At 63.2% G+C, this 230,686-nt stretch carries 205 protein-coding genes, 2 tRNA genes and 2 pseudogenes (2 of these 209 only partly in view); 95 read left to right on the top strand and 114 right to left on the bottom strand.

Annotated features, from left to right (window positions below; genetic code table 11):
• The 8 genes in view from C725_RS02385 to C725_RS02350 are tightly spaced (at most 15 nt apart) and all read left to right on the top strand, a layout consistent with a single transcriptional unit that may run on beyond the window.
• Window positions 1-702: the 3' portion of a septal ring lytic transglycosylase RlpA family protein gene (locus C725_RS02385; protein ID WP_008599929.1), read on the top strand. Its footprint begins 54 nt before the window's first position; the window shows 702 of its 756 coding nt (coding positions 55-756); its start codon lies off the left edge, out of view; it ends in the stop codon at window positions 700-702.
• Window positions 703-717: 15 nt separating this feature from the next.
• Window positions 718-1,881 (top strand): D-alanyl-D-alanine carboxypeptidase family protein, encoded by a 1,164-nt coding sequence (locus C725_RS02380; protein ID WP_008599927.1) that lies wholly within the window; start codon window positions 718-720, stop codon window positions 1,879-1,881.
• A complete protein-coding gene (tmk, locus tag C725_RS02375; RefSeq protein WP_008599926.1) occupies window positions 1,881-2,507 on the top strand; it encodes a dTMP kinase in 627 nt (208 codons plus the stop codon). The genes C725_RS02380 and tmk overlap by 1 nt, the downstream gene beginning before the upstream one ends.
• Window positions 2,504-3,463, top strand: coding sequence for a DNA polymerase III delta prime subunit (locus tag C725_RS02370; RefSeq protein ID WP_008599925.1), 960 nt, complete (start codon window positions 2,504-2,506; stop codon window positions 3,461-3,463). Before tmk ends, C725_RS02370 begins: the two co-directional genes overlap by 4 nt.
• A complete protein-coding gene (metG, locus tag C725_RS02365; protein WP_008599924.1) occupies window positions 3,460-4,998 on the top strand; it encodes a methionine--tRNA ligase in 1,539 nt (512 codons plus the stop codon). Before C725_RS02370 ends, metG begins: the two co-directional genes overlap by 4 nt.
• Window positions 4,998-5,780: a TatD family hydrolase gene (locus C725_RS02360; protein ID WP_008599923.1), complete on the top strand. Its 783-nt coding sequence runs from the start codon at window positions 4,998-5,000 to the stop codon at window positions 5,778-5,780. Before metG ends, C725_RS02360 begins: the two co-directional genes overlap by 1 nt.
• Window positions 5,777-6,547 (top strand): MBL fold metallo-hydrolase, encoded by a 771-nt coding sequence (locus C725_RS02355; protein ID WP_008599922.1) that lies wholly within the window; start codon window positions 5,777-5,779, stop codon window positions 6,545-6,547. The genes C725_RS02360 and C725_RS02355 overlap by 4 nt, the downstream gene beginning before the upstream one ends.
• Window positions 6,544-7,134, top strand: coding sequence for a retropepsin-like aspartic protease family protein (locus tag C725_RS02350; protein WP_008599921.1), 591 nt, complete (start codon window positions 6,544-6,546; stop codon window positions 7,132-7,134). Before C725_RS02355 ends, C725_RS02350 begins: the two co-directional genes overlap by 4 nt.
• A 68-nt stretch (window positions 7,135-7,202) precedes the next feature.
• Here C725_RS02350 and trmFO read toward each other — a convergent pair whose 3' ends face one another.
• The 6 genes from trmFO to C725_RS02320 form a co-directional block, all read right to left on the bottom strand.
• Window positions 7,203-8,537 carry a methylenetetrahydrofolate--tRNA-(uracil(54)-C(5))-methyltransferase (FADH(2)-oxidizing) TrmFO gene (trmFO, locus tag C725_RS02345; protein ID WP_008599920.1) on the bottom strand — a complete coding sequence of 445 codons (1,335 nt, stop codon included), beginning with the start codon at window positions 8,535-8,537 and terminating at the stop codon, window positions 7,203-7,205.
• Between the two features lie 332 nt (window positions 8,538-8,869).
• Window positions 8,870-11,743: an excinuclease ABC subunit UvrA gene (gene uvrA, locus C725_RS02340; protein ID WP_008599919.1), complete on the bottom strand. Its 2,874-nt coding sequence runs from the start codon at window positions 11,741-11,743 to the stop codon at window positions 8,870-8,872.
• Window positions 11,744-11,905: 162 nt separating this feature from the next.
• Window positions 11,906-12,607 carry a PEP-CTERM sorting domain-containing protein gene (locus tag C725_RS02335; RefSeq protein WP_008599918.1) on the bottom strand — a complete coding sequence of 234 codons (702 nt, stop codon included), beginning with the start codon at window positions 12,605-12,607 and terminating at the stop codon, window positions 11,906-11,908.
• Window positions 12,608-12,783: 176 nt separating this feature from the next.
• A complete protein-coding gene (locus C725_RS02330) occupies window positions 12,784-13,515 on the bottom strand; it encodes a metallophosphoesterase family protein (protein WP_008599916.1) in 732 nt (243 codons plus the stop codon).
• A complete protein-coding gene (locus C725_RS02325) occupies window positions 13,512-14,366 on the bottom strand; it encodes a diacylglycerol/lipid kinase family protein (RefSeq protein WP_149864499.1) in 855 nt (284 codons plus the stop codon). Before C725_RS02325 ends, C725_RS02330 begins: the two co-directional genes overlap by 4 nt.
• A gap of 62 nt (window positions 14,367-14,428) precedes the next feature.
• Window positions 14,429-14,983 (bottom strand): hypothetical protein, encoded by a 555-nt coding sequence (locus tag C725_RS02320; RefSeq protein WP_008599914.1) that lies wholly within the window; start codon window positions 14,981-14,983, stop codon window positions 14,429-14,431.
• Window positions 14,984-15,090: 107 nt separating this feature from the next.
• Between C725_RS02320 and C725_RS02315 the strand changes: the two genes are divergently transcribed.
• Window positions 15,091-15,312, top strand: coding sequence for a hypothetical protein (locus C725_RS02315; protein WP_008599913.1), 222 nt, complete (start codon window positions 15,091-15,093; stop codon window positions 15,310-15,312).
• A 14-nt stretch (window positions 15,313-15,326) separates the two neighbouring features.
• On the opposite strand, the gene C725_RS02310 is transcribed toward C725_RS02315, so the two are convergent.
• Complete coding sequence (locus C725_RS02310; RefSeq protein ID WP_038281055.1) at window positions 15,327-16,025, bottom strand: extensin-like domain-containing protein; 699 nt, start codon at window positions 16,023-16,025, stop codon at window positions 15,327-15,329.
• A 55-nt stretch (window positions 16,026-16,080) separates the two neighbouring features.
• Here C725_RS02310 and C725_RS02305 point away from each other — a divergent pair, with 55 nt between their 5' ends.
• Window positions 16,081-17,628, top strand: coding sequence for an acyl-CoA carboxylase subunit beta (locus tag C725_RS02305; RefSeq protein ID WP_008599910.1), 1,548 nt, complete (start codon window positions 16,081-16,083; stop codon window positions 17,626-17,628).
• 43 nt (window positions 17,629-17,671) lie between these two features.
• A complete protein-coding gene (locus C725_RS02300) occupies window positions 17,672-18,514 on the top strand; it encodes a class I mannose-6-phosphate isomerase (RefSeq protein WP_008599909.1) in 843 nt (280 codons plus the stop codon).
• A 30-nt stretch (window positions 18,515-18,544) separates the two neighbouring features.
• Here C725_RS02300 and C725_RS16620 read toward each other — a convergent pair whose 3' ends face one another.
• The 9 genes from C725_RS16620 to mutY form a co-directional block, all read right to left on the bottom strand.
• Entirely contained in the window at window positions 18,545-19,237 is a 693-nt protein-coding gene (locus C725_RS16620) for an NUDIX hydrolase (RefSeq protein ID WP_243442672.1), read from the bottom strand.
• 164 nt (window positions 19,238-19,401) lie between these two features.
• Window positions 19,402-20,331 (bottom strand): hypothetical protein, encoded by a 930-nt coding sequence (locus C725_RS16615; RefSeq protein ID WP_008599907.1) that lies wholly within the window; start codon window positions 20,329-20,331, stop codon window positions 19,402-19,404.
• 98 nt (window positions 20,332-20,429) lie between these two features.
• A complete protein-coding gene (locus C725_RS02285) occupies window positions 20,430-20,969 on the bottom strand; it encodes a hypothetical protein (protein ID WP_008599906.1) in 540 nt (179 codons plus the stop codon).
• A 183-nt stretch (window positions 20,970-21,152) separates the two neighbouring features.
• Window positions 21,153-21,228: transfer RNA gene (locus C725_RS02280), tRNA-Ala, on the bottom strand.
• Window positions 21,229-21,326: 98 nt separating this feature from the next.
• Window positions 21,327-21,485, bottom strand: coding sequence for a hypothetical protein (locus C725_RS16340; protein ID WP_160165706.1), 159 nt, complete (start codon window positions 21,483-21,485; stop codon window positions 21,327-21,329).
• Window positions 21,486-21,699: 214 nt separating this feature from the next.
• A complete protein-coding gene (locus C725_RS02270; protein ID WP_051051200.1) occupies window positions 21,700-22,161 on the bottom strand; it encodes a type III secretion system chaperone family protein in 462 nt (153 codons plus the stop codon).
• A 174-nt stretch (window positions 22,162-22,335) separates the two neighbouring features.
• On the bottom strand, window positions 22,336-22,671 hold the full coding sequence (locus C725_RS02265) for an accessory factor UbiK family protein (protein WP_008599903.1): 336 nt from the start codon (window positions 22,669-22,671) through the stop codon (window positions 22,336-22,338).
• Window positions 22,672-22,690: 19 nt separating this feature from the next.
• Complete coding sequence (locus tag C725_RS02260) at window positions 22,691-23,191, bottom strand: TspO/MBR family protein (protein ID WP_008599902.1); 501 nt, start codon at window positions 23,189-23,191, stop codon at window positions 22,691-22,693.
• Window positions 23,188-24,246, bottom strand: coding sequence for an A/G-specific adenine glycosylase (mutY, locus tag C725_RS02255; protein ID WP_008599901.1), 1,059 nt, complete (start codon window positions 24,244-24,246; stop codon window positions 23,188-23,190). Before mutY ends, C725_RS02260 begins: the two co-directional genes overlap by 4 nt.
• A 26-nt stretch (window positions 24,247-24,272) precedes the next feature.
• Between mutY and C725_RS02250 the strand changes: the two genes are divergently transcribed.
• The 3 genes from C725_RS02250 to smc all read left to right on the top strand — a co-directional run bounded on the left by C725_RS02250 (window position 24,273) and on the right by smc (window position 29,140).
• The gene (locus C725_RS02250) at window positions 24,273-24,800 is read left to right on the top strand and encodes a DUF721 domain-containing protein (RefSeq protein ID WP_008599900.1); all 528 of its coding nucleotides are present in this window, start codon (window positions 24,273-24,275) and stop codon (window positions 24,798-24,800) included.
• A gap of 90 nt (window positions 24,801-24,890) precedes the next feature.
• Window positions 24,891-25,634: a thioredoxin domain-containing protein gene (locus C725_RS02245; RefSeq protein WP_008599898.1), complete on the top strand. Its 744-nt coding sequence runs from the start codon at window positions 24,891-24,893 to the stop codon at window positions 25,632-25,634.
• Between the two features lie 41 nt (window positions 25,635-25,675).
• Window positions 25,676-29,140, top strand: a complete 3,465-nt coding sequence (gene smc, locus C725_RS02240; protein WP_008599897.1) for a chromosome segregation protein SMC — start codon at window positions 25,676-25,678, stop codon at window positions 29,138-29,140.
• A 146-nt stretch (window positions 29,141-29,286) separates the two neighbouring features.
• Here the strand turns inward: smc and C725_RS02235 are convergent, their stop codons facing one another.
• Window positions 29,287-29,892 carry a cupredoxin domain-containing protein gene (locus C725_RS02235; protein WP_008599896.1) on the bottom strand — a complete coding sequence of 202 codons (606 nt, stop codon included), beginning with the start codon at window positions 29,890-29,892 and terminating at the stop codon, window positions 29,287-29,289.
• A 74-nt stretch (window positions 29,893-29,966) separates the two neighbouring features.
• Here C725_RS02235 and C725_RS02230 point away from each other — a divergent pair, with 74 nt between their 5' ends.
• The 10 genes from C725_RS02230 (at window position 29,967) to C725_RS02185 (ending at window position 36,152) form a co-directional block, all read left to right on the top strand.
• Entirely contained in the window at window positions 29,967-30,830 is an 864-nt protein-coding gene (locus C725_RS02230) for a DUF3034 family protein (RefSeq protein ID WP_008599895.1), read from the top strand.
• A 29-nt stretch (window positions 30,831-30,859) separates the two neighbouring features.
• The gene (locus C725_RS02225; RefSeq protein ID WP_008599894.1) at window positions 30,860-31,381 is read left to right on the top strand and encodes a group I truncated hemoglobin; all 522 of its coding nucleotides are present in this window, start codon (window positions 30,860-30,862) and stop codon (window positions 31,379-31,381) included.
• 94 nt (window positions 31,382-31,475) lie between these two features.
• A complete protein-coding gene (gntA, locus tag C725_RS02220) occupies window positions 31,476-32,165 on the top strand; it encodes a guanitoxin biosynthesis heme-dependent pre-guanitoxin N-hydroxylase GntA (protein WP_008599893.1) in 690 nt (229 codons plus the stop codon).
• Window positions 32,162-32,749, top strand: a complete 588-nt coding sequence (locus C725_RS02215; RefSeq protein WP_008599892.1) for a DUF1989 domain-containing protein — start codon at window positions 32,162-32,164, stop codon at window positions 32,747-32,749. Before gntA ends, C725_RS02215 begins: the two co-directional genes overlap by 4 nt.
• A 101-nt stretch (window positions 32,750-32,850) precedes the next feature.
• Window positions 32,851-33,474, top strand: a complete 624-nt coding sequence (locus tag C725_RS02210) for a TIGR02466 family protein (protein WP_008599891.1) — start codon at window positions 32,851-32,853, stop codon at window positions 33,472-33,474.
• A 157-nt stretch (window positions 33,475-33,631) separates the two neighbouring features.
• Window positions 33,632-33,979, top strand: a complete 348-nt coding sequence (locus C725_RS02205) for an AtpZ/AtpI family protein (RefSeq protein ID WP_008599890.1) — start codon at window positions 33,632-33,634, stop codon at window positions 33,977-33,979.
• Between the two features lie 2 nt (window positions 33,980-33,981).
• Entirely contained in the window at window positions 33,982-34,728 is a 747-nt protein-coding gene (locus tag C725_RS02200; RefSeq protein WP_008599888.1) for a F0F1 ATP synthase subunit A, read from the top strand.
• A gap of 21 nt (window positions 34,729-34,749) precedes the next feature.
• The gene (locus C725_RS02195) at window positions 34,750-34,977 is read left to right on the top strand and encodes a F0F1 ATP synthase subunit C (protein WP_008599886.1); all 228 of its coding nucleotides are present in this window, start codon (window positions 34,750-34,752) and stop codon (window positions 34,975-34,977) included.
• Between the two features lie 35 nt (window positions 34,978-35,012).
• Window positions 35,013-35,495 (top strand): F0F1 ATP synthase subunit B family protein, encoded by a 483-nt coding sequence (locus C725_RS02190; RefSeq protein WP_008599885.1) that lies wholly within the window; start codon window positions 35,013-35,015, stop codon window positions 35,493-35,495.
• A gap of 12 nt (window positions 35,496-35,507) precedes the next feature.
• Window positions 35,508-36,152 (top strand): F0F1 ATP synthase subunit B family protein, encoded by a 645-nt coding sequence (locus C725_RS02185; RefSeq protein ID WP_008599884.1) that lies wholly within the window; start codon window positions 35,508-35,510, stop codon window positions 36,150-36,152.
• Between the two features lie 104 nt (window positions 36,153-36,256).
• Here the strand turns inward: C725_RS02185 and C725_RS02180 are convergent, their stop codons facing one another.
• From C725_RS02180 to C725_RS02160, 5 genes are read right to left on the bottom strand one after another with little or no spacing between them, the layout of a single operon-like run.
• The gene (locus tag C725_RS02180; RefSeq protein WP_038281311.1) at window positions 36,257-36,889 is read right to left on the bottom strand and encodes a glutathione S-transferase family protein; all 633 of its coding nucleotides are present in this window, start codon (window positions 36,887-36,889) and stop codon (window positions 36,257-36,259) included.
• Window positions 36,890-36,937: 48 nt separating this feature from the next.
• The gene (locus C725_RS02175) at window positions 36,938-38,932 is read right to left on the bottom strand and encodes a threonine dehydrogenase (protein ID WP_008599881.1); all 1,995 of its coding nucleotides are present in this window, start codon (window positions 38,930-38,932) and stop codon (window positions 36,938-36,940) included.
• A gap of 10 nt (window positions 38,933-38,942) precedes the next feature.
• Window positions 38,943-41,573, bottom strand: coding sequence for a DUF4159 domain-containing protein (locus tag C725_RS02170; RefSeq protein ID WP_008599880.1), 2,631 nt, complete (start codon window positions 41,571-41,573; stop codon window positions 38,943-38,945).
• Window positions 41,561-42,406, bottom strand: a complete 846-nt coding sequence (locus C725_RS02165) for a DUF58 domain-containing protein (RefSeq protein WP_051051186.1) — start codon at window positions 42,404-42,406, stop codon at window positions 41,561-41,563. The genes C725_RS02170 and C725_RS02165 overlap by 13 nt, the downstream gene beginning before the upstream one ends.
• A gap of 28 nt (window positions 42,407-42,434) precedes the next feature.
• Window positions 42,435-43,421, bottom strand: coding sequence for an AAA family ATPase (locus tag C725_RS02160; protein ID WP_008599877.1), 987 nt, complete (start codon window positions 43,419-43,421; stop codon window positions 42,435-42,437).
• A 66-nt stretch (window positions 43,422-43,487) separates the two neighbouring features.
• Between C725_RS02160 and C725_RS02155 the strand changes: the two genes are divergently transcribed.
• From C725_RS02155 to C725_RS02145, 3 genes are read left to right on the top strand one after another with little or no spacing between them, the layout of a single operon-like run.
• Entirely contained in the window at window positions 43,488-44,033 is a 546-nt protein-coding gene (locus C725_RS02155) for a DUF1285 domain-containing protein (protein ID WP_008599876.1), read from the top strand.
• On the top strand, window positions 44,030-44,635 hold the full coding sequence (locus C725_RS02150; protein WP_008599875.1) for a CoA pyrophosphatase: 606 nt from the start codon (window positions 44,030-44,032) through the stop codon (window positions 44,633-44,635). Before C725_RS02155 ends, C725_RS02150 begins: the two co-directional genes overlap by 4 nt.
• Window positions 44,632-45,834 carry a CCA tRNA nucleotidyltransferase gene (locus C725_RS02145; protein ID WP_243442671.1) on the top strand — a complete coding sequence of 401 codons (1,203 nt, stop codon included), beginning with the start codon at window positions 44,632-44,634 and terminating at the stop codon, window positions 45,832-45,834. Before C725_RS02150 ends, C725_RS02145 begins: the two co-directional genes overlap by 4 nt.
• Before the next feature lie 23 nt (window positions 45,835-45,857).
• Here the strand turns inward: C725_RS02145 and C725_RS02140 are convergent, their stop codons facing one another.
• Genes C725_RS02140 through lepB form a run of 6 tightly spaced genes read right to left on the bottom strand, consistent with a single transcriptional unit; the run spans window position 45,858 to window position 53,094 of the window.
• Window positions 45,858-47,591: a putative bifunctional diguanylate cyclase/phosphodiesterase gene (locus C725_RS02140; RefSeq protein ID WP_008599873.1), complete on the bottom strand. Its 1,734-nt coding sequence runs from the start codon at window positions 47,589-47,591 to the stop codon at window positions 45,858-45,860.
• 36 nt (window positions 47,592-47,627) lie between these two features.
• Window positions 47,628-49,907: a DNA topoisomerase IV subunit A gene (gene parC, locus C725_RS02135; protein ID WP_008599871.1), complete on the bottom strand. Its 2,280-nt coding sequence runs from the start codon at window positions 49,905-49,907 to the stop codon at window positions 47,628-47,630.
• 6 nt (window positions 49,908-49,913) lie between these two features.
• A complete protein-coding gene (gene recO / locus C725_RS02130; protein ID WP_008599870.1) occupies window positions 49,914-50,648 on the bottom strand; it encodes a DNA repair protein RecO in 735 nt (244 codons plus the stop codon).
• A 24-nt stretch (window positions 50,649-50,672) separates the two neighbouring features.
• Window positions 50,673-51,563 carry a GTPase Era gene (gene era / locus C725_RS02125; RefSeq protein ID WP_008599869.1) on the bottom strand — a complete coding sequence of 297 codons (891 nt, stop codon included), beginning with the start codon at window positions 51,561-51,563 and terminating at the stop codon, window positions 50,673-50,675.
• Window positions 51,560-52,252, bottom strand: coding sequence for a ribonuclease III (rnc, locus tag C725_RS02120; protein ID WP_008599868.1), 693 nt, complete (start codon window positions 52,250-52,252; stop codon window positions 51,560-51,562). The genes era and rnc overlap by 4 nt, the downstream gene beginning before the upstream one ends.
• On the bottom strand, window positions 52,249-53,094 hold the full coding sequence (lepB, locus tag C725_RS02115) for a signal peptidase I (RefSeq protein WP_008599867.1): 846 nt from the start codon (window positions 53,092-53,094) through the stop codon (window positions 52,249-52,251). The genes rnc and lepB overlap by 4 nt, the downstream gene beginning before the upstream one ends.
• A gap of 105 nt (window positions 53,095-53,199) precedes the next feature.
• Between lepB and pgi the strand changes: the two genes are divergently transcribed.
• The 6 genes and pseudogenes from pgi to hflX all read left to right on the top strand — a co-directional run bounded on the left by pgi (window position 53,200) and on the right by hflX (window position 62,164).
• A complete protein-coding gene (gene pgi, locus C725_RS02110; protein WP_008599866.1) occupies window positions 53,200-54,750 on the top strand; it encodes a glucose-6-phosphate isomerase in 1,551 nt (516 codons plus the stop codon).
• Window positions 54,751-54,867: 117 nt separating this feature from the next.
• Window positions 54,868-56,697, top strand: coding sequence for a translational GTPase TypA (gene typA / locus C725_RS02105; RefSeq protein ID WP_008599865.1), 1,830 nt, complete (start codon window positions 54,868-54,870; stop codon window positions 56,695-56,697).
• A gap of 120 nt (window positions 56,698-56,817) precedes the next feature.
• Entirely contained in the window at window positions 56,818-59,121 is a 2,304-nt protein-coding gene (locus tag C725_RS02100; protein ID WP_160165705.1) for a sensor histidine kinase NtrY-like, read from the top strand.
• A complete protein-coding gene (ntrX, locus tag C725_RS02095) occupies window positions 59,121-60,506 on the top strand; it encodes a nitrogen assimilation response regulator NtrX (RefSeq protein ID WP_008599863.1) in 1,386 nt (461 codons plus the stop codon). Before C725_RS02100 ends, ntrX begins: the two co-directional genes overlap by 1 nt.
• Before the next feature lie 96 nt (window positions 60,507-60,602).
• Window positions 60,603-60,830 (top strand): annotated as a pseudogene (hfq, locus tag C725_RS02090) (RNA chaperone Hfq); the annotation flags it as partial.
• An 89-nt stretch (window positions 60,831-60,919) separates the two neighbouring features.
• Window positions 60,920-62,164, top strand: a complete 1,245-nt coding sequence (gene hflX, locus C725_RS02085; protein WP_008599861.1) for a GTPase HflX — start codon at window positions 60,920-60,922, stop codon at window positions 62,162-62,164.
• Here the strand turns inward: hflX and mazG are convergent.
• On the bottom strand, window positions 62,161-62,940 hold the full coding sequence (gene mazG, locus C725_RS02080; protein ID WP_008599859.1) for a nucleoside triphosphate pyrophosphohydrolase: 780 nt from the start codon (window positions 62,938-62,940) through the stop codon (window positions 62,161-62,163). The genes hflX and mazG overlap by 4 nt on opposite strands.
• Window positions 62,941-63,066: 126 nt before the next feature.
• Between mazG and C725_RS02075 the strand changes: the two genes are divergently transcribed.
• Complete coding sequence (locus C725_RS02075) at window positions 63,067-63,813, top strand: alpha/beta hydrolase family protein (RefSeq protein ID WP_149864498.1); 747 nt, start codon at window positions 63,067-63,069, stop codon at window positions 63,811-63,813.
• On the opposite strand, the gene C725_RS02070 is transcribed toward C725_RS02075, so the two are convergent.
• Both C725_RS02070 and C725_RS02065 read right to left on the bottom strand, forming a co-directional pair.
• Complete coding sequence (locus C725_RS02070) at window positions 63,810-64,121, bottom strand: DUF6356 family protein (RefSeq protein ID WP_008599856.1); 312 nt, start codon at window positions 64,119-64,121, stop codon at window positions 63,810-63,812. The two genes, C725_RS02075 and C725_RS02070, sit on opposite strands and share 4 nt — an antisense overlap.
• Window positions 64,122-64,223: 102 nt before the next feature.
• Window positions 64,224-65,564 (bottom strand): FAD/NAD(P)-binding protein, encoded by a 1,341-nt coding sequence (locus C725_RS02065; RefSeq protein ID WP_008599854.1) that lies wholly within the window; start codon window positions 65,562-65,564, stop codon window positions 64,224-64,226.
• Between the two features lie 293 nt (window positions 65,565-65,857).
• On the opposite strand from C725_RS02065, the gene C725_RS02060 reads away from it, so the two are divergent.
• Window positions 65,858-66,433, top strand: a complete 576-nt coding sequence (locus C725_RS02060) for a PEP-CTERM sorting domain-containing protein (RefSeq protein WP_008599853.1) — start codon at window positions 65,858-65,860, stop codon at window positions 66,431-66,433.
• 123 nt (window positions 66,434-66,556) lie between these two features.
• Here the strand turns inward: C725_RS02060 and C725_RS02055 are convergent, their stop codons facing one another.
• From C725_RS02055 to C725_RS02020, 8 genes are all read right to left on the bottom strand, one after another.
• The gene (locus C725_RS02055; protein WP_149864497.1) at window positions 66,557-66,904 is read right to left on the bottom strand and encodes a hypothetical protein; all 348 of its coding nucleotides are present in this window, start codon (window positions 66,902-66,904) and stop codon (window positions 66,557-66,559) included.
• A 75-nt stretch (window positions 66,905-66,979) separates the two neighbouring features.
• Window positions 66,980-68,305 carry a transporter gene (locus tag C725_RS02050; RefSeq protein ID WP_160165704.1) on the bottom strand — a complete coding sequence of 442 codons (1,326 nt, stop codon included), beginning with the start codon at window positions 68,303-68,305 and terminating at the stop codon, window positions 66,980-66,982.
• Window positions 68,306-68,363: 58 nt separating this feature from the next.
• Complete coding sequence (locus C725_RS02045) at window positions 68,364-69,113, bottom strand: hypothetical protein (protein WP_008599850.1); 750 nt, start codon at window positions 69,111-69,113, stop codon at window positions 68,364-68,366.
• The gene (locus tag C725_RS02040; protein ID WP_008599849.1) at window positions 69,113-69,841 is read right to left on the bottom strand and encodes a C39 family peptidase; all 729 of its coding nucleotides are present in this window, start codon (window positions 69,839-69,841) and stop codon (window positions 69,113-69,115) included. The genes C725_RS02045 and C725_RS02040 overlap by 1 nt, the downstream gene beginning before the upstream one ends.
• A gap of 5 nt (window positions 69,842-69,846) precedes the next feature.
• Complete coding sequence (locus tag C725_RS02035) at window positions 69,847-70,185, bottom strand: hypothetical protein (RefSeq protein ID WP_008599848.1); 339 nt, start codon at window positions 70,183-70,185, stop codon at window positions 69,847-69,849.
• A 69-nt stretch (window positions 70,186-70,254) separates the two neighbouring features.
• Window positions 70,255-71,694 carry a hypothetical protein gene (locus C725_RS16610; RefSeq protein ID WP_008599847.1) on the bottom strand — a complete coding sequence of 480 codons (1,440 nt, stop codon included), beginning with the start codon at window positions 71,692-71,694 and terminating at the stop codon, window positions 70,255-70,257.
• Window positions 71,695-71,911: 217 nt separating this feature from the next.
• On the bottom strand, window positions 71,912-72,058 hold the full coding sequence (locus tag C725_RS16335) for a hypothetical protein (RefSeq protein ID WP_008599846.1): 147 nt from the start codon (window positions 72,056-72,058) through the stop codon (window positions 71,912-71,914).
• Window positions 72,055-72,888 (bottom strand): hypothetical protein, encoded by an 834-nt coding sequence (locus C725_RS02020; RefSeq protein ID WP_008599845.1) that lies wholly within the window; start codon window positions 72,886-72,888, stop codon window positions 72,055-72,057. Before C725_RS02020 ends, C725_RS16335 begins: the two co-directional genes overlap by 4 nt.
• A 278-nt stretch (window positions 72,889-73,166) precedes the next feature.
• On the opposite strand from C725_RS02020, the gene C725_RS16085 reads away from it, so the two are divergent.
• A protein-coding gene (locus C725_RS16085; RefSeq protein WP_200858574.1) for an IS5 family transposase occupies window positions 73,167-73,948 on the top strand; the annotation gives its coding sequence in 2 pieces (ribosomal slippage) (window positions 73,167-73,488 and window positions 73,488-73,948; 783 coding nt in all).
• Between the two features lie 385 nt (window positions 73,949-74,333).
• Here C725_RS16085 and C725_RS02005 read toward each other — a convergent pair.
• A complete protein-coding gene (locus tag C725_RS02005) occupies window positions 74,334-74,729 on the bottom strand; it encodes a YidH family protein (protein ID WP_008599840.1) in 396 nt (131 codons plus the stop codon).
• Window positions 74,730-75,249: 520 nt separating this feature from the next.
• On the opposite strand from C725_RS02005, the gene C725_RS16080 reads away from it, so the two are divergent.
• Both C725_RS16080 and C725_RS15620 read left to right on the top strand, forming a co-directional pair.
• Window positions 75,250-75,501 carry a hypothetical protein gene (locus tag C725_RS16080; protein ID WP_008599838.1) on the top strand — a complete coding sequence of 84 codons (252 nt, stop codon included), beginning with the start codon at window positions 75,250-75,252 and terminating at the stop codon, window positions 75,499-75,501.
• A 100-nt stretch (window positions 75,502-75,601) separates the two neighbouring features.
• The gene (locus C725_RS15620; RefSeq protein ID WP_200858573.1) at window positions 75,602-76,069 is read left to right on the top strand and encodes a c-type cytochrome; all 468 of its coding nucleotides are present in this window, start codon (window positions 75,602-75,604) and stop codon (window positions 76,067-76,069) included.
• On the opposite strand, the gene C725_RS01995 is transcribed toward C725_RS15620, so the two are convergent.
• The 6 genes from C725_RS01995 to C725_RS01970 all read right to left on the bottom strand — a co-directional run bounded on the left by C725_RS01995 (window position 75,973) and on the right by C725_RS01970 (window position 82,506).
• A complete protein-coding gene (locus C725_RS01995; RefSeq protein WP_207790060.1) occupies window positions 75,973-77,091 on the bottom strand; it encodes a hypothetical protein in 1,119 nt (372 codons plus the stop codon). The two genes, C725_RS15620 and C725_RS01995, sit on opposite strands and share 97 nt — an antisense overlap.
• On the bottom strand, window positions 77,088-77,480 hold the full coding sequence (locus C725_RS15140) for a c-type cytochrome (protein WP_051051184.1): 393 nt from the start codon (window positions 77,478-77,480) through the stop codon (window positions 77,088-77,090). The genes C725_RS01995 and C725_RS15140 overlap by 4 nt, the downstream gene beginning before the upstream one ends.
• Window positions 77,477-77,977 carry a quinol:electron acceptor oxidoreductase subunit ActD gene (locus C725_RS01985; protein ID WP_008599834.1) on the bottom strand — a complete coding sequence of 167 codons (501 nt, stop codon included), beginning with the start codon at window positions 77,975-77,977 and terminating at the stop codon, window positions 77,477-77,479. The genes C725_RS15140 and C725_RS01985 overlap by 4 nt, the downstream gene beginning before the upstream one ends.
• A complete protein-coding gene (gene nrfD / locus C725_RS01980) occupies window positions 77,974-79,299 on the bottom strand; it encodes an NrfD/PsrC family molybdoenzyme membrane anchor subunit (protein WP_008599832.1) in 1,326 nt (441 codons plus the stop codon). The genes C725_RS01985 and nrfD overlap by 4 nt, the downstream gene beginning before the upstream one ends.
• Window positions 79,292-81,760, bottom strand: coding sequence for a 4Fe-4S dicluster domain-containing protein (locus C725_RS01975; protein WP_008599831.1), 2,469 nt, complete (start codon window positions 81,758-81,760; stop codon window positions 79,292-79,294). The genes nrfD and C725_RS01975 overlap by 8 nt, the downstream gene beginning before the upstream one ends.
• Before the next feature lie 71 nt (window positions 81,761-81,831).
• On the bottom strand, window positions 81,832-82,506 hold the full coding sequence (locus tag C725_RS01970) for a cytochrome c3 family protein (RefSeq protein WP_008599830.1): 675 nt from the start codon (window positions 82,504-82,506) through the stop codon (window positions 81,832-81,834).
• A 133-nt stretch (window positions 82,507-82,639) separates the two neighbouring features.
• On the opposite strand from C725_RS01970, the gene coxB (C725_RS01965) reads away from it, so the two are divergent.
• Genes coxB (C725_RS01965) through C725_RS01955 form a run of 3 tightly spaced genes read left to right on the top strand, consistent with a single transcriptional unit; the run spans window position 82,640 to window position 86,456 of the window.
• The gene (gene coxB / locus C725_RS01965) at window positions 82,640-83,557 is read left to right on the top strand and encodes a cytochrome c oxidase subunit II (RefSeq protein ID WP_008599828.1); all 918 of its coding nucleotides are present in this window, start codon (window positions 82,640-82,642) and stop codon (window positions 83,555-83,557) included.
• Complete coding sequence (locus C725_RS01960; RefSeq protein ID WP_008599826.1) at window positions 83,554-86,127, top strand: cbb3-type cytochrome c oxidase subunit I; 2,574 nt, start codon at window positions 83,554-83,556, stop codon at window positions 86,125-86,127. Before coxB (C725_RS01965) ends, C725_RS01960 begins: the two co-directional genes overlap by 4 nt.
• Window positions 86,128-86,132: 5 nt before the next feature.
• Window positions 86,133-86,456 carry a hypothetical protein gene (locus C725_RS01955; protein ID WP_149864495.1) on the top strand — a complete coding sequence of 108 codons (324 nt, stop codon included), beginning with the start codon at window positions 86,133-86,135 and terminating at the stop codon, window positions 86,454-86,456.
• Here C725_RS01955 and C725_RS01950 read toward each other — a convergent pair.
• Window positions 86,453-87,487, bottom strand: a complete 1,035-nt coding sequence (locus C725_RS01950) for a sodium:calcium antiporter (RefSeq protein ID WP_008599823.1) — start codon at window positions 87,485-87,487, stop codon at window positions 86,453-86,455. The two genes, C725_RS01955 and C725_RS01950, sit on opposite strands and share 4 nt — an antisense overlap.
• 2 nt (window positions 87,488-87,489) lie before the next feature.
• Window positions 87,490-88,224, bottom strand: coding sequence for a cytochrome c oxidase assembly protein (locus C725_RS01945; protein WP_008599821.1), 735 nt, complete (start codon window positions 88,222-88,224; stop codon window positions 87,490-87,492).
• 114 nt (window positions 88,225-88,338) lie between these two features.
• On the opposite strand from C725_RS01945, the gene C725_RS01940 reads away from it, so the two are divergent.
• Complete coding sequence (locus C725_RS01940; RefSeq protein WP_008599819.1) at window positions 88,339-89,058, top strand: ZIP family metal transporter; 720 nt, start codon at window positions 88,339-88,341, stop codon at window positions 89,056-89,058.
• A gap of 334 nt (window positions 89,059-89,392) precedes the next feature.
• Here C725_RS01940 and C725_RS01935 read toward each other — a convergent pair whose 3' ends face one another.
• Entirely contained in the window at window positions 89,393-90,034 is a 642-nt protein-coding gene (locus C725_RS01935) for a retropepsin-like aspartic protease family protein (protein WP_008599818.1), read from the bottom strand.
• A gap of 318 nt (window positions 90,035-90,352) precedes the next feature.
• On the opposite strand from C725_RS01935, the gene C725_RS01930 reads away from it, so the two are divergent.
• The 3 genes from C725_RS01930 (at window position 90,353) to C725_RS01920 (ending at window position 93,264) form a co-directional block, all read left to right on the top strand.
• A complete protein-coding gene (locus tag C725_RS01930) occupies window positions 90,353-90,817 on the top strand; it encodes a DUF305 domain-containing protein (RefSeq protein ID WP_038281280.1) in 465 nt (154 codons plus the stop codon).
• Window positions 90,814-91,308: a DUF6692 family protein gene (locus tag C725_RS01925; protein ID WP_008599814.1), complete on the top strand. Its 495-nt coding sequence runs from the start codon at window positions 90,814-90,816 to the stop codon at window positions 91,306-91,308. The genes C725_RS01930 and C725_RS01925 overlap by 4 nt, the downstream gene beginning before the upstream one ends.
• Before the next feature lie 162 nt (window positions 91,309-91,470).
• On the top strand, window positions 91,471-93,264 hold the full coding sequence (locus C725_RS01920; RefSeq protein ID WP_038281032.1) for a thiamine pyrophosphate-requiring protein: 1,794 nt from the start codon (window positions 91,471-91,473) through the stop codon (window positions 93,262-93,264).
• A gap of 21 nt (window positions 93,265-93,285) precedes the next feature.
• Here the strand turns inward: C725_RS01920 and C725_RS01915 are convergent, their stop codons facing one another.
• The 11 genes from C725_RS01915 to C725_RS01865 are packed head-to-tail and all read right to left on the bottom strand — an operon-like array spanning window position 93,286 to window position 105,408.
• Entirely contained in the window at window positions 93,286-93,555 is a 270-nt protein-coding gene (locus tag C725_RS01915; RefSeq protein ID WP_038281030.1) for a cytochrome C oxidase subunit IV family protein, read from the bottom strand.
• 6 nt (window positions 93,556-93,561) lie between these two features.
• Window positions 93,562-94,197, bottom strand: a complete 636-nt coding sequence (locus C725_RS01910) for a cytochrome c oxidase subunit 3 (RefSeq protein ID WP_008599807.1) — start codon at window positions 94,195-94,197, stop codon at window positions 93,562-93,564.
• A complete protein-coding gene (locus C725_RS01905) occupies window positions 94,190-95,851 on the bottom strand; it encodes a cytochrome c oxidase subunit I (protein WP_008599806.1) in 1,662 nt (553 codons plus the stop codon). The genes C725_RS01910 and C725_RS01905 overlap by 8 nt, the downstream gene beginning before the upstream one ends.
• The gene (gene coxB / locus C725_RS01900) at window positions 95,848-96,801 is read right to left on the bottom strand and encodes a cytochrome c oxidase subunit II (protein WP_008599805.1); all 954 of its coding nucleotides are present in this window, start codon (window positions 96,799-96,801) and stop codon (window positions 95,848-95,850) included. The genes C725_RS01905 and coxB (C725_RS01900) overlap by 4 nt, the downstream gene beginning before the upstream one ends.
• Complete coding sequence (locus C725_RS01895; RefSeq protein ID WP_038281028.1) at window positions 96,798-97,595, bottom strand: SCO family protein; 798 nt, start codon at window positions 97,593-97,595, stop codon at window positions 96,798-96,800. The genes coxB (C725_RS01900) and C725_RS01895 overlap by 4 nt, the downstream gene beginning before the upstream one ends.
• Window positions 97,595-98,215, bottom strand: a complete 621-nt coding sequence (locus C725_RS01890) for a hypothetical protein (protein WP_149864494.1) — start codon at window positions 98,213-98,215, stop codon at window positions 97,595-97,597. The genes C725_RS01895 and C725_RS01890 overlap by 1 nt, the downstream gene beginning before the upstream one ends.
• Window positions 98,208-99,284, bottom strand: coding sequence for a hypothetical protein (locus tag C725_RS01885; RefSeq protein ID WP_149864493.1), 1,077 nt, complete (start codon window positions 99,282-99,284; stop codon window positions 98,208-98,210). The genes C725_RS01890 and C725_RS01885 overlap by 8 nt, the downstream gene beginning before the upstream one ends.
• Window positions 99,274-99,813 (bottom strand): c-type cytochrome, encoded by a 540-nt coding sequence (locus C725_RS01880; protein WP_008599800.1) that lies wholly within the window; start codon window positions 99,811-99,813, stop codon window positions 99,274-99,276. The genes C725_RS01885 and C725_RS01880 overlap by 11 nt, the downstream gene beginning before the upstream one ends.
• Window positions 99,810-101,822 carry a quinol:electron acceptor oxidoreductase subunit ActD gene (locus C725_RS01875; RefSeq protein ID WP_008599799.1) on the bottom strand — a complete coding sequence of 671 codons (2,013 nt, stop codon included), beginning with the start codon at window positions 101,820-101,822 and terminating at the stop codon, window positions 99,810-99,812. The genes C725_RS01880 and C725_RS01875 overlap by 4 nt, the downstream gene beginning before the upstream one ends.
• Window positions 101,819-104,755: a TAT-variant-translocated molybdopterin oxidoreductase gene (locus tag C725_RS01870; RefSeq protein WP_008599798.1), complete on the bottom strand. Its 2,937-nt coding sequence runs from the start codon at window positions 104,753-104,755 to the stop codon at window positions 101,819-101,821. The genes C725_RS01875 and C725_RS01870 overlap by 4 nt, the downstream gene beginning before the upstream one ends.
• Complete coding sequence (locus tag C725_RS01865; protein ID WP_200858572.1) at window positions 104,752-105,408, bottom strand: cytochrome c3 family protein; 657 nt, start codon at window positions 105,406-105,408, stop codon at window positions 104,752-104,754. Before C725_RS01865 ends, C725_RS01870 begins: the two co-directional genes overlap by 4 nt.
• Before the next feature lie 487 nt (window positions 105,409-105,895).
• Here C725_RS01865 and C725_RS01860 point away from each other — a divergent pair, with 487 nt between their 5' ends.
• Entirely contained in the window at window positions 105,896-106,306 is a 411-nt protein-coding gene (locus C725_RS01860) for a VOC family protein (protein WP_038281025.1), read from the top strand.
• Window positions 106,307-106,539: 233 nt separating this feature from the next.
• Here C725_RS01860 and eda read toward each other — a convergent pair whose 3' ends face one another.
• Window positions 106,540-107,163, bottom strand: a complete 624-nt coding sequence (gene eda, locus C725_RS01855) for a bifunctional 4-hydroxy-2-oxoglutarate aldolase/2-dehydro-3-deoxy-phosphogluconate aldolase (RefSeq protein WP_078056094.1) — start codon at window positions 107,161-107,163, stop codon at window positions 106,540-106,542.
• 311 nt (window positions 107,164-107,474) lie between these two features.
• On the opposite strand from eda, the gene C725_RS01850 reads away from it, so the two are divergent.
• The 9 genes from C725_RS01850 (at window position 107,475) to C725_RS01810 (ending at window position 119,302) form a co-directional block, all read left to right on the top strand.
• Window positions 107,475-108,521, top strand: coding sequence for a TRAP transporter substrate-binding protein (locus C725_RS01850; protein WP_051051183.1), 1,047 nt, complete (start codon window positions 107,475-107,477; stop codon window positions 108,519-108,521).
• Between the two features lies 1 nt (window position 108,522).
• On the top strand, window positions 108,523-109,173 hold the full coding sequence (locus C725_RS01845; RefSeq protein ID WP_008599791.1) for a TRAP transporter small permease: 651 nt from the start codon (window positions 108,523-108,525) through the stop codon (window positions 109,171-109,173).
• Window positions 109,173-110,459 carry a TRAP transporter large permease gene (locus tag C725_RS01840; protein ID WP_008599790.1) on the top strand — a complete coding sequence of 429 codons (1,287 nt, stop codon included), beginning with the start codon at window positions 109,173-109,175 and terminating at the stop codon, window positions 110,457-110,459. Before C725_RS01845 ends, C725_RS01840 begins: the two co-directional genes overlap by 1 nt.
• A gap of 118 nt (window positions 110,460-110,577) precedes the next feature.
• Window positions 110,578-113,628 (top strand): TonB-dependent receptor, encoded by a 3,051-nt coding sequence (locus tag C725_RS01835; protein WP_008599789.1) that lies wholly within the window; start codon window positions 110,578-110,580, stop codon window positions 113,626-113,628.
• A gap of 199 nt (window positions 113,629-113,827) precedes the next feature.
• Complete coding sequence (locus C725_RS01830; protein WP_008599787.1) at window positions 113,828-114,967, top strand: alginate lyase family protein; 1,140 nt, start codon at window positions 113,828-113,830, stop codon at window positions 114,965-114,967.
• The gene (locus C725_RS01825) at window positions 114,964-116,631 is read left to right on the top strand and encodes a right-handed parallel beta-helix repeat-containing protein (RefSeq protein WP_051051182.1); all 1,668 of its coding nucleotides are present in this window, start codon (window positions 114,964-114,966) and stop codon (window positions 116,629-116,631) included. Before C725_RS01830 ends, C725_RS01825 begins: the two co-directional genes overlap by 4 nt.
• 33 nt (window positions 116,632-116,664) lie before the next feature.
• Entirely contained in the window at window positions 116,665-117,504 is an 840-nt protein-coding gene (gene kduI, locus C725_RS01820) for a 5-dehydro-4-deoxy-D-glucuronate isomerase (protein ID WP_008599785.1), read from the top strand.
• Between the two features lie 5 nt (window positions 117,505-117,509).
• Window positions 117,510-118,271: a 2-dehydro-3-deoxy-D-gluconate 5-dehydrogenase KduD gene (kduD, locus tag C725_RS01815; RefSeq protein WP_008599783.1), complete on the top strand. Its 762-nt coding sequence runs from the start codon at window positions 117,510-117,512 to the stop codon at window positions 118,269-118,271.
• The gene (locus C725_RS01810) at window positions 118,268-119,302 is read left to right on the top strand and encodes a sugar kinase (protein ID WP_051051181.1); all 1,035 of its coding nucleotides are present in this window, start codon (window positions 118,268-118,270) and stop codon (window positions 119,300-119,302) included. Before kduD ends, C725_RS01810 begins: the two co-directional genes overlap by 4 nt.
• A 3-nt stretch (window positions 119,303-119,305) precedes the next feature.
• Here C725_RS01810 and C725_RS01805 read toward each other — a convergent pair whose 3' ends face one another.
• Window positions 119,306-120,382: a LacI family DNA-binding transcriptional regulator gene (locus C725_RS01805; RefSeq protein ID WP_051051180.1), complete on the bottom strand. Its 1,077-nt coding sequence runs from the start codon at window positions 120,380-120,382 to the stop codon at window positions 119,306-119,308.
• A gap of 135 nt (window positions 120,383-120,517) precedes the next feature.
• Between C725_RS01805 and C725_RS01800 the strand changes: the two genes are divergently transcribed.
• The 3 genes and pseudogenes from C725_RS01800 (at window position 120,518) to acs (ending at window position 124,176) form a co-directional block, all read left to right on the top strand.
• Entirely contained in the window at window positions 120,518-121,309 is a 792-nt protein-coding gene (locus C725_RS01800) for a 2-keto-4-pentenoate hydratase (RefSeq protein ID WP_008599780.1), read from the top strand.
• A gap of 276 nt (window positions 121,310-121,585) precedes the next feature.
• Window positions 121,586-121,813: pseudogene (locus tag C725_RS16605) on the top strand (IS630 family transposase); the annotation flags it as partial.
• A 425-nt stretch (window positions 121,814-122,238) separates the two neighbouring features.
• Window positions 122,239-124,176, top strand: a complete 1,938-nt coding sequence (gene acs / locus C725_RS01790) for an acetate--CoA ligase (protein WP_008599777.1) — start codon at window positions 122,239-122,241, stop codon at window positions 124,174-124,176.
• Window positions 124,177-124,219: 43 nt separating this feature from the next.
• Here the strand turns inward: acs and C725_RS15135 are convergent, their stop codons facing one another.
• Together C725_RS15135 and C725_RS15130 are read right to left on the bottom strand one after the other, a co-directional pair.
• Window positions 124,220-124,690, bottom strand: a complete 471-nt coding sequence (locus C725_RS15135; protein ID WP_051051179.1) for an EF-hand domain-containing protein — start codon at window positions 124,688-124,690, stop codon at window positions 124,220-124,222.
• Window positions 124,687-125,271: a hypothetical protein gene (locus C725_RS15130; RefSeq protein WP_008599775.1), complete on the bottom strand. Its 585-nt coding sequence runs from the start codon at window positions 125,269-125,271 to the stop codon at window positions 124,687-124,689. Before C725_RS15130 ends, C725_RS15135 begins: the two co-directional genes overlap by 4 nt.
• A gap of 261 nt (window positions 125,272-125,532) precedes the next feature.
• On the opposite strand from C725_RS15130, the gene C725_RS01775 reads away from it, so the two are divergent.
• From C725_RS01775 to C725_RS15125, 3 genes are read left to right on the top strand one after another with little or no spacing between them, the layout of a single operon-like run.
• Window positions 125,533-127,368 (top strand): TadE/TadG family type IV pilus assembly protein, encoded by a 1,836-nt coding sequence (locus tag C725_RS01775; RefSeq protein ID WP_038281019.1) that lies wholly within the window; start codon window positions 125,533-125,535, stop codon window positions 127,366-127,368.
• Window positions 127,369-127,376: 8 nt separating this feature from the next.
• Entirely contained in the window at window positions 127,377-127,958 is a 582-nt protein-coding gene (locus C725_RS01770; protein WP_008599772.1) for a TadE/TadG family type IV pilus assembly protein, read from the top strand.
• Entirely contained in the window at window positions 127,955-128,599 is a 645-nt protein-coding gene (locus C725_RS15125; protein ID WP_160165703.1) for a TadE/TadG family type IV pilus assembly protein, read from the top strand. Before C725_RS01770 ends, C725_RS15125 begins: the two co-directional genes overlap by 4 nt.
• 79 nt (window positions 128,600-128,678) lie before the next feature.
• Here C725_RS15125 and ettA read toward each other — a convergent pair whose 3' ends face one another.
• Window positions 128,679-130,361, bottom strand: coding sequence for an energy-dependent translational throttle protein EttA (gene ettA, locus C725_RS01760; RefSeq protein WP_008599768.1), 1,683 nt, complete (start codon window positions 130,359-130,361; stop codon window positions 128,679-128,681).
• A 391-nt stretch (window positions 130,362-130,752) separates the two neighbouring features.
• Between ettA and C725_RS01755 the strand changes: the two genes are divergently transcribed.
• Entirely contained in the window at window positions 130,753-131,064 is a 312-nt protein-coding gene (locus tag C725_RS01755; protein ID WP_008599767.1) for a hypothetical protein, read from the top strand.
• Between the two features lie 117 nt (window positions 131,065-131,181).
• Here C725_RS01755 and C725_RS01750 read toward each other — a convergent pair whose 3' ends face one another.
• From C725_RS01750 to C725_RS01680, 15 genes are all read right to left on the bottom strand, one after another.
• Window positions 131,182-132,309 (bottom strand): zinc-binding dehydrogenase, encoded by a 1,128-nt coding sequence (locus tag C725_RS01750; RefSeq protein ID WP_008599765.1) that lies wholly within the window; start codon window positions 132,307-132,309, stop codon window positions 131,182-131,184.
• A gap of 112 nt (window positions 132,310-132,421) precedes the next feature.
• Window positions 132,422-133,957 (bottom strand): oligosaccharide flippase family protein, encoded by a 1,536-nt coding sequence (locus C725_RS01745; protein ID WP_008599764.1) that lies wholly within the window; start codon window positions 133,955-133,957, stop codon window positions 132,422-132,424.
• Between the two features lie 43 nt (window positions 133,958-134,000).
• Window positions 134,001-136,325: a GH92 family glycosyl hydrolase gene (locus tag C725_RS01740; protein WP_008599762.1), complete on the bottom strand. Its 2,325-nt coding sequence runs from the start codon at window positions 136,323-136,325 to the stop codon at window positions 134,001-134,003.
• Between the two features lie 51 nt (window positions 136,326-136,376).
• A complete protein-coding gene (gene lldD, locus C725_RS01735; RefSeq protein WP_008599761.1) occupies window positions 136,377-137,537 on the bottom strand; it encodes an FMN-dependent L-lactate dehydrogenase LldD in 1,161 nt (386 codons plus the stop codon).
• Window positions 137,537-138,304, bottom strand: a complete 768-nt coding sequence (locus tag C725_RS01730) for an L-rhamnose 1-dehydrogenase Lra1 (protein WP_008599760.1) — start codon at window positions 138,302-138,304, stop codon at window positions 137,537-137,539. Before C725_RS01730 ends, lldD begins: the two co-directional genes overlap by 1 nt.
• A gap of 10 nt (window positions 138,305-138,314) precedes the next feature.
• Window positions 138,315-139,922, bottom strand: coding sequence for an alpha-L-fucosidase (locus C725_RS01725; protein WP_008599759.1), 1,608 nt, complete (start codon window positions 139,920-139,922; stop codon window positions 138,315-138,317).
• A gap of 15 nt (window positions 139,923-139,937) precedes the next feature.
• Window positions 139,938-142,001 carry a beta-galactosidase gene (locus C725_RS01720; protein WP_008599758.1) on the bottom strand — a complete coding sequence of 688 codons (2,064 nt, stop codon included), beginning with the start codon at window positions 141,999-142,001 and terminating at the stop codon, window positions 139,938-139,940.
• Window positions 141,998-142,726 carry an SDR family oxidoreductase gene (locus C725_RS01715; RefSeq protein WP_008599757.1) on the bottom strand — a complete coding sequence of 243 codons (729 nt, stop codon included), beginning with the start codon at window positions 142,724-142,726 and terminating at the stop codon, window positions 141,998-142,000. The genes C725_RS01720 and C725_RS01715 overlap by 4 nt, the downstream gene beginning before the upstream one ends.
• Window positions 142,727-142,743: 17 nt before the next feature.
• Window positions 142,744-143,742 (bottom strand): Gfo/Idh/MocA family protein, encoded by a 999-nt coding sequence (locus tag C725_RS01710; protein ID WP_008599756.1) that lies wholly within the window; start codon window positions 143,740-143,742, stop codon window positions 142,744-142,746.
• Between the two features lie 53 nt (window positions 143,743-143,795).
• On the bottom strand, window positions 143,796-144,989 hold the full coding sequence (locus tag C725_RS01705) for an ABC transporter substrate-binding protein (protein WP_008599755.1): 1,194 nt from the start codon (window positions 144,987-144,989) through the stop codon (window positions 143,796-143,798).
• The gene (locus tag C725_RS01700) at window positions 144,986-146,152 is read right to left on the bottom strand and encodes an ABC transporter permease (protein ID WP_008599753.1); all 1,167 of its coding nucleotides are present in this window, start codon (window positions 146,150-146,152) and stop codon (window positions 144,986-144,988) included. Before C725_RS01700 ends, C725_RS01705 begins: the two co-directional genes overlap by 4 nt.
• On the bottom strand, window positions 146,149-147,654 hold the full coding sequence (locus C725_RS01695) for a sugar ABC transporter ATP-binding protein (RefSeq protein WP_200858571.1): 1,506 nt from the start codon (window positions 147,652-147,654) through the stop codon (window positions 146,149-146,151). Before C725_RS01695 ends, C725_RS01700 begins: the two co-directional genes overlap by 4 nt.
• Window positions 147,655-147,659: 5 nt before the next feature.
• Window positions 147,660-148,664, bottom strand: coding sequence for a sugar ABC transporter substrate-binding protein (locus tag C725_RS01690; protein WP_008599751.1), 1,005 nt, complete (start codon window positions 148,662-148,664; stop codon window positions 147,660-147,662).
• A 3-nt stretch (window positions 148,665-148,667) separates the two neighbouring features.
• A complete protein-coding gene (locus C725_RS01685; protein WP_008599750.1) occupies window positions 148,668-149,117 on the bottom strand; it encodes a MaoC family dehydratase in 450 nt (149 codons plus the stop codon).
• The gene (locus C725_RS01680; protein ID WP_243442670.1) at window positions 149,114-150,328 is read right to left on the bottom strand and encodes a CaiB/BaiF CoA transferase family protein; all 1,215 of its coding nucleotides are present in this window, start codon (window positions 150,326-150,328) and stop codon (window positions 149,114-149,116) included. Before C725_RS01680 ends, C725_RS01685 begins: the two co-directional genes overlap by 4 nt.
• Window positions 150,329-150,472: 144 nt before the next feature.
• Here C725_RS01680 and C725_RS01675 point away from each other — a divergent pair, with 144 nt between their 5' ends.
• Genes C725_RS01675 through C725_RS01665 form a run of 3 tightly spaced genes read left to right on the top strand, consistent with a single transcriptional unit; the run spans window position 150,473 to window position 156,835 of the window.
• Window positions 150,473-151,561 carry an extracellular solute-binding protein gene (locus C725_RS01675; protein WP_149864488.1) on the top strand — a complete coding sequence of 363 codons (1,089 nt, stop codon included), beginning with the start codon at window positions 150,473-150,475 and terminating at the stop codon, window positions 151,559-151,561.
• Window positions 151,558-152,712, top strand: coding sequence for a CaiB/BaiF CoA transferase family protein (locus tag C725_RS01670; RefSeq protein WP_008599746.1), 1,155 nt, complete (start codon window positions 151,558-151,560; stop codon window positions 152,710-152,712). The genes C725_RS01675 and C725_RS01670 overlap by 4 nt, the downstream gene beginning before the upstream one ends.
• A 34-nt stretch (window positions 152,713-152,746) precedes the next feature.
• A complete protein-coding gene (locus tag C725_RS01665; RefSeq protein ID WP_008599745.1) occupies window positions 152,747-156,835 on the top strand; it encodes a glycosyl hydrolase in 4,089 nt (1,362 codons plus the stop codon).
• A 44-nt stretch (window positions 156,836-156,879) separates the two neighbouring features.
• Here C725_RS01665 and C725_RS01660 read toward each other — a convergent pair whose 3' ends face one another.
• Together C725_RS01660 and araD1 are read right to left on the bottom strand one after the other, a co-directional pair.
• Entirely contained in the window at window positions 156,880-158,181 is a 1,302-nt protein-coding gene (locus C725_RS01660; RefSeq protein ID WP_008599744.1) for a sugar MFS transporter, read from the bottom strand.
• Between the two features lie 95 nt (window positions 158,182-158,276).
• Complete coding sequence (gene araD1 / locus C725_RS01655; RefSeq protein WP_038281010.1) at window positions 158,277-159,266, bottom strand: AraD1 family protein; 990 nt, start codon at window positions 159,264-159,266, stop codon at window positions 158,277-158,279.
• A 121-nt stretch (window positions 159,267-159,387) separates the two neighbouring features.
• Here araD1 and C725_RS01650 point away from each other — a divergent pair, with 121 nt between their 5' ends.
• Genes C725_RS01650 through C725_RS01610 form a run of 9 tightly spaced genes read left to right on the top strand, consistent with a single transcriptional unit; the run spans window position 159,388 to window position 170,151 of the window.
• A complete protein-coding gene (locus C725_RS01650; protein ID WP_038281246.1) occupies window positions 159,388-160,962 on the top strand; it encodes an aldehyde dehydrogenase (NADP(+)) in 1,575 nt (524 codons plus the stop codon).
• Window positions 160,963-161,020: 58 nt separating this feature from the next.
• Window positions 161,021-162,214 carry an L-rhamnonate dehydratase gene (gene rhmD, locus C725_RS01645; protein WP_008599740.1) on the top strand — a complete coding sequence of 398 codons (1,194 nt, stop codon included), beginning with the start codon at window positions 161,021-161,023 and terminating at the stop codon, window positions 162,212-162,214.
• A 3-nt stretch (window positions 162,215-162,217) separates the two neighbouring features.
• Entirely contained in the window at window positions 162,218-163,081 is an 864-nt protein-coding gene (locus tag C725_RS01640) for a fumarylacetoacetate hydrolase family protein (protein ID WP_038281008.1), read from the top strand.
• Window positions 163,078-163,827, top strand: a complete 750-nt coding sequence (locus tag C725_RS01635) for an SDR family NAD(P)-dependent oxidoreductase (RefSeq protein WP_008599737.1) — start codon at window positions 163,078-163,080, stop codon at window positions 163,825-163,827. Before C725_RS01640 ends, C725_RS01635 begins: the two co-directional genes overlap by 4 nt.
• Window positions 163,827-164,738: an amidohydrolase family protein gene (locus C725_RS01630; protein ID WP_008599736.1), complete on the top strand. Its 912-nt coding sequence runs from the start codon at window positions 163,827-163,829 to the stop codon at window positions 164,736-164,738. Before C725_RS01635 ends, C725_RS01630 begins: the two co-directional genes overlap by 1 nt.
• Before the next feature lie 43 nt (window positions 164,739-164,781).
• A complete protein-coding gene (gene rhaT, locus C725_RS01625; RefSeq protein ID WP_008599735.1) occupies window positions 164,782-165,894 on the top strand; it encodes an L-rhamnose/proton symporter RhaT in 1,113 nt (370 codons plus the stop codon).
• Complete coding sequence (locus C725_RS01620) at window positions 165,891-166,745, top strand: SMP-30/gluconolactonase/LRE family protein (RefSeq protein WP_008599734.1); 855 nt, start codon at window positions 165,891-165,893, stop codon at window positions 166,743-166,745. Before rhaT ends, C725_RS01620 begins: the two co-directional genes overlap by 4 nt.
• 32 nt (window positions 166,746-166,777) lie before the next feature.
• Entirely contained in the window at window positions 166,778-168,916 is a 2,139-nt protein-coding gene (locus C725_RS01615; RefSeq protein WP_243442669.1) for a beta-galactosidase, read from the top strand.
• Window positions 168,913-170,151, top strand: a complete 1,239-nt coding sequence (locus tag C725_RS01610; RefSeq protein WP_243442668.1) for an SGNH/GDSL hydrolase family protein — start codon at window positions 168,913-168,915, stop codon at window positions 170,149-170,151. Before C725_RS01615 ends, C725_RS01610 begins: the two co-directional genes overlap by 4 nt.
• 18 nt (window positions 170,152-170,169) lie before the next feature.
• On the opposite strand, the gene C725_RS01605 is transcribed toward C725_RS01610, so the two are convergent.
• The 4 genes from C725_RS01605 to C725_RS01590 are packed head-to-tail and all read right to left on the bottom strand — an operon-like array spanning window position 170,170 to window position 176,712.
• On the bottom strand, window positions 170,170-171,261 hold the full coding sequence (locus tag C725_RS01605) for a family 43 glycosylhydrolase (RefSeq protein ID WP_008599730.1): 1,092 nt from the start codon (window positions 171,259-171,261) through the stop codon (window positions 170,170-170,172).
• Window positions 171,262-171,309: 48 nt separating this feature from the next.
• Window positions 171,310-173,118 (bottom strand): IlvD/Edd family dehydratase, encoded by a 1,809-nt coding sequence (locus tag C725_RS01600; protein WP_008599729.1) that lies wholly within the window; start codon window positions 173,116-173,118, stop codon window positions 171,310-171,312.
• The gene (locus C725_RS01595) at window positions 173,118-174,053 is read right to left on the bottom strand and encodes a FadR/GntR family transcriptional regulator (RefSeq protein WP_200858570.1); all 936 of its coding nucleotides are present in this window, start codon (window positions 174,051-174,053) and stop codon (window positions 173,118-173,120) included. Before C725_RS01595 ends, C725_RS01600 begins: the two co-directional genes overlap by 1 nt.
• Window positions 174,054-174,060: 7 nt before the next feature.
• Window positions 174,061-176,712, bottom strand: a complete 2,652-nt coding sequence (locus C725_RS01590) for a TonB-dependent receptor (RefSeq protein ID WP_008599724.1) — start codon at window positions 176,710-176,712, stop codon at window positions 174,061-174,063.
• A 302-nt stretch (window positions 176,713-177,014) separates the two neighbouring features.
• Here C725_RS01590 and C725_RS01585 point away from each other — a divergent pair, with 302 nt between their 5' ends.
• Window positions 177,015-179,264: a penicillin acylase family protein gene (locus tag C725_RS01585; protein WP_008599723.1), complete on the top strand. Its 2,250-nt coding sequence runs from the start codon at window positions 177,015-177,017 to the stop codon at window positions 179,262-179,264.
• Window positions 179,265-179,330: 66 nt separating this feature from the next.
• On the opposite strand, the gene C725_RS01580 is transcribed toward C725_RS01585, so the two are convergent.
• Window positions 179,331-179,407, bottom strand: a tRNA-Pro gene (locus C725_RS01580).
• Between the two features lie 423 nt (window positions 179,408-179,830).
• Between C725_RS01580 and C725_RS01575 the strand changes: the two genes are divergently transcribed.
• Window positions 179,831-181,393, top strand: a complete 1,563-nt coding sequence (locus C725_RS01575; RefSeq protein WP_008599721.1) for a BCCT family transporter — start codon at window positions 179,831-179,833, stop codon at window positions 181,391-181,393.
• Window positions 181,394-181,408: 15 nt separating this feature from the next.
• On the opposite strand, the gene C725_RS01570 is transcribed toward C725_RS01575, so the two are convergent.
• The 4 genes from C725_RS01570 to dapA form a co-directional block, all read right to left on the bottom strand.
• Window positions 181,409-182,059, bottom strand: a complete 651-nt coding sequence (locus C725_RS01570; protein WP_008599720.1) for a sulfite oxidase-like oxidoreductase — start codon at window positions 182,057-182,059, stop codon at window positions 181,409-181,411.
• A 10-nt stretch (window positions 182,060-182,069) separates the two neighbouring features.
• On the bottom strand, window positions 182,070-182,600 hold the full coding sequence (locus C725_RS01565) for a DUF2062 domain-containing protein (RefSeq protein ID WP_008599719.1): 531 nt from the start codon (window positions 182,598-182,600) through the stop codon (window positions 182,070-182,072).
• 127 nt (window positions 182,601-182,727) lie between these two features.
• Window positions 182,728-183,198, bottom strand: a complete 471-nt coding sequence (smpB, locus tag C725_RS01560; protein ID WP_008599718.1) for an SsrA-binding protein SmpB — start codon at window positions 183,196-183,198, stop codon at window positions 182,728-182,730.
• A complete protein-coding gene (dapA, locus tag C725_RS01555) occupies window positions 183,198-184,082 on the bottom strand; it encodes a 4-hydroxy-tetrahydrodipicolinate synthase (protein WP_008599717.1) in 885 nt (294 codons plus the stop codon). The genes smpB and dapA overlap by 1 nt, the downstream gene beginning before the upstream one ends.
• Before the next feature lie 181 nt (window positions 184,083-184,263).
• Between dapA and C725_RS01550 the strand changes: the two genes are divergently transcribed.
• Complete coding sequence (locus tag C725_RS01550; RefSeq protein WP_160165702.1) at window positions 184,264-186,273, top strand: lytic transglycosylase domain-containing protein; 2,010 nt, start codon at window positions 184,264-184,266, stop codon at window positions 186,271-186,273.
• 27 nt (window positions 186,274-186,300) lie between these two features.
• Here the strand turns inward: C725_RS01550 and C725_RS16075 are convergent, their stop codons facing one another.
• Together C725_RS16075 and aspS are read right to left on the bottom strand one after the other, a co-directional pair.
• Complete coding sequence (locus C725_RS16075) at window positions 186,301-186,675, bottom strand: hypothetical protein (protein WP_008599715.1); 375 nt, start codon at window positions 186,673-186,675, stop codon at window positions 186,301-186,303.
• A 335-nt stretch (window positions 186,676-187,010) separates the two neighbouring features.
• Complete coding sequence (aspS, locus tag C725_RS01540) at window positions 187,011-188,834, bottom strand: aspartate--tRNA ligase (protein WP_008599714.1); 1,824 nt, start codon at window positions 188,832-188,834, stop codon at window positions 187,011-187,013.
• 86 nt (window positions 188,835-188,920) lie between these two features.
• Between aspS and rnd the strand changes: the two genes are divergently transcribed.
• Window positions 188,921-190,084, top strand: coding sequence for a ribonuclease D (gene rnd / locus C725_RS01535; RefSeq protein ID WP_008599712.1), 1,164 nt, complete (start codon window positions 188,921-188,923; stop codon window positions 190,082-190,084).
• Between the two features lie 18 nt (window positions 190,085-190,102).
• Here rnd and C725_RS01530 read toward each other — a convergent pair whose 3' ends face one another.
• Genes C725_RS01530 through C725_RS01510 form a run of 5 tightly spaced genes read right to left on the bottom strand, consistent with a single transcriptional unit; the run spans window position 190,103 to window position 196,890 of the window.
• Complete coding sequence (locus C725_RS01530; protein WP_008599711.1) at window positions 190,103-191,629, bottom strand: Ppx/GppA family phosphatase; 1,527 nt, start codon at window positions 191,627-191,629, stop codon at window positions 190,103-190,105.
• On the bottom strand, window positions 191,629-193,827 hold the full coding sequence (locus C725_RS01525) for an RNA degradosome polyphosphate kinase (protein WP_008599710.1): 2,199 nt from the start codon (window positions 193,825-193,827) through the stop codon (window positions 191,629-191,631). The genes C725_RS01530 and C725_RS01525 overlap by 1 nt, the downstream gene beginning before the upstream one ends.
• Window positions 193,827-194,447, bottom strand: coding sequence for an HdaA/DnaA family protein (locus tag C725_RS16070; RefSeq protein WP_008599709.1), 621 nt, complete (start codon window positions 194,445-194,447; stop codon window positions 193,827-193,829). Before C725_RS16070 ends, C725_RS01525 begins: the two co-directional genes overlap by 1 nt.
• Window positions 194,444-195,526 carry an AI-2E family transporter gene (locus C725_RS01515; RefSeq protein ID WP_008599708.1) on the bottom strand — a complete coding sequence of 361 codons (1,083 nt, stop codon included), beginning with the start codon at window positions 195,524-195,526 and terminating at the stop codon, window positions 194,444-194,446. The genes C725_RS16070 and C725_RS01515 overlap by 4 nt, the downstream gene beginning before the upstream one ends.
• The gene (locus C725_RS01510; RefSeq protein ID WP_149864485.1) at window positions 195,523-196,890 is read right to left on the bottom strand and encodes a heavy-metal-associated domain-containing protein; all 1,368 of its coding nucleotides are present in this window, start codon (window positions 196,888-196,890) and stop codon (window positions 195,523-195,525) included. The genes C725_RS01515 and C725_RS01510 overlap by 4 nt, the downstream gene beginning before the upstream one ends.
• Before the next feature lie 114 nt (window positions 196,891-197,004).
• Here C725_RS01510 and purM point away from each other — a divergent pair, with 114 nt between their 5' ends.
• On the top strand, window positions 197,005-198,120 hold the full coding sequence (gene purM, locus C725_RS01505) for a phosphoribosylformylglycinamidine cyclo-ligase (RefSeq protein ID WP_008599704.1): 1,116 nt from the start codon (window positions 197,005-197,007) through the stop codon (window positions 198,118-198,120).
• Window positions 198,113-199,069 carry a phosphoribosylglycinamide formyltransferase gene (gene purN / locus C725_RS01500; RefSeq protein ID WP_008599703.1) on the top strand — a complete coding sequence of 319 codons (957 nt, stop codon included), beginning with the start codon at window positions 198,113-198,115 and terminating at the stop codon, window positions 199,067-199,069. The genes purM and purN overlap by 8 nt, the downstream gene beginning before the upstream one ends.
• Before the next feature lie 5 nt (window positions 199,070-199,074).
• Here purN and ndk read toward each other — a convergent pair whose 3' ends face one another.
• The 3 genes from ndk to C725_RS01485 form a co-directional block, all read right to left on the bottom strand.
• Window positions 199,075-199,497 carry a nucleoside-diphosphate kinase gene (gene ndk, locus C725_RS01495; RefSeq protein WP_008599702.1) on the bottom strand — a complete coding sequence of 141 codons (423 nt, stop codon included), beginning with the start codon at window positions 199,495-199,497 and terminating at the stop codon, window positions 199,075-199,077.
• A 110-nt stretch (window positions 199,498-199,607) separates the two neighbouring features.
• A complete protein-coding gene (locus C725_RS01490) occupies window positions 199,608-200,054 on the bottom strand; it encodes a DNA polymerase III subunit chi (RefSeq protein ID WP_160165701.1) in 447 nt (148 codons plus the stop codon).
• Window positions 200,055-200,073: 19 nt separating this feature from the next.
• Window positions 200,074-201,567: a leucyl aminopeptidase gene (locus C725_RS01485; protein WP_038281222.1), complete on the bottom strand. Its 1,494-nt coding sequence runs from the start codon at window positions 201,565-201,567 to the stop codon at window positions 200,074-200,076.
• Window positions 201,568-201,918: 351 nt separating this feature from the next.
• Between C725_RS01485 and C725_RS01480 the strand changes: the two genes are divergently transcribed.
• The 4 genes from C725_RS01480 to rsmA all read left to right on the top strand — a co-directional run bounded on the left by C725_RS01480 (window position 201,919) and on the right by rsmA (window position 207,516).
• Window positions 201,919-204,045 carry an LPS-assembly protein LptD gene (locus tag C725_RS01480; protein ID WP_008599697.1) on the top strand — a complete coding sequence of 709 codons (2,127 nt, stop codon included), beginning with the start codon at window positions 201,919-201,921 and terminating at the stop codon, window positions 204,043-204,045.
• A gap of 156 nt (window positions 204,046-204,201) precedes the next feature.
• Window positions 204,202-205,584, top strand: a complete 1,383-nt coding sequence (locus tag C725_RS01475) for a peptidylprolyl isomerase (protein ID WP_008599696.1) — start codon at window positions 204,202-204,204, stop codon at window positions 205,582-205,584.
• A gap of 97 nt (window positions 205,585-205,681) precedes the next feature.
• Window positions 205,682-206,686 (top strand): 4-hydroxythreonine-4-phosphate dehydrogenase PdxA, encoded by a 1,005-nt coding sequence (gene pdxA / locus C725_RS01470; protein WP_038281221.1) that lies wholly within the window; start codon window positions 205,682-205,684, stop codon window positions 206,684-206,686.
• Window positions 206,683-207,516, top strand: coding sequence for a 16S rRNA (adenine(1518)-N(6)/adenine(1519)-N(6))-dimethyltransferase RsmA (gene rsmA, locus C725_RS01465; RefSeq protein ID WP_008599694.1), 834 nt, complete (start codon window positions 206,683-206,685; stop codon window positions 207,514-207,516). The genes pdxA and rsmA overlap by 4 nt, the downstream gene beginning before the upstream one ends.
• Here rsmA and C725_RS01460 read toward each other — a convergent pair.
• The 7 genes from C725_RS01460 to C725_RS16330 all read right to left on the bottom strand — a co-directional run bounded on the left by C725_RS01460 (window position 207,513) and on the right by C725_RS16330 (window position 216,400).
• Window positions 207,513-208,046, bottom strand: a complete 534-nt coding sequence (locus C725_RS01460) for a tetratricopeptide repeat protein (RefSeq protein ID WP_008599693.1) — start codon at window positions 208,044-208,046, stop codon at window positions 207,513-207,515. The two genes, rsmA and C725_RS01460, sit on opposite strands and share 4 nt — an antisense overlap.
• A 28-nt stretch (window positions 208,047-208,074) precedes the next feature.
• Complete coding sequence (locus C725_RS01455; protein WP_008599691.1) at window positions 208,075-209,187, bottom strand: RsmB/NOP family class I SAM-dependent RNA methyltransferase; 1,113 nt, start codon at window positions 209,185-209,187, stop codon at window positions 208,075-208,077.
• 6 nt (window positions 209,188-209,193) lie between these two features.
• A complete protein-coding gene (guaB, locus tag C725_RS01450) occupies window positions 209,194-210,669 on the bottom strand; it encodes an IMP dehydrogenase (protein WP_008599690.1) in 1,476 nt (491 codons plus the stop codon).
• A 66-nt stretch (window positions 210,670-210,735) separates the two neighbouring features.
• Complete coding sequence (locus C725_RS15120; protein WP_078056086.1) at window positions 210,736-211,761, bottom strand: M28 family peptidase; 1,026 nt, start codon at window positions 211,759-211,761, stop codon at window positions 210,736-210,738.
• Window positions 211,762-211,835: 74 nt separating this feature from the next.
• Window positions 211,836-213,089: a tetratricopeptide repeat protein gene (locus tag C725_RS01440; RefSeq protein ID WP_008599687.1), complete on the bottom strand. Its 1,254-nt coding sequence runs from the start codon at window positions 213,087-213,089 to the stop codon at window positions 211,836-211,838.
• 198 nt (window positions 213,090-213,287) lie between these two features.
• Window positions 213,288-216,029 carry a DNA gyrase subunit A gene (gyrA, locus tag C725_RS01435; protein WP_008599686.1) on the bottom strand — a complete coding sequence of 914 codons (2,742 nt, stop codon included), beginning with the start codon at window positions 216,027-216,029 and terminating at the stop codon, window positions 213,288-213,290.
• Between the two features lie 206 nt (window positions 216,030-216,235).
• A complete protein-coding gene (locus C725_RS16330; RefSeq protein WP_160165700.1) occupies window positions 216,236-216,400 on the bottom strand; it encodes a hypothetical protein in 165 nt (54 codons plus the stop codon).
• Between the two features lie 119 nt (window positions 216,401-216,519).
• Between C725_RS16330 and C725_RS01425 the strand changes: the two genes are divergently transcribed.
• Window positions 216,520-217,125 (top strand): DUF2721 domain-containing protein, encoded by a 606-nt coding sequence (locus tag C725_RS01425; protein WP_008599684.1) that lies wholly within the window; start codon window positions 216,520-216,522, stop codon window positions 217,123-217,125.
• On the opposite strand, the gene C725_RS01420 is transcribed toward C725_RS01425, so the two are convergent.
• The 3 genes from C725_RS01420 to C725_RS01410 all read right to left on the bottom strand — a co-directional run bounded on the left by C725_RS01420 (window position 217,122) and on the right by C725_RS01410 (window position 219,149).
• Window positions 217,122-217,709, bottom strand: a complete 588-nt coding sequence (locus C725_RS01420; protein ID WP_008599682.1) for a fasciclin domain-containing protein — start codon at window positions 217,707-217,709, stop codon at window positions 217,122-217,124. The two genes, C725_RS01425 and C725_RS01420, sit on opposite strands and share 4 nt — an antisense overlap.
• 81 nt (window positions 217,710-217,790) lie before the next feature.
• Window positions 217,791-218,177 carry a hypothetical protein gene (locus tag C725_RS01415; RefSeq protein ID WP_008599681.1) on the bottom strand — a complete coding sequence of 129 codons (387 nt, stop codon included), beginning with the start codon at window positions 218,175-218,177 and terminating at the stop codon, window positions 217,791-217,793.
• 246 nt (window positions 218,178-218,423) lie between these two features.
• Entirely contained in the window at window positions 218,424-219,149 is a 726-nt protein-coding gene (locus C725_RS01410) for a fasciclin domain-containing protein (protein WP_078056084.1), read from the bottom strand.
• A gap of 491 nt (window positions 219,150-219,640) precedes the next feature.
• On the opposite strand from C725_RS01410, the gene C725_RS01405 reads away from it, so the two are divergent.
• The gene (locus tag C725_RS01405; RefSeq protein ID WP_008599678.1) at window positions 219,641-221,170 is read left to right on the top strand and encodes a flavin-containing monooxygenase; all 1,530 of its coding nucleotides are present in this window, start codon (window positions 219,641-219,643) and stop codon (window positions 221,168-221,170) included.
• A 21-nt stretch (window positions 221,171-221,191) separates the two neighbouring features.
• Window positions 221,192-222,067: a KPN_02809 family neutral zinc metallopeptidase gene (gene ypfJ / locus C725_RS01400; RefSeq protein ID WP_008599677.1), complete on the top strand. Its 876-nt coding sequence runs from the start codon at window positions 221,192-221,194 to the stop codon at window positions 222,065-222,067.
• Between the two features lie 12 nt (window positions 222,068-222,079).
• Here the strand turns inward: ypfJ and C725_RS01395 are convergent, their stop codons facing one another.
• Entirely contained in the window at window positions 222,080-222,421 is a 342-nt protein-coding gene (locus C725_RS01395; protein ID WP_008599676.1) for a hypothetical protein, read from the bottom strand.
• 93 nt (window positions 222,422-222,514) lie between these two features.
• On the opposite strand from C725_RS01395, the gene C725_RS01390 reads away from it, so the two are divergent.
• The 3 genes from C725_RS01390 to C725_RS01380 all read left to right on the top strand — a co-directional run bounded on the left by C725_RS01390 (window position 222,515) and on the right by C725_RS01380 (window position 224,775).
• Entirely contained in the window at window positions 222,515-222,742 is a 228-nt protein-coding gene (locus C725_RS01390) for a hypothetical protein (RefSeq protein WP_008599675.1), read from the top strand.
• Window positions 222,743-222,744: 2 nt separating this feature from the next.
• On the top strand, window positions 222,745-223,197 hold the full coding sequence (locus C725_RS01385; protein ID WP_008599674.1) for a hypothetical protein: 453 nt from the start codon (window positions 222,745-222,747) through the stop codon (window positions 223,195-223,197).
• Window positions 223,198-223,308: 111 nt separating this feature from the next.
• Entirely contained in the window at window positions 223,309-224,775 is a 1,467-nt protein-coding gene (locus C725_RS01380) for an NAD-dependent succinate-semialdehyde dehydrogenase (RefSeq protein WP_008599673.1), read from the top strand.
• Window positions 224,776-224,887: 112 nt separating this feature from the next.
• On the opposite strand, the gene C725_RS01375 is transcribed toward C725_RS01380, so the two are convergent.
• The gene (locus C725_RS01375; protein ID WP_008599672.1) at window positions 224,888-225,664 is read right to left on the bottom strand and encodes a helix-turn-helix transcriptional regulator; all 777 of its coding nucleotides are present in this window, start codon (window positions 225,662-225,664) and stop codon (window positions 224,888-224,890) included.
• Between the two features lie 250 nt (window positions 225,665-225,914).
• On the opposite strand from C725_RS01375, the gene C725_RS01370 reads away from it, so the two are divergent.
• The gene (locus C725_RS01370) at window positions 225,915-226,523 is read left to right on the top strand and encodes a DUF1134 domain-containing protein (protein ID WP_243442666.1); all 609 of its coding nucleotides are present in this window, start codon (window positions 225,915-225,917) and stop codon (window positions 226,521-226,523) included.
• 44 nt (window positions 226,524-226,567) lie between these two features.
• Here C725_RS01370 and C725_RS15115 read toward each other — a convergent pair whose 3' ends face one another.
• A complete protein-coding gene (locus C725_RS15115; protein ID WP_051051177.1) occupies window positions 226,568-227,428 on the bottom strand; it encodes a winged helix DNA-binding protein in 861 nt (286 codons plus the stop codon).
• Between the two features lie 227 nt (window positions 227,429-227,655).
• Between C725_RS15115 and C725_RS16880 the strand changes: the two genes are divergently transcribed.
• From C725_RS16880 to C725_RS01350, 4 genes are all read left to right on the top strand, one after another.
• A complete protein-coding gene (locus C725_RS16880) occupies window positions 227,656-227,988 on the top strand; it encodes a PLDc N-terminal domain-containing protein (RefSeq protein ID WP_078056112.1) in 333 nt (110 codons plus the stop codon).
• Window positions 227,989-228,142: 154 nt separating this feature from the next.
• Entirely contained in the window at window positions 228,143-228,346 is a 204-nt protein-coding gene (locus tag C725_RS01360) for a phospholipase D-like domain-containing protein (RefSeq protein WP_008599668.1), read from the top strand.
• 124 nt (window positions 228,347-228,470) lie between these two features.
• Window positions 228,471-229,970 carry a lipopolysaccharide biosynthesis protein gene (locus tag C725_RS01355; RefSeq protein ID WP_038281000.1) on the top strand — a complete coding sequence of 500 codons (1,500 nt, stop codon included), beginning with the start codon at window positions 228,471-228,473 and terminating at the stop codon, window positions 229,968-229,970.
• On the top strand, window positions 229,967-230,686 hold the 5' portion of the coding sequence (locus tag C725_RS01350; RefSeq protein ID WP_008599666.1) for a polysaccharide pyruvyl transferase family protein. The gene runs 300 nt beyond the window's last position; 720 of the gene's 1,020 nt are visible here — the first part of the coding sequence; it begins with the start codon at window positions 229,967-229,969; its stop codon lies off the right edge, out of view. Before C725_RS01355 ends, C725_RS01350 begins: the two co-directional genes overlap by 4 nt.

The following is a 230,686-nucleotide window of genomic DNA, read 5'->3' as shown; positions in this document are numbered from 1 at the left end:
GCATGCGGTGGCGGCGGGGGACGCGGTCTCGATACGTCCGTGTCCGGTCCAGTGAAGGTCGGAAACCCCTACAAGGTGCGGGGGCGCTGGTATTATCCGAAGGATGATCGGGATTATCGCGAAACGGGAATGGCCTCCTGGTACGGACCGAATTTCAAGGGGCGCCCGACCGCGAATGGAGAACGGTTCGATCCGAGCGGGTTGAGCGCGGCCCACAAGACCCTTCCGCTGCCGAGCTTTGTGCGGGTCGAGAACCTGAACAACGGCCGCGAAGTGACCGTGCGAGTTAACGACCGCGGTCCGTTCGCGGAAAACCGGATCATCGATCTTTCACGCCGCGCCGCGCAGCTTCTCGACATGGAGGGAGCCGGTCTCGCGCGCGTCCGGGTCACCCGCGTTTACCCCAGCGATGAGGAGAAGCGCGCCTTGGCTGCGCTTGCTCCCGAGCCCCCGCAACGTGTCGAGGGCGGCGCAGGCGATCTCTATGTGCAGGTGGCGGCGCTGTCGGAAGCGGCACGTGCGCGCGCCATGGCCGCGGGCCTGGGACGCTTCGGCCCAGCCGCAGTCTACGAAATTCCCGGCGGCATCCAGCGTGTGCGCCTGGGACCGTTTCTGACGATGGCGGAGGCCGAAACGGTTCTGGCGAATGTCCGCCGGGCCGGATACACAGAGGCGCGCGTCGTACGCGACGCTACCAGTTAGGAGACAGTTCACCCCATGCGTTCACCCGCCGTCCTTTCCGCTCTTGCCGCTGCAACTGCGCTGACCGTACTGGCTGCCGCGCCCGCCACCAGCCAGAGCTTCGATACGCAGGCGCCTTTTGCCTTCCTGAAGGACACGAATTCCGATCTGATCCTGTTCGAGCGCGGGGCGGACGAGCCGATGCCGCCGGCCTCCATGGCGAAGATGATGACGGTGCTGGTTGCCTTTGACCAGATCGACAAGGGCAAGATGTCCCTGAAGGACACATGTCAGGTGCGGCCCGATACCTGGCGCGCCTGGTCGAACCAGGGATCGACCATGTTCCTGAAGGTGAACGAGGTCGTGTCCGTTTCGGATCTGCTGCACGGCATCGTGACGGCGTCCGGCAACGATGCCTCTGTGGTCCTGGCCGAATGCATTGCAGGAACTGTCGACGCCTTTGCCGGTGCGATGAATGCCATGGGGGAGCAAATCGGCCTGACGGGATCGCATTTCACAACCGCGAATGGCTGGCCGGATGAGGGCGAATATGTGACCGCGCGCGATCTGGCCAGGATCGCCGAGGTCACGATTGAGGACCATCCGAAGCTGTACGAGCAGTTCTACACCACGAAGGAATTTACCCACGGCGAAACCATGTCCGGCGAGCCGATCACGCAGCCGAACCGCAACCCGATCTTTGGACGCGTACGCGGTGCCGACGGCCTGAAGACTGGTCATACGGAGGCGGCGGGATACGGGTTCACCGGCTCGGCGGAACGCGATGGCCGCCGCCTTGTCATGGTCGTTGCCGGCCTGCCGAGCATGTCTGCCCGGCGGGACGAGTCGACGCGCTTCCTGGAGTGGGGTTTCAACGCGTTCGAGGGCGCACAATTGCAGCCCGGCAAGGTTCTGGCGCAGGCCGCGGTCTATAACGGGTCGAAGGACACGATTTCCCTCACCGCAAAGGACGGTGCGATGCTGACGCTGCCGAAGGCCATCGTCAGCGACGTGAACGCTCGTATCGTTTACAAGAGCCCGCTGCCGGCGCCGCTGCAGGCTGGTCAGGAAGTCGGCAAGCTTCATGTGAAGGCAGGCGACATGCCGGAGCAGGTTATTCCGCTCGTTGCAGGGGAAGCTGTCGAGGAAGCCGGCTTCTTCACCCGTGCGATCAACGGCTTCAAATCGCTGATCGGTTGATGCGCTGCGGACGTTTCATCAGCTTTGAGGGTGGCGAGGGCAGCGGCAAGACCACGCAGATCGCGCGGCTCGCCGAGACGCTTCGTGCGCGTGGACATGACGTCGTCACCACACGGGAACCCGGCGGCACGGATGGCGCGGAAGCGATCCGTAAGCTGCTGCTGGAGGGTGATGCGGGGCGCTGGACGGGACGTACCGAGGCCCTGCTGATGAACGCCGCAAGGGCGGAGCATGTCGAACGCCTGATCCGTCCAGCGCTGGAGGCCGGAGCGTGGGTGCTGACCGACCGCTACGCGCATTCAACGCTCGCCTATCAGGGTGGAGGGCGTGGTCTTGAATCGGATGAGCTTATCGCGCTGCACTTCATCGCGACCGCCGGTCTATGGCCTGACCTGACCCTGCTCCTGGATATCGAGCCGGAGGAGGGGCTCGCACGCGCCGGAAAGCGTCTCGACCCAAATACGCGGTTCGATGAGGAAACCATCGAGTTTCACGAAGAGGTCAGAGACGTTTTTCGCGATATCGCGGATGTGGACGAGCGGGTCGCGCTGATCAACGCGGCCGCGGACCCGGACGGCGTGGCGGGCGCTATTCTTGCGGAAGTCGAAGCCCGGTTGAACCCGTGACCGTCATCGGCCACGAGGAGCAGTACCGCGCCTTCGTCGAGGCGTGGAAAACACGCCGACTGCATCATGCCTGGCTGCTGAGCGGACCGCGCGGGATCGGGAAGCGGACCTTCGCGGATGCCGCGACGCGGATGATCCTGTCCGGCACCGACAGCTTTAAGGCCGGTGCAGATTCCTCCGCCGCGGCTAAGCTTGCTGCCGACGCGCACCCCGATTTCCGGCTTCTGGAAAGGGAGACTTCGGAGCGCACGGGCGCGCTGGCGCAGGGCATCGTGGTCGATCAGGTAAGAGGGCTCGGCCGCTTGCTGCATCAGGCGCCCAGCCTGTCCGACTGGCGCGTTGTCCTGATCGACGCGGCTTGCGAGATGAACACAGCCGCTGGCAATGCACTTCTGAAAAGCCTCGAGGAGCCGCCGGCCCGCACGATTTTCCTGCTGGTCTGCCACGCACCCGGACGCCTTCTGGCCACCATCCGGTCGCGCTGCCGCACGCTGACGTTCCGGCCGCTAAGCGACGATCAGGTGCGGGGCGTGCTTGAGCGTGAGCTCGGCGCCGAAGCCGATGTCGATACCCTCACGCAGCTCGCGGCGGGGGTTCCGGGCAATGCGCTGCGCTTCGCCGGGACCGGCGCGTCGGAGCTTCTCGCCGATCTTCGCAAGCTCCTCGCGGCTGAGGATCAGCAAGCACGGTCCATTGCGCTACGCCTGTCGTCCGAACTGGCGCGCAAGCCGGCGCAGGATCGTTATGAAGCGTTTCTCGATCTCGCACCGAACGTTTTGGCAGGCGCGGTGAAGACCTTGCCGGCGCCGCAGCTTGAAGCCGGGCTGGCGCTGTGGGAAGAGGCGGAAACCCTCGCCCGTCAGGCCCGGCAGAAGTTCCTCGACCCCGCCGTCGTGACCTTCCAGCTCGCGCGTCTCGTCGGGCGCTTCGACAAGGACGAACGACAGGCTGCATGACCGAGCGCTATTACCTGACCACCGCGATTTCCTATCCCAATGGACGGCCGCATATGGGGCATGCCTATGAGGCAATTGCCACGGACGCGCTCGCCCGTTTCCATCGTCTTGACGGCAAACAGGTCTTTTTCCTGACCGGCACCGACGAACATGGGCTGAAGATATCGCAGGCCGCGCGCGATGCCGGGCAAGAACCGCGGGATTACGTCGAGGGGATGGCCGCGCATTTTCAGGACATGGCCGCGCGCCTCGATATCAGCCACGACCGGTTCGTGAGGACGACCGAACCGGGGCATTATGCCTGCGCGCAGGATCTGTGGCGCCGGATGGAGGCGCGCGGCGACATCTATCTCGACAAATATGAGGGTTGGTACTCGGTTCGCGACGAAGCCTATTATGACGAAAAGGAACTCGTTACGGGCGAAGACGGCGAAAAGCTGTCGCCGGAGGGAACCCCGGTCGTTTGGACGGTGGAGGAAAGCTATTTCTTCCGCCTCAGCGCCTATCAGGACCGTCTGATCGAGCTGTTCGAGACGAACCCGGATTTCGTTCAGCCGGCCAGCCGCCGCAATGAAATGATGAGCTTTGTGAAGGGCGGCCTTCGCGACCTGTCCATCAGCCGCACCAGCTTCGACTGGGGCGTGCCGGTGCCGGACGCGCCGAAGCATGTGATGTATGTCTGGCTCGACGCGCTCAGCAATTATCTGTCCGGGATCGGTTATCCCGACGCCAGCTATGAGGACTGGTGGCCGTGCGACGTGCATGTGATCGGCAAGGATGTCGTCCGGTTCCATGCCGTCTATTGGCCGGCCTTTCTGTTGTCGGCGGGCGTAGAGCTTCCGAAGGCGGTGTTCGGACACGGCTTCGTGCTCTGGGACGGCAAGAAAATGTCGAAGTCCGCGGGCAATGTCGTCGACCCGCTCGGCCTCGCCGACAAATATGGTGTGGACCAACTGCGCTATTTCCTGCTCAGGGAAGTGCCGTTCGGCGGGGATGGCTCGTATAGCGAGGCAGCCATCGTCACGCGCGCCAACGCCGATCTTGCGAACGATCTCGGCAATCTCGCCCAGCGCTGCCTGTCCATGATCGCCAAGAATTGCGGCGGCGTCGTGCCCGAGCCGGCAGCGCCGACCAACGCCGACAAGGCGCTGGATATGGAAATGTCGGGGCTCCTCAGCACAGTTCAGAAGCATATGGCGGCCTTCCAGATTCACAGCGCGCTTGAAGCTGTTTGGCGTATGGTGGGGGAGACCAATGCCTATTTCGCCGCGCGCGAGCCCTGGGCGCTGAAGACATCCGATCCGGAGCAAATGGGCAGCGTCCTTTACCGCACGGCCGACACGGTGCGGCAGCTTGCCATATTGGCGCAGCCGGCCATTCCAAACGGCGCGGCGAAACTGCTCGACCTGCTTGCGGTCGATGAAACCGATCGCGATTTCGCTGCATTGGGCAAGAAGATGCAGCCGGGAACCGAGCTGCCGGCGCCGGCCGGCGTCTTCCCGCGCCTCGAAATGCCGGAGGAGGTGACCGCCTGATGGCCGTCGATAGTCATTGCCATCTGAATTATAAGGGACTTGTCGAAGATCAGGCGGCCGTCATCGCGCGCGCCCGCCAGGCCGGCGTTACGACGATGCTGGGCATTTCGACGCGCGAATCAGAGTGGGACGAGGTCGTCGGCCTGGCCGAACGAGAGGCCGATATCTGGGCAACGGTCGGTATCCATCCTCACGAGGCGGACAGCCACGAGGAGGTGCCGACCCGAAAGCTGGTGGACAGGGCATCGCACGAGCGGGTCATCGGGATCGGTGAGACCGGCCTGGACTTTTATTACGACAAGTCCGACCGCGACCGCCAGGGTGCCAGCTTCCGCCGCCATATCGCCGCCTGCCGCGAGACGCAGCTGCCGCTGATCGTTCATACCCGCGATGCGGAGGAGGATACGCTCGCAATCCTGCGAGAGGAGATGGACGAGGGCGCGTTTCCCGGGGTCATTCACTGCTTCACCGCTAGCGAAGCATTCGGGCGTGCGGCGCTCGACCTCGGCTTCTACATTTCCCTGTCGGGTATCGTGACGTTCAAGAATGCGCGGGACCTGGCGGAGACGGCGGAGCGGCTGCCGGCAGACCGCATCCTCATCGAAACGGACAGCCCGTTTCTTGCGCCGGTGCCGATGCGCGGCAAGACCTGCGAGCCTGCCTATGTCATGCATACGGCCGCGTTTCTTGCCGAACGGCGGGGCGTCAGTGTCGAGGAGCTGGACCGGCAGACGACGGACAATTTCTACCGCCTGTTCACGAAGGCCGAGCGGCCCGGATGAAGGTGACGATGCTGGGCTCCGGCACGTCGTCGGGCGTGCCGCGCATCGGCAATGACTGGGGCGCCTGCGACCCTGCGGAGCCGAAGAATCGCCGCCGCCGCGTTTCGGTGCTGGCGGAGGCCGGCGAACACAAGCTGATCATCGATACCGGGCCCGATTTCCGGGAACAATGCCTCGACGCCGATCTGCGGCGGCTGGATGCTGTCCTGTTGACCCACAGCCATGCTGATCACACGCACGGCATCGACGATTTGCGGCAGTTCTTTCACCTGATGGGCGCGCCGATCCCGGTCTATGCCGCCGGGGGGACGTGGAAGCATATGTTTGACCGGTTCCGCTATGTGTTCGAGGGGCGGCAGCTTTACGATCCGAGCGCAAGGGCGATCACCATCGACGGAACATTCGAAGTCGGGCCAATGCGGATTTCGGCATTCTCGCAAGAGCATGGGCCGATCACGTCTTGGGGATTCAGGATCGAGGCGGACGGCGCAATATTCTGCTATTCCACCGATGTCAGCGCGCTCGATGCGGCTGCGTTCGAGGCCCTGGCGGGCTGCGATTTGTGGATCGTCGACGCGCTGCGCCGGCGGCCGCATCCGACGCATTCGCATCTGGAGCAGACGCTGGAATGGATCGAGCGCCTGCGACCGGGGCGGGCCATCCTCACCCATATGGACCAGAGCATGGATTATGCGACCCTTCGCGCCGAACTGCCGGACGGCGTCGAGCCGGGGTATGACATGCTGAGCGTGGAGCTTGGCCGGTGAGCGGTCTCGGCGGTTATGATTCTGCGCAGATGTTCTACCTGCTGGGTTTTCTGGTCATCATCGTTCTGGCGTTCATCCCCAGGATGAAATCCATCGGGTTCGGCAAGACGGCGAAGATGGCGCTGAGCTGGGTCATCATCTTTGGCGCGTTGATCCTGCTGGTCGGGGAATGGCCGCGCATTCGCGCCGCGTTGGACCCCGCAAGTCCGGTCGTGGAGGGCGAAACCCTGCGCCTGAGGCCGCGAGCCGACGGGCATTATTATGTTCGCGGCACCGTCAACGGGGCGCCGACGGAATTCCTGATCGATACCGGCGCCAGCGACATCGTGCTGACGCTGGCGACGGCGGAGGCGGCGGGCTTTCCGGAAAGCGCGCTGACCTTCGACGGGGCGGCGGCCACGGCGAACGGCATGGTTCGCATCGCCGGGGTGACGCTCGACACGCTATCGGTGGGGCCGATCAAGGTGAGGAACCAGCGCGTCGCGGTCAATGAGGGCGCGCTGGATGCGAACCTTTTGGGCATGGCGTTCCTGAACGAGCTGAGCGGCTGGCGAGTCGAGAATGGGGAGTTGATTCTGGTTCCTTGAGGGGCCGGGGTTATGGGCCCCTGCCTTCGCAGGGGCGACGATGGTTTGGGTTTGAGCGTTGTGCCTAGTCAGGCGGCGGCTCTCGCGCCGATCCAGTCGTCCATGTGAGAGAGGGCGCGGGCGGCATATTTCGCTTTCCGCTCCTTCTTATGGTGCTTTTCCTCCAGCGCCGGAAACAGGCCGAAATTGACGTTCATGGGCTGGAAGGTGCCCGCATCCGCGCCGCCCGTTATGTGCGAGAGGAGGGCGCCGTGCGCCGTGGTTTCGGGCGGGCGCTGCGGGGTGAGGCCGCGCGCCTCCGCCGCGGCGAACAGGCCCGCCATCAGGCCGACGGAGGCGCTTTCGATATAGCCCTCGCAGCCGGTGATCTGGCCGGCGAAGCGGATGTTCGGCCGCGCCTTCAGCCGCAGCGTTTCGTCGAGAAGCACGGGGCTTTTGATGAAAGTATTGCGATGCAGGCCGCCGAGGCGCGCGAATTCTGCCTTTTCCAGGCCGGGGATGGTGCGGAAGATGCGCGTCTGCTCGCCATATTTCAGCTTCGTCTGGAACCCGACGATGTTCCAGAGCGTGCCGAGGGCATTGTCTTGGCGTAGCTGGATCACCGCCCAGGCGCGCTTGCCCGTGGCGGGGTTGGTCAGCCCGACGGGCTTCATGGGGCCGAAGCGCAGCGTATCGCGGCCGCGTTCCGCCATCACCTCGATCGGCATGCAGCCGTCGAAATAGGGGGTGTTCTCCTCCCATTCCTTGAATACGGTCTTTTCCCCGTCCAGAAGCGCGTCGATGAACGCCTCGTACTGGTCGCGGTCCAGCGGGCAATTGATATAGTCCTTGCCGTCTCCCTTGTCCCAGCGCGACTGCATCCAGGCGATGTCCATGTCGATGCTGTCGCGGTGGACGATGGGCGCGATGGCGTCGAAGAAGGCGAGGCTTTCGACGCCGGTGAGGGCGGCGATGTCCTCGGCCAGCGGCGTCGCGGTCAGCGGGCCGGTGGCGACGATCCATTGACCGTCGCCGGCGCCGGGCAGCCGTTCGACGCGTTCCCGCCGGATTTCGACGAGCGGTTCGGCCTCCAGCGCCGCCGTCACCTTGCCGGCGAAGATGTCGCGGTCGACGGCGAGGGCGGAGCCGGCGGGGACCGCCGCCTCGTCGCCGCAGCGCATGATGAGCGAGCCGAGACGGCGCATCTCCTCGTGCAGCACGCCGACGGCATTGGCGGTGGCGTCGTCGGACCGGAAGGAGTTGGAGCAGACAAGCTCGGCGAAACGGTCGGTTTCGTGCGCGTCGGTCGGGTGCACCCCGCGCATTTCATGGAGGATGACGGGCACGCCGGCACGGGCGAGCTGCCAGGCAGCTTCCGACCCGGCGAGGCCGCCGCCGACGATGTGAACAGGCTGATCAGTCATGGCTGCACTGGTGGGATTCCGGCGCGCCCGGGTCAAGGGGAAGCGCGCAAACGGGGCATGTCTGCGTTGGCGCGAAGTCCGCTGCCATACCCGCGGATTTCCGGCGAAGTGGACACATGTGTCAATTTCGGAAGTGGACAGTCTGGACACTCATACACGCGCGCCTGCGTGAGAATGACCGGCGTGGATGCCCGAAAACGAACGGTCCGGAATTGAACAGTTGGGAAGGCCGGCAGGTGCGAGATGGGCAGGGGCCTTTCGGTTCGGAAAACTGAGGGCAGGGGCGATGCCGCAAGTCTCCCCCATCATTTCCTATTTTGAAAGGCGCCCCGTTACTCCGCCGCCTGCCGGGTTTCGCCGGTGCGCAGCATCGGGGCGAGGTAGCGGCCGGTATAGCTCGCCTCCACCTTCACCACGTCCTCCGGCGTTCCGGCGGCGACCACGGTGCCGCCGCCATTGCCGCCCTCCGGCCCCATGTCGATGATCCAGTCGGCGGTCTTGATGACCTCCAAATTGTGTTCGATGACGACAACGCTGTTGCCTTGCTCGACAAGGGCGTGAAGCACCTCAAGCAGCTTTCGCACATCCTCGAAGTGCAGGCCGGTGGTCGGCTCGTCGAGAATATAGAGCGTGCGGCCGGTGGCACGTTTCGACAGTTCCTTCGCCAGCTTCACGCGCTGCGCCTCGCCGCCCGACAGGGTGGTCGCCTGCTGCCCGACCCTGACATAGCCGAGGCCAACCTCCTGCAGCATGGCCATCTTGTCGCGGATGGGCGGCACGGCGGCGAAGGCGGCGTGCGCGTCCTCCACCGTCATGTCGAGGACGTCGGCGATGGACATGCCCTTCCACTTGATTTCCAGCGTTTCGCGATTGTAGCGCGCGCCCTTGCAGACGTCGCAGGTGACGTAGACGTCGGGCAGGAAGTGCATTTCGATCTTGATGACGCCGTCGCCCTTGCACGCCTCGCAGCGGCCGCCCTTCACGTTGAAGGAGAAGCGGCCGGGCTTGTAACCACGTGCCTGCGCCTCTGGCAGGCCAGCGAACCAGTCGCGGATATTCGTAAACGCGCCGGTGTAGGTGGCAGGGTTGGAGCGCGGCGTGCGGCCGATGGGCGACTGGTCGATGTCGATGACCTTGTCGAGATGCTCCAGCCCCTTCAGATCCCTGTGCGGCCCCATCGGGATGCGCGCGCCGTTCAGCGCGCGGGCGGCGGCCGGATAGAGCGTATCGACGACGAAGCTGGACTTGCCGGAGCCGGAGACGCCGGTGATGCAGGTGAAGGTGCCGAGCGGGATCTTCGCATCGACCGACTGCAGATTGTTCGCCGTCGCGCCGGTCAGCCGCAGCGACTTTCCGCTGCCCTTTCGCCGCTTGTCTGGCAGGGGCACGGCCATGCGCCCGGACAGATAGGCGCCGGTCAGGCTGTTTTCGTTCGCAAGGATGTCGGACAGCGTCCCCTCCGCCACGACCGCGCCGCCATGGACGCCGGCACCCGGCCCCATGTCGACGATGTAATCCGCCGTGCGAATGGCATCCTCGTCATGTTCAACCACAAGAACGGTGTTGCCGAGATCGCGCAAGCGGCGCAGCGTTTCCAAGAGCCGGTCATTGTCGCGCTGGTGAAGGCCAATTGACGGTTCGTCGAGCACGTAGAGAACGCCGGAGAGGCCGGACCCGATCTGGCTGGCAAGGCGGATACGCTGGGATTCTCCGCCGCTTAACGTACCGGACTTGCGATCGAGGTTTAGGTAATCGAGGCCGACATTGTCGAGGAAGCCGAGCCGTTCGCGGATCTCCTTCAGAACCCGCGTGGCGATCTCGTTCTGCTGATCCGTCAGCGCGTCCGGCAACGTCTTTGCCCAGTCGTAGGCCTGATCGACGGGGAGGCAGGATACGTCGCTGATCGTCTTGCCGTCGATCTTCACGGCCAGCGCCTCCGGCCGCAGGCGCGCACCGCCGCACGTCTCGCACGGCGCGGCGGACTGGAATTTTGAAAGCTCGTCGCGCATCCACTGGCTGTCGGTCGAGGCAAGACGGCGCGCCAGATTGTGCATGACCCCCTCGAACGGCTTCTTGACGTCGTATTTCTTGCGCCCGTCCTCGAAGGAGAGCGTGATCGGCTTCCCCTTCGTGCCGTGCAGGATCACATCGCGCGCCTGTTCGGGCAATTCCTCCCAGGGGGTGGTCATGGCGAAATCATAGGCGCGGGCGACGGAGCGCAGCACCTGCATGTAATAGGGGCTGGGCGGCTGCGACTTGGCCCAGGGGACGACGGCCCCCTTTTGCAGCGACAGGCGGCCGTTCGGGACGATCAGATCGGGATCGAATTCGCTCTTTTCGCCGATGCCGTCGCAGGCCGGGCAGGCGCCCTGCGGACTGTTGAAGGAAAACAGGCGCGGTTCGATTTCCGGGATGGTGAAGCCGGAAACCGGGCAGGCGAATTTCTGGCTGAACAGGATGGGGTCGGGCACAGCCTCATCCCCCTTCGCGGCGAACTCCGCGACGGCCAGACCGCCGGCGAGCGTCAGCGCGGTTTCGAAACTGTCGGCGAGGCGGGATTCGATTCCTTCTTTCACGACAATGCGATCGACGACAATCTCGATATCGTGCTTGAACTTCTTGTCGAGCTTCGGCGCATCCTCAATGGCGTAGATTTCTCCGTCGACCTTCACGCGCTGGAAGCCGGCGGCCTGCCATTCGGCGAACTCCTTGCGGTATTCGCCCTTGCGGCCCCGCACGACGGGGGCGAGCAGCATCAGCCGGCTGCCCTGCGGCAGCGCCATGACGCGGTCGACCATCTGGCTGACCTGCTGCGTTTCGATGGGAAGGCCGGTCGCGGGCGAATAGGGGATGCCGACGCGCGCCCAGAGCAGGCGCATATAGTCGTAGATCTCCGTCACCGTCGCGACGGTGGAGCGCGGATTCTTCGACGTGGTCTTCTGCTCGATGGAAATGGCCGGCGACAGCCCCTCTATATGGTCGACGTCCGGCTTTTGCATCAGTTCGAGGAACTGGCGGGCATAGGCGGACAGCGATTCGACGTAGCGGCGCTGCCCCTCCGCATAGATGGTGTCGAAGGCGAGGCTGGATTTGCCGCTGCCGGACAGGCCGGTCATCACCACCAGCGCGTCGCGCGGGATGTCGATGGAGACATCCTTCAGATTGTGTTCGCGCGCACCGCGGACGGAAATGGTCGTCAGGGCCATGTATCGAGCTCTCGTTTCCGATTTGTTCTTCCCCGGCGGTCTTACCGGTTCGTGGGGAACAGGGGAAGGGCGGAGGTGGGTTCCGCACGCCCGAAACGCAAGGAACGGCGCCCCGGCATATGGCCGGGACGCCGCCCCTGTAGGCTCGTTAACGGAGTGCGATCAGCGCGTGCGGCGGCGCAGCCCCGCGGCGCCGGCAAGGCCGAGGCCGAGCAGCGCGAGAGCCGGCGGCGCCGGCACGTCGGCCGGTTCGTCGAGATTCGTGCGCGTGAACAGGTCGAAATTGTAGAGCGCGCTGACGCCGATGCCCTGACCGCCAAGGCCGGCGGAGAAGAAGCTGACGCGGCGATAATTCGTGAAATTGTCCGGATCGAAGCCGAGCGCCTCCTCACCGAAAGCGTCCGTGGGACCGGAGAGGCCGAAGGTCAGCGAATAGCGGGTGATGCCGTCCGGCTCGCCCGCGATCTGATTGTTGTAGAAGTCGATATTGCCCAGGCTGACCGTGTCGCTGCCGAAGCTGAACCGGTCCCAGGTCTGGATGCGGCCATAATTGCCGGTGCGGTTCGCCGTGCTGAGAACATTGCCGTCGGCATCCTCGAACGTGAACTCGACTTCCTGAATCGCGCCATAATGATCGAGGCGCTCCCAATTGTCGTTCTCGACGCCGAACGGGGTTCCGGAAACGGTGTCGTCATAGACGATGTAGCCGCTGACGCGCGGTGCAGCCTGGCCGAAGATGTTGTTGGTGCCGGTAAAGTGCGAGGATGTCGTCGCCCCGGCGAAATCCAGGCGGATGAGGTCGGCCTGAGCGGCCGTGCCGAGCAGCAGGCACGCGGCCGCGCCGGAAATGATCTTCTTGGTCATGATGAGGTCCCTTTTCGCTTCGTATCGTTGTCGGATCGTCCGCGCCCCCGCGCGGCGCCCGAGAAAAAGGGTTAAAGAACGATTAAGGAACGGCCATGTCGGGTCCGTGAACTTCTGAAGAAGATTGCGCGCCCTTTTTGTTGCGGACCCGTCTCGAAACGGCTGGGCGCGGGGGCTCAGGCGACGCGGTGGCGGACGCTGAGGTCGCCGTTCACGATCTCGATATCGTTGAAGCTGGGCACATGCTCGCGGATGCGTTCCGACAGGGTGCCGGCACCGATCAGGCGGATGCTGCCGCCGCCATCCAGCCTGTGTGTCACGTCGAAGGGCGTATGGACATGGCCGGTAATGACGGCCTGCGCGCCGCATGCGGACAAGCGGCGCAGCGCCTCCTCACCGCCGCGCGTGCGCCCCTTGGTTCCCGTTTCCGCAATATCGACGAGAGGATGATGGCAGGCGATGATGACCATCTTGTCGTCTGGAACCGCCTGTGCCAGCCGCAGCGAGCGCGCGAGACCCCGAGAGGACACATTGCCGTGGCTCCAGTTCAGGCGGAGCTGAAAGCGCGCGGTGGTCTTCAGCGGAACGACGACGCAGTCCGCCAGATCGATCTCGGCCTCCACCATCTTTGCCGCGCGCTCGACGCGGCGGTAGGGACGCACGAAGCGTTCGAACAGGTTGAAATAGGGCAGATCGTGATTTCCGGGCTCTACGGAGACCGGGACGGGAAGGGCGGCGAGATATTGCGCGGCGGCCCGAAATTCGCTGCGGCGCGCGCGCTGCGTCAGGTCGCCCGTGACGATCGCGGCATCCGGCTTTTCCGTACGCACGGTTTCGGCGAACCAGTCGAGGGCGGCCGGGTCCTCCGCGCCGAAATGCAGGTCTGAGGTGTGAAAAATACGGGTCATTCGCGGCCTTCGTCGTTCGTTCGGGTGGTCACGAAACGAACGGCTGCGGTGCGCGTCTCGATCCCCACAGGCGTTGGCAGATGATGCTCTTCCCCGTCGATCAGCACGCGCATGCGGGCCGGTCCCGCCAGACGTGCGGAACGGGCGGAGGTGCGCGAAATGCCACGGGCGCCGTCGAAGCCGTGCTTCAACCAGTCGATACCGACGGACATGGCGCTCCAGAAGCCGCGGAAATCGATTGCGGCGATCTCTATTTCGCCGTCCGGATCGCGTGGCGGCGATGCGACGATGCCGCGCGCGCGCTTTCGCGGCATGACGCCAAGGGAGAGCGAGATGCGGCGGGTAAAGCTGAGCGACCAGGCAAAGCGCACGGCGCGGACGAGACTTCGCCAGCGGCCGGCGCGCACCCGTTCGCGGGCATGGACCCAGCCGGCGATCGGACCCGCGATCAGCCCCGAATAGGCCGGAATGCCGCCGACATCGATGAAGGGGAGCGGCGTGGCGGAGAGCGGCTGGCTTGCCGCACGGTCGAGAACGTCGATGAAATGCGCATCGCCGTGCAGGCGCTTCGGGGCGAGGTTGACGGTGCCGCCGGGCAGAAGCAGCAGGGCGCCGGGCCAGCCGGCCAGGTGCCGCGCCGCCGCCGCATGCGTGCCGTCGCCGCCGAAGACCACGACGATGTCGACCTCAGCGGTGTCGAGGTCGGCGGCGGCGGGCAGCGCCTCTTGCGGGAAGCGGGTGCAGCCCTGCAATTGCCAGGGATCGCGGTTGCAAAAGGACAGGACATGCGCTTCTGCCGCCTCGCTCGCCGTGCCGGCGGCGGCGTTGGTGATCGCCCATATCCGTTTCATGTCCGCATCCAACGCGCCAAGGCGGCGATGGTGCCGCCCCGACGAGCGCCTGGGCGCGCGCGCTAAGAGGAGTGGCCGGATGATCCTGCATCGGTCTCATCGGTCTCAGCCGCGCGCCGGCTGTCACCGTTCCCGGCCGTGCGAGATTCGGCAGACCGGCTGCGATCGCCGCTATTCGCAAAGCCCGCGACCGCGGCGCTGAACATCGATCCCACGATGTCGCGCCCGATGCTGCCAGCGACGTTCGATACGAACCGCTCGATATCGCGCTCGAAATCGCCGCTGCGGGCCTTTTGCCGCGACTCCGAAGCCTTTTCCCGGACCACGCGGGACAGGCCAGGCAGTCCCTCCTTGCGCAGCGCGAGGCTTGCTTCGTCCAGCCACAGCGCGATCGCCGCCTCCGCCTTCGACTGCCATTCCTTGCCGGACGCGCGCAGCCGATCGGCGAGGTCGGGCGGAATGTCGAAGGCAAGACGGGCATCGCCGGAGCTTGCGTCCCGTTCGCTCCCGGCCCTATCGGCCAGTTCGGCAGGGGCGCTGATTTCAGGATCCTGGGCCAGCCGGTCAGCCTCCTCCTGCCTCTGAGCGGCCTGCGTGTCGGCACCGGGGTCGGTCATGTCATTCTCCCATGGATGGCGTTTCTATAACGCAGCCCGAACGCGCGGGAACGGGCGAAAGCACCGCTCGTTCGTCAGACGATCCGATAGACGTAAAGGACAAACTGATGAGCGACGCCAAGACCCCGCCGACGACACCGTCGAAGATGCGCCCGACCTCCGATTCCGAGGCGATGGAGAAGCTGAAGAAGAACCCGAAAGACGAAGATGCCCAGCTCGATGAGGGCCTCGACGAGACCTATCCGGCCAGCGATACGCCGAGCGAGACGCAGCCGCACAGCGACAAGGGCAACGACAAGCCCGCGCCCAGCACGAGCGGCGGCGACTGACGCCGCGGCACGGCCTAGCGGCAGGTGCCGTAGCCGTTGGCCTGTAGATGAAAATGATCGCGGTGTGCGGCGTTGTATTCGGGACCGAGCATGGTGCCGAATACGCCGCAGCCGCGATTTCTGATTTCGAGGAGAAAGGCGCCGGCATCGCTGTCGGCGCCCCAGTCGCCGGCAAGGCTGATGCTGCGACCATCGGCGAGGGTGAAGCCGGCGATGTCGATGGCCTGCGCCGTGGCATGCTGCGACCAGTTTCCGCTCTCCCGGCCATAGAGGCGGCGGCAGGAATAGGTGCCGAGCTGCCGGATCGATGCGACCTCGCTGCCGAGCACGCGGCGCGCGGCGGGCTGCACCACATCCTGCTCCCAGATACCGAGTGCCGCCGCCAGGGGGCATGACAGGCGGACTGTCGAGGGACTGTAGCCGGCCGTCATGCGGTCCAGCGTGACGGCGTCGACATAGCCGCACTGTTCCGTCTCCATGCGATCCTCGAACGGGGTGACGGCAAGGTCGGAGGTCTCGAACAGGGCGAGGCAGGCGGGCTTGTCACCGGAAAGAGCGGCGACCTTCAGGCTGGTTGCGTGGCCGATGGGATCGTCCAGCGACAGCGGCGTCCACGGCAGATGCTGGGGATACGTTTCCTCCGCATAGTCGAAGGCGCGCCAGCCGCCATAGGCGACAAGTGCGAGGACGGCGAGGGTGACGAGCATGCGCATCGCCCTTCTTCTAGGGAGGGGCGGCCGGTTCGTCATGGGTGCTAAAAGGCCGCGCATGACCTGGCAGAAAGACGTGGACGAGCTGGCACGGCGAAAGGCGCTGGCGGCCGAACTCGGCGGACCCGAAAAGGTTCAGCGGCAGCGCGGCGCCGGCCGGCTGACCGCGCGCGAACGCATTGCGGCACTTGCCGACAGCGGCAGCTTTCAGGAGTTCGGGCAGATTGCCGGGGCGGCGCGCTACGGCGAGGACGGGCGCATCGCCAGCTTCACCCCGTCCAATTTCCTGTACGGCAAGGCGACCGTAGATGGCCGGCCGGCGGTGGTGACGGCGGACGACTTCACCTTCAGGGGCGGCGCGGCGGATGCCGCCATCCACCGCAAGCTGGTCGAGGCGGAGCTGATGGCGGGCGAATACCGCATGCCGCTGATCCGCATGATCGAGGGGACGGGCGGCGGCGGCAGCGTGAAAACGCTGGAGCAGAACGGCTATACCTATATCCCCGAAATCCCCGGCTGGGACCGGATCGTGCAAAATTTGTCCGAGGTGCCGGTGGTTTCCCTGGGTCTGGGTCCGGTGGCGGGTCTTGGCGCGGGACGCATGGTGATGAGCCATTATTCCGTGCTGGTGGAGGGGCTGTCGCAGATGTTCGTCGCCGGCCCGCCAGTCGTGGCGGCGGTGGGCGAGACGCGCACGAAGGAGGAACTGGGCGGTCCGCACATCCACGGCGCGAACGGCGCCGTCGACGATGTGGCGGAAAGCGAGGCGGACGCCTTCGCCCGGACGAAGCGATTCCTGAGCTATCTGCCCTCCAGCGTGCACGAGCTGCCGGCGCGAACCGCCACCCACGATCCGGCGGACCGGGCGGACGACTGGCTGATCGAGGCGATTCCGCGAAATTCCCGCGCGCTCTACAAGATCCGGCCGATCCTGGAGGCGGTATTCGACCGGGGCAGCCTGTTCGAAATCGGGCGCCGCTGGGGCACGGCGATCGTCACCGCATTCGCGCGGCTGGACGGGTATCCCGTCGCGGTGCTTGCGTCCGATCCGATGACGCTGGGCGGCCTGTGGACCGCCGACACGGCGCAAAAAGTGGAACGCTTCGTCGATCTGGCGGAAGTCTTTCACCTGCCGGTCGTTCACATGGTCGACAATCCCGGCTTCATGATCGGCCTGCAGGCGGAGCGCGACGCCACGATCCGCTGGGGCTGCCGGGCGCTCTCTTCCGTCTATCAGGCGAGCGTGCCCTGGTGTGCGCTGATCCTTCGCAAGGCGTACGGCATGGCGGGGTCGGCACATGCGAACGCCAGCCGTTTTCACTGGCGCATGGCCTGGCCGTCGGGCGACTGGGGCAGCCTGCCCATAGAGGGCGGGCTGGAGGCGGCCTACAAGAGCGATCTGGCGGCGGCGGACGATCCGGAAGCCGAACTTGCGGCGATAAAGGCGCGGCTGGACGCGGTGCGCTCACCATTCCGCACCGCCGAGAAATTCGGCGTGGAGGAAATTATCGATCCGCGCGAAACCCGTGTCCGCCTCTGTTCATTCGCAGAGACGGCGCAGCGCGCGCTTGTTCCCGGACGGCGTGCCTTCGGCTATCGTCCCTGAGCGAGCGTCCGGTCAACGGGCGCCTAATCCAGGGAGTGTCATCATGGCCGTCATCAAGCTGTCCACGCGGCGAATCGAGAAGGTGTGGGGCCGGCGCGATCTTTCGCCCTGGTTTCCGGACGTGCCGAAGGGCGGCGAGAAGGTCGGCGAGATCTGGTACGAGATGCCGGACGGCAGGGACGCGGAACTGCTGATCAAATATCTGTTCACCAGCGAGAAGCTGTCCGTTCAGGTGCATCCCACCGACGCGGACGCTCGGGCCGCCGGCTACAAGCGCGGCAAGGAGGAAGCCTGGCTGATCCTGGCGGTGGAGGAAGGAGCGACGGTCGGCCTGGGAACGGTTCGGCCGCTGAGCGCCGAGGACCTGCGCGCCGCCGCACTCGACGGGTCCATCGAGGAACTGATCGACTGGAAACGGGTGACGCCGGGACAGTTCATCTATTCACCGGCCGGCACCGTACACGCCATCGGACCGGGCGTGACACTGGTGGAGGTCCAGCAGAATGTCGACCTGACCTATCGCCTGTACGATTACGGACGTCCGCGCGAACTGCATCTGGACGAGGGAGTGGCGGCCGCCACGGCAGAGCCTTACGAGATCGTGGACCGGTCGCGCGAGGCAGCGCCGGGACGCCGCATCCTGTGCGAGGGCGGCAAGTTCGTGGCCGAACGGATCGTACCGGCGCGGTCGCAGCGGATCATTCCGGAAGACGGCCAGCCCGTCTGGATTACGATGCTGGCCGGCGCGGCCAGGAACGACGAGGTCGCGGCGGAGGCGGGAGAGGTCCTGTTCGTGGACGGACCGACGATCCTGGAGACGCCGGAGGGTACGGACCTTCTGCTCGCCTATAGCGGCGGCACGGCGGCGAAAGGCCTGCTTGGCTGAGGGAAAAGGGGATAGGACGACGAGGGTCCGTCAGCCGCGCATGGCACTGGCGATCGGTTCACGGGTTATCGGATAGCCGAGATCGTCGGGAATGCAGAGATGCGGCTGCCCGTCGACATCGCGAACTTCTGGGGCGATCAGCCGAACCGGAGTCGAGCGTGCATGGTCGATGAGGCCATCGATGGTGTCATAGGCCGCGAGCCGTTCAAGATTACGGCGCGTCGGGAAGATCACCTTCGTATCGCCGGCATCGGCGCTGGCAAGGGCAGCGCGGGCCGTCGTCCAGAGAGAGGTCACAGCCTCGTTCCCGTCATGACCGGCTGCAAGGCCCCGAGGCGCGCGGGCGAGATAGAAGCGCGTATCGTACCGCTTCGTCTCCAGGCTGGGCGGCGGGCACCAGCGCGACCAGGGAACGAGCGCGTCGGCATCGATGCGGTGACCGATCGTCTTCAGAAACGCTCCGAAATCGATGCGCCGGGCCGCGACCGCGCGGGCTGCATCCTCCAGCTGTGCCGGGTTGCGCGCCGGACCGTCAGTCAGGAGAACGCCCGCCTCCTCGAAACTTTCGCGAAGAGCCGCGATCCGGGCGGCCCCCTCGGCCGCATCGTAGCGGTCCAGGAGCCCACTCGCCCTGGCAAGGGCCACGTCGGCATCGTCGACCTTGCCGCCAGGGAAGACCATCATGCCGGCCGCGAATCCCATGGTATTCGCGCGCTTCTGCATGAAAAGTTCAGGCGGGCCGTTGCCGGATTCCCGCAAGAGAATGAGGGTCGCGGCGGGGCGGGCTGGGTTCTCGGCGGCTTCGGTCACGCGGCACAAGATGGGCGATGCGGGCGCAGATGAAAAGCTAGGCAGGCAGAGAGGATGCCGTTCGGGGCACGGGACGGCTACCCGCCCTTCCCGGCGAGCTGCGCCTCCTCCTCTCGGTAGCCGGCAAAGCTGTCCTTCAGGGTCGCGGAGTTGAGGAGGACGATGGCGGCGGGGGTGTCGGCGCCGGGGCGGTAGATGCGACTTTCGATCCACGCGCTCTCGGTGCGCCGGCTTCCCGACAGGGCGACGACCGTCTTTTCGACTTCGAACGGTTCGCCGGCGAGGAGAGGACCCTCGACAAGGCGGATTTCCAGGTCGGCGAAGAGGCCGATGGCAGGCCCGCGCACGGGAAACCCCTTGGGAAGATGATGGGCGAGAACGCTGATCATTTCCATCGGAATAACGGGCCGTTCCGCAACGAAGCGCGGCGACCGCTCCGTGATCGCATCGAGCTTCTCCCGCAATGTGAACGGGTAGAGGCTGCCCATATGCTGGTCCATGGCCATTGACGCGGGCTCGCGCGCCTGCGTCATGCCAATTTCCACGTCGCGCAGAATGATCTTGTATTCCAGCGGACGAAGCGAGGACAGACGTTCTCGCAGCGCGGTTCCTTCGGCGCCGCGAACGGAGGCGGTGCCTTGCAGAACCTCCGTCCCGTCTTCCTTCTCCATACGGATATCGGCCAGATCGGCATTCTCGGCCCGGTGTTTCAGAAAGGCGCGGCAGCGCTCTCCCTCCACGACCATGTTGCGGAAATGCGCGGAAATGCAGCCGGAGTGCCACCATTCCTCGCCGAATGCGCGAACGCAAAGAGGTTCGAACTGGCTGAAATGGGTGGGTCCCTCTATGGGGCCGGCCCGGAAGCCGAGATCACCGGCCGTGGCGTCGTCATGCAGGGATTTATGGCCATCATAGCTTTGATCCTGAAGCATCTGCGCCGGCGTGCGCAGAGGACCGGACAGCCAGCCATTCTCTTCCGTGATCGGCGTGGGGAAATCGTCACTCATGCCGCTGGGCTCCTTTTGCCGGGCATGAATGGCAGAGCCGCGCCGCGTGACAACCTATCGAGAAGGGAAGGGGGCGCCGGCCCCCTCCCTCTCACGGGTTATTCGCCAGGATTAATGCAATTGTCCGTCACGGTGGCGCTGCATTCCGGATAATCCTTCGTGGCGGGGCCGGATGGCATGCTCCGCTGTGACGGTGCCGAGGTGCGCGCCATGGTGCGGGGCGTGGTCATGTCCGGCGTATCCGTGTCCGGCCCCATGCCGTCCGGCGTGTCGCCGGGCATGTCCGGGCTGGTGTCGCGCTGACCATCGGGAGCCGTGCGCGTGCTGGGCATGTTGGGCGTCATCCGCTCGCCCGGGGCCATGTCCGGCATCGTGCGGTCGGGCATCGTGCGGTCGGGCATGGTTTCGCCTGGCATCGTGCGATCCGCAGGGCTGGCAGGATCGGCGGGCGTCGTTGTCGTCGACGGCGGCGGCGTCATCGGCGAGGTGGTCGTCGGATTCGTCGGCGCGCCCGGTTCCGGCATGGTCGTCGGCGGCTGGGTGGTGGGCGGCTGGGTGGTCGGCGGCGCAGGCATCTGCGTTTGCGCCAGAACGGGAGCGGCACCCATCAGGGCGGCGGCAAAAATCAAACTCTTCATGAAACCTCTCCAAGCTGTCCCCGCTTGCCCGGCGTCAACCGACGCAGCGCGGAACGGGTTCCCGCTGTGACGCGGCCAAGCCGTGATAAACGGTGTGAGGCGGCCAAGCCTGGTAAACACAGAGCTGGAAAAGGAGGGTCTGAAAGCGGCTGCAGCGCGAATTCCATCCGCGGCGCCGGCGAATGGTGGAGCCGAGGGGAGTCGAACCCCTGACCTCTGCAGTGCGATTGCAGCGCTCTACCAACTGAGCTACGGCCCCCCGCCGTTCGGCGAAGAGCGCGCGATATAGCGGCGGCACACAGCGGGTGCAATGCCCGATATGCGGGCCGGGAGGGAGTGCGAAGCCGCCGGGCGGCCTCAGCCGTCGGAACCGGTCTTGTCGCGGGACCCGCGCGGCGGTGCCCCGGTTACGCTGAGATCCTCGTCAAGCTGCTCCTCCGCGATCATCTCGCTGTCGGTCTTGATCGTCTTTTCGAGGCTCTTCGGGTCGAGGCCGTCTTCGGCTGGACGCTTCATGTCGGGCTTCCTTGATGATTCGGGCGAGGATTGTGCGGCAGGAGCATTCTCGTCCATGCCGGAATCGCGTTCCTGCGGACTGCCGGGCGCGCCGAATCCCTGATTGGCGCGGGGGCCGGGGGGCGGGTCTGATTTCGGATTCGTCATGCCGGTACAACGCGTGGACGGGGCGCCAAGGTCCAGCCGGTTCGCCGATCCCGGCGAATGCGGAACGTCAGGCTTCGCCGGCCGTGTCGATCAGGGCGGCGGCCATGGCCTCCAGCGGGGTCTTGTCGCCCCAGAGAACGAACTGGAAGACGGGATAATAGCGTTCGCATTCGTCGATCGCCGCCTCCACGACCGTTTCCGTCTGTCCGAGCGTCAGGCCGGATTCGCCCGACCCCTCGTCAAGGAGGACGCCGTGACGGAAGAGGAGAGCGCCGTCCCCCGACCAGAGTTCGAAATGACCGAGCCAGAGCTGCTCGTTGATGAGGCCCAGCGTCTCGTAGAGGCGCGTTCGCTTCCCCTCCGGCACGCGGATGTCGGGGAAGGCGATGAACTGCAGCACCCGCTCATCCTCTCGCCAGAGCGCGCGGAGCTGATAGGTGGTCCAGCTGCCCTCGACCTTGGCGACGATCTCCTCATCGCCCGCGCGCTCGAACGCCCAGCCATGCGCCTCGAAATAATGCGCGAGCATGTCGAGCGGCGGTGCTGCCGATTCGATTTCCTGGGCGTCGATGTCGAACAAGGTTGAGCGGTATCCCTTCAGGCGTCTTCGGTGCGAATCCGTTCGGATGTGCGGCGGCGAGCCTGCCCGCACTTTCCGAGTCCGTGCAAGCGAAGCCGCCAATCTTTCTGTGGATAAGAGAGCTTAGCCCGCCGTCTTGTCAGCGGATGTGGCTCCAGCCGGCGGGGTATCACCCTCCTGCGCGGCCGCCGGGGGCGACGCAGCAGCGGGAGCGTTCCCGCTGGCGGCTTCGAGCGCGTCGAGGCGCGCCTTCAAGGCGTCCGCTTCCGCCCGTGCGTTGGCGGCAAGCTCCTTCACCGCCTCGAACTCCTCGCGCGTGACGACATCCATCTCGCCCATCATATCGCGCATGCGTTCCTTGAAGCGGCCCTCCATTTCCCGGCCCATGCCGGCAAAGGTTCCAGCCGCACCTGTCGCAAGGCGGCTGAGATCATCAAAGAAACGGTTCTGGCTTTGCATATGGATGGGTCCTTTCGCGTCAGGCGAAGGTAGGAAGGGCCGGGTTCAATTGCCAGATGCGGAAATTCAGCACGGCCGCATAGCCGATCCACACGAGGTAGGGCAGCATCAGACGCGCCGCCAGCGGGCTGACGCGGCCCATGCGGATCGTCGCCACGATCGCCGCGACATTGAGAGCGAGGATCACGCCAAGACCGAGGGCGATCTGCTCGAGGCCGAAAAAGACGGGGGTCCACGCGAAGTTGAGTGCCAGTTGCAGGACGAACCAGAAGAGGGCCCGGCGCCGCGCGGGATGCTGCCGGACGGACCAGACGATGCCGCCGGCCGCGCCGATCAGGATGTAGAGAATCGGCCAGACGACACCGAAGACCCAGCTGGGCGGGGTGGCGTCGGGGCGAATGAGGGACTGATACCAACTGCCCGCCCCCGTTTGGGTGAGGAGGCCAATCGCGGAGCCGATAGCGAGGATCAGGACGGCGCCGACGAGGGCGGCGCGGCGGGGAAAGGGCGTGGGGTTCATGCATCCTCCTTCAGCGCAGCTAGGCCGGCGCGCGCAACCTTCTTGAACAGGGTCGGGAGGCCGGCACTCTCCAGCTCGCCCTGAGAACGCCACAGGCCGGCGGGGCGGGGGCGGCCGGAAATGTCGGCATGGGCGATGGCGAGCGTCAGCGAGAAATGCGTGAAGCCATGCTCGACAGGGACCGGGAGAATACGCCAGTTCGCACCGGGCGCCTGCGCCAGGACGGGCGATGGCCGCTCGTCGAGGAAATCGCTGGTCGGGAAGGACGTCATGCCGCCGAGCAGCCCCTTCCCGGGCCGGCGGGTCAGCAGCACGTCGCCTTCATGCGTCAGCCAATAAGCGATGCCGTGCCGGGCGGGGCGCGGCGCCCTGGCGGCCTTCACGGGGAAGCGTTCCGGTGCATTGCCGGCGGCGTCGCAATGGGTGCGGACCGGACAGGCGAGGCATGCCGGCGCCCTCGGCCGGCATATGCCCGCGCCAAGATCCATCAGCGCCTGTGCATAATCGCCCGGCCGCCGAACGGGGGTCAGCGCGGCGGCGTGGGCGCGAAGCTGCGCCTTTGCCTGCGGCATCGGTGTTTCGACCGCGTGAAGCCGCGCCATCACGCGCTCTATATTGCCGTCGACCACCGTCGCTCCCTCTCCGAACGCGATGGCGGCAATGGCCGCCGCCGTGTAGGCGCCGATGCCGGGAAGCGTCCTCAGTCCCGCCTCGTCTTGCGGGAAACGGCCGCCCGCCGCCGCGACGGCCCTGGCGCAGGCGATCAGGTTTCGCGCGCGGGCATAATAGCCAAGGCCGGCCCAGGCGGAGAGGACGTCTTCCTCAGGCGCTTGCGCCAGCGCCTCCACCGTGGGCCAACGCTGTGTGAAGCCCTCGAAATACGGAATGACGGCGGCAACCGTCGTCTGCTGCAGCATGATTTCCGACAGCCAAACCCGGTAGGGATCGGCGCGCCGCCCGGAATCCGGCGGTATTCGCCAGGGCAAGTCGCGTGCGGACCTGTCGTACCAGGCGAGAAGATCGGCCTGAAAGCGTGCGGCATCTATGGCGCTCATGCCGCCCTTCTGGCAGGCTGGCGCCCATGCGCAAGAACGACAAGGTGAAGCGGCGGGCGGCTGCCGAGGAGAGGGTGGGCCATACCCGCAGCGTTGCGGAACTGGTCCCGCGCGTGGGGCGCCGTGTGTTCCGCCGATTCGGCTTCGTCGAGAGCGCCGTCGTCGCGCGGTGGGGCGAAATCGTCGGCAGCGCGCTGGCCGACATGACCAGCCCGGATGCGATTCGCTTTCCGCAGGGCAAGCGCTCCGGCGGCACGCTGCACCTGTCGGCCCCCGGCGTGCATGCGCTTTCGGTGCAGCATGCGGAACCCGAAATCCTGGACCGGGTGAACCGCTATTTCGGGTATGGCGCGGTGGCGCGCATCGCCATTCACCAGGTTGCGCATCCACCCCGCAAAGAGCGGACGCCGCCGCGATCGGTGCAGCCGGTATCCGCCTCGCCCGCGGAACAGGACAGCGAGCTTCGTCAAATCGGCGACGATGCCCTGCGCCGCAGTCTGGAAACGCTGGCCGCGCAGATCGGATCGACGAAGGGTCCGCCGAAGATCGGGTGAGGGCGCTGGCGCCGCGCGCTTTGACAGGGGCGGACGCGGCCCATAAATTTCGCGGCCGAAGACACCAATCTTGCAGGATCCATTCCCAATATGAACACCACCCTCCGGCGTTTCGTACCCGTTTTCCTCGGGACCGCGCTTCTCATTTCCTGCAATCAGGCGGAGGAAGCCACGGCGGCGAACGCCGACGGCGCCGCCGCAGAGGGTGCCGACACCGGCAATGACGGCAATTGGGTTCGCCAGATCACGAAAACGCCGGAAGGCGGCTATCTGATGGGCAATCCCGATGCGGCGGTGAAGCTGGTCGAGTTCGGTTCGCTGGCGTGCAGCCACTGCGCGGACTTCCACGAACAGTCGATGCGCGAGCTGAAGGGCGACTATATCGCGAGCGGCGATGTGAGCTATGAACTGCGGACCTTCGTGCTGAACCCGGCCGACTTCGTCGCGACGGCGGTGGCACGCTGCACGACGCCGGAAGCCTTTTATGCGCTGTCGGATGCATTCTTCGAAAACCAGGGCACCTGGCTGCAGGGCATGGCAAACATCTCCCAGGAAGATGCGGCCCGGCTGGAAGGCATGAATCCGTCCCAGGCGATGGTGGAATATGGGAAGCTGGGCGGCATCGACGATTTCGTGCGCGCTCGCGGCATTCCGGAATCGAAGTATCAGCAGTGCGTTTCCGATGAGAGCACGCTTGCCGAGGTCGAGGCCATCCGGACGGACGCCATCGAGAATTACGACCTGACCGGCACGCCGACATTCGCCATCAATGGCGAGCGCATCGAGGCCGGAACCTGGCCGGACGTCAAGAAGGCCATCGACGCCGCGCTCTGAGTGCGGCCGGGGGGACGCATGACACGCGGGGGTTTGGCGGGATGAAGTTCCGGCGGCTGCGGCTGACCGGCTTCAAATCCTTCGTCGAGCCCGCGACGCTGGAGATCGAGGAGGGGCTGACCGGCGTCGTCGGCCCCAATGGTTGCGGCAAGTCCAACCTGCTGGAGGCCATGCGCTGGACGATGGGCGAGTCTTCGCCCAAGTCGCTGCGCGGCGGCGGGATGGAGGACGTCATCTTTGCCGGCACCGGCCGGCGGGCCAGCCGCGATATCGCCGAGGTCGTGCTGGTTCTGGACAATGCGGATCGGCGCGCGCCGGCCCCGTTCAACGACAGCGCGGAAATCGAGGTCTCCCGCCGGATCGAGCGCGGGCTCGGCAGCCTGTACCGCATCAATGGCCGCGACGTGCGTCAGAAGGATGTGCAACTGCTGTTCGCCGACGCGGCAACGGGCGCACACTCGCCGGCGCTGGTCAGCCAGGGCCGTGTCGGCGCCATCGTCAACGCCAGGCCGCAGGACCGGCGGCAATTGCTGGAGGAGGCGGCGGGCATTTCCGGTCTACATGTCCGCCGGCGGGAGGCCGAGCAGCGGCTGTCGGCGGCGGAAACCAATCTCGCTCGGCTGTCCGACCTGCTGAGCGGACTGGAGTCGCAGGCGGCGGGGCTGAGACGGCAGGCGCGTCTGGCGGAACGCTATTCGAAGCTTAGCGAACGGATCCGGCTGGCGGAGGGCATGCTATTGTATGCAAGGTGGCGGCGCGCGCGGCAGCAATCGGACGCTGCGGGAGAGGCTCTTGCCGCCCTGGAAGCGGATCTGAAAGCCGCACAGGGGGAGGTCGAGCGGATCGGCGCGCTGCAACGCGAGGCCAAAGCCGGCCTGCCGGCCGCGCGCGACGCGGAGCGGGAATCGGCGATGGCGCTGTCTGCGTTGGAGCAGGAGGCGGCCCGATTGGGTGCGGTGCTTGCCGAAGGGGAGCGCAGAAGAGAGGCGTTGTCGTCCATCGTTCGGCAGGCCCGCGCGGACGCTGTGCGGGAAGCGGCCGCGCGTTCCGATGCCGAGGCCGCGGCGCAGCGGCTGGAGGACGAGGCGCACAATCTTGCACGCGAAATCGAAGCGGCGGAGGCGCGCCTGCCGCGATTGGACAGGGTGCAGGCGGAGCGGGAAGGGGAGGTTCGTGTAGCGGAGCAGGCCTTTTCGGAAGCCCTGGCCGCGCATGCCGATGCGCGCGCCGCCCGCATCGCTGCGGATGCCGCGGTGGAGGCCGCGCGGACGCGCCTGACCCGCGCGCAGGGGGCGGCCGAACGGATGCGGGGCCGGCTTGCGGCGCTACCCAATACCGCAGAGCTGCAGTCTCGGAAGGAGGCAGCGGACAGGGAAAGCGCACGCTGGGCGGACCGCTTGCATAAGGCGGAACGGGATGCCGCGGCCGCTGAGGACGCGCTGCAGGCGGCCGAGGCGGCGCGGTCCGCTGCCAAGGCGGTGCATGGCGAAGCCGCCGCTGCCGCATCCGCGCTGAACGCGGAACACCGCTCTCTGAACGAAGAGGTGGCGCGGGGGGAAAGCGAGGCGGCCGAACCGCTGATCGACGCCGTCACTGTCGAGAGCGGATATGAAGCGGCTTTCGCCGGCGCCTTTGGCATGGCGGCGCGGGCGGATCTGGCGAGTGCCAGCGCGGAAGCCCGCTGGTTGGAGCGCGCAGGGGCGGAAGGCGGGGATGCGTTGCCGCCACTGCCAGGCGGGGTCTCGGCGCTCGCCTGTCATGTGGAAGGGCCGGCGCGCATTGCGGCGCGGCTGGGCATGACGGGCGTGATTGAGGGGGCGCCGGGGCCCGATCGTCTTTCGGCGCTGGCGCCGGGACAGTCGCTGGTGGACCGGGAGGGCGCGACGTGGCGCTGGGATGGCCTGCATACGCCTGCCAACCGGGAAAGCGGCGCTGCGCGGCGGCTGCGTACGCGGAGCCGGCTGCGTGAAGTCGAGGCGGCGCTGACGGATGCGAAGCGGTACGTGGAGTCCGCCGAAGCGAATTCTGCGCGGACCGACATGGCAGCCGGGCAGGCTCAGGCCGCCTTGCGGGAGGCGCGCGGCACCCTGTCGGAAATCGCGGACCGCGCGCGTGCGGCGAAGGACGGCGCGCTGGATGCGAGGGCGGCGCTGGAGAGGGCGGCGCAGCAGCGCGCCGATGCGGAGGAAGGCCGGGCTTCGGCCGAGGCTGCGCTGGACGAGGCGACGCGGGACCTCGCCTCAGCCGAAGGGAACCGCCGCGATCTGCCATCCGAAAGCGGCTTCGCGGCGGTCGAGGCGGACGCGCGTCAGGCAGCGGAAGGTGCGCGGGCCACGCTGGCCGAGGTCCGCGCCGAGCAGCGGAGTGCAAGCCACATGCTTGCGGATGCGCGGCGCCGCGTGCAGGTCGTGACGGAAGAGCGGCGCGACTGGCAGAAGCGTATCGCCGCGGTGGACGCACATAGCGCGACGCTGGATGCCCGCACACGGGAAGCCGAGGAGGAGACGGCGCGGCTGACACAAGACGCGGCCGAGGCGCAGGCGGCATTGAATGCGCTCGGCCCGCAGCAGGACGCCGCCCGCGCAGAGGCCGAACGCCGGGCCGAGGCCCGGGCGGCCGCCGAAGATGCGGCATCCGTTCATGACGACGCCGTGCGGGACGCGCAGGAGCGGCTGTCGACCCTGCGAGAGCGACGCGGGCGTCTGACGGCGGAACGCGACGCACAGGAGGAACGGCGCCGCGAGATGAACAGGGTTGCGGCGGAAACCTTCCAGACCGCCGTCCACGTGCTGCCGGGCACGCTCGGTTTCGATGAGGAGGAGGCGGAGGACGAGGCGCCGGTAAAGGAAGCGCTCGACCGACTGGCCGCCGAGCGCGAGCGCCTGGGACCGGTCAATTTGCGCGCGGAGACGGAGCTGGCAGCGCTGCGCGAAGAGATCGACGCATCGAACGCCGACAGCGAGGATCTGCACGCGGCAATTGCCCGCCTGCGCGGATCCATCGGTGCCATCAACCGGGAGGGGCGGGCGCGGATGCTGACCGCCTTCGAGGAGGTGGATCGCCATTTCCGCAGCCTGTTCACCGGCCTGTTCGGCGGCGGTGCGGCGCGGCTGGAACTGGTGGAGAGCGACGATCCGCTGTCCGCTGGCCTCGAAGTGATGGCGCAGCCGCCGGGGAAGGCGCTGCAGTCGCTCAGCCTGCTTTCGGGCGGCGAGCAGGCGCTGACGGCGGTCGCGCTGATCTTCGCCATTTTCCTGACCAATCCGGCGCCGATCTGCGTGCTCGACGAGGTGGATGCGCCGCTCGACGATGCCAATGTGGAACGCTTCTGCGACCTTCTCGACCGCATGACGGTGCTGACGGATACGCGCTTCCTGGTGGTGACGCACAATGCCGTCACGATGAGCCGGATGCACAGGCTGTTCGGCGTGACGATGGCCGAGCAGGGGGTCAGTCAGCTGGTGTCGGTGGACCTTGGCGGGGCGGAAAGACTGGCGGCGGCCTGAGGCGCTCGGGCGCCGCGGCCGAGGGCGGAGGCGGAGGCGGAGGCGGAGTCGGCGCGGACGGCGGCAAGAATGGCGATGAGGACTGCGGTAAACAGCCCGGCGAAAACACGTGTGAGCTTTGCCCGTCAGGCTGGAAAGCGCATGGATCAGCGCCGCAGATCGATCGCCAGACGCTTCGCACCGGCAGGGAAACTGAGCGTCTGCGTCAACTCATTGTTCTTTACCCTGAGGTCCGGGTGCCAGATCCTCACGCTTGCACCGCCGGCGGGAATGCCGCCGATGCGAACGGCGCCGTCCGTGCCGCTCTTGGCGGCGAAGGGTGTATCCACCACCTTTATGAAGGCGGACATCTCGTCATGAATGTTGCAGCCCATCGCCACCGCTCCCGTGTGCCGGAACGATACGCGGCGGTCGTCCTCCCGCCCGTAGAGCTTGATCTCGAAATCGTTGGGCCGGGAAAAGGAGTAGACGTGATGACGCACCCGGTCGAGGTTGGGAAAGGACACTTCGGCCCCCTTCGGCACGATGAGGACGTGCGGCGAAAAGGCGATGTCGCGCTGCTGGATCTGATATTCCCAGTCAAACTGCACCGGGCCTGACGGCAGACCGGCATCGGGGTAGACGGTCACGACCGCTCCGGGCACAGGCCGCCCGGCGCTGTCGACAATACGAAGCTCCAGGTCGGCGGCGGCCGCACGCGGCGCAGCGGCAAGGGCGAATGCCGCAATGCAAAGGGCCAGGACCGTCTTCATGACCAGGGCTGATAAAAGTCCAAGATGAACACTCCGTAAAACGGATTTTAAGGCAAGGCAGGCAGGAGGGAGGCATGAAGCCCATCGTTCCCTTTCTGCTTTTCTCCATTTTAAGCGCCGGTCCGGCGGCGGCCGAACTGCGTCCGGGCGGCAAGCTGCTGCTGACGAACGGCGTCACGACCGTCGAAGGTGCGAGCGGAGGCGGCTTGTCGAACTGGGCCGTCATCGGCGGCAACGCGACACGCGACGGAATTGGCGCCAGCGCGCACGCGAGCCTCGCAATCCTGCCGGATTTCTCCTTCTCGAGCGCGGGGTTTGCGGCCGGACTCTTCAACCGCGTCGAGCTGAGCTATGCCCATCAATGGTTCGATACCGGCGATTTTGGCGGCACGCTCGGGATCGGCGAGGGATATACGTTCGATCAGGACATTTTCGGGGCCAAGGTGCGCGTTCTTGGCGATGTAGTCTACGGCAGTCCCTATGTCCCGCAAATCGCGGTCGGCGTACAGCACAAGCGCAGCGGGGACGATGCGCTTGTGACCGCTGTCGGCGCGGCCCGCCCGTCCGATACGGACGTCTACATCAGCGCGACGAAGCTGTTTCTGCGCCACAGCGTGCTCGCGAACGCATCGCTGCGCCTGACGCGCGCGAATCAGACGGGGCTGCTCGGCTATGGCGGTCCGGGCGGAGATGACCGATCGCTGCAGTTCGAGGGGTCGCTCGCCTACCAGATTTCCCGCCCCCTCGTCGTCGGTGCGGAGTACCGCACGAAACCGAGCAACCTCGCCTTTGCCGAGGAAGAGAACTGGGTGGACCTGTTTGCAGCCTACGCGCTGACCCGCAATCTGACGGTGACCGCGGCCTATGTCGATCTCGGCTCCATCGCAACGTCGGCGCCCCAGCGCGGCGGCCTTATTCAATTGCAGGCCGCCTTTTAGAGCGCGGCCGAACCCATCGGGGAGCGAACATGTTGATCGTGGTGATTCTGATCGCAGCGGTGGCCGCTGGCAGCCCCGCACGACCTGCGGATATGAGGGAACAGGAGGCGGTGCCCGTCTTCGCCGTGCCTGGGGAGGAAGAGGTGGCGCCCTATACGCCAGGCAACCGGAATGCCGGTGCCGATCCGTTTCGCAGCACCGACATGTGGGAAGCCTTTGGCGGCGAGGCGGGCGTTTCCCGCATCGTCGATGCGTTCGTCGCCCGTAATACCAGCGATGCGCGCATCGCGGAAATTTTCCGCGGCTATGGCCTTGTTCGCCTGCGCCGCACCCTGAAGGAACAGTTCTGCTATATTCTAGGGGGTCCCTGCGACTACAGCGGACGCGACATGAAGACGGCGCACGAGCATATGGGTCTACAGCACGCGGACATGAACGCGCTCGTCGAGAATTTGCAGGCCGCCATGACGGAAGAGGGCGTGCCCTTTTCCGCACAAAACAAATTTCTCTCGAAGCTGGCGCCTATGCGCAAGGACGTCATCGAGCGCTAGCGTGCCGCGCGCCGTTCCGAAGAGGTCGGGCCGGCGAGCCGCGTTATCAACATAGGAGAAAGCAACTCCTGGCCGGAAGCTTAGTTGAGCGGTCATGCCACCAGTCCTTCCGACGCCGGATGCCCGGCTCGTCAGCGAATTCGAACGCTTTCTGAAGCGTCCTCCATATCCCTGCGTCGGCGCCAAGAGCGCTCTGGCAAAGGGACAGATCGAGTATATGACCGGGCGCGATATCCGTTCGGGATGGAACGACCTCCCGATCATCAAGGGGCTTCAGCGCTTTGCCGCCGGCTATCGGCAGTCGCCTCGCATGTTCCAGAGCTTCGTCGTGATATTCGAGGGGCCGCTCTCGATGAAGGAAGAGGCCTTTGAGACCGCCCTCTGGGCACGCGCGCAGTCCCTGCACGACAAGGATGTCTGGATGGGCAGCCGCTATGACGCGCGCGTCAGCCCCGACCCGGGCGATGATGATTTCGGCCTCAGTTTCGGCGGCGAGGCCTTCTTCATCGTCGGTCTGCATCCGCGCGCCAGCCGCAAGGCGCGGCGGTTTCGACGCCCTGCTCTCGTGTTCAACCTGCACGACCAGTTCGAGCGTTTGCGCGCGTCCGGAAAATATGAAGGGATGCGTAGCAAGATCCTGCAGCGCGACCGCAACTGGAGCGGCTCGATCAACCCGATGCTTGCGGTGCACGGTACGATCTCGGAGGCCCGGCAGTATAGTGGCCGCGCAGTGGATGAGGATTGGAGCTGCCCCTTTCAACCGAGAATTGGAGCCGGAACATGAGCCTTGAAACCATTCCGCCACGCAGCGGTACGGCCTTTCGCCTTCGTGCCGGCCAGCGGCTGAAGGTTGTCGATCCGGAGGGGGAGCAGGTGGCGGATCTGGCGGCCTTCGCGGCCAGCGATACGCGTGAGGTCCTGTCGAACGGACGCACGATCGATTACGCCTCGAAACTTTATTTTTCCACTGGCGATCTGCTCTATTCCAACCGTTCGAACGTGATGCTGGAGATCGGCGAGGACAGGGTCGGCACGCACGATTTCCTGCTGACGCCCTGCTCGGCGGAAATGTTCCGCAAGCTCTATGGTGAAGACGACCCCCACCGGGGGTGCTTCGGAAATCTGGCGGCGGCGCTGGCGCCCCATGGTATCGGCGCCGACCAGGTGCCGGTGGCGTTCAATGTCTTCATGAACGTACCGGTCGACGGCGCGACGGGCCGTATCAGTGTCGAACCACCCCTGTCAAAACCCGGGGATTTCACGGTTTTCGAGGCCAAGATGGACCTGATCGTCGGCCTGACCGCCTGCTCCGCGGGACAATCGAACAATTTCCGCTACAAGCCGATCCAGTACGAGATCCTCGACTAGCCCCACGCTTCCCCTTGCTCTCGCCATGGCGGAATCTTAAAGCCTCGGGCTGTCGCCGGCTGGGGGATCCGCCGGCATCGCTGGCATTGGGGGAGTATCGCGTGGCGAGTGCAAATTATGAGGTGAAGCCGCTTTTCGCCGAACCGTATTTCGTAGCGGACATGGGCGATGCGATCACGCCCGAGCACATCAAGTTCATAAAAGAACTCAAGATGGTGCAGAATCAGCAGAACCTGATTTCGGAGAATCTCTACATCTTCGAAAAGCCCGAACTGAAGAGCCTGAAGCAGGCCGTGGATGCCATGCTGGGTACCTACGCCGCAGAGGTGATGGGCATTCCGCAGGAACTCTACGTCACGCAGAGTTGGTCGCTGATCAATCCGCCCGGTATCGGAATGCACGGACATTCCCATTCCAACTCGGTCATTTCCGGGTCGCTCTACTTCACCGATATGCCGTCGCCGCCGTCGCGGATGGTGTTCCATCGCCACCGCGGATACCAGCAGCTCGATCTGATTCCCGAAAATGGAAAGATCAACATCTACAACACGCGCAACAATGTCGTTGAACCGAAGAAGAACATGCTCGTGCTGTTCAGTAGCGGGCTGGAACACTTCGTCGAGCCGAATACGTCGAGCGAGCCGCGCCATTCGATCGCATTCAACACGTTCCTGCGCGGAACCCTGGGGAATTTCCGTGACGTATCGGAATTGAAGCTGGCCTGACAATCGGCAAGCGCGATCCGCATCCGCCGTTGACTTGGCGCGGGGGCAATTCTAAAGACCGGCTCGCTTCGGCAGGCGGCTCGCCGCCCCTGTCGGTGTATGCCGTTTTCCATGCGCGTTCTTCGCGGATTTGCGAGACGCGGGAGTTTCTCGAACCTTGACCGAGCCCCGCCCAGACGAGCTTCCCCTCGAAGCCCGCCTCGCTGCTGCAAGAAAGCGCGCCGCAGGCGACCCTGATCCAAGGCAGGTCGCAGGCAGCGCGCTCGCGCGGGGAAGCCGGCATGCGCTGGAACTGGTGGCGGGTGTGCTGGTAGGGGCGGGCCTCGGCTATTGGCTGGATGGCCTGACCGGATGGTCTCCGGTCTTCTTGATTGGCGGCTTTTTACTGGGGCTGGCCGCCGGTTTTACGAATTTGCTTCGCGTCGTGCAGGCGGAGCAGGCGAAATTTTCCCAGACGGATCTCGAGGCCCTGCCGGTCGTCGAGGACGATGAAGAGGAAGTCTGAGCGTGGCGGGACCGCTAGAACAGTTCGAAATCAATCCTGTCTACCCGATCGAGGTGGGCGGATACGATCTCAGCTTCACCAATTCGGCGGTGTGGATGGTCGCCGCGCTGGTGTTCATCTGGGCATTCATGTTCTTCGGCATGCGAAAGGCCGAACTGGTGCCGGGGCGCTGGCAGGCGGCCGTGGAGAGCATCTACGAGTTCGTGCACGGCATGGTGGACCAAAATATCGGCCCGAACGGCCGCAAATATGTGCCGTTCATCTTCACGCTGTTCATCTTCATCCTGGTGGCCAATGTCGCCGGGCTGCTGCCCTACGCCTTTACCGTGACCAGCCATCTGGCGGTGACGTTTGCCTTTGCGGCGCTGATATTCCTGATGTGCATCGTCATCGGCATCGCGCGCCACGGGTTTCACTGGTTCAGCTATTTTCTGCCGCCGGGCACGCCGGGCTGGCTGATTCCGTTGATGATCTTCATTGAGATCGTCAGCTTCATCTCCCGACCGATCACCCTGTCGGTGCGTCTGTTCGCCAACATGACCGCCGGTCATATCCTTCTTAAGGTCTTCGCCGGCTTCGTCATCAGCCTCGGCCTTGCCGGCGGAGTGTGGGCCGCAGTTGGCGTATTGCCGCTGATCATGAACATCGCGCTCTACGCGCTCGAACTTCTGGTGGCGGTGGTGCAGGCCTATGTGTTCGCCCTGCTGGCGACCGTCTATCTCAACGATTCCATTAATCTCGAACATTAAGTTACTGAAAGGAATATAGTAATGACCGCAGATGCAGCTCAGTATCTTGGTGCCGGCCTCGCGGCGATGGGCATCGGCCTCGCGTCCATTGGCGTCGGCCTGATCTTCGCCTTCTTCCTGCAGGGTGCGCTGCGCAACCCGGCCGCCGCCGCCTCGCAGCAGGGTAACCTGATCCTGGGCTTCGCCGTCGCCGAAGCGCTCGGCATCTTCGCGTTCCTGGTTTCGCTCATTCTTCTTTTCGTCGTCTGAGCCGTACCTGACCGCACACACGAACGAGATCGCCTATGCCTCAATTTGCATTTGCCGAAGTTGCCCTGCCGCAGATCGTATGGCTGTTCCTGACCTTTGGACTGCTGTTCCTCCTGATGCTCGGCATGTTGCCGCGCGTCGAAGGTGTGCGTGAACGGCGGGCATCGACCATCGGCGGCGATCTCGACGCGGCCGAGCAGGCCCGTCTCGATGCCGAGCAAAAGCGCGAGGCCTATGAGGCGGGCATTGCCCGCACCCGCGGTGAGGCGCAGGATCTGATCGGATCGGCGAAGGCGGAGGCTGCGCGCGCAACGGAAGCGCGCATGGCCGAAGCCGACGCCGCCGCGCAGTCCCGCATGAAAGAGGCGGAGGCGGGATTGAACGCATCGCGTGAAGCCGCCCTGGCCAAGCTCGATGCGATTGCTGCCGGCGCGACGCAGGACATCGTCCAGAAACTGACCGGCGAACGCCCGGCGGACGGCGATGCCGCCGCCGCGGTCGCGGCCGCACGAGCCTGATAAGAGGACAAGATGCAGGAAGTCCGCAACGTCGACGTGCCGCCCAGCACCTCTCAGGAGCAGCTGCAAACGCCCAACGAAGTCGTGCTCGACGCCGTTGGCGAGGGCACGCCTGAGGCGCAGTCGGAAGAGGTGCTGGAAGCCGAAGCCGGCGAACATCACGAAGCCTTTCTGGGCCTGGACAGCTATGGCTGGGTCGGCATCGCCTTCGCCATTTTCGTGCTGCTGCTGATCTGGAAGAAGGTGCCGCACCTGCTGACAAGCGCACTGGACAGCCGCGCGAACACGATCCGCGCGGATTTGGACGAGGCGCGCGCGCTGCGGGCGGAAGCCGAAGCGCTGCTGGCCGAGCAGAAGCGCAAGGCGGAGCAAAGTGCCAAGGACGCCGAGGCGATCCTTGCTAACGCGCAGCGGGAAGCCGGTGCCATCGTCGCAGAGGCTGAGACCACCGCAGCGGCCATGGTCCAGCGCCGGCAGGAGGCTGCGGAGACCAAGATCGCCGCGGCGGAACGCGCAGCGGAGCGGGACCTCCGCGCGCGGGTGGCGGCGCTGTCAACCGACGCGGCGCGCCGTGTCATCGCCGATCAGACCGATCCGGCCGCGCGTCAGGCGATGACGGACCGGGCTATCAGCGATCTCGGTACGCGCTTGAACTGATTTCCCGTCCGGTAGAGGCCTGCCTGTTCAGGTCTGCGACAAACGCCGCCCCTCGTTCGGGCGGCGTTTTCGTTCGTAGCTTACGAAACGGCGCGCGCGAACAGTTAGGCAGTAGCGCTTGGGCGGGCGGAAACCTGTTCGTACCAGCGCTGGACGTTGGGCGCGTCGTCCGGAATGCGCTGCTTCACCCATTTCGCAAAATCGACGGTGACGAGGCCGGTAATGTCAGCGACGGAGAAGTTTGGGCCGGCAATGAACGGGGTGTCGGCAAGCTGCTCGTCCAGCAGCGACCAAAAGCCCGGTAGTAGGGAGAGGCCGCGCTCCGCCATGGCAGGGATCTGCGCCGTGTTGGGCGCGGCGCCCGGCGCGGCGCGCTCGGCGAAATGCGGGGCGGTATTGCGGAAAATCGCCGCCACATTGATCATGCCGTCGAATTCGATGCGGCGCTGCCAGCTCTCGATGCGCGCAATGCCAAGAGGGTCGCTGCCGAACAGCGGCGGATCGGGCTGCAGCGCCTCGAAATAGCGGCAGATGGCAATGGATTCATCGATGATGGTGCCGTCGTCCAGTTCCAGCGCCGGCACCACCCCGCGGCGTACTCGCGTCAGATAATCCGGCTGCCGGTTCTGGCCCGAGGGGATATCCACCTCTTGCCGCTCCACGTCGATGCCCTTTTCCGCGAGGAAGATGCGAACGCGCCGCGGATTGGGCGCCTTGACCATGTCGTAAAGTTTCATCAGGCCACAAAGCATTGCCGTGGCGGTCGCCGCAAGCTGCCCGAAGGATCAGTTCCGTTCGCGGTACCAAGACGCCGAGAGGAGCGCGGCGAGGACCAGGAGCGCTGCCCATCCCGGGATCAAGGGCCGACTGTCGATAGCGATCAGCGCACCGCTGCGACGCTGACGAACGCCGGCCCAATCGTCCCCTCGTGCACTTCGTTCCGGAGCGACGTGCCGGACCGACGGGACACCGTCCTGCAGGAGGAACGTACCGCCGCCCGACCGATCGGCGGCCGTGTCGAGCGGGGTTGTCCGGGGCCGGATCTCACTGAACTCCGCAACGTCGCCCACCAACGCAAATCTGCGGAGGCCGCCCGCCGAAACGGCATAGAGTCCATCTTCCGCAGCGGCGATATCCGCCTCTCCGTCTGCATCGAGGGCGATGCGCCGCTCCGCACCGTCCGGGCCTGTCAGGACGGCATTCGGCAGCGGCGTCAGGCTGCGCGTCTCGATCCGCAGGGAGTCCGCCCTGCCGCTGACCTCAAGCTGCGTTTCGGCCAGGTCCGGCTCCTGCATCAGCCAGTGCGAGATGCGGCGAAGCAGCTCGTTATGGGGGCCGGCGCCGTCGACGGCGCGTGCCCAGTACCAGATGTCGCTGGACGCCAGCATGCCGACCCGGCCGTCACCGACCCGGTCCAGCATCAGCAGCAGCGCATCGTCGGCGCCGCGCATCAGCACCATGTCCGTCTTCGGCTCTACCCGGGCAAGCGATTCCCAGCGGCCCCATGTCGGCACGCCTTCGCCCGGCGCGAGGGCGCTGGTGACGGGATGGCGGCGGCCAAGATCCGTAAGCGTGGGACGGAAGGCCTGACTGACGGGCGGCCCCGCCGGGCGCGCGGGCAGCACGCGATCGAGATCGGTATAGGCAATGCTGCTGCGATCCGAGAATTCCGGTCCGGCCACCACCAGAAGGCCGCCGCCCTGCTCGACGCGGCGAGAGAGGTTGGTGAAGTAACCCGGCGACATCAGCTCCGTCAGATCGAAGCGATCGAAAATGATGAGATCGAAGTCGCCGAGGCGCTCCTGAAACAGCTCCTCCACGGGGAAGGGGATAAGGGCGAGGTCCTGCGGCGGCGTCGGATCGAAGCTGGTGGGCAGCCGCAGGATCGTGAAATGCACGAGATCGATATTCGGATCGGCCTTGAACAGGTCGCGCCATACGCGCCCACCGGGATAGGGGCGGCCCGACACGAGAAGCACGGACAGCCGGTCCGTCACGCCGCTAAGCCGGGCGAGCGCGCGGTTGTTGACGGCCGTTGCCTCGTTCGCGCGCACGGGAACGCTGAATGCGACGTCGAGCTCGCCGCGCGTTTCGACCGGCACCTCGACCGGAACGGCGCGGTTCGCCTCTATGGTGCGCCGTATACGCGTGCCATCGGTGGAATCGACGGTCAGGGGCACCCGGTCGGCCCCGGGATCGTCCACCCGCACGGTGATGGTGGCGCTTTGGCCGGCGACGGTGAAGGGGGGGACGCTTTCGATGACGAGGCGCCTGTCGTCGAGGTCGGGATCGCCGGCGACGAGTTGATGCAGCGGAACGCTGGGCGGCAGCAGCGAAGGATCAGGCGTGTCGGCGCTGATCCCGTCCGTGATGACAAAAACCCCGCCCAGTCTGGAGGTGTCGCTGCGGCCGATGGCGCCGGCTGCGGCTTCACCCAGGCGGGTCGGTTCCCCCGGCTGTTGCGGCAAATCTGCGACCTGCCATTCGATGGCGCCGCCGGACTGCTGCAGAGCCTGTGCGGCGGCGCGGGCCTGAGACTGCCGCTCGCCGATCTCCATACTGCGGGAGCGGTCGATGAGGATAAGGCCGATATCGTCACGCTGTTCGCGCCGCTCTTCCCGCAGAACGGGATTCGCGAGCACGGCGAGCAGGACGAACGCCGCCGCGGCGCGTAGCGGGGTGTGGCGCGGCGCCCGGCGCGTGGAGACGATGAGCGCAGCAAGCAGCACGGCGCCAACGCAGAGCAGGGCCCACAGGGGAAAGAGCGGTTCGAAGATCAAGCCCGCTGCCTCATTCCGGCGCGGACCGGCCGATGCGACCGAGCAGCGTTTCGGTGTGCACCTGATCCGCCTTGTACGTGCCCGTCAGCGCGTACATGACCAGGTTGATGCCGAAACGCAGCGCATTCTCGCGCACCGAGGGGGCGGCTGGTGTGGCGCCGGACCAAAGGTTCGCCCAATCGCCGCCGCCGATCGCGACGCTGGAAACCCGGCCGCTTTCGCCCGCGGTCCCCGCCTCTACCCATAGCGCGCCGCCACCGGCGGAGCCGATCAGATAATAGCTTTTCATGAGCACATGATTGCGGTCCGCCTCCGCAAGCGATGGAAGGCCCAAAGGGGCGAGCAGACGGCGCGCGTTCGTGGTGCCGTCGAAGGGCCGGCCGAAATCGAAGAGCACGAGGCCGCCCCGGTCCAGATAGGCGCGGATATTCTGCGCCTCGCGCACACTCATGCTGCCGCGCGCGTAGGCCGGCCAATAAACGACGGGATAGCGTCCGATATTCGCGGCATCGGGTGCGATGCGCGCCGGTTCGCCGGGATGAACTGCGGTTCGCCGGGCAAGTGCCTGCGACAACCCTTCAAGCCCCTCCCGTACCGCTGCATCCGCGCCGGTGCCGCCGATATAGGCAAGCTGCAGACGCGGCATTCCCGCATCCTCCTCCGCCGCCGGTCCCGGGGACGGAGCGGGGCCCTGCGCCATGAGCGGCGCGGCGAGGAGAAGCGCCGCCATCGCCCCGGTCACCTGTGCAGAGGTGCGAAGGCCGGGCGAATGGCCGAGGCGGAGTGCGCCCCTCAGAAGGAGGGAGAGCAGCATGTCAGCCGCGATCAGCAGGCAGGCGGCCAGGAACAGGTAACGACCGAGCGGAATGGGGGGCGCCATGTCGGCGGCGGGGGAGAGGCCGTCCGTCCGGAGGGGGCGAAAGCGGAAATCTCTACGAAGGGTACTGGTGAGGTTCAGAGCCTGTGTCAGATCGCCGCTGCGATAAAGGCCGGGCGGAGTCTCCGGCGAGGCCACCGCGCGTTCCCAGCGATCCGCGGGAATTTCCGCCGATACGTCCGGTGTCATCAGCGCGGCGGTGCCGGTCATCTGCCGCTCCAGCCGCCAAGGCGCTCTTGCCGCGATGTCGAGCGCGCGGGGGTTGGCGGCCAGCGGCAGGAAACGACGCATGATCGTCTCGAACAGGCCGGACAGCGGCAAATCGGACCAGTCTGGCGCAGCCGAGGTGTGGACCAATATCAGCAGGCCCGCGCCGCGCCGTGCGGCGGTGACGACGGGCGTGCCGTCGGCCAGCGCGGCCCAGACCATGGCGCCGTCCGGCAGATCGCGGGTAAGGAGCTGGCGGCGGATCGCAATGTCGTTCCCGCCGGTCAGACCGGCGAGCGGACTGCCATCGGCAAATCGCGCAATGCCCTGCGGCTCCTGCCAGGAAAGGGTGCCGCCAAAGGCGCGTGCGCCGCTGCGCAGGGGGACGGGGGAAAGCGCGGTTCCATTTTCTGCCGTGCGCGGCCCGGCAAAGCTGACCGCGACGGCGCCGTTTTCGACCCGGTCCAGCAGCGGGGCGGCGGCAGCCTCGGACAGGGGCACGTCGTCCAGGATGAACATGGCGGCGTCCGACCTCTCCGCCTCGGCCAGATCGGTGCGCACGATCTCCGCCTGCGGTTCGATGGCGCGGCGAATGTAGAAACTGCCGGACTGGAGCGGGGGATCGCCGCTTTCACCATCGAGAATGGCCACGCGCGGCGGGGCGCTCGCACCGGCGGTCAGGAATGTCGAGGCGGGGCCGTCGCCGGCGACGATCCGAGCGGCCCGGTTCTGTTCCGCCGCGGGAACCGGCAGGCGGAGCGCGGCGCCGGCGCCGTCGAAATAGGCCGCGCCGTTCACGATTTCGCGCCCGTTCTGTGTGAGCACGCGCACTGCCGCATGCTCTTGCCCGCCCCCGGGCCGGGCAAGACGCATGGCATAGCCGCCAGCTGCTGGACCGAGATCGGTGAACACCGGAGCGGCGGATGGGAAGGTGAGAATTTCGCCGCCCTCGAGCCGCCGCCGCAAATCTGTCGCACCGTCCGTCTGGTAGCCATCGGCGATCCAGAGATAGGATGCTTCCGACGGCAGACGTGTCGCGGCGCCTGCGCGGTCGAGGCCCCAGGGTTGCGGCGCAAGAGCAGCGAGGGCGGCGCGGGCGGTGGCGCCGTCCACGAAGCGCGGCGGACCGCCATCGCCGTTCCGCTCCTCTCGCTGCGCGGCCGTCGGCAGAATGGCAAAGCGTGTGCCGGTTCCGGACAAGGACTCGACCCGCCGCTCCGCTGCATCCACCATCTCCGCCCAGCGCGGCGCGGCGGCCCAGCCATTGTCGATGACGATCACCAGCCGCTGCGGCAAATTCGCGGGCGGCTGCGGCTGCCATGACGGTCCCGCGAGCGCGGCGATGAGGAGGGCGGCGATGAAAAGCCGGAAGAGGAGCAGCCACCATGGCGGACGGGCAGCCTGCGGCGGCGGTATCTCCTCTCGCGACAGGAGCTTCAGCGAAGGGAGGGGCGCGCGCAGCGCCGGCGGCGGCGCCTGCCGCAGCAGAATATAGATCAACGGAAGCACCGCGGCCGCCGCGAGCAGCCAGGGCGCTGCGAAGGTCAGACCGCCCATCGGCCCTCCGGCGCGCGGAGACGGTCCGCGATCGCCCCCAGAAGGGGCACCGGATCCTCATCGGTCCGGTGTATGAAGATCGGCCAGCCGGCGCCCTCCGCCGCGGCCGACAGACGGTCCAGGTGGGCTTGCCAGGCCGCGAGATAAGGGCTGCGAAGCCGGTCCGCGCGGCCGATGTCCGCTTCCGGATCGCTATCCTCCGTGGCCGTGAGGAAGACGCGGCCCTGAAACGGAAACTCCGCCTCCGCAGGATCCGCGATCTTGATGAGGATCCCGGTCGCACCTCGGTCCGATGCTTCTGCAAGGCGGTCGAGGGTGGACTCTTCGAGAAAATCGCCGGCGAGCAGGATCACATCGCCAGCCGACGCATCTTGAAGCGAGGGATCGGCGGTTTCCGCGCTTTGGAGCCGGTCCGCCAGGGGGCTGCGCCGCCGCTCGGCGCCAAGCACGTCGACCCGTTCCTCCGCCTCAGTCGCGGCCAGCGCCAACGCCTGTAGCAAAAGATGCGCGCGCGCAGCCTTGGAGGGCAGGGCGGGGGCGCTGGCATAGTGCATCGATCCCGAACCGTCCGCCCAGAGAAGCAGGCGCACAGGATCCTCCTGCTCCCGCTCACGCACGTAAAGGTCGTCGCTTCGCGCGGAGCGCCGCCAGTCGATGCGGGCCGCCGCCTCTCCAAGCTCCAACGTCCGAAATTGCCAGAATTCCGTGCCGGCGCCCGAGCGCCGCCGCGCATGGCGGCCGTGAGCGGCCGTTCGCCTGGACTGTGCGGACGCCAAAGACAATGGGCCGATCAGGGCGGCAAGCTCAGCTGCGGAGGGGGCGTCGCGGCTCATGCCCGGCCGCCGGCGGTCGTGGGGGCAGTCACAGGGCGGCGGCAGCGTCCGCGATCAACCCCTCGACGGTCACGCCTTGCCGCCGTGCAGCGAAGCCCAGCGCCATGCGATGCCGCAGCGCCGGGGCGGCAAGGGCGGCGACGTCGGCGAGAAGCGGGGCGCTCCGCCCATGCAGGAACGCGCGGGCCTTCGCCGCGGCGATCAGCGCCTGACCGGCACGCGGGCCGGGCCCCCAGACGAGCGTCTCGTCGCCATTGCCGGGGCGAAGCGCGCGAACCAGGGTAAGGATTCCGTCCAGGACGTCCTCCGACAAGGGCATGTGGCGCAGGAGTCCCTGAACCTCGATCAGGTCCTGCGCGGACGTGACGAGGGCGGGAACATGATCGCCCGCGCCGGTCGTCATCATCAGCATGGTCCGCTCGTCGTCCTGCGACGGAAAATCGATGTCGAGCTGCATCAGGAACCGGTCGAGCTGCGCCTCCGGCAGCGGATAGGTGCCATCCTGTTCGATGGGATTCTGCGTGGCCAGAACGTGAAAGGGTCGCGGCAGACCGCGCGGCGTCCCGGCCGCCGTGACCTGCCGCTCCTGCATCGCCTCCAGCAGTGCGGACTGCGTGCGGGGGCTGGCGCGGTTGATCTCGTCGGCCATGAGAAGCTGCGAAAAGACCGGGCCCTCGACGAAGCGGAACTGCCGGCTGCCGTCCTGCGTGTTCTCGAGAATCTCGGCGCCGAGGATGTCGGACGGAACCAGATCCGGCGTGAACTGCACGCGCGAGGTGTCGAGCCCCAGGACAGTGCCTGCCGCCTTCACGAGCCGCGTCTTGGCAAGTCCCGGCAGGCCGACGAGAAGCGCGTGGCCGCCGGCAAGCAGCGTCACCAGCACCTGCTCGACGATTTCGTCCTGCCCGATCACGGTTCGGGCGAGCTCGTCCTTCGCCTGCTGAAATTTTCCGGCCAGGGTATCGAGGCGGGCAACGGCGTCACTGGCGCTGGGGGGCGGGTCTATACGGTTCATACGGATACTGATCTGACCTCTTACGATTGCGGCGCCCGCGGCCCCCTGAGTATAGGTTGGCGCATCATGAACAAAAGCCCCTCCCTTGCCGATATCGAATCCCTCCTCGCCGGAGAGCGCCGCCCGCCCGTGGAAAGCTGGCACCCCGAGCGGGAGGCGCGCATGGACCTCTGCATTGCGGCGGACGGGCGCTGGATCCACGAGGGCGGCGTCATCGAGCGCGAGGCGCTCGTGCGCCTGTTCGCCAGCATTCTGCGGCGTGAGGGCGAGCGCTATTTCCTGGTCACGCCGGTGGAAAAGCTGGAGATCGACGTCGAGGACGCGCCCTTCCAGGCCGTGGAGACGATCATCGAGGGGGAAGGGAAGGGGCGCCGCATCGCGCTTCGCACGAATGTCGGCGATCACGTTATCGTCGACGCGGCGCATCCGCTGCATGTCCGCGAGCGGGGCGGCGAGCCCGCGCCCTATGTGGAGGTGCGCGCGGGCCTGGAGGCCCGCATCGGCAGAGCGGTGTGGTACGAGCTGGCGGACCTTGCCATCGCCGAGGATGCCGACCCGCCGGGTCTGTGGTCCAGCGGAACCTTCTTCTCTCTTTCGGCGGAGGAGGCGTGACCGATCTGGACGCCGTTCGCTCGCGTCTTGGATCTTATGAGCCGGGGTCAATCCGAGGTCGACTGACGCAGGACGATTACGGCCCGGCGCGAGACAGCGGCGGGGCGGCGGATCTGAAGGCGGCGGCCGTGCTGATCCCGATCATCGCTCATGACACCGGGCCTGCGCTTCTGATGACGGTTCGCAATGCGCGGATGAAGCGGCATGCCGGCCAGGTGGCCTTTCCAGGCGGGCGCGCCGACCCGGGGGAGACGGCGGAGGAAACGGCACTGCGAGAGGCGCATGAGGAGGTCGACCTGCCGCCCGGCGCTGTCGAGGTGGTCGGCGCGATCGATCGCTACCGGACGGGAACCGGCTATCTGATCACGCCCGTCGTGGGTATCGTCCCGCCCGGCCTGCCGCTGACGCCGCACGAGGCGGAGGTTAGCGAAGTGTTCGAACTGCCGCTGGCGCACGCGCTCGACACCGCCAACCACATCGAAGACGCGGCCGAATGGAATGGGGCGCTGCGGCGCTATTACACCATCGACTGGCGGCCGCAGCGTGTCTGGGGGGCGACCGCCGGCATCATCGTCAACCTGGCGAGGATCCTGGGATCGTGACGCTATCGACGTTGCCGCCCCTTCGCTGGACCGGGCAGGCAGGCGGCCGCGTGCTGCTGCGCGCGCTCGATGCCGAAAGCGGCCGTACGCGGCTTGTCGGCGGGGCCGTGCGCGATGCGCTTGCCGGGCGTCCGGTCAGCGACGTCGACCTGGCCACCGAATTCGAACCGGAGGAGGTGATCGCGCGCCTGCAGGCGGCGGGGATCAAGGCGGTGCCGACCGGCCTGGCGCATGGAACGGTGACGGCCGTGGCCGACAGTCTGGTGGCGGAGGTGACGACGCTGCGCCGCGATGTGGAAACGAACGGACGGCATGCGGACGTGGCGTATACCAGCGACTGGCGGGAAGATGCGGCGCGGCGGGATTTCACCATCAATGCCATGAATGCCCGGCTGCCGGAGGGGGAGGTCGAGGATTATTTCGGCGGACTTGCCGATCTTGAGGCCGGCCGGGTGCGCTTCATCGGCGATCCCCTCGCGCGGATTGCGGAGGATCATCTGCGAATCCTGCGCTTCTTTCGCTTTCATCAGCGCTTCGGCGCCGGCGCGCCCGACGATGCCGCGATGGCGGCGTGCACGGCGCGTGCGAACGATCTGATGGCGCTGTCACGAGAACGCATCGCGATGGAACTGATGAAGATGCTGGCGGCCGAGGACCCGGCGGGGATCATGGCGCTGACCGTCGAGAACGGCATCTGGCGCCCCGTCATTCCCGAATTCGACGGCGCTGGGCTGGCGAGACTTCAGCGTCTCGTGCTGCGGGAAAAGCAAACGCACACGGCGCCCGATCCGGTCAGGCGCCTTGCGGCCCTGTTGCCTGCGGATGCGGACATCGCAGCGGGGGTCGCGCAGCGCCTGCGCCTGTCCAAAGTCCAGCGGCAGCGGCTCGTGGCGGCGGCCAGCATAGCGGGCGCCGGGCCGAACGTGCGCGTGAACGCGCATTTTCGTGGGTTGGAGACAGCCCTCGACTGGTTGCTTCTGGCAGAGAAGTGGCAGCCCGAGGCGGCGGGAACGCTTGCGAACTACCGCCCCCGAAAGCTGCCGGTATCCGGCAAGGACCTGATTGCACGCGGGCTGCAACCGGGACCGGAGGTCAGCCGGCGTTTGCAGGCGCTCGAGCGGGATTGGGCGGAATCCGGCTTTCCCGTCGATGACGCGGCGCTTGAAAGCCTGATCGAACGCGCTTTGCGGAACGATTAAGCCCGCCGAAGCCGCTCTGCGGACTAGCTGCTCTGGCCGAGCTTGGCGATCAGATCGGGTTCGGACAACGGGCGAGCGAAATAATAACCTTGGCCGATGTCGCAGCCGGCGGCGCGGATGGCGCGCATCTGCAACTCGGTCTCGATCCCCTCCGCTACCGTCGTCATGTGAAGCGCGCGGGAGAGGGAGAGAATGGCGTCGATGATGTTCTGGCTGTCCTCGCTGTCCAGCATGCCTGCGATGAAGCTCTGGTCGATCTTGAGGACATCGATCGGGAACGTCTGCAGATAGGCGAGCGACGAATAACCCGTGCCGAAATCGTCCATGGCAATCTTGCAGCCGAGCGCCTTCAGGCGGTGGAACACCTCCCGGACACGCTCGGGATCGCTGACGATGGCGCTTTCGGTCAGCTCAATCTTCAGGGCGCTGCCGGGCAGGCCGGCATTCGACAGTGCGTCGTGCACCGTGGCGACGATGTCATCCCGCTTCAACTGGACACCGGACACGTTGACGGCGATGTGCATGTCCGACGCGGCCTTGATCGTCTTGCGCCAATAGGCAAGGCGCTCGCAGGCGTGCCGCAGCGCGGCGCGGCCAAGCGGAACGATCAGTCCCGATTCCTCTGCAATGGGAATATAATCGCCGGGCGATACGAAGCCGCGCTCCGGATTGTGCCAGCGCGACAACGCCTCGACGCCGACGATCCGGCCGGTTTCCAGAGAGACGAGCGGCTGGTAGGCGAGGGTCAGTTCCTCCCGTTCGATGGCGCGGCGAAGTTCGGCTTCCATGTGAAAGAGGCCGATTTCGCGGCTGTGATCGCGCGCGACATATTTCTCGACGGCGTTGGCACCGGCGGATTTGGCGGATCGCAGCGCATAGTCGGCCTGGTGGATCAGTTCCTCGGCCGTCGTGCCGACCTCCTCGGCGATGGCGATGCCGATTGTGGCGCTGGCATAGACCTCGCCGCCGGACAGGGTGAAGGGGTCCTCCAGCCGCTGGTGAATGCGCTCGACGACTTCATTGGCGCCGGCCTCCGTGTTCACGGTCGGCAGCAGGATCGCGAATTCGTCGGCGCCGAGGCGGGCGACGCAGTCGCGATCGCGAACGCAGCCGGTCAGGCGGCGGGCGAGGGCGATCAGGAATTCGTCCCCCACGGTGGCCCCCAGGCTCTCGTTGATGCGCGTGAAGCGGTCGACGTTGAGAAGCAGGACGACGAGGCCCTTGCGACCGGCACGTTCCAGCTCCGTTTCCAGTTTTTCCATGAAGCTGAGGCGATTCGGTATGCCCGTCAGATCGTCGCTGAGCATCGTCTGGCGCAAATGCGCCTCTGCGTAGATTTCCGGCGAACGGTCGCGAACGCAAAGCACGGCCTGCTGGCCGCTGCGGGTCTTCTGAACGGCGACCTGCGCTGCGAAGTGCTGAATACCCGTTTGCGTCTGCACCGACCAGCTATGCTCGCCGCGAGCCGCCTGGCCGCCGGCGATGACCTCGGCGATCTGCTCGATCAGCGAGCCCTGATCGCAGAGCACCGAGATTTTTCGCGGCGAGACGCCGATCAGTCCCGGTGCCGCAATGCCCGACCATTCGTAGAAGAGGCGATTCGCCTGAACGCAGACCGGCTGATTGGCGCCGCCATGGCGGAAAACGGCAATACCCACGGGAAGCGTATCGAGAAGCTCGCTCGCGGTGGACACCGAGGCACCGCCCCCGGTCAGGGGCGCCTCGAAGGCCGGGTAGAATGACGCTGCAGACGACATACTGTCCCACCTGCCTCGCGTGTCCTTAAGATCGGGTTACGCTGACGATTCCGGTTCGCGGAAATAGGGCGCCTGACGGGGGAAGCCGTTCGGGGGCATGCGTCCGCTGCCGGCGCGGTCGCCGAGCCAGGGCGTCAGGTCCGTCTCGCTGCGGGTGCGTCCGCTCCCCCCGCCCATCGGCCAAACGAGGCCATCCTCCAGTCGAATCGCCGCGGCACCGGCCAGCCCGCCATCGCGGTAACGCTGCAGCATCACACCCTTGCCGCGCGCCATCTGCGGAATTTTTTCCAGCGGAAAGATGAGGAGCCGGCGATTGCTGCCGAGGATCGCAAGGTGATCCTTGTCGTTCGTGATCGGCAGCACGGCGCCAAGGCTCTCTCCCTCCCGAAAGGTCATGATCTGCCGCCCCTTTCGCGTTTCCGCGATCAGGTCGCCGGTGGCCACCATGAAGCCCCGCCCGTCGCTGGCGATCATCAGCACCCGCGGCGCTGCCGAGGACACGAACATCGTCTCGATGCCTGCGTCATTCTCGATATCGATCATGGCGCGCAGCGGCTCTCCAAATCCGCGGCCGCCGGGCAGGCGGTCGGCGCCGATGGTGAAGAACCGCCCGTCGGTGGACGCGACGAGAAGCTTGTCCGTCGTGGCGGCATGAAAGGCGCGCGCAAACCCGTCCCCTTCCTTGAACTTGACGCCGTCGAGGGCCGCAAGGTCGACATGGCCCTTCAACGCCCGCACCCAGCCGCGCTGCGACAGGATCACGGTCAACGGCTCTTTCTCGATCATGGCTTCCAGCGGAATGTCGCGTGTCGGCCCGGCTTCCTCGACCACGGTCCGGCGGCGATCGCCGAAGGTCTTCTTGAGATGCGTGAGATCGTCCTTCAGCCGGCTGCGCTGCATCTCCTCCGATCCCAGCAGCGCGCGAAGTTCCTCCCGCTCTGAACGAAGTTCGCTATCTTCATGACGCAGTTCCATTTCCTCAAGGCGGCGCAGAGAACGGAGCCGCATGTTGAGGATGGCCTCCGCCTGCCGGTCGTTCAGCTTGAACTCCGCGATCATCACCCCCTTCGGATCGTCCTCGGTGCGAATGATCTCGATGATCCGGTCGAGGTTCAAATAGGCGATCAGATAGCCGGCGACGAGCTCCAGCCGGTCCTCGATCTTGCCGAGCCGGTGCCGCGTACGCGCGCGCAGCATGTCGAACTGGAAGTCGAGCCAGGCGGCAAGCGCCTCCTTCAGGCTCATGACACGCGGGGTGCGGTCCTTGTCGAGAACGTTCAGATTAAGACTGAACCGGCTCTCCAAATCCGTTAATTTGAAAAGACTATCCTTCAGGATGTCGGGGTCCACATTGCGGCTTTTCGGTACGATGACGATGCGCGTATCCTCAGCGCTTTCGTCCCGCACATCGTCGAGGATCGGCAGCTTGCGATCGTTGATCAGCCCCGCGATCTGCTCGATCAGCTTGCCGCGCTGGACCTGGTACGGAATGTCCGTGATGACGAGCTGCCACATGCCGCTGCCCAGATCCTCGATCCCGGCCTCCCGCTTCGCCTCGTCCTTCTGCCCCTCCGCATAATAGCGCGCGCGAATGCGAAAGGAGCCGCGGCCGGTTTCGTAGGCGCGCCGGATCGTGTCCTCGCCCTCCGCCAGGACGCCGCCGGTCGGGAAGTCGGGGCCCTTGATCTTCTTCAGCAGCCGCGCGGTATCCGCATCGGGCCGGTCGATCAGGATCTTCGCGGCATCCGCGATCTCGCCGACATTGTGCGGCGGAATGCTGGTCGCCATGCCGACGGCGATGCCGGCCGCGCCATTGGCCAGAAGGTTGGGGAACAGGCCCGGGAAAACCTCCGGCTCCTCATCCTCACCATTGTAGGTTTCGCGGAACGTGACCGTACCCTGGTCGAGGCCGGACATCAGGGCCGTCGCCGCGGCGGTGAGGCGCGCCTCCGTATAACGCATGGCCGCCGCGCCATCGCCATCGACATTGCCGAAATTGCCCTGCCCGTCGACAAGGGGGTAACGCAGCGCGAAATTCTGTGCGAGGCGCACCATGGCGTCGTAGACGGCCTGGTCGCCATGCGGGTGATACTTACCGATCACATCGCCCACCACGCGGGCGCATTTCTTGAAGCCCGATCCCGGATCCAGCCGCAACAGCCGCATCGCCCACAGCAGACGACGGTGAACCGGCTTCAGACCGTCGCGTACATCGGGCAGCGAGCGAGCCGTGATGGTGGACAGCGCGTAGACGAGATAACGGTCGGACAGTTCCGTCGCGAAGGGACGGTCGATGATGGAGGCGTCTTCGAGCATAGCCTTCTAAAGCAGGCGCAGGAGCCGCGCGTCAATCTGATCGCGCAGCCGCGCCAGATCTTCGCGCCGGAAATCGGGGGCGAGGTCGCGCAGCAGGAAACGACGGGAAAGCGCGAGGGCGGCTTTCACATCGTCGCCCTTCACGGTGATGGCGGGGTCGGTGAGATAGGCGGGCAGCGGGAACAGCCGGGTTTCGTAACCGGCAGCGCCTGCGCGAGAAACCGCACGGCCGCTTTTCGGCGAAACGTAGACCAGATCATCCTGCGCGCCCGTCGCCGCACATGCGCTGAGGTCGAGGCGAAAGCCAAGCTCGCTGAGGAGTGCAAATTCGAGGTCGGCGAGCCGCCGGGCCGTGACGAGGGCCGCTCCGCCGGCGTCGAGCAATTCGGTGAACGCCGCCGCGCGGTCGTAAAGCGCGGGGTGTGGGTCGCTTTCGGGCAGAATGGCGGCAAGCACTGCCGTCATCCAGTTGAGGCAGGCGAGGGGGAAGGGATCGATCGCGATTCCGGCGCGGCTGCGTAGAAGCTCGAGCCGCACCTGCGCAAGCGCCCCCTCCCGGCGGGCATCGAACTGACCATGCAGAAGATTCCCCGGCGCCAGAACCGCACGCGACCGGCGCGATCGGCCGCCATGGACATAGGCGGGAACCACCCCATGCTCCCGCGTCAGGATGCGCACGACGGCGCCGTGTTCGCCGTGCGCGCGTGCAGAAAGGAGGAGCCCGGTATCGGCAAAGTGCATGCTGGTGCGGCAGCGGCGCTCCGCTCAGTCCATGTCGAGACCGAGCGCGGAGAGCACGTCCTTTCGTTCGGCCCAGTCGGGTTTCACCTTGACTGTCAGGAACAGGTGGATGCGCTGGCCGAACATGTCTTCGAGGTCGCCGCGAGAGGCGCTGCCGATCTGTTTGATCCGGCTGCCGCCCTTGCCGAGGACAATGCCCTTCTGGCTGTCGCGCTCGACATAGATCGTCTGATGGATGGTGATGCCGTTTTCGCCCTCTGTCCAGCTTTCGGTCTCGACGGCAGTGGCGTAGGGAAGCTCCTGATAAAGCTGAAGGAATATTTTCTCCCGCGTGATTTCGGCGGCGATCAGGCGGCTGGAGACGTCGGAAATCTGGTCGGCGGGGAAATGCCAGTTGCCGCGAGGCATGGCTGCCAGGAGAGTTGCCTTCAGATCCTCCATTCCGTCTCCGGTTTCGGCGGAAATCATAAAGGTTTCCGCAAAATCCCCACGCCTGTTGAGACGCTGTGTCAGGAGGAGCAGGTTCTGCTTGGGCGCGATGTCGACCTTCGTCAGGATCAGCATTTTCGGGGTCTTGTCCGATTCGAGGCTTTTCAGGATTTCCTCGACCTCGTCCGTCAGGCCGCGCTTCGAGTCCACGAGCATCAGGATCAGGTCGGCACCGCGCGTCCCCTCCCACGCGGTATGAACCATGGCGCGCTCGAGGGTCTTCTTCGGCGTGAAGATGCCCGGGGTGTCGATCAGAATCATCTGCGTCTCGTCCTCGACGGCCACGCCCATCAGGCGCGCACGCGTCGTCTGGACGCGCGGACTGACGATCGCGACCTTTTGGCCGACAAGCGTGTTGACGAGCGTTGACTTGCCGGCGTTCGGCGCCCCGATGACGGCAATGAAGCCGCAGCGTTCTTCGGTCATTTCGCGTTTTCCTGTTCAAGCATCTGGGTGGCCGCAGCCTTCTCGGCCTCCTGTTTCGAGGACCCTTCGCCGGCGCAGGGCGTCCGGCCCGGCAAGTGCACCTCGACCGTGAAACGGGGGGCATGCGGAGGGCCGTCCCGGCCCACGATCTGGTATTGAGGTATGGGAAGTTGGCGCTGCTGCGCCCATTCCTGCAGCGCGTTCTTGGGATTGCGCGGAGGCTCGGCGCCGCTCGCCAACTGGCTTTCCCAGGCGCGCATCACGAATTGCTGCGCTTCTTCGAAGCCGCCCTCCAGATAGAGCGCACCGATCAGCGCCTCGCAAACGTCGCCAAGCAGGTTCACGGACTTGTGGACGCCCGCCTGGCGCGCGGCCTCCTCCATGATGACATGTCGGCTGACACCGAGTTCGCGCGCGACCGCCGCACAGCTTTCCTTGTTGACGAGAACGCTGATGCGGCGGTTCATGTCGCCTTCCGACTCCCCGAAATGGGTGAAGAGATGGGCGGCCATGGCGAGGTTGAGGACGCGGTCGCCAAGAAATTCCAGCCGTTCGTAGCTGTGCGCCTTGCTTCGCTTGCCGCTGCTGTGCGTCAGCGCCTGATCAAGAAGGGTCGGATCCCGGAAATCATGGTCCAGCGCTTCGCGAGCCCATTGAAGACGCCGCTGGCGCCGCTCCTCCGCGGTCAATGAACCGCTCCCAGCCGCGCAAAGCGTATCGACGATACGAGAGATGCGGGTTCGCGCCAGTCGCCAGGCCCGGTGGAGGAAAAGAAAATCCAATCCGCACGGCCGACCACTGCGGCCAGCGGAACCATGCCGAAACCGCCATCCTTGCGCGGGAGGCGGCTGTCCTCGCTATTGTCGCGATTGTCCCCCATGACGAAGAGGTGGCCGGCGGGAACGATCGCTGCGGAAAACGTGTCGAGGGGGGCGGTGCCCTGCATGTCGACGATGCGTATCGTGCGGCCGCCGGGCAATGTCTCCTGATATTGCGCATAGTCGCAACTGTTCGGATCGCCCTCAAAGAGCCGCCCGCCTGTGCACGGCGTTGCCGGTGTCACGGCGAAACGGAAATTCTCGACTCGGCGGCGGGGCAGGGGCACATCGTCCACATAAACCGTTCCGTCACTCACCGCGACCGTCTCGCCCGGAAGGGCAATGACACGCTTGATGAAATGCTCGCCCGAGCCGAGCGGATCGACGAAGACCACGATGTCGCCTCGCTCCGGCAGCTTCGCGCCGATGCGCCCGGTTGGATGATTGCCGAGCTGGCCCGCTCCCCAAGGCAATGATGCCGCGCTGTAACCATAGGGATGCTTCGCGACGACGATATAGTCGTGCGGCAGAAGCGTGGGCATCATGGACGGGGAGGGAATGGAGAACGGCTCCGCAATCAGGGTTCGGACGGCCAGCGCCGCGAGAAGGGCGAGAGCCGCAATGCGTATCGCGGCAATCCAGGTGGAGGACGAACGGAGCGGGCGGTCGGCGCGCACTTCCGCGTACCGCGACGTTTTCTCCGTTTTCGCCATGCTTTGCGGCCTTTTCAGCGCGGCCTTCACCTGTCAAGCGCGGGTGCGGGCGATTGGGGATTACCTGTGCGGGCGGGTCCCCGCGGATCGAGGCAAGGAGGCACGATGAGCAGTATCGATGAGATCTGGAACCGGCTCGACACGGCGATGGAAACCGCGCTGTCGGAGCCGCTGGTCGCGAAATTCACCAGCGAACCCCAGCGCGCCGCCCGGCTGGGCGTCGATACGGCGGGCATACACTTCGACTTTGCGAAGACGCATCTGGATGCGGGGGTGGTGGATGCGTTTTGCGGGCTGGCCGATGCGGCCGAGTTCGACACCTGGCGCGAGAAGCTGCTGACGGGCAGCGAGATCAACCTGACGGAAACGCGCGCCGCCACGCATACGGCCGAGCGGGGAACGGGGAATGCGGCCGATGTCGCGGCGGCACGAGACGCCCGCGAGACGATGAAGGCGCTTTACGGGCGTGTGGCGGACGGTGCGTTCGGCGCGATCGATCGCGTCATCCATATCGGCATCGGCGGCTCCTTCCTAGGGCCGGCGCTGCTGATCGATGCTCTGCCGAAGACCGGCCCGGTGCCGGATGTGCGTATCGTCAGCAATATCGACGCGGTGGCGCTGGAACGCACGCTGCAGGGGGCCGACCCCGACCGGACGCTGGTCGTGACCGTCTCCAAGAGCTTCACGACGCTCGAGACCATGATGAATATGGAGAGCTGCCTGGCCGCCCTGGAGGAGATGGGCGGGACCGCCGTGCGCTCCCGCCTGGTCGCCGTGACCGCAGCGCCGGACAAGGCAGAGGGTTTCGGCGTCGATCCGCAGAACATCCTGCCGTTCGCGGAGACGGTCGGCGGTCGCTACTCGTTGTGGACGGGGGTCAGCCTGGCCGCGGCGCTGGCACTCGGCTGGGACGCATTCGAGGATGTGCTGGCCGGCGCGGCAGCGATGGACCGGCATTTCGCCGAAGCGCCGCTGGGCAAGAACGCGCCCGCCCTCGGAGCCATGATGGACCTCGGCTATTCCAGTCTCGTCGGGGCGGAAAGCCGCGCCGTCTTCGCCTATGACGAACGGCTGCGGCTGCTCCCCGACTTCCTGCAGCAGCTGGAAACGGAATCGAACGGCAAGCGCGTCGACCGGAACGGCCGTCCGCTGACCCGCGCCAGCTCGCCCATCGTATGGGGCGGAGTCGGCACGGACGCTCAGCATGCCGTTTTCCAGATGCTGCATCAGGGCACGCACCTCGTTCCGACAGAGTTTCTGGCCGTCGTCGCGCCCGGTCACGGCCTGGGCGGCGAGCATCACCGCCAGCTCCTCGCCAATTGCATCGCGCAAGGGGCGGCACTGATGCGCGGGCGCAGTTATGACGAGGCGATGAACGACGCGGGTGACAGCGCCATGGCGCAGGCGAAGACGTTCGAAGGCGGGCGTCCGTCGTCGACCATTCTTCTCGACCGTCTCGATGCGCGCACACTCGGAGCGCTGATCGCGTTCTACGAGCACCGCACGTTCAGTTTCGGGGCATTTCTGGGCATCAACAGCTTCGACCAGATGGGCGTCGAACTCGGCAAGGAGGTGGCCCGCACCATCGCTGGCGGCGACCTGGGCGACCTGGACGCATCCAGCCGCGATCTCCTGTCCCGCGCCGGCATCAGCTGAGCCTGTGCCCGCACCCGTTCTCGGCCGCTAAAGACGGTTGCCGAGACGGGGGCGCGGGGTTAAGGCGCGCGCCAAGCCAAAAACCCCGATTTCACCACCTATTCGAAAGACAGCCCCATGGCGCTTCGCAATGTGGCCATCATCGCGCACGTCGATCATGGCAAGACCACCCTCGTCGATGAACTGTTCAAGCAGTCCGGCACCTTCCGCGAGAACCAGCGCGTCGAAGAGCGCGCCATGGATTCCAACGATCTGGAAAAAGAACGCGGCATCACCATTCTGGCGAAGTGCACCAGCGTCGTTTGGCCCAACGCCGACGGCGAAGAGGTGCGCATCAATATCGTCGACACGCCGGGCCACGCCGACTTCGGCGCCGAGGTCGAGCGTATCCTGTCCATGGTGGACGGCGTCATCCTGCTGGTCGACGCAGCCGAGGGGCCGATGCCGCAGACGAAGTTCGTCACCGGCAAGGCCCTGGCGCTGGGCCTGAAGCCCATCGTCGTCGTTAACAAGATCGATCGCGGCGACGCGCGCCCGGACGAGGTTTTGGACGAGGTGTTCGAACTGTTCATGGCGCTCGATGCGAATGACGAGCAGCTCGATTTCCCGCACCTGTTCGCCAGCGGCCGCGGCGGTTTCGCCGGGGAAAGCCCCGATGTTCGCGAGGGCGACCTGCAGCCGCTGTTCCGGCTGATCGAAAGCCATGTCGGTGCACCGGACCTCGACGAAAGCGGCAAGTTCTCCATGCTGGCGACGCTGCTCGACCGGGACAATTTCCTGGGCCGCATCCTGACCGGGCGGATCGAGAGCGGCGTTCTGGAGGTCGGTATGCCGATCAAGGCGCTGGACGTGAACGGCAAGCAGGTCGAGGCGGGCCGCGCCACCAAGGTCTTCGCATTTCGCGGGCTGGAACGCACGCCGGTCGAGCGGGCGCAGGCAGGCGACATCGTTGCCATTGCCGGACTGAACGTCGCGACCGTTTCCAATACGCTTTGCGACCCGGCGGTGGACAAGCCTCTCGATGCGCAGCCGATCGATCCGCCGACGCTCAGCATGACATTCGCGGTCAATGACAGCCCCTTTGCCGGGCAGGACGGCGACAAGGTGCAGAGCCGCGTCATTCGCGACCGGCTGGAAAAGGAAGCGGAGGGCAATGTCGCCATCCGCATCACCGAATCCAACGAAAAGGACGCCTTCGAGGTGGCCGGGCGCGGCGAACTGCAGCTCGGCGTGCTGATCGAGACGATGCGCCGCGAGGGTTTCGAACTGTCGATCAGCCGTCCGCGCGTGCTCTTTCGCGAAGGTGAGGGCGGTCGCGAGGAACCCTATGAAACCGTCGTCGTCGACGTCGACGAGGAATTCTCCGGCACGGTCGTCGAGAAGATGGCGCTGCGCAAGGCAGAGATGACCGACATGCGTCCCTCCGGCGGCGGCAAGACGCGCCTCACCTTTTCCGCGCCCTCACGCGGGCTGATCGGCTATCATGGGGAGTTCCTGTCCGACACGCGCGGCACCGGTATCATGAACCGCGTCTTCGAGAAGTACGGACCCTATAAGGGGCAGATCACGGGCCGGCAGAACGGCGTTCTCATTTCCATGGAGAAGGGCGATGCGGTGCCCTATGCGCTGAACGCGCTGGAGGATCGTGGCATCCTGTTCATCTCGCCCGGAGACCCGCTCTATCAGGGCATGGTCATTGGCGAGAACGCAAAGCCGCAGGACCTGGAGGTCAATCCGCTGAAATCCAAGCAGCTGACCAATTTCCGCGCCAGCGGAAAGGACGAGGGTATCCGCCTGACGCCGCCCCGCCGCATGACGCTGGAACAGGCCATCGCCTATATTCAGGATGACGAGCTTGTGGAGGTAACGCCGAAGGCGATCCGTATCCGCAAGCGCTATCTCGATCCGCACGAGCGCAAGAAGGCCGCGCGGCGCGTGGAGGGTTGACCCTTTACGCGCCGGCTCGCTCAAACGGTGGCTGTGCGCGCTGGAATGGAGCTTTTCTGAAGCGCGGACGCTTCACCTGAGGGTGCGTCCGCGCTACGCTGTTGCCGAATGGCAACGCATATGACCCTCGACCAGGCCGCAGACAGCCCGTCTCCTGAGGGTGGGCAGGGCACGAAGTCTCGTCTGCGCCGACGGCTCAGCCGGATGACCGGCAGCATTTCCATGTATCCGTCGCTGGAAATCGGCGTCGGGGTGCTCTCCGTAATTGCAGCGGTCCTGGGCTATCTGTCTCTGACGGATCAACTGGACACCGGCGAGTTGGGACCGGTCGGGCGAACGGCCCTGCTGGTGGCGATCCTCTTGCCCTTCATGGGGCTGATCATCGTCATGGCGCGGCGGATCGCGGTCGTCTGGCTGGACCGGCGGCGCGGCCTGGCCGGCGCACGGCTTCACGTGCGGCTGCTCGGCCTGTTTGCCGTGCTGGCCGCCGGTCCTACGATCCTGACGGTCGTCTTCGCGTCCCTTCTGTTCCAGACCGGTACCGCGTTCTGGTTCTCCGACAATGCGCAGACGGTTCTGACGAATGCCGAAAGCGTGGCGCAAGCCTACGTCGAGGAGAACCGGCAGCGCATCGTCGGCGACATCTTTTCCATGGGCGGCGATCTGCACAGCTATGCCCTCGACCTCGGGACGGACAGCGAATTGTTCGACGAGGGCGTGGAATGGCAGCTCGCCGCGCGAAATCTGACCGAGGCGATCATCTTCACGCCGGTGCCCGGCGGCGCCTATCAGGTGATTGCGTCCGCCGAAACGAACGGGGCACTCGGCGAGGACATCGTGCTGGCAGAGCGGCTGTCGACCGAAGCGGTATCCCGCGCTGCGATCGGTGAAACGGCGGTGCTGACCGGCAGCGAAGACCGCGTCGAGGCCATCGTGCGCCTGGATCCGACGTCACCCTTCTTTCTTTATGCCAGCCGCACTGTCGATCCGAAGGCCGTGCAGGCGGCGGAGCAGGCGGCCGACGCGCGGTCCGAATATGCGGACCTTCTCGATCAGAGTCGTGATTTGCAGTGGCGTTTCAACGCTATGCTCGGCGGTCTTGCCATCATGGTTCTGACCGTCGCCATCCTGTCTGCGCTCTGGCTCGCGAACCGGTTGACGGCTCCGATCGCACGCATGGCATCGGCCGCCGAGCGGGTCGGTGAAGGTGATCTGAGTGCACGGGTGGAGATACGCTACACGCCGGATGAACTGGGCGTGCTTGCACGCAGCTTCAACCGTATGGCTGCGCAGCTCGAGACGCAGACCGGCGATCTGGTCGCGGCCAATGCCCGCGCGGAAACCCGCAGACGCTTTATCGAGGCGGTTCTCGAGGGCGTGTCGGCCGGCGTGCTCGCCATCGGTCGCGGCGGCACGATCGAACTGGCGTCGACCAACGCGACCGATCTGCTGAGCGCGCCAGCCGGGCGTGCGGTCGGGCAGCCGGTGGCAGCGTTCGCGCCGGAATTTTCCGATCTGATCGCGAAGGCCCGCTCGTCCGGGTTCGCGCGGGGGGAAGTCGACATTCACCGCGATACGGAGGTTCGAACGCTGCTCGTGCGTGTCGACAGCGTTCCCGGCGCCGACCAGCTCGTGATCACGTTCGACGACGTAACCCAGCAGCTTGCGGACCAGCGCCGCGCCGCATGGGCAGACGTCGCCCGCCGGATCGCGCACGAGATCAAGAATCCGCTGACGCCGATCCAGCTTTCGGCCGAGCGGCTGCAGCGCCGTTTCGGACGGGCGATGGAGGCCGGCCGCGACGCCGACATTTTCGGAGAACTCACCGGCACGATTGTCCGGCAGGTGGCCGATCTGCGGCGAATGGTCGATGAATTTTCATCCTTCGCACGCATGCCGAAGCCCGTCTTTCGCCCCGAGAACTTGCAGGAGATCGCCCGGCAGACGCTGTTCTTGCAGGAAGTCGGGCATCCCGGCATTCGCTATCGCCTTGTCGCTGATGATGACCTGCCGGCCCTCATCTGCGACCGTCGCCAGATCTCGCAGGCGCTGACAAATCTTCTGAAGAATGCAGCCGAAGCCATTCAGAGCAATGGCGAACGCCCGCCCGAGGATGCGGAGATCGCGCTGTTCCTGCGCGGCGATTCAGGGCATGTGCTTGCGGAAATCTGCGACAATGGACCGGGAATGCCTGTCGATATGCGCGAACGCGTCACCGAGCCCTATGTGACCACCCGCGAGGGCGGCACGGGTCTGGGCCTGGCCATCGTCAAGAAGATCGTGGAGGAGCATCATGGCGAACTCTCCTTTCGCGATCGGCAGGGCGGGGGAACCTGTGCAGTGATGTCATTTGCGACGGACGTCTTGCGAAGCCGTCTGCAGTCCGACGAATTCGAAACTGAACAAACAAGTGAAAAGGTCTGATGGCACTCGATATTCTCGTAATCGACGATGAAAAGGATATCCGCGACCTCGTGGCCGGCGTTCTTGAGGACGAGGGCTATACGGCGCGTACGGCGCCCAACAGCGACGAGGCGCTCGCAGCAATTGCCGAGCGGAGGCCGGCACTTGTGGTCCTCGACGTGTGGCTGCAGGGATCCAAGCTCGACGGCATCGACCTGCTCGACGAGATCAAGCAGCGGTCCCCCGATCTGCCTGTCATCATCATTTCGGGTCATGGCAATATCGAAACCGCGGTCGCAGCCATCAAGCGCGGTGCCTATGACTTCATCGAGAAGCCGTTCCAGACCGATGCGCTGCTGCTGGCGGTCCGGCGCGCGACCGAAATCGAGCGTCTGCGGCGGGAAAATCAGGAGTTGCGCCGGTTGTCCGGCACACCGGACGACCTGATCGGCGACAGCCATGTCCTGTCAAATCTGCGCGCCACCATGCGCCGCGTGGCGCAGACCGGCAGCCGGATTCTGATCGAAGGGCCGCCCGGCAGCGGAAAAGAACTCGCTGCCCGCCTGATCCACAATTGGTCGGACCGGTCGGGCGGTCCGTTCATCACCGTCTCGTCGGCGCGTCTGCACCCCGACCGGGTCGAGGAGGCGCTGTTCGGCGTGGAGGGCGGCGATGCGGCGACACGGGTCGGCATGTTCGAACAGGCGCATGGTGGGACCTTGTTCTTCGATGAGGTCGCGGACATGCCGCTGGAGGCGCAGGGCAAGATCCTGCGCGTGCTGACCGAGCAGAGCTTCCCGCGTCTGGGCGGCAACCAGCCGGTGCGCGTGGATGTCCGGGTGCTGTCCTCGACCTCCCGCGATCTGAAGCACGAGATCGAGAAGAAGCGGTTCCGCGAAGACCTGTTCTACCGGCTGGCCGTCGTCCCGATCGGCATGCCCCCGCTGGAGACGCGGCGGGAGGACATCGTGCCCTTGGCCGACTATTTCCTGCACAAGCTGGCGAGCGAGCGGGGCATTCCGACGCCCACGCTTTCGGAAGACGCAAAGGCCGCGTTGCAATCCTACGAATGGCCCGGGAATGTCCGGCAGCTTCGCAACGCGATGGAGCGCGCGGTGATCTTCGCATCCGCCGATGCCGGTGCAAAGATCAGCAGCGAAAACTTGCCGCCAGAGGTGACGGGTGGACATCCGGCGGAGGGGGCGGGAGGCAAGTCCATCATGGCATCGCCGCTGCGCGAGGCACGTGAGGCGTTCGAGCGTGAATATCTTCGTGTGCAGATCCGTCGCTTCTCCGGGAATATCAGCCGCACGGCGACATTTATCGGCATGGAGCGTTCGGCCCTGCACCGGAAGATCAAGGCGCTGCAATTGGGTGATGCCGCGACGGAACAACGCGGCGATTGAGCAGAATTTTTTGTGCAGTGCGTTGCCGCGACTTTTTAGGCTCCCCTGCGTTAGGTTTGATTGTACAGAACCCCCCACAGAGAAGGAGGACAGAAATTGGCCGATAAACCGAATAATCTTCAGGACACGTTTCTGAACGCAGTCCGCAAGGCCAAGATGCCGGTTACCATGTTCCTGGTGAACGGCGTGAAACTGCAGGGAAACATCAGCTGGTTCGATAATTTCTGCGTGCTACTGCGCCGCGATGGTCAATCGCAGCTCGTTTACAAGCATGCGATCTCCACGGTCATGCCATCCGGTCCGGTCCAACTGTTCGAGCCGGAACAGGACGACGGGGACGACTGATCGCCAGTCCGACCTTCGGGGTAGACGATGACGGAAGCGGCCGCGCCTATGGCGCGCGGGCGCTGGTTGTGCTGCCTGACCTCAGCCGCTCTGAAAACAGTCGCGATCCGGAAGCGCGTCTGGAGGAGGCCGTCGCGCTGTCCGCGGCGATTTCTCTGGACGTCGCGGACAAAGACATCGTCCGTGTGCGTGCGCCGCGCCCCGCGACGCTGTTCGGAAGCGGCCAGGTTGAGATGCTGACCGCACGGGCGGAAGCGTCTGACGCCGAGCTTATCGTGGTCGACGGCGCACTGTCGCCGCTGCAACAACGCAATCTGGAGAAGGAAACCGGGCGTAAGGTCATTGATCGCACCGGGCTGATCCTGGAAATCTTCGGCGAGCGTGCCGCAACGCATGAAGGTCGTTTGCAGGTCGAACTCGCGCACCTGGAGTATCAGGCCAGTCGGCTGGTTCGGTCCTGGACCCATCTGGAACGGCAGCGTGGTGGTTTCGGCTTTCTTGGTGGTCCCGGTGAAACGCAGATCGAAACCGACCGGCGACTGATCCGCGACCGCATGGCGAAGATTCGCCGAGAGCTTGAACAGGTGACCCGGACCCGCACCCTGCATCGGGAAAGGCGGCAGAAGGCGCCGTATCCGATCGTCGCGCTGGTCGGCTATACGAACGCCGGTAAATCCACGCTTTTCAATCGCCTGACAGGCGCGACCGTCATGGCGAAAGATCTGCTGTTCGCCACGCTGGATCCGACGATGCGGTCCATTTCGATCCCCGGGTTCGACAAGGTCATCATGTCGGACACAGTCGGCTTCGTATCCGATCTGCCAACGCAACTGGTCGCGGCATTCCGCGCGACGCTGGAGGAAGTGCTGGAAGCCGACCTCATCGTGCACGTGCGCGATGTGGCCCATCCCGATACGGACGCGCAGGCTGCCGATGTGATGCGGACATTGGCGGACCTGGGCGTCGAGCCGGGGGGCGACGTGCCGATTCTGGACGTGCTCAACAAGATCGATCTGCTTCCCCCGGATCGCCGCGATGCGCTGGCGGGACGCCCCGACACCGTTGCAGTATCCGCCCTGACGGGGGAGGGGGTGGAACACTTCCTAAACGTTCTGTCGGCGCGCCTGAGCCCGGACGAGACGGTTTACACGTTCGATATTTCCGCCGGAGACGGTGCGCGGCTGGCATGGCTGGAACGGCACGGGCGGGTTCTTGGTCGCCGGATGGAGAACGATCATGTCCATGTCGAAGTCGCCCTGTCCGCACTCGACCATGGCCGTTTTCTCTCACTGCGACCGGGCGGCGATGGCTAACGCTCACGCTTCGCCTGTTGCCAGAGTGTCTCGAGTTCGGAGAGGGTAAGATCTTCAAGTGGAATGTCCGCCTTGGCTTCCACCCCTTTGAATCGTCTTGAGAACTTGTCGTTCGCTGCCCGCAAGGCTGCTTCCGCGTCGATGTTCAGATGCCGCAAATAGTTGACCACGGAAAACAACAGGTCGCCGGCCTCCTCCGCACGAGCATCCTCATCGCTGGCCGTCTCGAGTTCGGACAGTTCTTCGAAGATCTTGTCTCGAGCTCCGCTTGCATTCGGCCAGTCGAAGCCGACGCGGGCGGCGCGCCTCTGCAATTTTTGCGCGCGCATGAGCGCGGGCAGCGCGAGCGCGATCCCATCCAGGGTCCCGGCGGCAGTGCCGCGCTCTCGCGCCTTGATCCGTTCCCAGTTCTCCGTCTGCGCGTCTGCGTCCGCAATGCTGTCGGATCCAAAGACGTGGGGATGCCGCGCGATCATCTTATCGGCGATCTGTCCGATCACATCGGCGAGGTCGAAGGCGCCCTGCTCCTCCGCCATCCGTGCATGATACACCGTTTGCAGGAGAAGATCGCCGAGTTCCCCGCGCAGCTCCTCCATGTTGCCGCGCGAGATCGCGTCCGCAACCTCATAGGCCTCCTCGATCGTGTAGGGAGCGATCGACGCGAAGTCCTGCTCCAAATCCCAGGGGCAGCCGCCGTCCGGATTCCGTAGCGCCGCCATGACGTCGCTGAGCCGCACGATCTGGCGCCGCAGTTCCTCGTTGCGCTCGCTGGTCATTCTATAGTCCCTGTGGTTCATAAGTCTGGCGGAAGCCGTGCTTGCCAAAAGGCGGCGGTCCGCTCAATCCGCGGGACGGACCGCGGCAAGGCCGTTAGGGTGGAACTCCGACGCGGAAAGGGCATCATGTTCGAAGCGGCTGGCCTGCTTGCCTCGGAAGTCGGCATTCTCATCCGGAACCTGATCCAGCCAAGGCGGGCGAACGGACGGAACCCGAAGCGTTCGGCGGAGCTACCGAAACCGGCGGCTGGAACGCCAGTCCTGCTGATCCCCGGTCTTATGGCAGACGATGCGTCGATGCGGCCGCTGCGCGCCGAACTCAGGCTGCGCGGGCACCGTGCGTATAAGTGGAAGCTGGGGCGAAATCGCGGCGCCGATATGCCGACGATGCAGTCTCTTTCCAGGCGCATAAGGAAGATATTCCGGCGCACGGGAGAGCCTGTCGTGCTGGTCGGCTGGAGCCTGGGCGGACTGATGGCCCGAGAACTTGCAAAGCGCGACCCGCGGCACATTGCCGGCGTTATAACCCTGGGCAGTCCGTTCTCCGGAAATCCGGACCTGCTGCCGGTCGCGCGCTATTATCGCTGGGTGACGCGCCGCGTCGCTGATGCCGATACGCTTGCAGCGCTGCGCATGAAGCCGCCCGTTCCGACGCTCGCCATCTGGTCGGCCAGAGACGTTATCGTTCCGCAACATACGGCGATGGGCGAGGCGGCAGAGGTCGATGCCAGCGTTGAAGCGCGCTGCCTGCACATGCAATATCCTGCCGACCCGGAAATAGCCTTGCTGGTCAATCGGGCCGTCAGGGCCATTCTGTCGGGCGAACTGGCCGCTGAGGGAGAGCGTCCCAGCGACGGACCGCCCCTGCGCTAAATGTGATATTCGATGCCATGATCAGAACCGTCGCGGCGAATGGGTTGGCGGCGCCTCATGTCCTCGTGCATCCGCGTGACGGTGCGGCTGGCCGTGCTGACGCAAAATGCCGGGATTACGGCGTGAACGATACAGGCCGTGCCGGCGCCAATCAGCTTTAGCCCGAACCGCCCGGCGTTGCTGGCATGTTCGGCGTAGCTCTCACCAACCATTGCGGGGTGTTCCGCGAACAGACGGTGCAGCAATCCGGGCCGCTCTCTCGCCGTCGGGTTTGTCGATGCGCGGTTCGAAACGGCGCCGTTCGCCATATGATGCTCCTCGCTGTGCGGGCGCCCCGTTGCCGGGACCCTTCTGGCTTTAGGATGGATCCATACCATAGAATTGCGTCTCTGCACGCCGTTCGGGGAGGGTCAGAGACCTTCACCGCCCACCCAATGTGCGTTCGATAGCCGGCGGGCCACCCGCCATGTCTGGACCCGGATGTCGGGAACGGCGACAATTTCCCAGAAGGCACCACGGGTCATCGGTCCAATGGCAAGAAGATGGTCCGATGTTCGACCGCCGGCCGACACGACGCGGCTTTGAGCGTCCACATCGATCCCCAGCCTGGCGCGGTCGGGACGCAGAACACCGCGCTCCGCCAAAGTGCGCAGCAGCGGTTCGTCGGTACGCCGAAGATCGCCCTGCGGACCTGTGCAGTTGATAATGCGCGAAAAGCTCGTTTCGCGAAGCTCTGCATCTCCACGCGGGCGGAAGCTAACGGCGATGCCGCCGTCCGGCGAGGGCGTGGCGGAGGCCAGCTTTCCGGCAATGATTGCCAAATGACCGGTGCGAAGCTCTTCATCCAGCGCCTCGGCAATTTCCGGCGCAATTCGATGGCGATGAATGTCCCACCAAGGCCGCAAATGGCGTACGAAACGGCGGCGGCCTGCCTCGCTCGCTGCCCGCCACAGAGATTGCGTGAACGGCCGCAGCTCATCCACGGCATTGCGCCATCCGACCTGATCCGCACGGGCACGGACCGCGCGCACCAGGCGCGAGGCGGTAGCGGGCGGGCGAACGCCAATGGGCTCGAAATCCGGCTGCGCGGCATGCCGCTTCGGCGCAAGGCCGCGACGCGACATGGCGGTGATGCGGCCGCGAAAACCGTGACGACGCAGCTTCAGGACCATGTCGACCATGGTCAGCCCCGTCCCGAGAATCAGGACATGATCCTCCGGCCCCAGTTTCTCGGCCGGATCGCCATGCCAGGGATCGCCGAGATACAGATGGGCTGGCAGGGCGTCGGGGTCGATACCGGGCGGGGTGTGCGGCGGCAGATTGCCGACGGCAAGAACCGCGGCGTCTGCCTCCAGCGCGGCGCCGGATTCCAGCTCCACGCTGATGGTTTCGCCGGTTAGCGACAGGTCCGTGGCGGCGTCATGAACGATTCTGAGCCGATTCGGCTGGGCCGCGCAAGCGGCGCGCAACAGGCTGCGAAGATATTGCCCATAGACCATCCGCTGGACGAAGGCAGCGGGGTCGGCATCATGACCGTTGTCTGCAAGCCAGGCGACGAAATGATCCGGTCGGTCCGGAAACGCGCTCATGTTCGCCGCGCGCACGTTCAGGACATGTGCCGCGTCCGCATCGCCATAGGCGACGCCTTCACCGGCCTGGGCACGGCGTTCGATCAGCGTGGCGACCGGCCCGTCGTGCCGCAACAGGTTGATCGCCTGCAGCGTTCCGGCAAATCCCCCACCAATAATCACGACGTGCTCTATCAAGACGGCGTTCCTGAAGCGGCAAGGCTCAAGGCCTGCGTCCCTGGCGCGATAAATGACAGAATCTCGAACTCCTTTGCGGTGGCCGGATAGCTCTTGCAGGGACGCCGAACAAGGGCGGGCAGCCTCTCGGAGGTCGATCGACCTCAGTTGCGCAGACCCCCAATGGCAAGCCTGCGGCCGGGTCAGCATTGTCGTTAAAGTTTCTTTAACTCTTCACGCACCCGGAACGAATTACGATTTAACGGTGGCGCCCCATCCGTTCAGAACAGGAGAACGCCATGAAGTCTCTTACACGTATCGCCGGCAGGGCCGCCATCGCGGCCGCACTGCCGTTCGCCGCAGCGGCTGCGTCCGCAACGACGATCGATTTCAACGATTTGTCCAGTGGCACGAACTATGGCACGTTGAATTATGAAAATACCACGATCAGCTCATCCACGGGGGTGATCACGGCGATCGTATCCCAGGGTGATGCGCGTATCTGCGCGAACGACAATCCGTGGGGCTGCATTGGCGAATTGACGGTCAGCTTCGACAACGCGGTCGAGAACCTGACGTTCGATATTGGCGGGGTGAACAATCCCGGCCTCGTCGCCGTCGCGGAGGTTTCGCTGGCAAACGGCATGACGCAGTTCGTCGATCTGTTCGGCACGAGCATCAACGGCAATCTTCAGGATCTGTCGTCCCTGGGCGCCATCAGCAACCTCATCCTGAGGCATGACGATACGCTGGGTGTGAGCTACGACAATTTCAGCTTCAATGTGGCCGACGTCCCGGAACCAAGCGCAGTCTTGTCGATGCTGCTCGGCCTGGGGCTGGTAGGTACGGCAATCCACCGCCGCCGCCGCGCCTGAGATGACTGCTTTGTGGGGCGACCATTTGGGGCGTCCCACAAACATATTCCGAATTGTGGTTCTCAGCAGTGCGTCGGCGGGCGTCGCGATGACCCTGAAAAGTTCGCGATCGGCAGCGGCCCCTCAGATCTGAGGTACGCCGCTGGCCGCCACAGCCTGCGCGATCAGCAGCGTTGCAACATCGAAGTTCCAGGTGTCGAACTGTTCGGGCATGGTGAGGCCGGAAGAGACGTAGGGGGAGGGAGGTGCAAGCCAGCTGGTACTGACAAAGGCGGGCATCTCCGCAGCCGCTGGCAGCCATGGTTCCGTCTCTGGCGTCGTTCTGGCGAGCTGACCCTCACTCAGCCGATCCGCCGAAAGAAACCCAATTGCGGTCTCGGTAGGTGCCATGGATATATCGGCAGAAAGGTCAAACGCCGCTGCCGGCACGCCGCTCATGATCGCAGCGCCAAATAGAAGAGTTCGTAACATCGGGGCCTCCTGTCGGTCGTGACCGTGACCCGCTCTGTTTACCAACCCGGCCGACCGGTGTTCGTTCCGCTCCCGCTACTGCCCCGTGAGCAGGACGAAGGGAATCCGCAAAACGGTGCGCAGATCGGTGGCATCGTCGGTGGCACCCAATTCTACCGACCAGTTCAGACTCGTTCTGTTGCTGGTCCGGTAGGTAACCCCAAAGAGAAGACGTCCGAGTTGAAGGTCGCGTGAGGTGGAGGTGCGTTCCTCGCTCCACGTCCCGCTGTCTTGCAGAAGGCGCGTCGTGGTATCCGTGCCGAAGGCCCAGGTATGAGCGTAGCCGAGATTCAGCGAGGTACGCTGGTTCAGCGAAAAGCCGATGCCGGCGCTGAACGCGATGGAATCCCCGGGATCGACCCTGGTGACCATGACGGGCGGGATCTCGGTCATCACATCGTCCGCGAAATTGGCTGTATAGCCTATCGTGCCGAACAGAACGGCAGGATCGGTCGGCAATATCGCCGTCAGGCTGGGCGATACGCCCCAAAAGCCGGAGCCCGTGGCGGCCTCCTGCGCTTGGCCCAGACTATCGCGTTCGACCGCGAAGGGGCCTTCCCCGGTCGGTGCGACGACTTGCAGATTCCCGATGAGGAACGGCCAACCCTGTTTCGCGTCGAGAAGCTGATACCGGGCGGAGAGTTCCAGGTCGCCGAGGCCGAAGCCATCCGCACTATTGTCGATGGTACGGGCCGGATCGTCGTTGGTGCTGCCCTGGATCGGTGCGAGGATAGAGGTGTCCCAGCGCGATACCACGGGAATGCGTACGCCGAGTTCCAGGTCGTCGGTCAGCCCATAGCGCAGCATCGCAGCGCCGGTCAGGACGTCCTGCCGGTTCTCGTTTATGTCGAACACACCAACGAGGACGGACTCGATGACCTCGATACCGCGGAAAATGGCGCGGTTCCGGTCGGCACGCGCGTAGCTCAGTTGCACTTCGGAGGTCAGCTGGCCAGCGCGCGTGATCACGCTGCCCTGATCCCCCAGGACTGCGACCTCGGGTGCGCGATCGAAGTCTTCCGGTGCCACGCCGACGGTCTCCGCTGGAGGCGCCACCCCCGGGATCGTGGGCACCGACGGCGGGATTGCCGGCCCCGTATCCGCTCGCGCTTCGACCTGACGCTGCGCTGGAGAACGGTCGTTGACCGTCAGACGTCGTTCCAGATCGGCGAGACGGTCCTGCTGGAGTTGGAGGGCCCGCATCTGGCGCTCGAGTTCGGCGCGCTGGCGTGCAACCTCTGCTCGCAGATCCTCCATTTCTGCAGGGCCGTTCGCACCCGGTGGGCTTGCAGGATCGTCGCCCGATCGGGATGTCGGTTGTTCGGGCGATTGGGCGGCGACTGCCGCGGGAAGCAGAGCCACGCACAATGCGGCCGTCCGCAAGAACAAACTGACCATGAAATCCCCTTGTAATTCTTTGTTATTCTATGGCCATTCGTGCCGCTTCCACGGCGACATTCTCTACAGTAAGCATGCCGGATCCGATCAGGTCCGGCGATACGTTCGTAAGGTTCAGGTCTATGACGGACACGGTATCGATGGTTCGGTCGTTTGCGCTGTTGGCGATCGTCGTGCCGATCGTTTGACCGACCAGATGGCTGATCTCCGTTCCCACATTTTGAAGTCCGATGCGGGACCCGCCCGGGATGGCATCCAGCGTAAGCGTGCCGCTGGGCGTGGTCGCACTCTCGCCGGGCTGGAGCGATACGGCTGTCAATCCTTCATCGGAAGGTGGCGCGCCACCTCTGGTCACGTTCACCTGGACTCCCGTCGGTCCGGACAGACCCGGCTGGAACAGCGCGATTCCTCCCGCGCGGTCGATGACAACGGAGCCATCACCGCCGGGGGCAGCGGCGGGTCCGCGTCCGCCCTGGGCGTCTTGTCCGGTTGTGCCCGGTACCGTCTGCCCAGGTGAGGGGGTCAAGATACTGAGTTTCGGCGCGCCCTGATCGACCACGTACGAGGTGCGCAGGACGAGGGCGCCGTCGATGCTGGTATCCTGCCGTACGGCCAGTGCGATTTCGAGCCCGCTGGGCAAGATGAGGCCGCCGCGCATTTCGGCGAGATCCTCATCCGGAACGATCCTGACCGGCGCGGACATGATCTGACCGGCGGCGGGATAAGCGACGAGAAGACCCGCGAGAAGCGCAAGAGGCGCGGCCCTCCCCATCAAAAGTCTCGGTAGAACGGCGCCGTCAGCATGAGCGCCTGCTGGCTGAGCGGGTCGAGAAAGGGTGAACCGACGGGTGCGGCGGCCAGGTGCATCCACTGGCGATCCCCATTGAAGTGCGCTTGGCCCGTGGCGCTGTTCGTGTTCAGCACGAAGTAGACACCGTTCCACACCTCCTTGAACTCTTCGGGGGACATGGTGCGCAGTCCAAGCGATGGGTCTCCCAACAAGACCTCGTTGCTGCGAACGCCCTTGACGACCACGAAATGACGATAGCCCTCCGGTGCGATAAGGGCGATGCCGGGGACGCCCGCGGAAACGATCTGATCGACGCTGACCTCGTACCCGTCCGCGCGCAGGCCGAGCCCCTCCAGATAACGCTTCATGTCGAGCAGCGAGAAGCCAAGCCTCCGGATCTGCTGGCGATCGCCCTCCTGCCACATGCCCTGGAAGACGGTCTGTTCGCTTTGCGGCAAATCATAATGGTAGCGGAGCAAGGTCGCGAGCGCGGCCGAGCCGCAACTGAAATCGAAGCGCTGGCGAACAACGGTTTCGAAGCGCTTCTCGATCAGACTTTTCGGGGCATAATTGATCTGGCCGCCGGGCAAGGCATCCGAGAAATAGGGCGAGCTTGCCGTAATGTCTGCCGCGCAGGCGGTCAGCAGCGCCGAACCCCCGAGCAGGACGGCGCAACCCGCCGACAGATCGACAAACCGGGCGCGGCGCATTGCTGTCAAAGGCCCGGCGTCATGGCGATGTTGACCTGCATCGAAGCATTGATGGCGACATTGTTGCCCGTATTGGCGTTCAGCACGGACAGGCCGCTCATGTTCTGAAAGGCCTGGTTGTCGATCGCGATCGTACCGGTGGCGGAATCGCCGTTGATGCTGTTGTTCGCTACGCCGGATCGCTGATCGGCCATGCTGGCCTGATTGACGTCCTCACGCGCAGTTTCCTTGGCGAGGCGGCCCTCCTCAATGGGTGTGGTGCCGAAGGGGTTTTGCGCCTGCGCGCCCCCGGCGCCCATTGCGGCGATTGTAACGCAGACGAAGAATGCGTGCGAACGTGTCATGTCGCTATCCTATCCGGCGGGATCGTCGGCGGCCCGAACGGACGGTGTCCGCCGGGCCGCCGATCGTCGTCAGTTGAGGTTGATGTCGCCGGCGGAGACCGCGACGCTGACATTGGCGTTCTGCGATGCGCCGACGCCCGTGTTCTGGTTCAGCGCCTGCATGCCGGCGAAGTTCTGGAAGGCGCTGTCGCCATTCGACAGGCTGTTGTTGAGGCCGGCCGTGCCGTCCTCTCCATCTTCACCGCCGCTGCCGAACGTGACGGAGACGCCGGTGACGTAGCTTGCCAGCGTGGAGGAAGCGACGACTGCCGTATCCCCGAACATGTTGCTGGTTTCCGCCGTACCGGTCGACATATCCGTGTTGTAGCTATCGGCGTAGCGAACCGACTGGTCGGTGCGATTGGAATGATCCGAATTGTCCGAGTTGTCCGAGTTGTCGGAGTTGTCGGAACTGTCGTTTCCGCTATCGGACACCGCGACATCGTAGTGTGACGAATTGTCGGAATTGTCGGAGTTGTCCGAGTTATCCGAATTGTCCATGCGGTTGTCTTGGGCATTTGCGCCGTTGTTGGCGGCGACATGCCCAGCCGATGCATAGCTGTTGTCGCTATTGTCGGTGGTGGAGTTATCGGAATTGTCCGAATTATCGGAGTTGTCCGAGTTGTCGGAATTGTCGGAATTGTCGTTGAAGCTGTCGGCCAGCGCGACGTCGACGGAATTGTCCTGGCGGTTGTCGTTGGCTTCGCTGCCGTTGTTCGCTGCCATGGTTCCGGCGCTCGCAGCGCTGTCGGTGCTGTTGTCGGTCGTCGACTGGTCGCGGCTGTCAGAAGCATAGCTGCCGTTGTTGGCGGCGACCTGCGCACCCGATGCCGAGCTGTTGTCGGAGTGATCCGAATTGTCGGAATTGTCCGAATTGTCGTTCAGGCTGTCGCTGACGGCGACATCATAGCTGCTGCTATTGTCCGAGTTGTCGCTGTTATCGGAATTGTCGTTTCCGCTGTCGCTAACCGCCACGTCATAGTTGCTGCTATTGTCCGAATTGTCGCTGTTATCGGAATTGTCGGAGTTGTTCGAATTGTCGTTTCCGCTGTCGCTGACGGCGACGTCATAGTTGCTGGAATTATCGGACCGGTCCGAATTGTCGGACGAGTCACGATTGTCCATCGCGGTCCCTCCATTGTTCGCAGCGACCTGCGCACCCGAGGCAGCGCTATTGTCGCTGCTGTCCGATTGTGAATTGTCATTGCCGCTATCGCTGACGGCAACGTCATAGTTACTGGAGCTGTCGGAATTGTCCGAATTGTCGGAATTGTCGGTATGCGTGGAATTGTCGTTGCCGCTGTCCGCCGTGGAATGGTCCGAACTGTCCGTATTGGTGATGTCGCCCGTGTCGCCGGCATAGGCGTCTGAGCCGGCCAGCGCGATTTCGCTGTTCTCGACCTGTGCAACAGCAGGCGCGGAAAGGGTCAGCGCTGCCGCCGACGCCGTTAGGAAAAGGGTCCGATTCATGATGTGCATCCTCCATTCGCATGTCTTTGCAGTTGGACGGGATGCAGGCGGGCATGCCTCAATCCCTTCCGGCAACGCAGGGCGAACCGTGCCAAACGTCAGACAGTATGGTTAACGGAAGATCAGGAAGTCTCGACCCTCGTCAGGGGAAGGCTTGTTTCCCACATGCGTGAGATCGTGTGCGCAAGCGGGTGGATCGGGGACCCCAAACGGGGGGTCAGCCAACGAACTGCAGGTTCAGATCCGCATCAACACGCAACGTGTAGCTCATGATAAGCTGGATCAGTTCGCTTTGACGATGTGTGTCGGTCTTCAGGAAGATCGTCTTCAGGTATCCCCGCGCGGTTTCCTTCTTTACACTCATCGCCGCGGATGCATCGCCCATCGAGGATCCAGCGACCAGCAGGGCGGCCAGACGCGTTTCGACCGCCGACAGACCATAAGCGTCGCAGATCGGTTTGATGAGGCGGTTGACGTCACTATAGGGTTGCAGCGCCACGATAAGGGCGGCCGGATCGGTGCGCTGCCGGGGGGCGGCTTTACCGGTTTTATGACGCACAGGATCTTGCACGCATCGGGGCTCGGCAGCATGAGAACCGGACAGCTTTGATCGGCCGCGGCATTTGCTTGCTGCGCAAGAGCGATGACGTGCGACAGCATCTCCGACAGGCGCAGCGCGTCCGACAGTCGCACCGCCGTCGGTTTGCCGTTCGCAAGCATCAGGCTCTGTCCTCGCGTCAGGAGCGCGCGCGCGGCCTTGTTACCGAAAAGGAGGTTCCTGTCGCAGTCGACAAGCATGTAGGCATTGGCAGAGAAATCGAGCGCATTCTCAAAGCTTTGACGATGATTATCCCGCTCTGCCGAGCGCTGCCAGAGGCGCACGAGAGGCAACCAGTGCTGCTGCACCAGCGTCGCGGCGTCGTGGAGAGCCGGGTCAAGGCCTGTTGCGGCTTTCGGTTCGATAACGATCAGGAGATTGAAGATCTCTCCGTCGTCTCCAAGCAGGGGGATATCGAGCATCGGCCCCGTGTCGCTGCGCGTCCATTGCGGCGCCAGATCGGCCGCGCGCCGGCCGGCTGGGCTCGCCAACCCTCCGACCTCTTGCAGCCGATCAATGAAGGCAGGCGAGGAGCCGGTAGAAATTTCCGCCAGGACAGATGCGGTGCCGGCCTTCGCGTTGCGTTGAAGGAGCATTGCCGCCGTCCCATTGCACGACCGCATCGCACTGCGCAGCGGAGCAAGGAACACGTCGTGCTCCTGCGGTGCCAGTCTAGGCAGAGGTTGGTCAAATTCATGCGCAACTGGATTCTTGCTTGCCATACGCAAAAAATTCGCCGCACTATTGCGGCACCTCCCTTTTATTGCATCCCTGAACCCGTATCCGATATCACGCAAGGCGCTAGGCCGCGTTGACAAAAGGGATTCCCAAACCGGACCCCGTCTGATTCAAGACTGCTTTTTGCGGAGCAGGTATGGATCGGGGGGACTTGTCGGATGCGGAATGGGAAGTGATCGGACCGCTACTTCCGCCCGAGCGTGGCCGATGGGCGCGACCGGCGGGCGATAACCGGCGCTTCTTGAACGGCATGCTCTACGTGCTGCGGGTTGGTTGCCCCTGGCGCGACATGCACGAGCGCTACGGCAAGTGGAACTCGGTCTACGTCCGCTTCCGCCGCTGGGCCGAGCAGGGTGTCTGGGACGCGATGCTGCAAACGCTGGTCGATCTGGGCCTGACCGAGGACTGGCAGCACATGATCGATAGCACCAGCGTTCGCGGCCACGTCTCGGCAGCGGGCGGAAAAGGGGGGCTCGTGCGAACGCTCTTGGTCGATCACGCGGCGGTTTTACGAGCAAGATCCACGCCCGATCGGACAATCAGGGACGCCCTCTCGGCTTCATCCTGACCGGCGGTGAAGCGTCAGATTATACCGCTGCCGAGCCGCTGATGGCGATCCCGACCGCCACACCCCGAGGATTGCTGGCGGACAAGGGATACGATGGCGACCGCTTCCGCGAGAGCCTGCTGATGCGCGGCATCCTGCCGATCATCCCGCCCCGCTCGAACCGCAAGGTGCCAGAGCACCCCGACTATCGCCGCTATCGAGACCGCAACCGCATCGAGCGCATGTTCGGCAAGCTGAAGCAACAGCGTCGTATCGCCACCCGCTACGACAAGACCATCCTGTCCTTCGAGAGCTTCCTCAACCTCGCCGCCTCCAGACTATGGCTGAAATCTTATGTCAACGCGACCTAAATTGGTTCCGGTTCAATGGAATATTTACGTTCGAAAGCAGCGACGGATGCAGTGATCAGTAGGTTTTATAATCTTGTTCTCTGGACGTCGGAAATCGCATGGCCCCGAAGGCAATAAATGTGGGTAATTTGAGATAATGGTTTAAGTTAAACGAAGATAAGTGATCCGGTCGTCACTTCGCGGCGATTCCTCTCTCCTTTCAGCGCCGCCCTCGCTGAAGCAGAGTCGTGAACAAGAACGCGTGCGCGATTTTCCCGCGCTTCAGTCCGAGGGGTACGGAGGCGATGATCCGGGGCGGCACCAGCAAAATATTATCACGCCTGATGCGAGCCGGCGCCGGCAAGCCGCGGACGTGTAATTCGGCGGCCCGCACCGAACGGATGCGTTAGCCCCCGTTCAGGAACCACAGGGCGAAGACGAGGCCGGCAGCCCCCAGGATGACACACCATGCCAACAGTCGCAGGCGAGGGAGCTTTGGCAGGTCGACGGCATGAGCGGACAGCCGGTCAAACCCGCGGCCCGCGCGCTTCGCGGCCAGATGGGTCAACAAGGCACCGATGAGGATGAAAAGAGTTGCGACGGATTTCGGCACCCAAACGGGTTCCATCTTGTCGAACAGGGCGTTGAAGCCGATGCCAATGCCGATGGCCGCAAACGCCGTCCGCATCCAACCCGAAAAGGTTCGCTCGATCGCAAGCGCGGTGCGATCTTCCGCCCAGTCTGTGCGCTTCTCGGCGTAGTCTGTTCGATCGGCTGCGAGTTCGTCTTTCGAAGCTGTCACCCATCTCGCTCCTTCTTGCGCAGCCGAGTTCTAGAAGGCCACGAGGTCATGGCAACAACATACGCTCATCGCGGGACCGCCGATCAACCTCACGGATATCTCTTGAAGTCTTTTTCGCATTGGACGGGCAGTTGAGCGACTGCATTCGTATATACTGAAAAGGGGGTGGGATCGCCCGCAGGTCGTACCGCCCGGAGGTGCGAAGAGTTTCTTGGACACCGCATCTCATTCATTTGAAGCCTGTCAGACTCTGACCTGATGCTCTAAAAAGGATGAAGCGCGACAAGCAGAGGGCGGCAGGACACTCCAGCTATCTGCTCTGAATGTATTATGGGTTACTTAACTGCGGTAAACATTTTCAGGAGCGGCGATGCATTTCAGGATCCGTTTTTGGGCAGTCACGGCGTCGCTGCCCGCTATGGCCCTGTCCGCGGCTTCGGTTGCCTCCGCGCAGATCACTCCGGCTGAACAGAAAAGCGTTGTCTGCAACGGACGTGAGCTGCCCCCGGCACAGCAGCAGATGATGAAATCGGCCTATCGAGGCCGTGTGCTGCTGCAGGGCCGGGCGAAGGCCGACGAGTGGCTGCACTCCGAATGCGGCGCCTCGGGCGAAACGCTCGTCCGGTCCGCACCCGCTCAGACCCCGCCAGAGGATCGCTCTGCAAGCGCCAGTTCGGGGGAACAGAGCGAGCGGAACTGCCGCATGGTGATGCGACCGGTGGCCGGCATTGGCGGAGCCATGACGATGACGCAGGTTCCAGAGTGCGACTGAAGACAACGCCAAGGCCACACAGCGACGCGCCCGAGCTGGCGAGCGGATGATTTGCCATTGGCGACATTGGCTGAGATAGCGGAGCCGTGGGGACAACGCGTTGATCGCACGCCGAACCGCAGCCTATCTTTATCGCCCGTTCTGGTACGCGTGCTGTATCCTCGGCCTGGTGCTGGCTGCCTGTTCACCGCGCGATGGCGCTGCCGGACTTCCCGGCGATGCCGACAGGGGCAGGCAGTTGGTCGCAGATTATGGTTGCGGCAGTTGCCACGCCATACCGGGGGTGCCGAATGCCGATGGCCGGGTTGGCCCTGCTCTCGATCATTGGGCGAAACGGTCCCTGATCGCCGGAAAGCTGCGCAATCGTCCGGCGGTTCTGGTTGCGTGGTTGCAGGATCCGACAGGCCTCGTGCCCGGCACCGGCATGCCGGATCAGGGACTGAGCCAGGAAGAGGCGATCGATGTGGCGACCTATTTGTTCTCGCTGGATGGCGATGAGGATCGCTGGCCGCCTTCGGATCCGCTGGACCGGGCATGGATGACCGACGCGGACCTGGAGCCCGAATGAGCGGCATCGTAATAGCGCTGACCGAGGGCGAGCCAGACCAGCCATAGGCCGGCCAGGACGCCGATCGGGATCAGGTCGGAAAGCGCCAGCGGCCGGAGACCCGCCGGGTAAAGCAGCCAGAGCATCCCGGCGATGTAACCGGCCAGCATGCCCGCGCTGGCGGCTGTCATCGACCAGCGGCGGCGGCGTGAAAACATGAGGATTGCCACGCCAAGCAGATTGCCGCTCAACCAGATCCCGAGAAGCAGGGTGCCGGTTCCCCGCATGCGGTGGAGGAACCACCCCGCTTCATCGGGCTGATTTCCGAACCAGGCGATCAGATATACCGAGAACCACACCCAAAGAGAGAGAAGCGCCAGCGCGAGGAGGCCGGAGGCCAGGCTGCGAAATGCATGCTCATCACCCTTTTCCCGCTGGACGAGATTGGAGATGAAGCCCAGCGCCAGGGCGGCGCTCATCTGGTTCACGAGCAGCGCGAAGGGGATCAGCGTCGACCACCAGAAGGGCCGGGAAAGGAGCAGCCAATCGGCGCTTCCGATGGCGAAAAAGATTGCGGCGATTGCCAGTGCGATCGCGCTCACGAACCGCCGTTCTCCCGCCTTCGACACCCAGATGGATAGACCGGCCAAGCCGCCGAAGAGGATGCAGGTTCGAACGAAAATGGCGTCATCATGAAACCAGCTTTGCCGGGCGTCCGTCATCAGGTCGGCTGGAATGATCGCCGGCGCTTCGGGAACGGCCAGCCGGGTCAGTGGCAGGGCAAGCACGGCCAGCGGGACAATGGTCCAAGCGGCCGGTTCCAACTCGTCGCGCACGGCCTCGACCCAGTCGTTCGCCAAGAGATGCCCGGCGGCAAGCACGATCAGACTGCCGGCGGCCTGTCCGGTCAGCAGAAGAACGGCATTCCGCCAGGCGATCAGCCCCCCTTCGCCAAGACTGATAAAGCCGGCGCCGCACGCCAGAAGGGTTGCAAGAATGATCACCGCCCAGGCCGTGGCCGGAGGAGGACGGGTCCGCATCACTTCGCCAGGCTCTCGACGTATCGGGCGATCGCCCACCGTTCCTCTACCAGAATCGCGTCCGCCTGCGGCTGCATCGCGCCATAGCCGTTCGTGATGATGTGAACCGTGCGCGCGGCATTTCCCGAGTTTTGTGACGAGAAGGGCGCGGGTTCGGCGAATCCGCGACTTATGACCGGCCCGTCGCCGGCGCCTTCAATGCCGTGGCATACAGCGCAGTGCACATTATAGCTCGCCCGGCCGGCGGCCAGGCGTGTCACAGCCGGCTCATCTGCATCTCGATCGGCAATGGCAATCGGTCCGGCGACCGGCGGCGGCGCACGATCGCCATCGCTCTCGGCCTGCTGCGAACAGGCGGCGAGCAGTAAAGCCAGGCTTAGTGGCCGCATCATGTCAGCGCACGAACCCAGACCGCGCCAAGCTTGCTGAGCGTACCGCCGGTCAGGCCCGAGCCCGCGTGAACCTCCAGAAAGAAGGTGCCGTCATGCAGGCTTTCGAAATGTTCGAATTCGAAGACCGGGTGGTTCAATCTCGGCAGATGAGCGCCCTTGAGGAACGCGGCGAGGGCGCCAAGCGCCGCCCAAAGGATGGTGACGATGATCGTCGAGCACACCGCCCCGGCAAGACTGAAAATGGGACGTGCGCCGACATCAAGGGGATAGGCCACCACCCCGGTATAGTATAGCGCCGCGAGCATCAGAACACTGCCGAACGCGGCGGCTATAAGGGCGGCCTTGGCGACGCTCTGCGTGTCATAGTCCATCACTTCGATGATTTCATCTATGGGAAAAGGACTATAGGCTTCGACGTGGTGTCCATCGGCGCGCAAGCTGCGAATGGCGGACACCAGCGTCTCGGGGCTTTCAAAGGCGCCGAGCCACGCGGTCATGCTGCCCGCCCCGCGTGCTGGTCGTGGCGGGTTTCATAAAGCGAGATGGTGGGCAGCAATCTGGCGAAGCCCAGCATAAAGAAAAGGACGAGCCCCGCCGACCCGAGAAGGAGGATCCATTCGGCAGCGGTGGGCGAGTAGTTCGCGCGCAGAAGACCGATCCGTTCGGCAGGCAGGCCGCCGACGACGAGCGACACCCGCTCCAGCCACGTGCCTGCAAGCACGGCGATGCCGACGGCGACGGCGAGCCAGGGCTCGTGCCGAACCTTTCTCCAAAGGAGCGGCAGCGGAGCCACAATAGTCAGAAGCGAGGCGATCCAGAAGAGAGAACTGTAGGGGCCCGTCAGCCGGTCGAGAAGCGCGGCCTGCGCAACGGGATCGTCGAGAAGCCCCAGAAATATGCCGCCGGCAAAAAGATACATGGCGACAAGAGCGTTCGCTGCGAGAAGTCGTCCCAGCAAATCGATGTCCAGATCGTCGATGTGGCCCTGCAGCGACAGGCCGCGGCGCAGCAGATGCGCCATGACGAGGATGGCGGCCAGACCGCTTTCGAATGCTGAGACGGTGAGGGTGAGCGCCTGCCGGGTCGAATGCCAGTCCGGCACCAGCGTCGATGCGAACATGAACGCAACCGCGCTTTGCATGACGAAGAGCATGGGGATGACCGTGAGGGCCGTGAGGCGGTGCGCGCGCTGATGAAAGGCCCATTGGCGTATCGATCCTCGCCAGCCAAGGGCCAAGAGGCAGTAGAAACGTTTCAAGGGCCGGTTTTTGGCCTTGTCGCGCAGTGTGGCAAGATCGGGGACGAGACCGACATACCAGAAGGTCGTGGTGACGAGGAGGTGGCTGAGAATTGCCCAGAAATCCCACGTCAGCGGACTGAGAAACTGCGGCCACAAGCCTGTCGTCGCCGGATAGGGAAACATCCAGTAGCTGCTGAACGGGCGGCCCAGATGAACCACCGGGTAGAGCGCGGCGGCGAAGACCGCGGCGACGGCTATCGCCTCCGCGAAGCGGTTGATGGCGGTGCGAAGATTGTGCTGCCTTAGAACGAGGATGGCGGCAAACAGGCTGGCGCCGTTGGCGATGCCGATCCACCATGCATAATTGGCGATCCCGAAGCCCCAGACATGCGGGATGCCGACGCCCCAGCTACCGATCCCCGCCCACAGCGGGATGAGCAGGCCAACAACAAACAGGAGCAGTCCGCAAAGCGAAAGGCCGAACCAGAACCGCCACCAAGGCCCAAACCGCCTCGCCAGCGGCGGGCGAAGAACAGGGCCGATCGGCGCCTCCTCGGGATGGCGAAGCGGTTCAGCCATCGCCATCCTCCTCCCGGCGCGCAAGGTAGGTGGTGCGCGGTGCAAGGTTGAGGCCGCCCAGCAGCGCGTAATTGCGCGGGGAGGCGCGCTTGCGTGCCACGTCGGAGTCCGGGTCGGCGAGATCCCCGAACGTGATCGCCTCCGTCGGGCATGCTTGCTGGCAGGCGGTCCTGACGGGCCCCTCTTTGTCACCGGCATGTACGGCTTCGATGCGCTGAACGCAGTAGGTGCACTTCTCCATGACGCCGCGCTCGCGCACCGAGACGCGTGGGTTCAGCGATTGTTCGGAGCGCGGAGCCTCCTCCTGATAGTCGAACCAATTGAAGCGCCGCACCTTGTAGGGACAGTTGTTGGCGCAGGTGCGCGTGCCGATACAGCGCGGATACACCATCTGGTTCAGACCCTCGGAAGAGTGAACGGTGGCACCCACCGGGCATACCGGCTCACACGGTGCCGTTTCGCAGTGCATGCATGGCACCGGCATGAAGTCGATGCCGGGGTCGTCGGTATCGCCGCGCCAGTATCGGTCGATGCGAAGCCAGTGCATTTCCCGTCCGCGCGCAACTTCTTCCGGGCCGACGACAGGGATGTTGTTTTCCGCCTGGCAGGCGACGGTGCAGGCCGAACAGCCGATGCAGGCGTCGAGGTCGATGACCATGCCCCACTGATGCTGCCCGGACTCGCTTTGCTGGCGGTAGAAGGCCGGCTGTTCCGCCTCGTCCCGCCGGCTCATCCTGCGCGCGGGAACATCCTCGGCCAGGGGATGATGCAGCTCCGTGCTGATCGGAACCGCGCGCCCTTCGGTTTTTGCAACCGTGCAGGGCGCGTACCAGGGATGCCGAGCGGTGCGAAGCCGGTAAGCATTGATACCGATGTCGCTTCCAAGACCCGCGACCGCGCGTCCGTAACCGAGCGGAAGCGCGACGGTGCCGCCAGCCTGACCGGGGAGAACCCAGATGGGCGCTTCGATCCTGCGACCGGCGGATTCGATAGCGACGATGTCGCCGTTCTCGAGGCCGAGCGTACCTGCGGTGGAGGACGCGACTGTGGCCGCATTGCCCCATACCAGCTTGCTGATCGGATCGGGGAGTTCCTGCAGCCACGGATTATCCGCATGCGCGCCGTCCCAAACCGATGCGTCCGGCCGAAACACCAGGATCAGCCCGTCCGGCAGATCGTCGCTGCGCACGGATACGCCGGTTTCAGTCGCATCGGCGGCAGCGCCGCTCTCACCGCCGGCGGCGAACGCCTGTTCATGGACGGCTTTCATCCAAGCCGGCTGCGCCGTCTCCGCCGTTCCGGCAAGGCGGTCCAGAATTTCCTCGGCGCTCCACCGGCGCACTTTGGTTCCTGCGAGTGGCTGCGACAGCAGACGGTTTCCGCCGCGGCGATACTCGCCCCAGCGCTCCAGCTGCGAGGCTTCGGGAATGAGCATTCCCGCACCGCCCGCAGTCTCGTTAAGCGTATCGGCGAGAACGATGACGGATCCCGCATGTTTCATCGCCGCTGCGAAATCGAGATCGGCAGGCGCATCATAGGCCGGATTTCCGCCCAGAACGATCAGGGTTTCGACTTCGCCCCTTCGAAGGGCAGCCACGAGGGGTAACAGATCGCCGGCGCCGTCGTCCTGCAGTTCTCGCCCGATCAGCACCTGATCGACATCGGGCAGACCGAGCCGCCGGGCGAGAGCGCCGCGTCCGCCCTCATGAGCCAATTGCAGAAGGTCGCGGGGCGCGAGCCGCAGACGCCGGTCCGCTCGCGCGCCCGTCAGCGTCGGCACGCATTCCGCGACAAAAAGCTGGCGGTGGCGGCGATCATCACTGCCGCCGCGCCAGGCCGCCCAAGCGGCCGCGCTTTCGGCCTGATGCGGGCCAGGACCCAGAAAGTCCGCGCCGATGCACAATATCGAACGGCTGCCTGGCGCTGGATCGAAGGGGGCTTCCGGGAGAATGGGCGCCCATTCGTGAATCTGCGCGTCCGGTAAAGCCGCCGCTGCCCGTTCGGCTGCACGTAGCACCGCAATATTGGACGTGGGCGGGCGAAGAATGTGCACACCGCGCCCGCCGCCCCGGGCGAGGCGAGAAAGCGCTTCCTCCACAGCCGCGGGTCTGGCCGGTTTTCCACGGAGGAGTGGGCGCGTGAGCCGTAGAGGATTGTAGAAATCCAGCAGCTGCGCCTGAGTGATGGCGCTCGACCCCCCGGTGCCCCAGGCCGGATTGCCGTCTATCTTGATCGGCCAGCCATTGACGGTCTCGACGAGCACCGGGATAGGCACGCCGCTTTGCTCAAGGGTGGTCGCATAGGTGACGGGCCTGGCATAGTCGCCGAAATGCGTGCCGCGCGCCGCCGACGGTTTCGAGCCCGGCTTCCGCTCGCACGCGGCTGCGGCGGCGAGGGCGGCGCTGGCGCCTAGCAGTTTCATGGCAAGCCTGCGATCGAGGCGGGCCGCCTCGGCAAGCATTGGAAATTCCCTTTGCACGGCGAGCTCTTCGCTCTCGCTCAATCCGCGCCAGAGTCGATCCGTACGATCCATCAGTAATGACACACGGAGCAGTCGGTCAGGCTTCGGCCGTCTTGGTGGGACGCCGGCGGGTCCATCCCTTCGGCGGCGGGGGAAGCTGAACCTTTCCGCTGCAGGAAGGCAGCGGCAGGCAGCGCCGTCACCGCCGACCCCCGCGCCCCTGTCTCCGCCATCGCATCCTCGTGACAATCCACACAGAAATCCATCGTCAGCCGCACGGCCGCGCTCGTCTCGGTCATGGCACCAACGTCGCCGTGACAGGTCGAACACGCTACCCCCGCGGCGATATGACTGCCATGATGAAAACGCGCATGATCGGGGAACCAGATGACGGAATTCCAGGGGATCGGCGTACCGAGTTCAGCACTGGTGTGCAGGGGCTCCAAAGCGGGCACGCCGCGCCATATTTCGCTGTGACAGGTCAGGCAGTTTTGCGCGCTCGGCATTCCAGCGCCGGCCATGGACGTCGCGCCGGTATGACAGTAGCCGCACTCCATCTTCAGTCCCTGAACATGGAGCTTGTGGTTGAAGGGCACGGGCTGCTCACGCGCGATCCCGACATGCCAATAGCTGTCGGAACGGACACGGAAATAGCCGAACAGCAACACCGAAACAGCAAGCACGACGACGAGGGCCGCACCCCGGCGTAGCTTGCGGTCGGCATTCCGTCCGAACAATTGCGTCATCGGCTTCCTTCCGGCTACGTGCTTATTGGCGTGTGAACAGCGTTGCAGCTACCGGTTTTCGTTTCCCGCCCACCGATTATAGTGAATTCATTCTTCTGCACGGCGGAACGGCGAAAGGCGGGGAAGGGAATCGATGCTCGAACTGCCGCCTATCCTCGATCCCGCAGGGCCTCAGGCGGCGCCGGTGACGGCCCTGTCCTGGATTTTGTTTGTCGGCGGCGCCGTCATCACCCTGCTGATCGTCGGCTTGATGATCGTCGCCGTCGTTGGAACGGACCGCCTGAAGGCTGCTTTGGCCGGTGAGCGAATGATTCTGATCGGCGGCCTCGGTTTCACCATCGTATCGCTCCTCGTGCTGCTGATCGCGGGCCTCGGCATGACGGCATCGCTGGCGTCCCGGTCCGGCGAGGAGATGCTGACCGTTCGCGTGACCGGCCTCAGATGGTGGTGGCGCCTGGAATATCCCGGCTTCGAAGCCGCCAACGAGCTGGTCATCCCTGCCGGTCAGCCAGTCCGAATCGAACTGCGATCCGCAGACGTGCTGCACAGCTTCTGGGTGCCGCAACTGGCCGGCAAGAGAGACATGATCCCCGGAAAAGACAACAGTCTGATCATCGAAGCGGATCGGCCGGGCGTCTATGCCGGCTATTGCACAGAATTCTGCGGCGCCGGTCACGCGCTGATGCAGTTTCGGACGATTGCCCTGCCGCCGGACGAATATGCCCTTTGGGCGGCGGCGCAGGCGCGCCCCGCCGCGCTGCCGGCCGACGATCTGTCACAGCGCGGACAGCGCCTGTTCGACCGCATCGGGTGCGGGTCCTGTCACAATGTCGCCGGGACGCGTGCGGCCGGACGGACAGGGCCGGATCTGACGCACATAGGCAGCCGGACGATGCTCGGCGCGGGCATTCTACCGAACAATCGCGGCACGCTCGCGGGCTGGACAGCGGACCCGGCCGCGTCGAAACCGGGCGTCCTCATGCCGGGATATACATACCTCTCCGCAGGCGAATTGCAGGCGCTCGCCGCCTATATGGACGGGCTGGAATGAGCGCCAAGGACTTGCCGGAGCCACTCGATGAAAACGAGCGGGCCTTCGAGGCGGCGCTGAAGAATCTTCCGGATCGCACCCCCCGTCCCGAAGGGGAGCTCGAAGAGTTGGAGCGGGTCTGGGCGAAGCCGAAGGGTTGGCGAACGCTGACCGTCGTCAACAACGACTATGTTGGCAGCTGGTATGTCGGCGCCAGTCTGATGTTCTTCGTGCTCGCGGGTATTCTCGCGCTCATCATGCGCGTCCAGCTCGCGGCGCCGCTGGCGGACATCGTCGGTCCCGAAACCTACAACCAGCTTTTCACGATGCATGGCACGATCATGATGTTCCTCTTTGCCGTGCCGGCCGTGGAGGCCATGGGCGTCTTGCTGCTGCCGCAGATGTTCGCGGCCCGCGACCTTCCCTTTCCGCGCCTCAGCGCCTTTGCCTTCTGGGCCTATTTCATCGGCGGCACCGCCTTTTTCCTGTCGCTCTTCTGGGGGGTGGCGCCCGATGGCGGATGGTTCATGAACCCGCCCTATACCAGCTATATCTTTTCGCCCGGCGTAAATGCGGATTTCTGGCTTCTGGGGATCGGCTTCATCGAGATTTCCGCCATTGCCGGCGCAATCGAGATCGTCGTGGGATGCCTGAAGACGCGCGCGCCGGGCATGACGCTCGACAAGCTGCCGATCTTCGGCTGGGCGATGCTGGTGTTCGCCGGCATGATCATCGTCGGCTTTCCCGCCATCATCCTCGGCACCATTCTTCTTGAACTGGAGCGAGCGTTCCACTGGCCGTTCTTCATCGCAGAGGCGGGCGGCGATCCGCTGCTATGGCAGCACCTGTTCTGGTTTTTCGGGCATCCAGAGGTCTACATCATCTTCCTGCCAGCCGCCGGACTGGTGTCGATGATGATCCCCACCATCGCGCGCGCGAAGCTGGTCGGCTATAATATGGTGGTTCTGGCGCTGGTGGCGACGGGCTTCATCAGCTTTGGCGTCTGGGCCCATCACATGTTCACCACGGGCATTCCGGACCTGTCGCTCAGCTTCTTCTCGGCCGCATCCATGGCGGTCAGCATTCCCGCGGGCGTGCAGGTCTTCGCGTGGATCGCCACGCTGATGCTGGCTCGAAAGATCAGGTTCAATGTCCCCACGCTGTTCGTTTTCGGCTTTCTGGTGATCTTCACCATGGGGGGGCTGACCGGCGTGATGCTGGGTCTCGTGCCCTTCGACTGGCAGGCGCACGACACCTATTTCATCGTCGCCCATCTGCATTACGTCCTGATCGGGGGCATGGTGTTTCCGCTGTTCGCTGCGATCTATTACTGGACGCCGATGGTCAGCCAGAACGCCCTGTCCGAAAGGCTGGGAAAATGGGCCTTTTGGCTGATGTTCTCCGGCACGCACATCACCTTCTTCATCATGCACTATACCGGCCTTCAGGGGATGCCGCGCCGGGTCTACACCTATCTGCCGGCGCAGGACGTCTCCTCGGTGAACCTGATCTCGACCGTCGGTGCCTTCACGATCGCGGCTGGCGTTGCCGTTTTCGTGTTCGACATGCTGCGCAATTTCCGGCTGGGAGGGGAGAATGCCGGGAATGTCTATGACGGCGGCACGCTCGAATGGCTGCCGCAGGGGGATTATTGCGCGCGTTCCATTCCGGTCGTGGATTCGACGCAGCCTCTCTGGGACCGGCCGGAACTCGCGAGCGAGGTGAAGGCGGGACAATGGTTTCTGCCCGGCGCCCTGACCGGCCGGCGGGAAACCATCGTGACATCGCCGATCAAGGCCATCCCGCAATATCTCGTCATCATACCGGGGCCGAGCATCTGGCATGTGCTGGCGGCCATTGGGACGGCGGGCTTCTTCCTGTCGCTGACGGTCAAGCTCGTGTGGGTGGCCGCCGCCTTCGGCATACTCGGCATTGGCGCCGTGCTGCGGTGGATGAGCGAGATGGACAAGGGGCCCGACCATCCGCCTGTCGACGTGGGTGGCGGCATGATGCTGCCCGTCTACATGACGGGTCCGAAAAGCCATGCGATCTGGGCCATGTGGGTGCTGGTGATCGTCTTCGGCATGATCTTCGCCTGCCAGATATTCTCCTACCTGTTTCTCTGGAGCGGGCAGCCGGACGCATGGCCGCCCGCCGGAACAGGAGCGGCCGCCACCTTTCCTGCTGTGCTGTCGATCGCCGCCTATGCCGGCTCCTTCCTGCTGATGATCGCCGCCGGCCGGGCGCTCAGCCGAGTGCCGGAACAAGCGCCGGGGCGTTTTCTGATGCTGCTCTTGACGGCGATCGCAGCCCTGCTGGCAGGGTTTGGCGGCGAGTTTGCTGCGTACGGTCATATCGATCCCACCGCCTCCGGCTTTGGCGCGACAAGCTGGACGTTCACCGTCCTCAACGGGCTGCAGGTCGCGACGCTGTTCCTGTGGGGTGCCTTTCTGGTCTGGCGGACGCGGCGCGGCATGACCGATGGGGTTCGCCGCCTCAGCTTCGATTGCATCCTCGTCCTCTGGGGGTTCGCTGCCGCACAGGCGTCGATCAGCCTGACGATTTCGGCCTTTTTCCCGCTGCTGATCTGATGCGCATGCCCGCCAAGATCCTAGCATTCGCCGGGCTATTGGCGCCGCCGGTGATCTGGGCTGCGCACTGGGGGCTGCTTTACTGGGCGGTATCCCTTGAGCTGACCCTGTCGCGCACGGTGCCGGTCAGCGGGGCGCTGGTCTTCGCCCTGACCGCCGCAGCCCTTCTCGCCCTGGCTCTGGTCGTCTGGCGTGCCCGCGCGTTTTCCCCGAACGGCCAAGAACCCGGCCTGCGTACATTCTGGCTTCAGTTCATCCATGTCGGTGCGCTGATCGCCGGGGCGGGCATTGTGTACAGCGCGCTGCCGCTGATGATGGTGCCGGCTTAGCTGGCCTGCGACAGGCCAAAGACGCCCAGAGCAAAGATGATGATGGCCGCCAGGGAGTCGTAGCCCATCCTCAGGACCGCCTTGTCGCGCCGTTCGAGAAGTCCGATGACGAAGGCACCGCTGATCAGTACGGCCATCAGCGCCCCGATCGTTTCGAAGCGTCCGGCCTGCGACAAGACAGGCGGACCGCGGTAGATCAGGTCCACCACGAACAGCAGGGCGACGTTGAAGAGATTCGTCCCGAATATGTCACCGACCGCAAGTTCATAGCGTTGCATGCGCGCCGCTGCGGTCACCGAGCTCAATTCCGGCAGCGACGTTGCGAACCCCACCAGAAGGAATCCGACCAAGCTGGCGCTGAGGCCGCTCTTCTGGGCAATGGCGTCGCCGCCCTGCGACAGGACGAAGCCGGCCACGAGAATGGAGAGCGCCGTACCGGCAAGAGAGATATAGAGGCGCGAAAGGGAACGGCCCGGACGCTCCGTCTCCCGTTCCGGGGTCTCGTCGGGATCGACGACTTCCCAACTGTGCTTTTTGGGAAACCGGGCCGCGAGGCGGAGAGCCCATACGCACCCCGCGGCCAGAAGCAGGCTCCAGGCGCCGGTGACCCCGAACAGGTCGATCTCCCGCGTTGCGATGGCAAAGGCGACGCTCGCCATCAGGACCATGCCGAGCGTCCCCTGCATAAGGGTTCCGGGCTTGGCGGCGACCTTCGTCAGCGCGCCCTTTCCATACAGAACGTCGGCAACGGCAAGGAGGATCAGGTTTATCGCAGCGCTGCCGATCAGATTGTTGACGGCAAGCGGCGCATTGCCGGTCGCCGCCGATGTCGACACGGTGGCAAGCTCCGGAAGCGAGGTGATGCCGCCAAGAAGCAGCATTCCGCCAAAGGCCTGGCCAATGCCCGTACGGTCGGAAATGTCGTCGACCAGACGCGTAAGGCGGAAACCGAACCGCCAGACCGCGACGGCGGCTGCTGCGAAGACAAGAAGCAGGAGCGGGAGAGGCAGCTGAGCGGGATCGATCGGCAAGATCAGTTTCCGGCGAAGCCACTCGGTTTCAAAAGCGGATGCACCGTGCGGGCCCCTGCGAGCAGGAAGAAGAGCAGACCCGGAACCCACATCAACAGCCCGCCCAATTGCTGGTCGGCAAGCGGCGTCAGTCCCCAAACCGGGGCCGTTGCCAGATGCACCGCGAAGAGAGGCCGGGTGGACATGGCGAAGACGGCGCCGAGTAGTCCCATCTGGATCGAGCTTGCGGCCCCCACCGCGAGGACGGGCAGGGCACGTTCAGGCCGCACGTCGAGCAGTCCCTGCCAGAGCAGGATCGCGCTTCCGAACAACGATACGTGCATCGACCAGTAGACAAGATCGGATCGGAACGTGGCGCTGTAGGGGGCGGGCATGTGCCAGAACCATAGGGCGGCGGCGAAAAGAGCCGCGGCACCCCAAAGGCCGCGTATGGACCCGCGGGAGGGCAGGCCAAGCGCGATCAGCGGGGCAGCGACGAGCGCCAGGATCATGTGCTGCCCGATCCGCGCGGAGAACAGGGATACGCTGAGCGCGCACAAGGGCGAAAGGAAACAGAAGGCGGCAATTGTCCATCCGAGCGCAGGCAGCGACAAAGCCGCGCCTTTCCGGTGAAGACGCGCCAGATGCAGGCCCGCCAATCCGGCCAGAGCGACGGCAAGCAGAGGATCGAAGTTCCAGCGCGCCAGCAAGGTCACAGGGGAGGGCGGCAGGCCGCAATAGGCGACAATATCCGTCATGTGCGAACCTTTCCCTACTCCCATGTCGTTGCACAAGCGAGGAACGCTGCGTCGGGTTCTTCGAGGAATGCGTCTTCGACCCGATCTTCTGCCAACTCTACAAGGATTGTTCAGTTGCAAGACCTGATCCCGATTGTCGCGCTGGCGCTGCTTCCCGCTGCGGGAACGATGATCGGCGGCGTAATCGCCGAATGCAGCCGTCCGCCCGACTGGTTCGTCGGCACCGCGCTTCATGCCGCCGCCGGCGTCGCCATCGGCGTTGTCGCCATTGCACTCATCCCGCGTATCCTCGTCGGGGGAGAGGTTGCCGTAAGCGCGCTTCTGCTCGCCTGCGGTATGCTCGCGGCGTTCCTGCTTGCGCGCGGATTTGGCGGCGGACGTTCGGAACGGCAGGGAAAAGCGGCTGGCCTGATGGTTGCGGCAACGGTTGCGGCCGATCTCGCCGGCGATGGCCTGATGACGGGGGCGGGTTCGGCTGTCGCCTCGCGCCTCGGTCTGATTTTGGCTGTCAGCCAAATTCTCGGCAATATGCCAGGAGGCTTCGCAGCCATCGCAAACTTGCGCCGAAGAGAGTTGCCGCGAAGCCGCCGGCTCCTGCTGATCGGCGTCATCCCGCTGATCGCGCCACTTGCTGCCGCTGTGGGATTCATCACGCTGAGGGGAGCAAGCGAGGCGATACAGGCCGCTGCGCTCACGCTCATGGCAGGATTTCTGCTGCTGGCGACCGTGGAGGACGTTCTGCCGGAAGGCGACCGGCCGCGGCCGCCGCGGCGCTATTCAACAGCGGCTTTTGCGGCAGGCTTCGTAGGGATGTTCGCGTTTGCCTCGAGCTGAAATCACCCTCGCCCCCTTTCGTCCGCCCGAAGCTGCGTCTGTTGAAGCGGCGGCGACCTGGAAGGTTTGTCCACCGGCCGCGCATCCACGGTCGATCGCGCGTAGCTGCTGATGACCTGCCGTGCACTGCTCGTTAGGCCGGAGGCATGATGGTTTCCGCGCGTGTTGCATCGGTATCTCTGATGACGCTGTTCTCGGCCTGTACAGCCGGCCCGGATTTCGTGCGACCCGCGACACCGAAAGACAGCGGCTATGTCGCCGGGAACGTCCCTCGCGACATCGACCGGACATCGATCCTCATCTGCCGCATGACTTGCCATGGGCGAGCGCCGTTTCAGCCCTCTGCGTCCCCTTCCGCAGCGGGAACCGTCCCCTCCTCGGGCTCCAGTATCAGTGTCTGACCCTCTACGCGCCAAGAGGCGAGTTGTGACAGAAAGTTCATGCCCAGCACGTCCATGGTGCCGAGTGCAGGTGAAATGACGACCTTGAGATCACGGGCCTCGATGCCGCCGATGCCCAGGGTTTCCACAGTGCCGGTCTGCGCCTGCACCGTGCCTGCCGCGGTGCGCATCATGACCGGCAGCAGGCCCTCACCGTAGTCCACGCCCGCCAGGTCCGCCGTCTCTTGGGAAAGTGCGGTGACCGTCGCGCCGCTGTCGATCAACATGCGCCGCTCGGTCCCGTTGATCGAGACGTTCGCCCAGAAATGCCCGTCGCGCGCCATGGAGATGCGCACGGTTTCTCCGTTGACCTGCTGGCCGTGAAGGCCAAGCCATGAGGTCAGCCGGGAAAGATTGGGATCGAAGGGCGCCTGCTGGAGCAGCAGGAACAGGCACAAGGCAAGCAACGCGAAGGAAAAGAGCGATCGAACGACGCGCCCGACATAGGGAATGTTGAAGATCAGGATCAGGAGCAATGCGCCGCCTGCGGCGTAGAGCGCAAGCTGCTGCCATTCGGGATTGGTCGCAATCGGCATATATTTCTTTCGCGCCGGGGATTGGCTTCCCCTTCGAACCTTCCGGGGGCGTGTAAGCTCCCGTTCGATCGATAACTTCCAACGCTGGCAAGGGGTGCGGGCTGCGTTCTCGCGCTCGGTCGCCCAGCGGTTTCAACGCGACGTTCCGTCGTGGCTCAGGGGAACCATTGCGCCGCGAACATCGCTGGGGTTTCAGTGCCGCAGGGTGACGAGCGCAGGATATGCATGTGAGCAGGCCGAAGGGAGGGCAGACCAGTGGAGGAGCATGACGAGAAATCCTCTGGCGGCGGTGGCGGAAACTATTGGCGGTTCATGGCAATGGTCGCGACCTCCACGGTCATCATGTTCTTCCTTATGTATGCCAACACCTATGACGCGGATCACATATTCTGGAGCGAGACGCGCTTTTGGATGATGTTCGTGATGGGCGCGATGATGATGGTCGTCATGCTCCTCTTCATGTGGGGCATGTACAAGGACCGGAAAAAGAATTTCATCATCCTTGGTGTTGCCGCACTGGTCTTCGCTGTTGCGCTTTGGCTGGTGCGAAGCCAGACGACGATCAACGACGTTGAATATATGTCGGCGATGATCCCCCACCATTCGATCGCGATCATGACGAGCGAGCGGGCGCATATCCGCGACCCGCGCACGCGTAAGCTGGCGCATGACATTATCCTGGCCCAGCGGCGGGAGATCGCCCAGATGAAGTATCTGATCGCCGACATCGAGGAGAACGGCGTACGGACCACCGAGCGCCTGCCGGAAGCGACCGAGAAATGAAGCTCTCAATTCTTTTGATCGCAGCGACGCTGGCGCTTGCGGCGTGTAATCAGAACACCGCCATCGGCAACGACCGCGAGGCTGAACTGGAGCCGGCGGCCCCGGCTGCGCCCATCGAAAACGCTGCCGATGCGCTGCGGGGCATCGCGGTTGCTCTCATCAAGCCCGAGACCATGTCGCCCGCCGATATCGCTGCCGTCGGCGGACGCAACGAACGCTGCGCCGTCAAACTGACCGAAGTGGCGTTCCCCTCCTTCCTCTACGAACCGAATGGCGGCGGCGTCATCAAGCTGAACGGAAGGCTGATCGAACTGCCGCGGCAGGGAGAGAACCGCTTTTTCGACGGCGGTCTCCTCGTCGTCCTGAGGCCGGCAAGCGGGGCGGGCAATGCAGGCCTTCCGCAGATGGAAATGATCGTCGTTCCGCCAGAAGCAAAGGATGAGATCGGCTATCGCGGCTACGTCCAATGCTATGGAAAAAATGAGACATGATCCGGAGAGATAATCGGGCTGCGTAACCGCACGCCCAGCCTATGCGCCTCCTCGGCGGTGCCGGCGGCTTCCCTTGGATTCCAGGCCTGCCATCATGCTTTTCGGAACAGGCAAAACCCCGAGCGGTTCCTCTGATACAGCCAGCAAATCGAGGACCTGAATATGAGTCAAACCGTGGGCGACTTCTTCTGGAAACGGTTGCATGACTGGGGGGTGCGGCGGATCTTCGGCTATCCTGGCGACGGCATCAACGGTCTGCTCGGAGCGTTGCAGAGAACCGGCGACATGTTCGAGTTTGTGCAGGTTCGGCACGAGGAGATGGCCGCGTTCATGGCCTCTGCGCACGCCAAGTTCACGGGCGAACTTGGTGTCTGCCTTGCCACGTCGGGACCAGGAGCGGCGCATCTGCTGACGGGCCTTTATGACGCGCGGCTGGATCACATGCCTGTCCTTGCCATTGCCGGTCAGCAGGCGCGGACCGCCGTTGGCGCGCATTATCAGCAGGAACTCGACCTCGTTTCGATGTTCAAGGACGTGGCCGGCGCATTCGTGGCGCAGGCCTCGGTCCCCTCTCAGGTCCGGCACCTGACCGATAGGGCGGTTCGTATCGCCCTGGGCCAGCGGCGGGTCACCGCGCTGATCTTTCCGAACGATCTGCAGGAAATGGACATGGAGGAGCCGCCGCGTGCGCACGGCTCCGTCTTTTCCGGAATCGGCTGGTCTGCGCCGAACGTCGCCCCTGCCGACGCCGACCTTCAGCGCGCCGCCGAGGTCCTGAACGCCGGAGAGCGTGTCGCCATGCTCGTGGGCGCCGGCGCGGGCGGTGCGGCGGAAGAGGTCGAGGCCGTGGCCGATACGCTCGGCGCGGGCTGCGCGAAGGCGCTCCTCGGCAAGGATGTGCTTCCCGACGACCTTCTTTGGGTCACCGGCTCCATCGGTCTTCTCGGGACGGAGCCGAGCTGGAAGCTGATGCAGGAGTGCGATACGCTTTTGATGCTCGGCTCCGGCTTTCCCTATTCGGAGTTCCTGCCGAAGGAGGGCAGCGCCCGCGGCGTCCAGGTGGATCTTGATCCCGGCATGCTCTCGATCCGCTACCCGATGGAGGTCAACCTGACGGGCGATGTCGGGGCGACGCTTGCGGCTTTGAAACCGCTCCTGAAGCCGAAGACGGACAGCGCCTGGCGGAAGAAGATCGGCGAGTGGAATGAGGATTGGTGGCAGACCCTCGAAAAGCGGGCCATGGCCGGCGCCGATCCGGTCAATCCGCAGCGGGTGTTCTGGGAATTGTCTCCGCGCCTGCCGGAAAACGCCATGGTGACCTGTGACAGCGGTTCCGGAGCGAACTGGTACGCCCGCGACGTAAAGCTGAGAGCGGGCATGCGAGCGTCGCTGTCTGGCGGTCTCGCCTCGATGGGAGCGGGCGTTCCCTACGCCATCGCGGCGAAGTTCGCCTATCCGGACCGCCCGGTCGTCGCCCTGGTCGGCGACGGCGCCATGCAAATGAACAACATGGCCGAACTGATCACCATCTCGAAATACTGGCGGTCATGGAGCGATCCGCGCCTGGTGGTCATGGTGCTGAACAATGAGGATCTGAACCAGGTGACCTGGGAACAGCGCGTGATGGAGGGAAATCCGAAATTCGAGGCGACGCAGACGATTCCCGACGTTCCGTACCACAAGTTCGCCCAGATGATCGGGCTGGAGGGCATCTATGTCGACAAGGCCGAAGATGTCGTTGACGCGTGGGACCGCGCCCTCTCCGCGAAGGTGCCGACGGTGCTGGAGGTGAAATCGGATCCGAACGTGGCCCCGCTGCCGCCGCACATCAAGCTGGAGCAGGCCAGGAACTTCATGTTCTCCATGGTCAAGGGCGACGACAATGCAGCCGAGGTCGTGAAGGACACGGCGCGGCAGATGTTCGGCAACGTCCTGCCCGGCGGGAACAAGGATTGAGGGGCTTGGGACGTTGCAATCTCAAGTTCGGGTAAGGAGATCGCTGCTCATGAGGAGGAGCAGGATCAGCAGCCACAATGCCCCTCCGACGGCCGCCAGTCGCAGCAGACCGGTATCTTCCCTCAGGTGCATGAAGAACCAGAAAATCAGCGATGCCTTGGCGATGGCGATAGCGATGCTGACGAACGGCTTCGCTGGCCCCAGTGGTAGAAAGGCCGCGGCAACGGTCATCGCAAGGAGCAGGATCAGGGCCAGCCATACGAGGGCGAAGGTACGTATCTGTGCAGACATGGCTTGCTATCTGGCCAGATAGAAGACGGGAAACAGGAACACCCAAACGACATCGACGAAGTGCCAGTAGAGACCCGTGACTTCAGCAGCAATGGCGCGTCCGGGCACGGGGATGTGCCGCCGAAAAATGCGCCAGGCAGCAGTCCATATGGCGGCAATGCCGATGGTCATGTGAAGGGCGTGCAGCCCCGTCGCGACATAATAAAGGTTCAGGAACAGAAACTCGGCATTGTCCTTGAGCGGCCTTGCATTGCCGAGGAACGGCATCAGTCCTTCGCTGTACTCCTTCTGATATTCCAGCGCCTTGATGCCGAGGAAGATCACGCCCAGCATGCCCGCGGCAGCGAACAGGGTCGCGGAAAGGGCGGCACGCCCAAACCGCGCTGCGGCCACAGCGACCGCGACCGCCAGGCTCGATGTCAGGAGAATGACCGTGTTGGCGGTGCCCAGCCAGATCTTCAGATGCTGCGCTGCGCTGCTGACGGCGTGCGGATGTTCGATGCGCAGGGCAAGGACCGCCGCAAGCAGCCCGCCGAACAGCATGATTTCACTGGCCAGGAAGAGATACATGCCCATCAGGTCGGCACTGCGCTGCTGCGCCGCCTGATGATACGGGTTTCGCAGACGAACCTCGTCAGTCACGGCTGGCCGGATGTTTGAGAGGATAGTGATAGGGGCCTTCCACCACGACCGGCACCTCCTCGAAATTATGCTTCGGAGGGGGAGACGGAACAGTCCATTCGAGGCCGGTCGCGCCCCAGGGGTTGGTTTCAGCGGGCTTTCCCCACCGCAGCGACCATCCCAGATAAAAGACCGGCAGCATATAGCCCACCGCCAATATCGACGCGCCTGCCGATGAAAGAAGATGAAGAACCTGAAATTCGGGATCGTAGCTATGATAGCGTCGCGGCATACCAAGATAGCCGAGAAGAAATTGGGGGAAGAAGGTCATGTTGAACCCGCCGAAGATGAGGACAGCGGTAAGACCGCCCCACATCTTGGTATAGTCACGGCCGGTGATCTTGGGCCACCAGAAATGCAGAGCCCCGAAGAAGGCGCTGACCGTGCCGCCGACCATGATATAGTGGAAATGCGCGACGACGAAGTAGGTGTCGTGCAAGTGCACATCGACCGCCAGCATCGCCAACATCAGTCCGGTCATTCCGCCTATGACGAACAGGCCGATAAAGGACATCGCAAAAAGGAAGGCAGGGTCGAAGGAGACCGAACCTTTGTAGAAGGTGGCCGTCCAGTTGTAGACCTTTATGGCCGAGGGCACGGCAACTGCGACGGAGAGCAGAGAGAAGATGGCGCTGGCGTACATCGACTGGCCGGAAACGAACATGTGGTGCCCCCAGACGAGGAAGCCGAGTGCCGCTATAGCCATCGAGGAATAAGCGATGAACCAGTAGCCGAAGACCTGCTTGTGCGCAGCGGCGGCGACCAGTTCGCTGACCACCCCCATGGCAGGAAGCAACATGATGTAGACGGCCGGATGGCTGTAGAACCAGAAGAGGTGCTGGTAGAGTAGCGGATCGCCGCCGAGCGCCGGGTCGAAAATGCCGACCCCCAACATCCGTTCCGCCGCCAGCAGGACCAGGGTGATCGACAGAACCGGCGTCGCCAGCAGCAGCACCAGGGACGTTGCGTAGTGCGACCAGATGAACAGCGGCAGACGTCCCCAGGTCATGCCCGGCGCCCGAAGCTTGTGAACGGTCACGATGAAGTTCAGACCCGTCAGGATGGACGAGAAGCCGACGATGAAGACCGCGCTGAGCGCCGCCATGACGTGACCATTGGCAAACATGGTCGAGAGCGGCGTGTAGAAGGTCCAGCCGGTGTCCACTCCCCCCGCGACAAGCGAATAGAGCGTGAAGAACCCGGCGATTACGTAGATGTACCAGCTGAGAAGATTGAGGCGCGGAAAGGCGAGATCCCGCGCTCCGATCATCAGCGGTATCAGGAAATTTCCGAACGTGGTGGGGATGGACGGGATCAGGAAGAACCAGACCATGATGACGCCGTGCATGGTGAACGCCCGGTTGTAACCGTCGCTCGTCAGCAGGTCGGCGGAGGGCGTTGCCAGATCGAGCCGCATGAGCACCGCCGCCGCGCCGCCCACGACGAAGAAGAACATGATCGCCACCATGTAAAGAATGGCGATGCGCTTGTGATCGGTCGTGAAGAACCAGGATTTCAGGCTGTATCCAGCGCGCAGATAGCTGACCTGTTCCTCCGGCGTCTCGCGGGGCGGGGGTGGATCGGCGCTTTCCTGCAGCGGCGAAGCGTCGCTCATTCCTCTTCTCTCCAATCCTCGGCCCGCGTATTCCGTATGAAGGCCGTCAGGGCGATGAGGTCCTCTTCCTCGATGACGTTGCGAAACGTCGGCATGATGGGCGGATAACCCGCCGCGATGGCCCGGTGGGGAAAGAGGATGCTGTCGCGAATATATTGATCGTCCGCGATAATCGTTTCACCGCTTTCGAGAGATACTGGACGTCCGTAGAGACCGGCGAGATCGGGTGCTTTCACGCTGGACGCGGGCCCGTGGCAGCCGCTGCAACCATATTGCCGAAACAGCAGCTTGCCGCGCTCCGCGAGGCTCTTGTCCGCGCCGGACCGGCTCAACCATTGCGCATAGTCGCGCGGGGTCTGCACGACGATGCGACCGCCCATGACCGCGTGATTGGCGCCGCAGAATTCCGCGCACCGCAATGCGTAAGTTCCAGGTCTGTCGGCGGTGAAGGAGAGCGTCGTGTATCGTCCCGGCAGAACGTCCTGCTTCAGACGCAGGGCAGGGAGGTACAGGCTGTGAATGACATCCTGCGAGGTCAGCGTGATCTTCACCGGCTCACCCGCGGGAACATGAAGTTCGTTGATCTCGCGCTGACCGCCCGGATGATGGCTGAACTTCCACATCCATTGCTTGGCCGTGCCGCTGATCTCCAGGGCGCCGACCGGCTCCGTCTGTGCGTCCACGTAGAGTGCCACGCCCCAGGCGAAAAAGCCGAGGACGAGCAGAAACGGACCTGCCGCCCAGGAGGTTTCTAGCCACACCGAACCGCGCGTTCGGTGAGTGCGGTCCACATCGCGGCCGCGGCGATACTTCAGCGCGAAGATGCCGATCAGAATAAAGACCGGCAGGACGAGCAGCACGGTGAGTGCGCTAAACCCCAGGAACAGCCGGTCCACCTGTTCGGCATATGCGGAGGCCTGTGGCGGCCAAAGAGGCGTAACGAAGCTCATTCCGTCCGCCGCGTTCGCAACAGGGCGCGGCCGAGGAAGAACGCCAGCACCAGGACCGTCAGCCCGCCCGCTACCCTCAACATCGTCTGCACCAGTGAATTGTAGCGGCCGGTCGTGGGATCGTAATGATAGCAAAGCAAAAGCAGCTGATCACCGAAATCGCCGATGGCGCCCTCGCCAGCCTCCGTTAGCGCAAGGCGAAGATCGTTCGGTTGCGGCGCCACACCGTAAAGCCAGCGCACCAGGCGTCCGTCGCTGGTCAGCACGGCGACGGCGGCCACATGGGCGAACTGGTTGATGCTGCTGTCAAAGGCGTAGCGGTAACCGAGTGCATCGGTAACGGCGCGGATTGCCCCGGCATCGGCGGTGACGGCGTGATAGGCGTCCGTACTCACCAGTTTTCCGTTGCCGGTTTCAGAGAGTTTTTTCATCTCGGTCGCCGCCTCGGCCGGGCCTTCGCGCGGGTCGATGCCGAAGGAGACGATCTGGAAATCCTTGCCCGGCTGGTACTGCTGATTGGCGATGGCAGCCCGGAGGCCGCCAAGCGTGACGCCGCAGATATTGGGACAGTCGTGCAGAACCGGGGCGAAGACGATCGGCTTTCCGTCCGTCAGCTCCGCAAGCGTGACGCTTTCGCCATCTGCGGTGGTCACCCTCGTGTCCAGCGGAATGCGCGCTCCCAAACGGTCGTCGATGCCGGCGCGCCCGAACGCATCGAACGGGGCCTGCGCCAGGGCGGCGCCCGAGACAGCGAGCAGGAGCAGCAGTGCCAGCAGATCATAGGTTCGTTGCATCAGCGTTCCCACGAGGTCCCCGGTTGGGCGTCCTCTACGCGTAAGGCTGCGGGCGGCGGCTCGGTCATGTCACGGCGCGTTTTCGGTAGCATCTGTGCCGGACCCACTTCATCGGGACGCACAAGCGTTCCCGCATCCGGGCTCGGCCAACCGTCGGCAGCCAGTTCGGCCATTGCTCGCTCGATACGGGTGCCGGCATTGCGCGGCGTTTCCTGCGGGCCTCGGTAGCCGGGCACCTGCACCCGAAGGTCAGCCCAGCCCGGCGGCACCTCGAAATCCGCCGGCTTTTGAACAAGCGGGCGCTCGGCGAGTGCGGGGCCGGACGGCCGCTCCCGGTGCCTGTCATAGGAGAGCAGCCAGGCGACGACCAGCGCCGTCACCGCCATGAGTGCGAGCAGACCGGCGCCGGCGGCCACGACGCCGTGGGGGGACACATCGGACGTTTCATAACCGCGCCGATACTCTTCGGCCGCGATGTCGCCGGGTTTGCCGCGCTGCATTTCCGGTTCGGCATCTTCCCGAGCCGCCTCTTGCCGTTCAGGCTCGCGTCCCGAGGCTTCGGGGCGCTGCAGCATATCCCGCTTCGCATCGTCATTCTCGGCTGACTGAGACTTAGCCATGGTATCGCCTGCCAGCACGCTTGGGCGCGCGAACGAAGACCCGCCAGGCGAAGGTCCATTCATATGCCCCGGTGAACAGCAGCCCCATGCCTGCTGCGGCACAAAGCGTGAGGATCGAGGAGGACATGACATCGGTGCCGGCAGGCAGAATCAGCCACAGCATTTCGATGGTTTTGCCGATCAGCACAAGCACTGCGAACGCGAGAAGAGCGGCTATGCAGTCCCGGACCGGTTTCAGAAGCAGCAGAACAGCCGGAATGGCGTGCAGCGCCGCGATTGCCCAAAGAACCAGGTTCCAGCCGCCGCCCGCCCGCGCCTCATACCAGGACACGCCCGCAGGCAGATTGCCGGACCAGATGATAAAATACTGCATGAAAGCGAGATATGCCCAAAAGAGGATGATCGTCAGCATCAGTGAGCCGATGACGCCCGGGCGTCTCAGGCCCGCGCCGCCCCGCAGCGCCGCAATGCCAGCCGCCATGAAGGCAATGCAGATTTGTACGGAGATGAAATACAGGCCGAAACCGGAGGATTCGAAGCCCGGATCGAGTGACATGACCCAGAGGGCGGCGACGAACGTATCGACAAGGACGAAACCGATGATGCCAATGACGGAAACGCGCGTGCAATGTCGGCGGCGCAGCAGCAGCGTTCCGAGAAGAAGAAGGCACCCGAACCAGGCGACGCTGATCAGCAGAAAGACCGGCCATGACAGAAAGATCGCCGGGAACGACTTTTCAGGAGGATTGGCGATCCAGTCATAGAGCAGCGGCATTCCGATCAGGATGGGCAGAAACAGGACGGCGGCGAGGGGAAGCAGCATGATGGCCGCCTCCGTCTGGACGGTAAGTTCGTCGTGCCAGAAGCCCGGAACGAGCTGCATGACCATGCGAAGGCACAGACCGCCGATAGGAATGCTCGCCGCGAGCAGAAAGGCGGTTTGCCACGCCAACAGCGCCGATCTTCCGATCCAGAAGGAGGCGACGAGAACGCCGACGCAGAGCGCGGCACCGGCCAACAGGTATGGCCAGGGCGGCCTTGGCGTACGGATTTGAACGCTATCGGGCATCCGGCTGCGTCCCGATTTCTGTCCGGGGAGCGGAGGCGGTGTTCCCATTCCCGCCGCCATCATAGGCGAGTTGCAGCGCGCGGACATAAGCGGCAATCGCCCATCGGTCTGCGGGGGAGACGCGGTCGGCATAGGAATACATGACGCCGTAGCCATCGGTAATCACATTGAAGATGTGAGCCGAGCCGGCGCTGCGAAGCCTCTCCGAGTGGAAACTCGGTGGCTGCGGGAAACCATGAGCCGGAACGACGCCGCGTCCACTGCCCGATTCCGCATGACAGGCCACACAGTAAATTCCGTATCGTTCGCGGCCCCGCTCCAACAGCGCCAACGACATTTCTGGCCGTTCCCTATACGCCGCCAACCATTCAGGGTCCTCTTGCGCAAGGGTTCCGGTCGGCGGCAATTGCATGACCTTGCCATCCTCGAACAATTCCCCTTCGCCATAGGGATCGTAGCGCGGCTGGTCGCTCATCTCATCGCAGGCGGCAGACAGGAGCAGGAGAAGGCAGCAGACGAGACGTGTCATGCCTGCGCCCCGCGAACAGGAACGTCGACAAGGCGTACGGGATTGCAGTTCGAAAGAAAATCGCGCGCGCTGCCGGTGCGCGAGCCGTCGTCGGGCCGCAACAGAAGAAAAAATCTGTCCACAGCGGAAAAATGAAACTCTTCGACGTCGAAGAGCGGATGATTGAGACGGGGCAGGCGGTTCAGGATCAGCATTGAGAGCACACCCGCGACCACTGCGAACAGGACCATCAGTTCGAAGGTGATCAGCATGAATGCGGGCGGCGCGATCACGGGCCTGCCGCCGACGTTCAGGGGGAAATCGAGGTTCGTGAAAACCTGCATGAAATAGCCGGAAAGCGCCCCCACAATCCCTCCAGCGAGCATGATAAGCGGAACGCGTCGATCATTACAGCCAAGGGCGGCGTGCAATCCCTTCACCGGAAAGGGCGTATAAGCCTCTGCATTGGACCAGCCAGCCTTGCGGGCGGCGGCGGCCGCAGCGAGGAGCCGCTCCGGATCGTCGAATTCCGCCAGCGTACCGTAGACCTTCTCGGTAGGCGGCGGCAGCGGCGAGTCGTCCGTACGATCCCCGCTTAAACGGCGGGGGCTCTCATCATGACCGAGCGCCCCTTGGCTCAAATGCTCCGTTCGTTCCCGAATTTGGCGGCGAAACTCTTCATGCTCGAACAATGCCTTTTTCACTTCAAACGCAGAGATCATCGGCAGGAAGCGGACGAACAAAAGAAACGGCACCAAGAAGACGCCGATCGTCCCGGCATACAATGTCCAGTCCCAGACGCTTGCGGCGTAGTCGCCCCAGGAGGATACCAGCCAGTCGCGGTAGAGCGAGGTGACGAGGAGCATGTAGCGTTCGAACCACATGCCAATGGCGACCGACAAGCTTATGAGAAACAAGGCGATGGGGCTGGTCCGGAACCGCCGCTGCCAGAGCAGCTGCAACGGCACAAAGTTGCAGATGATCGCGCCCCAGTAGCTCCACCAGTATTGCCCGCCCATGCGGTCGGCGAGCGTCTGCAGCCCATGAGGTTCGCTGGCGTAATAGGTGCTGAAGAGTTCCGCGACGTAGCCGTAGGCCGTCATCAGACCGGTGGCCAGCAGCAGCTTGGCGAGCAGATCGAGATGCCTGGAGGTGATGAGGTCGCCCAGCGCAAAAGCGCGTCGCAGCGGCACGGTGATGATGGACACTACCGCGAAGCCAGAAAAGGCGGCGCCGGCGACGAAGTAGGGCGGGAATACGGTGGTGTTCCAGCCGGGAATCGGACCGGCCGCGAACAATAGCGAAATTTCGGAATGCACCGATACGACGAGAGGCACGGCGAGGGCAGCCGTAATGCGATAACATTGATTCCACCGCCACCAATGGTGCGCCGATCCCCGCCAGCCAAGCGCCAAAAGCCCGTAGAAGATTTGCCAGCGGCGTTTCTTCGCGCGTTCACGGGCCGATGCGAAATCGGGGATGGCGCCGATATACCAGAACAGCACGGAGACGATCAGGTAGGTCAGCACCGCGAAGAAATCCCAGGTGAGGGGGCTCTTGAACTGCGGCCAGATGTCCATGGTGTTGGGATAGGGGGCCATCCAGTAGAACAGCCATGGCCGGCCCAGGTGCAGGATCGGATAAAGCCCGGCGCAGACGACGGCGAACAAGGTCATCGCCTCGGCAAACCGGTTCAGCGAATTGCGCCAATCCTGGCTCAGCAGCAGGAGGAGCGCCGAGATCAGCGTTCCGGCATGACCGATGCCCAGCCACCATACATAGTTGGAGATGGCCAGGCTCCAGTTCACGGGAATATTGTTCCCCCAGACGCCCACGCCGTTCGCGAACAAGACGCTGGCCGAGACGAAGAACAGCGCCAGAAGGAAGAGGCCCGCCAGCATGAACAGCCACCAGTTCCGGCGCTGCGGATAATCCAGCGGAATTCGCACGATTTCATCGGTGATGCCGGCGAAGCGCGCATCCAGGGCCTTCGCCCAGCCGCGCTCCTTCGCAGGCGCCGCAGGGGTCATTTGCCCTCTTTCTCGATGCGCGCGAGGTAGGTCGTCCGCGGCCGGGTATTGGCCTCTTCAAGCAAGCTGTAGTCGCGCGGCGATGCCTTGCGCCGGCTGACGGCGGACGCGGGATCGGTAATGTCGCCGAACACGATCGCGTCGGTGGGGCATGCTTGTTGGCAGGCCGTCAGCACCTCACCATCGGCGATGCTCCGATCCTCCAGCTTGGCGGCGATGCGGGCTTCGCTGATTCTCTGCACGCAATAGGTGCATTTCTCCATGACCCCGCGATCGCGGACCGTCACATCCGGATTTCGCGCTGCCTGCACGGACGGCGGGTCATTGCCTGTCAGGTCGAACCAGTTGAAACGGCGCACCTTGTATGGACAGAAGGACGAGCAGGTTCGCGTGCCGATGCATCGGTTGTAAATCTGCTGGTTCAGGCCGTCCGGGCTGTGCGTGGTCGCATTGACGGGACAGCCCATTTCGCACGGCGCCTGCTCGCAGTGCATACAGGGCACGGGCTGGAAATGGTGGCGGGGATTGTCGGGTCTGCCCTCGTAATAGCGGTCGATGCGCAGCCAGTGCATCTCCCGGCCCTTGGCGACCTGATCCTTGCCCACCATCGGAATGTTGTTTTCCGCGTTGCAGGCGCTGACGCAGGCGTTGCAGCCGATACAGACGTCGAGATCGATGGACATGCCCCAATTGGGGGAACCCTGCGGATAGTCCGTATAGAGGGAAGGGTGCTCCGCCTGCTTCGAGGCGGCGCCTTCGGTGACCTGCTCGGGCGTGACGGACCGTATGAAATCGAACCCCTCCATGGCGAAATGAAGCTGGGTCGTGGCCAATTTCATGCTGGCGCCGGTCGGATGCAGCGAGGCGCCTTCGGCAAAGGCAGCCATGCCGGATGTGCGCAGGGGGTAAACATCGAAGCCGACCTTCTCCTGAACCTGACCGGCAGCCGTGCGGCCATAGCCGAGGGTCAGGGTCAGGGTTCGAGCGGCCTGGCCGGGGACCACCGAGACGGGTCCGTCAATCGTTCGCCCACCCAGTCTGATTTCAGCGATATCGCCGTCTGAAAGCCCCTGTTCGCGGGCGAGGGCAGGACTGATCTGGATGACATTGTCCCAGACGAGTTTGCTCAGTGGGCGCGGCAGTTCTTGAAGCCAGGCGTTGTTTGCGAAGCGTCCGTCCCAGACGCTGGCGTCGGGACGAAATTCCACCGTCAAAGGTGCACCTGCAGCAACGGCCTGCCGCTGCGGTGCGCTGCTATTCTCGAGAAGGTCTGGGACAGGCGACAGAGGCGCCGGAGCGCTATCTTCCACATATCCTTGTAGAAGCGCTGCGCTCCAGGCCTCCTCGAAGTCGCCGCCGCTGGCGGTTTCGCGCCAGGTCTCGCGCACCATTTCATAGCCGCTCGTGTCGAGGTCGCCCAGCAGGATCTGTAGCAGCCGGTGCGGCGAGCGGCCGCCAAAGAAGGGCCGCACCAGAGGTTGCAGGATCCCCGCATGGCCGTCGACAGCGCGTCCATCGCTCCACATTTCGAGATCGTGCAAGAGCGGCGCATGCCAGTGGGCTTGGGCGGCCGTTTCGTCGTAGTGAAGACCAGCGTGGACGACAGTCCCGACCCTTGCCAGCGCTGCCGCGAAGGGAATGTCGGCGGGCGCGCTATAAACCGGATTGGCGCCGAGAATTGCGAGAGTCGTCACACGACCCGCTGCCATATCCCGGGTCAGCGCTGCCAGCGAGTCCTCTTGCGAAGGCAGGACGGCGAGCGCCTCGGTGAATTGGACGGTGCGGCCAATATTCCCCAGGCGCTGGTTCACGCGCAGGGCGATCGCCTGCACGCTCGCCGGCTGCGCGGGACCGACTATGAAAAGAGACCGCCCCCTGCGCCGCAGAAGCGCGGCAGCCGCAGCCCGTACGAACTCCGTTTCTTCGGTGCTGAGCGGGATGTTCCCATCCCCGCCGGCGTCCAAAGCGAAGCCGATTGCGGCCGCCAGTGCCTCGGTGCGGTGCGGCTCGGCTATCAGGCGGCGGTCAGCCGTCACGCCTGTCAGGGAGGGGCTGGCTTCCGCGACAAGGAGCCTGCATTCGCCAACTCCGTTTTGGAAGCCGGCTCGCCGGGCCGACCATTGCCGCGCGTGCAAGACCTGCCGCGGGCCGGGACCGAGAATGTCGGCATCCAGACAAACCGTAGCCTCTGCTTCGTCCAGACGGAAATGCTGCTCGAGCGGACGTCCGAAGGCAATGCGCGATGCTTCGTAGCCGGATGCGTCGACCGGTTCGAATTCGTGCCACCGCGCCTTTGGCATGGCAGCCCGCATGGCAGCCAATTGCCGGGCGAGGGTAGGCGAGGTGCTGCGGCCGATGAGAATTCGAAATCCTTCACCATCCACCGCCTTGGCCTGCGCCGCGGCTGAGATCGCCGCTGCCTCGAAGGCCTGCCAGTCGGTGGGCCGTCCCCGCTCGCGCGGCGTCTGCGAACGATCCGGATCGTAAAGGCCAAGAATAGCAGCCTGCGTGAAGGCATCGGTGGCGCCCCGGCTGGCGGGATGATGGGGATTGCCCTCCAGCTTCGTCGGCCGACCCTCGTGCGTCTCGCCCAGAACGGGCTGAGCGAACCCGCCCATCGTCACAGACGTGGCGTAGTGGCGGGCCTGCCCCGGCAAGGCAAACTCTGGCGCTTTTACGTAGGGGAGGGCTCTTTCGTCCGGTACGCCGTCGCATCCCGCTACGCCTGCAAGGGCCAATGAAGCGCCCATGACCTTGAGAGCCTCGCGGCGGCTGGGGCCACTTGGTGGCGGCTCGAGCGCCGGAAACTCGCGCGTCAGAAACCTGCGAAACTCGGGCGTGCTCGATAGGTCGTCGAGACCGCGCCAGAAAGCGCGGCCGCGTCGACCAGCCAGCCGCTCCTTAAGCATGGCAAGATCTTTATCGCCGGTCATCTGTGGCAGGTGGTACAGGAGACGAGCTTTTCGGGCTCGATGTTGTGCGCCGCCATGGCCTCTGCCCCATATTCAGGATGTTTTTCCTGCCAATCACCCCAATCCATGACAGTCGTCATGTTCGGCGGCCGCAAATGGGGCGCCGGGTCTCTGTGACATCCCAGGCAGAACTCCATCTGAAACGGCTTCGCGCGGAACGTAATCGGCATTCGGTCCACGCGCCCGTGACATTCGACGCAGGCAATTCCTCTATCGATGTGGATCGAGTGATTGAAATAAACGTAGTCCGGCAGCGCCGAAACACGGTTCCACCTTATGGGCAGATTCTTGGCCATACTTTGGCGAACCGGCGCGAGTTCAGATGCGTCGGTGTAGAGCTGCGAATGACATGTCATGCAGGTGTGGGTCGGGGGGAACCCGGCATGGGCGCTGTTTTCCACACTTGCATGGCAATAGCGGCAGTCGAGACCCAGGCCCGCGACATGGTGTTCATGGCTGAATGGTACCGGTTGCTCTTGGACCCATCCGCGCTTCGTGGCAAAGCTGGATTCCGCGTGACCGCTCAGAAATGCGAGTGAACCGAGGATCAGAACGATGACCACGCTCACGAACAAGCGGAGTCTGGTGTCGGCAGACGGCGTGAATATCTGCACGATTCTCTGCCCCCTTTCCGTGTCAGCTCGGTCTTCGCTGCGGCTGACCTGGACACTATGACGACCGCGTCCGTGACCCGCCTGATATGCGCGGTATCTCCTGCCCTCGCTATCCGCATTAACCTGCTTTCTCAACCGGAACAGCATTGCCGCTCGGGGGCAGGGGCGTAAATAGACGCCGTCTCGGCGACCGGCTTGAAGGGGTACGCTAGCCCCACGAGACGAAGTGATTTGGGGTAGATGGCACGTCGAATGGCCGTGCGTCTTCGCGCGGCATCCTTAGCGCCCGCTCAAGCAAAATTGGCCTATACTTGATAGACTCGAAACAAGGAACTTCCGCATATGTAGCGCGACTAGACCGATCATAATGACGACCCAGGATTATTATGCACCGAATTCGACGGTGCAGAGGATATTCTGAAGGTTTGGTGGTTCCCTCATCAGTCGACGATTTGCATATGATTGCCGCTTGGGTAGGAACTTTTCGATGACCAGCTTTATCCTGAACATCGATGTGCCTTGTGTCGAAGCCGGTGCTAACTTCTATACGGCCGCCTTCGGGCTCAACATCGGACGGGGTTTCGGCAGCAGCGTCATTGAACTCTTAGGGGCTGAGACGAAGATTTACCTGTTGGAGAGGCGCGCTGGTACAAGTGCTGGGCCAGGCAGCAATCGCGTACGCAGGTACGAACGGCATTGGTCACCCATACACTGGGACTTTGTGGTCCAAGACATGGATGAGGCAGTTGCGAAAGCACTTGACGCCGGCGCGATCCAAGAAAGCGAGACCCGCGGAGCCGTTTATGGAAAAATAGCTATGTTTGCAGATCCGTTCGGCCACGGCTTTTGCCTAATTGAGTTCAACGCTCAAGGATATGACGCGCTCAACCAGGGATAAGGTCGGGCGGAGGACCCGTGTGTGGACGACCTCCGCTGGCGGCTTATTTTGAGGTTTGACCTTCCGCTGGTCGGAGCGGCCATCTTTCTTTGTTCTGAGAGGAGAAACGCCAGACTCCTTATAGCGCTTGATCGTTTTGTACGTAGTCTAGCGGAATACAACGAACGGAGCCGGCAAGTTCTTCTACCGGATGGAAAAAACAGGCGGGATGTCAAGCAAAGCACGGTCTTTCATCAATCTAAATATCTTCCGATATTTGAAGCCATTGCGGCGCGCCCTCGGATGTTCGGGAAATCAGGACTGCCTTTTGGAACCAGCCAGCTGCCGCCGACACATAGGACTTGGTCCAGCGACAGCCAGTCCGGTGCGGTGCCCATCGTAATGCCGCCTGTTGGACAGAAGGATACTTCGCCGAACGGCGCGGACAGAGCCTTCAGGGCGGGAATGCCGCCGCTCGGCACTGCAGGGAAAAACTTGAAATGCGTCAGCCCGTGATCGAGGCCCTTCATAATATCCCCCGCATTGGAGACGCCCGGCAGGAACGGGATGTTCATGTCGATGGCGGCGCGGGCAAGGGTGCTGGTCAAACCGGGAGAAACGATGAATTCACTTCCGGCGTCACTGGCCCGTTGGAGATCATCGGCATTTTTCACGGTTCCGGCACCGACGACCGCACCATCCACTGACCTCATCTCACGAATCGCGTCGAGCGCCACTTTGGTGCGCAGCGTGACCTCAAGAACATGCAGGCCGCCCGACACAAGTGCTTCGGCCAGTGGTCTTGCATGCTCTAGACGCTCGATAACGAGCACCGGAATCACTGGTGCGGTCCGCATAATCCGGTCGATGGTGGTGATGAGCGTTACTCCGTCTAGGAAACCGGTGTCTTAAGCTAGAGAGGAGCTTCGCATCGTCAAGCGCACAAACATGTTCAGGTGATCGAAAGCTCTATCGCTTCCGCGGGAGGAGAGACTGCATCTGGGCACACGCGATTCAGAATATTGCGATGAGAGCAGAGCCAGCGACCCAAAACAGCATTGAGAGAATACGTGCTTCCGGGCCAATTCCTGTCCCCGAGACTGATTCCACATTTCGTCTGGTAACCGGTGTCACGATATGCCATCTTCATTTCAAGTCAGCTCAAGGCTGCATCTGATGGGGAGGAATTATGAATGCGGGTGGGGTGTCCAGACCTGTGGCATCAGGGAGAAAGGGTGCGCTGTGGCGTCCGGATCGCCGTCAGTTTCTGACCGCTTCCATTCTTTTGGCGGGATCAAGCGGATGTACCCCATCTCCCACCCGCACCTTGCGCGCCGCTGAATTCCATCCGGAGGATTACCCGACATCGAGAGCGTTGCTCGACATGGGGCGCAGGCTGGAAGGCTATTCGAATGGACGCATGAGGCTGAAGCTTTATCCGGGCGGACAGCTGGGCTCGGAACGCGACACGCTGGAACTTGCAACTTTCGGTGGCATCGATCTCAACAGGGTCGCCCTGGCTCCCCTCAACAGTATAGAGCCGCTGACGATCGTTCCCTCGCTTCCTTTCCTGTTCGACGACGAAGCTCACATGCGCCGTGCCATGGATGGAGCGCCCGGAGAGGATGTTCTGAAGTCGCTGGCACCGCACGGATTGATTGGCCTTTGCTTTTACGATTCCGGTGCGCGGTCAATTTATAATGTGAGCGGTCCGGTCAGACGCCCGGAAGATCTGAATGGTCTGAAGGTTCGTGTGCAGAGCAGCGATCTTTATGTCAGTTTGATCGAGGCGCTTGGCGCCAACGCGACCCCGATGCCTTTAGGCGAAATTTACCAAGCGCTGGTACAGGGGGTTATTGATGGTGCGGAGAATAATTGGCCAAGTTTTGAGAGTACCAGACATTATGAGGTCGCACGCTATTACAGCCTGACGCGTCACGTTATTGCGCCTGAGGTCCTGGTGATGTCCCGGACCGTCTGGGAAAATTTGAGCTCGTCAGACAGGGACATCATTCTCAAAAGCGCACGCGAATCGGTATCGGTGATGCGCGGCCTTTGGGACGAGAAGGTAGACCAATCCCGGCAGACTCTGGCGCAATCGGGCGTTCAGGTTAACGAGATCGACGATATCGGAGCATTCGTCGAGCGCGTACAACCGGTATGGAAACGGTTTGTCACTTCTCCTGCACAGCGCGCGCTGGTCGATGCGATCCGGGCAATGAGCACGGCGGCGTGATATGCAACTATTCGATCGAATAACCCGCATCAACGATCGCTTGGCCAGCATTTTGCTCTGGATCGGGGGCGCCGGGCTCGTGCTGATGACGGTTATAGTCGGATGGCAGGTGTTTGCCCGGTATGTGTTGAACGCGAGCCCGAACTGGTCGGAACAGCTCACGCTCCTCTTGATGATCTGGTATGCATTGCTAGCCGCCGCCGCCGGTTTTCAACAAGACTTTCACATCCGGATCGCAGCCCTGCACGCGCGACTGCCGGAGCGTGGGGCGCGGTCACTTCGTCTTGTTGTGGAAGCCCTTATCGTTGCGGTCGGCCTGCTATTCATTGTCTGGGGCTTTGACCTCGCAGCCACCGTGCGCACGCATGTGATCCCTGCGCTCGGTCTTTCGCGTTTCTGGGCCTATTTGCCGCTGCCGATTGCGGGGGCTTTCATCACGCTCTTTGCTGGAACGCGGCTTCTGGGCGAGATTCTCCGTCCGGGATTTGCTGCGCACGATGAACCGACCGCCGGCGAGCAAGCGGCTTCCGACGATCCGGAAGTTGTTCCGACGGTTCGCGAATCCAGGGCGTCGCATAAACCGCGGAAGCCCGATCACCCCCCGACCAGGGGAGCCAGCCGCACGCGCCGCCGGCACGAGGATGATATTTGATGGAACTCCCGCTGCTTCTGATCAGTCTTGCGGTTCTGCTGGTTGTCGGGATGCCGGTGGCCCTGGCCCTGTTCATATCTGCGGCGATCACGTTGATAGCTCTTGATATTCCGCTGGCCGTTTCGCTTCAGCGGCTGACCGCGGGCATCAACATCTTTTCTTTGCTTGCCATTCCGTTCTTCATTTTTGCCGGCGATTTGATGTACCGGTCCGGCATCGCACGGCAGCTCGTAAGCATTGCCGAAGCCTCGGTGGGCCGCGCCCGCGGCGGTTTGGGGCAGGTCAACATCGGGGCTTCGATGCTGTTTGGCTCCGTTTCCGGATCGGCGATCGCGAATGCCTCTGCAATGGGCTCAACCATCTCTCCTATGATGCGCGACAAGGGTTATGATCGCGATTATGCGACGAATGTGAATGTCACTGCGGCTATCGTCGGCCTGCTTATCCCTCCATCGCACAACATGATCATTTATGCTGCTTCCGCAGGCACTGGGGTTTCCATTGGCGATCTGTTTCTGGCGGGAATCTTCCCGGGGATTCTGACTGGCGGGCTTCTTATGCTCGTTGCCTGGCGCGTAGCGGTGAAGCGGGGCTATGCTGCGGGTGTCTTCCCGGGTTGGGGGGCGTTCCTGAAGGCGTTGGTGTATGCGCTGCCCGGGCTGATGACGGCCATCATCATCATAGGCGGCATATTAAGCGGCATTTTCACCGCCACCGAGTCCTCGGCGATAGCTGTGATCTATACTGTCGCGGTTGGCGCGGCCGTCTACCGCACCGTCGGCTTTATGGAATTTCAAGAAAGCGCAATGGCGTCGGTCCGTATCACCGCGATGGTATTGCTCATTATCGGGGCAGCGAGCAGCTTTGGCTATGTACTTGCCATTCTTGAGGTGCCGACCGAGCTTGCCAGACTCATCGCGGCGATCACCGATGATCCGATACTCGTTCTACTCATCGTGAATGCCATGCTGCTCGTTCTTGGCACGTTCATGGATATGTCGCCACTGATCGTCATCACAACTCCGATTTTCCTCCCGATCGTTTCCGCTATCGGTATTGATCCAGTACATTTCGGAGTGATCATGATGCTGAACCTCGGGGTCGGCTTAGTGACACCTCCGGTTGGATCGGTGCTGTTCGTTGGCGCTGCGGTTGGCGGGATCAGCGTTGAGCGTACCATTCGGACAATATGGCCATTTTACTTTGCTTTAATTGGGGCGCTCATGCTCATCACATACATTCCAGGAATATCGATGACTTTGCCCGACTTCTTCGATGCCAGGTAAGATTCCGGACTGATTTTGGCGGGCAAGGCGCGAAAATCAGACAGGCTGTTGACACCGGTATCTTTTAATGACACCGGTAGTCCAAAGATGCAGTTAATGCACAGATAAAAAGGGGAGAATGATGACCGACCGCAGACATAGAATGCTTCTGTTCCGCAAGTGCGCAGCTCGTGGTCTTTTGCTTTCAAGCACAGCGGCCTTTGTCATCGCTTGCCCATTGGCTGCGCAAGAGAATGCGCCACAGGAGCGCATCCCCGATCGCCAGGTCGAAAGCGCATCTCAAGAGAGTTCAGGACCTGAGGATGACGGACGCTTCGGTGTACCGGCCCCTCTAGCTGATGATAGCGAACCGGTTATCGTGGTGACTGGCATCCGCGAAACGCAGCGCAATTCGATCGAGACGAAGCGCAGCGCCGATGTGATTGTCGATGCGATTATCAGCGATGAGATCGGCGAGACGCCCGATCAATCTGTCGGCGAGACGCTTGAGCGTATCGTCGGTGTCACGGCAGACCGCTTCAAGGGAAGCGCCTCTGAAATCTCAATTCGTGGACTTGGGCCTTTCCTCGGCTTTTCTACTCTGAATGGTCGAGAAGTGACCAATGGGTCCGGCGACAGGGCAGTCTCGTTCCAACAGTTTCCGTCGGAAATCGTCAACGGCGTACTTGTCTACAAATCTCAGAATGCTTCGCTCGTCGAGGGCGGCACGTCGGGCGTTATCGATCTGCGAACCCTCCGGCCACTGGACGCGGGTCGCCGCCGGCTACGGATCGACGCTCGCGGCGTTTATGAGGCGCTTGACGACAATATCGACGGACGGAATGGCTTAGGTTACCGTGTGTCGGGCTCGTATGTCGATCAGTTCCAGGTCGGCGATGGAGAGCTCGGCATATCAGTCGGTTATGCACGCGCTGACGAGTCCGCACCGGAAGACTTTTATACCGAAAGTTCAAGCGTCCGGCCGTGCAACACGATTGGCGGAGGAAACTGCTCGTTCGAAGAGGGCTCGGATAGCCCAACCTATTTCGTACCGAACAGCTTTCTTTTCCGGCAGTCCAACAATGATCAGAATCGCGATGCCGTCATCGGCACAATTCAGTACAAGCCCCGCCCCGAACTCGATATCAACATCGATGGTCAATATTCCACGCGTTTCTTCGAAGAGGATCGCTCTGACCTTGTCATTGCGGAAGGGCGCCGAGGTATCACGCCGGAACCCGACGGGATTCTCGACAACGGGGTGCTGATTGATCATAGCGCTGACAGCCGCATCGAATCGCAGACCCGTATCCGCCGCCGCGACGAAGAATATTATGGCGGTGGATTGTCGACGGAATGGAGCGATGATTTTGGCCGCGTTGGACTCGACTTGTCCTATTCAGAGACGAAGCGGACTGAATTGGATCGCTCAGCGCGGCTGCGCACCTCTTCAACACTGATTGACGGCACAGACAGCGGTTTCGGTAACGGCCGTATTCCATATCAACTCGACAAGACCTCTGGTTTTCCGGTTGTGACGTTCGACCCCGAATTCGATGTCACCGATCCCGATTTCTTCAATGATGCCGGCTATGCGCGCCGTGATTTCACAGACCGCAACGACAAGATCTACGCGGCTCGTCTGGATGGTGAGGCTTATGTCGAGGACAGTTTCATCACGTCCATTCAAGGCGGAGTCCGCTATTCGGATCACCGCCGCGTTGCCGATCAGGATATCCAGTTACGCAGCGATTCACTGAATAACGGCTTTTTCCTGGGTACGGCAGACGAGGCCGGAAACTATACCGGCGATTTCACCGGCAGCGGCGCCCCGGACCCGATCAGTCCCGCTCAGCATATCGCTGCGAGCCAGTCCTGCCGGATGCCGTTTCGCCAGAACAACTATTTCAGTACGACGCCAAGCAATCTTTCGAACTGGGCGCAGTTCGATGCCACCTGCCTGTTCAATGCATTTTCGGGGAATGCCGTTTTTCGCCGGAATCCAGACGGCTCGGTCAGTCTGGTAGATGGATTCGACGCCAATGCGGATCCCGGGTCTTCACCTGATCCCCGCAGCACCAGCGACATCGACGTGACAGAGAAGATCATGGCGGCTTATGCGATGGCGAATTTCGAGACGGGGGACGGGCGGTTCGGCGGAAATATCGGCGTCAGATTGGTCGACACAACGGTCGAGTCGGTCGGGTTCCGGACGCAGTTCCTGTCGGGCGTCAGCGAGGATGGTAATGTCACGCTGACATCGACTGGCGAGTATGATTTGGTTCGTCGCAGCAACCGCTTCTTGAACATCCTGCCGAGCCTCAATGTCAAATTCCTGGCAACACCCGATATTCTAGTCCGCGGCGCCGTCTACAAAGCCATATCCCGTCCCAATATCGAAGACATGGGAGCAGGACGGGATATCTCGACAGACGATACGGGCAACCTAACCATTGCCGACGCGATCGCTGGGGTCTCGGGCGGGAATCCGCAACTTGAGCCTCTAGAAAGCTGGAACGCCGATCTGTCGTTCGAATGGTATCCGAAAGAGGGTGACCTGGTCAGCTTCGCGCCATTCTACAAGCAGTTGAAGGCAGGCATCGTTTCGGCGGACTTCAATGCTACGCAGGAAAGCTTCATTATCGACGGCCAACCGGTCACCGTGCCGGTGGCGCAGCAGGCAAATAGCGACGAGTCAAGTGACCTTTGGGGGTTCGAAGCATCGGTCAGCCATGCCATGACCTACCTCCCGGGCCTGCTGAGCGGGTTGGGGTTTGTGGGGGGGTACACTTATGCTGACACGAACTTCGAATATGCGGATCCCAGTGCTGTCGATGCCGATTTTCCGCTACGTCTCTTTACCAGCCCGGCCCAAATAATCGGCCTTTCTCGCCATACGTTCACGGCGACCGGATATTACGACAAGGGACCGGTGCAGCTGCGGCTGATATATAAGTACCGGTCGCGATATCTTAAACCCTTCGAATTAAACGCGAACCGCTTTGCTGAAGATGGCCAGTCGCTAGACGCGAGTGCGTCTTTCGATCTCACCGACAATCTACAGCTGCGCTTCCAGGCTCTGAATCTCACAAATCATCCGCAAATCCTCGAACGTCCCGCGACCGGTGCCATCAGTGAGGTCAGTGTCTACGGACGGCGCTACTATGCGGGTGTGACGGCTCGGTTCTGACTTGACCATGTCATCAACACGTTCGCCAAATCGGAGTTTCAGACTAGCTGTTTTCAGCCTTCCATTCGCGCTGTCCGCTGCGCTTGCCGCGCAAGCCGGCGCGCGCGATGAGACAGTGTCGGCGGCGCCCACATGCGAGGGATCGAATGGCTATGCTTCGGCCATGGGTGGAGCACGCACGTTCCTGTGGACGCCCGGAATGCTGAGCGCCGCCAAGAGAAACATCGCGGCTGATCGCATTGCTCTTGCGAGGCTGAAACGGGCTGCCGATGCGGCACTAAACCGGGGACCCTACTCAGTCACCGACAAGACAAAACTTCCGGCCAGCGGCGACCGTCACGACTATCATTCCCTTGGCCCTTATTGGTGGCCAACGCCGGGAAAGCGGAACGGGGAACCCTATGCGCGCCGCGATGGACACATAAATCCGGAACGCGGCGGACCCGAATTCGATCTCCACCGCCTGCAGAACTTCAGTGATGACGTCACGCTGCTGTCGCTTGCTTACTATCACAGTGGCGAGCAGGTTTATGCCGAGCACGCCGCGGCATTGGTGCGCACGTGGTTTGTCGATCCGGCCACTCGGATGAATCCAAACCTCACCCATGCACAGGCCATTCCCGGCCGCTACATCGGGCGTCCGTTCGGCATCATCGACGCCTCCCGGCTGGTGCCGGTGGTGGAAAGTATCGGATTGCTCGGCCCATCCGGCGCGCTGGGAAAAGAGGACCAGGCTGCGCTTGAAGGCTGGTTCGGCGATTTCGTCGAGTGGATGGCGACGAGCCCCAACGGACGTCTGGAACGTGCGACCAAGAACAATCACGGCATCTATTTCGACATGCTGATCAGCCATTTTGCCTTGTTCGCGCGTCTCGACCGGGTGACTAAAACCGTGACGGAAATGTTTGGCGAAGCGCGAATCGATACCCAGTTCGCCGCTGATGGCACATTGCCCGAAGAATTGAAGCGCACACGCAGTTGGCACTACACGCTTTGGACGCTTCACGCCGCCGAGCGCGTGGCGCAGCTCGGCCGGTGCGCTGGGCAGGATGTGGCATCATATCGCAATACCGTCGGCGCCGGGCTTGAAACTGCGCTCAAGATGGCAGCGATGGTGGTCGATCCCGCCAAAAGCTGGCCATATCAAGACATCGCTTTCGATGATCCGGAAAAAATGCAGTCGGAAGACATACTCGCCGTCGAGACTTTCCGCACAGCTGCCTGGTATCTGGGTGACCCCTCCTATGAAGCCGCCGCGAACCGCTATGCCGATAGCGCTGCCGCATCGAATATTCGCTATTATCTCGGCCCCTATCCAGTCGAGCCGGAGGTCGAATGACCAGAACCCTCGTCTTCTTCATGATGCTTGTCTGCGCGGTGCCCAGCCTAGCCCAAACCCGTGCGTCCTCGCTGCCGGCTATCCTGCGGGATTCGTCGGTAGCGTCCGAAATTCCGCTCCCGGATTATTCCTACGCTGGCTATGGTTTTGGAGTGGAGGCCATCCCAGACGCGCCTTCAACAGTGATCGCGATAACCGATTACGGCGCGATCCCCGATGACGGGCTAGACGATAGTAAGGCGGTGCAAAGAGCACTGGAAGCCGCCCGCGCCGTCGCCGGCCCCGTTACGGTTCGCTTTCCAGTCGGTCGCACGCAGGTCACTGAAGTGCTGCGCATCGACCGGGGCAATATCGTGCTCGACGGCGCAGGGCCGCAGGCTGGTGGTAGCGAGCTGTGGTTTCCACGCCCGCTCGAGCTGGTCGACACGTCGGACCAGTACGACGAGCTACGTGACTATCTTGTGCGAGAGAACAAACGCCAGGTCGAGCCCGAGAACAATATCAATTATCTGTTCAGCGAATGGAGCTGGAGCGGCGGGTTCATTTTCACCGGTCCGGCCGGCACGCGTCCCGTCAGCTATGACGGCGACAACGACGTGCGCGATCCAGTGCTGGCGAACGCCGTATCCGGTACGCAATTCAAGCGCACCATCACTGTCGACGGCGCCAGCAAACTGAGGATCGGACAGGTCGTTCAGTTGCAGTGGTTTCCGATAGATGGCGAAGACAGCCAGATCATCCGCTCGCTTTATGGCAACACCGACCTGCCGATCGGGTCGCATCATTGGACTTTTCGTAACCGACCGGCGGTAACGCAGGCCACCCGCGTGACGGCGATCGACGGCCGTAAGTTGACGCTCGGCGATCCGCTACTCCACGACGTGGGCGCCGACCAGCCGGCGGTGATCGCCGACTGGGAACATCTGGAGAATGTTGGCATCCAGAATCTGGCGCTCCGCTTTCCCGAAGGCGCGGCTTTCGGCCATCATCTGGAGCAGGGTTTTAACGGCATCTACATGACGGGCGTGTTCGGCGGGTGGATACGTAATCTGGTGATCGATAACGCCGACAGTGGCATATTGACCGACAATGCCGCTAGCTTGACCATCCGCAATATCACCACCACTGGCGAGCGCTCCGCTCATTACGCCGTGCATGTCGGCGCGGTGCACAATGTTCTGGTACAGCATCTGCGGGTTGAAAACCCAGTCGTGCACCCACTGACCGTTAACACCCGCTCGACCCGATCGGTTTTCAACCATGCCGAAGTTCTTCGTCGGGCGATCCTCGACCAGCACAGCGGGTCCAACCACCAGAACCTGTTCGACGATGTTGTCATGCATGTCAGGCCCGAATGGGATGACGACGCCTGGACCTATCGCCTGTGGGAGGGGGGCGGCGCGGGATACTGGAAGCCCGGCCACGGCCTCTACAATACCACCTGGAACGTGAAGCTGGTGCCGGAGGCAGGGCCCGGCGAGGACGAAATGCTGCAAGTGGTTAGCGGGCTCGAAGGCCCCGGCGCGCGGATTGTTGGCATCTCTGCCGAAGGGCGCCCGGTCAAGGTTTCCTATGACCCCGCCGCCTATCTCGAGGACATTGGGACCGTGCCCTCGGTCCCCTCACTTTACGATTATCAACTCGCAAGGCGCACCGCGCGCTGAGCTTCTCTTTCCCATCAAACACAAGGAATTTCCATGTTCGACAAAACCTACCACGCTACTCACCCCGACATGATGGACTGCGTCGACAATGAGGATTTGGCTGATCGCTACCGCGTTTCCGACATGTTCGCAGCGGGTGAAATCCACCTGAATTATTCGCACAACGAACGCTTCGTAATCGGCGGCGCTGTGCCCGATGGCGGCGCGCTGAAACTGCCCGACCAGACCGAGCCGGAGAGCGCAAAGGGTCATCCCTTCCTCGAAAGGCGCGAGATGGCGGCGGTCAATATCGGCACGGGCGAAGGGGCGATTACCGTCGATGGCGAGCGGTTCGTGATCAAGAACAAAGAGTGCCTCTACATCCCCATGGGGTCGAAGGAGGTGCAGTTCGAGGGTGACGGCGCGCGTTACTATCTCGCCTCGCTGCCTGCGCACAAGGCCTGCCCCGTCAAGCATATCTCGCTCGATCAGGCCAATCCACTCGAGCGCGGCGATCTTGCCAACTCCAACCAGCGCACAATCTACCAGCTGGTGATCCCGGGCGTGTGCGAAAGTGCGCAGTTGCTGCTCGGCCTGACCGTGCTGGAGGAAGGCAGCGTATGGAACACCATGCCGCCGCACCTGCACGACCGCCGCAGCGAGATCTATCTCTATTTCGACCTGCCAGAGGCCGATGATCGTGTGTTCCATTATATGGGCGAGCCGGACAATATGCGGCATATCGTACTCGCCAACGAAGAAGCGGTGATCAGTCCGCCCTGGTCGATCCACATGGGGTCGGGGACCAAGAAATATGCGTTTATCTGGGCTATGGGCGGCGAGAATCTGGATTACACCGACATGCACGTCCTCGACATCTGCCAGCTGAAGTAACGCTTATGTGGGATCTTTCGGGAAAGGCCGCACTGGTCACAGGCGCCAATACCGGCATCGGCCAGGGCATCGCGCTGGCTCTGGCCGATGCAGGGGCGGACATTGCCGCAGTCGGACGCTCGGCGGCGACTGAGACGGTGCAGCAGGTCCGCGCGATGGGGCGAAAGGCCGAGATGGTGATGGCCGACCTGTCGTCGATCGAGCCGGTTCAGCGCGTGGTGGACGAGACGGTGGACAAGCTGGGCGGTGTGGACATTCTGGTCAATAATGCCGGGATCATCCGGCGTAACGACGCGATCGACTTTACCGAGGCGGACTGGGACGTTGTCCTCGACACCAATCTCAAGAGCCTGTTCTTTCTGTGTCAGGCCGCTGGCCGGAAGATGATCGCGACGCATCGCGCCGATGGCCGGATTGGCAAAATCATCAATATCGCTTCGATGCTGACCTTTCAGGGCGGCATCCGTGTGCCCAGCTATACGGCGTCGAAATCGGGGGTTGGCGGTCTAACCAAGCTCCTTGCCAATGAGTGGGCGCTGAAGGGCGTGTGCGTGAACGCGATCGCACCGGGGTACATCGCCACCAACAATACGGTTGCGCTGCAGAAGGACGAAATCCGCAATCGGCAGATCCTGGACCGTATCCCTGCCGGGCGGTGGGGGGACCCCGCCGACATCGGCGGCGCGGCCGTTTTCCTTGCCTCCTCTGCGTCGGATTATGTGCAGGGCCACATCCTTGCCGTTGACGGCGGCTGGTTGGCGCGATGAGCAAGGCCAACGGCGGCAGCCGTCGTCGCCGTGTGGCGGCGTTCGGCGAGGTGATCTTGCGCTTGGCATCTCCCGATCGAAGGACGATCGTGCAAGCACAGAGTTTTGGAGTCGAAGTGGGCGGCGCCGAGGCAAACGTGCTTGCCGGACTTTCCGCCCTGGACCATGACGTCGTTCTGATCAGCGCGCTTCCAAGCAATTCGCTGGGGGATCTCGCCGCCGCCGGGCTCCGCGCGCGCAATATTGATCTCAGCCATGTTGCCCGTGCCGAGGGCCGTATGGGGCTGTATTTTCTGGAGCCAGGTCAGGGATGGCGCCCCTCACGCATCACATACGACCGTGCCGGGTCCGCTTTTGCCGAGTTGGATTGGCACAATTTCGACTTCAAGAGTGCCGTGCAGGGAGCGGACATCCTGCATATATCCGGGATCACCCCCGCGCTCGGACGCAAAAGCTTCGATGCTGTAGGTGCTCTTCTCGATGCTGCCGATGCAGTCGGTGTGCCGATCAGCTTTGATTGCAATTATCGCCAGAAACTCTGGAGCACATGGAACGAGAACCCTCGGGCCCTCTTGGAACAGATCATCAGCAAGGCGGAGATACTCTTCGGCAACCACCGCGATATCGCGATGCTGCTGGAAATCGAGATCGCAGGGGAAGGCGTGGAGCGGCGTCGGGCGGCGGCAGAGGTGGCTTTCGATCACTTCCCGCGTCTTCAAATTCTGGCCTCCACCGGCCGGGAAGTGGTGGCCGCCGATCACAATCATCTTGCGGCGCGTATCGATACCCGCACCCGCTGCGCTCAGACGGAGCCGATCGACATTGCGGGTATCGTTGATAGGATCGGTACCGGCGATGCCTTTGCGGCCGGCGTTCTGCACAGCCATCTAGAGGGTGACTCGTCCGAGACGATGGCATCGACGGGCCTTGCACTCGCAGCCCTCAAGCATAGCTTGCCGGGGGATATGTCGACGTTCGATCGCCAGCAGCTGGATCACTTTTGTTCGGGCGGCCGCGACATTTTGCGCTGACGCTCAGTCGCTCGGCGAGCCCATCGAGGCCCTATCTATGAAAGTCGAGGCGAGGCGCGTAGGCAGAGGCCCGGCCCCCTCGTCAAAATCCGGCAGATAGCGTGCAACCAGCTTGCGCGCGGCAACACGGCCCATTTCAACGATCGGCCAGCGCACTGTGCTGAGCGGCGGCCAGAGATGAGATGCCGTGGGGGAATCATCAAATCCCACGATCGACAGCTTACTCGGCACATCAATGCCAAGGTGTTTTGCCGCGTGCATGACGCCCGCAGCCATTTCGTCATTACTGGCAAGGATGGCTGTCGGCCGGGGCGCCGCTTTCAGAATCTGTTCGCCTGCGACCAGTCCTGAACTGAACCGGTAATTGCCCTGCGCTATCCACTCCTCATTAAGCGCAATGCCAGCCTGCGCCATGGTGTCGCGAAAACCGTCTTCGCGCTCCTGTGCAGATCGAAAGCCTGAAGGTCCCCGCACGAAGCCGATGCGCCTGTGGCCCCGTTCAATCAGAGCCTGACAAGCTTCCGAGACGACTTCACGGTCGTTAGAAGCTACGCAATGCGCCTCATCGTCCAGCATTGCCGAACCGATGCGCACATACTCCACTCCGGCATTGCGGCAGAGGTCCGCAAGGTCGCCGCGTTCAGAGATTGGCGGCAAAAGGAGTACGCCGAGTGGTCGCTGCTTTTCTAAGAACGTACGCACGTCCGCCAGCATATCCGCCGAATCTCGATCCACCGGGCGGACGACGAGAGCCAAATCGCTGTCCCGGATCGTCTGCAGGACGCCGGTCTGGAAATTCAATACAGTCTGCGCATTGGGATTGTCGTGCAATAGTACGATAAGAAAATTACGCCGCAGCGCCAGAGCGCGCGCCTGGGGGTTGGGAACGAAACCGATTTTGCGAATTGCGGTTTCGACTTTGTCGCGCGTAGCATCACTGAGAAGCGGCGATCGGTTGATCACCCGACTTACGGTCTTTTTCGACACGCCTGCCAAGGCTGCCACGTCATTGATGGTCGGGTTGGCGCTTTTGCACGCCGCTGACTTGCTCACGAGATTGGACTTACCCTTTGCTTGCATGGATCACCCTATGCTCTTTTCCTGTCAGCGAGCAATCGCGATTGCCCAATATGACTTGCAACAACGCACGCTTGCCCTGCAACGCTCTTTCTGACACCGGTGTCTGGCACATTGGGTGGAAGACAGGAGACGAGAATGGAAAGCGCGAACAGCATCGCCCGGGATTTCGTTGAGGCAAGGCGGGCGAATGCCGTGCTCGAACAATATCCTGGACCGATGCCGACCACGCTTCTGGATGGCTATAGGATCCAAGATATCGCGATGGATCTCGATGGCCGGACGGTACGCGGATGGAAGGTGGGCAGAGTTCCCGTCGGACTCGTTGGAAAATACGGCGCTGAGCGCCTCGCAGGTCCCATTTTCGAGGGTGCGATCCGGAAATCGGAAGTTGGGGAGATTCCGAAAATGCCAGTATTAGACGGGTTCGCGGCTGTCGAAGCAGAAATCATGTTGCGTATAGGGAACGTGGCCGGCGGCATCTTTACGATGGAGGATGCAATGGCCGCGGTCGACTGCGCGCGTTTTGGTGTTGAGATCGCAAGCTCACCCTATCCCGGGATCAACGAACATGGGCCGGCCGTCACCGTGTCTGACTTCGGGAACAATTTCGGTCTGTTACTCGGTCCTGAAATTGCGGATTGGTCGGCTCCCGGCGCGCTTGACGGCCGGGTCACGCTCGGACTTGATGGGGAGCAAATCGGCGCTGGCAATGCTGCCGACATGCTGGATGGGCCATTCGGTTCCGTGCGCTTCTTGTCTCTCCTTCTGGCGAGCCGAGGCCGAACACTGCGGCAAGGGGACTGGATTTCAACTGGTGCACTCACCGGTGTTCATCGCGTTCATGCCGGCCAAACCGTTCGCGCTCAGTTTAAGGATAAGTCTTATGTAAGTTGCAAACTTGTCGAGAACGGAAAAAATGGAAACTAATTCGGCGACGGTTGCCAGAACTGACCTGACCCCGTTGCCGGTGACCTCAGGCCGCTCAATAGTGCAAAGGGGGTGGGGGGCGTGCAGCCGTCGGGAACGTGCCACCGCACATGCTCGCGGGCTATTCCCGGGCGGTGTTCAGTCCAAATTGCTCCGGCGTAAAGCTTGAAGCGGTTTCCGCCCGATGTGACCATAAGGGATTCCCAAGCGCGGTGTGATCTGATTCACGCTACCGGCCGGGAAGGAGGCCGGCACGCGATGGGTTAGCCCTTGTCGATGGATTTGCGCCGCCGGGTTCTGACGGCGGTGAATGCTGAAGCAAGCTGCCGGGCGGCGCCGTGGTTCGGGGTCGCGCCGGCGACAGCAATCCGGTGGCACGCGCAGCGCCGCGAAACCGGGAGCTTCGCGCCCAATCCGCAGGGCGGGGACACGTGTTCACGTCGGATCGAAGAACACCGCTATACGGTGCTGGGTATCTGGGAACAGGCGAAGGGCATCGGCGTAATCTGCATGCCGTCCGCCTCTGCTGCTAGGAATAGGATCGCGGCCTCTTCGCCTTCAGTTTTTGAATGGGGGGAAAAATTCATCTGCAATTGCCTTGAGCCCGTCCGAGGCTAACAATCCGTTTGAGAATGTGTCAGACGCTGGCGCTTCGGCTATATTTGCAGCAAACGCAGGCCGTATAGCGCGCTCCGTCGTCTGTCTTTTTGAAGATCCTGAAGCCAATGGGAATGTTGGCAAGGGCGGGCCATTAACGCACCTTTTTCGCAGTTCCCATCGCGTCGATAATATATATTATGTAAAATAATGATTGAAAGACGCAATCCTTATAGAGCTGCCGATGCTCGCTTCTTCATCCCGTTGCCTCCGAAAAGCCCTTGTTTCGCGGCATGCGAGCGGCATGATGGGCGAAAATATGGGAGACGATGATGAGCGACGATGTCGTGGCCGTGCCGGAGGCTGCGCGGCGGGCAAGCAATTGTTCAGATGCCGACTATCAGGCGCTATATGACCGGTCGCTCAACGACAGCGAAGCGTTCTGGCTGGAACAGGCCCGCCGTATCGAGTGGATCAAGGCGCCGACGGTCGCCGGCAATTGGTCGTTCGATGATCGCGTCGATATCAAGTGGTTCGAAGACGGGCAGCTGAACGCCTGCTGGAACTGCGTTGACCGGCACGCGATCACGACGCCGGATCGCCTAGCCCTGATCTTCGAGCCGGACGAGCCGGACGCCGAGACGCGGCAGATTACCTATGCCCAGATGCGGGCCGACATCGCCCGGTTCGGCAACGCACTTCTCGCAATGGGCGTCGAGCGAGGCGACCGGGTTACGATCTATATGCCGATGGTGCCCGAGGCTATCTACGCCATGCTTGCCTGCGCGCGGATCGGTGCGGTTCACAGCGTCGTGTTTGGCGGCTTCTCGCCGGAGGCGCTGCGTGGACGTATCGAGGATTGTGACAGCCGCTTCGTCATCACGGCGGACGCCGGACGCCGTGGCGGTCGTGACATCCCGCTGAAGGCCAATGTCGACGCCGCGCTTGATGGAGGCGCGCCCGTTTCCGGGGTGATGACGGTACGAGTGACGGGCGCGGACGTGGCGATGACGGAGGGACGCGACCGCTGGTATCATGAGGCGGTCGCCGCCGTCGACGACGATTGCCCCTGCGTTCCCATGAACGCGGAGGATCCGCTGTTCATTCTCTACACGTCCGGCTCTACCGGGAAACCGAAGGGCGTGCTGCATACGACCGGCGGCTATATGGTGTGGACCGCCCTCACCTTCGCATATGCTTTTGATCATAAAGAGGATGATATCTTCTTTTGTACCGCCGACGTCGGCTGGATCACTGGTCATAGCTATGTGGCCTATGGTCCCCTCGCCTGCGGAGCGACGCAGTTGATCTTTGAGGGGGTACCGAATTATCCCGATGAAAGCCGGTTCTGGGCCATTACGGAGAAGCACAAGGTTTCGATCCTCTACACCGCGCCGACCGCCATCCGCGCGCTGATGCGCGAAGGCCCTGAGCCGGTGAAAAAGCACGACCGTTCGTCCCTCAGGATCCTCGGAACGGTTGGAGAGCCGATCAATCCCGAAGCGTGGCGGTGGTACCGCAATACGGTGGGCAATTCCCGCGTGCCGGTGGTCGATACCTGGTGGCAGACCGAAACGGGCGGGATCATGCTGACCACCCTGCCCGGCGCGCACGACATGAAACCCGGCTGGGCGGGGTTGCCCATGTTCGGTGTACGCCCGCTTCTGGTGGACAATGATGGGCAGCGCATCGAGGGGACCGCCGAGGGGAACCTCTGCATCTCCAGAAGCTGGCCCGGACAGGCACGCACGGTCTACGGCGATCATGCACGGTTCCGGCAAACCTATTTCTCGACCTATGAGGGGCTTTATTTCACCGGTGACGGGGCGCGGCGGGACGAGAATGGATATTATCGCATCACCGGCCGTGTCGACGACGTCATCAACGTCTCCGGCCACCGCATGGGCACGGCGGAAATCGAAAGCGCCCTCGTTCTGCATGATCAGGTCGCGGAAGCGGCAGTTGTGGGTTTCCCGCACGAGGTGAAGGGCCAAGGCATCTACTGCTATGTGACGACGAATGCCGGTGTCGACATGACTGCCGACTTGGAGGCCGAACTGCGCCAGCACGTCCGCAAGGAGATCGGCCCGGTCGCGACCCCCGATCATATTCACCTGACGCCGGCCCTGCCGAAAACGCGTTCGGGAAAGATCATGCGCCGGATCCTGCGAAAGATTGCAGAAGGAGACACGAAGAGCCTGGGCGACACCTCGACACTCGCCGATCCAGGCGTCGTGGCTTCGCTGATCGAGAACCGGCGACCGGCGTAGAGAGGATACGAGAAGAGCGTCGAGGCGCGCGTCCGCACCCCGGCTAGCAATCCGGTTCCGGGGCATCCTTTCGGGTTGCGGTCGACTTGAACTCGTCCGGCGTCAGCGTTCCGGACGCATTGCAGTCGGATGCAGCAAAGCGTTCGCGCTGCTCCACGGAGTATTCCTCGAAATCGATGATGCCATCGCCGTTCGTGTCCATGCGCGCAAAACTCTTTCGCCGGGGATCGAGATACTCCTCCCGCGAAACGAGCCGATCGTCATTGTCGTCGTTTCGCTCGAAGCGCTTGCGCTCCCGCTCTGCCGGATCTGGCGGCGGCGCCGAGGGCGCCTTTAGCGGCGGGGGCGCGGTCTGCGTACTCGCTGCTGTTTCCAGAGCGATGCCCGCAGTCTCCGGGCAGGGCGGCGGCGCCGATGCGGGCCGACACGTCGGTGTACGCATCCATCCGATCACCGCGATCGCGGAAAGGATGACGATCAAGCCAGCCAGCGCGGACTTGCGCACAGCACTCATCCAAGCATCCCTGCGCGGAGGGTCATGCGCCCGGTCAGATTGTGCGCGAGCATCGCGACGTGGCGGCGCGTGGGTAAACGATCGCGAACGGGCGCAGCGGCAAGAACCGCGCTGAACGGGCGAACGGCCTTCGGCACGGTTACACGCTGGGCATCCGACGTTTTGTCGGGGATCCAATCTGGTGATACACCGCAAATATGGCTGCCCGCGATCAGAAGGGCGCGGACGGCCGGAATGTCGTCACCATGTTCAATCCGGTCCATGTGCGCTTCGGCGAGACCAGCGAGGAGAGGATAGGTGCCGGTCGGCAGATCGGATTGAATGCGCTCCAGCAGCGGCTCCCCGGCATGGCGGCCCTTGCCGAGTTCCGCGAGCGTATCGCGCCACCAGGCAAGCTTGATGAGCGGAATATGCGCTTCCTCCGCGTGCGGCAGGATGGTCGCCAGGCGATCCTCAAGTTCCCAGACCAGCGCGAGTCTGGGGCGCTGGCCGGGCGGCGCCATCAAGGATGCGAAATAGGCGTCCTGCCGCCGCGCGGACGGCGGTTCGGCCCCGATGCCCAGGTCGACATGTCCGTTCATTTCGTCGCCCCCTTCGTCCCTGCTCTTGAAGCCGGCCCCGGCCCCTAACGCGTTCCCTATCGAAAGCGAAGGGAGGCGTGAGGAAACGCGTGCATGCAAGTGGGGCCGCAGGGCGTGAACATGCCCGTTTACCAGTTTTGTAAACCAGCGGCTTTAGGTGTTCGTTAGCTTAACATCGGTACGGTTCCGGCACGCTGCCCTCGCATTGCCCGCATCCCGCGGCTGTGCACGCGGCGACGAGCAACCGGGACGAGAACGATCATGACCAAGCGGAACCTCTGGTTGAAGCGGCTGTATAGCGACGAAAAGGGAATGATCACGCCCCTGATGGCGATGGGCTTCGTCACCTCGATTGCTGCTCTTGGCGGCGGGGTCGACATGACGCGATACTATCTGGCGCAGTCCCAGTTACAGGTCGCCGTCGATGCCGCCGCTCTGGCGGGCGGGCGGACGCTGCGGCTGGACGTGACGAGCGGCGACACGATTACCGAGGGTTCCGCCGCCTACAGGGCCACCGAGGAATATTTCGCGGCCAATTTCCCAGCCGAATATCTGGGTACGCAGCTCAATCCGCTGCAGATCAGCGGCAAGCGGGACGGATCCGATGTGGAGATCAGCGTTCGTGCGAACGGCAAGGTTCCCAGCACCTTCGCGCGGATCATCGGCGTCGATGAAATCGCTATTTCCGCCATCTCCGTGGCGGAGACCAGCGAAAATCTAGACGCCCAGCCGGCCGAAGTCATGCTCGTCCTCGACAATACCGGCTCGATGGAGGGCAGCCGCATCGTGAATTTGAAGAGCGCGGTCGGTGAATTCCTGGAGGTCGTCTACGGCGACGATGAAGTGCAGGACGATATCGCCATCGGCATGCTGCCATACAATACGATGGTGAATGTCGGCTACGCCTTCGAGGACAAGGCCGGCCAATATGGTCGCGACGCCAACATTCAGAAACTGGTGGGGTACACCGAAGGGGCCAGTGATGGCTGGCGCTGGAAGGGCTGCGTGCGCGCGGATCCCACGATCCAGACCGTGAAGGGCGATCCGAACAACCTTTATGGGAGCGACATCGACACGGTCGATGCAGGCGCATGGGATATCGGTCTCGATCTTCCAGGCACGCCGGGCACAAAACGTACCGATAAGATCATGCCCTTCTACTATCCGCCCATTCAGGTGGACTCGTTTCAGGATGTCAACAATACCTTCAAGCTACATACTGACAATGCAGTCGCAAACGAACGACTGCGACGCCCCGAATATCGCTTCTTGAAAGACTATCTGGTCCAGCATTACCATGATAGCGACGAGAAATTCGGTGAGGACAAGAATGGTGACGGCTTTTCCGGTATCCTGGACGGTACCGGCAATATCGACGTGGCCAAGATTAGTTACAAGAACAAAGATAAAGGTCTTGTGCGCTATAGTTCATGGCCGAACCCGAAGAACTACGACTTCCGCCGAAGCGTCTCCAATCGTTCGCTGCAAGGTCCCGCCCCGAACTATCAGTGCCCGTCTCCGGCCAAGCCGATCAGCTATTCCTGGAAGAGGTCCGAACTGACGGACTATGTTCAGAACGAAAATTACGCGCTGAAGCCAGGCACTGGCACCTTCCACACGGTGGCAATGACATGGGGTCTGCGCCTGCTGGAACTCGATGACTTCTTCCCGCGCAACAATCCGACCGACTTCCCGGCGAAGCGTTACATCGTGTTCATGACGGACGGCAATTTCGACTCGCAGGACGATGGACGCACCGATCAATACGGGAAGACGCAGCGTGACACGGCCTTGACGGCCTACGGCACTTGGCGCGAACGCGAACTGGTAAACAGCGAAAGCGAAAGCAGGGTCGTCGATGCCCTGATCCTGCGGTTCGCGAAAACCTGCCAGGTTGCGAAGCAGCAGGGCATCGAGATCTATACGATCGCGTTCGAGATCCCCAACTCCGGTGATGGCAGGAAAACGCGCGAGATGTTTCGGCGCTGCGCCAGCAATCCGGACACGCATTTTTTCGATACTTCGAACGGCAATGACCTGAAGGCGGCTTACAGGTCCATTGCGAGCGATCTGACTGAACTTCACCTTTCGCGCTGATCCGGTCGATGTCGAAAACGCTGAGGCGCTGCGAGGAGGGCTCGACGATCGTCGAGTTCGCCATCGTGGCGCCAGTCCTCCTGATGATGATCGCCGGCGCGGTGGAACTCGGCTACATGGCCATGGTGCGATCCTCCCTGGAGGGCGCAACGATCGCTGCCGCACGCCAGGCTCTGACGGGAGCCTGCCCGGAAGAGCGGGAGGGCCGCATGCGAACCTTCATTACCGAACGTCTGGCAGCCTACCGGACGGCGACCACCGAACCGGAAATTCTGATCCGGAATTACGGCGAACGCATGAGCGACGTGGGAACCATGGAGCCGTTCGAAGACGAAAACGGCAATGGAGAGTTCGACCTCGGCGAGAAATACGATGACGTCAACGCCGACGGGGAGTGGGGCGACCGCGGCACGGTCGGCGATCTCGGCGGGCCGGGGGATGTGGTTTATTACGAAGCCAATCTGGCGATCTCGCCGCTGTTTCCCTTCTTGAAATGGGTTGCGCCGGGCGACCCGTTCCACATGCATTCCGCGACGGTCGTGCGGAACGAGCCGGTGTTCGCGACGCATTGCAATGGCGGGATGGCATGACCCGCCCTTCCCGTCTATCGCGTTTCGCAGGTGATGAGCGGGGCGTCGCATTCCTAGAATTCGCGCTTATGCTGCCGATCTTTCTCGGCTTCATCCTTATGGCGGCAGAGTTAGCCAACTACCTGGTCGCGAAGCAGCGGGCGCAGAAGCTCGCATTCATGACCAGCGACATGCTGGCGCGCTCGACCGTCATGCCCGACGAAAAGCAGGTCGAGGATATCTTCCTGTCGATGGATGTGGCCGCTGAACCCTTTCGCATGCGCGAAGACGGCCGGGTTATTTTGACCGGCATCGTCGGCATGGAGGACGGGTCCACGGGAAAGATGGAGAACAAGCTGGTCTGGCAGCGCTGCGACGGGAACCTGACCTCGTTCCAAAGCCATCTCGGCCGCGAAGACAGTCAGGAAGCGCGTGACCGGGAGGCGGTGGTGTTCCCGCAGAACATTCAGCTGCCGAAGTCGCAGATGATCATCAGCGCCGAGGTGGCGCTGCAATATGAACCGATCACGAGCGACGCCTTCTTCGACAAGATCGGCGTAGACCGGCTGCTGACCGCGCGGTCCTTTTTGCGCACGCGCAGCGCGGCCTTCACGGATATCTCGGTCGCGGACGGCATGTCGCCAATGCTTTGCCACAGCTGATCGGCCGCCGCGGACTGGCTGCCGAGCGAGCGGGATAGCAAGGCTCCCGCTCGCTCGGTCTTCAGGGTCTGATAGACACTCAGCGCGTCAGCTTGCGATAGGTCATCCGGTGCGGACGGTCGGCGGCGTCCCCGAGGCGGCGGCGCTTGTCCTCCTCATAGGCCTCGAAATTGCCCTCGAACCATTCGACATGGCTATCGCCCTCGAAGGCGAGAATGTGCGTGGCGAGGCGGTCGAGGAAGAAGCGATCATGGCTGATGACCACGGCGCAGCCGGCGAAGTTCTCCAGCGCAACCTCGAGAGCGCGGAGAGTCTCCACGTCCAGATCGTTGGTCGGCTCGTCGAGCAGCAGGACGTTTCCGCCCTTTCGCAGCATCTTCGCAATGTGCACCCGGTTGCGCTCACCGCCTGACAGCTGCCCGACCTTCTTCTGCTGGTCGGGACCCTTGAAGTTGAACGCCCCGACATAGGCGCGGCTGGAAATCCTCTCCTTGCCGAACTCGAAATAATCCATGCCGTCAGAGACTTCTTCCCAGACGTTCTTGTTCGGGTCGAGGTCGTCGCGGCTTTGATCGACATAGCCCAGGTGAACGGTATCGCCGATGTCGATCTTGCCTTCATCGGGATTGTCCTGGCCGGTGATCATCTTGAACAGAGTGGATTTACCCGCGCCGTTCGGACCGATCACGCCGACGATACCGCCCCGTGGGAGCATGAAGTCGAGGTCTTCGAACAGAAGCTTGTCGCCATAGGCCTTGGTCAGCCCCTTGGCCTCGATGACCTTGCCGCCAAGGCGTTCGGGGTTCTGGATTAGGATTTCAGCCTGACCGACCTTGCGGTTCTCCTGTGCTGCGACGAGGTCGTCAAAGGCCTGGATACGCGCCTTCGATTTGGTCTGCCGGCCCTTGGCCGACTTGCGAATCCATTCCAGTTCGTCCTTGATCGCCTTTTCCCGGCCCTCATCCTCCCGGCTTTCCTGCTCCAGCCGCTTCGCCTTCTTCTCCAGATAACCGGAATAATTGGCCTCGTAGGTGTAATAGCGGCCCCGATCGAGCTCCAGCACCCAGCCGACGACATTGTCGAGGAAGTAGCGGTCATGGGTCACGAGGATGACGTTGCCGGCATAGTCGACGAGGTGCTTTTCCAGCCAGGCGACGCTTTCCGCGTCGAGATGGTTGGTCGGCTCGTCGAGCAAGAGAATGTCCGGCTTCGACAGAAGCAGACGGCAGAGCGCAACGCGGCGCTTTTCACCGCCCGACAGGTTGGTCACGCCGGCATCGCCGGGCGGGCAGCGCAGAGCGTCCATCGCGATATCGAGCGTGGTGTCGAGATTCCAGCCGTCCACGGCATCGATCTGTTCCTGAAGCTCGCCCATTTCGGCCATGAGCGAGTCGAAATCCACATCTTCCGGGGGATCGCCCATGATCGCCGTGATTTCGTTGAAGCGGTCGATCTTGCCGGCAATCTCGCCGACACCTTCCATGACGTTCTGCTTGACGGTCTTCGAAGGATCGAGCTCGGGTTCCTGCTCCAGATAACCCACGGACACGTTCTCGCCGGCCCATGCCTCGCCCTGGAAATCCTTGTCCCGCCCGGCCATGATCTTCATCAGGGTCGACTTACCGGTCCCGTTCGGGCCGACGATGGCGATCTTCGTACCGGGATAAAATTGCAAGGTGATATTGTTGAGAACGGGTTTCGACTGACCGGGGTACGTCTTGGTCAGCTCTTTCATTACGAAACTGTATTGGCCTGCGGTCACTGCGTCGGCGCTCCATATAAACGAAAAGTGTGAGTTGCCCTTTGAACGGGCCTTGGGAGCGAGATAGGCTACGCTCCCTCACCACGCAACACCGCCCGAAAGCCGCCTCTGTGGGGCCGACCGAAAAACATGGCCGAACCGCAATGAATCTTGCATGAACGAAAAGCGGTGCTATTTGTGGAACCGCGGTAGGGGGAAGCAGTTATACCCTCCTAGCGGTGAAGAACCGACTTAGGGAGACGTGTAAGACATACGGCCAGCCAAGTACAATGCCATCATAAGGTTAGGCTAGAGACCGTAGTTTTCCAATAATTTCCATTCTATCGAATGTGACCGAACGGGAACCCTCACCGAAGAATGCCGTTCGGTTTCTTAAATAAGGAGAGTTATTATGAAGAAGATCGTATTCGCAGTCGCCGCCGCTGGTGCCATGACCCTCGCCGCTTGCGGTCCGCAGGACGCGGCCGAGGACGTGCAGGAGCAGCAGCTCGAGTCGCAGGAGGACGTGCTTGAGGAGCAGGCCGATCTTCAGGACGAGATGGGCAACGAAGCCGCTGCCGACGATCTCGATGCGCAGGCCGACATGATGGGCGAGTCCGCTGACGAGGTCGATGGCGCGAACGTCATCGAGGAAGACACCACGATGACCGACGACGGCACGATGACCGACGAGACGACGACGACGACCGAAGAAGAAATGTAAGCTTCTTCGACCTTGTCGAATGAAGAGGGGCGTGTCCGATGGACGCGCCCCTTTTTCATTGAGATGTACGCAGGTTCGCTGCGTCCGATTCCGGATTTGGATTTCCGTACCCGGCAATCAACGCTGCGGCCGAATGAGGTATTTTTCGCCGGTAGCCTTACGCGCATAGGCGCGGGCGACGTCAGCCTGCAGGGCGTCCTCCAATGATATCTCCTTTGTATAGTGGCTGGCGAAGGTGGTGCCGATCTCGTCCGCGACCCGTTGACGGAGTTCCCCTGCCCGCTTGCCGCCGATCCGCGCAAGGAAGGGGGGCAGCAGCCATCCGCCGACACCCCAGAACATGCCATAACCGCGCGTGAGGACGGTCGGCGACAAGTCGAGACTGCCGTAGAGATAAACCTGCTTGTGCGCGGTACTCCCGTAAACGCTGAAAGCGTCGGCCTTGCGCCCCTGCGCGCGTTCCATTGCCATCAGGATGTAATTCGCGAGCTTGCCGCCGCCGACGGCGTCGAAGGCGAGAGTGGCGTTCGTTTCAGCGACCGCTTCGGTAAGCTGGTCCAGAAAGTCGTCGTCCGAGGAGTTGCAGACATGGTTCGCGCCGGCACTGCGCAGAATTTTGGCCTGGTCCTCGCTGCGCACGATATTGACCAGTGACACATCGTCCGCCTGACAAATTCGATTCAGCATCTGACCGAGGTTCGACGCGGCAGCCGTATGGACGAGCGCGCTGTGCCCCTCCATCCTCATGGTTTCCACCATGGAAAGCGCGGTGAGCGGATTGACGAAGCTGGATGCGCCTTCGACCGCGGTCGTGCCTTCGTTGAAGGCCAGGCAGTTCTCTGCGGTCGTCTTGCAGTAACGGGCATACATGGCCCCGCCCATCGCAGCGACCGTCTTGCCGAGAAGCGCCTGCGCGGCAGCGCCGCTGCCGGCCGCAACGACCGTGCCCGCCCCCTCATTGCCGACGGGCAACGCCTTGCCGAGCCGGGCGCTCACGCGCGCAAGCAGGGCTTCGGGGATCGGCGCGGTGAGAAGAGCGCGGCCATCGCGATCCTCGTTCACCGCCTCTGCAATGTTCGCCGGGCCGAACATCACACCCTGATCGGATGGATTGATGGGCGCTGCATCGACTTCGATCAGCACCTCGTTCTCGTCCAGCGTCTCCGGGACGGGTTCGGCGGCAAGGAACATTTCAAGCCGCCCTTCCCCGGTCATGCGCGCCTTCATCTTCAAATTTTCAGTCATGCGTCCTCCCATGGGATCGGTTGCGTCCAGTGTCGTTTGCCTAGCTGCGCGACGAGGTCGCCGACGCTGAGCGAAATGAGAGGGATCGAGCAGCGATCTGCAGATGGGTTCGTCAGGGCTTTGCCGGACGGCGGAAGATCGTTCTCATCCGAGCCGTCAGTTTCGGAATGCTTCTGCCTCCATAATGCAGAACCTGCATCTCGAACCCGGCGGGGCGGCCCTGCAGGATCCACAAACCGAACAGACAGGCGAAATATATTATGCCGCCAAGGAGGACGAAGGGAAGGCAGCCGGCAATGACATCGCCGACATCCTCCACCGGAATGATACGCGGCTTCAGGATCCAGAGGAATGCAGCCATCACGCCGCAGGACAGGAAGGCGCGGCCGCAATCCTTTGCGACGTGGCGAATATGCACGCCCAGCTCGCGCCCGACAAGTTGCAGCGACAGGAACAAGCCGATGAAGGTGACCGCCGCCCATGCGTAGATGGCGCCCGAAAAGCCCGCCAAGTGAATGCCGGCGAATATCAGGGGCCAGCCCACGGCAAGGCTTGCGGTCGCGCGCGCCAGGAGCGGCCGCAGACGCTCGAGCGCCATGACCGCCGAATGGGCCGGCGTTGCGATGGTGCGGGCAGCCGCGACAGGGGCGATTACTTGCACCACCAGAATGGCCTCGTCCCATTGATCGCCTACCAGAATGGCAATTGCCTCATGCGCAAAGAACGACAGGCCCACTCCGATAGGCATAGCTATGGCGAAAATCACCTCCTGCGACAGGCGCAGTGTGCGGCGCAGGCGCTCAAGATCCTCTCGCACGGCGCCGAAACCGGGCAGCAGGATCTTCCGGATGGGCGCGACGAGTTCGCCGAGAAGCGTGTTGTAGGCATTCTGCCCCATGGTGAACTGCCCGACCGCGGCGGTGGAGATCAGGCGCGAAATCAGCGATTGCGGCGCCATGGAGTGGATCTGCGTGAAGATGTCCACCACCAGGACACCCGACCCGAAGCTGACCATGGAGCGCCACTCGCCGAGCCCGAAGCGGGGGCGCACGGGAACCTTGTAATAGGTCAGAAGGCATTCCATCGTGCGGGAAAACATCGTCGCCACGACAATTGCCCAGTAGCTTTGAAAATAGAAGGCGGCGGCGATGGACACCGCAAATCCGATCAGATTTGCAACCGTCGTTCGAAAAAACTCACGCGAGAAGTCGAGATGGCGAGCATAGAGCAGGAATGCGGGGTTCTTGAACCCGTCGATGATGAGCACGCCGGAGAGGACTTGGAGGACAAGCTGCAATCTCGGCTCGTTGAGCATATCCGCGACCAAGCCCGAAACGGCGAACAGGATTCCGGCGATCAGCAGCCCGCGGAGCAACTGCAAGGTGAAGGCTGTGTTGATGTGCGCATCCTCGATGCGCTTGAAGGTCATCAGGGCCGCGCCCATGCGCACATCGATAAACGTCTGGATGAAGCCGATGGCCATGAAGGCGAGCGAGGCGACACCATAGTCCGAGGGCGACAGAAGCCGTCCCAGAACGGCAAGGTTCACGAGCGAACCGAGCCGCGTCACCAGCGATGTCATGAACACAAAACCGGCGGCGACGAGCGCCCGCGCGCCAAGGTCGCGGTCGCTGCGCTCCTCGAACATCAACGTCCCTGAACGCCAGAGCGGACAACAGCCGCGGTCATCCTCATTCGCTCATCGAGTAAGGGCGTGCTTCGGTTGAGGTTCCCCACTCGCGGTTCGGTTCGGCCTGCATGGTGAAAACGAGTTCGCCGCCCTGAACGATTTCGCCGTGGCGCAGATAGGTCCGTTCCAGCGGTTCCCCGTTCAGCGTGACGCTGCCGATATAGGGTTTCTCCGCCCCCAGCCCCTCGGTGCGGATGGTAAACCGATTGCCGTTCGGCAGGTTCAGTACCGCCCGCTCGACGAAGGGCCGGCCGATCACATATTGCAGGCTGCCGGGCGTGACGGGGTAGAAACCGAGGCCGGTAAAGAACAGCCAGGCAGACATCTGACCCAGATCGTCATTCCCCGAGAGTCCCTCCGGCGTCGGCGCGTACTGACTGTCCACGATTTCGGCCAGTCGTTCCTGCGTCTTCCAGGGCGCGCCGGCGTGATTGTAGAGATAGGCCACATGATGGCTCGGCTCGTTGCCATGAATATACTGGCCGATCAGCCCTGCGATATCTTCGGCGTGGCTGTAGTCGATGCCGGTCATGTCATATTCAAACATGCGATCGAGCTTTTCGACGGCTGCTTCGTCGCCGCCCATGGCCTGGAACAAGGCGTCCTGATCGTGCGGCACGAACCAGCTATACTGCCAGGCGTTCCCCTCGGTATAGTCATAGCCGTAATTGATCGCGGTGGGATCGAACGGTTCCCGGAAGTTCCCCTTCGAATCTCGCGCGCGGACGAAGCCGGTCTTGTCGTCGAAACTGTTCCGCCAGTTGCGCGACCGGTCATAGAAGCGGTCCGCGACGCGGGTCCGCCCCATCTTTTCCGCCATTCGCGCGATGGTCCAGTCGTCATAGGCATATTCGACGGTTTTGGAGGCCGCCTCCGGCTCCTCGTCGATCGGAACGTAGCCGAGCTTCATATAGTCACCGAGCCCGCCATAGGGCGCATAGCTGGCGCTTTGCACCATGGCCCGAAGCGCGGCGTCTTCATCGAAGCCGCGAACTCCCTTTAAATAGGCGTCGGCAATCACTGGAACGGCATGGTAGCCGATCATCGTCCACGTTTCCTGTCCGTGGAACTGCCATATCGGAAGAATTCCGAACGGGCTCTGCTCCTGGCTGGCGAGCAGCGAGCGGATAATGTCGCGGTTTACCGTATCGGGCTGTAGAAGCGTCAGTAGCGGATGCTGTGCGCGAAACGTGTCCCATAACGAGAAGGTGGAACGGAACGTGAAGCCATCCGCGCGGTGCACGGCATTGTCGGGCCCGCGGTACTGGCCGTCCGCGTCACCGGAAACTGAGGGCGCGATCATGGAATGATAGAGTGCGGTGTAGAGGTTCGTCCGCATATCGTCGGACGCCTCGATCTCGACGGCCGAAAGAGCGGTTTCCCACTTGCCCCGCGTGTCCGCCCGAACCGCGTCGAAGGTCCCCGGCTCGCTTTCCAGGTTTCGGATCGCGCCCGCTTCGTCGACCGTGGAGACGGCGACCCGAACCTCCAGCGGCGCATCCAGCCTGCCGAAGTCGAGGCGCCCGACAAGTGCGCGGCCCTGACGCTGGGCAACGGCATCGCTGTCCCTGCCCGGCCCCTGAAAACCGCGATAGGCCACGTCTTCCTCGGTGTTGACGAAGGCGTGGCTCTTGACCGGGGCGGAAAACCGCATTGCGAAATAGAGATGCCGGTCCGGCGCCCAGCCGCGCGTCTGCCTGGCGCCGGTCACGGTCCCGTCCGGATGCAACCGCAGGGAAGACCAGAGAATCTTTCCTGGATAATTATAGAGCGAACTGCGCAGGTCGAGTACGAGATGCGCGGCTTCCTCGTTCGGGAAGGTGTAGCGATGGACGCCGACACGTGTTCCCGCGGTCATCTCCGCAAGAACCCGCGCGTCGGTCAGCCGCACGGAATAATAGCCGGGCTCCGCCTCCTCGTGGATATGATCGAAGCGGGACCGGTAGCCGGAGCCCGGCTTTGTTGCATCGCCCGGTTCGAGCGCAACCTCGTTACCCGCGACCGGCATGACCAGAACATCGCCGAGATCCGAATGGCCGGAGCCGGAGAAGTGCGTATGCGAGAACCCCTGGATGGTCGGGTCGTCATATCGGTAGCCGGCTGCGTGGTCGTAACAGTCGCGGATCTCGCAGGTCGTGTCGGTATCGGGGCTGAGCTGGATCATGCCGAACGGCGCGACGGCCCCCGGAAAGGTGTGCCCTTCCCCGCCCGTGCCGATGAACGGGTCGACATCGTCGAAACCCGCGGCGAGTGCAGGATTGCTTGCCGAGCAGAGGACGGTGGAGAGAAGTGCGGACGTGGCGAAGCGAGCGAGCGGGCGGATCATAGGCGCGTTTTAGCCTATTCCTCGACCAAGAAAACCGCCAGTTTGCGGGCTTCAGCCGTGGGCCTCCTCCGCCACGAGCATGCTTCGGTCGAGGGCAGCGATGCATGTCTTCGACGTCAGCGCCATTGCGACGCGCATCTCTGCCTCGATCAATCGCAGCACGTGGGCGACGCCCGCCTCCCCGCGTGCGGCGAGTGCATAAACCCATGCCCGGCCGAGGAGCACACCCTCCGCCCCGAGGGCGAGCATGCGGACAACGTCGAGGCCGGACCGGATGCCCCCATCGACGAGCACGGTGATCTCGTCGCGCACTGCGTCAGCGATGGGCGGCAATGCGCTTGCGGTCGAGGGAACGCCGTCGAGCTGACGCCCGCCATGGTTGGAGACGACGATGCCGTCCGCGCCAAGCTTGACCGCTTCGCGCGCATCCTCCGCGTCGAGGATGCCCTTTATGATCAGCGGGCCATCCCATTCGGAGCGAATGAACGCAAGGTCGCTCCAGTTGATGGAGGGATCGAAATTATCGCGCATCCAGGCAAAGAAATCCTCCAGCCCGGTATCCTTGCCAAGGACGGGCGCGACATTGCCGAGCTCGTGCGGCCGGCCATGCACGCCGACGTTCCAGGCCCAGTGCGGGCGCAGCATCGCCTGCCCTGCGCGGCGCAGACCGCCCCTCAACCCGGATGCGCCGGCAAGGCCGGACCGATAATCGCGGTATCGGGTGCCCGGCACCGGCATGTCGACGGTGAAGACCAACGCGTTGCAACCGAGGGTCCGGGCCTTTGCCAGAAGATCGCGCATGAAGGCGCGGTCGCGGATCATGTAGAGTTGAAACCAGAAGGGCTTCGTCGTGCCGGCGGCAACCTCGTCCAGCGGGCAGGCCGATACGGTAGAAAGGCAAAAGGGTATTCCCGCCTTCTCCGCCGCGCGCGCCGCCTGAACCTCGCCCCGCCGCGCATTCATGCCGGCAAGGCCAATCGGCGCAAGCGCGACCGGTAGGGACATGCGCTGCCCGAAAAGTGTCGTTGCCAGATCGAGAGAAGACACGTCGGTAAGCACGCGCTGCCGCAGCGCTATTCGCTCCAGATCGGCAACATTCCTGCGCAGCGTGACCTCCGCATAGGACCCGCCGTCAATATATTCGAACAGAAAGCGCGGCAGGCGGCGGCGCGCCAGTTCGCGGTAGTCGAGGGCGGACGCTGCGGCCGGCACTATTGCAGGTTCACGAACATGCCGCCATCGACCAGCAAGGCCGCGCCGGTGACGTAAGCCGAGAGGTCGGAGGCGAGGAAAACGGCCGGTCCCACCATGTCCTCCGGCTGTCCGAGGCGGCCCAGCGGCACGCGGCTTTCCATATATTCGCGCTTCTGCCGGTCAGCGAGATCGTCCCTGTTGATCTCGGTCAGGATCGTGCCGGGCAGGAGCGCGTTGCACCGAATCCCGTGCTTGCCCAAGGCGATAGCTGTCGATTGCATCAGCGAAAGAACGCCGGCCTTTGTCGGGGTGTAATGCGTCTGATACTCGCCGCCCACCAGTGCGGAAATCGAGGACATGGCCATGATCGACCCGCCTGTGCCCTGCTCAACCATCGCCCGCGCGGCGGCCTGGACCATGAAATAGGCGCCGTGCATATTGACCCGCATGGTGCGCTCGAACGTGTCGACCGGCATGTCGAGAAAGCCGTGGAAGGGGCAGATGCCGGCATTGTTCACGAAAACGTCGATGCCGCCAAGGGCTGTGGCTGCCTCTCCGACGAAGCGTCCTGCACTTTCCGGTTCTGCGACGTCGGCCTGCATCGCAAAGGCGGTGCGCCCAAGCGCCTCGATCTCTCGCACGGCACTTTCTGCGCCCGCCTCGTCATGCCCGTAGTTCAGAGCCACATCCGCGCCATGCTGCGCGCAACCGATGGCGACGGCACGGCCAATTCCCGACGACGCACCGGTAACGAAAACACGCTTTCCTTGCAGTAAGTTCGTCAACTTCTTTTCCTCATGAGCTGAAGCGAATGCGCATGGCGTAGGGCATATCGGCGCCGACGCCCGCAGGCAGATCGATTTCCAGTCCGTTGCCGCTCTGCTGCCACTTCAGCGCCCCGCCGCCGACGAGTTCGATCGCCGCGATTTCCCGGTCGAGATAGGGAGTGCCCGCGAACATGGTCTTGAGGAGCGCGGTTCCGTTCGACGGCCGCTCCATCCCGATGGCATAAAGCGTGTCGCCCTTCGTGGTGAACCGGAAGTCGCTCGCCGTCCAGCTCTTGTTCGGGTTCTCGCTCTTCTGCCCCGTCTCGCTGACCGTCGGCCCCTCCCCGAAGAACTTGTAGGGGCGGGTGTCGTAGATCGCTTCCCCGTTCACCTGCAGCCAAGACCCCATGTCGACGAGGACCTTCTCGATTTCAGCCGGGATGGTCCCGTCCGCCTTTGGACCGACATTCAGAAGCAGATTGCCGTTCTTCGACACGACGTCGACCAGATCCTGCGTCAGCGATTTCGCCGTCCGATATTCGTCGTCCTGCGCAAAGCCCCAGCTGTGAATGGAAATCGAAGTGTCGGTCTGCCAAGGTTCCAGACGAAGCGCATCGAGCTTGCCGCGTTCGATGTCGAACAGGGCCGTGCCGCTCTCGAACTGCTCGCCCTTATAGGCGATGGCGGGTCCATATCCCTCTTTCTGGCCATCATTATAATAATATGCGGCCAGTTTCCTCATATTGGGCTCGAAGGCCGGCGCACTGGTCCACCAGTCAAGATAGATCATCTCTGGCTGATATTTGTCGATAATTTCCGTCGTCCGCGCGAGCCAGTCGTCCAGGAACTGCTGGTTTGGCGGATACCAGTTTTCCAGATGATCGGGCGATGGCACGCTGCCTTGCGGATCGGCCGGGAGGGCGCGCGGGGCGGCAGGACCATAAAGGCCGGCAAAGCGCGGATCGTTCACATCGCTGTCGTAGGTCCGGCCGACCCCGTACCACCACCAGTGTTCTGCCCGGTGCGAGGAGAGGCCGAAATGCATGCCGGCGTCGCGCGCCGCCTGCATCAGCTCGCCGGAGGTGTCCCGCTTCGGCCCCATCTCAGTGGCATCCCAGCGGGTCATGTCGCTGTCGTACATGGCGAAGCCGTCGCAATGTTCGGCAACGGGGATGACATAACGCGCGCCGGCGCGCTGGAACAGGTCGATCCACCCCTCTGCGTCGAAACGCTCGGCAGTGAACATCGGGATGAAATCCTTGTAGCCGAATTCCGACTGCGGGCCGAAGACGTTGCGGTGATAGGTGAACGCCTCGCTATGCGGTTCGTACATGTTGCGCGAATACCATTCGTTCGCGAACCCCGGCACGGCATAAGGGCCCCAGTGGATGAAGATGCCGAACTTGGCATCGCGGAACCACTCAGGGATCTCGAAGCCCTTCAGCGAGTTCCAATCGGCGCGGAACGGTCCGTTTTCAATGCCGCGTTCCACCGTTTCGAGCTGACGCGCCACGGGTTCGGCCTGGAACGCCATCGGATACGGCTCCGCCGTCTGCGCGGCGGCAGGACTTATTGGCGCTGTCAGGGGTAGTGCGGCCGTTATTCCCGCTAGCAGATAGGCCTTCATTTTCGTCATTGCACTTCCTCCCCTTTAATTCTGCAAAACGGCCACGCCTTCAGGCGCAAGCTCGATCGCGGCAGTCTCGCCGCCGTCCAGAATGTCCGTCATCGCCCGGGGCAGCGTCACGCTCTGCGTTTCGCGCCCGTGATTGATCAGAATGACGATCCGGCGCCCCTGCCCCTCTCGCGTCATCAGTTCGACACCATCGGGAACGGCGAAGTCGGCCTGCGCGCCAGCGGATGCCATTGCGTCTGCGATCAATCCGTCCATTACCGCATCATCGACAAGAGCGCCGACATAGGTGATCGATCCTTCGCCCACCGCACGGCGAAGGGCGGCCGGGTGTCCGTCCAGCCAGCCATTGGCCTTGCCGTAGCGGAGGATGACCTCGGTATCTCCGGCATTTGCGGATAGATCCTCTGCCCATATCTCAGCACGACCGCTGCCGACCTCGACGGCCTCGTCGAGCGCGTAGAACTGCTCGACGCGCCCGCCGAGCAGCTCGGCCAGCGGACCCGGCTGACGCTCAAGATGCAGACGATTGAAGGCGTCCTTCAATCCCGACCGCGGACCCAGGATCAGATGACCGCCGCCGCGCACATATTCAGTCAGATGCGTCGCCATCTCGTCCGTGATGATGTTGAGGCCGGGCGCGACGACCAGTCGATATGAATCCAGCGGCCCCGCCGCCTCCACGATGTCGACGGCGCCGAGGCGGTCCTTCAAGGGACGATAATAGTCCAGAAGCACCTCGATCTGGTCATAATCCTCGTGGTGTTTCTGGAAATCGATGGCCCAGCGGCTGTCGTAATCCTGCAGGATCGCGACAGGAGAGACAGGTTCCGTGCCGGCAATTGCCGGTGACGCCTTGGCAAAGTCCACGCCGATCCGCGAAACCTCGTCATAGATCGGCAGCGGCTTCTGATCCGGACCGATCAGCGACCCGTGCATGGTTTCCTGACCGTTCAGGGCGTTGCGCCATTGCCAGTACAGGATCGCATCGCTGCCATGCCCGACCGCCTGCCAAGCCATGGCGCGGGTCTCCCCAGGGTAGAGGATATTGCTTACCGGAGCCCAGTTCACGAAACCGGGCTGGATCTCCATCACCCAGAAATTTTCGCGCTTCCAGCCGCGCACCAGATCGTGGCTCGCCCCGTTACGATAGGGCTGCAAATGGCCGGTGCCGACATAATTGTCCCAGGATGCGAAATCGAGATCGCGGTTGATCTCGTACCGGTCGAAGCGGTTCGCCCAGCCGAGCCCGCCGAGATTGGTCGTGACGAACTGGCCCTGCCGCGCGCCGGCACGAATGATGTCGAGCTGGTTTTTCTGAAAATCGACCCACTGATCCGTGATAAACCGCTTCAGATCCAGCATCCAGCCGGGGTTGCCGGCCTGATTGTCGAAGGGAACCTGTGTCCAGTCCGTATAGGTCTGGGACCAATAGGCGGTCGTCCACACCTCGTTGAGGCGGTCGAGCGTCCCGTATTTCCTCTTCAGCCAGGCATGCCAGGCTTCGCGCGCAGCGGGGTCGTAGCTTTCCTCCGTATATTCATTGCCGATCTGCCAGCCGATCACGTTGGGCTCGTCGCCGAGCGCATCCACCATCCGGCCAACGATGTCGCGGCTGAACTGCCGGTAGCGGGGCGAGGAGATCGAGAACTGCCGGCGCCCGCCATGGCCGACCTGCGTCCCCTCCCCGTCGATGCGAAGGATGTCGGGGTACTTCTCGCTCATCCAGGCCGGGGGCGTGTCGGTCGGCGTGCCGATAACGACCTTCAACCCGTGCTTTTCGGCCAGCCGGACGGCCCGGACGAGCCACGACATATCGTACGCGCCCTCGGAGGGCTCCATACGGCTCCAAGCGAACTCGCCGATGCGCACGACATTGGCGCCGTGCGCCTTCATCAGGCGCAGGTCCTCGTTCCAGCGATCCTCAGGCCATTGTTCCGGATACCAGGCGGAGCCGAGCCAGAGGCGTTCGAACTCGACGGGAAGCTCCTCGCTGGTCGCAGCGGCAGTGTCCGCGCCGGTCTGGGCCATGGCCGCACATGGTGCTGCTGCGAGCAGCAGGGCTGTCAGAAGCCGCCTCATATCGACCAGCCTCCGTCGATATTGTGGATCTGCCCCGTCGTATAGGTCGCCCCGGCCAGATAGACGACCAGATCTGCAATTTCCTCAGGCCTGCCGATACGCCCAATGGGCTGGCGCGCGACGAAGGCCGCGCGGTTTTCCTCATAGTCGCCCTTTTCGGAGAGACGCTCCTTCAGCGACGGGGTTTCGACCGTGCCGGGACAGATGCAGTTGCACCGCACCCCCTGCCCGACATGATCGGCCGCCAGCGCCTTGGTCAGGCCGATGACCGCCGCCTTTGTGGTGCCATAGACGAAGCGGTTCGGCACGCCCTTCACACTGGATGCCACCGAAGCCATGTTGATGATGGCACCATCCCCGCTCTCGATCATCGCCGGCAACACGGCACGGCACATACGTACCATCGCCTTCACGTTGAGCGCGTAGGCGAAATCGAGATCTTCGTCGCTCGCCTCCAAGATCGTGCCGCCATGGACCACGCCCGCACAGTTGAAGAGGATGTCGATGCTTCCCGCCTCCGCAACACCGGCCCTGATCGCCTCCGGGTCGAGCACGTCGAGCCGCTTTACCTCTATGCCGGGCCCGGACAGGTCCGCCAGTGCGTCCGCGTTGATGTCGGTGGCGATCACGCGCGCCCCGGCCTTTGCCAGCGCACTGGCCGCGGCCCGGCCGATCCCCTGCGCGGCGGCCGTCACCAGCGCCGTCTTTCCCGTCAGATCCGTCACGTCAGTCCCTTTTCCCTCTATTCGGTCGGCAGCGGCGTCGCGGCCTGTTTGCTGGATTGGTAAAGCGCCTCGACCAGCGCCATTGTGCGCCAGGCATCTTCGACGTTGGTGGCGAGGCGATCATCCTCACCGGAGGCGTATCGCTGCAGGTTCGCCATCGGACCGATGAAGCCGTCCGGGAACCACGCGCCGGAGAGCGCCACCTGTTCCCATGGCCCACCCCTTGGCGCGAGCCACAGTTCGTCGGGCTCGCCTGCCGGATAGTCGAGAAGGACGCCGAGCTTTGCCTGCGCGGCGCCCTCCGTTCCCTCGACGCGAAACGCCGCATCCTGAAATCGGCGTCCGAAATCGTGATGATGGTTGATCGACAGGAGAACGCGCAGGGTCGGCCCGTAATCGAGGATCATGGACGTTCGCGTGTCGCTGAGTTCGCTTCCCGGATATGAGAAGCTGCGGGCGAAGGCCGAAGCGGGATCGCCGACCAGCGCCCGGATCGTATCGAGATAGTGGATCGAATGGGAGACGATCTCGACGCGCGGATTCGTCTTCAGATGCGGAAACAGGTGCCAGGGCGTGACGAGATTTATGCGGACTTCGATCTCCGTCAGCGTGCCAAGCCGGCCCGAACGGACGGCATCGGCGAGTGCGAGCATCATCGGCGAATAGCGCAGCTGGAAATTGACCGCCGCCGTCATCTCGCGCGAACGAACCGTGTCCCGGATGGCCGTCGCCGCAGCGAGGTCGAGACCCATGGGCTTTTGCAGCAGCACGCTCGCACCGCGCGGCAGTGCATTCAGGATGTCTCGGTGGGCGGTCGGGGGAGCCGCAACGTCGAACACGGCGTCGGCTGCGGCCGCTTCCTCCAGGGTCGAGAAGACGGCCGGGATATTCCAGTCACGCGCAACCGAACGCGCCCGGTCCTGATCGGGGTCGTATATCCCGGTCACCTGAAAGCCGGCCTTTCGATATGCCGGCAGATGGGCGTCCCTCACGATGCCGCCGGTGCCGACGATCACGATCGGGCGCGGTTCGCTGGGTAAAGGCCAAGTTTGGGCGAGCGTATCCGTTATCACAGTTCGGCCTCAACCCGCGCCTGTGCCTCTTTCAGGAGATCGGCTGAAGGCGGGTCGCCGGACACGGCAGCGGTCATGAGGTCGTCGACGATGTGCGAGATCGCCGCGAGCTTTGGCGTCAGCGGCATTTCCCGCGCATGTTCGTGCAGCCAGTCGAGGCGGTGATAATAGGGGATGTCGGCGTTGAGGGCCGAATCGGCCCAAGTGGATTTACGCGTGCCGATCGCCCCCTCTTGCGCGGTAATCAGGTCCATTGGGGCGGACGCGCAGTGCCGCATGAAATTCCAGGCCAGTGTCTTGTTCGTCGACCCGCTGCCCATTGCCAGAACCCAGAACACGTTCAGCGACACACTGCGTCCGCCCGGCCCGACGGGGAGCGGCGCCACGTCCACGTTTCCCCTCACCCGGCTATCCGGCGCCGTGTCGGCATAGGCGGCAAAGCCGAACCAGTTCGCCATCATTGCAACCTTCCCCTCTGCGAAGAGGAGGCCGGACTTGACGCTGTCGAGGTCCCGCGCGCCGGGGGCCATGGCGTTATCGTCGCCAGCAAGCGAGCGGAGGAAATCCAGGGCGGCAACGGCCTCAGGGCTCGTAAGGCTCGGCCGGCCCTTCTCGTCGAACACCTCGCCGCCCCGCGACCAGACGTGAATGCAGAAGTCGTAGAAGCCGTTATGCCCGTCCGGATAAAGCGCCAGGACCGTTCCGAAGCGTCCCTCGTCCGGCGCATGCAGGGCGCGTGCCGCCGCATGGAACTCCTCCCATGTTTGCGGCACGGGCAGGCCCGCGGCTTCGAGAAGATCCTTGCGGTAAATGAGACATTCCGGACCGTCATGGTAGGGCATGCCCCAGAAACCACCGGCAAAGCGCTGCAATTCCATGAGAGACGGGCTCCAGCCGTCCGGAAAATCCGGGATCGGCGCGCGCGCCATGTGCGGGGCGAGATCCTCCAGCAGGTTCGCGTCATGCGCCTCCGCCAGCCAGTCGGTGGCCATGAAGGCGATATCCCACTCGCCGGACGCAAGGCCGCCCTTGCTGATCGCGGTATCGTGCAACGTGTTCAGGTCCATCATCCGCGCGTCGAGCTCGGCTTCGATGCCGGTCGATGCCAGAAAGTCGTCGAACTGCTTTCGAATGGCGCTGGCGAAGGGTTCGAATTCGCGGACGGCGATCCTGAGGGTTTGGGTCGTCATGCCGATGCTCCTTCGCTGACGGGAGGCGCGTCCGGCGCGGTATCCGCCCTCTTCGGTTTTCCGACACGGCGCTGGCCGCCGACCGTGTAGATCGCCGCCGCCGCAACGACGACGATCCCCTCGATCAGACCCTGATAGTTCGCGCCGAGATTGAGGACGTTGAAACCATTGGTGAGGGTAAAGAGCAGCAACGCTCCGATCACAGTCTTCACGACGCTGCCGGCGCCGCCGAACAGCGAGGTTCCGCCGAGAATGGCGGCCGCGATGACCGTCAGTTCCGCGCCCTGCAGTGCGGTCGGGTTGATCGCGCCAAGACGGCTGCCGAAGAGCACTCCGGCGAAGCCGGCGGCCACACTCGACAGGACGAACGCGCCCAGCTTGTAGGCGTGCACGTTGATGCCCGACAGCCGCGCCGCCTCCGCATTGCCGCCGACGGCATAGAGGCGCCGGCCGATGGTCGTGAAACCGAGCAACGCCCACATGATCAGCGTGAAGATTGCGAGGTAGATGACGGGCGCGGCAACGGCGAAACCGGGGCCGGCGAGAAGAATGAGTGCGCCGATGCACAGCCCCGCAGCTCCCATGAGTGGGCGGCGCTTCCACACGGCGGTTCCGAGCAGCACAGCGCTGAGAAGAATGCCGGCAATGAACAGCGGCACACGCGTGCTTTCGAAGGCCAGCATCTGCGCAAGCACGTCCGGATCCTCCACCATCAGCGAGCGGCCGCCCGTCAGGACGAGCACGAGTCCGCGCACGGCCGTCAGCGTGCCGAGCGTGACGATGAAGGCGTTGATGCCGACGAACTGGACGATGGCGCCGTTCAGAAGGCCGATGGCCGCGGCCGTACAGAGTGCTGCAAAAACGGCAGGAACGAAACCAATGGACCCCGCCAGTCCCACCAGCACCGCTGCCGACAGGGCAGCGACCGAGGCGACGGACAGGTCGAAGGCGCCAGTGATCAACATCACCGTCATCGCGACGCCCATGATGCCGATCAGCGATGCCTGATAGGCGATGTTGCCGAGGTTCTGGCCGCTGAGATAGGGCGGCAAGCCACGTGACGAGGCGATCGCAGCCAGCGCGAAGAGCAGGATGAGAAGCGCGTAATAGACGCCCGCCTCCCGCAGGCCGAAGATGCGGGGTAAATCGTCCGTCCTTGTCATGCAGGCGCTCCTGCCGGAGCGCGGTCGCCGCCGCCGGCCATCAGGGTCAAATCGGTTTCGCTGGTCTCGTTCGGATCCGCCTCGCCGATCACCCGCCCGTCGCGCATGACGAGGATTCGATCGCAGATGGCGAGCAGTTCCTCGAACTCCGAGGAGACGAGGATGACGGGCAGTCCCTCGTCAGCGAGGCCGCGAACCAGCAGCAATATGTCCGTACGGGCGCCGATATCGATGCCGGCCGTTGGCTCGTCGAGCAAGAGGACGCGCGTCCGGTCGGTCAGCCATTTCGCGACGACGACCTTCTGCGCATTGCCGCCGGAAAGTTCGGTTACGAGCGCATGCGGCCCCGGAGTCTTTATGCCGAGGCGCCGGATCGCGTTCTCCGCGCAGCGGCGCTCATCCTTAGCATCGACGCGGCGCACACCCGCGCCCGACTGGGCCATGACGCCGAGGCCGACATTCCGGGCGATGTCCATCTGCGGCACAAAGCCCTGCCCTGCCCGGTCCTCCGGCACCAATGCCAGACCGGCGGCGACAGCCTCGTCGGTGTAACGGCCTATTTCAGCGCCATCGAGGCGAACCGTACCGGTCGCATGGGCATCCGCGCCGAAGATTGCGTGCATCAGTTCGCTGCGCCCGGACCCCAGAACGCCCGCGATACCAAGGATTTCACCCTGACGCAGCGTGAAGGAGGTCGGCGCGAGCTTGCCGGGGGACGCGACCGCATCGACCTCCAAGCGCACCGGGCCGGGCTCGCTGCGCGTCTTCCGCCGCCCCAGCGCCGTTATCGCACGCCCGGCAATGGTTTCGGCAATGCGCGCCTCGTCGAGGTCGGCGGTCTCGGCATGCAGAACGGCACGACCGTCGCGAAGGATCGTCACCTCGTCGGTCAGCGCCATGATCTCGTCGAGAAAGTGAGAGACGAACAGGATCGCCTTGCCCTCCTCCCGTGCGAGGCGGCGTATGGTATCGTACACCGTCTGCCGCTCATCCCCCGCAAGGGACGCGGTTGGTTCGTCCATGACGACGAGGTCCGCGCCGCCGGCCAGCGCCTGTGCGATAGAGATCATCTGGCGTGCGCCGATGGGAAGGTCGCCGGCAAGATCGTCAAGATCGAACGGATGCCCGAGCGAAGCGACGACATCCCCGATCCGCTGCCTGTCGTCCGCCCGGTGACGCAGGAAGGCCCGTTGATCGAGCAGGATATTCTCCAGCGCGGTGAGTGTCGGGACCAAGGGGATGTGCTGGTAGATCGTTGCGACCCCCGCTTCACGCGGCGCCTGCGGCCGTGTCCAGGACACGCGCTCTCCCCGCCAGCGGATATCGCCGCCGGTCGGCGCAAGCGCGCCGGACAGGATCTTGATCAGGGTGGATTTGCCCGCGCCGTTCGCGCCGAGCAGCCCGTGCACGCGGCCGGGCTGTATGGTCAGGTCTACGCCGGCCAACGCGACCGTTCCGTTCGGGAAGGTTTTCGTGACACCGCTCAGGGCTAGGAGGGGCACGTCCCTTACCATTGTCCCACGCAATCATCGACATTTGCCTGCGTCACGGCGGGGATGGGGTAGGTACGGAAGCGGTCGCCGCCGGCCTCGCCCCCGCCGTGAAGGGAGTCGAATGCCAGCGCGCCGAGCGCCTCCGGCTTGAAGCACACGGTGCCGTCGACTGCGCCTGCCTTGATGGACGCGACGGCCAGTTTCGAGCCGCCCACGCCGATCAGCTTGGCGTCCGAGCCCGCTGCCCGAACGGCGCGCGCGCAGCCGATCACCATGTCGTCCGCCTCGTTGAAGAACAGGTCGATACCCGGCTGTGCCGCAAGGATGTTCTGGCATGCCGCCTCACCGCCCTCGGATGTCCAGTTGCCGGGCTGGGACGCGACGATCCGGTATTCCAATCCGGCCTCGTCAAGGGCGGCGCGAAAGCCACGTGCCCGCTGCTCGACCTCCGGAAATCCGGCGGCGCCTTCTACGATCGCGATGCGCGCCGACCCGCCCGCGGGAAGGAGTGATGCCGCAAGTTCGCCCGCTCGGCGCCCGGCTGCGACCTCGTCCTGCGAGGCCAGCGCGACAAGGCCGGGATACACGTCGTCCACGGCGCGGGTCGCCGGGTCCCCGACCAGCGCCGCAACGGCAGCCATGGGAATGCCGGCCGCGCCTGCCCGCTTGACCCACCCCTGCGCGACGATGGAATCCAGCGGCATGACCGCGACACCGTCGACCCGCTGCGCGAGCAAATCGTCGATGTCGTTCGCCTGCTTCTGCACGCTGCCCTGCGCATCGAGAATAATGGTAGAGGCGCCTGCACGTGCCGCGGCGTCGGAGAAGCCCTTGGCGATGGCGGCGGCGAAGGGATAGCTGAGGCCGACCGTCGACAAGCCGTAGCGCCCGTCTTCCCCCGTCGCCGGGGCAGCGGAACCATAGGCATTACGGGCGGCCTGCCGCACGCCGACGAGCGAAGCGGCGGCGACCAGCACGACAAGGGCCGCCAGGGCCAAAGGAACGGGACGCCGCCGCATGGGTCAGAGCGCCTCTCGGCGTTCGACGAGATAAAGATGGTCGCAGGCAAGCACGGTTTCGCCGCGCTGGTTCTGAATATCGACCTTCTCGACGACGACACCGTGTCCCGTGCGCTTTGGATGATCGCGCTTCTCGCTGATGGTCGTCACGGTCCTGATCGTGTCGCCAATATGGACCGGGCGGATAAAGCGCATGCGGTCATAGCCGTAGGACATGGCGCGCGGGTTGATCGTCGTTGCCGTCAGGCCGATGCCCACAGAGAAGATCAGGGTGCCGTGTGCGATGCGCTGGCCGATCTCCTGCCCTGCACACCATTCGGCATCGACATGGTGGGGGAAATAATCGCCCGTGTGTCCGGCGTGGACGACGAAGTCCGTTTCCGTGATGGTGCGGCCGAAGCTCTCCCGACTGGACCCGATTTCATATTCCTCGAAAAACTGTTCGGCGATCACGTGGCGCACTCCTGTTCCCGGTCGATCGATTGGCGATGCGCTCCGAGACGCGGCGCCGGGCGGCCCGTGCTCAATATTTCTCCGTCGATGCGGATCGGGCAGCGCGTCAGGTTCAGCGTCTCGCCGTCGGGGGATCGCACCGACTGGATAGGCTGCAGCGCCGTGAATGCGGGTTCAGCGCGCAGGGCTGGCCAGTCGAGGACCGGGGCGGTCCAGATGCCGGCCGGCTCCAGCAGTTCGAGCCAGGCGCTCGTGCCGCGCTGGATCAGGCGGTCCCGGATCAGCCGCTTGATCTCGTCACGCTCCTCGAACCATCGGTCCGGCCGGAATGCCGCCAGTTCCGGCACCTCAAGCAGCTCGCCAAGCCGGTCGACCGGCGCCATGGCGAGCGCGATGTATCCGTCGGCCGTTTCGTAAATTCCGTAGGGCGCGGCGAGATAAACATTGGCGTTCGAGATGCCGCTGCGTTCGGGCATGGGTTCCGCGCGATTGAGGTGAACCGACAGATGTTCGAATTGAAGATCGATGGCGGTTTCGAGCAGGCTGACATCGGCGCGGCCGCCCTTCCCCGTCACCCCGCGCCGCACCAGCAGCGCGAGTATGCCCTGACACAGGTGCGCGCCCGCCATCATGTCGGTGATCGACAGCCCCGCCGGAACCGGGGGACCGTCCCGATCGCCCGATAGCCAGGCAATCCCCGAAAGCGACTGCACGAGAAGATCCTGACCCGGCCGGTCCTTCCAGGGTCCGGCGTGACCGTAGCCGCTGACGCCGGCATAGATGAGCCGTGGGTTCAGGTGCCTGACATCGGCCCAGCCGAGGCCCAGCCGTTCCATGATGCCGGGCCGGAAATTGTGGATGAGAACATCCGCATTCCGGATCAGGGCCTTCACCGCGGCGATATCGCGAGCGTCCTTCAGATCTGCGGTGTAGCTCTCTTTGCCTCGGTTGATCGCATGAAACAGGGCGCTGTCGCGATCGAAGGCGAGGTCCGCCAGATAGAGGCTGCGGCTGGCGTCACCCCCATCGGGGCGCTCGACCTTGATGACCCGTGCGCCGAGATCCGAGAGGCGGAGGGCGCAGGAAGGACCGGCCAGGAACTGGCTGAAATCGAGAACGGTGATGCCGGTCAGCGGACGCTGCACCGCGTCGTCAGCCAAGCCCTCCTCGCCGGCTGCCGCGATCCCGCCCCGCTCAGTTCCCTGTGGCACCGCTCGATGCACTCCCCAATTAGTAATCTTATATGATGTTTCTTCACAAACGGTATGAGGGCGGTTACACCGAGTCAACAGCTTTTACGGCGGCCGCAAACGGGAGGATTCGAGACGATGGCGCAAGGGGCGACGCTGCGAGGCATGACGTGGAATCATCCGCGCGGGTATGAACCGCTGGAGGCGGCGGCGGACCTGTGGCGCCGGAATACAGGTACGAGGATTGAATGGGACCGGCGGTCCCTGCAGGACTTCGAGGCATACCCCGTCGAGGATCTGGCGCGGCGGTACGACCTGATCGTCATCGACCACCCCCATGTCGGTGAAATCGCGGACGCGGGCTGCCTGACGCCGATCGAGGGCGCCTTGGGCGATATTGCAGCCGGTTCCGTCGGCGGCTCTTTCGAGAGCTACTGGTGGAACGGTCGGCAATGGGCGCTGCCGATCGATGCGGCGGCTCAGGTGCAGGCGTGGGTGCCGGGGCGTCTGCCAGCCCCCCTCAAGAGCTGGAATGGCGTGCAAGAGCTTGCGCAATCGGGCCGATTGGCGCTTCCGCTGCGCCCTCCTCATTCGCTGATGAGTTTGTTCACCCTGTGCGGCCTGTTGGGGCTGAAGCTCGACACGGGGCGCAGGGAGCTGTTTCCCGTGGGTGCGGAGGCGGCTGTCGAATTGCTGGCCGCCTTGGCCGCTTCGACCGCGGACTCCATGTATGACATGGATCCTATCGCCGTACTGGAACTGATGGCGCAGCCCGACAGCGCGATCGCTGCCGCGCCGTTAATCTACGGCTATGTCAGCTACGCCGTGGAGGGGTTTCGCGATACCCGCATCGCCTTTGCCGACATTCCCGCCCTCGACGAGGCCGGACCGCGCGGGTCGGCCCTCGGCGGTACCGGTATCGCTGTATCCGCGTACAGCGACGATCCGCAGGCCGCGCTCGCCTTTGCGAAATGGGTCGCGAGCGGCGAGGTGCAACGCGACCTTTTCTCCGAAAATGGCGGTCAACCGGCGCACGCCGAAGCGTGGGAGGCAGACGGGGTGAACACCCCCGTTCTAGATTTCTATCGCGCCACGCGCAGGACGCTTGATACGTCCTGGCTCCGTCCCCGCCACGCCGGCTACATGGCATTCCAGCAGGAGGCTTCGGAACTGCTGAATGAAGCGCTGAAGCGCGGGGATGCGGCCGGTGCGATCGTCGAGACACTGAACGCCCGCTACCGGGAAAGCCGGTGACGACAGCAACCCCCGACGCGCCGCTCGCCGGCCTCCTCGTCATCGACATGGCCCAGTTCCTGTCGGGACCGTCCGCCGCGCTGCGCCTGGCCGACATGGGCGCGCGTGTCATCAAGGTGGAGCGGCCGGGCAGCGGCGACATCTGCCGCTCCCTCTATCTCAGCGACACCGAGATTGCCGGCGATTCCACCCTGTTCCACGCCATCAACCGCAACAAGGAAAGCCTGGCGGCGGATTTGAAGGATCCACAGGATCTTGCCCGCGTAAAGCGGCTGATCGGACATGCGGACATCGTCATCCAGAATTTCCGTCCCGGCGTCGCCCCGCGCCTCGGTCTCGGACCGCAAGCTCTCTGCGATCTCTATCCGGAACTGATCGTGGGCACGATCTCCGGCTATGGAGAGGACGGGCCCTGGGCAGATTTGCCGGGGCAGGATCTTCTGGCCCAGGCCCTTTCCGGCGTCATGTGGCTGAACGGCGACGCGGCGGACGGTCCGGTCCCCGTCGGCCTCTCCATCGCGGACATGCTGGCAGGACACATCCTTGTGGAGGGTCTTCTTGCTGCCTTGGTCAGGCGCGGCCGTACGGCGCGCGGCGGCCATGTCGAGACAAGCCTTCTGGAAGCCATAACCGATTTCCAGTTCGAGGTTCTCACGACGCATCTGAACGATGGCGGACGGCCGCCGCAGCGCGCCGCGAAACGAAACGCCCATGCCTATCTCAGCGCCCCCTACGGCGTGTACCGGACGGCAAATGGCTGGCTGGCACTCGCCATGACGCCGCTCCCCCGGCTCGGTCCGCTTCTCGATCTGCCCCTCGCGGACGAAGCTGGGGACAGCCACGGCTTTCGGCGGCGCGACCGGCTGAAGCGGATGATCGGGGATCGGCTGGCGGAGGAGACGACGGAGCATTGGCTGGAGCAGCTTCGTGCCGAGGATGTCTGGTGCGCGCCCGTCCTCGACTGGCCCGCCTTGCTTCAGAACGAGGCCTTTCGCCGCCTCGCCATGCTGCAGCGGGTGGAGGGCGGTGCCGAGGGGTTGACCACGACCCGTGCCCCTTGGCGGCTCGACGGTGAGCGTGCCGCAAGTTCTCGCGGCGCTCCGCAGATCGGCGAACATACGGACATCATCCGCGCTGAATTTTCACTTTAGAACACGAGAAGACGAAAGATTGGGGAGGACCGACATGACCACGGACACGAAACGAACGGGCGCGCGAATGGCGCGGCTCGCCTGCGGCGTCGCCTTCGGCGCGCTGCTCGCAGGGCCAGCCGGGGCGCAAGCCGACATTCCGCAGGTCAGCGTACCGCAGACGTTAACGGAAGACGGCTTCCGGACACCGGAACGGGATGTCCGTCCGAACACCCTTTATTTCTGGATGAACGGCAACGTCACAAAGGCCGGGATCGACACCGATCTGCAAGCCATGCGCGATGCCGGGCTCGGCGGTTTTCTCGTCTTCGACGGCAGCGACGACATTCCGAAGGGGCCGGTGGATTATCTCTCGCCCGAATGGCTCGACCTGATGACGCACATGATGAAGCGGGCAGGCGAGCTCGACCTCGATATGGGCATGCAGAACGCTCCGGGCTGGTCGTCCAGCGGCGGTCCCTGGATCACGCCTGAACTGTCCATGCAGCAAATCGTCTGGAACGAGACGACGGTGGAGGGCGGCAGGCGGGTTCGCCAGACGCTGGCTCGTCCCTATGCGAAGCGCGATTACTACCGCGACGCCGCCATCCTCGCCTTCCCCGCCTCCGACGGCGATGAGAGCGCGTATCGGAATGCGGTCGCGAGCATGACGGTCGGTGGGAAAGCTATGTCGCCGGCAACGATGTTCGACCGGGACCTGCATTCGAATTTGGAGACCGGCCCCGAGGCTCCTCTGACTATAGAGATGAAAGGACCGTTCGCGGCTCGGGCGGTTACCCTCTACGCAGAAAAGGAGGCGCCCGGATTCTCGGCGACAATAGAGGCATCGAGTGACGGCCAGACCTGGCGATCCGTCGCGACCGTGCCGGTCGGCGTTGAACGCGGCATAGAAAGTCCCGGTAGTGCGAACTTCGAGGAAGTGCGCGCCCGTTATTTTCGGATCACGCCCGAGCGATCCGTGAGGCTTGCCGAGGCGCTTTTCTACAAGACCCCCCGCATTTCCGAGTGGGACATCAAGTCGGAGGCGGATTTCGCAATGAACCGTGCCGGCGAAGATCGTCCGAGCGACCTGCTCGCACGCTACGCCATCGACCCGGCCTCCGTCCTCGATATTTCGGGCAAAGTCGATGCCGATGGCCGCCTGGACTGGCGCGCGCCGAAGGGGCGCTGGACCATCCTGCGGTTCGGACATACGACGACCGGAAAGGTCAACGTCGCAGCCTCCGATTCCGGTCGGGGACTGGAGGTCGACAAGCTGAGCCGCGAGGCTGTCGACTATCAGTTCGATGAGAGCGTGGCGCGCGTCGTCGAGGCGGCGGGGCCGCTCGTTGGAAGCGTATTCGATACGCTGGAAATCGACAGTTATGAGGCCGGTCTGCAGAACTGGACCGCGACCATGCCCGCCGATTTCGAGCGCCGGAACGGATATGAGATTACGCGCTGGCTGCCCGCCCTTACCGGACGTATCGTGGGCGATCTCGACCGGTCCAATCGATTCCTGTTCGATTTCCGCCAGACGCTCGCCGACCTGATGGCAGACAATTATTATGGCCAGATGGAACGCCGAGCGAACGCGGCGGGGCTGAAGTTCATGGTAGAGGCCTACGGCCCCGGCCCCTTCGACGAATTGCAGGTCGCCGGCCGCGTGCAGATCCCAATGACGGAATATTGGACGCGCACGCCCTGGACCGACAATCGCAGCGTCAAGCTGGTGACCTCAGCCGCCCATGTCTACGGCAAACCGCTCGTTACTGCGGAGGCCTTCACTGGCGAGGCGGAGACGAGCCGCTGGTCCGACTATCCTTACGCGCTGAAGGCATTGGGCGACCTGATGTATGTGCAGGGCGTCAATCAGCTATATTTTCACCGCTACGCGCACCAGCCCAACCCCAACGCCATTCCGGGCATGACCATGGGGCCTTGGGGCTTCAACTTCGACCGGACGAACACGTGGTTCGACGAGGCGCAGCCGTGGCTGGATACGCTGACCCGCAGCCAGTATCTGCTACAGCAGGGGAAATATGTCGCCGACGTGCTTTACTTCGTAGGCGAGGATAGCCCCAACCAGGCGGAATATGTGCGCCCGGACGTCTCCCCCGACACGAACCCGCTGATCGGGCGCTATTTCGAGCCGCAAATGCCGCGGGGGTACAATTACGATCTCGTCAATGCGGAAGTCCTGATCGACCGCGCGCGTGTCGAGAATGGCCGCATCATGCTGCCGAATGGGGCCTCTTACCGGCTGCTGGTCCTGCCGGACCGGCTGGAGTCGATGACGCCGCGCCTTGCCGCGCGCCTGCGCGAAATGGTGGAGCAAGGCATGGTCCTTCTGGGCCCGAGGCCGCAGCATAGCCCGACCCTGCGTGGCGGCACGGAGGCGGATGCCGAGTTTCGTGAGGCTGTGGACGCGGTGTGGGGATCCGCCGGCGCGGCGCCTCGCAACGTCGGACAGGGGCGGGTCTATGCCGATGGGGAGGTTGGCGACGTTCTTTCGGAAATCGGAGCGTCCCCTGATGGCATCTGCGAGACCGCGTCGCCCGACGGCAAGGCGATCTGGCACCACCGCAAGCTGGAGGACGGCGACGCCTATTTCGTCGCCAACCGCCAGCGGCGGGCAGAAACCGTCACCTGTGACTTTCGCGTGGCCGGCAAGACCCCGGAGCTTTGGAATCCGGAGACCGGAGAGACGACGCAGCCGGCCATCTACGATATCGGAACGAACCGGACGCGGGTCAGCTTTCCCATGTCTCCGGCGGGCTCGACCTTCGTCATGTTTCGTAAACCTGCAACCACAGGCATTGCCTGGGCCGCGCAAGAGGGAGAGCGCTTCCTGAGCGCAGACGCAACGGCCGCCCCGTCCGTCCAGTCGCCTTCCGACAATTTCACCCTCTCGCTATGGGCCAAGCCCGATATCAACCTGCGCCTGATGCCGGACGAGACGGCAGACGGGCGGATCAACGAGACCGGCAAGAATTACCCGATCCCGGCCCGATCGGGCGCCGACATGCACGGCGAGGGAACGGCCGTTGCCGGGCTGGCAGTCGGCCGGAACGGCGCGTTCGTCATCGAGCGAGAATCTCCGGACAGCGTTCCCGCAGTGCTCGTCTCGCATGAGCCGATTGCGGGTTGGACACACTTCGCCCTCGTCTACCGCGGCGGCACCCCCTCCCTCTATATCGACGGCAAACTTGCAAAGACCGGCAGGAAGAGCAGCCGCAAGGTGTTCGCCGGTGGCAGCGATGCCCCCTCTTGGGCTGGCATCACCTATTTCTTCGAGGGGAACAACACGCCGCTCCGCACCGATGCGCGGGCGCTATCGGGCGAAGAGGTGGCGGCGCTCGCCGCCGCGGGTCCGCCGGCCCCGCTAATCAGTCCGGTTCCCGCCGAACTGACGGTCGCCGATGGCGGCGGCATCCGTGCGCTTGTCTGGGAACCGGGCGACTACAGCCTCAGCACCGGACAGAGCTTTTCCGCTGATGTGCCGGAGCCGGTGACCGTTCCCGGGCCATGGAGGGTGTCGTTCCAGGAGGGGCGCGGCGCGCCGCCGTCGATCACCCTCCCTGCCCTCGCCTCTCTCAGCGAGCATCCCGACCCCGGCGTCCGATATTTCGCTGGCACGGCGACATATGAGCGCCAGATCGACGTTTCTGCGGAGATGCTACGGGACGGACGGCGCATCTATCTCGATCTCGGCCGCGTAGAGGTTCTGGCGAATGTCACGGTGAACGGCACTGACCTGGGTCAAGTTTGGAAGGAACCGTACCGCGTCGATATAACCGACGTCGCGAAGCCCGGAAAAAACAGTGTGTCCATCGCGGTGACGAGCCTTTGGCCGAACCGCATGATCGGCGATGCGCAGGTTCCTGACCCGCTGGACGATAAGTATATCGAGGGCGAATGGCCGATCGGCGAACGCTTTGCGGAAGACGGCAGCAAGACCGTTCTGATGGCGCAGAAGATTACAGAGTTGCCGGAATGGTATCTTGCCGGTGAGCCGAACCCGGAGGGGGAGCGCGTGACGTTCACGCCGTGGAAGTTCTTCCCAAAGGATGAGCCGCTGCTGGATTCCGGCCTGCTGGGCCCGGTTCGGCTGCTGGTGGCGGAGGAGCGGACCCTCCGCTAACGCGGGGCCGGGCGGGGGGCGGCGACGATGCCGCCCCCGTCTCCCTAGACCGATTTTACGACCTTTTCCTTCAAGGCGTTTGTCGGCTTCGCACCCCAGAGTGCATAGAAGAGAACGTAGATTTCGCACGCGGCTGTCAGCAGGAAGGAAAGCTGGAGGCCGTAGGCGTCGGCAAGCCAGCCCTGTACGACGACGAGCGCACCGCCCGCGATGGCCATGACGAGAAGGCCGGATCCCTCCTCCGTCAAGGGACCGAGGCCACGTATGCCGAGCGTAAAGATCGTCGGAAACATGATCGAATGAAAGAGCCCCACGGATATGAGCGCCCACATGGCGAGATGGCCCGTCGCGAAGCTGGCGATCAGCATGACGATAAAGGCGCCGACACTCGCCGCGGCAAGCGTGGTTTCGGCGGAAATCTTCTGCATGATGAAGCTGCCGGCAAAGCGCCCCACCATCATGCCGCCCCACAGGATGAAGAGATAGCGCGACGCCTGCTCGTGCGTCAGGTCTCCGATTTCGGGTAATGAGACGAAGTTGATGAAGAGGTTGGCGACACCGATCTCCGCGATCAAATAGATGAAAATCGCCGGTATTCCGAAGACCAGATTGCGGTGCGACCAGAGGGAGTGCTTCCTGCGTTCCTCCGCCGCGCCGCGCCGGTTGGCGGCGTTCATGTCGGGCAGCTTGTACCAGGCGATCACGCCCGCCAGCAGCACGAGGACGATGGCAACGATCAGATAGGGCAGCTCCACCGACTGCGCGTCCGCGAGGCGCTGCGCCTGCGTCAATGTCGAGGGGTCCTGCGTCGTCCCGGATACCGAGCGACCGAGGATGAGATAGCCGCCGAACAGCGGCGCCAGCGTTGTGCCCAGCGAGTTGAACGCCTGCACAAGGTTGAGCCGGGAGTGTGAGGTCTCCGGCGGCCCGACCACGGCCACATAGGGGTTCGCAGCGACTTGGAGCAACGTGATCCCCGAGGCTATTACGAACAGCGCCAGCAGCACCACATAGTAGGACGGGATTTCGGCTGCCGGGATCATGCCGAGAGCGCCGACCGCCATGATCGTCAAACCCGTGACCATCGACCGTTTGTAGCCGATGCGCTCGATCAACTTCGCAGACGGAATGGAGGCCACGAAATAGGCGATGAACCAGACAGATTCGATCAACGTCGTCTGCGTGTAGGTCAGGTCGAACACGCTGCGCAGATGCGGCAGCAGCGTGTTGTTGATGACGGTAATGAAGCCCCACATGAAAAACAGGGTTGCGAGCAGCGTCAGCGCGCTGCGGTAATTCGGCGCCGGCGATACCGTATCTGCGGCGGCCCTTGTGTCATTTGTCATGGCGTTTCGATTCCTCCCGCACGCCCAGTTTTCGGCGCCTTCTTATGTCATGTCCGCAGCGGCGCAAACTCGCCCCTCTGCGCTGATCCTGTCTGTCAAAGCGGCTGCACGGAGACAGGGTTTTCCGGCATCTTGCGAAGCGGGTTTTCGAGGGGAAGCCCGAAAGGCGCGGCCTCGATCCGGAAGCGGTCCCCCTCCCGGCAGCGAACTCCGGCTGCAAAGGACAGGGTCGCGGTGCCGAAGAAATGGACATGCACGTCGCCGGGCCGCCGAAACTGCGCATATTTGAAATGATGATGCTCAAGATTGGCGATGCTGTGCGACATATTCTGTTCGCCGGACAGGAAGGGCGCCTGCCAAATCGCTTCTCCGTCACGAACGACGCTGCTGGTGCCGCGGATGTCGTGCGGCAATTCGCCGACGAGGAGCTCCGGACCGAGCGACGCGCTGCGCAATTTCGAGTGCGCGAGGTAAAGGTAGTTCTGCTGCTCTGTCACATGGTCGGAAAACTCGTTGGCGAGCGCAAAACCGATGCGGTGAACGCGGCCGCCCTCCCCGATCAGGTAGACGCCGGCAATTTCCGGTTCTTCGCTACCGTCCAGAGCGAAGGACGGAGAGGGCAGATCGGCCCCCGGATCGACGAGCATCAAACCGTCGCCCTTGTAGAACCACTCCGGCTGTACACCCGTCGCCCCCTCAGCCGGCTTGCCCCCCTCCGTTCCCAACAGGAACATGCGCACGGAATCGGTCACGGCCCCGGCTGCGGCCTCCTTGTGCATCTTGTCGCGTGCGTCCGCGGATCCAAGGTGGGTAAGGCCCGTTCCGGTCAGATGGAGATGCGCCGGGTCCGGGTGAGAAATGGGTGCTGCGATGCGGCCGTCCGCTAGGGCCGCCGCAATATCGACGGTTTCGCCTCGTGGAAGCGCTTCAACGAACGAAACAAGTGTTTGCTTCGCCTTGATGGCGGCGGCCGCAAGCGTCAGGACGGAGGTGTAGCGGGGAACGCGATAGGGCTGCGGATCGTCGGATCGTACGACTGCAGTGTCGCCATTCTCCAGGCGTATTTGAACGAGACGCAAGGCCATCCTCCTTATTATATAATATTACTTTTATAGACGGGCGGATGATCGATGTGCAAAGGCTTTGTGATGGTTTCGCGTGCCGAATGGCACGTTCAACACCGATAGGAGGTAGATTTTGACGCAATTGACTGGACAGCAGTTTCTCGGAAGCACCCGTGTGGCCGGTGAAGGGCAGGCCATAAAGGCGGTCAACCCGGCCACCGGCGATACGATGGAGCCAAGCTTCGGCGGCGCCGTTCCGGCAGACGTGGAAAAGGCGTGCGCGCTCGCCGCAGAGGCGTTCGATCGCTACAGGGAAACCTCTCTGGAACAGCGCGCCGCGTTTCTCGAAAAGATTGCCGACAATATCGAGGCCCTTGCCGAGCCGCTGACCGAACGCGCCCATGCGGAAAGTGGGCTGCCGGTCGCGCGCCTTCAGGGTGAACGGGGACGAACCGCTGGGCAGCTTCGCCTGTTCGCGAAGACGGTGCGCGACGGTCATTGGCTGGACGCGCGGATCGACCCGGCACTGCCGGACCGGGAACCGCTGCCCCGCCCCGATCTTCGCCTGCGCAATATTGCCGTCGGTCCCGTCGCGATCTTCGGCGCGTCGAACTTCCCCCTCGCCTTCTCCGTCGCCGGTGGCGACACGGCGTCGGCGCTGGCCGCGGGGTGCCCCGTCGTGGTCAAGGCGCATCCCGCTCACCCCGGAACGAGCGAACTGGTCGGCAGCGCCATCGCGAAGGCCGTGGAGGATGCGGGCTTGCCGGAGGGCGTCTTCTCCATGCTGCACGGTGCCGATCACGCGACCGGGACGGCGCTCGTCACCAATCCGCACATCAAGGCGGTCGGCTTCACCGGTTCGCGCGGTGGCGGTCTGGCGCTGATGAAGGCTGCGGCATCACGGCCCGAGCCGATCCCGGTTTTTGCGGAAATGAGCAGCATCAATCCCGTCCTGCTGTTGCCCGAAGCGTTGAAGGCGCGGGGCGCGGAGATCGGCAAGGGCTTCGCAGGATCGTTGACAATGGGCGCGGGGCAGTTCTGCACCAACCCCGGCCTGGTCCTGGCTCTGGGCGAGGAGGGACTGGATGCATTCGTGTCCGCCGCCAAGGAAGCGCTGGGCGAGAGCGCACCGGCGACAATGCTGACGCCGGCGATCCATACCGCCTATGACGAGGGCGTCGCGAAGCTGGAGGCGCATTCCGCACTCGAACTTATCGGGCGCGGCGGCGAATCCACAGGACCGCACCAGAGCCGCGCGGCCCTTTTTGCCGTCGACCACGAAGCGTTCATGAACGACGATGCGCTGCAGGCAGAGGTTTTCGGATCCAGCTCCATCATCGTCCGTTGCCGCACGGCCGAGGACGCCGCCCAGGTTCTGGAGCGCGTCGAGGGTCAGCTGACGATCACGTTGCAGATGGATGAGGGCGATACGGAAACGGCACGGCCGCTTCTGCCGATCATGGAGCGCCGCGCCGGCCGCATTCTCGCTAACGCCTTTCCCACCGGCGTCGAGGTCAGTCACGCCATGGTGCATGGCGGCCCCTTCCCCGCCACTTCCGACAGCCGCACGACCTCTGTCGGAACGCTGGCGATTCGCCGCTTCCTGCGGCCCGTCTGCTATCAAAGCATCAGCGAATCCTTGCTGCCGGAGGTCCTCCGGGATGCGAATGCCGAGGGCGTTCCGCGTCTCGTCGACGGCGACATGAAGATCAATTGACGCAGCGGGAATAATTAATACTATTATATGGAGGATTGATCGGGAACGGGACTGACGCGTGGCATTATCGAAGATCCGGTCCGTCCGTGCGCTGACGGCGCGCGGCGGGGGCGCAGACTACCATGATCAGGGGTCGGGCCACTGGATCGACGATCACATTGCCACGCCGATGGCCCGTTACCCGGAATACCGGCAGAGCCGGCAGAGCTTCGGCATCAACGTCCTCGGGACGCTGATCGTGGAGATCGAGGCGGAGGACGGAACGGTCGGTTTTGCCGTCACCACCGGCGGCGCGCCGGCGGCCTATATCGTCGAACGGCACCTGTCGCGCTTCCTTATCGGCCGCGATCCGGCGGAATATGAGAAAATCTGGGATCAGATGTACTTCTCGACCCAGTATTACGGCCGCAAGGGCTTGGTCATAAACGCCATTTCCGGGGTCGATCTTGCACTCTGGGATCTTCTCGGCAAGCTTCGCGGTGAACCTGTCCATGCTTTGCTTGGCGGCGCGGTCAGGGACGAACTGCAATTCTACGCCACCGGGGCCCGCCCCGACGCGGCCAAGGATCTGGGCTTCATAGGCGGAAAAATGCCGCTGCATCATGGGCCCGCAGAGGGCGATGAGGGCCTCGCCAGAAACCTTTCCGACATCGGCGAAATGCGCGCTCGAACGGGCGATGATTTCTGGCTGATGCTGGATTGCTGGATGGCCCTCGATGTCAATTACGCCACCCGCCTCGCGACGCGCGCGTGGCACGATTTCGGCCTGAAATGGATCGAGGAGGCGATCAGCCCCGACGATTATTGGGGCTATGCCGAACTAAAGCGAAATGTTCCTCGCGGGATGCTGGTCACCACGGGCGAACACGAGGCGACCCGCTGGGGCTTCCGCATGCTTCTGGAGATGGATTGCTGCGATATCATCCAGCCGGATGTCGGCTGGTGCGGCGGGATTACCGAACTTCTGAAGATTTCCGCCCTCGCCGACGCCGCCGGCAAGCTGGTCGTGCCGCACGGGTCCTCGGTCTACAGCTATCACTTCGTCTGCACCCGCCACAATTCGCCGTTCGCCGAATTTCTGATGATGCACCCGGACGCAAATGAGGTGGTGCCGATGTTTCGTCCGCAGCTTCTCGGCGAACCCGTTCCGGAGCGCGGCCGCCTGTCGATCTCCGCGCTCGACAAGCCGGGTTTCGGCGTCGAGCTGAACCCTGATGTGGCGCTTGAGCGCCCCTTTCCAAGTCAAGGATAACTTATGAAACTTTGCCGTTTTGGCCCTGCCGGGCAAGAAAAGCCGGGGTTGATCGACGCGGACGGAAACATCCGCGATCTGTCCTCCGTCGTTCCCGACATCACGCCTGATGTTCTGTCGGCCGAGAAGCTTCGTGCGATCGCTGCGGTGGACACCGGTACGCTCCCGCTGGCGGGTGGCACGCCGCGTTACGGCGTCCCCGTTACGGGCACGGGAAAGTTCATTGCGATCGGCCTTAATTACGCCGATCACGCCGCGGAATCGAACCTGCCGATCCCTGATGAACCGGTTGTCTTCAACAAGTGGACGAATTGCCTGCAGGGCCCGAACGACCGCGTGGTCATTCCGAAGGATTCGAAGAAGACCGACTGGGAGGTCGAGCTGGGCGTCATCATCGGGAAGCGCGCCAACTATGTCGACAAGGACGAGGCGCTGGAGCATGTCGCCGGCTATTGCGTCGTCAACGATGTGTCCGAGCGGCACTGGCAGCAGGAACGCGGACCGACCTGGGACAAGGGCAAGGGCTTTCCGACATTCGGTCCCGTCGGCCCCTGGCTGGTCACGCGGGACGAGGCGGGCGATCCGCAGAAGCTGTCCATGTGGCTCGACGTGAATGGCAAGCGCATGCAGGACGGTTCGACGGAGACCATGATCTTCTCTGTCGCGGAGATCGTCAGCTATTGTTCGCAGTTCATGGTGCTGGAGCCCGGAGACATCATTACCACAGGCACACCCCCGGGTGTGGGGCTGGGTCAGAGGCCGGAGCCCTGGTATCTGAAAGCCGGCGATGTCGTAACGCTGGGGATCGAAGGACTGGGCGAGCAGCGCCAGGAGTTCGTCGCCTGGTCCAAGGACACTCGGGCATGACGGTTTATGAGGGCCGCTTCGCCGGGCGGAAGGCCATCGTTACGGGCGGCGCCTCCGGCCTAGGCTTGACGACGGCTCGCCGCATGATCGCCGAGGGCGCGAAGGTCGCACTTTGGGATCTCGACGCCGAGGCGCTGGAGACCGCCCGCAGGGACATGGGTGCCGCACATGCCGAGGCGCTCGACATCTCGGACCCGGCCGCCGTTGCAAGCGCGGCGGATGCAGCGGCGACCGCGCTTGGCGGTCTCGACATATTGGTTTGCTCGGCCGGAATCACCGGTGCGACTTCGCCGGTCGAGGAGTTCCCGCTGGAGAGCTGGCAGCGGGTCGTCGACATCAACCTGAACGGTCTGTTCTATTGCTGCCGCGCCGTCATCCCGCACATGCTGAATGGCGGATATGGCCGCATCGTCAACGTCGCGTCTGTTGCTGGCAAGGAGGGCAATCCCAACGCCTCCGCCTATTCCGCATCGAAGGCCGGCGTCATCGGGTTCACAAAATCGCTCGGCAAGGAGCTGGCAACGAAGGGCGTCGTTGCCAACTGCCTGACGCCCGCCACGTTCGAAAGCCCGATCCTGAAGCAACTGCCCGAAAGCCAGGTCGACTATATGCGCTCGAAAATTCCGATGGGCCGTCTGGGCGAGGTCGAGGAAAGCGCGGCGATGATCTGCTTCATGGCAAGCGAGGAATGCAGTTTCACGACGGCATCCACATTCGACACGTCCGGCGGGCGGACGACCTTTTGATGACCGACGTCCCAAAGCCCGAGCGATTCGTAGATGCGCACGTCCACCTGTGGGATCTCCAACGGCTTTCCTACCCTTGGCTGACGCCGCCGTTCGACACCAGCGGCGTCAACGGGGACGTGTCACCCATCGCCCGTACATATTTGCTCGATGACTATCTGGCCGATGCGGAGGGCTGGAACGTAACGGGCCTTGTGCATGTCGATGCCGGGGCCGAGGCGAAGGATGCGCTCAGCGAGAGCGACTGGCTACAGGATATGGCGGACAGCCGCGGCATGCCGGATGCGATCATCGCCTTTGCCGCGCTCGATGATCCGGATGTCGAGGCGCTGCTGGAACGGCATGCGGACCATGACAATGTTCGCGGCATTCGGCACATCGCGAACTGGCACGAGGATCCCGCAAAGACTTACACGCCGCGCGATGTTACGCGTGACCCGAACTGGCAGGCCGGTTTCGGGCTGCTCGCGAAATACGGGCTCAGCTTCGACTTCCAGCTTTATCCCGGACAAATGGACCGCGCCGCCAAGCTTGCCGCGAGGCATCCGGATGTTCCGGTCATCATCAATCATGCGGGCATGCCGGACGCGGCTGGCGAGGCGGCGTTCGACCGGTGGGCGGCGGGCATGTCCGCCCTTGCGGAGGTACCCTCCGTTTCCGCCAAAATTTCCGGCTTCGGTATTCTCGACCGCGCTTGGACCATCGAGAGCATTCGCGCCTACGTGCTGACCCTCATCGACCTGTTCGGAACGGACCGCATCATGTTCGCCAGCGACTTTCCGACAGACAAGCTGGCCGGTTCCTTCGACCGGCACCTGTCAGCCTATTCTGCAATCACCGCAAACTTCAGTGCGGACGAGCGGGACCGCCTGTTCGCCGCCAATGCAGAGCGGACTTACCGCATCGCTTAGTGCTAGCGGCCCATGAAGACGGCCGTTCACAAGGGGAGGAAATATGGTCAACCCGCTGCTTGGCGTGGTCTTTCACTGGATTGGCGGCCTCGCCTCCGCCAGCTTCTACGTCCCGTATCGCGGCGTGCGCAGCTGGTCCTGGGAGGTCTTCTGGCTGACGGGCGGCGTCTTCAGCTGGATCGTCGCGCCCTGGCTGTTCGCGTCGCTCCAGACGCAGGATCTCCTCGGCGTGTTGGGAGGCGCGTCCCCATCCACTTGGTTCTGGTGCGTGTTCTTCGGAATTCTCTGGGGTTTCGGGGGTCTCACCTTCGGCCTGACGCTGAGGTTTCTCGGCATTTCGCTGGGAACGGCCGTCGCGCTCGGTCTGACCGCGGCGTTCGGAACGCTGATCCCTCCCCTCGTCAGCGGCGAGTTCTTCACCAGCCTGCTACCCTCCACCGGCGGACAGATCGTGCTTGCCGGTGTCTTCATCGCGCTTGCGGGGATCGCGATCGTCGGCATGGCCGGCCATGCAAAGGAACGGCACCAGGCGGCTGGCGACGCACCCGGTAGCAGGCCCCGCGATTTCCGGCGCGGCATGGCCGTCGCGGTGTTCTCCGGCATCATGTCGTCATGTTTTGCCTACGGCCTCGCCGCCGGCGAACCGATCCGGCAAGCGACGCTGGCTGCGGGGACCGACCCGCTAAGCCAGGGTCTTCCCGTCCTCTGCATCGTCCTTCTCGGTGGATTCGCGACCAATGCGCTGTGGTGCGGATATCTGATCGCGAGAAATCGAAGCGCCGGACAGTTCGTCGGCGGCGCGGCGCACGATGATGGCAAAGTGGCGGAATACCAGACGATGAATTCCACATCGCGCCCGCGCAAAAGTCCGCTGGCCCGGAATTATCTTCTCTCTGCCCTGGGCGGCACAATCTGGTACTTCCAGTTCTTCTTTTACACCATGGGAGAGAGCCAAATGGGCGCCTACGGATTTTCGAGCTGGACCCTGCACATGGCCAGCATCATCATTTTCGCGACGCTGTGGGGTCTGGCGCTGAAGGAATGGCGCGGGGCGGGCCGCCGCGCGCGGACGCTGCTTTCCACCGGACTCGCCGTCCTGATCGGCTCAACGGCCGTCATCGGTTGGGGCAACGCGCTCTCCGCGGGGTCGCTATGACGGGTGCGGTTCGAAAGGTCTGGAACGAGGGCGCAATCCTTGGCGAGGGACCGGTCTGGGTCGCGAAGGAAAACGCCCTCTACTGGGTCGACATCAAGGCTCCGGCCCTCCACCGCCTTCCGCTGGATGGGGCCGAGCGGCGAAGCTGGCCGCTGCCTGAACTGACCGGCTGGATCGTGCCGCGCAGGGCCGGCGGGTTCGTCATCGGACAGGCAAGTGGCCCGGCGCTGCTGACGCTCGATCCCTTTACGATAGAGCCGCTCGGCGATCCCCATCCGGAACAGGAGGATAGCCGTCTGAACGATGCCGTCGTCAGCGCGGATGGCAGCATCTGGTTTGGAACGATGGACAATGCCGAGGAGGATGCGTTCGGCGGTCTCTATCGTCTCGCGCCCGACCGCCGCATAGAGCGGGTCGACAGCGGCTATCTGGTGCCGAACGGACCGGCCATTTCCGCGGACGGAACGACGCTGTTCCATACGCACAGCCCCGAGCGCACGGTCTACGCCTTCGATCTTGAGGGCGGAACACTGGCGAACAAGCGCGTTCATATCCGCTTCGAGGAAGAATGGGGCTATCCCGACGGGATGGCGGCGGATGCGGAGGGCGGCCTGTGGATCACGCACTGGGACGGCGCCTGCGTCAGCCGCTTCGACGCGCGCGGTCGTCGCGACCGCCGGATCGAGCTGCCCGTCCGAAAACCGACGAAACCCGTCTTCGCGGGAGATGCACTGGACCGCATGTTCGTGACCAGCGCCTCGGTGGGCGAACCCGCGGGCTCGCTTGGCGGCGCAGTGTTCGAGGTCGATGCTGGCGTGCGGGGCGCCCCGATGCACGAATATAGCGGCTGAGTGAGCAGAAACAATCGAGAGGGAGATCGAGGTTGAGGCGAATATGTGGTGCGGCGTTGATGGCGGGGCTTCTGGCCGCCTCGCCCCCGGTCGTGGCTTGCGCGGCAGCGCAGCCGGGAGTGAAGGGCAGCGCGGCCGATATGAACGCGCGCGCCACGCGCTTTGCCGACAGGCCGCCGATCGCATTCGGCACGGCCTGGTATCCCGAACACTGGCCGGAGGAGCGCTGGGAGAAAGACCTTGCGTGGATGGAGAAGGCGAACTTCAACACCGTGCGCATCGCGGAATTCGCCTGGAGCACGATGGAACCGCGCGAGGGCGAGTTCGATTTCGAATGGCTGGATCGCGCCATCGCCGCCGCATCGCGGCACGGCATGATGGTGGTGCTCGGTACGCCGAGTGCGGCGCCGCCGGCCTGGATGACGCAGCGTTATCCGGACGTGCTACGCGTCGACGAGGACGGAGTCCGAGCGACGCATGGCGGGCGGCGCCATTTCTCCTTCGCCAGCGAACGATACCGTATGTTCGCGCGCCGGATCGCGGAAAAGATGGCGGAGCGTTACGGCGACAATCCGAACGTCGTCGGATGGCAGATCGACAACGAGATTGGGCCGCCCTCCTTCGGACCGGAGGCGGAGGAGCGCTGGCACAGTTTTCTCGAGCAGCGATACGGCACGATCGATACGCTGAACGAGCGCTGGGCCACCGAATATTGGAGTCAGCACTACAACAATTTCGGCCAGATTCCCCTGCGTGCGACCGGACAGCACAATCCGGGGCTGCTTCTTGATTTCAAGCATTTTACGACGGCGACCTGGACGGACTATGTCCAGAACCAGCTCGATGCGATCCGGGCGCACGCCGATCCGCGGCAGTTCGTGACGACGAACACAATGTTCTGGAACGCCGGCTTCGATCACTACGAGCTGCACGAACGGCTCGATCTCGCTTCGTGGGACAATTACATTCAGGACGCGGATCCGGACTGGATCGCCAATGGCGCCAATCACGATCTTGTACGCGGTTATAAGCAGCGCAACTTTTGGCTGATGGAAACGCAGGCCGGACGCGTGGACTGGGTGCCGATCAATCGCGCGCTTGCGCCCGGTCAGGTTCGCGAAATGGGTTGGCAGGCCGTTCAGCACGGTGCCGACGCTATCCTGTATTGGGAATTCCGCGCCGCGAGAAACGGGCAGGAAACCTATTACGGCACCGTTCTTGGCCAGGATGGTACGCCGGCGCCGATCTTCAACGAGATCGCAAAGCTCGGCGGGGAACTGCGTGAGGCGATGCCCGCCCTTGCCGACACCGAACCGGTCTACCGCATGGCCATGCTGTTCGATTATGACAGCCGCTGGGCCCTCGACCTTCAGCGGCTGCACGAGGATTTCGATCCAATACGGGAATTCACGGATTTCTACCGTCCATTCCGTCTCGGCTCGCAAGGGGTGGCAGTTCTGCCGGTGGATGCCGAACTGTCGGCCTACCCCTTGGTCGTCGCACCGGCGTTGAATGTGGTTACGGCTTCGGACGCGGAGCGGCTGGAGGCCTATGTCCGCGGTGGCGGCCATCTCGTGCTCGGGCCGCGTTCGGGCATGAAGGATGACGCGAACGCGCTTTGGCCGCAGCGTCAGCCGGGACCATTGGAACCGCTTCTCGGCGCTCAGGTCGAGCAATTCTATGCGCTCGATCAGCCGGTAAAGCTGACGGGAGCGTTCGGAGCCGGCGAAGCGGCGATCTGGGCGGAGTGGCTCAGCCCGGAGGCCGAGGACGTCGAGGTGCTGGCGCGATATGACGATCCGGCGGGATGGCTGGACAAAAAACCGGCAATCCTGTCCCGCCCCGTGGGTCGGGGCCGGATCACCTATGTCGGTGCATGGCTGCAACCTGACATGATGCGCCGCCTCGCAGAGAAATTGATGGCGGATGAAGGGATCGGCCCTATCCTGTCCACGGACAGCGACGATGTGGAGATCGGTGCGCGAAGCGGCGCCGGCAAGACCGTTCTCATCGCGATCAACCACGGGGATGAACCGCAGCCGCTTCGTTCCCCCGTCGGGGCCGAGCGCATTGCCGGCACCGTGACGAACGGAGCGCTCCCCGCGCACGGGGTCGCGGTATTTCGTGTGGACCGGGATATGCTTTCAACGTCGAAAGGCGCTACGCATTGAGACTTCAATCGCAGGATTCATGTCGAACTACGCTGCACGCGATTTGCCTGGCGGCGGCATTCGCCTTTCCGCTATCCGCGCAGACAGCAGATTGGACGGCCGCGTGGACGGCACCGCCGATCGGATACGAACCTCAGATCAGGGACGCACTCGGGCGCCCCTTCTCCGATGAGACGGCGCGGCAGCTGGTGCGCGTCGGCACGGCAGCCAGCGAACTGCGCGTAAGGCTGACCAACGAACTGGGAGAGAAACCAGTTCGTATCGGATCCGCGTCGATCATGCGGGTGGATGCAGAGGGAAAGCCAATCCCGGACTCGCTCACCACGCTAAGCTTCGGCGGCGAGCCGTCGGTCACGATCCCTGCCCGCGCTCCGTATCTATCCGATCCGGTTCCCATGGCGCTCGACGCCGGCGAAACCGTCTCGGTCAGCATTTACTATCCTGATGAAGCGGCTCCGCCCGCCCATGCGCAAATGCTCGACGTCGTCAGCGGGGACATGAGCGAAACCGCGCTATGGAGTGGATCGAAGCGGGTTCGCGCACCGGGAATCGTGTCCGGCATCGATGTGACCGGAGCAGAGCAAACGCGCCTCCTCGTTGCATTCGGCGATTCCATCACGGAAGGGGCCGGTGCCAGCGATGCGCAGACGACCAGTTGGCCGGCGCAGCTTGCCCGTCTGCTCGCCGCCAATGGCGGCACAGACTGCTGGGCCGTCGTTAATGCCGGCATCAGCGGCAACCGCCTGCTTCACGACGGGCGCGGGCCGAACGCCGTGTCCCGGTTCGATCGCGATGTGCTTGCCGTGCCAGGCGTCACGCATGCGGTCCTGCTGGAGGGTATCAACGACATTGGTGAGATCACCGACCCGGCGCGCACTTGGCAAAGCGTGACGGCCGAACAGATCATCGGCGCCTACGAACAGCTTCTCGCGCGTGCACATGCGCGCAACGTGAAGCTGATCGTCGGAACGCTGCTACCCTATGAGGGGGCCGCCTATGCAAGCGCAGAGGGAGAGGAGAAGCGGCAGAGGGTGAACGGTTGGATCCGTCAGAACGCCGGACGCTTTGACGGTCTTATCGATTTCGACCGCGCGATGAGCGAACTGGGAGATCCTTCGGTCATGCGCCTCGCCGAGCAGATCGGCGATCATCTGCATCCGAACGATGCCGGTTACACCCGCATGGCGCAAACCGCCCTTCCCGTCCTTCAGAACGAGCGGTGCCCGGCGGGCTGAACCGGGCCCGCCGTTCCGTCACCAGGGCTTTGATCGAGCGACCGTCAGCCCGCGGACGTCGTTCGGCCAGGTTCCACTGACCGCCGTGTAGAAATGATAGAGCGCGCCGTCATTGTAGACCAGAGACGGCTTGTGCGCGAAATGTTCGTCGATGCTGCCGGGTCGCCCCTTGTCGACGATGATGTCCGGAACCTTCTTGAAGTTGATCGGACTGTCGCCGATCGCAAGCAATTCCCTGCACTTTCCGTCCGCCGCACGGCCGAAATAGTACATCGACCACTCGCCGTTATGCGTATAGACGACCGGATCGCTCGCGAACCAGGAATCCGGGGCCCCTTCATCTCCGTTACGCAGGATGGGATTGCCAGAATAGCGCGACCAGCGTTTCAGGTCGCGTGAAATCGCGACGCCGGTCTGCTCCTTCCAGGGGTCTCCCTCCGTCTTCGCGTTATAGTAGAGGAAATAGGTTTCGCCCTGCTTCGTGATGTAGGATTTATAGAGGCCGCCACGTTCCCAAGGCGCCCCGTCTTCGGGTCTCAAAATCGGTTCCGTCCGCTCCCAGTTCACGAGATCGTCGCTCCAGGCGAGGCCGATGACGGCAGCCCCCTCTTCGTAGCCGGGATTGGGATAAGCATGCCAGGTCGCAAGATAGCGGCCGTCGACCTTGAGCAGTCGTCCGGGCGAATAGAGTTCGTTCTCTCGCAGGATCGACGCACAGGAAATGTTGTAGCGTGTGACGGGGTCGTCCGGGTCGCGCGCCATCATGATTCCCGCGCGCTTCCAATTCACCAGATCCTTCGAAACGGCACGGCCCGTCTGATACCCGGTGCCGTCCCAGCCGGTGTACAGCATGTGAAACTGGCCCTCGTGCCAGAACACAAAGGGGCAATCGACGGCCTTTTCATCGAACGTGCCGGGTTCATGCGATCCTTCGAGGACCAGTTCGTCCAGCTTATAGGGAGTGCGATACGGCGCGACCGGGTCGTTGCTGGCGGTGCCGGCAATGGCCGCGACGGGACCGCGTGAGCATCCCGTAAGCGCCAATCCTCCGGCAACTCCGCCCGCGGCCAGCAGCGACCGGCGCGACAGCAACTTTCCCATACTCGTCATGCACATTTCTCCTCTGGGCGTTACAGGTCGACGGACGTCCGACGCCGATCAATGGCTGTTGCGCGGTACGCCGTAGGTTGTGTCGATACGCTGATATTTCTCGGCCCCCTCGAGTATCGCGCCGGTATCGAGCTGTCCCACGACATTGCGCTGCAATTCCTGCCACGGTGTCTGCGACTGCGGATAGGCATAGCCGCCGCGTTTCTCAATGTCCGCTCGCCGACGAGCGATCTCCTCTTCGGGGATCAGGATATCCACCCGGCCCCTGCGAAGATCGACGCGCAGTCGGTCGTAGGTCTTTAGAATGGCCAGATTGCCTCCGGCCGCTGCCTCCGGACTTGCGTTCAGGACCGAGGGCGAGCCCGACGTGCCCGACTGCCGGCCGTCACCGATGCACGGCAGTTCCGCAACGCCCCTGCGGATTAGATAACCCGGCGGTCGCATGTTCACGACCTCCGCGGCTCCCGGATAGCCGATGGGCCCCGTTCCGCGCACGACCAGAATGTCGGCCTCCGTAATCCCGAGCGCCTCGTCGTCGATACGCGCGTGGTAATCCTCGGGACCGTCGAAAACGATGGCCCGCCCCTCGAACGCTTCGGGATCGTCGGGGTTTTCCAGATAGGCCTTGCGAAACGCATCGGAAATGACGCTCGTCTTCATGATGGCGCTGTCGAAGAGATTGCCGGTCAGCACGATAAAACCGCCGGAGGAGCGCAACGGCTGGTCGAAGGGCCGGATCACCTCCGGAGAGATAATCTCGGCCTCGCGGCAATTGTCGCCGATCGGCTGACCGTTCACGGTCAATGCCTCCTCGCGGATCAGGCCCTGCTTCATCAGTTCGGAGATCACCGCGGGAACGCCGCCGGCGTGATGAAAATCCTCCCCCAGATACTCGCCGGCAGGTTGCAGATTCACGAGCAGGGGGACGTCGTGCCCATATTCCTGCCAGTCCTGAAGACTGAGTTCGGCGCCAGCGTGGCGGGCAATGGCCGCCAGATGGATGGGCGCGTTGGTCGATCCGCCCAGCGCGCTGTTGACGGTGATCGCGTTCAGGAATGCGTCGCGCGTCAGGATCTTCGACGGGCGCAGGTCCTCCCCAACCATCTCGACGATACGCTTTCCCGTCAGGTATGACATTTGCTGCCGCTCGCGGTGCGGCGCGGGGATGGCTGCCGATCCGGGAAGCTGCATGCCCAGCGCCTCTGCAAGGCTGTTCATGGTCGTCGCGGTACCCATGGTGTTGCAGTATCCGGTGGACGGCGCGGAACTGGCGACCAGTTCGACGAAGCCGGCATAATCAATTTCGCCAGCCGCCAGCATCTTTCGCGCCTTCCAGACGATCGTGCCGGAACCCGTCCGCTCGCCGCGATGCCAGCCGTTCAGCATGGGCCCCACAGAGAGGGCGATAGCAGGTATATCGACGGTCGCCGCCGCCATCAGGCAGGCGGGTGTGGTCTTGTCGCAGCCGATCGTCAGCACCACTCCGTCAATCGGGTAGCCGTACAGCGTCTCCACCAGCGACAGATAGGCAAGATTACGATCGAGGCCGGGCGTCGGGCGTTTGCCGGTTTCCTGGATCGGGTGAACGGGAAACTCGATGGCGATGCCCCCGGCCTCCCGAATGCCGTCGCGCACGCGTTCGGCGAGCGTGATATGGTGCCGATTGCAGGGGGAAAGATCGCTGCCGGTCTGCGCTATGCCGATGATCGGCTTGCCCGACTGCAGTTCCTCGCGCGTCAGACCGTAATTCATGTAGCGCTCCAGATAGAGCGCAGTCATATCCGGGTTCCCAGCATTGTCGAACCAGGCCCGGGACCGCAGTTGCTGGCCCTGCGCGGGCTTACCCAAATCTGTCATCAAGTTTCTTTTCGTTTCTCTGCCCTGCTGATGCGCTGCTTGCCGTGGCCGATCGTCTTGCGCATTGCTTCGCGCGCGGCAGCGGCGTCGCCTGCTTCAATGGCATCGACGATGGCGCGATGAAGTCGGACGCTTTTCTTGTGTTCGGCCTTCTCGTCGACCGGCGAACTCATTGTGAACGATGCAACCAGGGCGGTTTCAATGATCGCGGAAATGGCGCGCATCATCATGTTGCCTGATGCATCGCCGATCCGTTGATGAAAGCGAAGATCGGCCTCGGCGAACGCGATGCGGCTGAGGCTGCTTTCGCCCATCTCCTCGATACTCTCGCGAAGGGCGGCGATTTGTTCGGGCGTCGCGCGGTCGGCGCACAGCGCGGCCGCCTCCGGCTCGATAGCCAACCTGATCTCCGCCAGTTCCCGGCGAAACTCCGCGTCGAACCCGTGGGCGACCTTCCAGGACAGGACATCGGAATCGAACATGTTCCAGTTCGACTGATCCAGAACCTTCGTGCCCACTCTGGTCTTGGAAACGATCAGGCCCTTCGCCGTCAATGTCTTCAGGACTTCGCGCAGGACCGTGCGGGAAATCCCGAAGCGTTCGAGAATTTCCGCTTCGGCCGGGATTTTCGACCCCGGCGGATAGATGCCCGCAATGATGTCGGTTCCCAGGGCCCGAGCGACCTGATCATGGCTCGATAAGGTACTGTCGGTGTACTTCTGGAAATGCGAAGACATGCTGGCGAACCCCTTTGAAGATGCCCCGGTCATCGTCGATCTGACGGCCCCGACGGGCGCGAGCGCGCCCGTCAGGGTACCGGAAGCCTGTCGATAGCCGCATGCTAACCAGACGCTTACCTCTGATACAATTGAAGAAACCGCGAGCTTTCTTCCAGAGGCACCAGCCGCTTTTCCGTCCAGGGTGAAAACGGCCATACCGGCCTCAGAAATTGAACCGCACGCCGGCCATGATCTGGCGATCATCGATGGAAATATTGTTCGGGCGCGTGATATTCTCGAAATATGTGAACTCACGCGTTCGCAGCAGATTTGAACCTTCCAGTGTCAGCGTGACGTTCTCGTTCAGATCATAGTTGATCGACGCATCCAGCCAGCCATAACCTTTCCGGTAAACGGGAATGATCTGACTGCCGCCATCCGTCAGCGGCAAGCCATACAGGCTGCCGAGGAACTTCGAGCGGTAATTATACGCCACGCGAATAGCGAGGCCTGCATTTTCGTATAGACCGCTGATGTTGAAGCTGTTCTTCGAAAGATTGGGCAGCGGCGTGGTGATGCCCTCGATCGCGCTCGGCGTTTCGCTGTCGATATAGGTGTAGTTCGCCTGGACGCCGAACCCATCGAAGGGGGCGGGAAGGAAGTCGAAAAATGTCTGACCGCCGACCTCGATACCCTTGATATCTCCGTCCTCGCCATTGACCGGCTGCTGAAGCACATAGTCGATGCCGTCGATCGTCTGGCGGCTCGACCGGCGGAAAATAAATCCCTTCACCTTCCGGTAGAACCCGGCGAGGTAGATCGAACCGGTCGGCGAGAAATAGTATTCGTATGACGCGTCAAGCTGGTCGGCCTTCAAAGGCTCCAGATCGGGATTGCCGCCCGATCCCTGCCCCTGTCCGGGGATCAGGGTAAATGCCGGGGACAAGTCGCTGAACGACGGGCGCGTAATCGTCTTGGAAGCAGAGAAGCGCAGCTGCATGTCATCGGCGATATGGAAGCGGATATTCGCACTCGGCAGAGCGTTCGTATATTCGTTGTCATAGTTCGCCGGCACGATCGTCGTAACGCCGTTCGCGTCGGTGATCCGCTGATTGCCGTCGATCGACAGCTTTGTCTTCACGACGCGAAGGCCGATATTGCCGTCGAAGGGCAACCCACCCTGCACATCGAAGAGCAGCGCCCCGTAGCTGGCGATGGTTTCTTCCGACATGGAATATTGCGCGGCGGGATCGAGTGCCGGCTCGGCGCTTACGCCAAGAATGTCGCGGACGGAGTCGAAATCGTCGCGCAGCCGAGACGGATCGGCCACGAAATAGTCGCGCTCGAACCCGGCTTCGCCCGGGAAATAGTCGTCGAACGGCATCCGCTGGAACAGATCGGCGTAGGGGCCGGCCGAAACGCCGGCGGGCGGATTGTAGAAAAAGCGGATCGGATCGAAGTCCGTTGTGCGCTTCTGATAGCGCACGCCGGTCTGCAAACCGCTGATGACGGGACTGTCGAACTCGATTTCACCATCGAGGCGCCCCGCGTAGGAATCGCCTTCATAATGGTTTTCGTTCAGGATCGTGTAGCCAAGCTCGTAGCTGTCGAAATCCGTCAGATCGACGCCGTTGAAGTTCATGTACGGCGTATGCTGACTGAGATCGAGGAACGCTTCCGGAGCCGAGAAACGCAGATCCTGCTCCGCATAGACAAGATCATTCGTCGAATATTGATAGGTGAAGTCGCCGGACAAAGTGATGCGGTCGTCCGTCCAGTTGGCACCGAAGGAATATTGCTGGTTCTTGTCGACCGTGTCGCGCGCAACACCGAACGTGGAGCCGGTGAAATCCTGGAAGGTGCCGCTCTTGAAGTCGTTCGTGCCCTCGAAGAGTTCGACGGAACCCGGTACCACGTCGAAGGCATTCGTCGGATTGTTAAAGCCGCGCTGCTGCTGGTCTGACCGGAACTCCTGATAGGACGCCTGCGCATAGAATTCGAGGTCCGGGTTCGGCATCCACTGGAACAAGGCATCGAGGCCAATCCGCCGCCGATTGCCGTCGATCAGCGGTTCATAATCGCCGTTCGGCGTCACGATTTCCTGACCCGGAATGATATCGGTACGAATGCCCGGCGCGCCCGGCGTCACCACATCGGAACGGAAGTCGCGTTCCTGATAGGCGCCGCTGATCAGCAGGCCCATCTCACCGTCGCCCGCCGCCCACTTGTCACTGGCCAGCAACGAAACGAGCGGGCTCACCTTCTCGATAAGGTCATTATAACGGAGCTTTGCACTGCCGCTGATCGTCTGCGCTTCCAGATCGAGCGGCCGGCGCGTGCGAAGATCGATCACGCCGCCGATGCCGCCCTCAATCAGGTCGGCCGTAGGTGACTTGTAGACATCGATACCGGCGAGAAGTTCGGCCGGAAAATTCTGCAGATTGTAATTGCGACCGCCGCCCGCGGTGAAGATCTCGCGGCCGTTCAGCGTTGTCAGAACCTGGGTCAGACCGCGGATGGCAACGGAGCCACCCTCCCCGCGGTCGCGGGACACCTGAATGCCGGAAATACGCTGCAGGGCTTCGGTGGTGTTCGTATCCGGCAGTTTGCCGATATCGTCCGCCACAATGGAGTCGACGATCGTATCGGCGTTGCGCTTGCGGGATTGCGCCGATTGAAGACTGGCTCGAATACCCGTGATGGTAATGACTTCACCTACGGCAGCCTGCGTGTCCGCATCCGGCTCTGCCGTCGGCGAAGAGGGAGCGGACTGCGCCTCGTCGGTGGGCCTCTCCTGCTCCGCCGCCGCTGCTTCGAACGCGCTTGCAAGCGTCAGTGCCGCAACAGCCGCGCTCGCGAGAAATTTCCTTTTCATGACCCTGATCCTCCGCATCTTATATTTTGAGGAGATCATTAGTAATATTTTATACATGGTCAAGGTGGGTTTTGTCTTGTGGACATGCGCATGCCATATCGTGCTAATCACCTGATATGGCCGGTTATTCGTAAGCTTTCTCACGCCAATTCCACCATTGCCCCGGCGTTATGCGATGAATCTACGATCATTCTTCGTCTCAATCCGATCACCCCGCATCCGCTGTCAGAAACGCCCGCAATGCTTGTTCATCGGCCGTCAGCGCGGCTAGAGCGCCGTCATGCGTTAATGCTGTCCGGGGGATGATCATGAGTGTGCCACTGCGCGAACTGCTTCCGATCGGAATGCTCGCAGCCTTGCTTTCCGCGACAGCCGCTCCGGCGTTGGCGAGAACCGGCCACGATTATGCCCGTGACGTGGAGATCGTCCGCGACGACTTCGGCATCGCGCATATCGATGGGAAGACCGATGCGGATGCCGTCTTTGGCATGATCTACGCACAGGCGGAGGACGATTTTCCGCGTATCGAGCGAAATTATCTCGTGGCGCTCGGCCGTTTATCGGAAGCCGAAGGCGAGGCTGCATTATGGCAGGATCTGCGGCAGCGTCTGTTCCTGGATCATGATGCCCTGCGCGCCGCGTACCGGGATAGCCCCGCCTGGCTGAAGGCGCTGATGGACGCGTGGGCCGCCGGCCTGAACCATTATCTGGCAACGCATCCGGACACGCAGCCGCTGGCGATTACCCGCTTCGAACCGTGGATGACGCTCGCCTTCTCCGAAGGAAGCATCGGCGGCGACATCGAGCGCGGGGTCGATCTGGACGCGCTGCGAGCCTTTTACGAAGGCGGTGCGGAAGCGCTACCACCACAAGAGCAGTCCTTCAGACTTGTCGAACCGAAGGGGTCGAACGGTATCGCAATTGCCCCGGCGCGGAGCGTGAACGGAAATCCGCTTCTTTGGATCAACCCGCACACGTCCTTCTATTTTCGCGCCGAACAGCAGATGCGCAGCGATGAGGGGCTAAACGCCTATGGCGCCGCGACATGGGGGCAGTTCTTCATCTATCAGGGTTTCAATCCCGACCTCGGCTGGATGCATACCTCGAGCGGGGTCGACAATATCGATGAGTTTGCCGAAACCGTGGCGCTGCGCGGCGACGAGTTGGCGTATCGCTACGGCGACGAATGGCGCCCGGTCGAGACGCGCATCGTCTCGATCCGCGTCAGACAGCCGGACGGGTCGATGGCCGAGCGTCGCTTCAACGCTCTTTCCACGCATCACGGCCCGATCGTGGGGGTGAAAGACGGCCGCTGGATCGCCCTCGCTCTCCTGAACGCTCCACGGGCCGCGCTGGAGCAAAGCTATCTGCGAACGAAGGCGAAGACGCTTCAGGAATACTTGCAGGTCTCCGAGCGCAAGGCCAATTCGTCTAACAACACAATTTTGGCGGCAAGCGACGGCACCATTGCCTATCTTCATCCGCAATTCGTACCGGTACGCGACGATCGGTTCGATTATCGGCACCCGGTCGACGGCAGCGATCCCGCAACGGACTGGCAGGGTCTGCATGACCTCGAGACGCTGCCGCAGGCGATCAACCCCGGCGTGGGCTGGGTCATGAACACCAACAACTGGCCCTATTCCGCAGCCGGCCCCGACAGTCCGAGCGCAGAGAATTTCCCGGTCTACATGGATCAGTTTGGCGAGAACCCGCGCGGGCGTCATGCACTGCAGTTGTTGTCCGGCGACCGGCAGTTCACGCCGCAAAGTCTGACCAATGCGGCATTCGACAGCTTTCTTCCCTTTTTCGACGCTCAGATTCCCAAGCTCGCCCGCGGCATGGCCGCCCTGCCCGCCGGCGACCCGCTTCGCAACGAACTTGCAGGACCTTTTGCCTTGCTGCGCAACTGGGATCGCCGCTGGAGCACGACCTCGACGCCAACATCCCTTGCCGTCCATTGGGGAGAGGCGCTTTGGGCAAGCGAGGGTCCGAAGGCGGCCGCGGCAGGGATCCGTATCTTTCGCTATCTGGACGAACGGACGACCGACGCTGACCGCGTCGCCGCATTGGTAGCCGCGACCGAAACCATGAAGGAGAAGCTGGGCGACTGGCGGGTCGAGTGGGGACGCATCAACCGGTTCCAGCGGCTTTCGCCGACCATCGAAGCCGAGTTCGATGATCGAGCCCCCAGCTATCCCGTGGGGTTCACGTCGGGAAACTTCGGATCTCTCGCCTCCTTCGCGGTAGAGCGGCAGGATGGGCAGAAATGCTTCTATGGCACCAGCGGCAACAGCTTTGTCGCGGTTGTGGAGTTCGGCCCCCAGGCAAACGCCTGGGCGGTCAGCGCCGGCGGAGAAAGCGGAGATCCCACCTCTCCTCATTTTGATGATCAGATCCCGCGCTACGCCCAGGGCGATCTGCGCCGAGTGCCGCTGACCGACGCGGACCTCGCACCATTCGCGGGCCGCGCCTACCACCCTGGGGAGCCAAAGCCAGTCCCTCACTCACGCGAGCCAATGGCAGGCAGCAGTCGGTGCGGCGACCTCTGATCCAAAGAGCTGCAGCACTAGCCGAGCCCACGATTTTCCGGGACGGGGGCGCCACCGGGCTGGAGATGGTCGGGGAGACAGGATTCGAACCTGCGACCCTCTGCTCCCAAAGCAGATGCGCTACCAGGCTGCGCTACTCCCCGACGGCGGTTTCCGTAGGGTTTCGCCGCAGATAGGTCAACGCATAAACAGAACGAAGCGGAAACGGGCGGCACATTGCGGCACAAAGATACCCACATTCTTCGGTACACCCTCCGACGGCCCCTTTCCTGCCTCCTTTGAGAAGAAATTAAAGTCGAGATCACGCTTTTCAGCCGTTCTCTGCGCTTACGCCTCGGAAAACCAGGCCGAGAAAGAGATCAGCGGCTTGCGCGGGACAGAATGTTCCCTCCATGCGTTTGGGATGCGTGTTGATGAAATCGGCCAAGAGATCGTCGTGGCATGGCTGGGTAAAAAACGCGGGTCTTACCTGCATAGCCGATAAACAACCTTCTATAAAATATATGACATACGGAATGTTGGTCTTTTTATATGATTAAGATTGCATCTTTTTGGATGAATAAGTTATGACTCAAAGTTCGCCGCAGGTGAACAGCGCAAAAGGGCTCTTCAAGCCGACTGTTTTTTATGGAGGCATCGGACTGATCGCCGCGTTGATCGTTTTTGCGATCTTAAACGCTGGCGCGTCCGGGGGGCCATTCGTCGCCATACAGCACACGGTGACAAGCTCATTCGACTGGCTGCTGGTGCTGACGGTCAATGTTCTGCTTGGGGTGTGCGCGTATCTTGGCTTTGGCTCCTTGGGAAAGATTCGCCTGGGCGGGGCGAAAGCCAAACCGGAATTCAATCTTGGACCGTGGTTCGCCATGCTGTTCAGCGCCGGCATGGGGATCGGACTTCTCTTCTACGGCGTAGCCGAGCCCGTTCTGCATTTTGCCGATCCGCCCGTTTCCACCTACTCCGATCCGAACGCCATTTTTCCGCGCGGGCTTGCCGGCAACGCGCAGCACGCCATGGGTCTGACATTCCTGCACTGGGGTCTTCATGCTTGGGCAATCTATGCAGTGATCGGCCTCGCACTTGCGTATGTCGCGTTCAATCGCGGCCATCCGCTGAGCATCGGTGCCTTTCTGAAGGTCGCCTTTCCGCGAATTCCCACACTGCTGATCGATGTGATCGATATCCTGGCCATCGCAGCAACCGTATGCGGTGTGGCAACGTCACTGGGCTTCGGCGCCTCGCAGATCAACGCCGGCCTCTCAGTCTTGACCGGCATCGACGATAGTCCGCTGGTGAAGTTCGTGCTGATCGCCGGCATCACGGGGCTTGCCACGATCTCGGTCGCGTTCGGACTGAAAAAAGGTATCAAGCGGTTGTCACAAGCCAATATGGTTTTCGCGATCTGCTTGGCCGCCTTTGTTCTTATCCTCGGGCCAACCGTCTTCATACTGGACGGCTTCGTACAGAATATCGGCTATTACATTCAGCGCTTTATCTATCTGTCGACCTGGACGGAAACCTACAGCGGTGATGACTGGCAAGGAACGTGGACGATCTTCTATTACGCCTGGTGGATCAGCTGGTCGCCCTTTGTCGGCATCTTCATCGCCCGCATTTCCTATGGCCGGACCGTGCGGGAATTCGTTGCCGGCGTGCTGCTGGTGCCGACCCTGTTCACCTTCGCGTGGATGACGATCTTCGGAAATAGCGCGCTGTGGGTCGAGCTGTTCGGAAATGGCGGCCTTGCTGCGGTTGTCGACGACAGCAAAGCCAAGGCGCTGTTCGCCTTCTTGACCAACTTTCCGCTGACGACGCTGACTTCAATTTTGTCCGTCCTCATCATCACGACCTTTTTCGTGACATCGGCCGACTCCGGTGCGCTGGTGACGGCGATGATCGCGTCGGGCGGCGATCATGAAGCGGGCTTCGGCGCTCGTGTCACCTGGTCAGTCGCGATCGGAGCGCTTGCGGCGGCTCTTCTTTACGCGGGCGGCCTGGATGCGCTGCAAACGGCCGCCATCGTCACCGGCCTTCCCTTCGCGCTTGTCCTTCTGGCGATGGCGGCAGGGCTGCTGCGACTGCTCCAGGCGGACAAATCGGGCATGGTCAAGCCGGCCGAAGAAGCTTGAGGATGCGCCGTGCCGTCAGTCGTATCGCTGCTCGAGCCAGGGATCGCCGAGGTTATGATAGCCGCGTTCCTCCCAGAAACCCGGCTCGTCCTCCGCGGAGAAGGTGATGCGCTTTATCCATTTCGGACTCTTCCAGAAATAATAGCGCGGAATGACAATCCGGACCGGGCCACCATGTTCGCGGCTGATCGGCGTTCCGTCATGGCTGTGGGCGAGCAGGCAGTCCTCTTCCAGAAAATCCTCGATGCGGACATTCGTGGTGTACCCGTCATAGCTGGAAAACAGCACATATCGGGCGTCCGCATGCGGCCTGACGAGCTGCGCCAGATGACGCGTCGTCATGCCCGTCCAGCGATTGTCGTAGCGTGACCACTGCGTCACGCAGTGCACATCGGACAGGATGTCGACCTGCGGCTCGGCAATGAAACTGTCCCAGTCGAAGCGACGCTCGTTCTCGACCAGCCCCCCAACCAATAGGCGCCACTCGGCGCGGGGAACATCAGGCTGAATCCCAAGATCGAGAACCGGCCAGTTTTCCACGAGACGCTGGCCCGGGGGAAGCCTGTCGACGCCGTGCTCCGCCGTCTCACCCGTAAGCAGGCGGCCGGCACGCGCCCACGCCTTCTTTGTCTCGATCAGCTTGGTCTTGTAGCCATCATCGCCCATGCAGGCCGCGTTACGCCTGCTGTGCGCTTCTCGCAAGCCGCCGCTGCCAGCGCCGAGCAATCCACCAGCGCCACGCGAACTGGATCGTCATGAAACCCAACGCGGCCGAGATTACGGCGAAAAAGATACAGCCGACCACCATGGGCACGGGAGCGTCCTTGACGATTTCAAGAAGCGCTGCGCTGTGCGGACTAAGCGGCGTCTCGACGCCGAGCAGCCAGTCCCCCGTCTTGATCGCGGCGTAGCAGATCGGAATGATCGTCAAGGGATTCGAGACCGACGTGAACAAGGCCGTCACCGCAAGGTTGGCGCGCGCCGAAACGGCCAAAAGCGCCGACAGCAGCAATTGAAGCCCCATCGGGATCGCAAACCCCAAAAACAGTCCAAGCGCGACGCCCCGCGCGACCGAATGGCGATTGAAATGCCAGACATTCGGGTTGGCGATATATTTGGCAGCCGGTCTCATGATGCGCGAACGCGACAGCGCTTCCCGCGACGGGCCGAACCGCTCCACAAGCCGTGTAATACGCTTCACCAGCATTCGGGGACCATGATCTTCGTTTGCGTCGTCACATTACAGCTTTAAGGTTGCAGAGATATGAACGCCTGCGCGAAAATGAAGGTTGCGGTGTGGCAAGGGCGTTTCTGCACAGGGTGCAAGGTACGAGCTATCCCTTTTCCCGCAGCAAGCGGGCCTGCTGCCGTTTCCAGTCGCGATCCTTGGCTGTCTGACGTTTGTCGTGCAACTGCTTGCCCTTCGCCAGCGCCAGTTCAATCTTCGCACGCCCGCCAGCGTCGAAATACATGCTCAGCGGTACGAGGGTCATGCCCTGCCGCTGAATGGCGCCGGAAAGCTTGTCAATCTGCCGGCGCTTCAGAAGGAGCTTTCGCGGGCGTTTCGGATCGTGGTTCTGCCGGTTGCCGTGCGAATATTCCGGTATGTTCGCATTGACGAGCCAAGCTTCGCCCCCGCGAACCTCGGCATAGGACTCACCGATTGTCGACTTGCCGGTGCGCAGGGATTTGACCTCCGTGCCCTGCAGAACAATTCCGGCTTCCATGACGTCCTCGATGGAGTATTCGAACCGAGCCTTTCGGTTCTCCGCGATCATTTTCTGCTTGTCGGGGCTTCGCGCCATCAGAGGAGACCAGCCTGTTCAAGGGCCTCGTCAATGCGGCGTTTGGCCGTCTCGGTGCACGGAACGATCGGCAGGCGGACGTCGGGAGACGAGAGGTGCCCCAGACGATGCATCGCATATTTGGCCGGCGCCGGGCTTGGGTCAGCGAACATGGCTAGGTGAAGACGATGCAATCGCGCGTTCAGCGCGCGCGCGTCCTCCCAGTGGCCGTCGGCGCACAGTCTCATGAACTCCGCACACTCCTCCGGCGCGACGTTCGCCGTCACCGAAATGGCGCCGTCACCACCGGCCACCATGATGCCGAGAGACAATTCGTCGGATCCGGAAAGAATGCAGAACTCGTCGCCGCAGTCCAGCCGGGCCTCCGTAACGCGTGCGACGTTTCCGCTGGCATCCTTGATACCGACGACGTTCGGCAGCGCGGCCAGTCTCTTCACGGTCTCGGGTTCGATATCGGCGACCGTACGACCAGGAACATTGTAGAGAAAGACAGGAAGCGCCGTAGCCTGCGCAACCGCCCGAAAGTGCTGGTAGATCCCCTCCTGATTGGGCTTATTGTAATAGGGCGTGATCACCAGCAGTGCATCCGCTCCGGACTCCTCCGCAAAACGAGCGTGCAGGACGGCGGTCTGCGTGTCGTTCGATCCCGCGCCGGCGATAACAGGAACGCGCCCCCGCGCGACCTCCGCCACCTTCTTCACGACCTCGTGATGCTCCTCGATGCTGAGTGTCGGCGATTCGCCTGTCGTCCCGCACGGAACAATGGCCCCCGAGCCCGCCGTGATCTGCCATTCGACCAACGCTTCAAGACAGTCGAAATCCACATCTCCGCCGCGGAACGGCGTGCAGAGCGCGGGCATCGATCCGGAAAACTTTTTATGCACTTTTCTTCAACCTTTTACCGTTCCGGACGTTCATGAAAGAGTAGGTGTCCACAGCGGCTGCGCCGTTCATATTCCTGTTACATCCGAAGGTTTATTCCCGGTTCATATGAAGAGCAAAGAGCGAGCGTCCAACCCCGCACTTACGAAAAAGCGGCGATCACCTCTATTGTCCGGCGCCGGCTTGTCCGTTGCGCTTCTGTCCGTGCCCGTCGCTGCAATGCTGCTTTCGCAGCCGCGGCAGGTTACGCCGCCGCCACCCGCGCCTGCCCCTGCGCCGCCTACGTCAGAGGGAAACGCAGCCGCGCCAGCACAGGCTGCGCGTCCCCAGGTTCCCGCAGCCTATGTCGTCAGCCAATGGGAACGTCTGCTGAACCGATCGGCTGAACCCTCCTTGGCGGACTTTACCGCGTTTCTGCGCGATTATTCGAATTTTCCGAACACCATCGAGATTCGCCAGCGTGCCGAACGGATGATGGAGGTCACGACACCGCCGGCGCAGCGGCTTAACTTCTTCGCCGTCAGCGAACCGCTGATGGCGCGCGGGCATTTTCTCTATGCAGACGCGCTGTTGTCGAGCAATCAGCGCGACAGGGCAGCGGAGGAAGCCCGCAAAGCCTGGCGCACCGGCGGACTGGAGGGCGAAGACCGCGCCGCTTTCATGACCCGCTTTGCGACCATGATGCGCCCGGAAGACCATGCGGAGCGCGCGGACAACCTGCTGTGGTCGGGCAACCTGTCGGGAGCGGCCGCAATGCTTTCGCTCCTGTCCGCGGATGACCGGGCGCTCACCGAAGCGCGTATGGCGCTGCAGAGTGGCAGCGAGCGCGGGGGAGACACCGAACGGGCCCGGACTTCGATCGCCAATGTGCCTGCATCACTGCGCCTTCATCCCGGCCTCATCGCCGACCAGTATTCCTTCGCGCGCGCAACCGGAAATTATGGCTATGCCCGGCAGTTGCTCGCCGATACGACCATCGCGCCGGGCAGCGCTGGTAACAAAGACAAATGGATGCAAATGCATCTGACCGCAGCCGAGGGCGCAATGCGCGACGGGCAATATGATCTTGCCTATCGCATAGCCGACCATCATGGTGGACTGTCGTTCAGCGAGCCGTTGGTGGAGAACAGCGCCGCCGAACGCGACACGTTCACAAGTCTGGAATGGCTCGCCGGATGGCTCGCCATTCACTATCTCGACCGTCCAGCGGACGCGGTCCAACATTTTCGCAGCTTTAAGGACGCCGCACAGTTCGCGCCCACGATTGCGCGCGGCTGGTATTGGGCCGGCCGTGCAGCCAAGGCAGCCGGAAACGGGGCGGCGAACGGCTATTTCGCTGAGGCTGCGCGCTACCCCCTGACGTTCAACGGTCAGCTTGCGGCAGAGGAACTCGGCCGTCCGTTCAATATCGATGCGAACGATATCCCGCAGCCCTCGGCTGAGGCGCAAGCGCGATTCAATGCCGATCCGCGTGTAGAAGCCGTGGCGATCTACGGACGCCAGGGCGAACGGGGCAAGCAGCGCATGTTTCTGCAGGCCTTGGCCGACGACGCGGATCGCGAGACCTTCCCGCTCGTCGCGCAGCTTGCCAACAGTTCCGGAAACCAGCGCATCGCGACGCTGGGGTCGCGCGGCAACGATACGACCGGCCCAGCCGCGATTGTGGGGCTCAGCTATCCGGTCATCAGCGTTCCGGCGGACAAGATGGCGCACTGGGTGCGCGTGCACGCTATCGTTCGCCAGGAAAGCCAGTTCGAACAGGACGCCGTCAGCGGTGCGGGCGCGCGCGGGCTGATGCAGTTGATGCCGGCGACCGCCAAGGAACAGGCACGCCGCGACGGTCTCAGCTACAATTACAGCGGACTGACCGGTGACCCCGGTTACAATATCCGTCTCGGGTCCAAGTATTTCAGCGACATGGTCGATTACTGGAACGGCAGCGTTCTGCTCGCGATCGCCAGCTACAATGCCGGTCCCGGCAATGTCCGGCGGTGGGTCAATACGAACGGCGATCCGCGCAGTCCGAGCGTGGATGCCGTTCGCTGGATCGAGGAGATCCCCTTCTACGAAACGAAGACCTATGTGCGAAATGTCATGAGCAACCTGATCGTCTACGAACAGCTCGGCCCGCAATACCGCAGCGGCGGGCCCGATCAGGGCCGGCTGAACTGGTATTTGAATCTCGGTAGTTAGCGGGGGGCGTCCTCTCGTGCGCCACGCTCACCGAAACGCGTGCTGATACTCGTCCCTCAGTTCGCTCACCGCGCGCCCCGCCTCCTGGTCGGAGAGACGGCCGTCCCGGTTTCGGTCAGCCAGGCGTTCGAAGGCGCGGTTGGCCCTGCCCGCCTCCCGCTCGTCTAGACCGCCGTCGCGGTCACTATCGAACTGCCACATGACCCAATGCCGGGCGGCGGGCTCCTCCCGCAACCATGGGTTCAACACGCCCCAGCCTTCATCGTCGACGGGACCGTAGTAGCCCGCACCTGGACGATAGTAGCGGCTGTAGTCATAGCCGCCGTAGCGATCGTCCCAACGAAACGGCGCGGCACCCCAGAAGTACGGCCGATCATGATAGGCGTAAGGCGGCACGATCACGACCGTATCGCCCCTGTGTCGGCGAGGGGAATACCGGAAACCGGGCCTGCCGCGCCCTTTGCCCCCATACCGCTTGTCCGGCGAGCCAGTTTCAGGAGGCTGGCGGGGCCCCGCATCAGAACCCTTTCCGAAATACAAGCTTCCATCGCCGGCCCGCACGTGCGGCGGTTCGACAGATTCCGCTTCGATGGGGGCGGCGATGCCCGCGAAGATCGCCAGAACAGCGGCCGTCCGCACCTGCGCGCCTGCCCTCATCGCAACCTCCAGTCCCTAAGCCCCGCCTGGGATAGGCCGGCAGGGCTTAATTCCGTCTGAAGACGGGGCGGCCGAGGCGATCAGTTTCGATTTCTGTCGACCAGTTTATCGGACGTGGCGGCGCCGGACCTGGGTTTCGGCAGGTCCAGCTTCAAATGAAGTTCCTTCAGCTGCTTTTCCGACACGGCGGACGGCGCATTCATCATCAGGTCTTCCGCGCGCTGGTTCATCGGAAACAGCACGACCTCGCGAATATTCGGCACGTCCGCCAGCAGCATGACCATGCGGTCAATACCCGGCGCCGATCCGCCGTGCGGAGGCGCACCATATTGGAAGGCGGTAATCATGCCGGCGAAATCGCGGTCCACATCGTCCTTCTTGTAGCCGGCGATCTCGAAGGCCTTGTACATGATGTCGGGGCGATGATTCCGGATCGCGCCCGACGAAAGCTCGACGCCATTGCAGACGATATCATATTGCCAGGCCAGAATATCGAGCGGATCCTTGGTCTCCAGGGCCTCCATCTCTCCCTGAGGCATTGAGAAGGGATTGTGGGAGAATACGATTTCGCCGGTATTCTCGTCTTCCTCGTACATCGGGAAGTCGACGATCCAGCAGAAGTCGAAACGATCCTGCGCAATCAGTTCAAGCTGCTGACCGATACGCGTTCGGGCGGCACCGGCCAGCTTCGCTGCCTCAGCGGTCTTGCCGGCTGCGAAGAAGACACCGTCATTGTCGCCCAGGCCGAGCGCCTCGATCAACTTCGCCGTCTTCTCGTCGCCATGGTTCTTGGCGATGGGTCCGCCCGGCACACCATCCTTGATGTTGATGTAGCCGAGGCCGGCATAGCCTTCACCACGCGCCCACTCATTCATGTCGTCGAAGAACTTGCGACTTTTCGCGCCCGCACCCGGTGCGGGGATCGCCCGAACCGCATTGCCGCCGGCCACCAGCTTCGCGAACAGACCGAAGCCGCTATCGTGGAAGTGATCAGTGACGTCGCTGATCTCGATGGGGTTGCGCAGATCGGGCTTGTCCGACCCGTATTTCAGCAGCGCCTCGGCATAGGGAATGCGCGGGAACGGCGCCGGCGTGACGCTCTTACCGCTGCCGAACTCCTCAAATATGCCCACCAGAACGGGTTCGATCGCCGCAAAAACATCGTCCTGAGTGACAAAGCTCATTTCGAAATCGAGTTGGTAGAATTCGCCCGGGCTGCGGTCCGCGCGCGCATCCTCGTCACGGAAGCAGGGCGCGATCTGGAAATATTTGTCGAAGCCGGCAACCATCAGCAACTGCTTGAACATCTGGGGTGCCTGCGGCAGCGCGTAGAATTTGCCCGGATGCACACGGCTTGGAACGAGGTAATCGCGCGCGCCCTCCGGACTGGACGCCGTCAGGATCGGCGTCTGCAGTTCCTGGAAGCCCTGATCGATCATGCGGCGTCTTACGGACGCGATGACGTTCGAGCGCAGCATGATATTCGCGTGCATGCGTTCGCGGCGCAGATCGAGGTAGCGATACTTCAATCGGATATCTTCCGGATACTCCGCATCGCCGAAAACAGGCATGGGCAGTTCGGCGGCTGCGGACTGCATTTCGGAGGCCGCTGCCTGAACCTCAATCTCTCCGGTCGGAAGGTCCGGATTCACCGTCTCGGCAGACCGCGCGACCACCTTGCCATCGACCGTGACGACGCTTTCGACCCGCGCCTTGTCCAAAAGCTCGAATGCGGGCTCCCCCTCCTCGGAGACGATCTGCGTGACGCCGTAATGATCGCGCAGGTCCACGAAGAGCAATCCGCCATGGTCACGTTTCCGGTGGATCCAGCCCGACAGGCGGACCTCCTTCCCCACATCGTCTTTACGAAGGGCGGCGCAATCATGCGTGCGGTAGGCGTGCATCGGGGAAATAGGCTCCAAAAGATCGGTAAGATTTCACGAAAGGACATGCGCTGGCATCAGCCGCCGCGCGGCCCTAAGAGGCATCGATGGCCGAATATCAATTCATCACCGACACTGCCAGCCTGAAAGACCTCTGCCAAAGGCTGGAACGCGCCCCGTTCGTCACCGTCGATACGGAATTCATGCGTGAAAGCACCTATTATCCCGATCTGTGCCTGATCCAGGTCGCCAGTCCCGACGAGGCGGCGGCGGTCGATCCAAAGGCGGATATGGACCTTTCACCCCTCCTCGACCTCATCACACGGGCAGAGGTGCTGAAGGTCATGCATGCCGCGGGCCAGGATGTGGAGATCATCTACAACCGTACCGGCGAAACGCCCTGGCCGCTTTTCGACACGCAGATCGCGGCCATGGCGCTCGGGCTTGGCGAGCAGGTTTCCTATGCCACTCTCGTGTCTCACTATCTTGGGCACACGCTGGACAAGGGCGCGCGTTTCACGGATTGGGGTCGGCGCCCCCTCGACCAGCGCCAGCTCGACTATGCGATCGCCGATGTCACACATCTGGCTGAAATCTTCCCGAAGATGCTTGAAGGGCTGAAACAGACTGGACGCGGCGACTGGCTGGACGAGGATATGCAGCGTCTGACCGATCCAAAAAATTACGCCAACGAACCGGAGAATGCGTGGCAGCGCGTGAAATTCCCCGGACGGAACGCCGAGGCACTTGGACGCCTGAAGGCGCTTGCCGCCTGGCGCGAACGAGAGGCGCAGGCAAAGGATCTGCCGCGCGGCCGAATCGTCAAGGACGAGACGCTCGCCGACCTCGCAGGACATCCGCCGAAGGACCAGCAGGCATTGTCCCGCGTGCGGGGTCTTTCGAAAACCTGGGCCGCCAACGACATCGGCGAGCGGCTGATGAAGGCGCTGGCGGACGCCGAACCGATGCCGAAATCGGAAATTCCGGACAAGCCGCGCGGCCGCCCCAGGCTGAATGCCGATTCGTCGCTCGTCGCTGATCTTCTGAAATTGCTGCTGAAAGTGCGGGCCAAGGAAGCCGACGTTGCATCCCGGCTGATTGGCCGTGCGGAAGATCTGGAACGTCTGGCCGCCGGAGAGCGCAGCGGCCTGCCACTGCTGGAGGGCTGGAGGTACGATGTGTTCGGCGCCGACGCTCTTGCCCTCGTTGAAGGACGGCGCAGCTTCGCCGTCAAGGACGGGCGAATGGTCATGACAGAGGTCGGCGACTGACACGCCGCGGCTTCGCGCTTACGTTGCGATCTTACCGATTTCGATGCGGCATTCGCACCCAAGATGCGTGGCAAGCTGGGCCAATCGCTTCTCGACCGCTTCGGAGCGCAGCACCGCATAGTCGGGGCTGAGTTGCAGCGTCAGCGTGTCGGCCTTGCGCCTGATCGCGCTGCCGCCGAGTGGTGCCGTCGTGCCGCCCGTCAGGCGCTGCCCGAGACGGAGGGCCAGCCCCCACGAGGCAGCGCGATCAAGCTCTTCAAAGGGAGCAAGCTGGGCAAGCGCTCGCCGTGCAGGATCGGTCACGACGCCGCCGTTCAGCGCGAAAAGCGCCGCGCCCAGCCGCGCTCTGCCGTTCCCGTCGATGGCGACCCAATTGCCGTGGAGCGCGATCTCGAGAGAGCGTTCTGCGCGGAAATCCGGATGCGCGCGCCATGCGACATCGCTGAGCTCGCAGGCAGCGCGGCGCAGACGCCGGTCCTCCCCCTCCTCGCGCTCGAAAAGAGGGTCGATCCATCGCATGAGCGCGCCGGCGTGGTGTGGAAAGCGGGCGTGCCGCTGCCCTTCCTCCCGGGTAGCGGCCAGCAGGGGATCCCGTTCAGCCAACTCCTTCGGCAGGCCATCGAAGAATACACCCTCGCGAATGCCATAGGCGGATACGACGGCATGGCTCGAGCCCAGGCGCTTCATCACGGCACGCAGCAGGATGGCAGCGCCGGGCAGATGTGGCACACGCTGCGAGGAAACCTGGCGAACGCCGGCGATCCGCTTCTCGCTCAAATTGGGAACGCCGCGCGCCAGGCGGTCCACCACCTTCGGGCTCATCTCGAACTGATGGGCGATCGGGAGGGGATGGTCGCTCAGGTGCATCTGAAGCTGCGCGAGCGCCCGCCACGAGCCGCCCACCATGTAGAAGGGAAGGCCCTTCCCCTCGCCTGCCCAGTCGACCTTGCGAAGTGCCGCCTTGATGAACCGTCTCAGTTTTTCGGATCCGTGCTTGCGAACCTCCGCAAGTTTCAGGCTGCCGATCGGCAGAGAGACGACCTTGGTCGGCGCGCCGTCCAGAATGCGGACCAGTTCGAGACTGCCCCCGCCGAGGTCCCCGACGACACCTTCGGCATTCGGGATGCCGGCGAGCACGCCCTTGGCGGAAAAGCACCCCTCGGCCTCTCCATCGATCGTTTCGACCTCAAGGCTGCAAATTTCCTTCGCAGCCGCCACGAACTCGGCACCGTTGGTAGACAGGCGAACGGCCGCAGTTGCGAAGGTTTTTATATCCGTGACCTGCATATCCTCACAAAGGCGTGCAAAGCGCTGCAAGGCTGCGATACCCTGATCCATGTTGGCGCGGCGCATTTCACCGGTTTCCGCGACACCGGTTCCGAGCGCCGCCATGACCTTCTCATTGAACAGCGCCATCGGTGTTCGGCGGTCGGCGCGAAACGCCACCAGCCGAATGGAGTTCGATCCGATGTCGATAACGGCGCGCACCGGGAAGGGCGAGTTCGCGGATGGACGGTCGATCTGGCGAACGGGCGCTCCCCCCATTATGCAGTCACCGCGGCCGGATCGTCATCGACGATGCGCTCCTCGTCAGCCGCGGATTGGCTCCTCGTAAGGTCAAGCCTTGGAACGTCCGGCGCCTCCTCGATCACCGTTCCACGTCCGGAGAGGGATGGATTGTTCATGAAATAATGGTGGACGTTGAAGCGTTCGCCAGCAGGCTGGATACGCTCGTACGATCCGTCCGAAAGCATTTCCCAGCTCTGCTCGGTATCCTTGAAATTCGCCATCATCACCTGATCCAGAACCTGCGCGTGAACCGTTGGATTCTGTATGGGAACAAGAACTTCGACGCGCCGGTTCAAATTTCTTGGCATCAGGTCGGCAGAGGACAGGAACACCTCGGCCGTGCGAGACGGTAAAACAGCGCCGTTCGCGAATGCGTAGATGCGGCTATGCTCCAGAAAGCGGCCGACGATGGAGCGTACGCGTATGTTGCTTGACAGACCGGCGACGCCCGGACGCAGGCAGCAAATTCCACGCACGATCAGATCGATGGGTACGCCCTCTTCGCTCGCCTCGTAAAGCCGGTCGATCATTTCGGCATCGACCAGCGCATTCATCTTCATCCATATCCCGCAAGGCTTTCCGGCGCGGGCATTCTCGATTTCGCGAGAGATCAGGCTTTCGATGCGTGCCCGCAGCCCGATCGGCGCGATGCTCATCGCTTCGAGGCGCTTCGGCTTTACATAGGAGGTGATGAAATTGAAGACTTGCGCAACGTCACGTCCCAACACAGGATCGGCCGTGAACATACTGAGGTCAGTATATATTTTTGCCGTCACCGGGTGATAGTTGCCGGTCCCGAAGTGGCAATAGGTGCGCATACCCTGCCCCTCTCGTCTGACGACCAGCGACATTTTCGCGTGTGTCTTCCAGTCGATGAATCCGTAGACGACTTGTACGCCGGCACGCTCGAGCTCCGCCGCCCAGGCGATGTTCTGCTCCTCGTCGAAGCGCGCCTTCAACTCGACAACCGCAGTAACAGATTTGCCCGCCTCGGCAGCATCGATCAGCGCGCGGATGACGGCAGATTGCTTGCCGGCCCGGTAGAGCGTCTGCTTGATCGCCACCACGTTCGGATCGGCCGCGGCCTGACGTAGAAACGCGATCACCACCTCGAAACTTTCATAGGGGTGGTGAACGACGATATCCTTTTCTCCGATAGCAGAGAAACAATCGCCGCCATGTTCCCGTATTCTCTCGGGAAACCGCGCGTCGTAGGGAGGGAATTTCAGCTCGGGCCGCTCTTCGGCATAGAGCTGCATGAGATCCGCGAGCCCGATGATCCCGTCGAGGACCGACATGTCGTCCTCGGACACCTGGAATGCCCGGCGCACGTATCGGCGCAGGCGCTGCGGCATCCGCTTTTCCACCTTCAGCCGGATGACCTCGCCGCGCCGGCGCCGTTTGATCGCCGTCTGGAAGTAGCGAACGAGGTCCTCGGCCTCCTCTTCCACCTCGATATCGCTGTCGCGAATGATGCGGAAAACGCCGTCCCCCTCTATGGCGTAGCCGGGGAAAAGTTCGTGCACGAACAAACGCACGACGTTCTCCAGCGCGACATAGCGCGCCTCCGCGCCAGGCAGCCGGACGAAACGCGACAAGGTCGTCGGCATGATGACGAGGGCAAGAATATCCTCATCCGTATCGGGGTGTTCCAGGGCCATCATCAGGCCGAAACCGAGGTTCGGAATGAAGGGAAACGGATGCGCCGGATCAAGCGTCTGCGGCGTCAGCACAGGATAGACCTGCTCCAGGAAGAACCGTTCCAGCCAGGCGCATTCATCGGGCTTGATGGCATCGGGCTGCAAGACCTCGATACCGATATCGTCAAGCTCTTCATGCAGCCGATTCCAGATGACCTGCTGGCGTCGTGTCAGCTTCTCACCTTCGACGCGGACTTCCTTCAGCTGCTGGGCAGGTGTCTGCCCCTCCGGCGTCAGCGTTTCCACACCCTCCTCTACCTGACCATGCAGGCCGGCCACGCGCACCATGTAGAATTCGTCCAGATTGTCCCCACTTATCGCAAGGAACTTCAGACGTTCCAGAAGCGGATATGTCGGGTTCGCAGCCTCTTCCAGTACGCGCTCGTTGAACTTCAGCCACGAAAGCTCACGGTTGATATAGCGTTCGCTAGGCGAGAACCGCTGCGCGGTCGTCGCGTGCGTTTCTACGTTCATCAGGCTTTTCCCGTTTCGAAATCTGCAAGGACGTCGCGTGCCAAGGGAACGGTAAGCCGCCGTTGCCGTTCCAGGGCGGCTGCATCGAGGCGATCCGCTACAGCCGCCAGCGCGGCATAGCTTCTCGGCACGCGGGGCGTCAGAAACTCGATGATGTCCGGTGCGACATCGAGCCCGCGCGCACGCAGCTTCTGAGCCAGGAGCTCCGCGATCAGCGGTTCGTCGGGTTCGCCGATCCGGGCAAACGGCAGCGCCAGCAAACGCGAGCGAAGGTCCGGCAGGCCGATCTTCCACGCCCCCGGAGGTATTCGCGCTGTCAGCAGCACATGCGGCCCCGTTTCCTGCGCGCGGTTCAGGGCGTGGAATATCGCCGTCTCGTCCCGGCCCGGCCGGTCGGCGTCCTCGACCAGATCGACCCGGGTTCCGGCAGCGGCTGCGACCAACCGCGCCAACTGCGATTTACCGCCGCCGACAGGACCAAGCAGAATGAGCGCCCCCTCCGGCCACTGTTCCCACCGCTGGGCCAGTTCCGCGGCCGAACGGTTCGCGTCGGAGACGTAGAATTCGTCTCCGACACCCCCCTCCTCGAAACGGAGCGGCAAGGCGATCTGCCGGATCATCGAGGCGGCGCGGCAGGGCCGTAGAGCGCGCTGCGGAGATACTGCCTCATGACCGCCCTCACAAAGACAGCGACGACGGCAGCGACCGGCACCGCCAGAAACACGCCCCACAGGCCCGCAATCTCGCCGCCGGCGAAAACGGCGAACAGAACCCAGAGCGGATGCAGACCGATGCGGTTGCCGATCAGGTTCGGCGTCAGCACGGAGCCTTCCAGAATTTGCCCCACCTGAAACACCGCGAAGATCAGGATCAGGTGAAGGGGGTCGAAACCGAACTGGCCGAGGCCCACAAGCAGCGCCAGAGCCACGGAAATCACTGCGCCGAGGTAGGGGACGAACGCCAATATGCCGGCGATCAGTCCCAGAACGAGTGCGTAATCCAGTCCCGTCAGCCACCAACCCGTGGCGTAGAAGACGGCAAGAGACGCGCAAACCAGTGACTGGCCGCGAATGAAGCCGCCGAGCGCCTCGTCCGCCTCCCGCCACAGGCCTTCCGCCGTGCTCTTGTACCGCGGCGGCACAAAGCTCCGCATCCGCGCGGTCATCTGGTCGAAATCGCGCAGGGAATAGAAGGAAACGACCGGAACGATGATCAGCAGCGCGAGAATATTGAAGAGCGCGAGGCTCTGCGAAATGATCGAACGTGCGACCGTTGCACTGACGCTCGCCGCGCGCTCCATCAGGTTTCGGCCGAGATCGTCCAGCGAGATGACGAGGGTCAGTTCGTCATACCAGTGCTGAACCACCGGCGTCAGCGACTCGATCAGGCCGGGCAGCGCCGTAACAAGTGCGGTCGCCTGCGCCGTCACGAGCGGTGCCATCAGCACGATGGCGCCTGCGATCAGCGCGAAAAAGACGATCAGGGCAATCGCTGTCGCCAGCCAGCGCGGAATGCCCCTCGCTTCCATCCGGTCGGCCACGGGGTCGAGCAGATACGCAATGACGATGCCCGCCAGAAATGGCGGCAGGATCCCGGACGTGGACCAGAAGAACCAGATGCAGATGGCGATGACCAGCAGCCATCCCCAATGCAATTTGGGCAGCACCGGTCCGCCGGACGATGCGACGGACTTCGTCACCGATCGTCGCCGGTCTCATCGACGGGGGGCAATAAGGATTGCGGTTGCTCGCCAGTCGCGGAGGGGTTCGTGGAGGGCGCAGCCGGCGCATTCCCCGCTGGGGGCTGCCCGTTCTGAGCGGGAGAACCGGCCTGCGGCTCAGATATCCCGGCGCCTCCCGTTCCTGCTGCGTTCGGCGTTACGACCTCGCCCGCTGCACCATCACCCGTCTGACGACGGCGAATAATGTAATTGCCGTCCGAGCCGACGAGCGTGAGATTGCGAGCGGCCAGCGCGGCGCGAAGCTGCGCCTCACTTGCCGAGGTGGCCAGTTCGACTTCCGACAAGCCGCCGACCTGTAAGCTCGTCAACGTCAGCCGGTCGACGGCAGGAACGCCAGAGATCGCGTTCTCCAGCGCCACCCAATCGTCTGCCGCCGGTGTCGGCACCTGCGCGATGATCAGGCCGAGCGCCTCGAAACCATCGTCGATCTCGACAGGCGGTGCGGAGATGGACGACAGGTTGGCGCTCAGGCTGTCCTCGGCCTGAAGAACGCCCTCTTCCAGAGCGCGGGTATAGGCCCCGTCCATCCTCTGCACTGCCTGCGAAAGCATGGCAGGAATTTCAGCGCTGGATGAGGCGCGAAGCGAAAAGCTATCGAGGATCTCCGCGTCCGGGCCGTACCGCGCAAGGAAATAGCCGGAAACCGGTCCACCGGGATAGGTGCGGCGCAGCCGGGCCTCCGCCGTCACGACATTGTCCGCGCTGTAGCGGCCGAGAATCTGACGCCAGAGACGGCGGTCGCCGCGCAGCCCCTGCCAGCCGTTGACGATAACCCTGTCGGCAGCCGACCCCCTGGGGCGCACATAATCGATCGTGCTGCTGCTGGCCGGGAAGGCCTGCCACGCCTTGAACCAGGGGCTGTCCGGTTCGTAGGTCGACATCGCGCCGGCCTCCGTCAGCACAGGCACAAGCAGCATCGGCCGCGACTGGATGACCCTGGCCCCGGCGGGCAGACGGCGACCCGCTCGCTGGCGATCGAACGCCACGCCCAGCGTGGCGATATATCGCCCTTCCCCCAACTGTTCACGCTGGATTTCGATGCCGTCGATGATCGCGCTGAGCGCCGCATCGCTCATCTGCGGCGCGCTGTCCGCCTCATTCCCCGTCAGGCGCGCCCAGAGACGGGGCCAGGCCCGGCGCGGCGCCTCCTTGAAGGCGGCGTCGCGCGCGGCATCCGACGTCGGTGCGCCCACATCGATTTCGATGCCGGAGACGGTGAAGGCGGCGCCGATGTCCTTGCCCTCCCCGTCCTGGGCCGGTGCGGAAGCGGCCGCTGCAAGAAGGCCGCAAACGGCCACACAGGAAAGTAGGAACCTCGACATGCCCGCGTCATCTAGTGCCTTCGTCGCAAAGCCCCAAGCAAGAACAGCGTTCCGCATTCCGCGACCGACAATTGCCGTCTCGTCACGCCGCCCTTGCGGCGCTAGAGCGGCCGCATGAGCGACAAAGACAAAAGCAAGCGGGACACGAAGTCCTACACCTATCAGGATGCCGGTGTTTCCATTTCGGAAGGCAATGCCCTGGTCGATCGGATCGCGCCGCTGGCGAAGCAGACGCGGCGACCGGGCGCGGACGCTGCCCTTGGCGGCTTTGGAGCGTTCTTCGATCCGCGCGCTGCCGGCTACCGCGACCCGCTACTCGTGGCGGCAACGGACGGTGTCGGCACGAAACTGCGCCTCGCCATCGACTCGGGGCATCACGATACGGTGGGCATAGACCTCGTCGCGATGTGCGCCAATGACCTGATCGTGCAGGGCGCCGAGCCTTTGTTCTTCCTGGATTATTTCGCCAGCGGCAAGCTGGAGAGCGTCGTCGCCACCGAAGTCGTCGCAGGCATCGCAGAGGGATGTCGGCAGGCCGGATGCGCACTGATCGGGGGCGAAACGGCGGAGATGCCTGGCATGTACAATGCGGGCGACTACGACCTTGCCGGCTTTTGCGTCGGTGCGGTCGAGCGCGAGGAAGCGCTGACGGGTGACCGGGTCAGCGACGGCGACGTCATTCTTGGCCTTGCATCCAGCGGCTTCCATTCGAACGGATATTCGCTGGTGCGCCGTATCATCGCCGACCGCGAACTCGACCTTGAGGCGGAGGCACCCTATGATAGCCGCCGAAAGCTCGGCAGTGATCTGCGAACGCCCACCCGCATCTACGTAAAGTCACTGCTTCCGGCCATCCGGAACGGCCGGGTGAAGGCACTCGCTCACATTACGGGCGGCGGTCTTCTCGAGAACCTGCCGCGCGTTCTGCCTAAAGGCCTGCGCGCTCATGTCGACACTGCCGCCTGGCGTCTTCCACCCGCATTCGCCTGGTTGCGGGAAACCGGCCATATCGCCCCTGAAGAGCTTGCCAGAACATTCAATTGCGGCATTGGAATGGCTGTCATCGCCGCCCCAGCGGATGCTGCCATTCTCGCGGCGCAGCTGCAGGAGGCGGGCGAGACGGTCTACACGATTGGCCATGTCGAAACGGGAACGCGCGGCACGACGATCGCCGGGGCGGGAAGCACCTGGGGGCAGAAGGACAATTGGAGCGCCGCGCACGATGCATAGGCGCGCCCGCGTTGCGGTGCTGATTTCGGGACGTGGCAGCAATATGGCTGCACTCCTCTATGCCTCCCGGGCGGCAGATGCGGCCTATGACGTGGTTCTGGTCGGCTCCAACAATCCGGACGCTGAAGGCTTGAAGCTTGCAGCCGCCGAAGGCGTGGCGGTCTGGGCGCATGATCACCGCGGAATGTCGCGCTCTGCCTTCGACGATTTGATCACGAACGCGCTGCTCGAGGCGAATGCGGACTATGTCGCGCTCGCGGGTTACATGCGCCTCCTGTCTACGGAATTCGTGAATCGCTGGGCGGGACGGCTCCTCAACATCCACCCCTCGCTTCTGCCGAAGTATAAGGGCCTCGACACGCATGCGCGCGCGATCGATGCCGGCGACAGCCATGGCGGCTGCTCCGTCCACATCGTAACACCGGAACTGGATGACGGTCCCGTTCTTGCGAGCATTCCGGTGGCCATTCAGCAGGACGACACGCCGCAGACTCTGGCAGCGCGCGTGATCCACGCCGAACACCAACTCTATCCGCGCGCCCTTTCCGACTATGTCTCGCGCCCCTACAATCCGGAGTGGCTATTGGAGAAGGTGCGAACGCTCGCCTTGGCCCTTCCGCAGACGGAAGAAAGCATATCACACGGGGCGCCGGCTTTTCGCGCGAAGAAGGGAAAGTTTTTCGCCCATTTCAGCGACCGCCATCATGGGGACGAGCGCATCGCTCTTCTGGTGAAGACAAGTGGCCAAGACGAACTGGCAAACCTTCTGGACGCAGATGCCGAACTCTATCACCGGCCGGCCTATTACGGCGCTTCGGACTGGATCGGTATTCGACTGGATCGCCGCGATACGGACTGGGAGCATGTCGCTGACTGGCTCAGCAAGAGCTGGCGTCGGACGGCGCCCAAGAGCCTTACGAAGCTGATGGACGCCGCCGACGAATTCTAGGGTCTTCAGCCGACGATCTGGTCCTCGGTAAAGAACTGCTTGATTTCGAGTTCGGCGTTTTCGGGGCTGTCGGAACCGTGCACCGAGTTGGCGTCGATGGATTCCGCGAATTCGGCACGAATGGTGCCTTCGGCAGCGTCGGAGGGGTTCGTGGCACCCATCACTTCGCGATTCTTGGAGATGGCGTTCTCGCCCTCCAGAACCTGCACCACGACCGGCCCGGAACTCATGAAGTTGACGAGATCGCCGTAGAACGGACGCTCGGCATGGACCTCGTAGAATTTCTTCGCCTGGTCCTCCGTCATCTGGATCCGGCGGCTGGCAACGACGCGCAGACCGGACTCTTCCAGCTTCTGGGTGATCGCGCCGGTCAGGTTGCGGCGGGTGGCATCGGGCTTGATGATCGAGAAGGTGCGTTCGATCGCCATGAGATCGTCTCCATTTGGGGTTGAATTGTGGTGATGTCGGCGCCGCAACTAGGCGGTAGGTTTGGGTTCCGCAAGACAGGCCGGATGAACAGTCCCGTCCCTGCCCGCGCTCAGCCGCGTTTCTGCCAGCCTCGTTCCGCCTGCTGCCAATAGACCGGCGTCACTCCATCCCGCGCGGACAGCGCCTTCCAGTGACGACGCGCGCGGGACAGCGCATCATTGTCATTGCCGTCGAACAGGTAAAGAATGCGCTCGAAACCGGCATCGGCGGGCGGCAAGCCCCCGCCGATCGCAAGGGCGATGCGCGCGCCGTTTGCCGGGTCGAAGCCTTCGGCGATCAGAACGGGCTGCTCTGCATCATGCTCCCCGCCCGCCAGACCGTGGGGCAGGAAGCTATCCGCTTCGAAGGTCCACAAGGCGCCGTCCACGGCATCTCGAACAGCAGGATCGTCCGACTGGATCAGGACGCGGAAACCGGCCTCTGCCGCCTTTTGAACCAATCGCGGCAAAACGGCGAGCGGTGCCGCGCGCGTGCAGTGGTAGAATCCCACCTCCACGCGCGGCTCCAAATCCCCGTCAGCCCTCGTAGATCGAGCGGACATATTCATCGAGCAACCGTACGCCGTAGCCCGTGGCGCCCTTGTCGAACAGCGCACCCGGTTTCGAGGACCACGCCATACCGGCAATGTCGATATGCGCCCACTCCACGCCGTCCTTTACAAAGCGCTTCAGGAACTGCGCGGCGGTAATCGACCCGGCGTCGCGCCCGCCCACATTTTTCATGTCGGCGATGGGACTGTCGATCTGCTTGTCGTACTCTTCGCCCACCGGCAGCCGCCACAGCTTGTCTCCGCTGGCAGCACCCGCCGCGATCAGTTTCTCGGCGAGATCGTCATCGTTCGAGAAGACGCCGGCATGATGATGGCCCAGGCTGATGATCATGGCGCCCGTCAAGGTGGCAAGATCGATGATCCGCTTCGGCTTGTAGGTCTCCTGCGCCCACCACATTGCGTCGCAGAGAACGAGGCGCCCTTCGGCATCGGTATTGATAACCTCGATCGTCTGCCCGGACATCGACGTCACGACGTCGCCCGGGCGCTGAGCCTTCCCGTCCGGCATATTCTCCGTCAGGCCGCAAATCCCGACGATCCGGGCCTTGGCCTTGCGTTTCGCCAGCGCCACCATCGCGCCCGTGACGGCCCCGGCGCCGCCCATATCCCATTTCATGTCCTCCATGCCGGCGCCGGGCTTGATCGAAATGCCGCCGCTGTCGAACGTGACGCCCTTGCCAACGAACACGGTTTCGACATCGGCGCTGCCATTCGTCCCGTCCCACTCCATAACGAGCATACGGGCCTCGCGCTCAGATCCCTGCGAAACGCCCAGGAACGCATTCATCCCCGCTTCCCGCATCTGCGCCTCGTCGAGAGCCTCGATCTTCAGACCGGGGATATTCAGCGCCCGGACCCGCTCCACGAAACTCTCCGGATAGAGCACGTTGGCCGGCTCGCTGACGAGATCCTTGGTGAAGGCGACGCCGTCGGCGACCGCGCCGAGAATTTCGAATCGCGGCGCGGCGTCATCGCCGGCGCCGACAATTTCCACATCGGTCAGGCTGACCTTCTGCTGCTCCGGCATCTTCGTGCGGTACTGGTCGAAAGCATAGCCGCGCAGTTTCAGGCCGGTGGCAAGCCGCGCAGCCGCCTCGGAGACGTCGAGACCCAGATCCCGCGCGCCGCGCATATCGACGAGCGTGCGCGTGCTTCCGCTGCGCGACAGCTTTCCGGCAATCACCGCGCCGATCCGTTCGAAGCCAGCGGGATTGCCGCGTCCCTGCGGTCCGGTGCCGACCAGCAGAACCTTCTGCGCCTCCGTCCCGGCGATACCGAGCAGTTCCACGACCTTACCCAGATCGCCGGCGAAGCGCGCCGCGCGGGCGGCCTTTCGCAGCGCGCCGCCAGAGGCATCGTCGACGCGCTGCGCCGCCTCGGACAGGACCAGGTCCTGCGCGCTGAAAACAATCAGGGCCGCGCCGTCTTCATTGGCCGTCGAGGTAAACTGAATGTGCATGACGATCTCGTACTTTCCATTCGAAACTAGCCTTTCCCCGCTCTTAACCAGCAGCGCCGCCGCTGCAACCATGACGGCAGGGTCGTTCATGCGGCTTGCCGCGCGGCGCCGGCTTTCCTATCAGGATGTCCAGTCCCGCCGTTCTTCTGGGGTCGACCCATCATCCGCGTTTTCCCCTTCCCCGATCGTTCACTCCTGCGGCCGGCTCTTGCCTTTCTGCTCGCGGGCACCGCCGTTCCTGCCCTCGCGCAGTCGGAGGTCAGCGCTGAAGCCCTGTCCGGACCGGGCTTCGAAGATGACGCAAGGCATGCACCGGCCTCGGCCCTGCCCAAGCAGGCCGACGAAACCGTCGTGACCGTGGACGACACGGACGAGACCCTGCCGGTCGAATTTGCCGCAGACGCCATGTCCTACGACGAGAACGCCCAAATCGTGCGGGCCACCGGTAATGTTGTGGTCGTACGTGGATCCTATCGTCTGAATGCGGAGGAGGTCGTTTACGACCGCAACAGCGGCATCGTGACGGCGCGCGGGGACGTTCGGGTCATCGACGCGATCGGAAATGAAGTCTTTGCCGGCGAAGTCGAGTTGGACGACGAGCTGCGCGATGGCGCGATCGACGGCTTTTTGCTGGCTCTCGAAGGCGGCGGCCGCCTGGCTGCGGCGAAGGGAACGCGCACTGGCGGAATCTCTGTCCTCGACAGAGCGGTCTACTCCCCGTGTAACGTCGTTGGAGAGGGCGGCTGCCCAAAGGAACCACTGTGGCAGATCAAGGCGGTGTCGATCACGCATGATCCGGAGGCGCACCGCATACGCTACAAGGACGCGCGCTTCGAACTTTTCGGCGTTCCCATTCTATGGCTGCCTTCGCTGTCGCACTCGGACAGTGCCGACGCACGCGCCAGCGGTTTGCTGATCCCGAGCCTGCGCATCGACAACAATAACGGAGTCTCTCTCCGTCAGCCCTATTTCTTCGCGCTCAACGACAGCAGTGATCTCACGATTGCGCCGACCGTTTATACCGAGGTTCTCCCCGCCCTCAGCGCGGAATATCGAAAGCTGACCAGCAGGGGGCCGTTCAGCGTGGGCGGCATCGTTACCTATTCCGATACTGAAACGTTCACCCGGAATGGAAACGATTATACGTTGCACGATGATATCAGGGGATATTTCTACGGAAACGGTCAGTTCAATTTCGACGAGAATTGGCGGACGACGTTCGGTGTAAGGCTGACGACCGACGACACGTTTCTGCGCCGCTACGACATCAGCCGAGATACGACGCTCCGCAACTTCGCGCGCGTCGAGCGGTTCGGATCGGAAGCCTATCTGAATGTCGAGGCGTGGGCCTTTCAGGGCCTCGCTCTCGATGACGAACAGGGCACGATACCGATTGCGCTGCCCATTGCGGACTTTCGCTACACGCCCGGCCAGGAACTGGCGGGCGGACGCGTGTCCGTCGAAGCCTCGACCGCGACCATTACGCGGACCGACGGCATGGATAGCTTCCGGCTGAGCGCAGGCGGGCAGTGGCAGGCGAGCACCATTACCCCCTTCGGACAGAAGATCACCGCCACCGCTCTCCTGCGGTCGGATACATACCGGACGAACGATTCCGCACTTGCGGAGATTCCTTCCTATGCGGGCGAGGAGGGTTGGGAGAGTCGTTTCATCCCGGCGGCCGCAATAGACATGACCTGGCCGCTCGCAGGCCCGGCGTTCGGCGGCACCCAGCTCATCACCCCGCGTGTCCAGATCTCGGCCTCTCCGCACGGCGTCAATGACGGCATTCCGAACGAGGACAGCCGCGCCGTCGACCTGGAAACGTCCAATCTGTTCGACATCAGCCGCTTTCCTGGCCACGACCGGTGGGAGGGTGGCCCCCGCGTCACGTATGGCGTGAGCTATCGCCTGGATCGCCCTCGCTGGTTGATCGAGGCCGAGGTCGGCCAATCCTACAGTCTTGACGACCAGCCCTCCAGCCTTCCGGAGGGAACGGGTTTCGCCGAGCGCTTCTCCGATCTTGTCGGGCGGAACACGCTACGCATCGGACGCAGGTTCGACATCGTCCACCGCTATCGTCTGGACAAGGACAGCCTGAAGCTTCGCCGCAACGAGATCGATCTGACGCTGGGTGGCCGGCGCGACTATGTCACGCTCGGATATCTGAAACTGGACCGGGACATCGGACTGGAGGATCTTGCGGACCGGGAGGAAGCCCGCGCCGGGGGCCGCTTACAGATGACGCGCTATTGGTCGGTATTCGGCTCGCTTATCGTCGATCTGACGAACGAAGCCGAAGATCCGCTGAGCCTTGCAAATGGATTCGACCCCATCCGTCACCGCGTCGGATTCCAGTATGAGGACGAGTGTTTCCGCTTCGGGCTTACCTGGCGACGCGACTATTCCGAAATTCAGGATTTCCAACGAGGGAACACGTTTCTTTTCAACGTAGCGCTGAAGAATATCGGCGGGTAATCGCGGGTTCAGGGTGCCGGAGTCAGATAAGCGGCCGAGCGGCATTTTTTGCGGTCCTGTTGCAAAGCGAAGCCTGCGCCGCCTAGGAGCGGTCGGCGCATCGGCGGCGGGGCGCCCCAGCCCGATACCCATCTAGTTCAAGGAGCAAATTCGAGGATGAACCTGACGACGCTACGCACATTTGCCGGCGCCGCGCTGGCGTCTACCCTGGCGCTGGCCGTTCATGCTCAGACCGAGCCGGCCACGAGCGCCAGTGAACGGGCTGCCGATTCCTCGCAGGCGGAAAACCCGATTCTGGACGAGCTGAACCGCACGCCGAACATCAGCATGTTTGCCGAGCCGGACGATCCCAACGTGCGCAAGGCCAACGTGGTCGTCAACGGCGACGTCGTGACCGATACCGACGTGGAGCAGAGGCTGAATCTGGTTCTGGCTTCGAATCCCACCGATCTCGACGAACAGGAGCAACTCCGTCTGCGGCTGCAGGTAATGCGGAACCTGATCGACGAGAAACTGCAGATTCAGGAAAGCGCCGAAAACGATATTGTCGTAACGGACCAGGACCTGACCGACGCCTTTGGCCGGGTCGCGCAGAATTTTCAGATGACCCCCGAGAAGTTCGGCAATTATCTGGAGACGCGCGGCACCTCCCCCATGTCGATCAAGCAGCAGATCAGGGCGGAACTTGCATGGGGTCGCCTGCTTCGCCGCCGCGTGGAGCCGTTCGTGAATGTCGGCGACGATGAAGTCGAAAGCATGATCGCGGATATGGAGGCGAACAAGGGTACGGATGAATTCCGGATCGCGGAACTCGTTCTGTTCACGTCGCCGGAAAACGCCGCGCAGGTGAAGGCGCAGGCGGATGGAATCGCGGAGCAACTGGCGCAGGGCGCGGCATTCGTAGCCTATGCGCGGCAATATTCGGAAAGCTCGACGGCGACGCTCGGCGGCGACCTTGGATGGGTGCAGCTTGAACAATTGCCGCAGGAACTGCAGCCGATCGTGGCGCGGATGCAGGAAGGGCAGATTACGCAGCCGATCCAGATTCCAGGCGCTGTCGTCATCCTGGCGCTGGTCGACAAACGTCAGGTACTGACCGCCAACGAGGACGATGCCATCCTCAGCCTGAAGCAGATCTCCGTGAACCTGTCGCCGGAGACAAGCGAGGAGGATGCGCGCTCGCTCGTCGCGCGGATGAACGATGCGATAACGGGCATGGGCGGTTGCGGCGGCGTCGAGGGCGTTGCGCAGCAGCTCGGCGGCGAGGTGACCGTCAACGATTCGCTGCGTCTCGGCGATCTTCCACCCCAGCTGAAGGATGTCGTGGGGCAGATGCAGATTGGGCAGTCCACCCCGCCCTTCGGTTCGTTGCAGGAGGGGCTGAAGGTGCTGACCCTCTGTGGCCGCGAACAGCCGAACGAGGTCGCGGCCCCGAACTTCACCGCGATGTACCAGCAGCTGGAAGAATCGCGGGTCAATATGGCGGCGCGGCGTTACTTGCGTGATCTTCGCCGTGAAGCCATCATCGATTATCGCTGATCCTGCGCGGCGCGCCCGGGAACTTATTTCTTGTTTCCGGGAGCGTTCCCCGGCAGGGCATATGCGTGGCAATCGTGATACGAAAATTCCGCCCCGCATGAGCCTGCCGGTGGCCATTGCCCTGGGCGACCCGGCGGGGGTGGGTGCCGAGATCACGGCAAAAATCTACGCTGAGGCGGAAGCCCGCGCCCTGCCCCGCTTTTTTGCTGTGGGAAGCCGCAACGCTCTCGCCGCGGCGTGGAAGGGGCCGATTGAGACGATCGGTTCACCGCAGGATGCGCTTCGCGTTTTCGACCATGCACTTCCGCTGATCGAGGTGGAACATAGCGAGGATGTGCGCTTCGGGGAGCCAAGTCTCGAGGGCGCGCGCTGCGCGCTCGATTCTCTCGAGTTCGCCACCGGGCTTGTCCGCTCGGGCGCTGCAAGTGCACTCGTCACGGCGCCTGTATCCAAATCGCAGCTCCACGCCATCGGCTTCAATCACCCCGGCCAGACGGAGTTCGTGGCCGAGCGCTGCGGGGTCGCACCAGAGAATATCGCCATGATGCTCGCTGGTCCGAACCTGAAATGCGTGCCCGTCACGATGCATATCAGCCTTGCGGATGTGCCGCGCGTTCTGACGACGGACATGATCACGGCCCGCATTCGTGCGACGGCGCGTGGTCTCATCCGGAACTTCGGCGTGGTCCGCCCCCGTATTGCGGTGTCCGGCCTCAATCCTCATGCCGGCGAGAGCAAGCTGATGGGCACTGAAGAGGAAGACATCATCCTGCCCGCCATCGAGGCGCTGGCCGGCGAACCCTTCGATGTGTTCGGCCCTCTTCCTGCCGACACGATGTTCCATCCCCGCGCCCGGGCGGGCTATGACGCCGCGATCTGCATGTATCATGATCAAGCGCTGATTCCCGTCAAAACCCTGCACTTCGATGAGGGTGTGAACCTGACGCTCGGCCTGCCCATCGTCCGCACCAGCCCTGATCACGGCACGGCCTTCGACATTGCCGGCAAGGGCTTCGCCCGCCCGGACGCGATGGCCGCGGCGCTTGCTTTGGCGGACTTCTGTGCAGAGCAGCGCATGCTTTACGATCGGGAGGAGGCGTGACCGCGGATCCGTTTGCGGATCTGCCGCCGCTCAGGGATACCATCGCCGCACACGGCCTCAGTGCGAAGAAGGCGCTCGGTCAGAACTTCCTGCTGGATCCGAACTTGCTCGCGAAGATCGCGCGCATCCCCGGGGATTTGCATGGCCAGCATCTTTATGAGGTCGGACCCGGCCCCGGCGGTTTGACGCGCGCTCTGCTCAAGGCGGGTGCCCGCGTGACCGCGGTGGAAATGGACAGCCGGTGCCTGCCGGCGCTCGGCGAACTTGCGGAAATATCCGGTGGAAATCTGTCGGTGATCGAAGGCGATGCACTGACCATCGATGAACCCTCGACGATCGGCAATGCCCATGTCGCCGCGAACCTTCCCTACAATGTCGGAACCGCTCTGCTCGTCCGTTGGCTTGAAGCGCCGTGGCTGCCATGGTGGCGCAGTCTGACGCTCATGTTTCAACGGGAAGTCGCCGAACGGATCGTCGCGCTGCCGCAAACCGGCGCTTATGGCCGCCTTTCGGTTCTCGCCCAGTGGCGCTCAACGGCACGCATCGCGATGCGGCTGCCGGCCCGCGCCTTCGTTCCGCCGCCGAAAGTCGATTCTGCAATTGTTCACATCACTCCCAGGGCGCAGCCCGTCGGAGTCGATGCCGAAATCCTGTCCCGTCTGACCGCCGCTGCCTTCGGTCAGCGCCGGAAAATGCTGCGGGCAAGCCTGAAGTCCGTTCCGAACGCATTGGAGGCTTTGGAAACTCTGGGCATAGAGGCGACGCGCAGACCTGAAACGATTTCCGTACAGGAATTCGTGGAGATTGCGCGCATCCTCAGCGACGGCTAGTTCGTTGCCGGCGGCTCCGGTTGCTCGAGGTCGGTGTCCGGCTCCATGGCAGCCTCCGCCGAAGCGGGATCTTCCACTGCGGGCGGACCGGCAGCAATCGCACCCTGTAGCCGACTTGCCTCTCCACAATCACCGCAAATCTCTCGAATCCGATCCAAATTCGCTTCGGCGCGTGCGACGGCGCCGCGCTTGATCAGTGCCGCGCCCTGTTCCTCCAACGCCAGCAGGTTTGTCGGATCAATCGTAAGCCCCTCGCGATAGAATTTCACAGCGCGGCCAGGCAGGCCCAACTGGTCATAAGCGCGCGCCATTCCGATATAGGCATCGACATTCTTCGGATCGACCGCAAGCGCAGTCTCGAACTGGCGGATGGCCGCTTCCGCATCGTTGCTGCCAAGCATGTCCTGACCGGCATCGGTAAACCGCATGGACTGCGGAGCGATCGCCGGTTGGGCCGTGGTGCAGAACGCCATGGTGGACAGGCCGCCAATCAGCGCTGCGCCGGCCCCGGTCAGGAGTAACTTCTTCATCTGCGTCTCCAGTTCAGTCGCACCGCCCTTAACATGCCCGTTCGAAACGCGCGATGAAGAAGCCGTCCGATCCATCCTTCTGCGGCGTCAGAAGCCGCGTATCCGTCAGTCTCATTTGGGGATCACCGAAACCGCTGACAATATGATCGCCCTCGTCGGGAAGCAGCGAACAGACAGCGTAGACCAGGCTACCGCCAGGCCTGACCAAGCTCGCTCCTAGAGTGATGAGTTGCGCCTGGATGCGCGTAAGACGCTGCAGGCGCTCCGGCGTCAGGCGCCAGCGCGCCTCAGGATTCCGGCGCCACGTGCCCGTTCCGGAGCAGGGTGCATCCACGAGAACCACATCCGCCGCGCCCGCCAGATCGGTCAACGCTTCCATCTCGCGCTGCGGATCGAGCAGGCGCGATTCGATCATCGTCGCTCCCGCACGTTCGGCGCGAGGGCGGAGCGCCCCTAGCCGCATCCGATCGGTATCTGCCGCGATCAGCCGGCCCTCCGCCGCCATATCCGCGGCAAGCGCCAGGGTTTTCCCCCCAGCCCCGGCACAGAGATCAACGACCGTCATACCTGGCGCCGCGCCGCACATCTGCACGATACGCTGACTGCCCGCATCCTGGATCTCTACGCGCCCGTCTTCGTATTCAGGGCGCGCTGCAATATCCTCGGGCGCTCCGGCAATGCCGTTCGGCAGATCCGCAATGGGCTGCCCCAGGTGCAACATTTGCGGCCGTTCCGCCCTCAACGTGTTGACGCGCAGGTCGATGCCCGCACGCGACAGCAGCGCCGGATCCGCCCGCTTACCGAGTTTCGCCAAAAGCCAATTCGGGGCGAGGCTGGTTTCCGCCCGTCCCTCTGCCGGTGCGATCGGCTCTGGCGCGTGTCCGCCCGTTCCGAACCATTCCTCCAGTTCCGGCTTGGCTCCCAGAATGGCGGCGCGGCCGCTCTCCGGGCGTTCACCGATTGCGCGAATGGTATCGAAAACCAGATCGCGCACGGCCCGGCGATCCTTCGAACCGGCATACCGACGCGACCGGAAGTAACGCTGGACAATGACATCCGCCGCCGCCCCGCCCTCGCGCGCAGCCTCGATCACCAGATCCAGGATTTCGATCGCGGCCTGGACACGCGCCGCCGGCGTCACAACAGGCTACCGTGTGGGATAATTCGGGGCCTCCCGAGTGATGCTGACATCGTGCACATGGCTCTCGCTGAGGCCGGCGCCCGTGATCTGCACGAAATGCGCACGCGTCTGCAGATCGGTGATCGTACGCGATCCCGTATAGCCCATCGCCGCCTTGAGGCCGCCCGCGAGCTGATGAAGGACATCGGCAGCGCGCCCCTTATAGGGAACCTGCCCTTCGATACCTTCGGGAACCAGCTTCATCTGATCCTTGATGTCCTGCTGGAAATAGCGGTCGGCCGACCCGCGTGCCATGGCGCCGACGGAACCCATGCCTCGGTAGGATTTATAGCTTCGTCCCTGATACAGGAACGTCTCGCCCGGCGCTTCCTCGGTTCCCGCGAGCAGCGAACCCACCATCGCCGCGGAGGCGCCGGCAGCGATGGCCTTTGCCATATCGCCGGATGTGCGGATGCCGCCATCGGCGATGACGGGAATCCCGTGCTTTGCTGCCGCGGCTGCTGAATCCATGACCGCCGTGAACTGCGGCACGCCGACCCCCGCCACCACGCGGGTCGTACAGATCGAGCCGGGACCGATACCGACCTTGATACAATCGGCACCCGCGTCGATCAGCGCCTCGGCCGCAGCACCCGTCGCGACGTTCCCTGCGACGATCTGCACCGTGTTCGACAGCTTCTTGATGCGGGTCACCGCCTCTGCCACGCGGGAAGAATGACCGTGCGCCGTGTCGACGACGACGACGTCGCATTCCGCATCGATCAGCGCTTCGGTACGCGCGAATCCCGCGTCGCCGACTGTCGTTGCCGCCGCCACCCGCAGACGCCCCGCCGAATCCTTCGTGGCATTGGGGTAGGTGACCGCCTTCTCGATGTCCTTGACGGTAATCAGGCCGAGGAGTTCGAAATCGTCATTGACCACCAGCAGCTTTTCAATCCGCCGTTGATGCAGCAGGCGGCGCGCGTCTTCCGTGGATACGCCCGGATTGACGGTTGCCAGATTTTCCCGCGTCATGAGTTCGCTGACGGGCTGATCCATATTCTCGGCGAACCGAACGTCGCGGTTCGTCAGAATTCCCACCAGCTTTCCAGCCGTTCCGGAACCGCGCGGCTCCGTCACCGGAATACCGCCGATCCGATACCGCTTCATGAGTTCCAGGGCCTCGCCCAATGTCTGCTGAGCGCGCATCGTGACCGGGTTCACCACCATTCCGGACTCGAACCGCTTCACCTGCCGAACGGCTGCTGCCTGCTCCTCCACCGTCATATTGCGATGAAGAACGCCCAAGCCGCCGATCTGCGCGAGGACAATGGCCATGTCCGCTTCCGTCACGGTATCCATCGCCGCCGACAGTATCGGCACGTTCAATCGGATGGTCTTCGTCAGATCGGAGCCAAGATCGACCTCGGACGGCATGACCTCCGAGGCCTGCGGAACCAGCAGAACGTCGTCGAACGTAAGGGCGGTTTGAATGCTACTCATGGACGGGCGGGCTCCTTGGACTCTGCGCGGGGAGCGCCGCCTTATATGAGGGCAGGCGCCGCTTAGCTAGGGGCGCTGATAGATGGAATTCTCGGTCCATCGCGGTGGTGTTTCCGCATCGGCGACAAGAGCGGCAATCTCCAGAAGCAGGGCTCCGTCCGCGGCAGCACCGCGATAATCGATGGTCGGGCCTGCCTCATCGCTGGGCCGGTGATAATGATTGGCGGCGTAGGCGCCGGTCACGAACTTGTCCTCGCCGGGGGCGAACAAACCCGTCACCATGATGGCGGGCACACCGGCGTCGGCAAAGACGGCGTGGTCCGAACGGCGGTAAAAGTCTGCCGTGCCTTCGGCCGTGTCGACATGGCGGCCGCTTCGCGCGGCCGCCCGGCGAACCAGCGGGTCGAGCGAGGTCAAACCTTCACCAAGAATGCCGACGGTATCGCTGTAACCGCGCGCCGCCACCGTATCGAGGCCAAACGCCGCCTCAATCTGGGCCAAGGGCACTGGGGGGTCTTCGATAAACGCCTTGGCGCCGAGCAGCCCCTCTTCCTCTGCACCGCTCGCCAGGAAAATTATGGAGATCGGCAGCGGTCTGGCAGCGACCTGCCGCGCCATCTCGATCAGGACTGCCGTACCGCTGGCATTGTCGACGGCGGAATTGCAGATGCGGTCGTTGCTTTCTGCGCAGAGTCCCTGGCCGTCATGATGGGCGATGAACAGAACATATCGTTCCGGCTCACGCGTTCCCCGAACGGTGGCAACGACGTTCGCGGTCTGGACGGTCGCCTCATCAAGGCTAATTTCAAAGGATTGGCGATAATCGGGAGCGGCAAGAGGCACCGCGCCCAAGGCACGAAACTGGCTGACCAGATAGGCGGTCGTATCTTTGTCGCCCTCGGTACCAGGCTCCCGACCGGCCAGATCATCACTGGACAGCCAGGCGACATGCGCCGCGAGTGCATCCGGCGATAGGGAATACTCTGCTGAGGATGGCTCAGTTCTCAGCGCGGTGCTGGCGCAACTGGTCACGGCCACCGCGCAAAGACAATGCACAAGCCAGAACCGCCCCGCCGTTAGAGTCGATCTCATTTTATACTTGTCCCTACACGCGAAAGGGCGGTGCCTCCGGCACCGCCCTTCCCGTTTGTCTCAGAATGCAGCGATCAGCCTGCGGGAGACTGAGCATCCAGATAAGCAAGCCAGAAGTCGGCAAGCGTTCCGTTCTGTCCGCTCTTCGCGGCCTCGAACGCAGCGCGCGCACCGGCCGTGTCGCCCGCACGCGTCAGTGCAATGCCAAGACGCGTGTTTACGTCGGCTGCGTCAACGCCGCCCTTCTCAAGGGCCGTGCGGTAAAGGTCCGCGGCCTTCTGATTGTCGCCATAGCCGAGATACGCGGTCGCGGTATTGGCGGCGAGCTTTCCATTCGGCTCCGATGCCGCCTCGGCTGCCAGGGAATCAAGCTCCTGCTGATCGGTCGCGTAATTCTGATCGATTAGCCCCTTGAGTTCCGAAACATAGGGCTTGCCAGCGTCGAGGGCGCCAGCCGAAATGCCGGCATCATAGGCAGCCTTTGCCTCACCAAGCAGTCGGCGACGCTCGGCGGTCGATGCATATTCGAAGTAATCGCCTTCACCCTGCAGCGCGTCAACGTCGTGAAGAAGTCGAAACACATCGAGGTTCTGATCATCCGACAATTCCGTCGTGTCACGATAGCTCAGAAGCACGTCACGCCAGTTCTGCGGCGTGGGATACGCCTGGATCAACGCGAAACCCGGTTCGAGCAGATCATACTCATTCTGCAAGGCCGCGGCGAGGCGCTGACGATACCAGGCTTCCTCCGCGGTTTCGCCATTGGCCTCAGCGACCTCGATCGCCCGGCCAAAGGAATCGTACGACTGCTGCGCCTGTCCATTTTGAAGCTGCAGAACACCCACATTATAAATCACGCTCGGGTTGTTCGGTTGCAACTCTGCCAAGCGCTGGAAATGCTGCAACGCTGCTGCATCATCCCCATTCTCCAGCGCTTTGGACCCAAGTGCGCTGATGAACTGGGCCTGCTTCTCCGGCGTCAGAGCTTGGCTGCCAGAATTCAGAAGATTGTTGATCGCCTCATTCAAAAGCGCATCATCATCTGTGGCAATCGCGAGATTCAACCTCAACTGGTTCGTAATGAACCGGTCGTCAGCGGATTCCGCCGCCGCGTCAGCCTTTGCGAGTTCCGCCTGCGCAGTTGCAAAGTCATTGGCCTGCAGAGCCTCGTTCGCAGCCGAAAGCGGCTTGGCGGCCTTCCTCGATGGCTTCGCCTGATAGGCCTCTGCCTGCTCCTGAGCGTTCGCTGCAGACGCCGGCAGCGTCGATGCGCCGACCGTACTCAATGCGAGCGCCGCGCCCAGCGCGATCTTCGATACGAACTTCATAAGATCTCCCTTTGGTCGTCCAACCTAATCAATGCATCTTCGCGCCGGCACAACCAGCGCCAAGTATCATCTGAAACTATACTTCAACCCGCCTGAACAGTGCTTGAACCTGCGGAACGTTCCGTCAACCGTCGCGGTTTCCCGGACCGGGGGTAACCAGGAAATCGCAAGAACGATGCGGAGACTTCTCCATTTCTTCTACGCGTTGCCGGCATCTTCATCCTCACCGCAACCGTCGTCTGACACTTCCGCCTCGACGACATCTTCGGGTGCCTCGATCGCAGGCTGGTTGTCGTCGTGATCCTCGTCCTCATCCTCCTCGAGAATCTTGGCCGCCGAGACGACATGCTCGTTCTTGCCGACCTTGAACAAGGTCACGCCCTGAGTAGCGCGGCTGGTAATGCGAACATTTTCCGTACGCGTGCGAATCAGCTTCCCCTGGTCGGTCACGAGCATAAGGCCCGCCCCCTCCTCGACAGGGAAACTGGCGACGACAGGGCCGGTCTTTTGCGTGACGTCGAGATTGGTGACGCCCTGGGCGCCGCGGCCTGTTCGCCGATAGTGATGACTGGACGTCCGCTTGCCGAAGCCGTTCGCACTGACCGTCAGAATGAAATCCTCGCTCTCTGCATAGAGGGCCGAGCGCTCGTCCGGCAGTTCACCGCGAAAATAGGCATCCCGCTCTTCCGGGGAGGTTTCGAACGACCGGATCACCGACAGCGACATGACCTCGTCGCCCTTGGCAAGTCTCATCGCCCGGACGCCCGTCGAGGTCCGCGATACGAACTCTCGAATATCGGTGGATGCAAAACGGATTGCTTTCCCCTGGCGGCTTGCAAGGAACACGTCGTCCTCGTCCGTGCAAAGCGCAACGCCGATCAGGCAATCCTCGCTGCCCTCGTCGAAACGCATTGCCAGCTTGCCGTTCGACGGCACGCGGGTGAACGCATCCATACTGTTCCGGCGCGCGCGGCCCTGGCGCGTGGCGAACACCACGTTGACGTCTGCCCACTCCGTCTCGTCTTCCGGCAAGGGCAGAACCGTCGAAATGGTCTCGCCCTCCGCAAGCGGGAGAAGATTGGCCATGGCGCGGCCCCGCGCCTGCGGTGTTCCCTCAGGAAGCTTCCAGACCTTCAGGCGGTAGACCTTGCCCGCAGAGGAGAAAAAGAGGACCGGCGTATGTGTTGACGTCACGAACAGCTGCGTGACCACGTCCTCGTCCTTCATATTGAGGCCCGAACGCCCCTTCCCGCCGCGCCTCTGGGCTCGATAAACGGACAGCGGCACGCGCTTGATATAGCCCGTCATGGTCACCGTGACGACCATGTCCTCGCGCTCGATCAGATCCTCATCGTCGATATCGTCGAGATAGGGAACAAGTTCGGTTCGGCGGGGCGTCGCATATTGCTCGCGAACCTGTTCCAGTTCCTCCCGCATCACCGCGTAGAGGCGCGCCCGGTCGGAGAGGATCTCCAGCAATTCTTCGATCGTGTAGCTGATTTCCTTCAACTCGCCGGCGATCTCCTCCCGGCCGAGTTGCGTCAGGCGGTTGAGGCGCAGATCGAGAATGGCCTTAACCTGCCGGTCGGAAAGCTTGTACCAGTCTCCTTCGACCGCCGCACCGCGAACGCCGTCGCCCTCCACCAGTGCGACATATTCAGCGATTTCGCCGTATTTCCAGTCTTTGGCGAGCAGTTCCTCACGCGCTATCGCAGGGCTGGCGGCGCCGCGGATGATCCGCACCACCTCGTCCATGTTGGACACGGCGACCACAAGGCCAAGCAGGACGTGCGCGCGGTCCCGCGCCTTGTTCAGCTCGAACTTCGATCGACGGGTGATCACTTCCTCGCGGAAGCGGATGAACGCTTCGATGATGTCGCGAAGGTTGAGAAGTTCCGGACGTCCGCCGCGGATCGCCAGCATGTTGAAGGCAAAGCTGCTTTGCGCAGGCGTATGGCGATAAAGCTGGTTCAGAACGACGTCGGGTGTGGCATCCCGCTTCAGATCCATGACGATGCGCACGCCGTCGCGGTTCGATTCGTCGCGCATATCGCTGACGCCCTCGACGCGCTTGTCCTTGACGGCCTCGGCGATCTTCTCCACCAGCCCGGCCTTGCCGACCTGAAATGGAATTTCGGTGAGAACGAGCGCCCGCCGATCGCCGCCCTTCTCCTCGACCTTCGACCGCGCGCGCATGATCACGCTGCCCCGCCCCGTGGTGTACGCGGACTGCAGACCGCCCTGCCCCATCACATAGGCGCCGGTCGGAAAATCAGGCGCCGGTACGAACGCCATCAGATCCTCCGCACTGATCGCGGGGTTCGCGATATATTCGAGCGCGGCGGTCACCACCTCGCCCAGATTGTGCGGCGGGATGTTGGTCGCCATGCCGACGGCGATACCACCGGCGCCATTGACCAGCAGATTCGGGAATCGCGCCGGAAGGACGGCCGGCTCGCTTTCCGACCCATCGTAATTGTCGACAAAATCGACCGTATCCTTATCAAGGTCGGTGGTCAGTTCCTCCGTGACCTTCGCAAGGCGCGCCTCGGTGTAGCGCATCGCGGCGGGCGCATCGGGATCCATCGACCCGAAATTGCCCTGCCCGTCGATGAGCGGCACGCGCATCGACCAGTCCTGCGTCATACGCGCGAGCGCGTCGTAGATCGCGCTGTCGCCATGCGGATGATACTTACCCATCACGTCACCGACGATACGCGCCGACTTGCGATAGGGTCTGCCGGCGACATAGCCGTTTTCGAAGGCGGAATAGAGGATACGCCGGTGGACCGGCTTCAGGCCGTCGCGAACATCGGGAAGCGCACGGCTGACGATCACGCTCATTGCGTAATCCAGGTAGGAGGTCTTCATCTCCTCGGTAATGGAGATCGGGCGGATATCGTCCGGTCCGCCGCCGGAAATCGGTGTTTCAGCGTCCAAGGTCTAGCTCGCGCTTTCCATTCGTTGTGATGTGGGCCCCTCCTTACGCGCGCACGCGCAGAAGGGCTAGGGCGAGCCATAAAAAACCCGCGTCCTCCGCCGTGGACACAAGCGGAGAGGCGCGGGGGATCTGGGCCGTCAACCTACCGGCAAAGGGGGGAAGCCGGTGGCGTCAGGCCCGTTCAGGAAAAGTGCGGGTCGAAGTCTCAGCGCTGCTGCTTCTTCTGGTCTTGCTTTCCGCCGGACCGGTCCTGCTGCTGCTGGCCGGGCTGGCGATTTTCGCCGCCCTGCTGTTGCTGCTTTTTCTGCTGCTGAGATGGTTTCTTTTCCATGATACGCACTCCTGCGATACCGGCTTCATGCGCCGGCACATGGTAAACGCCCCGGCGCCCCGGCGGGTGCAGGAATAACGCTTCGGTTCGTCGCAAAAGCGGCCTCGCCTGCCGCCATGCGTTGACGGCGAAAGCGGGTAGCGCTTGAAGCGCCCTTCATGATGTCGCCGAAGCCAATTCTCGAACGCGTCGCCGAGAGTACCGCCGAGGTGGCTTTGCGCACGGCCGACACGCAGGGAATCGGCCAACTGGTCGACGGGGCCCTCGCACCGGTTTTCCTGATTGCGGGCATCGGCGCGCTTCTGAATGTTCTGACGTCGCGACTTGCCAGGGTCGTCAGCCGAGCGCGGGATCTGGAAAAGCAATTTGCAAGCCTGAACGATGATGCCCGTCAGCGGGCGCTGGCCGAATTGCCATTGCTGGACAAGCGGATCGCTCTGACACACAGCGCGATCTATTGCTGCGTCGCAAGCGCGCTTGCCATCGCGCTGGTCGTGGCTCTGCTGTTCGTTGGAGCATTTGTTGAAATCCCGCTCCTGGGAACGCTGATTGCTGCCCTGTTCGTCCTGGCGATGCTCCTGATCGTTGTCGGGCTGGTGTATTTCCTGCGCGAAACCAGGATCTCGATCCGCTCCCTAAGAGTTCGCCGTGAACTGATGGAGGATTCCCGTTCCCCCGCACTGAGCGCCGCCGCTGGGCCGCGCCTGCGCGAGGCCGGCGCCCGAACCCTGGGTCCGGACACCGGCGCCAGCGACAGAGCCTAACCGCTTGGCGGCATCAGCACCGTGTCGACAACGTGCACGATGCCATTCACCGCCTCCAGATCGGTTGCGACGAGCCTCGCCTCATTCCCATTCTCATCGACGATGACGATATCGCCGTCATCGTTGCGCCGTGCCGTCAGTCTGTAGTTGTTCGACGTCGTCATGGTCGCCTCAGCCTGACTGCCGCCATCGATCGACGCGCCGAGCGCCTCAGCTGTCATGGTGGATCGCAGAAGGTGGAAACCGAGCACATTGCGCAGTGTGCCAGCATTCGCCGGGTCACTCAAAAATTCCAGCGTCGAGGGCTCCACCTTCTCAAAGGCTTCGTCAGTGGGCGCCAACAGGGTAACGTCGGCGGCACCTTCCAGCGCGGGGCCAAGATTTGCCTGCTGCAGCAATTGGGTCAGCGTTCCCATATCTTCGCGCGACGCCAGAACTTCCATAATCTGCGGGCCGGCCGGCTCCTCCACAGCCTCCTCCGTCTGGACGGTCTCTGTATTGGCCGCAGGCGCACCGGAATCGCAAGCCGACACGGTCATTGCAGCCGCGCCCAAGGCCGCTGCGAGCAGGATGGATTTCGTCATGTCATTCTCCCCTGGATTATCGTTCGCCGGCATGGTCCGGCGTGATCCAAAGCCTAGCCCGCTCACCAGCGACTGCAAGCGTCAGCGCGGCGCGGCGCCGATCGCCCTTCTGACGAGGATCAGCGCTTCGTCTCTGGGCTGATATTCCTCGAACAGCCAAAGGTGCGTGCGGGAAGTCGTCCGCTCCGTTTCGCTGAAACTCCGCTCGCCGTTCTCGGTCACGATGCTCGTCACCTCTTCGGTGATGCACGGCCCGTCCTCGCAACGCAATTCCAAGGCCCAGGTGTCACGGGAATAGGCGGCCGGCACCGTTTTCGACAAGGCGCGCGGATCCAGCGTAACGGTTCGGGCGATCGTAATGCCCGTGGTTCCCGCCGAATTGGCTTCCGCCGTTACCTCCACCTCCTGCCAGCGCCACTTCGTTTCCGTGAACGAAGGTTCCTTCACAGCCCAGCGCAGCGCGATCACCGACTGCCCGTTCCGTCGTGACAAGGCAACGGGGGCAAAAACGCTGGGCAACTCGGTGCGTGCCGCCTGCTGCTCCGCAGGCGTAGGAAGGTCGATATTCCCGCAGGAACCCAGAAGGAATAGAGTTGGCAGCAAGAGAAGGCAGAGACGCATTGTTGGTTGCTACCCTCTCATAGCCGAATAAAAAAGTGGCGCGGACACCGCTGCAACGGCGTCCGCGCCCAACTCATGACGATTGCGCAGCGATTAGTTCTGCGTGCCCGGCCCAGTCGGCGGCGTATCGGTGTTCGCCGGCATTTGACCCTGCGGCTGCGCCGGGGTCGGGCCGGTCGGCGCCGGATTGGCGGGCGCGGGAGGCAAAAGGACGCCGTTCAGGACGTGCACGACCCCATTCGATGCCTTCGCATCGGCCACCGTGACATAAGCGGTATTGCCGCGCGCATCCGTCAGGGCCACGTTTCCGTTCTGCATCTTCGCGGTCAGTTCGCCGCCCTGCAGCGTCGTCAGCATGGCGGTGCCGCCGCCGTTTTCGATCTGAGACATAATCTGCTCGGCGCTCATGTCACCAGAGACGACATGGTAGTTGAGGATGTCCTGCAACTGCGATTTCGCAGCCGGCATCATCAGCTGATCGACGACGCCGCCCAGGCGCTGAAAGGCCGCGTCTGTGGGCGCGAAGACGGTGTAAGGGCCCGGACCGCTCAACGTCTGCTCCAGGCCGGCAGCCTTGACTGCGGCCACAAGCGTCTTGTGATCCTGCGACAGGGCCGCATTCTGGACGATCGTGTTCGTCGGCAGCATTTCCGCACCGCCGACCATGACACCCTCGGCATTTGCAGCAGCGCTGGAGGAAGAGCTGGAGCCGGCGTTGGCGCTCGCACCGTCCATGTTTCCGCTGTCGGTGCCAGTCGACGAACAGGCTGCGACGGCGAGCAGCGATGTTGCTGCAACCGCAATCATTCTTATCTTCATAACAATCTCCCTCTTTGTAACAGACGTGTTTCGACCTCGATGGAGGCAATCGCTTTCCGGCCCGTATCGTTCCGAGCGGGCGTACGGCTCTGCGCATCGGCAGGGTTGGAATATGTCCACGAACAAGACAGGCGTCGCAACCGCAGCCGGAAATAAAAGGGGCCTGAACGCTGGCTTTGCGTCAGACCCCTTGCATGGATCAGCGGTCGGCTTTGACGACCGTGAAGACCCTACCCAGATTAAAGGGCAGAAGCCTCCCAAACGGACTGAACCGACCTCTGCTCTGAACCATGAGACATCGGATCACCTCCCTTCGCTTCCGTTGAACATCTTTCGATTATGGGCGGTCATGAGCAAGAATACAACTGGCATGGCTCAGCGCCGTAGATAATAGCGGGTGATGTCGCCTGGATTGTCTCGTCCGAACCTCTTCCGCTTCAAATCCCCGTCGCGGCTTTGCCGGTCGGCGAGGCCCCTCCTATCTTAGCCGCATGGATGAAGGTTCCCCCTCTGCCCGCACCCGCATCGACATGGCCCCACGACTGACGGCGATCATTGTGGGTGCTGGGATGTCCGGTCTCCTCGCTGGAATTCGGCTGAAAAGAGAGGGAATCGACAGTTTCGTCATCCTGGAAAAGTCCGCGGATGTCGGCGGAGTCTGGCACGAAAACACATATCCCGGCGCCAGCTGCGACACGCCGAGCCCTGTCTATGCCTACTCCTTTCGATCAAAGCCAGACTGGTCGCGCATGTTCGCGGCGCAGCCGGAGATCCTCGAATATTTCCGCGATGCCGCCGATGATACGGGCCTGCGCCCGCACATCGCGTTCAATGTCGAAGCGCAAGGCGCCGTGTTCGAGGAGCGGGAGGGGCTCTGGCATGTCAGCGCATCCGGCGAACGCTCCTGGACTGCGAGGTTCCTGATCCTTGCCACAGGTCAGCTGAATCGGCCGCTGGTGCCCGACGTTCCGGGAAAGCGCGATTTCGCCGGCGTGCAGTTTCACTCCGCCCGCTGGAACCATAACGCCAACATTGCCGGCAAGCGCGTCGTTGCCGTCGGCACCGGTGCAAGCGCCGTCCAATATGTCCCGCATCTTGCGCAAAACGCCGGGCAGCTGACCGTCGTTCAAAGATCCGCCAACTGGATCGTGCCCCGCAAGGACTTTGCATTCTCGCACGGTTGGCAGACCGGATTTCGATGGTTTCCGATCCTTCAGACCATGCTGCGCGCCTATGCATTTTCTCGTCGTGAGCTCGCCCATCGCGCGATTGGAAATCCTGGTGGCTTGATGGCGAGGCGCCTGGAGAACACCGCCCGGCGGCATCTGGAGGAACAGGTTCCCGATCCGGTCCTCAGGCGCAAGTTGACGCCCGGCCATCCGCCGGGCTGTAAGCCGTTGCTCGTTACGAACGACTATTATCCGGCTCTCATGCGCAAGAATGTCGAACTGGTCACCGCCCCCGTCACGCGTGTGCACCAGACCGGGGTCGAGCTTGCGAACGGGATGCGAATTCCTGCTGAAATCCTGATCTGGGGCACGGGTTTCCACACTGCCAGCGCGATTGCGCCGGTCGAAGTCACCGGCCTCGAGGGGCAGGACCTGCGGGACAAATGGGAGAAGGGCGCATATGCCTATAAGGGGACGCTGGTCAGCGGTTTTCCGAACATGGCCGTCCTGTACGGTCCAAACACCCATATCGAACACAATTCGATGATTTTCATCGCTGAGCGGCAAATGGATTTCACCATCCAAATGATCCGCACGGTGCTGGGCCGGGATTTGCGATATGCCGACGTACGCGCGGATGCGGAGGCGGCGTGGAACGAGGCTCTGCGGCGCCGCTTAGGCCGAAGCGTGTGGGCTGCGGACTGCGAATCCTGGTACAAGCACGACGGCCGCATCCCGAACAACTGGCCGGGAACGGCATCGGCATTCGCCTGGAACATGCGGAGCCTCGAGGAGCGTGAGTTCGACCTGTGCAGTCGCAGCGTTCCCGGTATGACAGGGCAGTTCGTATAAAGGCCAGCTTAGGAGACGGATATGGTCGAGTGGCGTGGACGGCGGCAAAGCAGAAATGTCGGCTTTCGCTCGGGCGGACGGCGTACCGCGGGCCTGCCCATCGGCAAGGGCGGGCTGTCGCTCGGCGGCCTCGCCATCGCGCTGGTCGCGGCGCTGGTTTTCGGCATCGATCCGATGACTCTGCTCGGCGGCGCGGGCGGACCGGTCTCTGCCCCCACCCCGCCCCGCGCAGCGGATGGGACTGCGGTGGACAGCGCTGCGGACGCATGCGGCCTCAGCGAAACCAATGCATTCGTCTGTACTATGCTCGGCGATACCGAAGCGGTCTGGACGGCTGAGTTTGCAGAGGCGGGGCAGGATTATCCCGAACCCATGCTCTACTTCTACGACCGTGTCGGTCAGTCCGGATGCGGCGTGGCCGAGGCTGCGGTCGGGCCCTTCTACTGCCCTGCCGATCAAAGCATCTATATTGACACGAGCTTCTTCGATCAGCTTGCGCAGATGGGCGGCCCCGGCGACTTCGCAGCGGCCTATGTCGTGGCACATGAAGTCGGCCATCACGTGCAGACGGTAACCGGCATTTCGGATCAGGTGCGCCGCGCCCAGTCAGCCACTGGGCAGGCGCAAAGCAACGCGCTTCAGGTTCGCATGGAACTGCAGGCCGACTGCTATGCCGGCGTCTTCGCCCACGACAATTCACAATATCTGGAAGCGGGCGACATTGAGGAAGCGGTGGCCGCGGCCAACGCCATCGGCGACGACACGCTACAGCGAAAGGCGCAGGGACGCGTCGTACCGGACAGTTTCACGCACGGCACCTCGCAGCAGCGGCAGAGCTGGTTCCTGCGCGGTTATCGCTCTGGTCAGGCGGCGGATTGCGACACCTTCGCCGAGTGATAGACCACGCGTCTAGCGGCTTTGCCAATAGGTGAAGGCGCGCTCCTGCAATCGCTGGACGTGGCGGCGGGCTTTCGGCCCCACCCATGGCCCCTGGTAATTGTCGCCCCCGCCACTCGTCCACCACCCCTGCCCTGGTAATCCATCGGACTGGCGTACCACGAGAACCGCGAGTTCCGGCTCATCCCTGCTGCGCCCCAACGCGTCGATATCGCAGAGAAGCGTACACAGGGCGCGCATCTTCGGCCTGGTAAAGGCATAGCCCTGCGATGCCAGAGCCTGCGAATACGTGACGCTTTCGCCATTGCGAGCGGCAGAAATCAGGTATGCGTGCAGCAACTCGCTGTCGAACACGAAGCGTCTCCCACTGCGGCGCCCTGCCTTGCACCGGCGCCCGCCTCCTCTAAGTGTCTTCGTACAGGAAGAGAGTGAAACAGAAAGACTGCCATGCTCAATCTCATCTCCCTTATCATTGGTCTGGTGACATTTCTGTTTCTGGTTGTGACGTTCATCTTCCCGATCGTCGGAGCGCTGGGCGCATGGTTGTCGCTTGCCGCGGCGGTCGTGGGAGCCGGCATCGGTCAGTTGGCGCTGTCGAAAAGCGGGCGTAATTTTAACATCTTCGTCATGCTGGTTGCGCTGCTCAGAATCAGCATCGGTGGTGGGCTCATCTGACGGTGCGCAGCGGCGCCATCCTGCTGGCGGTCGCATGTCTGCTCGGCGCGCCGGCCTGCACGTCCTCCGCAGAGCATGAAGGCGAACCCACGGCGGAGGCGGAACGGGCCAGGGCGGAGGGGCCGAAGGCAGTCATCGAGGCCTATTACCAGGCGTTGTCCCGGCGCGACTACGCCACCGCATGGCAGCTATGGGGCAAGGAGCCGGCCGCCGATGACGCCGCATTCCGGCGTTTTGTCGACGGTTTCAAGGATACGGAACTTGCCATTGCCGAAGTGGGCCAGCCGGGAGCCCCGGCACCTGTCGCGGACTATGTTCATGTCCGTGTCCCGGTTCATATCGAGGACTTGCGTAGCGACGGGACCGGCAGCGGCTATGACGGCACCTATACGGTCCGCCGAACAGTGGACGACCCGGCATCCTGGCACATCTATGAGGGCAATCTGAGGCGGTAGTCGCCCGCGGCGTCCGGGTGCGCGGTGCGTATGGCGGAACCCCGGCGAAACTCGCCGCGCCGCCGCCCGTTGTGGAACAGAATGTTTCCTCATAACCGCGAAAGTTCTTCCATGACCGACCTTGGCCTGTCGCGCCCCGATCTTTTCCAACAGGATTGTTATCTTGCCGGAGAATGGACCGGCGCCGGCGAGCGCATTCCGGTTGTCAATCCGGCCAATGGAGAGACGATTGCGAACGTGCCGAAAATGGGCGCGTCGGAAACCCGCAAGGCCATCGCTGCTGCGGAGGAGGCCATGAAGCCATGGGCCGCGAAAACGGCCAGGGAGCGTGCAGGTGTGATGCGCCGGTGGGCCGACCTGATGCGAGAGCACACGGAGGACCTGGCGATCATCATGACGGCCGAAGAGGGCAAACCCTTGAAGGAAAGCCGCGGCGAGATCGAATATTCGGCCGGTTTCCTGGAATGGTTCGGTGAAGAGGCGAAACGAATCTACGGCGACACCATCCCCGGACATCAGCCAGACAAGCGCATATTTGTCCTGAAGCAGCCGGTGGGCGTGTGCGCCGCGATCACCCCTTGGAATTTCCCGAGTGCCATGATCGGACGCAAGGTCGGGCCGGCCCTGGCAGCGGGGTGCGGGATGGTCATCAAGCCGGCGACCGCCACGCCGCTCTCCGCCTTTGCCATGTGCGTGCTTGCGGAGGAAGCAGGCGTTCCAAAGGGGCTCCTGTCCTGCCTGACTGGCAGCGCAGGCGAGATCGCCGGGGAGATGACCTCGAACTTCGCCGTTCGCAAGCTCAGCTTCACCGGATCGACGGAGGTCGGCTCCAAATTGATGGAGCAGTGTGCGGCCAATATCACGAAGATCAGCCTGGAACTTGGGGGCAACGCCCCCTTCTTGGTCTTCGATGATGCCGATCTGGACGACGCCGTCGCCGGCGCCATCTCCTGCAAGTTCCGCAATGCCGGACAGACCTGCGTCTGCGCCAATCGGATTTACGTGCAGGCCGGGATCTACGACGCATTTCTGGAGAAGTTCGAACAGGCGGTTCGCGCTCTGAAGGTGGGAAACGGGTCGGATGAGGGCACGGACATCGGCCCCCTGATCGACAAGGATGGCATCGAGAAGGTCAAGGAGCATCGCCGCGATGCCGTCGATAAAGGCGCACGCGTTCTCGTCGAGGGTGGCCCGAGCGAGAAAGGCGATCTTTTCTATGCCCCCACTTTGCTCGCGGATGTCCCGACGAGCGCCAAGGTCAGCACGGAGGAGACCTTCGGTCCGCTGGCCCCCGTCTTCAAGTTCGACAGCGAGGAAGAGGGCATCCGCCTTGCCAACGATACGGTTTTCGGTCTTGCTGCCTATTTCTACGCGCGCGACTATGCGCGTGTCATGCGTGTGGCGGAGGCGCTGGAATATGGCATTGTCGGCCACAATACGGGACTGATCTCGACGGAAGTCGCGCCCTTTGGAGGCGTCAAACAATCGGGTCTGGGCCGGGAAGGCTCGAAGTACGGGATCGAAGATTATCTGGAGATCAAATATCTTTGCATGTCCGGTATCGAGCCGCGCGGCTGACGATCCGGCCGAATGATCGGGCAGCCGCTCGGACCGGCTGCCCTTTCACCTATTGGTTTGCCGTCGCGGGAGAACCGCTGTGAGCAAGGTGCTTTTCGAAACCTCTACCGTGTCAGGCTGCGAGTCCCAGGTAGCCGAGTTGCCCGGCCTTGAAGATCGTCTGGCTGCGATTGACCGCATCCAGCTTTTCCCCCGCATTCTGGATATGGAAGCGCACTGTGGCATGGCTGCGTGACAGGATCAGGCTGATTTCCTTGTCGGTCTTGCCGATGGCGGCCCAACGCAAGCATTCGACTTCGCGCTTTGTAAGCTGGCAATCGGTCGGCAGCCATTGCCGCTTACGCATCACCTTAGCATAGCCAGCGATAAACCGGTGAGCATAGATGCTGAGTTCGTCGGAGTGCGCGGCGAACTCTTCGGAAAGATCGGTCTTGTCCGTTCCCCAGGGCCCGGTAAAGACCGCGCCGATTTGACCGAAGGGCAGATGTAGCGGGAAAACGAGGGACGCCTGGCACCTGGCCCGCTTCTCGAAATTGCTGAGATCGATTCCATCCAGATACGGGTTCGGTTGCCCGGTCCGATAGCCGTCGCTGTTCACCCAAAAGGGCTCGCTCTCGTAACGGCAGGCCCTATGAAGGGGCGAATGGAGAGCGATCCGGCTCTCTTCCCACTGCTTTTCCTGCTCTTCCGTAAAACCGTAAACGTCGAGAACGAGCACTTCCCCGTCGACATCGATCATCGGCGCCTTCGACGCGATGTTGGCTGTGGGAACCACGCGCCACCCCGGCAGCTTCTCGGCGAAAATCGCCTTCAGGGCCTCCGCCGCTGGGCGAATATCTTCCGCGCTGCGCACGGGTACCCGTTGAATCCAATCCGAATTGCCGACCATCGATGTTCCTCCCACATTCCAAACGGATGCCCCCATTTATCGGGCTGTTCAGCAAGCGTTCTGACGCGCCTCGTATTCTTAACAGGAATAAAGACACGGGCAGGCTGCGAGTGCAAGGACATTCGGAAAACGTAATGCTGACGGGTACGGGCCGAACCTGCTACAGGCCCAGTGCAACCGAGACGAGAACCGTAGGGCAGCCAGCATAATGAAATTTTCAGGACACCGTTTTGTTACAACTTGCGTCGCGGTGTTGCTCGCGTCCTGCGCTTCGACCTCACCGCCCCCGCCCTCGTCCACCACCGGGACGACTGCCCCGGCCGTAGCGAGCGAGGACGGCTCCGAAGGCGCCGGAACGGCTCCGGAGGACGAAACTGACAGCTTCGACGAAGCAGAGATTCTCGCGCAGGCGGAAGGCGTGTTCGGCGACGGCGCCGAGGGCCTTGCCAAGATGGTTGAAGATATCTTCCGCGAACGCGGTCGACCCAATGCGTATATCGTGGGTAGCGAAGGGTCGGGCGCGATCGCGCTAGGTCTGCGCTATGGTGCGGGACGCATGTATCACGCCGTGGAGGGTGACCAGGAGGTTTATTGGACGGGCCCGTCCATTGGCTTCGACGTGGGCGGGGATGCGAACAAGGTCTTCGCTCTCGTCTACGATCTTTACGATACGGAAGAGCTGTTTCAGCGTTATCCCTCGGTCGAGGGCAAGGTCTATGTCGTCGGCGGTTTTACTGCGAACTATCTCCAGCGCGGCAACGTCGTCGTCGTTCCGATCAAGCTGGGCGCGGGGTGGCGAATTGGTGCCAATGTCGGCTACCTGAAATTCACGAAGGACCGGAATTACCTGCCCTTCTAGGGGCCGCGCCGACGAAAAAGGTTTGGCGGCGGAAACCGCGCTGGTCAGTGCGTGATGTCAAGATACCGTTCCATCACGGCGGCGGTCGGCTCCGAGATCGCAATGAAGCTCCGCCGCCCATCGGTTGGATCTGCGTTCCGAACGATCAACCCCATCCGCGTCAGCGCCTTGATCCAACGTAGCCCGGTGGTCGTCGGCACCGACGCGGCGATGCAAAGGCTGGAAACCGAAACTTGCTTGCGCTCGTGCCGCGCCGCGGCCAGGTCCAGGAGGATATCCCAGCCTGGATCCGCAAAAAGCTCATCTGGAAAGAACTCCGACCGTAACCGCCGCTTTCGGATGAGGTCGCGCAGCAGGCGCGCACTCTGACTGGGCGGCCGGGGACCGGTGCGCGCGGGGCGCGTCGCCACGTCCGCCTCCGCGAGGCGCGCCAGAGCGCGCGCTACGCGTTCGGCATCCTCCCGCAGGCTCGCCAATCCTTCAGGACCAACGTCAAGCCCGGCCACGTCTTCCCGAAAAGACTGCGTGACCCCAGCATTCGCCAACGCTGCCATGAGCTCGTCCTCCATGATCGGCCAGGAAAGAAATTCCAGAGGATCAGCGTCGAGAAAGGGACCGATATGGTCCAGCGAGTCTAAGTCCACTATGGCAATAGTTGAAGCAACATCGGCAATATCGGCGACCGCCGCCACCTCCTGCCCGGACAGGTTCGGCAGATCGAGGCCGGTGAGGTCGAGGATCAGCAACTCATATGAAGGCTGGTTCCTCGACGCCGAATCCGGCGGCATCACGCTGGCCTGATAAGAAACCCCCCAACGAGACAGAAGAGCCGCAGCCTCTGCGGCGCCCTTCCCGTCCCCGGCCAGCAAGACAATATTTCCATGATTTTGGTAGATCAGATCCATCGGGACACCATCATAAAGAGCAGGCTCTAATATTACGTCTACGTATCGATATTTCCGTGTGTTACGTCCGTTATCGATCCATCTATCCCGCGCCAATCGCCGCGCGGCGTGAGAGTGCGATCCGACTTGTGCGCGCTTTCCTTTTTCCCAGTTGTATCCGCCCTGCCAAATCTGCCCATGCCGCGGGAGAATTCTATTATCTAGCGGGATGAATCGTGCGCATCGCCATGTTGCTTGTAGTGCCGCTCCACCACGCGCCTGCGGCTGCAACACGTTGGCTCCTTCTCATTTTCTTCCTGCCGCTTCCCGGTCTCGTCCTTTATCTCGCCATCGGGCGCCCTCGCTTTCCGCGCTGGCGAACGCGCCGGTTCCAAGACTTACGCCCTTCTTTCTTGACGTCGCGAGGTGGCTCGAAGCGCCGCCGGACGCCGGCAAGCCGAGCCCCTGCGCTCGCGCCGACCGGAGGGGAACAGTATCCAGACCGCCAACCCCATGCCAATTGGGAATTGAAGCGCGCAGCGTCGCAGCACCTGCGGAACGGCTGGGCAATTTCCCGGTAACGACAGGAAATCGCATCGAGCTGATCGATGGCTATGACGCCCTCATCCACCGTCGCCGACCAGTGGCTCATCAGCCTGGCGCATGCCTCCGATTATGACGAGATCCTGCCATGCGGCGTACGCATTCCATCGGTATCGTGACCACTGACTCCACGTGAAGACCGTCTGCATCAATCAGCATTTGGGTGTCATCGGCTCGAACAACGTCGCCATCCGGTCCTTTCAACTGAACGAGGAGGTCGGCCTGTCGATGTTCAGTCCGACAACGATTGAAGAATTGCCTGCCGTACAAGCGAGATATTTGCTCGAAAGCGACGAGCTGTCGCTCCACGGGGCGAGCGCGGCGGCTCGTCCATAAGCTCGCCGACAATGCGGCACGGCTCGTCAGTCCTTTGCTTTAGGCTCTCTTTGGGGTCTCGCATCCGACGCCACCCTCCTATAATGGCGGGGTTCGGACATACGCGCTCAAGGGAAAATTCACGCTGGCCAGTCATCGCGGAAAACTCGTTTCCGGGGCAGCCTGGCTCGGCGGCGCGCGCCTTGCCGCGAACGCGCTCGGCACTCTCAGCACGATCGTCCTGGCGCGACTGCTGACGCCGGATGATTTCGGGCTCGTCGCCCTCGCCCTGTCGATGGTCGCCATCGTCAGCGCCTTTACCGACCGATCCCTCAGTTCGGCGGTGGTGCAGATCGATGACCCGACGATCGCGCACTATCATACCGCCTGGACTCTCGGGCTATGCCGCGGCCTGCTGGTCGCCGGCGCCTTCATAATCGCGGCCTATCCTGTAGCGGCGGCCTTCGAAGAGCCGCGGCTGGCGCCGATCATGATGGTGCTTTCGACATCGCTGCTGCTCTCGGGTCTCGAAAATCCGCGAGCGATCATGCTGACCAAGAAACTGGTGTTCTGGCAGCAATTCATGCTGGAGGTGGCGCAGAAATTCGTGGCCCTGATCGTCGCGATCGCAGTGGCGTTTGTCTATCAGAGCTATTGGGCCATCGTCGCCGGGCTTGTTGCCGGCAAGGTATCCGGCCTTCTGCTGTCCTATACCGTTCTTCCGTTCCTGCCTCGCCTCAGCTTCCGGCATATGCGCGAACTGTTCTCCTTCACCGGTTGGATCACCCTCGGCAAGGTTATCAATACCTTAAACTGGCGCTTCGACCATCTGCTTATCGGCGGGATGATCGGCAGGGCAGACCTCGGCTTCTATACGATGGGCGACAATCTTGCCGTGATCCCCACACGAGAGACGACCATGCCGTTGCAGAGCGTCCTGTTTCCCGCCTTCACCCTGATCAAGCATGACCGGGAACGGTTCGCCGCCCAGTATCAAAAGGCGCAGGCGACCATCACCGCCATCGTTCTGCCGCTCGGCATCGGCATGGCGCTCGTGGCCGAACCACTGGTCCGCTTCGCGATCGGGGAGAAGTGGCTGCCCGCGGTCATCGTCATCCAGGCGCTGGCGTCCGTCTTCGCACTGCAAACGATCGGTTCGCTGGCCCCTGCCGTCGCCATGGCCGCAGGACGCACGAGGCTCCTGTTCTGGCGTAATCTTCAAGCCTTCGCGATCCGCATTCCCTTCATCATCGCCGGCATGCTGATCGCGGGGTTCCATGGCATCGTTCTTGCGCGCGTCCTTTCGGGTACGCTCGGAATCGGCCTGAACATGAAGGTGATCAGGGAGGTTTGCGGACTTCGGCTCTCCGAGCAGTTGCGCGAAAATCTGCGCAGCATCTTTTCGGCCGCCATTATGGCAGCGGTGGTCGTCACGGTAGACTGGATGGGCAGTTGGGGTACCGATACTGCGGAACTGCTGCTGCACCTCTTTGTTCTGATCGCTGCCGGCGCTATCGTCTACCCGGCCGCGATGGCGGGCCTATGGATGGCCGCAGGAAAACCGAGGGGGCCGGAAACGGAATTATGGACGTTGGCGAGATCCGCTCCGGCAGGGCTGAAGCGAAAAATGGGACGAACGGCATGAATGCTGCGCTGCTGGAGGAAAGCACGCGCACGCTGAATGCTCGGCACTGCGCTCTTCTGGAAGCGGCACTTTCGCCGCTGCTTCCCCACGGCGGCCGATATGCGCTCGTCGATTTTCCGGATCACTCCAACGTCGGCGACAGCGCGATATGGGTTGGCGAACGCGTACTGCTGCGAAAACTGACTGGCCGCGATCCAGACTATGTGTCGACCATTCGAAGCTATGACCAGGCGGCGGTTGACGCCCTGCCGCCGGAGGCTCCTCTCCTGATACACGGCGGCGGCAATCTTGGTGACCTCTGGCCCCGCCACCAGCAATTCCGTGAACAGCTGATCGCGGGGAATCGCGCCCGCCCGATCGTGCAGCTGCCGCAGTCGATCCGCTTCGGTGATGACAAGCGGGCCGCTGAGTTCAAGACGCTGCTAGCCGGTGCAGACAATTTCACGCTCTTCGTGCGCGACCGAAAGAGCCAGGTTTTCGCGCGGGAGACATTGGGCCTGGAGGCCGCACTGACGCCGGACAGCGCCGTTGGAATGGGTCCGCAAAAGCGTTCGCGCACGGCTGACCAGCAGGCCCTCATTCTTCTTCGCACCGATCATGAAGCGGAAGGCGGCCGCCAGGGGGCACTTCACGAGATCGAGCGGGCCATGATCGTGGATTGGCTGGACGAACGGGACGATTTCGCCTCCCGCACCTTCAAGAATGCTCGACGGAAA

The organism is Pacificimonas flava (assembly GCF_000342165.1).
Taxonomy (GTDB): Bacteria; Pseudomonadota; Alphaproteobacteria; order Sphingomonadales; family Sphingomonadaceae; genus Pacificimonas; species Pacificimonas flava.
Note: the sequence above shows the minus strand (reverse complement) of the source record. Positions and strands in the feature narration are given on the sequence as shown.

Excerpts from the sequence above, each read along its gene's own strand:
- C725_RS01985 (WP_008599834.1), bottom strand. The coding sequence starts at position 77,977 with ATGACCGCGTGGCTCGGCGCCTTTGAAAGCCCCGAGACGCTGGTGTCC.
- uvrA (WP_008599919.1), bottom strand. The coding sequence starts at position 11,743 with ATGGCCCTGACGACCATTTCCGTCCGCGGTGCGCGCGAACACAATCTG.
- C725_RS02285 (WP_008599906.1), bottom strand. The coding sequence starts at position 20,969 with ATGAAGAGTTTGATTTTTGCCGCCGCCCTGATGGGTGCCGCTCCCGTT.
- C725_RS01810 (WP_051051181.1), top strand. The coding sequence starts at position 118,268 with ATGAGCAAGGCCAACGGCGGCAGCCGTCGTCGCCGTGTGGCGGCGTTC.
- C725_RS02185 (WP_008599884.1), top strand. The coding sequence starts at position 35,508 with ATGCAGGAAGTCCGCAACGTCGACGTGCCGCCCAGCACCTCTCAGGAG.
- C725_RS01460 (WP_008599693.1), bottom strand. The coding sequence starts at position 208,046 with ATGAAGAAGTTACTCCTGACCGGGGCCGGCGCAGCGCTGATTGGCGGC.
- C725_RS01885 (WP_149864493.1), bottom strand. The coding sequence starts at position 99,284 with ATGCCCGATAGCGTTCAAATCCGTACGCCAAGGCCGCCCTGGCCATAC.
- recO (WP_008599870.1), bottom strand. The coding sequence starts at position 50,648 with ATGCACTTTGCCGATACCGGGCTCCTCCTTTCTGCACGCGCGCACGGC.
- C725_RS15130 (WP_008599775.1), bottom strand. The coding sequence starts at position 125,271 with ATGAACGGACATGTCGACCTGGGCATCGGGGCCGAACCGCCGTCCGCG.
- C725_RS01850 (WP_051051183.1), top strand. The coding sequence starts at position 107,475 with ATGAATGCGGGTGGGGTGTCCAGACCTGTGGCATCAGGGAGAAAGGGT.
- trmFO (WP_008599920.1), bottom strand. The coding sequence starts at position 8,537 with ATGACTGATCAGCCTGTTCACATCGTCGGCGGCGGCCTCGCCGGGTCG.
- C725_RS02305 (WP_008599910.1), top strand. The coding sequence starts at position 16,081 with ATGACCTGGCAGAAAGACGTGGACGAGCTGGCACGGCGAAAGGCGCTG.
- kduD (WP_008599783.1), top strand. The coding sequence starts at position 117,510 with ATGTGGGATCTTTCGGGAAAGGCCGCACTGGTCACAGGCGCCAATACC.
- era (WP_008599869.1), bottom strand. The coding sequence starts at position 51,563 with ATGACCGAAGAACGCTGCGGCTTCATTGCCGTCATCGGGGCGCCGAAC.
- C725_RS02160 (WP_008599877.1), bottom strand. The coding sequence starts at position 43,421 with ATGAACCGTATAGACCCGCCCCCCAGCGCCAGTGACGCCGTTGCCCGC.
- C725_RS01915 (WP_038281030.1), bottom strand. The coding sequence starts at position 93,555 with ATGTCTGCACAGATACGTACCTTCGCCCTCGTATGGCTGGCCCTGATC.
- C725_RS01595 (WP_200858570.1), bottom strand. The coding sequence starts at position 174,053 with ATGGCCGTTTTCACCCTGGACGGAAAAGCGGCTGGTGCCTCTGGAAGA.
- C725_RS01530 (WP_008599711.1), bottom strand. The coding sequence starts at position 191,629 with ATGGGGGGAGCGCCCGTTCGCCAGATCGACCGTCCATCCGCGAACTCG.
- C725_RS02060 (WP_008599853.1), top strand. The coding sequence starts at position 65,858 with ATGAAGTCTCTTACACGTATCGCCGGCAGGGCCGCCATCGCGGCCGCA.
- C725_RS01675 (WP_149864488.1), top strand. The coding sequence starts at position 150,473 with ATGACGTGGAATCATCCGCGCGGGTATGAACCGCTGGAGGCGGCGGCG.
- C725_RS02100 (WP_160165705.1), top strand. The coding sequence starts at position 56,818 with ATGACCCTCGACCAGGCCGCAGACAGCCCGTCTCCTGAGGGTGGGCAG.
- C725_RS02215 (WP_008599892.1), top strand. The coding sequence starts at position 32,162 with ATGAGCCTTGAAACCATTCCGCCACGCAGCGGTACGGCCTTTCGCCTT.
- C725_RS16610 (WP_008599847.1), bottom strand. The coding sequence starts at position 71,694 with ATGAATCGGACCCTTTTCCTAACGGCGTCGGCGGCAGCGCTGACCCTT.
- C725_RS01825 (WP_051051182.1), top strand. The coding sequence starts at position 114,964 with ATGACCAGAACCCTCGTCTTCTTCATGATGCTTGTCTGCGCGGTGCCC.
- C725_RS01380 (WP_008599673.1), top strand. The coding sequence starts at position 223,309 with ATGACCGACCTTGGCCTGTCGCGCCCCGATCTTTTCCAACAGGATTGT.
- C725_RS16615 (WP_008599907.1), bottom strand. The coding sequence starts at position 20,331 with ATGAGTGACGATTTCCCCACGCCGATCACGGAAGAGAATGGCTGGCTG.
- C725_RS01970 (WP_008599830.1), bottom strand. The coding sequence starts at position 82,506 with ATGACGCAATTGTTCGGACGGAATGCCGACCGCAAGCTACGCCGGGGT.
- C725_RS02380 (WP_008599927.1), top strand. The coding sequence starts at position 718 with ATGCGTTCACCCGCCGTCCTTTCCGCTCTTGCCGCTGCAACTGCGCTG.
- C725_RS01575 (WP_008599721.1), top strand. The coding sequence starts at position 179,831 with ATGACTCAAAGTTCGCCGCAGGTGAACAGCGCAAAAGGGCTCTTCAAG.
- acs (WP_008599777.1), top strand. The coding sequence starts at position 122,239 with ATGAGCGACGATGTCGTGGCCGTGCCGGAGGCTGCGCGGCGGGCAAGC.
- C725_RS01590 (WP_008599724.1), bottom strand. The coding sequence starts at position 176,712 with ATGAAAAGGAAATTTCTCGCGAGCGCGGCTGTTGCGGCACTGACGCTT.
- C725_RS01925 (WP_008599814.1), top strand. The coding sequence starts at position 90,814 with ATGAAGCTCTCAATTCTTTTGATCGCAGCGACGCTGGCGCTTGCGGCG.
- C725_RS02195 (WP_008599886.1), top strand. The coding sequence starts at position 34,750 with ATGACCGCAGATGCAGCTCAGTATCTTGGTGCCGGCCTCGCGGCGATG.
- C725_RS01660 (WP_008599744.1), bottom strand. The coding sequence starts at position 158,181 with ATGACAAATGACACAAGGGCCGCCGCAGATACGGTATCGCCGGCGCCG.
- C725_RS01475 (WP_008599696.1), top strand. The coding sequence starts at position 204,202 with ATGAACCTGACGACGCTACGCACATTTGCCGGCGCCGCGCTGGCGTCT.
- aspS (WP_008599714.1), bottom strand. The coding sequence starts at position 188,834 with ATGCACGCCTACCGCACGCATGATTGCGCCGCCCTTCGTAAAGACGAT.
- smc (WP_008599897.1), top strand. The coding sequence starts at position 25,676 with ATGAAGTTCCGGCGGCTGCGGCTGACCGGCTTCAAATCCTTCGTCGAG.
- C725_RS01750 (WP_008599765.1), bottom strand. The coding sequence starts at position 132,309 with ATGACTGAAAATTTGAAGATGAAGGCGCGCATGACCGGGGAAGGGCGG.
- C725_RS02190 (WP_008599885.1), top strand. The coding sequence starts at position 35,013 with ATGCCTCAATTTGCATTTGCCGAAGTTGCCCTGCCGCAGATCGTATGG.
- C725_RS01390 (WP_008599675.1), top strand. The coding sequence starts at position 222,515 with ATGCTCAATCTCATCTCCCTTATCATTGGTCTGGTGACATTTCTGTTT.
- purM (WP_008599704.1), top strand. The coding sequence starts at position 197,005 with ATGAGCGACAAAGACAAAAGCAAGCGGGACACGAAGTCCTACACCTAT.
- C725_RS15125 (WP_160165703.1), top strand. The coding sequence starts at position 127,955 with ATGACCCGCCCTTCCCGTCTATCGCGTTTCGCAGGTGATGAGCGGGGC.
- smpB (WP_008599718.1), bottom strand. The coding sequence starts at position 183,198 with ATGGCGCGAAGCCCCGACAAGCAGAAAATGATCGCGGAGAACCGAAAG.
- C725_RS01840 (WP_008599790.1), top strand. The coding sequence starts at position 109,173 with ATGGAACTCCCGCTGCTTCTGATCAGTCTTGCGGTTCTGCTGGTTGTC.
- C725_RS16880 (WP_078056112.1), top strand. The coding sequence starts at position 227,656 with ATGTTGCTTGTAGTGCCGCTCCACCACGCGCCTGCGGCTGCAACACGT.
- C725_RS02170 (WP_008599880.1), bottom strand. The coding sequence starts at position 41,573 with ATGGGCGGTCTGACCTTCGCAGCGCCCTGGCTGCTCGCGGCGGCCGCG.
- C725_RS01955 (WP_149864495.1), top strand. The coding sequence starts at position 86,133 with ATGCCCGCCAAGATCCTAGCATTCGCCGGGCTATTGGCGCCGCCGGTG.
- C725_RS01440 (WP_008599687.1), bottom strand. The coding sequence starts at position 213,089 with ATGAAGTTCGTATCGAAGATCGCGCTGGGCGCGGCGCTCGCATTGAGT.
- C725_RS01845 (WP_008599791.1), top strand. The coding sequence starts at position 108,523 with ATGCAACTATTCGATCGAATAACCCGCATCAACGATCGCTTGGCCAGC.
- ntrX (WP_008599863.1), top strand. The coding sequence starts at position 59,121 with ATGGCACTCGATATTCTCGTAATCGACGATGAAAAGGATATCCGCGAC.
- C725_RS01605 (WP_008599730.1), bottom strand. The coding sequence starts at position 171,261 with ATGACGAGTATGGGAAAGTTGCTGTCGCGCCGGTCGCTGCTGGCCGCG.
- C725_RS02270 (WP_051051200.1), bottom strand. The coding sequence starts at position 22,161 with ATGCTCGCGCATTATTTCGAGGCGCATGGCTGGGCGTTCGAGCGCGCG.
- gntA (WP_008599893.1), top strand. The coding sequence starts at position 31,476 with ATGCCACCAGTCCTTCCGACGCCGGATGCCCGGCTCGTCAGCGAATTC.
- coxB (WP_008599828.1), top strand. The coding sequence starts at position 82,640 with ATGCTCGAACTGCCGCCTATCCTCGATCCCGCAGGGCCTCAGGCGGCG.
- C725_RS01890 (WP_149864494.1), bottom strand. The coding sequence starts at position 98,215 with ATGGCTAAGTCTCAGTCAGCCGAGAATGACGATGCGAAGCGGGATATG.
- C725_RS02355 (WP_008599922.1), top strand. The coding sequence starts at position 5,777 with ATGAAGGTGACGATGCTGGGCTCCGGCACGTCGTCGGGCGTGCCGCGC.
- coxB (WP_008599805.1), bottom strand. The coding sequence starts at position 96,801 with ATGAGCTTCGTTACGCCTCTTTGGCCGCCACAGGCCTCCGCATATGCC.
- C725_RS02180 (WP_038281311.1), bottom strand. The coding sequence starts at position 36,889 with ATGAAACTTTACGACATGGTCAAGGCGCCCAATCCGCGGCGCGTTCGC.
- C725_RS01895 (WP_038281028.1), bottom strand. The coding sequence starts at position 97,595 with ATGCAACGAACCTATGATCTGCTGGCACTGCTGCTCCTGCTCGCTGTC.
- kduI (WP_008599785.1), top strand. The coding sequence starts at position 116,665 with ATGTTCGACAAAACCTACCACGCTACTCACCCCGACATGATGGACTGC.
- C725_RS16340 (WP_160165706.1), bottom strand. The coding sequence starts at position 21,485 with ATGAAGCGTCCAGCCGAAGACGGCCTCGACCCGAAGAGCCTCGAAAAG.
- C725_RS01720 (WP_008599758.1), bottom strand. The coding sequence starts at position 142,001 with ATGAGGCGGCTTCTGACAGCCCTGCTGCTCGCAGCAGCACCATGTGCG.
- C725_RS02070 (WP_008599856.1), bottom strand. The coding sequence starts at position 64,121 with ATGGCGAACGGCGCCGTTTCGAACCGCGCATCGACAAACCCGACGGCG.
- ndk (WP_008599702.1), bottom strand. The coding sequence starts at position 199,497 with ATGGCGATCGAACGCACCTTCTCGATCATCAAGCCCGATGCCACCCGC.
- C725_RS16335 (WP_008599846.1), bottom strand. The coding sequence starts at position 72,058 with ATGAGTGTAAAGAAGGAAACCGCGCGGGGATACCTGAAGACGATCTTC.
- C725_RS02360 (WP_008599923.1), top strand. The coding sequence starts at position 4,998 with ATGGCCGTCGATAGTCATTGCCATCTGAATTATAAGGGACTTGTCGAA.
- C725_RS02250 (WP_008599900.1), top strand. The coding sequence starts at position 24,273 with ATGCGCAAGAACGACAAGGTGAAGCGGCGGGCGGCTGCCGAGGAGAGG.
- C725_RS02300 (WP_008599909.1), top strand. The coding sequence starts at position 17,672 with ATGGCCGTCATCAAGCTGTCCACGCGGCGAATCGAGAAGGTGTGGGGC.
- C725_RS01935 (WP_008599818.1), bottom strand. The coding sequence starts at position 90,034 with ATGCCGATTGCGACCAATCCCGAATGGCAGCAGCTTGCGCTCTACGCC.
- C725_RS02225 (WP_008599894.1), top strand. The coding sequence starts at position 30,860 with ATGTTGATCGTGGTGATTCTGATCGCAGCGGTGGCCGCTGGCAGCCCC.
- tmk (WP_008599926.1), top strand. The coding sequence starts at position 1,881 with ATGCGCTGCGGACGTTTCATCAGCTTTGAGGGTGGCGAGGGCAGCGGC.
- C725_RS01635 (WP_008599737.1), top strand. The coding sequence starts at position 163,078 with ATGACGGTTTATGAGGGCCGCTTCGCCGGGCGGAAGGCCATCGTTACG.
- C725_RS01410 (WP_078056084.1), bottom strand. The coding sequence starts at position 219,149 with ATGAAGATAAGAATGATTGCGGTTGCAGCAACATCGCTGCTCGCCGTC.
- C725_RS01745 (WP_008599764.1), bottom strand. The coding sequence starts at position 133,957 with ATGTTCGAGGAGCGCAGCGACCGCGACCTTGGCGCGCGGGCGCTCGTC.
- C725_RS01405 (WP_008599678.1), top strand. The coding sequence starts at position 219,641 with ATGGATGAAGGTTCCCCCTCTGCCCGCACCCGCATCGACATGGCCCCA.
- C725_RS01485 (WP_038281222.1), bottom strand. The coding sequence starts at position 201,567 with ATGCACATTCAGTTTACCTCGACGGCCAATGAAGACGGCGCGGCCCTG.
- C725_RS01510 (WP_149864485.1), bottom strand. The coding sequence starts at position 196,890 with ATGTCGAGGTTCCTACTTTCCTGTGTGGCCGTTTGCGGCCTTCTTGCA.
- C725_RS01945 (WP_008599821.1), bottom strand. The coding sequence starts at position 88,224 with ATGACGGATATTGTCGCCTATTGCGGCCTGCCGCCCTCCCCTGTGACC.
- mutY (WP_008599901.1), bottom strand. The coding sequence starts at position 24,246 with ATGAGCGCCATAGATGCCGCACGCTTTCAGGCCGATCTTCTCGCCTGG.
- C725_RS02230 (WP_008599895.1), top strand. The coding sequence starts at position 29,967 with ATGAAGCCCATCGTTCCCTTTCTGCTTTTCTCCATTTTAAGCGCCGGT.
- C725_RS01920 (WP_038281032.1), top strand. The coding sequence starts at position 91,471 with ATGAGTCAAACCGTGGGCGACTTCTTCTGGAAACGGTTGCATGACTGG.
- C725_RS01835 (WP_008599789.1), top strand. The coding sequence starts at position 110,578 with ATGATGACCGACCGCAGACATAGAATGCTTCTGTTCCGCAAGTGCGCA.
- C725_RS01770 (WP_008599772.1), top strand. The coding sequence starts at position 127,377 with ATGTCGAAAACGCTGAGGCGCTGCGAGGAGGGCTCGACGATCGTCGAG.
- C725_RS01880 (WP_008599800.1), bottom strand. The coding sequence starts at position 99,813 with ATGACACGTCTCGTCTGCTGCCTTCTCCTGCTCCTGTCTGCCGCCTGC.
- C725_RS02055 (WP_149864497.1), bottom strand. The coding sequence starts at position 66,904 with ATGTTACGAACTCTTCTATTTGGCGCTGCGATCATGAGCGGCGTGCCG.
- C725_RS01690 (WP_008599751.1), bottom strand. The coding sequence starts at position 148,664 with ATGCGGCGGCGTCCCGTTCCTTTGGCCCTGGCGGCCCTTGTCGTGCTG.
- C725_RS01640 (WP_038281008.1), top strand. The coding sequence starts at position 162,218 with ATGAAACTTTGCCGTTTTGGCCCTGCCGGGCAAGAAAAGCCGGGGTTG.
- C725_RS02140 (WP_008599873.1), bottom strand. The coding sequence starts at position 47,591 with ATGTCGTCTGCAGCGTCATTCTACCCGGCCTTCGAGGCGCCCCTGACC.
- C725_RS01905 (WP_008599806.1), bottom strand. The coding sequence starts at position 95,851 with ATGAGCGACGCTTCGCCGCTGCAGGAAAGCGCCGATCCACCCCCGCCC.
- pgi (WP_008599866.1), top strand. The coding sequence starts at position 53,200 with ATGAGCAGTATCGATGAGATCTGGAACCGGCTCGACACGGCGATGGAA.
- C725_RS02265 (WP_008599903.1), bottom strand. The coding sequence starts at position 22,671 with ATGCAAAGCCAGAACCGTTTCTTTGATGATCTCAGCCGCCTTGCGACA.
- C725_RS01975 (WP_008599831.1), bottom strand. The coding sequence starts at position 81,760 with ATGCTTGCCGAGGCGGCCCGCCTCGATCGCAGGCTTGCCATGAAACTG.
- C725_RS16070 (WP_008599709.1), bottom strand. The coding sequence starts at position 194,447 with ATGATCCGGCAGATCGCCTTGCCGCTCCGTTTCGAGGAGGGGGGTGTC.
- mazG (WP_008599859.1), bottom strand. The coding sequence starts at position 62,940 with ATGACCAGCGAGCGCAACGAGGAACTGCGGCGCCAGATCGTGCGGCTC.
- C725_RS01585 (WP_008599723.1), top strand. The coding sequence starts at position 177,015 with ATGATCATGAGTGTGCCACTGCGCGAACTGCTTCCGATCGGAATGCTC.
- C725_RS02045 (WP_008599850.1), bottom strand. The coding sequence starts at position 69,113 with ATGGGGAGGGCCGCGCCTCTTGCGCTTCTCGCGGGTCTTCTCGTCGCT.
- C725_RS02330 (WP_008599916.1), bottom strand. The coding sequence starts at position 13,515 with ATGACCCGTATTTTTCACACCTCAGACCTGCATTTCGGCGCGGAGGAC.
- C725_RS01870 (WP_008599798.1), bottom strand. The coding sequence starts at position 104,755 with ATGACCGGCGATAAAGATCTTGCCATGCTTAAGGAGCGGCTGGCTGGT.
- typA (WP_008599865.1), top strand. The coding sequence starts at position 54,868 with ATGGCGCTTCGCAATGTGGCCATCATCGCGCACGTCGATCATGGCAAG.
- C725_RS01375 (WP_008599672.1), bottom strand. The coding sequence starts at position 225,664 with ATGGTCGGCAATTCGGATTGGATTCAACGGGTACCCGTGCGCAGCGCG.
- C725_RS02020 (WP_008599845.1), bottom strand. The coding sequence starts at position 72,888 with ATGCTCCTTCAACGCAACGCGAAGGCCGGCACCGCATCTGTCCTGGCG.
- C725_RS15120 (WP_078056086.1), bottom strand. The coding sequence starts at position 211,761 with ATGAGATCGACTCTAACGGCGGGGCGGTTCTGGCTTGTGCATTGTCTT.
- araD1 (WP_038281010.1), bottom strand. The coding sequence starts at position 159,266 with ATGGCCTTGCGTCTCGTTCAAATACGCCTGGAGAATGGCGACACTGCA.
- rnd (WP_008599712.1), top strand. The coding sequence starts at position 188,921 with ATGGCCGAATATCAATTCATCACCGACACTGCCAGCCTGAAAGACCTC.
- C725_RS16080 (WP_008599838.1), top strand. The coding sequence starts at position 75,250 with ATGATGAAATCGGCCTATCGAGGCCGTGTGCTGCTGCAGGGCCGGGCG.
- C725_RS01600 (WP_008599729.1), bottom strand. The coding sequence starts at position 173,118 with ATGACAGATTTGGGTAAGCCCGCGCAGGGCCAGCAACTGCGGTCCCGG.
- C725_RS02075 (WP_149864498.1), top strand. The coding sequence starts at position 63,067 with ATGTTCGAAGCGGCTGGCCTGCTTGCCTCGGAAGTCGGCATTCTCATC.
- C725_RS15115 (WP_051051177.1), bottom strand. The coding sequence starts at position 227,428 with ATGGATCTGATCTACCAAAATCATGGAAATATTGTCTTGCTGGCCGGG.
- C725_RS01930 (WP_038281280.1), top strand. The coding sequence starts at position 90,353 with ATGGTCGCGACCTCCACGGTCATCATGTTCTTCCTTATGTATGCCAAC.
- pdxA (WP_038281221.1), top strand. The coding sequence starts at position 205,682 with ATGAGCCTGCCGGTGGCCATTGCCCTGGGCGACCCGGCGGGGGTGGGT.
- C725_RS01620 (WP_008599734.1), top strand. The coding sequence starts at position 165,891 with ATGACGGGTGCGGTTCGAAAGGTCTGGAACGAGGGCGCAATCCTTGGC.
- C725_RS01700 (WP_008599753.1), bottom strand. The coding sequence starts at position 146,152 with ATGACAAGGACGGACGATTTACCCCGCATCTTCGGCCTGCGGGAGGCG.
- C725_RS01800 (WP_008599780.1), top strand. The coding sequence starts at position 120,518 with ATGGAAAGCGCGAACAGCATCGCCCGGGATTTCGTTGAGGCAAGGCGG.
- C725_RS15140 (WP_051051184.1), bottom strand. The coding sequence starts at position 77,480 with ATGATGCGGCCACTAAGCCTGGCTTTACTGCTCGCCGCCTGTTCGCAG.
- C725_RS02235 (WP_008599896.1), bottom strand. The coding sequence starts at position 29,892 with ATGAAGACGGTCCTGGCCCTTTGCATTGCGGCATTCGCCCTTGCCGCT.
- metG (WP_008599924.1), top strand. The coding sequence starts at position 3,460 with ATGACCGAGCGCTATTACCTGACCACCGCGATTTCCTATCCCAATGGA.
- purN (WP_008599703.1), top strand. The coding sequence starts at position 198,113 with ATGCATAGGCGCGCCCGCGTTGCGGTGCTGATTTCGGGACGTGGCAGC.
- lepB (WP_008599867.1), bottom strand. The coding sequence starts at position 53,094 with ATGGCGAAAACGGAGAAAACGTCGCGGTACGCGGAAGTGCGCGCCGAC.
- C725_RS02040 (WP_008599849.1), bottom strand. The coding sequence starts at position 69,841 with ATGCGCCGCGCCCGGTTTGTCGATCTGTCGGCGGGTTGCGCCGTCCTG.
- C725_RS02260 (WP_008599902.1), bottom strand. The coding sequence starts at position 23,191 with ATGAACCCCACGCCCTTTCCCCGCCGCGCCGCCCTCGTCGGCGCCGTC.
- C725_RS01570 (WP_008599720.1), bottom strand. The coding sequence starts at position 182,059 with ATGGGCGATGATGGCTACAAGACCAAGCTGATCGAGACAAAGAAGGCG.
- C725_RS01420 (WP_008599682.1), bottom strand. The coding sequence starts at position 217,709 with ATGACGAAATCCATCCTGCTCGCAGCGGCCTTGGGCGCGGCTGCAATG.
- C725_RS01755 (WP_008599767.1), top strand. The coding sequence starts at position 130,753 with ATGAAGAAGATCGTATTCGCAGTCGCCGCCGCTGGTGCCATGACCCTC.
- ypfJ (WP_008599677.1), top strand. The coding sequence starts at position 221,192 with ATGGTCGAGTGGCGTGGACGGCGGCAAAGCAGAAATGTCGGCTTTCGC.
- C725_RS02320 (WP_008599914.1), bottom strand. The coding sequence starts at position 14,983 with ATGACCGACCCCGGTGCCGACACGCAGGCCGCTCAGAGGCAGGAGGAG.
- C725_RS01740 (WP_008599762.1), bottom strand. The coding sequence starts at position 136,325 with ATGATCCGCCCGCTCGCTCGCTTCGCCACGTCCGCACTTCTCTCCACC.
- C725_RS01725 (WP_008599759.1), bottom strand. The coding sequence starts at position 139,922 with ATGACGAAAATGAAGGCCTATCTGCTAGCGGGAATAACGGCCGCACTA.
- C725_RS02155 (WP_008599876.1), top strand. The coding sequence starts at position 43,488 with ATGAACAAAAGCCCCTCCCTTGCCGATATCGAATCCCTCCTCGCCGGA.
- C725_RS15135 (WP_051051179.1), bottom strand. The coding sequence starts at position 124,690 with ATGAGTGCTGTGCGCAAGTCCGCGCTGGCTGGCTTGATCGTCATCCTT.
- C725_RS02245 (WP_008599898.1), top strand. The coding sequence starts at position 24,891 with ATGAACACCACCCTCCGGCGTTTCGTACCCGTTTTCCTCGGGACCGCG.
- C725_RS01705 (WP_008599755.1), bottom strand. The coding sequence starts at position 144,989 with ATGACGACCCAAACCCTCAGGATCGCCGTCCGCGAATTCGAACCCTTC.
- C725_RS01525 (WP_008599710.1), bottom strand. The coding sequence starts at position 193,827 with ATGAACGTAGAAACGCACGCGACGACCGCGCAGCGGTTCTCGCCTAGC.
- C725_RS16620 (WP_243442672.1), bottom strand. The coding sequence starts at position 19,237 with ATGCAGAAGCGCGCGAATACCATGGGATTCGCGGCCGGCATGATGGTC.
- rhaT (WP_008599735.1), top strand. The coding sequence starts at position 164,782 with ATGGTCAACCCGCTGCTTGGCGTGGTCTTTCACTGGATTGGCGGCCTC.
- C725_RS01830 (WP_008599787.1), top strand. The coding sequence starts at position 113,828 with ATGCTGAGCGCCGCCAAGAGAAACATCGCGGCTGATCGCATTGCTCTT.
- C725_RS02310 (WP_038281055.1), bottom strand. The coding sequence starts at position 16,025 with ATGCGCATGCTCGTCACCCTCGCCGTCCTCGCACTTGTCGCCTATGGC.
- C725_RS02335 (WP_008599918.1), bottom strand. The coding sequence starts at position 12,607 with ATGACCAAGAAGATCATTTCCGGCGCGGCCGCGTGCCTGCTGCTCGGC.
- C725_RS01630 (WP_008599736.1), top strand. The coding sequence starts at position 163,827 with ATGACCGACGTCCCAAAGCCCGAGCGATTCGTAGATGCGCACGTCCAC.
- C725_RS02325 (WP_149864499.1), bottom strand. The coding sequence starts at position 14,366 with ATGAAACGGATATGGGCGATCACCAACGCCGCCGCCGGCACGGCGAGC.
- C725_RS01425 (WP_008599684.1), top strand. The coding sequence starts at position 216,520 with ATGATGTCGCCGAAGCCAATTCTCGAACGCGTCGCCGAGAGTACCGCC.
- C725_RS01805 (WP_051051180.1), bottom strand. The coding sequence starts at position 120,382 with ATGCAAGCAAAGGGTAAGTCCAATCTCGTGAGCAAGTCAGCGGCGTGC.
- C725_RS01665 (WP_008599745.1), top strand. The coding sequence starts at position 152,747 with ATGACCACGGACACGAAACGAACGGGCGCGCGAATGGCGCGGCTCGCC.
- C725_RS01960 (WP_008599826.1), top strand. The coding sequence starts at position 83,554 with ATGAGCGCCAAGGACTTGCCGGAGCCACTCGATGAAAACGAGCGGGCC.
- C725_RS02315 (WP_008599913.1), top strand. The coding sequence starts at position 15,091 with ATGAGCGACGCCAAGACCCCGCCGACGACACCGTCGAAGATGCGCCCG.
- C725_RS02035 (WP_008599848.1), bottom strand. The coding sequence starts at position 70,185 with ATGACACGTTCGCACGCATTCTTCGTCTGCGTTACAATCGCCGCAATG.
- parC (WP_008599871.1), bottom strand. The coding sequence starts at position 49,907 with ATGCTCGAAGACGCCTCCATCATCGACCGTCCCTTCGCGACGGAACTG.
- C725_RS01565 (WP_008599719.1), bottom strand. The coding sequence starts at position 182,600 with ATGCTGGTGAAGCGTATTACACGGCTTGTGGAGCGGTTCGGCCCGTCG.
- guaB (WP_008599690.1), bottom strand. The coding sequence starts at position 210,669 with ATGAGTAGCATTCAAACCGCCCTTACGTTCGACGACGTTCTGCTGGTT.
- C725_RS02165 (WP_051051186.1), bottom strand. The coding sequence starts at position 42,406 with ATGAGCCGCGACGCCCCCTCCGCAGCTGAGCTTGCCGCCCTGATCGGC.
- nrfD (WP_008599832.1), bottom strand. The coding sequence starts at position 79,299 with ATGGCTGAACCGCTTCGCCATCCCGAGGAGGCGCCGATCGGCCCTGTT.
- C725_RS01775 (WP_038281019.1), top strand. The coding sequence starts at position 125,533 with ATGACCAAGCGGAACCTCTGGTTGAAGCGGCTGTATAGCGACGAAAAG.
- C725_RS01875 (WP_008599799.1), bottom strand. The coding sequence starts at position 101,822 with ATGACCCCTGCGGCGCCTGCGAAGGAGCGCGGCTGGGCGAAGGCCCTG.
- C725_RS01860 (WP_038281025.1), top strand. The coding sequence starts at position 105,896 with ATGACCAGCTTTATCCTGAACATCGATGTGCCTTGTGTCGAAGCCGGT.